Source organism: Streptomyces cylindrosporus (genome assembly GCF_022698165.1).
GTDB lineage: Bacteria > Actinomycetota > Actinomycetes > Streptomycetales > Streptomycetaceae > Streptomyces > Streptomyces cylindrosporus.
Genome location: NZ_JALDAY010000003.1, coordinates 223,106 through 453,791, shown reverse-complemented (window position 1 = coordinate 453,791; position 230,686 = coordinate 223,106). Strand labels below are relative to the sequence as shown.

Below are 230,686 nucleotides of genomic sequence, written 5' to 3'. Positions count from 1 at the left end.
CAGGCCCCAGCCGGTCTCACCGGCCTCCGGGTTGGTGCGGCGCACCGAGATCGGCACGAGGTCGGCCTGGATCTTGCCGTTGGCGTACGCCTTGGCGGCCTTCTCCTGGGAGCGCACGGCGTACTCGTCGGCGCGCAGCTTGGTGATGTGCGGGTAGCGGTCGTGCAGGTTCTCCGCGGTCATGCCCATGAACAGGGCGGACTCGTCGACCAGCTTCTCGCTCACGAAGCGCGGGTTCGGGTCCACGCCCTCACCCATGGGGTGCCGGCCCATGTGCTCGACACCGCCGGCGATGGCGATGTCGTACGCGCCGAAGGCCACGGAACCGGCGACCGTGGTGACGGCGGTCAGGGCGCCGGCGCACATGCGGTCGATGGAGTAGCCGGGGACGGACTGCGGCAGACCGGCCAGGATGCCGGCGGTACGGCCGATGGTCAGGCCCTGGTCGCCGATCTGCGTGGTCGCGGCGATGGCGACCTCGTCGATCTTCTTCGGGTCGAGACCGGGGTTGCGGCGCAGCAGCTCCCGGATCGCCTTCACCACGAGGTCGTCGGCCCGGGTCTCGTGGTAGATACCCTTCGGGCCCGCCTTGCCGAACGGGGTGCGGACGCCGTCGACGAAGACGACGTCCCTGACGGTACGAGGCACGATGGCTCTCCTCCAGATGCGGGATCTGCACTGCTGCGGCCGCGCTGAGCGCGCGCTCAGCCCCATGCTACTTACGGGTAACGTAACTGCACACCCCTGACGGCGGGAGCGGCGAAGGTCACATCCGCGGCGGGGCCGTCGAGCCGCGCGGAGTGAGAACCGGAGTGGGTACGGGATGCGATCCCGGCCCGTCTCCCGTGATCGCCCCGAACAGCGTCCGCGCCGCGTCCGCGCCGAATCCGTGCACGTCATGGCTCATGGCGGACAGCGTCGGATGCGTCAGCCGGCACAGCTGGGAGTCGTCCCAGGCCAGCAGCGAGACGTCCGCCGGCACGCTCAGCCCCATCTCGGCGGCCACCGAGAGACCGGCCACCGCCATGATGTCGTTGTCGTAGACGATCGCCGTCGGCCGGTCCGCGGGGGCCGCGCTGAGCAGCGACCGGGTGGCCCGCGCCCCCGCCTCGCCGGAGTAGTCCGTGGTCACCTGCCAGGCCCCGGCCAGCTCCAGGGTGCGCGCCGCCTCGTCGAACGCGGCGGTCCGCATCGCCGTGTGCCCGAGCGCGGCGGCGCCCCCCACCCGGGCGATCCGCCGGTGCCCGAGCGCCGCGAGATACCGCACGGCTTCCCGTACGGCCGTCGCGTCGTCGGTCCACACGGAGGTGAGCGAGCCGGTCAGCGAGGGGTGCCCGACGGCGACCACCGGCATCCCCAGCCGCTCGACGGCGCCCACGCGGGGGTCGTCGGCCCGGAAGTCGACCAGGATCGACCCGCCGATCTGCCGTCCCCGCCACCACGTCTCCTGCAGCCCGACCTCCTCCTCCACGTTCCGCACGAGCCGCAGCAGCAGCGAGCAGTTCCGCTCGATCAGCACGCTCTCCACGCCCGAGACGAACTCCATGTAGAAGGGCTCCAGGCCCAGCAGCCGGGCCGGCCGGCAGATCGCGAGCCCCACCACGTCCACCCGCGACCCGGCCAGTGTCCGCGCGGTGAGGTTCGGCGCCCAGCCCAGCTCCCGCGCCGCCTCGAAGATCCGGTCCCGGGTCGCCTCCGAGAGACCCGGCTTGTGGTTGAAGGCGAGCGACACGGCACCCTTGGACACACCGGCGCGCGCGGCGACGTCCTTGATGGTGACGCGGGAGGTGGTCATCGGCCGCTCTCCAGGCAGTACAGGGCGGATCGGGCGGTGCCGGGATCGGGAGTCTCCCACCCGCTCACCCCGATGGTCACCCGCTCACCGGGCAACAGGGTCACCAGCCCCCGGTCGGCCCGCGCGTCCGGGCCGAGCCGGTCCGCCTGAAGCAGCAGATCCCGTACGAGGGTGCGGGCCGTCACGGTCACGGCGCCGGGAGCCACGGAGACGTCGAACTCGGGGCGGGGGTAGGGGATTTCGCGATCGGGGGAGGGGAAGTACAGGGCCCTCAGCCCATCGGTGTCCGCCACCAGGAACTCCTTCGGCCCCACCGGCGTCAGCTCCGGCGGTACCTCCACATCGACGACGGCCCGTCGTCCCGCCCGGAAGTCCACCTCGGCCTCGCCGATCACCCCGCCGTCCACCGACATCCGTCGCAGCCGGACCACCCCCGCCCAGGCCTCCGCCGCCTGGTTGACGACCGCCAACACCAGCCCCCGCTCCCGCCCCCGCACTTGAGCCGTCAGCAGCCGGTCCGCGTACAGTCGCCGCAGCTCGTGGTACAGCGGCTTCGCCCGGCCGTCCCCGTCGACCGCCGCCCAACTCGTCACCGGCCAGCAGTCGTTGAGCTGCCACACGACCGTCCCCGCGCACACCGGCCAGTTGGACCGCCAGTGCTCGATCCCGGCGGCGACGGCACGCGCCTGGTTCACCTGCGTCAGATAGTGCCAGCGGTCGAAGTCCCCCTCGGGGAAGGCGAAATGCCGCTCCAGCCCCCGCCGCAGCTTCCCGTTGCCGTCGTCCGCCTTCTGGTGGTGCAGCATGCCGGGGGAGTCCGCGGCGAGCTCCTCACCCGGCAGCGCCCGCCGCAGCGTGGCGTACGCGGGCGGCGCCTGCCACCCGAACTCCGCCACGAACCGCGGCACTTCGAGCCGGTAATCCGCGTAATCCGCCCGGTTCCACACCTCCCAGGAGTGGTGCGTACCGTGCGCCGGATCGTTCGGATGCCGCTCCCACGAGCCGGACCACGGACTGCCCGCCGTGTACACCCGCGTCGGATCCGACTCGGCCACCACCCGCGGCAGTAGGCCCAGGTAGTACCCCTCGCCCCAGGAGTCCCCGGCGAGCCGCTCCTCCCAGCCCCAGTCCCGGAACCCCCACAGGTTCTCGTTGTTGCCGTTCCACAGCACCAGCGAGGGATGCGGCATCAGCCGTACGACGTTCTCCCGCGCCTCCGCCTCCACCTCCCCGCGCAGCGGCTGCTCCTCCGGGTACGCGGCGCAGGCGAAGGGAAAGTCCTGCCAGACCAGCAGCCCCAGTTCGTCGCAGGCGTCGTAGAAGTCCTCGCTCTCGTAGATCCCGCCGCCCCACACCCGCACCAGATCCACGTTCGCGTCGGCCGCCTGCCCGAGCCGCTCCCGGTAGCGCTCACGCGTGACGCGCGAGGGGAACACGTCGTCCGGGATCCAGTTGACCCCGCGCGCGAAGAGCCGCTCGCCGTTGACGACCAGGGTGAACCCGGTGCCGTGCGCATCGGCCGAGGTGTCCAGTCGGGCGGTCCTGAACCCGACCCGCCGCCGCCACACGTCCAGCGCCCCGCCACCGCCCAGCAACGTCAACTCGACATCGTACAAAGGCTGTTCGCCGTACCCGCGCGGCCACCACAAGCGCACGTCCGGCACCTGGATCCGTACGACCCCCGCACTCCCGTCGATGTCGGCGTGCGCCCGCACCCCGCCGACCGTGGCCTCGACGGCCAGCGGCGCCTCGACCCGGCTCCGCTCGACCTCGACGTGCAACTCGACCACACCCAGGCCGTCTTCGACGGTCACCAGCGGCCGCACCCGGGCGATCCGGGCAGTCGACCAGTGCTCCAGCCGCACCGGCCGCCAGATACCGGCCGTCACCAGCGTCGGCCCCCAGTCCCAGCCGAACGAGCAGGCCATCTTTCGGATGTACTGGTACGGCTCGGCATAGGCGGCCGGCCGCTCGCCGACCCGCCCGCGCACGGCCTCCGCCTCGGCGTACGCGGACACGAACCGCACCGAGAGCAGCCCCGACATCCCGGTCACGTCGAAGCGGTAGGACCGGTGCATGTTCCTCGTCCGGCCCAGGAGCCGACCGTCGACCATGACCTCGGCGGCGGTGTCCAGCCCGTCGAAGACCAGGTCGGTCTGCTCGTGCCCGGACCCGGCGCGCAGCTCGGTCTCGTACGTCCACTCGCGCCGCCCCACCCACGCGACCTCGGCTTCGTCGCGTCCGAGGAAAGGGTCCGGGATCACCCCCGCCGCGAGCAGGTCGGTGTGCACACAGCCCGGCACGGCGGCCGGAAGCAGCTTCCCTTCGTGCCGCAGAACCCATCCCTCGGTGAGCGGTGTCGCCTCCAGCATGCACACTCCCTAAACCGTCGAACCAAACCGTCGAACTAAACCGTTTGAGTCCAGTGCTCGGAAAACTTTCGGCAGCCTTGGCGGAATAGGGACTTTACCGGTTAAGAAAACGTTGTCAGAGTACCGAACCAGCCAACCCGCTCGTGCTCGTCCGTCCCATGAACGTGAACCATGAACGGAGTTGATGCACATGTCCCGCCGTACAGTCCTCGCCCTCGCCGCCGGAGCCGCTCTCGTCCTCACGGCCTGCACCGGCACCGGAGGCACGTCGAAGGGCGCGGAGGCCAAGGCCCCTGACGATCCGTCAAAGGTGTCCGGAACCATCAAGGTCCTCACCCAGCGCACCGACCTCGTGCAGGACGGCACGATGAAGAAGTACGCCGCCGAGTTCAACAAGACGTATCCGAAGGTCAAGGTCGAGTTCGAGGCCCTCACGAACTACGAGGCCGAGGTCAAGATCCGGATGAACACGGAGAACTACGGCGACGTCCTGCTGATCCCGGGGGTGGTGAAGAAGAGCGACTACCCTCGCTTCTTCGCGTCCCTCGGCACCCAGGCGGGGCGCAGCGAGAAGTACCGCTTCACCGACTTCACCACGGTCGACGGCAAGGTCTACGGCCAGAGCCCGATCGGCGTGAGCCCCGGCTTCGTCTACAACAAGAAGGTCTGGCGGGAGGCCGGCGTCACCAAGTGGCCCACCACACCGGCCGAGTTCCTCACCGACCTCAAGGCGATCAAGTCCAGGACGGACGCGACGCCGTACTACACCAACTTCGCCGCCCAGTGGCCGCTGACCTCGTGGACCTTCGTCAACGGCTCGCCCAGCTGCGACACCGGGGCCACCACCAAGCTCGCCGAGGGTGACCCCTGGGCGAAGGGCAGCGACCTGCGCGTCGGCGACACCCTGCTGTACGACATCGTCCACGAGGGCCTGGCCGAGAAGGACCCGACGACCACCAACTGGGAGCTCTCCAAGCCCCGGTTGGCGAAGGGGAAGATCGCCACGCAGTGGCTCGGCACCTGGGCGATCGTCCAGTTCCAGGACGCCGCGAGGAAGGCCGGGGTGAGCCCCGACGACATCGGCTTCATGCCCTTCCCGGCCCAGGTGGACGGCAGGTTCTGCGCGGTCGTCGGCCCCGACTACAACCAGGCCGTCAACGTCCACTCGCGGCACAAGGAGGCGGCCCGCGCCTGGATCGACTGGTTCACCGACAAGTCCGGCTACGACAAGGACAACCTGGCGATCTCCCCGCTCAAGAACGCCGCGCTGCCCGACGTACTGAAGCCGTACGAGGACGAGGGCGTGAAGTTCATCGAGCTCGACGACACCAAGGGCGCCCAGGTGAAGGCCATCGACGACCAGTCCGAGGTCGGCATCAACAAGCCCGACTACCGCCAGGACCTGGTCGACCTCGCGCGCGGCGCCCGCAAGGGCAGCCTGGACGACTTCCTCGCCGGCCTCGGCAGGAAGTGGACCGAGGCGCGGAAGACCGTGGGGTCCTGATGACGGACACCACCCACAAGTCGGCCGTACCGAAGGCCACTTCGGAGCGGGTGAAGACCGCCGTCCCCACCCCGGCCCCCGCCCCACGCCGTGCGCGCGTGTGGCGGGGCCTCACCCCCTGGCTCTTCCTCCTGGCCCCGCTCGCCTTCCTGATCACCTTCACCTACGCGCCGATCGCCAACATGCTGGCGTACAGCTTCACCGACTGGGACGGCGTCAGCCCCGAGCTGCACTACACGGGCGTCGGCAACTACACCGAACTCTTCACCCGCCCCGACCTGTTCGAGGTCTTCTGGGTCAGCGGCTACTACCTGGCGGCGTCCGTCGTCCAGATCATCGCGGCCCTCTACTTCGCGACGGTCCTCAGCTTCGACGTCCGCTTCCGGAACTTCTTCAAGGGCCTGCTGTTCTTCCCGTACCTGATCAACGGGGTCGCGATCGGCTTCGTGTTCCTCTACTTCTTCCAGGACGGCGGCACCCTCGACTCGGTCCTCGCCCTCTTCGGCCACCACTCGGACCACGCCTGGCTGGGCACCCCGGTCTCCGCGAACATCTCCCTCGCGGGCGTCTCGGTCTGGCGCTACCTGGGCCTGAACTTCGTCTTGTTCCTGGGCGCGATCCAGTCGATCCCGGGGGAGCTGTACGAGGCGGCCGAGCTGGACGGCGCGAACCGCTGGCACCAGTTCCGGCACATCATCGCGCCGGGCATCAAACCGGTCCTGACCCTGACGGTGATCCTCTCCGTCTCCGGATCCCTCTCGGCCTTCGACATCCCGTACATCATGACCGGCGGGGCGACCGGCACCGAGACCTTCGTGATCCAGACGGTGAAGCTGGCCTTCCAGTTCAACAAGACGGGCCTGGCCTCCGCGGCCGCCGTCGTACTCCTGCTGATCATCCTCCTGGTGACGTGGATCCAGCGCCGGCTGGTCCCCGACGAGAAGGTGGACCTCGTATGACCCGCCGAGCGCTGGCCCGCACCCTGCTCTACCTGTCCCTGGTCACGGCGAGCGTGGTGGTCGTCCTCCCGCTCCTCGTCGTCTTCCTGACCTCGCTCAAGACGGAGCAGGAGACCTCGAACGACACGGGGGCGCTCACTCTCCCGCACGACCCGCTGAACTTCCACAACTACGTCACCGCGTTCCAGGACGGCCGGATGCTCTCGGCCTTCGGCAACACGGCCTTCATCCTGGTGGTCTCGGTCGCCGGCACGGTCCTGATCGGCTCGATGACCGCGTACGCGATAGACCGCTTCACGTTCCGCTTCAAGAAGCTGGTGGTGGCCCTGTTCCTGACAGCGGCGCTGGTCCCCGGAGTGACGACCCAGGTGGCGACCTTCCAGATCGTCACCAGCTTCGGCCTCTTCGACACCCGCTGGGCCCCGATCGCCCTCTACATGGGCACGGACATCGTCTCGATCTACATCTTCCTGCAGTTCGTCCGGTCCATCCCGACCTCACTGGACGAGGCGGCCCGCCTGGACGGCGCCAACGCCTTCACGATCTACCGCAAGATCATCTTCCCGCTGCTCAAGCCCGCCATCGCAACGGTGGTCATCGTGAAGGGCATCGCCGTCTACAACGACTTCTACATCCCGTTCCTCTACATGCCGAACCAGGATCTTGGCGTGATCTCGACGTCCCTGTTCCGCTTCAAGGGCCCGTTCGGCGCCCACTGGGAGACGATCTCGGCAGGAGCGATCCTCGTCATCCTGCCGACACTGATCGTCTTCCTGTGCCTGCAGAGGTACATCTACAACGGTTTCACACGAGGTGCGACCAGGTGAGGCGGGGATCCTCGGCGGTGGCTAGGCGGACAGCGCGGCCACCAGCACCGGCGTCACCTGCTCGACCTGCCAGGGCCGCGCCCCGTACCCCGCCAGCGCAGCCCCCACCGACTCGGCGTCCACGACCTTCGGCGGCTCCCAGCAGACCCGCCGCACGGTGTCCGGGGTGATCAGGTTCTCCTGGGGCATGTTCAGCCGCTCGGCCAGCGCCGAGACCCCGGCCCGGGCCGCGGACAGCCGAGCCGCGGCCGCCGGATCCTTGTCGGCCCAGGCCCGCGGCGGCGGAGGCCCCGTCACCGGCTGCCCCGGCGCGGGCAACTGCGCGTCCGTCAGGGCCTTGGCCCGGTCGACGGCGGCCTGCCACTGCTCCAGCTGCCGCCGCCCCATCCGATGCCCGAACCCGTTCAGCGCCGCGAGGGCGTGCACATTGGCCGGCACGGCGAGCGCCGCCTCGACGATCGCCGCGTCACTGAGCACCTTCCCCGGCGACACGTCCCGCCGCTGCGCGATGCGGTCCCGCGTCTGCCACAGCTCCCGCACCACGGCCAGCTGCCGGCGCCGCCGCACCTTGTGCATCCCGGACGTCCGGCGCCAGGGATCCTTGCGCGGCTCGGCCGGCGGCGCGGCCGCGATCGCGTCGAACTCCTGCCGCGCCCACTCCAGCTTCCCCTGCCGGTCCAGCTCCTTCTCCAGCGCGTCCCGCAGGTCGACCAGCAGTTCCACGTCCAGCGCCGCGTACCGCAGCCACGGCTCCGGCAGCGGCCGGGTCGACCAGTCGACGGCGGAGTGTCCCTTTTCGAGTACGTAGCCCAGGACGCCCTCGACCATCGCGCCGAGGCCGACCCGCGGGAACCCGGCGAGCCGCCCCGCGAGCTCCGTGTCGAACAGCCGCGTCGGCACCATGCCTATCTCGCGCAGACAGGGCAGGTCCTGGGTGGCCGCGTGCAGCACCCACTCGACGCCGGACAGCGCCTCGCCGAGCCCGGACAGATCAGGACAGGCGACGGGATCGATCAGCGCGCTCCCGGCGCCCTCGCGGCGCAGCTGGACGAGGTAGGCGCGCTGGCCGTACCGGTAGCCGGAGGCCCGTTCGGCATCGACGGCGACGGGCCCGGAACCGGCCGCGAACGCGGCGATCACCTCGGCGAGCGACTCGGCGTCCGCGATCACGGGCGGAATGCCCTCACGCGGTTCGAGCAAAGGGACGGGCTCCGCGGCCGCATCCGGATCCGGCGCCCCCGTAACAGAAGTTCCGCCGTCTTCCGGAGGGGCGCCTCCGGTGGTTCGCAGTGAGCTGTCTGCTGCGGTCTCTTGGGCGTCGGTCACCTGTCAAGGGTATCCGTGTATGGACAGCGCCCGCCGACGTAACGTTCCGTCGACGGGCGCCTGAGGGTCGTAAACCAGTCAGGTCGGTGAAACATCCGGTTCACGACAGGTGGGGTACGGACAGGGGGTCGGCGGGCGATCCGATTCACGTCCGTGAATTGTGCGGGATTGAACCACCGGGGCCGGTGAGCTGCCGGTATCGGTGGAACCGCCGGTATCGGTGGATCCGCGGTGTCAGTGGATGATGCCGGTCCGCAGGGCCACCGCGACCATCCCGGCGCGGTCGCCCGTGCCGAGCTTGCGGGCGATACGGGCGAGGTGGCTCTTGACGGTCAGCGCGGACAGGCCCATCGAGACGCCGATCGCCTTGTTCGACTGGCCCTCCGCGACCAGCCGCAGCACCTCGACCTCGCGGCCGGACAGCTCGCGGTAGCCGCCCGGGTGGCTCGGGGCACCCGGGGGGCGGCGGTGCATACGGGCGCCGGCCGCGCCGATGGGGGCCGCACCGGGCCGGGTGGGGAGCCCGACGTTGGTGCGGGTGCCGGTGACGACGTAGCCCTTGACGCCGCCCGCGAGGGCGTTGCGCACGGCGCCGATGTCGTCGGCCGCGGACAGGGCCAGGCCGTTGGGCCAGCCCGCCGCGCGGGTCTCCGACAGGATGGTGAGGCCGGAGCCGTCGGGCAGGTGGACGTCGGCGACGCAGATGTCGCGCGGGTTGCCGATGCGGGGACGGGCCTCGGCGATGGACGACGCCTCGATGACGTCGCGTACACCGAGGGCCCACAGGTGGCGGGTGACGGTGGAGCGGACTCGGGGGTCGGCCACGACCACCATGGCGGTCGGCTTGTTGGGACGGTAGGCGACCAGGCTTGCGGGCTGCTCGAGAAGAACTGACACCAGGCCTCCTGGGGTGCGGGACGGCTTTGAAGGTCACAGTCGTCTTCGGCACCAAACCCGGAGCCCTTTAGTGAAAGATCACGATTTAGTGAGTGGAAATCTGTGCAATTCGGACACGTGGTCGATCGTTCGGTGAACGAATCGGTTCGTTCGAGGGCCGGTTCATGATTGAAAGTGGCCGTATCGACAAAACGATGACAAAAACGGCGGCCGGACGACGGCCGCCGTGACTCACATCGACGTCATGGACGTCAGCGGGACTGGGGATCGCGGCGCTGCGGCAGCGTCACCACGGACGCGTCGCCCGGTGCGGCCGGCGGCAGCCCCGCGACCTGGGCCAGCAGATCGCACCAGGAGGCCAGGTGGGCCGCCGTGTCCGGCACCCCGCCCAGGCCCTCCCGGGGCGTCCAGGAGGCCCGGATCTCGATCTGCGAGGCCGCCGGGCGCTCCGCGAGCCCGCCGAAGTAGTGCGAGCTCGCCCGCGTGACGGTCCCGCTCGGTTCGCCGTACGACAGTCCGCGCGCGCTCAGCGCCCCGGTCAGCCAGGACCAGCACACCTCCGGCAGCAGCGGGTCCGCCGCCATCTCCGGCTCCAGCTCGGCACGCACCAGCGTCACCAGCCGGAAGGCGCCCCGCCAGGCCTCGTGCCCGTCCGGGTCGTGCAGCAGCACCAGCCGGCCGTCGGCCAGGTCCTGGTCACCGTCGACGACGGTGGCCTCCAGCGCGTACGCGAACGGCGCGAGCCGCTGGGGCGCCCGCGTCGACTCGATCTCGATCTGCGGCCTCAGCCGGCTGCCACGCAGCGCCTGCACCGCGGCCAGGAAGGCCGGCGGAGCCGTACCGCTCCCATCCCGGTCCCCCTCCTTGGTGTCGTCCATTCCGTCAGCGCCGTCCGACAGTCGTCCCTGAGCCGCAGCCATGCGGGGAAGATTAAGGGGAACCGGGCCTTCGTGCAGGGCAAGACACCCGGCTGTGCGCGAACCCCCACGCGCGGCGGGGCGAACTCCACCGTCGTGCAAGACTTGCCCCGTGAGCGCCAACGACACCCCGCAGCAGTCCGCGACCTACGACTCCGCCTTTCTCAGGGCCTGCCGACGCGAGCCCGTGCCGCACACGCCGGTGTGGTTCATGCGCCAGGCCGGGCGCTCACTCCCGGAGTACCGCAAGGTCCGCGAGGGCATCCCGATGCTGGAGTCCTGCATGCGGCCCGAACTGGCCGCGGAGATCACCCTCCAGCCGGTCCGCCGGCACGGCGTCGACGCCGCGGTCTACTTCAGCGACATCGTCGTCCCGCTCAAGGCGATCGGCATCGACCTCGACATCAGGCCCGGCGTCGGCCCGGTCGTCGAGAAGCCGATCCGCACCCGCGCCGACCTGGCCCGACTGCGTGACCTGACCCCCGACGACGTCTCGTACGTCACCGAGGCCATCGGCCTGCTCACCCGCGAACTCGGCGCCACCCCGCTCATCGGCTTCGCCGGCGCGCCTTTCACCCTCGCGAGTTACCTCGTCGAGGGCGGTCCGTCGCGCACGTACGAGAACGCCAAGGCGATGATGTACGGCGACCCGGAGCTCTGGGCCGACCTGCTCGACCGGCTCGCCGACATCACGGCCGCCTTCCTCAAGGTGCAGATCGAGGCCGGCGCCTCCGCGATCCAGCTCTTCGACTCCTGGGTCGGCGCCCTCGCCCCCGCCGACTACCGGCGCTCGGTGATGCCCGCCTCCGCGAAGGTCCTGGAGGCCGTCGCCGGTTACGGCGTGCCGCGCATCCACTTCGGTGTCGGATGCGGCGAGCTGCTGAAGCTCATGGGCGAGGCCGGCGCGGACGTCGTCGGCGTCGACTGGCGGGTCCCGCTGGACGAGGCCGCCCGCCGCGTCGGCCCCGGCAAGGCGCTGCAGGGCAACCTCGACCCGACGGTCCTGTTCGCCACCACGGAGGCCGTCGAGGCCAAGACCGACGAGGTGCTGGAAGCCGCCGCGGGCCTGGAGGGCCACGTCTTCAACCTCGGCCACGGCGTCATGCCGTCCACCGACCCGGACGCCCTGACCCGCCTCGTGGAGTACGTCCACACGCGCACCGCCCGCTGACTCACCAGGTGTGCCGGGGCCGTGCCCGCCTGCCGAACAGCAGGCCGCGCGGTTCCGGCGGCGGGGGAGTGCCCGGCTTGAGCGGCCAGGCGAGCAGCATCCCGGCCAGGAAGCCCACCACATGGGCGGCGTACGCCACCGTCCCGGCGTCGGAGACGCCCTCGCCGGACGAGTAGACCGCCTGCAGCACGAACCAGAAGCCCAGCACCAGCCAGGCCGGCAGCCGGAGCGGCAGGAAGATCAGGAACGGGACGAGGACCCAGACCCTGGCCTTCGGATACAGCACCAGATAGGCGCCCAGCACGCCCGCGATGGCGCCCGAGGCGCCGATCAGCGGGTCGGACGAGTCGGCGTTGAGCAGCGCGAAGCCGTATCCCGCCGCATAGCCGCAGACGACGTAGAAGAGCAGGTACCGCACATGCCCCATGCGGTCCTCGACGTTGTTGCCGAAGATCAGCAGGAACAGCATGTTGCCCAGCAGGTGCAGCCAACTGCCGTGCAGGAACATCGCGGTGAAGACCGACAGGGCGGGCGACTTGTCGTAGCCCGGCGGGGCCACCACGCAGCCGAGCGCGCCGCCGGCGCCTCTGCCCACGTCCCCCGTGGGGACCATGCGCGGCATCTGGTGGTGGATCAGCTCCCGCGGCACCGCCGCGTAGTGGTCCAGGAACGCCTGCAGATGGCACAGCTGCGCCAGGTCGCTGCCGCCGGCCACCGAGCCCGCTATGCCGGGCGTGGCCAGGAAGACGTACACGTTCGCGGCGATCAGCGCGTACGTCACCCAGGGGGTGCGGCGCACCGGGTTCACGTCATGGACGGGGATGACCACAAGGGATTAGTGCCCGCGATGAGCGGGGCGAACCTGAGTGAACGCGGGCACGCGCGCGTGCGTATGACTCGGCAACCGCCCGCGGCGCGGGGAAGGCGGGTCGCGGGGACGACGTGAGGAACAGGCGATGAACGACCGAGTTACTCCTCCGCTGCCGGTCCAGGCCCTGCCGAACGGCGAGGCCGAGCTGGCCCTGGTGATCCAACTGCCCTGGGAGGACGTGGCCAGGCTGGGCCAGGAGGCCGGCCGGCTGGCCTCGCAGATGCAGCGGCCGGTGACCCTCGACGAGGCGGTGAGCAACCGTCTCAGGTCCACGCGGCCCGCGGCCGCGCACGCCAAGCCGGCCGGGGAGCAGCCGGTGGCCGTGACGACCACGGCCTCCGTCTCCTCGCTGCCGCCGCGGCCGCCGGCCGAGCAGGCCCGCCAGGCCATCGAGCGCATCAACGGCTCGGCGTAGCCGGCAGGCCCATCAGGAGGCGCGTACCTTCGCGGTGGCCTTGCGGGCGGCCACCAGTACGGGGTCCCAGACCGGGCTGAACGGCGGGGCGTAGCCCAGGTCCAGGGCCGTCATCTGCTCCACCGTCATCCCGGCCGTGAGGGCCACCGCCGCGATGTCGACCCGCTTGCCCGCGCCCTCCCGGCCCACGATCTGCACGCCTAGCAGCCGCCCCGTGCGGCGCTCGGCGAGCATCTTCACCGTCATGGGGGCGGCGTTCGGGTAGTAGCCCGCCCGGCTGGTCGACTCGATGGTGACCGTCACGTACTGCAGCCCGGCCCTGCGCGCGTCCTTCTCGCGCAGGCCGGTGCGGGCGATCTCCAGGTCGCAGACCTTGGAGACGGCGGTGCCGACCACACCGGGGAAGGTCGCGTAGTCGCCCCCGGCGTTCGCGCCGATGACCTGCCCGTGCTTGTTGGCGTGGGTGCCCAGCGCGATGTGCCGCTCCTGGCCCGACACCAGGTCCAGGACCTCCACGCAGTCCCCGCCGGCCCAGATGTTCTCGTACCCGCGCACCCGCATGGCGAGGTCGGTGAGCAGCCCGCCGTGAGCCCCCAGCGGCAGCCCCGCGGCCTTCGCCAGCGCCGTCTCGGGGCGCACGCCGATGCCCAGCACCACCACGTCCGCCGGGTACTCGGCGGCCTCCGTGGCCACCGCCCGCACCCGGCCGTCCTCGCCGGTGAGGATCTTGGTGACCTCGGCGTCGTTGACCATGGCGATGCCCATGCCCTGCATGGCGTCGTGCACCAGGCGGCCCATGTCCGGATCGAGGGTCGACATCGGCTCGCTGCCCCGGTTGACGACGGTCACCTCGTAGCCCCGGTTGATCATCGCCTCGGCCATCTCCACGCCGATGTACCCGGCCCCGACGACCACCGCGCGACGGCCACGCGTGCGTGCGAGCGAGTCCAGCAGCGCCTGCCCGTCGTCGAGCGTCTGCACCCCGTGCACCCCGGGGGCGTCCGCGCCCGGCATGTCCGGGCGGATCGGGCGGGCGCCGGTCGCGATCACGAGTTTGTCGTACGACGTCCAGGACTCCTCCCCGGAATCGACGTCACGCGCGCGTACCCGCCCGTTCGCCACGTCGATCTCGGTGACCTCCGTACGCATCCGCAGGTCGATGTCCCGCGCGCGGTGCTCCTCGGGCGTACGGGCGATCAGCCGGTCCCGCTCCTCGACGTCACCGCCCACCCAGTACGGGATGCCGCACGCGGAGTACGAGGTGAAGTGGCCGCGCTCGAAGGCCACGATCTCCAGCTCGTCCGGGCCCTTCAGGCGGCGTGCCTGCGACGCCGCGGACATCCCCGCGGCGTCGCCGCCGATCACGACCAGTCGTTCCCTCGCAGCGCTCATGCTCATGCGAACACGCTACGGGGGCAGGGCATTTCAGTCCTGCCCGCGGTTCTCCTCGGGGGTGGTGGTTCGTACCCGGGGCCGAACCAGCCGCAGCCACGCCAGCACGAGCACGGCGGCCACCGCGGCGAACGGCAGCACCGCGCCGAAGGCCACCGCCAGCCAGCGCAGCATCGTCACGAACGCGTTCCAGCCGCCGGACAGCGCGTCCAGGAAGCCGGGGTCCTCGTCCTTCGCCGCCGCCTTCTTCACCGGCGCCTCGGACAGGGACAACGTGATGGTGGCCAGGCTGGTGCGGTCCTTCAGGGACGCCTGCTGGGCGAGCAGTGCCTCCAGGTCGGCCTCCCGGCTGCTCAACTCGCCCTCCAGCTCCACGACGTCGCTCAGCTTGGTCGCCCGGTCCATCAGCTCGCGGACCCGGGCCACGCTGGCCCGCTGCGACCTGACGCGGCTGTCCACGTCGACGACCTGGTCGGTGACGTCCTGGGCCTTCGCGGTGCGCTCCAGGAGCTTGCCCGCGCCCTGGAGGCCGGCGAGAACCTCGTCGTACTTCTCGACCGGCACACGCAGCACCACGCGCGTGTGCTCGCGGCCCTCGTCGTCCCGGCTGGTGGTCTCGTTTCCGACGTAACCGCCCGCGTTCTCGGTGGTGGTGCGGGCCTCGTCCAGGGCCTTCGGCACGTCCTTGACCTGCACGGTCAGGGACGCGGTGCGGATGATGTGACTCACCGTGAGGTTCGGCGCGCGGGTCGCCTCCGCGCCGTTCGCCTCCTTCGCGCCGCCGGGGGCGGCCCCCTTGGCGTCGCTCTGGGCGGCGGCGCCGTCCGCGGCCTTGCCGCCGGAGCCGCTGTCGTTCGCGCCGCTGCTGCATCCGGTCAGGGCGAGCGCCGTGGCCAGCAGCAGCCCGGTCAGGGCGTGGACAGGTCGTACGGAACGTCGTGCGCGCATGTGGGCGTACCCCCGAGGGTCTTGACGACTGACGCTTCTTCGACGCCGGGCGCGGCACGGACGTTGGGCAGGGCCGGTCCCGATGCGGTCACGGTCGGGACTCGTGCAGGACACCGGGGCGGGGACGGGCTGTCAGTGGGGTCTGAGAGGCTGGGGACATGCGCGAAGTTCAGAGTCGTACGGGTGCGGGCCAGGTCGTCGTCATCGGGGCCGGCATCGCGGGGCTGGCCGCCGCTCACCGGCTGCTGGCGCGGGGCGCGCGGGTGACCGTGCTGGAGGCGTCGGACCGCGTCGGCGGCAAGCTGCTGCCGGGCGAGATCGCGGGTGCGCGGGTGGACCTCGGCGCCGAGTCGATGCTGGCCCGCAGACCGGAAGCGGTCGCTCTCGCGCGCGAGGTGGGCCTCACCGACCGCCTCCAGCCGCCGGCCACGGCGACGGCCTCGATCTGGACCCGCGGAGCCCTGCGCCCCATGCCCAAGGGCCACGTCATGGGCGTCCCCGGCACCGCCGCCGCCCTCTCCGGCGTCCTCTCGGACGAGGGCCTCGCCCGCATCGAGCGCGACGCCGACCTGCCCCGCACGGAGGTCGGCGACGACGTGGCCGTCGGGGAGTACGTGGCCGAGCGCCTCGGCCGGGAGGTCGTCGACCGCCTGGTGGAACCCCTGCTGGGCGGCGTGTACGCGGGCGACGCGTACCGCATCTCGATGCGCTCGGCGGTCCCGCAGCTGTACCAGGCGGCGAAGACGCACGACTCCCTGACCCAGGCCGTCCGCGAGATCCAGGCGAAGGCGGCCGCGGCCCACCAGACGGGCCCGGTGTTCATGGGCATCGAGGGCGGCGTCGGCACCCTGCCCCTCGCGGTCGCCGAGGCGGTGCGGGCGGCGGGCGGCGAGATCGTCACCGGGGCACCCGTGACGGAGCTGCGCCGCGAGGCCGCGACCGGTTGGCGCGTCGTCACCGCCGACCGCGTGCTGCACGCAGACGCCGTCGTCCTCGCCGTCCCCGCCCCCGTCGCCGCCACCCTCCTGCGCGCCGAGGCCCCCGCCGCCGCCACCGAGCTCGCCGGCGTCGAGTACGCCTCCATGGCCCTGATCACCCTCGCCTACCGCCGCGCCGACACCGCCCTCCCCGAGGGCAGCGGCTTCCTCGTACCGCCGGTCGACGGGCGCACCATCAAGGCCTCGACGTTCGCCTCGCAGAAGTGGGGCTGGATCGCCGACGAGAACCCCGACCTGCTGGTCCTGCGCACCTCGGTCGGCCGGTACGGCGAGACGGAGATCCTCGGCCGCGAGGACGCCGACCTGGTGGACGTCTCCCGCCACGACCTGCGCGAGGCCACCGGCCTCGACGCCACGCCGGTCGCCACCCGCGTCACCCGCTGGACCGACGGCCTGCCCCAGTACCCCGTCGGCCACCACGCGCGCGTGGCCCGCATCCGCGAACACGTCGCCAAGCTCCCGGGCCTCGCGGTGTGCGGCGCGCAGTACGACGGCGTCGGCATCCCCGCCTGCATCGCGAGCGCGTACGCGGCGGTCGACCAGCTCGACGGCGACCTCAGAGCCTTGCGGGAGCTCACCGCCAACCCGGTGCAGAGCCTGCACGGCGGAGCGGGAGAATGAGGGACATGAGTGACGACGCCCCCACCACCGAGGCCGCCCGGATCCCGAACAAGGGCAAGCTGGCCAAGGACCTCAACGAGGTCATCCGCTACACCCTGTGGTCGGTCTTCAAGCTGAAGGACGTGCTGCCCGAGGACCGCGCGGGCTACGCCGACGAGGTCCAGGAGCTCTTCGACCAGCTCGCCGCCAAGGACGTGACGATCCGCGGCACGTACGACGTGTCCGGGCTGCGCGCCGACGCCGACCTCATGATCTGGTGGCACGCGGAGACCAGCGACCAGCTGCAGGAGGCGTACAACCTCTTCCGCCGCACGAAGCTGGGCCGCGCCCTGGAGCCGGTCTGGTCGAACATGGCGCTGCACCGCCCCGCCGAGTTCAACCGGTCGCACATCCCCGCGTTCCTCGCCGACGAGACGCCGCGCAACTACGTGAGCGTGTACCCCTTCGTGCGCTCCTACGACTGGTACCTGCTGCCCGACGAGGACCGCCGCCGCATGCTCGCCGACCACGGCAAGATGGCCCGCGGCTACCCCGACGTCCGCGCCAACACCGTCGCGTCCTTCTCGCTCGGCGACTACGAGTGGATCCTCGCCTTCGAGGCCGACGAGCTGTACCGCATCGTCGACCTCATGCGCCACCTGCGCGCCTCGGAGGCCCGTATGCACGTCCGCGAGGAGGTCCCGTTCTACACGGGCCGCCGCAAGGACCTCGCGGAGCTTGTGGCGGGCCTTGCCTGATCAACGAGCGGGCTGGGGCTCCCGGTGCGGTGCGCAGGCCGCGCGCCGTACCGGCGTCCGCCCTTCCAACAGGTACGCGTCCAGGTAGCCGTTGACGCACCGGTTCGGCCCGCCCGCGATCCCGTGCGTCCCCGCGTCCCGCTCTGTCACCAGCACCGACCCCGACAACCGCCGGTGCAGCTCCAGCGCCCCCTCATAAGGCGCGGCCGCGTCCCGCTCGGCGGCGAGGATCATCGTCGGCGGCAGCTCACCCGGCCCGGTCCGCACATCCACCGGCTCCTGCCGGGGCACCGGCCAGTACGCGCACGGCAGGTTCATCCACACGTTGTCCCACGTCTCGAACGGCGCCACCCGCGCGAGCCGCGTGTTGTCCCGGTCCCAGACGCGGAAGTCCGTCGGCCAGGGAGCGTCGTTGCACTCGACGGCCGTGTACACCGCGTTGGAGTTCTCCGCCTCGGCCGCCGCCCCCGCCACCGGAGCCGCCTGCGCGATCAGCTGCTTCGGATCGCCCTTGAGGTACTCCGACAGCGCCTGCGCCCGGTGCGGCCAGTAGTCGTCGAAGTACCCGGCCGTCAGAAACGCCCCCTGCAGCTGCGCGGGCCCCACCTTGCCCCCGGCCGGTTCCGCCGCCAGCTGCGCGCTCGCTCGCTCGTAGCTGCGCTGCACCGAGTCGGCGGTCCGCCCCAGCCCGTACACGTCGTCGTGCTTGGCGATCCACTCACGGAAGTCCGTCCAGCGCCCCTCGAACGCGGCCGACTGGTCGAGGTTGTTGCGGTACCAGACCCGCTCCGGATCCGGGTTCACCGCCGAGTCGAACACCATCCGCCGCACGTGGGAGGGGAACAGCGTCGCGTACAGCGCCCCGAAGTAGGTGCCGTAGGAGGCCCCCATGAAGGTGAGCCGGTCCTCGCCCAGCGCCGCCCGCAGCACGTCCAGGTCGCGCGCGTTGTTGAGCGAGTTGTAGTGCCGCAGCGCACCGCCCGCCCGCTTCGCGCACCCGCGCGCGTACGCCTTCGCCTGCGCGACGCGCTCCTTCTTGTACGACTCCGACGGGTACGTCGGCGACTGCGAGGGCGCCTTGAAGAAGTGCTTGGGGTCCTGGCAGGACAGCGGCGCCGAGCGGCCGACACCGCGCGGGGAGTAGCCGACCAGGTCGTACGCCGCACCGATGCGCTTCCACTCCGGCAGCAGACCGACCAGCGGGAAGTACAGGCCGTCGCCGCCCGGCCCGCCCGGGTTGAAGACCAGCGCGCCCTGCCGCGGCACCCGGCGCTTGCTGTTGTGCGGGTCGGTGTGTGTGGCCCGGACCCGGCTGACCGTCAGCTTGATCTGCCTGCCGCCCGGATCCGCGTAGTCGAGCGGCACGGACACCGTGCCGCACTGCAGACTCCCCGGCATGTCCTGCGCCTCGGCGCAGTTGCCGAAGTCGATACCGGCGGCCCGGGCCCGTGCGGCGGCCACCGCGGTGCCCTGGACCGCGGCCGTGTCCGGTACGACGGACGCGCCGCCGGCCGGCGCCGCGGCGAGAGTGGTCAGGAGCAAGGATCCGGCGGCCGAGTAGAGCGCGGCTGCTCTCATGGCGTGTCCCTTCGGTGCACGGCGGCGACAAAAGGGATGTTTCGTTCGGCTGTCGGTGAAGGCAAGCACCGCCCCGGCGGTGTCGGCGTCAATGACCCCTGTGCGCCCCCGGCGTGCGGTTCACGCCGACCGGAAAACGCCCCCTACGACTGGTCGCGGTGGGTGAGGGCGGCGCGCAGATCCGGTTCGCCGATCGCCCGTACGCCCCGTACGGCGACGGTCGTGAGGTACGTACGGTCGTCGCCGCCCGCCGTGTGGCGCGCGAGGGTGCCCAGGAGCCGCTGTCCGGCCGGAGACGCCCATCGGGAGTAGGGGTGGACCTCGATACGGGCTATGGCGAGACAGCTCAGCGTCAGGGCCAGCGGCAGCGCGAACCACAGGGCCATCAGGCCGCGCGGCATGGTCGACTGGGCCGGCAGCAGCAGCGCGGCCGCGCCCAGCGCCACCACGGCCAGCGCGGCGACCTGCACCTGGCGGATGCCCGAGGCTATGCCGCCCCGCCCGTCGGGCACGGCCAGACCCGCGCTGACCAGCCGGTCTCCGAGGCTGCCCACGGCGTCGGCGGAGGCCGCGGCGGCCCGGACCGGGGCGATACGGCTCTGCCCCTCCGGCCCGATGGCCCCGATGACGGACCGCTCGATGTCGTCCCGGGCCCGCGGATCGACCACGGTCGCCCAGCCGGTGTGGGCGAGCAGCAGCCGTCGTTGCCGGGCCATGGAGACCATGGTCAGATCGGCCACCCGGCCGGGCCCGCCGGACAGGAAAGCCGCCTCGTAGAGCGTCAGATCGTGACCCTGGGTGTCCGCGTCGACGGCGGCCGCGCGTACGGCGGCCAGACACAGCCGCGTACACGCCGTGCCGGCGACGGCCCAGGCCAGCAGCAGGAGCAGAACCCAGAACATGCCGCGTTTCTATGCCAAAGGCCTGCGGAACCGCCATGCCCTGTTCACAATCCGGACGGAGCGTTGCGGGTACGTGACGTTCCGCTTGTCCGGAAGCGGGCGCTACGGCTGTTGCGGCGGCGGGCTGGTGGTGGCCGGCGGGAGCGTGTAGGTGTCGGTCGCCGAGGGGGTGACCGGGACGGCCGGGGTCGGGTAGGCCGTCGGGCCGGGCGGGGCCGGGGAGTTGGTGAGGGGGGGAGTGCTCGCCGAGGCCATGTTCCGCGCCAGCGCGTCCCAGTCGACGTACCCCGTGGCCTCCAGGACCTTGATGTGGTCCAGGACGGTCGTGTTGGCGTCGTCGGCGAGGGAGCGCACCAGGGAGTTGCGGGTGGTCGCGCGGACCTGGGCGACGACGGAGAAGACCTTGCCGTGCGCGAGGCGCAGGATGTTGGCGAACTGCCGGTCGTAGTCCACGCCCTGCGCCGTGTTCAGGGTGGCGAGCCACTGGCGTTGCTGGGCGTTGGGCTCGTTGGGCAGTTCGAGGCTCAGCTTGGCCGCGACGTCCCGGACGCGCTGGTCGAGGAAGGTGTGTCCCTCGACGAGGTGCCGCCCCGCCGTCCGTACGGCCTCGGTGGTGCCCTTCTGCTCGGCCTCCTGGCCCGCGGGCAGCTCCCACAGGCCGGCCAGCCGGACCTTGGTGATGAAGTCGCGGTCCAGGGCGGACAGCGGTCCGTAGTTCGTCGCCACGGTCTGGGCGTTGAGCACGTCCACGCCGGTGCCCGACCGGTCGGCGTACGACCAGATCGGGAAGATCAGCGCCAAGAGGGTCGCTGCGAGGCCCGTGATGATGATCCCGGTGCCACTGATGATGCCTCGGCCCCTGAGAGGCGGTCGGGGTCGCATGGTGCCTCCTGCTCATGGCACCGCACGCTCGTCTGATGTGAGTGCGGGATTGGCATGTTACCGGGAGGTGTGGGGGCGACTGTCGGGCAGGGACGGACGGGAAGTGTTACCCCGCGCACATTTCCGTGCGGTGGACACCTACCGTCAGCGGTGCAGCAGCACCTTCCGCGCCGCCCGCACCACACGCCCTCCGGTCCGCGGCGACCTCGGCGCCGGCCCGGACCGCTCCAGCCACCACTCGCGTACGGCCTCTCGCGCGGGCCCGTCCGCCAGTCGCCCGGAGACCAGCAGATGCTCGGCGAAGGACAGCGCGTCCCGCCGGTAGCCGCCGGTCATCGGGTGCCCGTGGGCGTACGCGACGAATGCCGCCCGGTAGCCCTCGCCGAGGATCCGCGGCAGCTCGGGCGCGACCTTCCCCACCACGTCGGCCCGCTTCCCGGCGAGCGCCCGCGCCTGCACCCCGAGCCGCACCCGGTCGAACCCCTCGGGCACCGGCGTCCCGGCCACGAGCGCGGACAGCAGGGCGGCCTGCGCGAGGGCGAGCCGCTGACGGGCCGGCCCGGTGGGCGGCTCGCCGGTCCGCGGCGCTTCCGCGGCGGGCCCCCGCGCGACGACGTCCCCCGTACCGCGACCGACCCGCACCCCCCGCCCCTGCTCCACGGCCCCTCGTATCGCCGCCAACTCCCCTTCCAGCACGGCCGGTTCGGGGAAGTTCTCGTCCCGCTCCAGCAGCACCCCGGGCGGTGACACCCTGGACGCGAGGTCGGTCAGGATGTCCAGGACCTCGGGCGGGACCGGGTGGGCGTGGCTGTCGTGCCAGACGCCGTCCCGTGCGAAGCCGCCCGCGACATGGACGTAGGCGATGGCCTCCAGGGGGAGCTCGGCCAGCGCCTTGGCCGGGTCCTCGCCGCGGTTGACGTGGTTGGTGTGCAGGTTGGCCACGTCGATGAGGAGCCGTACGCCGGTCCGCTCGACCAGCTCGTACAGGAACTGCCCCTCGGTCATCTCCTCGCCCGGCCAGGAGATCAGCGCGGCGATGTTCTCGACGGCGAGCGGCACCGGCAGCGCGTCCTGCGCTGTCCGCACGTTCTCGCACAGGACGTCGAGGGCGTCCGGGGTGCGCGGCACGGGCAGCAGGTGCCCGGCCTCCAGGAGCGGGGACGCGGTCAGCGCGCCGCCCGCCCGGACGAACGCGATGTGCTCGGTGACCAGCGGCGCCCCGAGGGCCTGCGCCCGCTCGGCCAGCGCGGCGAGCCGTTCCGCGTCGGGCCGGTCCGCGCCGCCGAGTCCGAGCGAGACGCCGTGCGGGATCACGGTCACCCCGCGGGCCCGCAGGCGCCGGAGCGACTCGGGGAGGTGGCCGGGGCAGACGTTCTCGGCCACGGCCTCGACCCAGTCGATGCCCGGCATGCGCTCCACGGCGTCGGCGATCTCCGGCCGCCACCCGATGCCCGTACCCAGTCGCTCCATGGCCCGCCCCCTCCTCGGCTTCCCCCGCAACCACCCGTCCCGTCCGTCTCCCCGGACGTGACGGGGGTATGGCCCCGGCGGCCGGACCCGAACCCCGCCGCTTGCACCTTCAGAGGAACATTTGAGGTTCGGATCCGGCCCCGAGGCACCCCGGCGGCCCTACCGCAGGACGCCCGCGGTGTCCTCCGGATCCGGCCGGTTCGTGTTGACCGTGCCCGGCGCGCCCGGCGAGGGCCGGGAGGTGGTCTTCACGTCATCGTCGGCCTCCGCGGCCGGCGCCGAGGGCGCGACCTGGCCGGGGACCGGCGCCGCCGGGCCGGTGGGGCTGGCGGTCGTACCCGCGACGGCGTCGTTGGCGATGGCGTCGAAGTCGACCCGGCCGGTCTTCTCCAGGATCGTGATGTGGTCGAGCACGGTCTGGTTGGCGTCCGAGGCCAGCTGCCGTACGAGGGTGTTGCGGGTGGTGTTCCGGACGGTGCCGATGGCCGGGAAGATCTTGCCGTGCGCGGCCCGCAGCAGGTTCACGAACTTGTACTCGTACTCCGCGCCGCTCGCCGCGCTCATCTCCTGCAGCCAGCCCTGCTGCTGCTCGTTCGGCTGGTTGGGCAGCTCGACGCCGAGCTGGGCGGCGACGATCCGGACCCGCTTGTCGAGGTCGGTGTGGCCGACGATGAGATGGTCGCCGGCCTCCTTGATCGCCGCGCTGGGCGCCCGCTGGATCGCCTGCTGGCCGGCCGGCAGCTCCCACAGCCCCGCCAGCCGGACGCGCACGATCAGATCACGGTCGGCCGCGGTCAGCGGACCCCACTGGGTGTTCACGGTCCCCGCGGCCACGTTCGCCTGCCCGGTGCCCGACCGGTCGGCGTACGACCACACGGGGAACGCGAGGGCGCCGATGGTGGCGACGATGGCCGCGATGAGGAAAGTCGTACCGTTGACCCGCCTGTTGCTCAAAGCTGCCTCCTGGAATGGTGCTTGGCCGGCGTCGGCGACAGGAGGTACGAGCTGAGGTCCGGCGTTGTTCAAACAAACGGTAAAGAACTAAAAGGCTGGCAAAGTCGTACGGCCATCACGTCCTCGTCGGCCCGAGCGTGGCGGCGACGTCCCAGGCGTGCACGACGTAGTCGACGAAGCGGAAGCCGCTGGCGACCCGCCCGGCGCACCCGGGCTGTCCCGCGTCGTCCTACGGTACGGGTGAAGGCGACGGGCAGGTGCCGAGCGGCCGGCTGGTGACGGTGCCGGTGCGGGTCGCTGTGTACGCGTAGCACTGGGCCCAGTCGGACGCCGCGACCTGGATCACGACGGTGGTCCCGGTCGCGGTGCGGGCGACGGAGCGGGGGCTTCGGGGGTGCAGTACGTCGGTGATCTCCCGGTCCGTCAGGGTGCCGTCGGCGTCGGCTGCCTGGAGCCGGGTCCTGAGCCGCTCGGCCGCGGCGGTGACATCGGCCCGGGCGTCGTGCTCCCTCTCCCGCCCGCTGTCGTGCACGGTCTGGAAGAACCAGACCAGCAGGCCTGCGGCCACCAGCACGCAGAGCAGTACGGCCGCGCCGAGGCAGCCGGCGGACCGGGCGAGGAACCCGGCCGGCCCGCTGCCACGGCGCGGCGCCTGCCGCGTGGGGGAGGTCACGCGGTCATGTTCCCGTATAGCCGATGGAGGTCAAGGCGGCCTCCACCACGTGCTCGTATCCGGTGGTGCCCGCGTTGTTCGGATGGAAGGCCTCGCGGCTCAGACAGGTCTGGCCGACGCCCGCGATGGCGATGCACACGGCGTGCGGGTCCCCCTCGTGGAAGTCCCCGTCGCCGTTGGGCCCGAGCACGATCTTGTTGATCCATTCGTCGCTGTCGCAGCCGCCGTGGCCGACGAACGCCGAGACCGGATCGGCGTAGGACACGTCGTAGCCCGCGGCGTGCAACTCGTCCACCTTGGACTTCTGCGCGGCGTCCATGTAGTTGGCGAGGGTCGCCAGCGTGGCGGCCTCGTCCCCGTCGATGTACCAGGAGCCCGTGCACTTGACCGTGCGGCTGAGGATCTCCGGATAGCCGGCCAGGAGGATCTTGGCGTTCGGCCTGCTGGGCGACGGCCCGGAGCGTGTCGCCGATGTCCTCCTTGGTCTTGTCGATCAGCGCCTCGTACTTGCTGAGGAAGTCGCTGCCCGCGCAGTCCCCGAGGCCCGCGCAGTCCGTCACGGCGTTGACGAACGCGCCGTAGTTGTTGCCGCCGATGGTGAGCGTCACCAGGGTCGTGTCCTTGGTGAGGACACCCGAGTCCACCTGGGGTATCTCCCGGAACTCGCCATCGCCGGACGCGATGTCACCGCTCTGCCAGTAGCTGGTGTCGACACTCCCGTCGACCTGCCAGGTGTGGGCGCCGGAGCAGGCGACGAAGCCGAGTTCGGCTTGCGGGGCCAGGCGTTGGCGCTGCGGCGTATCGCCAACACGACACTGGTCGCTGTCCTCGAGCGGACGGCCGAGATCGGACTGCGACGCGCCCTGGGCGCGCGGCCCCGCCACATCACCGCCCAGTTCCTCACCGAGTCCACGGCCCTGGGCACCCTCGGCGGCCTGATCGGCACCTCCCTGGGTGTCGCCACGGTGCTGTGCACGGCGGTGATCCGCGACTGGACGGCCGTGCTCCAGCCCGCGGCCGTGCTCCCGGCCCCGCTCCTCGGCACCGTCACCGGCCTGCTCGCGGGCCTGTACCCCGCAATGCGGGCGGCCCGGACCGAGCCCCTCGCGGCCTTGCGCCGCTGAGCGCGGTTCAGCCCCGGCGGTGCAACGCGGGGTGGTCCGCCACCACGGTGCAGGACCCGGGCGCGATCTCCGTGAACCCCGCGTCCCGGACCAACGGCAGCCCGCTCGTGGTCAGTTCGGGCCAGCGCTCCGGATCGGCGTTCCGTACGGCGAGCGGGAAACCGGCGTCGCGCCAGGCCGCGCGCTCCTCGTCCGACAGTTCCCACCAGGCCAGTTGGGCGCCGTGCCCGGCCTGCGCCATCGCCTTGCCGGCCGACATGTCGAGCTCGGGGTTCAGCCACAGCACGGGCACGCCCGGGGCCGCCTCCACCGGGGGCTCCGGGTCGTCGAGGTCGGTCCCGGACACCTGGAGCTTCGCCAGGTCCTTCGGCCAGCCGTCGAGCGGCACGGGCGGGAACACCCGTACCTCGGCCGCCTTCCCGGTCACCGTGATCCCGGCCAGCCCCTCGGCCCGCCGCCACTCGGCCCCCCGGGCCCGCCGCACGACCTTCCGGATCCGGGCGTCCTGCCAGTCCCGCATGACCTGCGCCCATTCCCCGTCCCCCACGGACCGCTCATCGCTGAGCATCACGAGCACGGCGCGGGCGGCGGTCTCGAGAGCGTCCGTACGGGCGGGCGGATCCGCCTTCTCGATACGGACGACGAGCGGCAACACGAACTGGGGCGCTTCGTCGCGGGCGGTCGGCTCGGACCGGAAGGGACTGTCACTGGTCGGCGTAGGGCTCACACCGGCCAACCTTAAAGTGCGGGCCGCTCACCCCGAGCAGGCGGTGCGCTGTGCCTCCTGCCACTCGCAGACCGGGCACAGGGTGATGCCCTTGTACGACTCCGGGTACTCCGTCGGCTCCCGGCACAGCACGCACTCGGCGTACGGCGGGCCGTCCGCCCTGGGCGGCGTGGTGGCGTCGCCGATCGTGCAGTAGCTGTCGTCGCTCATGTCTCCAGCGTACGGCGGTCAGCGGCGGGCCCTTGCGTCGCCGATCAGCTCGGACACCTTCACGAACCGGTACCCCTGCTTCCGCAGCTCCGGCACGATCGTCCGCACGGCCCGCTCGGTCGCCGGGGCCGCGCTGCGGGTGCAGTGCATGACCACGACCGACCCCGGCCGCACCCCGTCCAGCACCTGCCGGGCCACCGCGTCGGCGTCGGTCGCGAACGCGTCCCCGCTCACCACGTCCCACTGCACGGCGGTGACACCGGTCGGGGTCAGGGCCTTGAGCGCCGCACGGTCGTAACAGCCGCCGGGGAAACGGAAGTACGGCATCGCGTCCGGCACCCCCGCCTTGCGGAAGGCGGCGTACGCCCGCTCGACGTCGGCCCGCATCCGGTCCGCGGAGACGGTCGGGAGGCCGTAGCAGTCACTGGTGAAGGCGTAGTGGCTGTAGGAGTGGTTGGCGACCTCGAAGAGAGGGTCGCGCCCGATGGACCGGGCCTGCACCGGGTACTCCTCGGCCCACCGCCCGGTCATGAACACGGTCGCCGGCACCTTCAACGCCCGCAGGTCCGCGATGAGCCGCGGATTGTCGAACCGCTCACCGGCCGCCGCCCGGGCCCCCTGATCCGCGGTCATGTCGGCGTCGAAGGTCAACGCGACCACCTTGCCGAGCGTGCGGGGCCCGTTCTTGAAGACGGGCGTGACACCGGCCGGCCCCGGCGCGAGGGTCGGCGGCGCGGACGGGACGGCGGAGGTCGCGGAGGGGGCTGGACGAGCGGCGTGGGGCGCGGCTGGGGCACCGCAGGCGGTGAGCGCGGCGCCGAGCGCGCAGACGGCGGCTGCTTGTCGTACTCGAATGATCACCGCATGAAGATAAGTGGGTAAATCAGGCGAAATGGGGACCGGCGCGCCTCAGTCCTCTTCCAGCAGCCGTTTGCGGCACTCCTCCACGTCGAAATCCGGCTTCGGGTACTGCGGGTCGAGGGCCTGCAGGTGTTCCAGGAGGAGGTGGCCCACCGCCCAGTTGCGGTACCACTTGCGGTCGGCCGGGATCAGGTGCCAGGGGGCGTGCGGGGTGGAGCAGCGGGTCATGGCGATCTCGTAGGCCTGTTGGTACGACGGCCACAGCGCGCGGTCGTCGATGTCGCCGGGGCTGAACTTCCAGTGCTTGTCGGGGCGGTCGAGGCGGCGCAGGAGGCGGCGGCGCTGCTCCTCGTACGAGATGTGCAGGAAGCACTTGACGACGGTCACCCGGTCGTCGACCAGGCGTTGTTCGAAGCGGTTGATGTCGGTGTAGCGCTGCTCGATCTCCTCCGGCGGGGCGAGTGCGCGTACGCGGCCCACGAGGACGTCCTCGTAGTGGGAGCGGTCGAAGATGCCCAGTTCGCCGGGGTGGGGGAGTTCCCGTTCGACGCGCCAGAGGAAGTGGTGTTCGCGTTCCTCGGGTGTGGGCGCCTTGAAGGCTTTGATGCGGCAGCCGGACGGGTTGAGCAGGCCGATGACGTGCTTGACCGTGCCGCCCTTGCCGCTGGTGTCCATGCCCTGAAGGATCAGCAGGATCCGGCGGCGGTCACCCTTGGTGCTCGACGCCCAGAGGCGTTCCTGCAGGTCGGCGAGGTGCTCGCCCATGTCGGCGACGGCGGCCAGACCCGCCTTCTTGTCCTTCGGGCCGCCGGGCGTCGATCTCGGGTCGTGGGCGGCCAGGTCGACGGCCTTGCCGGCCGGCACCCTCAGCAGTTTCCGGAGACGGGTCCTGCCCTGCTCTGCCACGGGCCACTCCTTCGAACGCGCTGTGCCTCGATCCTGCGCCGCGCGGGCGGCGGTCGCCAGTCCTGCGGATCAGCGGCCGTAACGGCCCGTCAGGGTGCCCGAGGCCAGGGTGTGGCCGGTCAGTGCCCGCTTGACGTCGTCGGCTGAGGCGGTCGAGGGCAGGTCGAGGGTGCGGTCGGCGGCGTAGACCGAGAGGACGTAGTGGTGGGGCTCGCTGCCCTTGGGCGGGCAGGGGCCGCCGTAACCCGTCTTCTTGAAGCCGTTGCGGCCCTCGGTCGCGCCCTGGGGTGGTTGTCCGGCCGGCCAGCGCGTCTGGTGCGGGTCGGCGTTCCAGAGCAGCCAGTGGGTGAAGGTGCCGTGCGGGGCGTCGGGGTCCTGGAGGAGGACGGCGAGGGTGGTCGTGGCGGCGGGGACGCCGGTGACGGTCAGGGGAGGGGAGACGTCCTCGCCGTCGCAGGTGTAGCGGCGCGGGATCGTGCCGCCCTCGGTGAAGGCGGGGCTCGACACGGTGAGCCGCCGGGTGGCGGAGGGCGCCGGGACGGACGTACCGCCACCGCCGTCGTCTCCGCATCCCGCGGCGAGTCCGAGAGCGGCGGCCGCCGCGGCCAGGGTCAGGAGCCTGCGGTCCATGGGGGAACGCTAGCGCTACGGGCGGTGGTCCTGCGGGTGCTCCTGCGCCCTTTCCAGGAAACGCAGCAGCTCCACGGGGAAGGGGAGGACCAGCGTCGAGTTCTTCTCGGCGGCCACCGCGACGACCGTCTGCAGCAGGCGCAGTTGGAGGGCGGCCGGCTGCTCGGACATCTCCTTCGCCGCCTCGGCGAGCTTCTTGGAGGCCTGTAGTTCGGCGTCGGCGTTGATGATGCGGGCGCGGCGCTCACGGTCGGCCTCCGCCTGCCGGGCCATCGAGCGCTTCATCGTGTCCGGCAGCGAGACGTCCTTGATCTCCACCCGGTCGATCTGCACGCCCCAGCCGATGGCCGGGCTGTCGATCATCAGCTCCAGGCCCTGGTTCAGCTTCTCCCGGTTGGAGAGCAGGTCGTCGAGGTCGCTCTTGCCGATGATCGACCGCAGGGACGTCTGCGCCATCTGGGAGACGGCGAACTTGTAGTCCTCGACGTTGATCAGCGCCGCCGCCGCGTCGACCACCTTGAAGTAGACGACGGCGTCCACGCGCACGGTCACGTTGTCCCGGGTGATGCCCTCCTGGGCCGGGACCGGCAGCGTGACGATCTGCATGTTGACCTTGCTCAGCCGGTCCATGAACGGAACGACCATCGTGAACCCGGGTCCCCGCACCTCCCCGGCGAGCCGCCCGAGCCGGAAGACCACCCCGCGCTCGTACTGCTTCACCACCCGCGCCGCCGCGGCGGCGTAGACGACCCCGGCGGATGCGGCCGCCACGGCCGCCGTCAACAGCTCAGGGAGCATCACGACCTCCTCGGGGAGGGGCCCGATATGTCTGCTCCTGCAACGATATGCCCGTCGGCCGGTCCCGGGCCACGACGGAACCCGGGACCGGCCGACAAGGCGTCCGGCTGTCTACGCGGCGGTCAGCCGCACCGGCTCGGTGCCGACCGCGCTGTGCCGCTCGGCCCAGTTCTCCAGGGCGGTGCGGCAGGCGTGGTCGAGGTGGTGCAGGCCGGAGAGGTCCAGCTCCACCGGGCGGTCCTGGGGCAGTGCCTCCAGGCTGTCGAGGATCTTCGGCAGCCGCAGGAAGGTCGCGTTGCCCGCCAGGTACGCCTGGACCGGGCCCGCGCCCTTGTCGATGACCTCCAGCCTGATGTGCGAGGCCTCCCACGCGGTCTTCGCGACCGCGAGGGCCAGTCCGATGAGCACGCCCTCGAACATGCTGACCGCGACGATCGACACGGCCGTGACGACCAGGATCAGCGCCTCGCCGCGGTGCTCGCGCCACAGCGACACGATCCCGCGTACGGGGATCAGCTTGGCGCCGGAGTAGACGAGGACACCCGCGAGGGCCGGGATCGGGATGTAGGCGAGGACGCCCGGCAGCAGGGCCGCGAAGAGCAGCAGCCACACGCCGTGCATGACCCGGGACGCCTTCGTCCGCGCGCCCGCCTGCACGTTCGCCGCGCTGCGCACGATCACGGCGGTCATCGGCAGCGCGCCGAGCACACCGCACAGCGCGTTGCCCGCGCCCTGCGCGACCAGCTCCCTGTCGTACTCGGTGCGCGGGCCGTCGTGCAGCCGGTCCACGGCCGCCGCGCTGAACAGGGACTCGGCGGACGCGATCAGCGTGAACGCGACGATCGTGCCGAGCAGGCCCACGCTCGCGAGATCCGCGAAGGCGCCCAGCGGGGGCGGCTGGACGGAGCTCAGCAGGCCCTTGACCTCGACGGTGGCGACCGGGAGGGAGAACAGCAGCGCGGTGAGGGTCGCCAGGGCCACGGCCGCGAGCGGCCCGGGGACGGTGCGCAGCTGCTTCGGCGTCCGCTTCCACAGCACGAGTACGGCGATGGTGCCCGCGCCGAGCCCGAGTGAGGCCAGCGCGTCCGTCTTCCCGAACGCGTCGAACAGCGCGCCGGGCAGCTGGGCTATCTTGTCCAGCCCCGAGGCCGGGGCCTTCGCGTCGGCCATCGAGTAGAGCTGTCCGGCGATCAGTACGAGGCCGATGCCGGCCAGCATGCCCTCGACCACCGAGACGGAGATGGCCCGGAACCAGCGGCCCAGCTTCAGGACGCCCATGAGGATCTGGAGCACCCCGGTGGCCAGCACGATCACGCCGAGGGCCGGGAGTCCGAACTCCCTGACGGCCTCGAAGACCAGCACGGTCAGACCGGCCGCCGGCCCGGAGACCTGCAGGCTGCTGCCGCGCATCAGCCCGGTGACGATGCCGCCCACGATCCCGGTGACCAGGCCCAGTTCGGCCGGGACACCGGAGGCGACGGCCACGCCCACGCACAGCGGGAGCGCGACCAGGAAGACGACCAGGGAGGCGGCGAAGTCCTGCCGCAGATGAGGGTTCCTCGACATCACGGTCATCATCCCGATCACAGGCCCTCGAACGCGTCGGTCTCGGCGCGGTGGGCGTGCACCCTGCCGGTGTGCACCTCGTAGTACCAGGCGTGCAGGGTGAGTTGACCGTCCGTCAGCTTCTTGTCGATGAAGGGGTACGACCGCAGGCGCAGCACCTGCGCCAGGACGTGGTTCTGCACGCCCTCGGCCACGGTGGGGTCCTCGACGGTGCCGGCCGGGCGCGGCGTGGCGTTCGCCAGCCAGTCGCGCACGGCGGGTACGGCGGTCAGGTCGTCGCCGCGCACCAGGGCGCCGACGGCGCCGCAGTGGGAGTGTCCGCAGACCACGATGTCGCGCACGCCGAGGACCTCCACGGCGTACTCGATGGTGGCCGCCTCGCTGGTGGGGTGCTGCGAGGCGTACGGCGGGACGATGTTGCCCGCGGTGCGCAGCTCGAAGAGCTCGCCCGGGCGGGCGCCGGTGATCAGGGCCGGTACGACCCTGGAGTCGGAGCAGGTGATGAACAGCACCTGCGGGGACTGGCCTTCGGCGAGTTTGGCGAACTCCTCAGGGCGCTGTCCGAACGTACGGGCGTTGTCGATGAGGGGCTGCATGATGTGGTGACTCCTCCTGGCGCGCCGTGGGGGGCGCGTCGGTGTGGGCAGGACAGGGTGGGTGAACTGCTCTGTTCTGCTCGGCTCTCTCAGCAGCGGAAGACCTGAAGTGCCGCCGGAGAGTGCGCTGTCGAGGGTCTCGACAGATGAAGGGCGCTGGGCGCGACCGGTTCGTGGACGGACGCCGGGTCCTGCGCGAGGAGTTGGCGCTCGGGTTCGTCGAAGGTGAAACCGGGGGTCGCGTGCCGGTCGCGGGTGCGCAGGGGCCCGGTCGGGTCCCCGGAGTGGCCGCAGTCGCGGTGTGTGGCCGACTCGTCACGCAGGGCCTTGCCGGATGGTTTGGTTCCGGGCAGGTCCTTGGCCACGGCATGACGGGATGTGTGCGCGGCTGCGAAGGAGGCGGTCGGCGCGAAGAGTTGGAGGGCGAGCAGGACGGCGGCCAGGAGGGAAACGGCGGTCCGGGTCGTCGTACCTCGGAACATGCGCCCCCCTTCATGCCGTCCGCGCTTCTCGTGCCGACCAAGGGATGGTCAATCGCTGGTCAAGAAACACGTTAACCCTGCAAAGTTGTTTGCAGGGTTAACTTAGCGTTTCGGGTTGAAGAGAGCCTGAAATGCGCTGGTGGGTTGGCGCGATCCAGTCGGTGTTCCGGCTGGTGTCCTAGTCGGTGCCGAGGAGCTTCTCGCCGTCCCGTGCGAGCGCGGTGAGCCGGGATATCGCGCGGAAGTACTTCTTGCGGTAGCCGCCGTTCAGCATCTCCTCGCCGAAGAGCTCGTCGAAGGCCGACCCCGAGGCCAGGACCGGGACTTCACGGTCGTAGAGCCGGTCCGCGAGGACGACCAGGCGCAGGGCCGTCGACTGGTCGGGCACCGGCTGCACGTCGGTGAGGCAGACCGCCTTCAGGCCGTCCGTCAGGGCGCCGTAGCGGCTGGGGTGCACCTTGGAGAGGTGGTCGAGGAGGAGCGGGAAGGCGTCGAGCGAGGCGCCCTCGGTGGCGTACGCCGCCCTGGTCACCTGCTCGTCGGTGAACGGCTCCGGCGCCTTGGGCAGGCCGCGGTGGCGGTAGTCCTCGCCGTCGATGCGCAGGGGGCGGAAGTGGGCGGACAGGCCCTGGATCTCGCGCAGGAAGTCGGCGGCCGCGAAACGGCCCTCGCCGAGCTTGCCGGGCAGCGTGTTGGAGGTGGCCGCCAGGGCGACGCCCGCGTCGACCAGCCGGCCGAGCAGCGTCGAGACGAGGACGGTGTCGCCGGGGTCGTCGAGCTCGAACTCGTCGATGCAGAGCAGCCGGTGACCGGAGAGGGTCTGCACCGTCTGCTGGAAGCCGAGGGCGCCGACGAGGTTGGTCAGCTCGACGAAGGTGCCGAAGGCCTTGAGCGCGGGCTCGGCCGGTGTGGCGTGCCACAGGGAGGCGAGCAGGTGGGTCTTGCCGACGCCGTACCCGCCGTCGAGGTAGACACCGCGCGGGCCGGCCGGCGTCTTCGGTGCCTTCGCCTTGCCGAACCCGAAGAAGCCGCGCTTGCCGCCACCGACGGAGTGCGCCCCGCCGAGGCCGCCCGCGAAGCCCTCCAGGACCCGTACGGCCTCGGTCTGGCTGGGCTGGTTCGGGTCCGGGATGTACGTGCTGAAGCGCACCGAGTCGAAGCGCGGCGGCGGCACCATCTCGGCGACCAGCCGGTCCGCGGGGACATGCGGGGCACGGGCGCACAGCGACAGCGGGGCCGCGTCGGCTATCGGACTGAGGCCGGGAGCGGAAGGCGAGGACGACACGGTTACCCATGCTAAGCGTCGTGGAACACTGCACGACATGCGACGCCTGTTCCCTGTGACCGACCAGACAGTGCCGAGCCCCTCCGGGGAGGGGGGCGGTGACGAGGGGCCCGGAGCGGTGCTTCAGGCCGACCGCGAGTGGAGCCTGGGTGAGCTCGCTGCCGCGTACGCCTATCCCGAGCCGACCGCGGGCGGGCGGCCGGTGCCCTGGCTGCGCGGGAACATGGTGTCCACGCTGGACGGGGCCGCGCAGCACGACGGGAAGTCGCAGCCCATCTCCAACGCGACCGACATGCGGATCTTCGGCACCCTGCGGGCTCTGGCGGACGTCGTGATCGTCGGTGCGGAAACGGTACGCCAGGAGGGTTACCGGCCGGCACGCGCGCGTGCGGAGTTCCAGCCCGCGCGGGAGGCGGCCGGACAGGCGCAGGCGCCGGCGATCGCGGTGGTCACGGCGAGCCTGGACCTGGACTTCGCGCTTCCGCTCTTCACCTCGCCGGTCGTCCCCACGCTGATCCTCACCGGCGCCGCGGCGGCCCCCGACCGGCTGGCCGCCGCCGAGAAGTCGGGCGCCCGCGTGGTGATCGCCGGCGACGGGATGGGCGTGGATCCCGTACGTGCCGTGCAGGCCCTCGGCGAGCTCGGGCACACCCGGCTGCTGACCGAGGGCGGGCCCCGGCTGCTGGGCCAGATGGTCGCCGCCGGGGTGCTCGACGAGCTCTGTCTCACCGTGGCGCCGATGCTCACCGCGGGCGACGCGCAGCGCATCGCGGGCGGGCCGTCGGTTCCGGTTCCGCAACGGTTCGCACTGGTGTCCCTGCTGGAGGAGGAGGGCTTCCTCTTCAGCCGCTACCAGCGCACTTGAAATTCGTTCAGCGGTCCCGCCGGTCCCTGAGTCGGCGGAATCTACAGTTCCGCTTAGCTCGCGGCGGGCACACTGAATCTCGCAGTCCCCGTGACGTGACGGGGCAGGATGGTTTCCGCAGAAGGGGCGCCCGGTGTTCACAAGCGTATTGATGATCGAGAAGGCCCTGACGTCCGCAGACGTGGACTTCGTCACCACCCTGCACGGCGACGAGGGGGTGTCCTTCCACGTACTCCTCCAGCCGCGCGGCGACCAGGCCGACCGCCTGCTGCGGGCCATCGACGACGTCGCGCTCGGAGAACTCGACGAGGCGGCCCGGGAGCGGGAGGTTCCCGAGGGTGAGGCGGCGAAGGACTTCGGGGAGCGGGCGCTGGAGGTGTCGTTGCAGGCGCTGCGCGCGGCGGGCCACGAGGCCGAGGGGAGACTGATCGAGGATCATCCGCTGGACGCGCTCAAGGCGCTGGTGGAGGAGATCGGCGCGGACGAGGTGATCGTGCTGACGGATCCCCATTACGTGGAGGAGTTCTTCCACCGGGACTGGGCCTCGCGGGCTCGGCACAAGGTCGGGGTGCCGGTGCTGAAGCTGTTCTCGCACAGCAAGGCGTAGGCAATAGGCTGGGCCGCTGAACGTACGCCGTCGCACCACGCACAGGGAGACATACATGGCACCCGGCCTTCCCCCCGCCATGGACCGACCGCACTTCATCGGCATCGGCGGGGCCGGGATGTCCGGGATCGCCAAGATCCTCGCCCAGCGCGGTGCGAAGGTCGCCGGGAGTGACGCCAAGGAGTCCGAGACCGCGGCGGCACTGCGCGCGCTGGGCGCCACCGTGCACATCGGGCACGCGGCGGAGCACCTCGCCGACGACGCGAGCTGTGTCGTTGTGTCGTCGGCGATCCGCCAGGACAACCCGGAGCTGGCGCGCGCGGCCGAGCTGGGCGTCCCGGTGGTGCACCGGTCGGACGCGCTGGCCGCGCTGATGGACGGCCTGCGGCCGATCGCCGTCGCCGGCACGCACGGCAAGACGACGACGACCTCGATGCTGGCGGTGTCGCTGTCCGAGCTCGGGCTGAACCCGTCGTACGCGATCGGCGGCGACCTGGACGTGCCCGGTTCCAACGCGCTGCACGGCGAGGGCGAGATCTTCGTCGCCGAGGCGGACGAGTCGGACCGCAGCTTCCACAAGTACGCGCCCGAGGTCGCGATCGTCCTCAACGTCGAGCTCGACCACCACGCCAACTACGCGTCCATGGACGCGATCTACGAGTCCTTCGAGACGTTCGCCGGGAAGATCGTGCCCGGCGGCACGCTGGTGATCTCCGCCGACCACGAGGGCGCGCGCGAACTGACCCGGCGCCTGGCCGGCTCGGTGCGGACGGTGTCGTACGGCGAAGCCGCGGACGCCGACGTGCGCGTCCTGTCCGTCGTCCCGCAGGGCCTCAAGAGCGAGGTCACCGTCCTGCTGGACGGCACGGAGCTCACCTTCACGGTCTCCGTGCCCGGCCGCCACTACGCGCACAACGCGGTCGCCGCCCTCGCCGCGGGCGTCGCGCTGGGCGTCCCGGCCGCGGAGCTGGCGCCGGCGCTGGCCGCGTACACCGGGGTGAAGCGGCGCCTCCAGCTGAAGGGCGAGGCGGCCGGCGTCCAGGTCATCGACTCCTACGCCCACCACCCGACCGAGATGACGGCCGACCTGGAGGCGATGCGCGCGGCGGCGGGCGACTCGCGCATCCTCGTCGTCTTCCAGCCGCACCTGTTCTCGCGCACGCAGGAACTCGGCAAGGAGATGGGCCAGGCCCTGGCCCTCGCGGACGCCTCGGTCGTCCTCGACATCTACCCGGCCCGCGAGGACCCGATCCCGGGCGTCACGAGCGAGCTGATCATCGAGGCGGCGCGGGCCGCCGGCGCGGACGTGACGGCGGTCCACGGCAAGGCGGAGGTGCCGGACGTGGTGGCGGGAATGGCGAAGGCCGGTGATCTCGTTCTCACCATGGGCGCGGGCGACGTCACGGACCTCGGCCCGCGCATCCTGGACCGTCTCGCGAAGTAAAGGGGCTGAGCTTCATGTCGTACGACGTCGAGAAGCCGGACGAGCAGTGGCGTGCGGAGCTGACGCCGGCCGAGTACGCGGTGCTGCGGCAGGCCGCGACGGAGCCCGCCTTCACCGGTGAGTACACCGACACCAAGACCAAGGGCGTCTACTCCTGTCGCGCCTGCGGTGCCGAACTCTTCACCTCCACCACGAAGTTCGAGTCCCACTGCGGCTGGCCATCCTTCTACGACCCCAAGGACAGCGACGCGGTGGAGCTGATCGAGGACCGCTCCCACGGCATGGTGCGCACCGAGGTGCGGTGCGCCCGGTGCGGGTCGCACCTCGGGCATGTCTTCGAGGGCGAGGGCTATCCGACGCCGACGGACCAGCGGTACTGCATCAACAGCATCTCGCTGCGGCTGACGGAGGACGAGGGCTGATCGCGGGGCCTCAGTACGCGTGGTGCGTCTGCCAGAAGGACCAGGCTCCGCAGGGGCTTCCGTAGGCGCTGTTCATGTAGTTGAGGCCCCACTTGATCTGGGTGGCCGGGTTGGTCTGCCAGTCGGCGCCGACCGAGGACATCTTCGAGCCGGGGAGCGCCTGGACGAGGCCGTAGGCGCCGGAGGAGGGGTTGACGGCCAGGTAGTTCCAGCCGGACTCGCGTTCCACGATGTTGCTGAAGCACTGGAACTGGCCGGCCGGCACGATCGACGCGGCCATCGCCTTGATCTGCGCGGTGGTGTACGACGGCTGGAGCGAGACCGGTGCGGAACCCGAGGAGCCCTGGGCGGACTTGGCCTCTGCCTCCTGCTTCGCCTTCTCGGCCGCTTCCTTCTTCTGCGTCGCGGTCCTCGCGGCGGCCTTGCGGGCGGCCTCCTCCGCGTCCTTGCGCGCGCTCGCGTCCGCCTGGACGGCCTGTGCGTCGGCCTGCCGCGTCAGCGACGCGGTCTGCACCTGGGCCTGCCGGCCCGCGGGAATGTCCGCGAGGAGCGTGATGTCGGCCGCCGTCGCCTCGGCGTCATGGGGCTGTGCCGTGCTGCTGGAGGCCACGCCGACGACGCTGCCGACGGCGGTCACCGCGGTGGCGGAGGCCGCCGCCAGACCCCGCACGGATATCGGGCTCACGCGCTTTCCTTCCGGTTCGTCCGAAGGGCCGTGCAGTGAGTGGTGCAGGCAACTCGCTTGCGGGCCCCGGCGGTTGGAACACTCTGCCGTGCCGCGGCCGGCGGCGCAATCGTGGAGCGGGTGTGGATGATCACACGTTCAACTTCCGCACTGTGTGAACCGTGTGGAGGGATCTCCCCTCGGGCCGCCGGCGCGGTAGCCGTGGCCCGGTCACAGCAGGTCGATCAGGCCGGCCGTGAACTCGGCCGTCGTCGCCGTGCCGCCGAGGTCCGGGGTGCGCAGCCGGGTCGTGGACAGGAGGGTGCCGATCGCGTCCGTGACGGCGCCGGCCGCCTCGGGGTGGCCGAGGTGGTCCAGCATCATCGCGGCGGACCAGATCGCGCCGAGCGGGTTGGCCATGCCGCGCCCGGCGATGTCGGGGGCCGAGCCGTGCACGGGCTCGAACATGGAGGGGAAGTCCCGTTCGGGGTTGAGGTTGGCGGCGGGGGCGATGCCGATGCTGCCGGCGATCGCCGCCGCGAGGTCGCTGAGGATGTCGCCGAACAGGTTGGAGGCGACGACGACGTCGAAGCGGCCCGGGTCGAGCACGAACTTCGCGGCCAGCGCGTCGATGTGCTCCTGGTCCCACGTCACGCCCGGGTGCAGGGCGCCGCGCTCGGCGACGAGTTCGTCCCAGAAGGGCATCGTGTGCACGATCCCGTTGGACTTCGTCGCCGAGGTCAGCCGTCCTGACCGGCCGGCGGCCAGCTCGAACGCGTGGTCCACGACCCGGGTCACGCCCTTGCGGGTGAACACCGCCTCCTGCACGGCCGTCTCCTCCGGTAGGCCGCGGTACAGCCGCCCGCCGATCTCGCCGTACTCGCCCTCGACGTTCTCCCGTACGACGACGAAGTCCACGTCGCCCGGCCGGGCCTCGCGCAGCGGGCTGGGCACGCCCTCGAAGACGCGGATCGGGCGCAGGTTCACGTACTGCTGGAAGCCGCGCCGGATGGGGATCAGCAGGCCCCACAGCGAGACATGGTCCGGGACCCCGGGGTAGCCGACCGCGCCTAGCAGGATCGCGTCGTGCCCGCGGATCAGGTCGAGGCCGTCGGCCGGCATCATCGCGCCCTCGGCGAGATAGCGCTCGCAGGACCAGTCGAAGGTGTCGTAGGCGAGGGCGATGCCGTGGCGGGCGGCGACGGCGTCGAGCACCCGGCAGGCCGCGGGGACGACCTCGGTGCCGATGCCGTCTCCGGGGATCAGGGCGATGCGGTGTTCCTTCATGGGAGGGATTGCAGCAACGGTGCGTACCGCGCGTCCAAGACCGGCTGCCCATGTGCCTTATAGGCAGTGCCTATGAAGGGGGCGCTGCCGGATCCTCCGTCAGCGCCGTGCGCAGGAACGCCTCGGCCGCCGGGGTCGTCGCGCCGTGCCGGCTCACCAGCGTCACCCGCAGGCTCGTACGCGGCTCCAGGTCCAGGACCCGGACACCCGCCTGCCGGGCCAGCTCCCGCCAGGCGTCGGTGACGACCGCGAGGCCCGCGCCCGCCAGGACCAGCGGGAGGATCGCCACCCGGTGCTCGGTCTCGACCGCGAGGGTCACCGCCACCCCCTCGGCGATCAGGTCGTCCACGTACCGGCGCATGCCGGTGCCCTGCTGCCCGACGATCAGCCGTTGTCCGGACAGGTCCTTCCGGTCCACCACGGTCGTGTCGGGGGCGAAGGGACCGTCCGGGGGAGCCAGCAGCACGAACCGCTGCTCCGGGAGGGGGTGGGTGCGGACCTCCGGCTCCGGGGGCGTGTCCGGGGAGGCCAGCAGCCCCAGTTCCGTCACGCCCGTTCGCACCATGTCGGTCACGTCCCGGGAGGTGAAGGCGGCCCGTACGGTCACCGACACCCCCGGATGGGCCCGGTGGAAGCGGCTGATCATCCCGGTGAGCGGGGCGACGGCCTGGGACGGCATGGCCGCGATCTCCACCCGGCCGGTACGCAGCCCGTCCACCGACTCCACGCTCGCCCGCGCCAGCTCCAGACCCCGGACGGCGGCCCGGGCAGGCTCGATGAGCGCCGTACCGGCCGCGGTGAGGACGACCCGGCGGCCGATGCGGTGGAACAGGTCGCTGCCCAGGTCCCGCTCCAGGGCCCGGATCGCCTGGGAGAGCGAGGGCTGGGAGAGGTAGAGCGCGGTCGCCGCCCGGTTGAAGCCGCCGTGGTCGACCACCGCGAGGAAGTACTCCAGCTGCCGGACGTCCATGGCACCGCCTTCCCTCATCCTCCGATAGGCCGCTCCTATATGCATGGTCGGCCACGGGTCTTGGACGGGCCCGCCCGGGCCCTGCTGGGATCGGACCATGAAGAGTCTGCTGCCCGCCTCGTTCGCCCGGTCCACCGTCGACGCGGACGGCGTCCGCATCAACGTACGAGCGGCCGGGCAGGGGCCGCCGGTCCTGCTGCTGCACGGCTACCCCCAGACCCACGCCATCTGGCACCTGGTGGCACCGCGCCTGGCCGAGACGCACACGGTGGTCCTCACCGACCTGCGCGGCTACGGCGACAGCGACAAGCCGCCGTCGGACGCCGGCCACACCCCGTACGCCAAGCGGGCCATGGCCCACGACCAGCTGCTGGTCATGCGGCAGCTGGGCTTCGAGCGGTTCGCGGTGGTCGGGCACGACCGGGGCGGCCGGGTCGCCCACCGGCTGGCGCTCGACCATCCGCGCGCGGTCTCTGCGCTGGCGGTCCTGGACATCGTGCCGACCCGGCACGCCTACCTGCACGCCGACGCCGACTTCGGGCGCGGCTACTACCACTGGTTCTTCCTGACCGCGGGCAACGGCATCCCCGAGCGCCTGATCGGCGGCGACCCGGAGTTCTGGATCCGGGCCCGCATGGGCGCCCGGCACCACGGCGGCACCCCGTTCGCCCCGGACGCCCAGGCCGAGTACGTGCGCTGCTTCTCCGACCCGGCGGCGATCCACGCCTCCTGCGAGGACTACCGCGCGGCGGGCTCCATCGACCTGGTCCACGACGAGGAGGACGCGGCGGCCGGACACCGGCTCACCCAGCCGCTGCTGGCGCTCTGGGGCGAGCACAGCTTCGTCGGCCGCCACTACGACGTACCGGCCGTCTGGTCCGAGTACGCCGACGACGTCCGGGGCGCGGCCCTGCCCTGTGACCACTACGTCCCCGAGGAGGCACCGGAGGAGACCCTCGGCCACCTCCGGTCCTTCCTCGCGGCTCACAACGGGCCCTGACTCCAAGGGCGTTGGCGCAGGGCGGCATGGACCAGGTCGAGCATCCGGGACTGCTCGGCCAGCGCCTTGGCCCGCCCGGTCGTCTCGTGGCCGCCGCTGTACCAGTCGACGACCACATCCCCGCCGGCCGCGCGCAGCGCCTCCTCGTACAGGCGCACCTGTTTGGGCGCCGTACGGGTGTCGTGCGTGCCCTGGTTGATCCACACCGGCGCGACGACATCGGCCACGTAGGTGATGGGCGACGCCCGCACGAAGCGTTCCAGCCCGTCCTCCGGCTTCGCGCGGAAGAACGACGACCAGGCCGCGCGCAGCGCCGGGTTCATGTCCTCGTACCCGGCCAGCCAGTCCGCCATCGGCACGTGCGCCAGCGCGCCGGCGAACAGTCCGGGCAGCCGTCCCATGGACAGCAGCGACAGGAAACCGCCGTACGAGGCGCCCGTGACGAAGACCTTGTCGGGGTCGGCGACGCCGTCGGCGACCAGCCGGTGGACCGCGGCCTCGATGTCCTCCAGTTCCCGGTCGCCGATCGCCGGCATGAACCCCTCGCGGAAGCGCCGCCCGAAGGTGACCGAGCCGCGGTAGTTCAGCGCGGCGTAGGCCACGCCGTTGTCCAGCCAGGCCTGGGCTGCGGGGTCGTACCGGTCGACCGTCACCAGGTTGGGGCCGCCGTGCAGTTGCAGGACCAGGGGGACGGGCCCCTTGGCGTGGCGCGGCCGGGCCCACCACAGCTGGACGTGCGTGCCGTCCGCCGAGCGGACCGCGGTCGACGTGCACCGCACGCCGTCAAGGTCGAGCTGCGGGAAGAGCTGGGGTACCGGTGCCGAGTCCGGGCCGTCGGCGTGCAGTACGCGCAGCGGTGAGTCGAAGCGCTGGTGCAGGAGGCGCAAGGTGCGTCCGGGGCCGTAGTGCGAGGCCCACTGGTGGCACAGCGTGTCCGCCACGTCCGGCTCGAAGTAGGCGCCCGGCGGATGGTCGAGCAGCCGAAGCGCGCCCGACTCCAGGTCGGCCTCCATGACCCGGTGGATCCCGCCGTCCACGTGCACGGCCAGGATCCGGGTGGCGTCCTCGGACCAGTCCAGCGGAACCAGGTCGCCCCGTACGTGCGGTGCCTCGACGTCGATGCGGGTACCGCGCGTGGGATGCCAGACGCAGGGGCGCGCGAACCCGGTGCGTTCGGTGGCGACCAGGATCCGGTCGTCGCCCGGGACGGGGGAGAACCGCACACCGCGCACGGGCGCCTCGGGACCGTCGGTCAGGCGGTCGAGCACCTGGCCGGTGGCGGTGTCGACGACGGTGACCGCGAATCTGCGGATGCCCGGATTGTGGTCGGTGGTGTCGACGCAGGCGCGGGTGCCGTCGGCCGAGACGAGGCCGTTCCATGCCTCGTGCGGCGACCGGAACAGCGGCTCCGGGTCCGCGGAACCATCGGTGCTGAGCAGCCACAGACTGAAACCGTCCTCCGCCGCACAAGTGATCACGGCCCGGTCCGCCCGCCCCGCGACGTCGATGCCGCGCAGGGTGTAGGGCGGCAGGTCCGGGGTGAGGTCGCGGCTGTCGCCGCCGTCCAGGCCTGTGGTGTGCAGATGGCCGACCTCGGACCCGTTGTCGTCGTGCAGAGCCAGAATGTGTTCGCCGTCGTGGGAGAGCACCGCCTGCGCCAGGTCGCCCGAGGTCAGTCCGCCCAGCGGCCGGACCGTCCCGCTCCCGGCGTCCCACAGTGACAGCCGGGGTCCGTCCTCGCTCTCCACGACGATCAGGGACCGGTCGCCGGGACCGCGCCCGCGCCGGACCGCGAGGGGGCGGTCGGCGGTGAAGAACCGCTGCCAGTTGGTCGTCATGGTGTGGTGACCTCCTTGGGTTCGCCCTGGGGCGCCGGGGGCGGGGCGTCGGGGAAGTGGCAGGCGGCCGACCGGCCGTCACCCTGCTCGGCGAGGACGGGCGCGGTCTCGGCGCACACGTCCCGCGCCTTCCAGCAGCGGGTGCGGAACCGGCAGCCGGACGGCGGGGCCAGCGGGCTGGGCAGGTCGCCGTCAAGGACGATCCGCCGGCGGGCCCGCTGGAGGCGCGGGTCGGGGATGGGCACGGCCGACAGCAGGGCCTGGGTGTAGGGATGGCGGGGCTGGGTGAACAGCGTGTCCACGGGTCCCTGTTCGACGATCCGCCCGAGGTACATCACCGCGACCTGGTCGCTGATCTGCCGGACCACCGACAGGTCGTGGGCGACGAACAGATAGGTGAGGCCCAGCTCCTGCTGGAGGTCCTCCAGCAGGTTGATCACCCCGGCCTGCACGCTGACGTCCAGCGCGCTGACCGGTTCGTCGAGGACCAGCACCTCCGGTTCGACCGCGAGGGCGCGGGCGATGCCGACGCGCTGCCGCTGGCCGCCGGAGAACTGGTGCGGATGACGGTGGGCGTGGGCCGGGTCCAGGCCGACCAGCTCGAGGAGTTCCCGCACCCGCTCGTTCTCCCGGCCCCGGTGCAGACCGTGGATCCGCAGCGGTTCGGCGAGCGCCGCGTGCACGGTGAGCCGCGGGTTGAGGGAGGCGTACGGGTCCTGGAACACGAACTGGATCCGACGGCGTACGGCTGCCAGCTCCCGTCGCCCGGCCGCCGTCACGTCCGTGTCGAACAGCATGATCCGGCCGACGGCCGGGTCGGTCAGTCGGACCAGGCAGCGGCCCAGGGTGCTCTTGCCGCAGCCGGTCTCGCCGACCAGGCCCAGGGTGGTGCCGCGCGGGATGACGAGGTCCACGCCGGAGACGGCCCGCACGGTCTGCGCGCGCCGGCCGCGTCGGCCGGTGGTGTACTCGGCCACCAGCCCCTCGACGGTCAGTGCCGGTGCTGTCATGGCGTCACGCTCGCGATCTCCTGCGCCCGCACGCAGGCCGCGGTGTGGCCCGCGCCGAGCGGGACCGGCCGGGGGCTTTCGGCGCACCGTTCGTCGGCGTGCGGGCAGCGGTTCCGGAAGGGGCAGCCCGGGGGCCGCTCGGTGGGGGAGGGCGGCTGCCCGGCGATCTGGGTGAGCCGCCGGGGGCTGCGGTCGATCCTCGGCAGCGCGGCGAGCAGGCCGCGCGTGTAGGGGTGGGCCGGTTCGTAGAAGAGGGGCTCCACCGGGGCCTCCTCCATCTTCCGCCCGCAGTACAGGACCAGGACGCGGTCGGCGAGGCCGGCCACCACGCCGAGGTCGTGGGTGATCAGCAGGATCGCGGACCTCGTACGGTCCTGGACGCGTGCCAGGACGTCGAGGACCTGGGCCTGCACGGTCACGTCGAGGGCGGTGGTCGGCTCGTCGGCGATGAGGACGTCCGGTTCGTTGGCGATACCGGTGGCGATCATCACGCGCTGGCGCATGCCGCCCGACAGCTCGTGCGGGTACTGGCCGGCCCGGGTGCGGGGGTCGGGAATGCCGACCACGTCGAGCAGTTCGACCGCCCTCTCCCGCAGGGCGGCGCGGGAGACGGACGGGTCGTGCACGCTCACCGCCTCGGCGAGCTGGGCGCCCACCGTCATCATCGGGTTCAGCGCGGCCAGCGCGTCCTGGAAGACCATGGCGATGCGCCGGCCGCGTACGGCACGCAGCTCCCGGTCGGACAGGTTCAGCAGTTCCCGGCCGCCCAACCGCACCGAGCCCTCCGCCACGGCGTTGCGCGGCAGCAGCCCCATCACCGCAAGCGAGGCGGCGCTCTTCCCGGAGCCCGACTCGCCGACGATGCTCAGGGTCTCCCCGGCGTGCAGGTCGAAGGAGAGCCGGTCGAGGGCGGCCACGGGACCGGCGTCGGTGCGATAGGTGACGCTCAGGTCGCGGACCGACAGCAGCGCGCTTTCTTGATTGGCGTCGTGCATCACTGCCTGCCTTGGGGGTCGAGCGCGTCGCGCAGGCCGTCGCCGAGGAAGTTCACGGCGAGCACGGTGACGAGGATCGCCAGGCCGGGGACGTACAGGAGATAGGACTGTGAGGTGCCGATCAGCCCGGCGGCCTGGGTGAGCATGTTGCCCCAGCTCGACTTGGGCGGCTGGACGCCGTAGCCGAGGAAGCTGACGGTGGATTCGAGGATGATCGCCGTGGCCACCGACAGGGACACGTTGACCACGATCAGGCCGGTCAGGTTGGGCAGCAGATGCCGTACGACGATCCGCGGGCCGGAGGCGCCGATGACCCGGGCCGCCTCCACGAACTCCTGGTGGCGCAGCTGGATCACCCGGGCCCGCACGACCCGGGCGATCAGGGTCCAGCCCAGGCTGCTCAACACCACGACGATGGTCAGTGGTGACGGGCCGAGCCCTTGCAGGGACACCGCGAGGACGGCGACCGGCGGCACGATCAGGAACAGGTCGGCCACCCGCATGATCACCTCGTCGGGCCAGCCGCCGAGATACCCGGCCACCGCGCCGGCCGCGGTCCCCACCAGGGTGGCCAGCAGGGCCACGCCCAGGCCGATCGCCAGGGAGAGCTGTCCCGCGTAGAGCATCTCGCTGAGGTAGTCGCGGCCGAGGGAGTCGGTGCCCAGCCAGTGGGTGCCGGACGGTGGCTGGGAGGCCGCCAGGAGGTTCTGCGCGTTGCGCGGGTAGGGCGCGATCCAGGCGGCGCCGAAGCAGCAGACCGCCAGCAGGACCAGCACGACCAGCGAGGCGACCGCGAGCCGGTGGCGCAGGAAGCGGGACAGGACGACACGGGAGGTCCGTGGGTCGCCGGACGGCTCGGACACGGGCGGCGGGGGCGCCGGGAGGACGGTGGGCTGGGTCATCGCAGGGCCACCCGGGGGTCGAGGAGGGCGTAGGACAGGTCGGCCAGCAGGTTGAAGAGGATGACGGCGACGGCCACGACGAACATCCAGGGCAGCAGGACGAACACGTCCCCGGTCTCCAGGGAGGCGAGGAACAGCTTGCCCATGCCGGGGATCGAGTAGATCTGCTCGGTCACCACCAGCCCGCCGACCAGGGCGGCCGCGTCCATGGCGACGACGGTGACGAACGGCGCGAGCGCGTTGCGCAGGGCGTGCCGCAGCAGGATGCGGCGGCGGGGGACGCCCTTGGCGCGTGCGGTGCGGACGTAGTCGCTGGACAGGGCCTCCAGGAGGGTGGCCCGGCCGAACCGGGACCAGGAGGCGACGAGTCCGACGGTGAGCGTGGCCACGGGCAGCACCAGGTGGCGCAGGTAGTCCAGGTCGAGTCCGCTGTGGCCGACGGAGTGCAGGCCCACGAAGTAGAACGGGGGATCCGCAAGGCCGAACTGCTGCTTGGGCCAGACGGCGAGCACCTGGATGAGGACCAGGCCGAACCAGAACGCCGGCATGGCGACACCGAGATAGGACAGGCCCGTCAGGAGGTGGTCGCCCGCGGTGTACTGGCGGGCCGCCGAGTACAGGCCGATCGCCAGCGCCAGGACGACGGCGAGGGCGACGCCCCACAGGATCAGCTGGAGCGTGGTGCCGAGGGCGTCGCCGACCATCGGCAGCACGGCTCCGCCGGTACGGGTGCTGGTTCCCCAGTCGCCCCGCAGGAAGCCCTTGACCCACAGCAGGTACTGCTCGGGCAGGCTCCGGTCGAGCCCGAGGCGGACCGTCTCCCGGTGCAGGGCCGTGGGGTCGACCGACTGGCGCAGTTTCGCCAGCGGGTCGAAGGTCGCCCGCACCGCCCAGAACAGGATGAACGAGGCGACGACGACCACGGGCACGGAGGCCAGCAGGCGGCGCAGGGCGTATCGGGTCATGGCAGGCCCCTGTGGGGTGAGCGGACCGGTGTCACTTCGTCAGGCCCCATTCCTCGAGGTTCCACCAGGGACCTTCCACCGGGTTGATGGAGAGGGGTCCGCCGACGCGCGCGCCGGTGACCAGGATGTTCGGGACGGCGGCCAGCGGGAGGGAGGGGACGGCGTCGGCGATGAGCTTCTCCGCCCTGCGCGAGTCCGCGACCCTGGCGGAGTCGTCCAGTTCGGTGTCCACGCGGTCCAGGACCGGGTCCAGGCCCGGGATGCGGATGCGCATGAAGTTGATGCCGGACTGGCCGTTGGCGGCGCTCGGGATGGCCGTGCTGTCGAAGGTCGCGGACAGGGTCGGGTTGGGGAAGGAGTCGGTGAGGTTCCACAGGCCCACCTGGAAGTCACCTGCCGGGGCGAGCTTGCCGAAGATGTCCGCGGGCGTGGAGTTCTTGATCGTCACCCGGAACCCGGCCTTGGCGAGCTGGGCCTGGAGTATCTGCTCGGTCAGCTCGCGGCTCTGGTTGCCGGCGAGGGAGGTGACGGTGAACGCGGCCTCCTTGCCGTTCTTCGCCCAGTAGCCGCTCCCGTTCTTCGCCCACCCGTCCGCCGTCATCAGCTGCGCAGTCTTGGCCGCGTCGGGCTTGTAGACGGAGAAGTCCGTGGACGCGTAACGGGAGACCAGCGGCGACTGGAAGCTCTGTGCGGGAGCGGTGACGCCGTAGGAGCCGAACAGGCGCTTGACGATGGCCTCGCGGTCGACCGAGTAGGCGAAGGCCTTGCGCACGGCGGCCGAGTCGAAGGGGAACCTGGCGTTGTTGAGCCACAGGGCCTGGAGGTTGCCCGTCTGCGACTGCACCTGCATGCGGGCCGCGCCGCCCAGCGTCTTGATCTGGGCGACCGTGGTGAGCTGCGGGGTGGGGTAGAGGGCGTCGAAGGTTCCGCCGGCGAAGGCCTGGACGGCCGCCGAGGTGTCCGAGGCGAACTGGAAGGTGACCTTGTCCAGGTGCGGTTTGGGGCCCCAGTAGCGGTCGTTGGGGACGAGGGTGACGGAGACCCCCTTCTTCCAGGACGCGATCTTCCAAGGGCCGCCGCTGAAGGTGTAGCCGTCCTTCATGACGGCGTCGCGGTCCTTGCCCTGGAGGAGGTGGGAGGGCAGTACGCCGTAGCCGGCGCCGAAGAGCTGCTTCCAGTTGCCGTACGGGGACTTGAGGGTGACGACTGCGGTGGCGGCGTCGGGGGTGGCGATCGACGTGATGCGGTCGTAGCCGCTCTTGTCGAAGATCGCCTTGCCGTCGCGGACCTGGAGGGCGGTGTACTTCAGGTCCGCGGAGGTGATCGGCTTTCCGTCGGACCAGACGGCCTTCGGGTTGAGCCGGTAGGTGATCTGCTGCTGCTTGCCGACCGTTTTCGTGGTCGGCTCAGACGCCATCAGGTCCGAGGGGACCGGTGTCCAGTTCCCGCCCTTGAGGCGGACGTCGAAGACCTGCGGGATCGTCTCCGTCTGCATCATGTACGTGCCCCAGATCGAGGCGCCGCAGGTGCCGATCCAGTCGGCGCAGTCGGGCTCCTGCTCGGCTCCGATGACAAGGCTGCCACCCTGCCTGACCGGCACGTTCGTGCCGGTGTCCGACTGCGGGGTGGCAGCCCCTGAGGTGCATGCGGTGGCGGTCAGCGTCAGTGCGGTGAGGAGTGCGCCGGCCGCCGGAAGTCTGGCCGGGAACCGGCCCTGAACGGTCGCTGTGAGCGGTTGAGGCATGGCTGGAAACCTTCCGTGGCGAAGCCGTGGGCTCATCGTAGGGAGCCGCACAAGACTTAGCAATGGAGATAGGCTAGTAACTATGCGTTTGCATTGCCTAGGTGTGTGGATAACGTTTCGACGCAGGCGATAGGGTCGCGACGGCGGCCCGGAAGCCGAGGGAAGGGAAGAGCATGAGTGGTGCGCGCGCGGGCGAGGGCAAGGCGGCTGCGGCGAGCGGGACCGGGGGACGGCGGCGGCTGGCGCGGGACACGCTCAGCCGGCGGGTGATCCTGGACGCGGCGGAGAAGGTCGCCTCCCGGGACGGTCTGGAGGGGTTCACCTTCCAGGCCCTGGCCAAGGAGCTGCACGCCCACCCGACCTCGCTGTACCGCCACTTCCGCGACAAGGACGAGCTGATCCTGGAGCTCATCGACGACCTGCGGGCGCGGTCCTACGGCGGACAGCTGAAGGCCACCGACTCCTGGCGCGAGGACCTGCGCACCCAGGCCCGGTACATCCACGAGCACTACCTGCGGTATCCGGTGTTCGCCTGGCAGATGGCAGCGCGGACGACGCGCCGGCCGACCGAGTTCGCGAACGTCGAGTTCGCCCTCGACTGCCTGCACCGGGCCGGCCTCGACGACGAGGAGGCGGTGATGTTCGTCCGGGTCTTCGGGAACGTCATCCGCTCGCTGTCCGCGATGGAGGCCGGGCTCCAGGCGCTCGACCCCGACTCCCGTGACCGGGACACCCTGGCCTGGGAGCTGGAGTACCGCCGCCTTCCGGCGGACACCTACCCGCGGATCGCAGGCCTGACGGCGCCGCTGACGGCGATCGGCGATCCCAGGATCTTCGACAACGCGATCGACATGCTGCTGGACTCGGTGGAGGCGCGCGTCCGGGACAGGTCGACGGAGGCGTGACCGGGGCCCCCACGTCAGGGTGCCCGGTCGGCCAGGAGACCGGCGACGAGTGACGCACGGTCCCGGACGGAGGTGAGGTCCACCCACTCGTGGCGGGCGTGTGCGCCACCGCCGTCCGGGCCCAGGCCGTCCAGGGTCGGCACCCCCAGACTCGCGGTGATGTTGCCGTCCGAGCCGCCGCCGACGCCGGTCTCGGCGACCGGGGCGAGCCCCAGCCGCTCGGCGACCACCCGGGCGGAGCGCAGCAGGCCGACGGACATCCCGCGTTCCAGCGGGCCGCGGTTGACGCTGCCCTGGAAGGCGAGTTCGGCGCCGGGCTCCCGTGGGCGCAGCGCCCGTAGCTCCCGTTCCACCCGTTCCAGTTCCGCCTGCTCCCAGGCCCGCACGTCGACGTCCACGAACGCCTGCTCCGGAACGGTGTTGGTGGTCGTGCCCGCCTTGCCCACCGTGGGCGTGACGGTGGTCCCCCGGTCGAGGTCGGCGAGCTCACTGATCGTCAGCACCTGGTGGGCCAGCTCGATCAGCGCGTTGACACCGTTGTGCGGTTCGAGGCCGGCGTGCGCCGCCCGGCCGTTGACCCCGAGGCGGTACTGCGCCACCCCCTTGCGAGCGGTCTTGAGCGCGCCGCCCTCGCCGGGTTCCAGCACCAGGACCGCGCCGCAGGCCCCGGCCGCCTTCTCGACGAGGGCGCGCGAGGTGGTCGACCCCTGCTCCTCGTCGCCGGTCACGATCATGCTGACGTGGGCGACGTCCCCCGCCTGTGCGAGTGCCTCGAAGGCGAGGACGAGGCCCGCCTTCATGTCGAAGACCCCGGGGCCGGTCGCGCGCGTTCCCGCCACGGCGAACGGGTTCTCCGCCAGGGTGCCGAGCGGCCACACCGTGTCGGCGTGCCCGAGCAGGAGGACGCGGTTGCTCTTCGGTACGGCGGGATCCGCGCCGCGCCAGTACAGGTGCGGCACCCCGCCGGAGACGATCCGTTCGGGGCGGCCCAGCGCGGTGCCCGCCCAGGCTTCGAGCAGGTCGTAGGTGTCGTTCAGCCCTCGGTCCCAGCCCGACGGCGTCTCGATGTCCACCAGTTGCCCCAGTCGCCGGGTGAAGCGTTCTGGGGGTGTGGAACCGGAACTGAAGGACAAGGCGGCTCCCTTCCGATCGATGGACCATCACCATGCAGATAGTCTAGAAGATAGTCAATATGCGTTGCTATCTTTGCCGGGCACGATGACGAGCGACTTACCTGGAGGCGCGACCGTGATTCGACGGCTGGAGTTCGTGAAACCCGGCACCCTGCGCCATGTCGAGGTCCCCGCACCGGAGTTGCGGGAGGACGGCGACGCGATCGTACGGCCGGTGGCGTCGACCACCTGCGATCTCGACCGGGCGGTCATCGCGGGGCTCACACCCTTCGAGGGCCCGTTCGCGCTGGGCCACGAGGCCGTCGCGGAGGTGCTGGAGGTAGGCGACGGCGTCCGCGGGCTGCACCCCGGCCAACTCGTCGTCGTGCCCTGGCACATCTGCTGCGGGACGTGTGCCGCGTGCGCGGACGGCCGTACCGCGAACTGTGAGCGCGTGCCGCGCCACGCCATGTACGGCCTGCCGCTCGGCGGCGACTTCGGCGGCCTGTTCTCGGACGCCGTGCGTGTCCCGTGGGCCGACCACGCCCTGGTCCCGCTGCCGACCGGGGTCAGCGCCCGCGCGGCCGCGTCAGCCAGTGACAACCTCACCGACGCCTACCGGTCCGTGGCCTCCGGGCTGCGCGCGGCCCCCGGCGCCGAGGTGCTGGTGATGGGCGGGACCGGCTCCATCGGGGTGTACGCGGTGGCCTTCGCGAAGGCGCTCGGCGCCGCTGCCGTCGTCTACGTCGACCCCTACGAACCCGCCGCCGTCGAACTCGCCCGTGGCCTCGGCGCCGAGATCCTCGAAGAGCCGCCCCGGGCACGGGACTTCCGGGTGACCGTCGACGCCTCCGGGCGCCCGGCGGGCCTGCGCGCCGCGCTCGCCGCGACCGGCCCGTCCGGACACTGCCACAGCGTCGGCATCTACTTCGCGGACGTGGCCCTGCCCCTGTTCCCGATGTACATGAACGGCGTCACCTTCTCCACCGGACGCCCGGACGTCCTGCCCAGCATCCCGGACGTGCTCGACCTGCTGGCCGCCGGGAAGGTCGACCCGGCACCCGTCTTCTCCGACATCGTCGGCTACGACGACGCACCCGCCGCGCTGGCCGCGGGCCTGCGCAAGCCCCTGGTCGTCCGCGACGGCCACTGAGCCGTGGCCGCCCGGAGCCACTCCGTGCGCGAACGCCCGTCGGCCGTGCTCGGCGCGGCCCGGGGTGACCAGGCCGGCGTCCTCCACGCGGCGAATCGAGCGCGAGACCCTGGAGTCGTCGAGTCCGACCGCCTGCCGCAACCCGGCCCGGGATCCGGCCCTCCCGGTCGAAGACGGGCGTCGCCGTCCGCCTCGCCAACGCGTCCTCGCGATGGCCGCCGCGATCCGGCACGGCGACGCAGCCAACGCGCCGACCCCCCGGTCACTGATCGCGCGTGACCACTGACCGGAGATCGGACTTGCTCGTCGAGGAAGGCCCGACGCCGTTGAGCAGGGTGTCGACGACCACGTCCGCCGCCCGGCCGGGGCTCAGTTCGGGCAGTTGGCGGGAGACGAGGTGCATGAGCTGGGGCAGCAGGGCGCTCACCCAGCCCGCCGGGAGGCCGCGGCGCAGCAGGCCTTCCTCGGTGGCGCGGTCGAGGAAGGCGTCGACCTCGCGGACGGACGCGTCGCGGCGGGCGCGGACGCTCTCGTCGGCCAGCATGCGGGCGAGGTCGACGGGCCAGGTGCGGTTGACGGCGATGATGTTCTCGACGTAGCGGTGCAGGGCCACGGCGACGGGTGCCTCGCGCAGTCGCGCGTCCTCGATGGCGTGCTCGATGGCAGTGAGCCGGGACTCGTAGATGGCGGCGAGGAGTTCCTCGCGGGAGGAGAAACGGCGGTAGACGGTACGCCGGTCCACGCCCGCCTCGGCGGCGATGCTCGCGATGGTGGCGGCGGGGTCGGCGGCCAGCATGCGCGCGCCGGTGGTCAGGACGGCTTCCAGATTGCGCGCGGCGTCGGCTCTCACCGCACCCAGCCTAGTGGCCGGGTGCGCAGGCCCGAGACCGTCACCTGTCAAGATGGTGACGCTGGTAGACTCGGTTTCACGGCCGACGTGCGAGGCTGGAGCCTGCGTGGACACGCGGACATGGACGGAAAGGGAGGTGCCATGAGTGACGCCGAGGAGAAGGCGCTGCTGGCGGGTGGCTGCTTCTGGGGCATGCAGGAGCTGATCCGGGCGCTGCCCGGGGTGGTGCGCACCCGGGTGGGCTACAGCGGCGACGACAGCAAGCCCAACGCCACCTATCGCGACCACGGGAACCACGCGGAGGCGATCGAGATCGTCTTCGACCCCGCGGTCACCGACTACCGGACGATCCTGGAGTACTTCTTCCAGATCCACGACCCGAGCACACGCAACCGCCAGGGCAACGACATCGGCGCCAGCTACCGCTCGGCCATCTTCTACTTCGACGACAAGCAGCGCAGCATCGCCGAGGACACCATCGCCGACGTCGACGCGTCCGGGCTGTGGCCGGGACCGGTCGTGACCGAGGTGGTGCCGGCGGGCCCGTTCTGGGAGGCCGAGCCGGAGCACCAGGACTATCTCCAGCGCTACCCGAACGGCTACACCTGCCACTTCCCGCGCCCCAACTGGCGCCTGCCCAGGCGCACCGAGGCCTGAGAAAACCGGCACGGAAGCGGTCGGCGGCCGGGAAGGGGATCCCTTTCCCGGCCGCTTCGCTGTCCGTCCCGGCTGACGGCCAGAGGTGGTCGGCGTCGACCACCGCCCGGGCGAAGCCGGCGGGTGCCTCCTGCGGCAGGTTGTGACCGACGCCGGCGATCGCCGGCCGGCGTGAAGGGGGCCAGCGCCGGGTCGAGGGTGATGGTGGGAACGCCGATCGGCGGCTGGGCCGCCAGTGGCTTCTCGTAGCGGTCGCAACGGTAGCCCTGGTCGGCGTGGGCGGGGCCGGCCTCGGCGTAACCGATGTCCAGGACACCCGCCTTTGTCGATCATCCGAATCCTCCGTCATGTGTCACCTGTCAAGCCAGTGATGTAAGGCGTAAGTGCTACATTGGAGTGACAGTTAAGCGGAGAAGGGGCGCACATGGTTACCTACGACCGGCTTTTCATCGGGGGTTCCTGGGTCGAGCCGAGCAGTCCCGGGCTGCTCGACATCGCCTCGCCGCACGACCGGTCGGTGATCGGCCGCGCCGCGCAGGCGCAGCCGGCGGACGTGGACCGCGCGGTCGCCGCGGCGCGGGCGTCCTTCGAGGCGGGCGAGTGGCGTCTCACCCCGCCCGCCGAACGGATCGCCGTACTCAGGCAGTTCAACGCCCTGCGCGAGCAGAACGCCGAGCGGATCGCGGAGTTGATCTCGCTGGAGAACGGCTCGGCCGGCTGGTTCACCCGCGCCGGACAGCCCGGACTGACCCGGCAGGCCAACGCCTACCTCAAGGCGGCCGAGGAGTTCGGCTGGGAGGAGACGCTCGCGCCCTCCGACCCCGCGTCCCCGGTCCGCAGCGTGGTGCGCCGCGAGGCGATCGGCGTCGTGGCCGCCGTGATCCCGTGGAACTCGCCCTACTCCGCGGCCACCGCGAAGATCATCCCCGCGCTGCTCGCGGGCAACTCCGTGGTCCTGAAGGTGTCCCCGGAGAACTCGCTGAGCATGGGTTTCCTGGCCGAGCTGCTGGAGTGGCTGGACCTGCCCGAGGGGGTGGTCAGCGTCCTGCCGGCGGACCGCGGGACCAGCGAGTACCTGGTCTCGCACCGGGACGTCGACAAGATCGCCTTCACCGGCTCGACGCGGGCCGGCCGCCGTATCGCCTCGATCGCCGGTGAGCAACTCAAGCGGGGTGAGCCTGGAGTTGGGCGGCAAGTCCGCCGCGATCATCCTGCCCGACGCCGACATCGAGAAGGCCGTCGCGGGGCTGAGGTTCGGCTCGCTGCTCAACAACGGCGAGTCCTGCATCGCCCAGACCAGGATCCTGGCCCCGCGCAGCCGCTACGAGGAGGTCGTGAGCGGGCTCAAGACGCTGGTGGAGTCGCTGAAGGTCGGCGACCCGAGCGACCCCGACACCTTCGTCGGCCCGATGATCCGCCCCGACCAGCAGGAGCGGGTGCGCGACTACATCCGGCTCGGCATCAAGGAGGGCGCCCGCCTGGTCACCGGCGGCCCGCAGGTGCCGGAGGGGCTGGAGAAGGGGAACTACGTCACGCCCACCGTCTTCGCCGACGTCGACAACTCCATGCGGATCGCGCAGGAGGAGATCTTCGGCCCGGTCCTGGTGGTCATCGCCTACGACGACGAGGACGACGCGGTCCGTATCGCCAACGACTCCGAGTACGGCCTCTCCGGCGGTGTCTGGTCCTCCGACGAGGAGCACGCCCTGGCGGTCGCCCGCCGCGTCCGCACCGGAACGGTCACCGTCAACGGTGCCTCCGTCGCCTTCGACGGCCCGTTCGGCGGCTTCAAGGCGAGCGGTATCGGGCGCGAGTACGGCGCGGTCGGACTCGGGACCTACACCGAGTACAAGACGATCACCGTGTGAGCGGTCGTGGTGATGGATGTGCCGGTCAGCGTGCGGCCGCGGCCGGGGCCGTCTTCTTGCGGGCCCGGTATGCCGCGGCCTTGATCTTGTTGCCGCAGGACTCCATGCCGCACCACTGGCGGCGCATGCCCCGGGAGCGGTCGATGTAGACCCGGGTGCACTCGGGGTTGCCGCACTCCTTCAGCAGGGGGACGTCCGGGCCGCTGAGCAGCTCCACCGCCTGCCGGGCGACGGTCGCCAGCGCCTGCTCGGGGGTCGCCTCGGTGTGCCGGCCCGTCAGGGTCAGCTGGGGCGTCACAGGCGTCTTGCGCGCCGCGGCGTTCAGCACGGCGAGCGCCTCCCGGTCGGGCTCCTCGCCGAGCCGTCGGTCGGTGACGAGCCGGTACAACGCCTCGCGCAGGGTCGTCGCCTCGCGTACGTCGTCCTCCTTGCCCGGGGTGATCGTGTCCACCAGCCCGGACTCCAGGTACCAGGCATTCAGCCGCTCCGGCGTCACGAACATCTCGAACCGGGTCGAGCGGCGGGCTCGGAGGGTGGCCGCGAAGTCGAGGGCCGGGTGCCCGCAGACGAATACATGGTCAAGATTCACATCACCATCTTGACAGGTGACTCGATTCGGGTGCAAGAACCGTCGCGCCGGTGCGCCGAACGCGTGGGCAGGAGGTGCCAAGGGCGGGGCAGGGCGGGTGTCCCCGGCGTGGGACGGCTGTCGCGCCCGCCGTCGCTCCGGGGTCCGGTCAGGTGCGGGCCGGCGGGGGTTCGGCCGGGGACTTACGCAGGACGACTCGTCACCTGTCAAGGAGGTTATCCGCGTCGCCCGCCCCCTCACAGCACCTTTCGCTGAACGAGCGTCGACAGCACCAGCGCTCCCGGCAGCAGGGGCAGCCACACCGTCAGGACGCGGTAGCCGACGATGGCCGTCGCCGCGAGTTCCACGGGAGCGCCCAGGGCTGCCAGCGTGAAGACCGTCGCCGCGTCCACGGGCCCGATGCCGCCCGGCGCGGGCACCGCGCCCACCGCCGTGCTCGCCGCCAGGAACGCGAACGTCACCTGCGCCCAGCTCAGCGTGAGGCCGAGAGCCGCGCCGACGCAGTAGATCACCGTCGCCTGGAGTACCGGTGCCGCTGCCGCGCCGCCCCACAGGGCGAGGACTCGGGACGGGCGGGTGTGCAGCAGTCGTACGTCGGTCAGGGCGGCGCGGGCCCCGGCCAGGACGGGACGGCGCAGCGGGGGTACGGCCGTCACCAGCACGAGGGTCGTGGCGAGACCGGCCGACGCGCCTCCCGCGACCAGGATCAGCGTCCGGGTGTCCGGGACGAGCTCGTCGAGGTGCAGGAGCTCCGGGGAGACCAGCAGGAACGTGAGGAGCACCAGGGTCTTCGCGATCGGCCGCACCAGGGAGTACAGGGCGAGCGAGGCGGTGGCCCGGGCGAGCGGGATGCCCCGGCCCCGGAGGAAGCGCAGCGTGACGGCGTGGGCGCCGAGGCTCGCCGGCAGCACGTGGTTGGCCGCGCCCGCGGCGAACTGCGAGGCGATCAGCAGCCCCGTCGGCAGCCGCTCGGGCAGCGCGCCCTGCCGTACGCACGCGGCGGACAGCCAGGTCAGACAGGTGAAGAAGAGCGCGGCCAGCATCCACCCGGGATCGGCCGAGCCGAGCCGCGCGGTGCCGTCGTACACCGTCCGCCAGTCGACTGCCGCCCAGATCCCGAGCAGGAGGACGGGCAGCAGCACCAGAGTGCGGCGGAGCGCGAGACGGGCGGTGGGAGGCAGCCGAAAGGGGAGCCGGAAGGGAAGCTGGGGGCGGCCGGGGGAGACGGCCGGGGCGGCCACGGCGGGAACGGCCGGAGTGGCCATCGCGGGGACGGCCGGTACGGGGAGAGCGGGGATCGCCGGGGTGAGCGGGCCGGGGGCGTCGTCTACGGGGAGGAGGGACACGGCGCACGTCGTCCTTTCACGGCACGTCCGGGCGGTGCTGCGGTGCGGTGCGCGGGCGCGGCGGGTACGGGGCGAGGCTGGAGGGGACGGCGGAACCGTTCCCTCCCGGTGTGACGCGTTGGTGTCCGGAAACCTAAGCGGCGCGGGCGGCTGGACGACGTCACTGCCTATCTGCCCGCCGACCCGATGAATCAATCATCCATATCAGGGTTGACGTACGGCTGAACAAACCAGAACAATCCGAGAGTGACCTCCGTGCACCCGCCCGTCGGCCCGGCTCCGGCCCCGGCCTCCCTCTCCTCCGACCTGGACGAGGCGGTCCACCGCTGTCTGGTCGCCGGTTTCGAAGGCACCACGACCTTCCCCGACACCCTCAAGCGGCTCATCGACCGCGGCCTCGGCGGGGTCATCCTGTTCACCCGGAACGTGCGCGACGCCGAGCAGGTCCGCGAGCTGACCGACGCGCTGCGCGCGATCCGCCCCGACCTGCTCGTCGCCATCGACAACGAGGGCGGCGGCATCGGCCACCTGGTCGCCGCCGGCGCCCCCGAGGTCCCCGGCTCCTACGCCCTCGGCGTCGCCGACGACCCGAACCTGACCGCCCGCTGCGCCGACGCGCTCGCCGGTCACCTCGCGACGCTCGGCATCACCGCCTCGTACGCCCCCGTCGCCGACCTCCAGCACCGCCCGGACAACCCGATCGTCCGCACCCGCTCCTTCGGCGCCGACCCCGGGCTCGCCGCCCGCCATCTGCGCGCCTGGATCGGGGCGACCGAGGCCCGCGGCATCGCCTCCTGCGCCAAGCACTTCCCCGGCCACGGCGGCACCGAGACCGACAGCCACCACGACCTGGCGGTCGACCCGCGGCCGTACGACCGACTGGGCGTCGACCTCGAACCGTTCCGCGCGGCCGTCGCCGCCGGAGTGCCGATGCTGATGAGCGCGCACGTCGTCTACCCGGCGCTCGACGCCAACCGCCCCGCCACCCTCAGCCGCCGCATCCTCGGCGACCTGCTCCGCCTCGACCTCGGCTTCGACGGCGTTCTGGTCAGCGACGCCCTGGAGATGAAGGCGATCGCGAACCGTTACGGCGAGGCGGCCGGCGCGCGCATCGCGCTCGCCGCCGGAGCGGACCAGGTCATCGTCGCCGTACCGGACCTGGAGGTCACGCTCGCCTGCCGCGACGCGGTCCTCGACGCCCTGGTCTCCGGCCGGCTGTCGCAGGAGCGGGTGTGGGAGGCGGCGGGGCGGGTGCGGCGGCTCGCCGAGCGGTACGCGACGCCGACCGCGGGTCCCGTCGCCGCCTGGGACGCCGGGGCCGGACTGGAGGCGGCCCGGCGGGCGGTACGCGGCCGGTCCCTGCCGCGCCCGGTGCGCGGCGCCCAGGTCGTCGACCTCTTCCCGCCCCCGCACCCCGCCCTGAACTGGGGCGGCGAGGACCTGCTGACCGAGCTGCGCTCCGTCGACCCCACCGCGGCCGGTACGGCGGTGAGCGGCGAACCGGCCGACCCCGCCGCCCTCGTCGACGGCGTCCTGCGCATCGCCGCCGACTCGCCGCTGGTCGTGGCCACTTGCGACGCCGGGCTGCACCCCTGGCAGGCCCGTCTGCGCGACGACCTGCTGGCCCGGCGCCCGGACGCGGTACGCGTGGACACCGGGCTGCCGGAGGGCGGCGACCTGTGCTCGTTCGGCCGCGGCCGGGCCAACCTGCGCGCCGTGGCCGAGGTGCTGACCGGCGTCTGATCGTCACATCAAGGCAGTCGTACGGTCGTCTCGATGCCCCGGGCCGCCAAGTACCCGGCGTCGTCCGCCCGTTCGGCGAGGACGACCGCCGGGCGTTCGCCCTGCTTGCGCAGCCGCATCCACTCCTCGAAGTACGCGCCGCCGGGGCCGGAGGCGGAGCGGGTGGCCGGGGTGCAGTCCAACACCAGGGCGGTGGGGCGGGGTTGGGGGGCCGGGGGCTTCGCGCGGAGGTTGGCGACCGTCTCCGCGAGGGTCTCGGCGATCGGCTTGGGGCGGCCCGCGGAGTCGAACAGGCCCAGGGTGTACTCCAGTTCCGGGTAGTCGGCCAGGGAGCGGTCCACGTCGTGGGAGCACCACCAGGTCACGCCCCAAAGGCCCGCGCAGTCGGCCGCGTTGAGGACGGTGGCGCGGGCGAAGCGCGGGGCGTCGGCCGCCGGGATGTGCGGCTCGGGAGCGCCGGTCTCCTGCACCCACACCGGACGGGCCGGGTCGTCGGCGTAGGCCTTCGCGAGCTCCGTGCCGTACTCGGCGAGGTGCAGGACCTCGGGGGAGGCGGGGCCGTAGCGGCCGGCGCAGTTCGCGGAGAACACCCACGGGTGGACGGTCGTGACGTCGCCCTTGCGGGCCGAGGCCTCGGGGGTGAACGGGTGGTCGTCGCCGTACCAGGCGGCGTCGTACGCGGAGTGGGTGGCCAGCTGTCCGGGCCGCAGCCCCTGCCGGGCGGCGGCCAGCAGCGTGTCCAGGTAGTGGTCCACCTCCGCCGCCGTCACCGGGTTGTGCTCGACGAGGTTGTTGAGTTCGTTGCCGAGCTGGAGGCCGAGGAGGTTCGGGCGGTCGGCGAGGGCGTGCGCGAGCGTGCGCAGGAGGTGGGCCTGGGCCTCGACGGTCTCCGGGTCGGTGAAGACGTTGCGGTGGTGCCAGCCGCGGGTCCACTCCGGGTAGAAGTCGAAGCTCGACAGGTGGCCCTGGACGCCGTCCACCATCACGTCGAGACCGGCCTTGGCGGCGAGGTCGACGAGGTGTGCCAGCTGGGCGACGGCGGCGGGGCGGACGAAGGTGCGGTTCGGCTGGAGCAGCGGCCAGAGGTGGAAGACGCGGACGTGGTCCAGGCCGAGGGCGGCTATCTGGGCGAGGTCCTCGCGGGCGTGGTCCGCGTCGAAGTCGTGCCAGGAGTGGAACCAGCCGCGGCGGGGCGTGTAGTTGACGCCGAAGCGGAGCGTGGGAATGGGATCCTCCTCGGGCCGGGGCGGGGTCAGTGCTCGGAACGGGGCTTGTCCTCGCTGAATGTATCAACCACCATGGTCGGTAATGAATAGCGATTTGAACCAAGGTTTCGGTGAGGGTCAGGCCCTGCCGGGGGCCGAGGGCGGGAGCGCGCTGGTTGTCGGGATCGACGCCGGTGGGACTCGGACTCGGGCCGTGCTCGCCGCTGCGGCGGACGGGCGTGTGGTGGGGGAGGGGGCCGGTGGGCCGGGCAACGCGCTCACCGTGCCGCGGGACCGGCTCACCGCGAACCTTGTCGAGGCGGTCGGGCGAGCGGTGCCGGAGGGTGTGCGGGGGAGGGTGGTCGCCGTGGCCGGGGGGTTCGCGGGGGCCAACGGCGCGTCCGAGGACGAGCCGGGGCGGCTCAATGCCCTGACCGCGCTCAGGGCCGCGCTGCGACAACTCGGCATCCCCACCGGCGCGCTCGGGGTCAGCAGCGACATCGAGGCCGCCTTCGCCTCGGCGCCCGGCGCCCCGGCCGACGGGCTCGCCCTGGTCGCCGGTACGGGGGCGGTGGCGATGCGGATCGCCGACCGGCGCGCGACGACCACGGTCGACGGCGACGGCTGGCTCCTCGGCGACGACGGCAGCGGGTTCTGGATCGGCCGCGAGGCGGTACGGGCCGCGCTGCGGATGGCCGACGGGAGGGGAGGACCGACGCTTCTGGCGGAGACGGTGGGGAGAGCACTGGCCCTACCGGAGGAGGTCCTGCCACCCACCAACCCGCAGCACGACGAGTCGCACGCCGGTTCCGGGGCGGGCGAAGCGTCGGCCGACGGCTCCGCCGCGTCGGGGGTGGGGGGTTCGCGGGGCGGGGGGTCTGCCTCCGGGGTGGGTGGTTCGTCGGGTGGGGTGTCTGCGTCCGGGGCGCGGGGGGCGTCGGACCGTGGCTCCGCTGCCTCCGGGGCGGGTGACCCGGCGGATGGCACGTCTGCCGCCTCGGGGGTGGGTGGTTCGTCGGGCGGGTCGTCTGCGTCCGGGGCGGGTGAAGCGTCGGCCGACGGCTCCGCCGCCTCCGGGGCGGGGGGTTCGTCGGGCAGGGGGTCTGCCCTCGGGGCGGGTGAAGCGTCGGACCATGGCCCCGCCGTCTCCGGGGCGGGTGACCCGGCGGATGGCTTGGGTGCTGCCTCGGGGGTGGGTGGTTCTTCGGGCGGCGTGTCTGCGTCTGGGGTGGGGGAATCGGCGGGTGGTGGCGCCATGGTTTCCGGGGCGCGTGGGGCGTCGTGCCGTGGGCCCGTTGCCTCCGGATGGTCTCGGGAGCGGCGGGAGGCGTATCGGCGGTATCTGCTTCCCGTCGTTATGGCGGACGTGCCGATTGGGCTTGCTCGGTTTGCTCCGTTGGTGGCCGAGGCCGCCCAGGGGGAGGACGTCGTCGCCGGGGCGATTCTTGAGCGGGCCGCTGATCATCTCGCGGTGGCCGTACGGGCGTTGGAGCCGCGGTCCGGTGAGCGTGTCGTCGCGACCGGGGGGCTCCTCGGGCCCGACGGGCCTCTGACCGGACCCCTCGCCGCCCGCCTCCAACCCCTCGGACTCACCCTCGACTGGGTGGCCGACGGATGCATCGGCGCGGTGTCCCTGGCCCGCCTTCTCGTCTGACCGTCACTCACCCACGCCCACGAGAGGACCGGCCGCATGCCGACCCCGGAACCCGCGGCCGCTCGCGCCGAAGTCGTTGCCCAGGATCCGCCGCTCTATCGCGACCCCACCGCCCCCCTCGCCACCCGCGTCGCCGACCTCCTCTCCCGTATGACCCTCCGGGAGAAGGTCGGTCAGCTCAACCAGCGCATGTACGGCTGGGACGCCTACCGCCGTACCCCGGACGGCGGTTACGAACTCACCGACGCCCTCCGTGCGGAGACCGACCGCTTCGAAGGCCTCGGCGCCCTCTACGGGCTCATGCGCGCCGACGCCTGGTCCGGCGTCGACCACACCAACGGGCCCGGCGCCCACGACAGCGCCGCCCTCGCCGAGCTGGTCCAGCGGCATGTCGTCGAGCGCAGCCGGCTCGGCATTCCCGCCCTGTTCGTCGAAGAGGTCCCGCACGGCCACATGGCCCTCGACGGCACCGTCCTCCCCGTCAACCTCGCCGTCGGCGCCACCTGGGACCCCGCCCTGTACGAACGTGCCGCCGCCCACGCCGCCGCCGAACTCCGCGCCCGCGGCGGCCACGTCGCCCTCGTCTCCGCCCTCGACATCGCCCGCGACCCCCGCTGGGGCCGTACCGAGGAGTGCTTCGGCGAGGACCCGCACCTCGCGGCCAGGCTGACGGAAGCACTCGTCCGCGGCATGCAGGGCACTCCCGCCGACTACTTCGCCCCCGACAAGGCCCCTGTCGTCCTCAAGCACTTCGCCGGCCAGGGCGCCACCGTCGGCGGCCGCAACTCCGCCGAGTCCGAGCTCGGTTGGAGGGAGCTGCGCGAGATACATCTCCCCGCCGCCCGCGCCGGGACACGCGCCGGCGCCGCCGCCGTCATGGCCGCCTACAACGAGGTCGACGGCCTGCCCTGCGCGGGAAATCGCGCGCTCCTCACCGAACTCCTCAGGGAAGAGTGGGGATTTGAGGGGCTCGTCATGGCCGACGGGCTGGCCGTCGACCGGCTCGCCCGCATCACCGGCGACAAACTCTCCGCCGGTGCCCTCGCCCTCAACTCCGGTGTGGATCTGAGCCTTTGGGACGAGGGCTTCACACACCTGGAGGAGGCCGTCGAGAGAGGGATCGTCCAGGAGGCTGTTCTCGACGCCGCCGTCGGGCGGGTGCTTAACCTCAAGTTCCGGCTGGGGCTCTTCGAACGGCCCTACAGAACAAGCGAGTTGCCTTCCTGCGAGCATGGCCGTGCCCTCAGTGCCGACCTCGCCCGCGCCGCCGTCACCCTCCTCCGCAACCGCGGCCTGGTCCTCCCCGTCCCGCCCACCGTCTCCCGTATCGCCGTCCTCGGTCCTCAAGCCGCCACCACCGCGCACCAGTCAGGCGACTACACGGCCCCGCAGCGCCCCGGCACCGGCAGTACCGTCCTCGAAGGGCTGCGCCGGCTCGCCCCGGCCGGTACCGACATCCGGTACGCCCGCGGCTGCGCCCTCACCGGCGACGACCTCTCCGGCGTCCCGGAGGCCGTCGCCGCGGCCGCCGCCTCCGACCTGGCCGTGCTGGTGCTGGGCGGCAGCAGCGCCCGTACACCGGAGACGGACTTCGCCGCCAACGGGGCCGCGATCGGCGCCGTTTCGCACATGACCTGCGGTGAGGGCGCCGATCTCGCCGGGCTCGGGCTCGGGCGGGCGCAGCACGCGCTGATGGACGCCGTCGTCGCGACCGGCACGCCGACCGCGGTCGTACTCATCCAGGGGCGCCCGCACGTCGTGCCCGACTCGGCGCACGCGCTCCTCACCGCCTGGTACCCGGGACCCTGGGGCGGCGACGCCATCGCCGAGGTGCTGCTCGGGCTCGCCGAGCCGCGCGGCCGGCTGCCGGTCTCGGTTCCGCGGTCCGTCGGCCAACTCCCCGTCCACTACAACCACAAGGACACCGAGTACGGCGGTTACGTCGACGAGAGCGCCGAGCCGCTGTTCGGGTTCGGGGAGGGGCTGACGTACACCGGTTTCGAGTACGGGGCTCCCCGTACCGACGGGCGTCGCGTCACCGTCGACGTCACCAACACCGGCTCCCGGCACGGTCGTTCGGTCGTGCAGGTCTATCTGCGGCGGCTCGTCACGGACGTATGGCCGCGCACCCTCGAACTGTGCGCGTTCGAGGGTGTCGAGCTGGCGCCCGGCGAGACCCGCACCGTCACCCTGCGGCTCGACGTGGAACTCGCCGGGACCCGCGGCGCGGAGATCAGGGTCGCCGGATCCTCGCGGGCCGCGCTCACCGCCGTACCCCTGCCGCTGCCCGTCAGAGCTTGACGGCTCCCGACGAGACGCCCCGGTAGAACCAGCGCTGGGTGATGACGAACAGCACGAGGACCGGGATGATCGAGATGACCGAGCCGGCCATGACCACCCGCTGGTCGTAGCCGAACGACGAGCTCTGGAGCCGGGACAGGCCCAGGGTCAGTGTCATGTGGCTCTCCGAGCGCAGCACGATCAGGGGCCACAGGAAGTCGTCCCAGGCGCTGATGAAGGTGTTGATGACCACCACCATGATCGCGCCCCACGCGGAGGGGAGATAGAGGTGGCGGAAGCGCTGCCACTCGTTCGCGCCGTCCAGCATCGCCGAGTCCTCGATCTCGCGGGGGACCGCGAGGAACGCGCCGCGCATCAGCAGGACGTTGATCGCGCCCACGAAGCCCGGCAGCCAGACGCCCGCCAGGCTGTCGACCAGGCCCAGGTCGCGGATGCTCAGGAACAGCGAGACCATGATCGACTCGAACGGGAACATCATGGACGCGACCAGGACCACCCAGACCGCCTTGCGGCCCTTCCAACCGGGCTTGGACAGCATGTAGCCGGCCGTGGTGGAGAAGACCAGCTGGCTGGTGATGGACAGGATCACCACGATCATGCTGTTGCGGATGTACGTGGCCACCGGGACCTGGTCGAAGACCTGGCGGTAGGCGCGCAGCGTCGGGTCGTGCGGCAGGAGCGTCGCGTTCGCGCCGAAGACGTCCTCGCCGGTGCCCTTCAGCGAGGCCAGCAGCTGCCAGAGCAGCGGGCCCACCGTGATGCCGAGGACGAGGAGCAACAGCAGGTAGCGGACGACGAGTTCGCGCGGGCGGCCGTAGTCCCGCCAGCGCGGCATCAGGCGCCGGGGCTTCTCGACGGCGGTCGTCATGCCTCGTCCTCCTTCGTCAGGCGCTGCGCCAGCAGGGTGAGGCCCAGGGTCAGTGCGAACAGGGCGACGCTGACCGCCGAGCCGTAACCGGCGTTGCCGGTGATCGGGTCCAGGCCGACGTCCCGGATGTAGAACGGCAGGGTACGGTCGGCGCCGCCGGGGCCGCCGGTGGAGCTGCCCAGCATGTAGATCTCGGTGAAGACGCGCAGGGAGCCGATGCCGGTGAGCGTGCCGACGAGCATCATCGCCTGCCGTACGCCCGGCATGGTGATGTGCCAGAAGCGGCGGACCGCGCCCGCGCCGTCCATGGAGGCGGCCTCGTGCAGTTCCTTGGGCACGTTCCCTAGCGCGGCCAGGTAGAAGACCATGTACCAGCCGAGGCCCTTCCACAGGGTCAGGCCCATCGCGCAGAACAGGATCAGCCAGGAGTCGGACAGAAAGGGGATGGCGGATCTGATCAAGTGGGCTTTCCGCAGCCAGGTGTTGACCAGACCGTCGTCCGCGAGCAGCCACTGCCAGCTCAGGCCCACGACCACGCTGGAGGCGAGGACGGGGGTGTAGAAGGCCGAGCGGAAGAAGCCGATGCCGGGGAGGTTCTTCTCGACCAGCACCGCCAGCATCAGCGGCAGCAGGACCATCAGCGGGACGACGACGATCGCGTACAGGACGCTGTTGCGGGTCGCCAGCCAGAAGTCCGAGTCGTCCACCATGCGGGTGTAGTTGTCCAGACCGACGAAGCTCGCCGCGCCGCCGAGCGGCTTGGCGTCGGTGAAGGACAGCAGAACGGTGTTGAAGAAGGGGAACACGCCGAAGACCACCGCGCACACGATCGCGGGGGCGGTCCACAGCCACGGCAGCCACCAACGGCGGTACAGCGCCGCGCCGTTGGCGCCCGGCGCGGGGCCGGGCAGCACGGCCCGGGCGAAGCGGCGGATCCGGGACGGGGCCGGGCCCGGTGCGGCGGCAGTGCGCCCCGCACCGGGCACGGACACGGGCTCGGCGGTCTGGGTCGCCACCATCAACCCGCCTGCTTCAGCAGCTCGTTGGCCTTCTCCTGGGCGTCCTTCACGGCCTGCTCCGCGCTCTTCTTGCCCTGCATCGCCAGCTGCACCTGGGACACGATCGCGTTCTGCACCGCGGGGGAGAGGTTGGTCTGGTTGGTGGAGGCCGTCTTGAGCTGGTCGGCGACGAGCTTGCGGGCCTGGGAGAAGGGATCGCTGCCGGTGACGTCCTGGAAGAACGGGTCGTTCAGCGACTCGGTCGTCGTCGGGAAGATCACCACGTCCGGGTCCTTGCACCAGGCCGTCTGGTTCTCGGCGTCGGTGAGGAACTCCGCGAAGGAGAGCGCGACCGGCGCGTGCTTGCTGGTCGCGGCGACCGAGATGTACTGCGGGGCGCCGGCGGAGGCCTTGCCGAGCGCGTCGTAGGGCTGCTGGCCGACGCCCGTCTTCGCGTAGACGGAGGGGCTGTTCTGCTTCACGAACCGCACGAAGCTCGGGTTCGTCGAGCCGTACGCCACCTTGCCCTGGCTGTAGAGCGTGGACGGGTCGTTGCTGGAGGACAGCGAGTCCTTCGGCATCGCGCCCTCCTTGTACAGCTTCGCCATCCAGGCGACCCACTGCACAGTCCTCGGATCATTCGCGAAGACGGCCGACTTGCCGTCGGAGGAGAGCGTCTTGATGTTCATCTGGTCCCAGTCGGCCGGGATCCGCCAGATCGGGTTGGCCATCGTCGCGTAGTACTTGCCCTTGGCCGCTTTGGCGACCTTCTCGTAGTCCGCGAAGAGACCGAAGATGCTCGTCGGCGACTTCGTGGTGTCGACGCCGGCCTTCGACAGCAGGTCCTTGTTGTACGTGATGAGCACACCGCCGGTGTACCAGGGCAGCACGGTGTGGATCGACGTGCCCTCGGCGTCCTTGAAGGTGCCGGACTTCCAGAACGACGGCACGAAGGGCTTGGCCGCGTCCGGGTCCTTGGTGCCGAGGTCCAGCAGGTAGCCGGCCTTGGTGAGGGCGGTCGCCGTCGGGGCGTTGAGGTTGATGACGTCCGGCAACGTACAGGCCTGGGCGTCGGCGACGGTCCGGGAGGTGAAGGTGTTGTCGCCGGGGTCGTCGATCCACTTGACCTTGGCGCCGGGGTGGGCCTTCTCGAAGTCCTTGATGACGCCGTTGAAGAAGTCGCCGAAGTCTTTCTTCAGGTTCGTCGTCTGGAAGGTGATCTGGCCCTTGACGTCACCCGTCAGCTTCCCGGAGCCGACGTTGCCCTTGTCGACCTTGCAGCCACCGGCGGTGGCGTCCCCGCCGTCGGATCCGCCCGACAGGCCGCAGCCTGCGGCCGTCAGGGTCAGGGCGATGATCCCCGCCACGGATGCGGTCAGTCTTCCAGCGCGCATGTCCACCCTCCTGGGACCAGCCGAAGGGCTGGTTCAATCAACCAACTTCGACTCCGATTGATGAAAAGGTGGACCAGAATTCATCGGAGGTCAATGGGTTGCCGTGTTGCGTTTAGGTTCCGCCCGTGATCAGTGGCGGTGTTCGTGGTCCGGGTGCGAAGGGTCGCCGGGGTGTTCGTGTCCGGCTGCGTACACCACATCGGTGCGGGCCTGGTCGAACCAGTCGAGGAAGGCGCGGTGGGCGGCGGCGCGGCGGAGTTCGTGCGCGATGGCCTCGCGGGCCTGTTCGTACGGCAGGAAATCCGTGGGGGCCGGGCGGGCGAAGGGGTCGATGCCGCGGCGTAGGGCGGCCGGGGTGAGGTAACGGTCCCGGTTGCGCTCGTAGTAGTCCCGAACGGCCGTCTCCGGCACGTCCTGTTCCGCCTCCAGCCGGGCGAGCAGGAGGCGGGCGGCGGAGGAGTGGGCGAGCGTGGCGGCGACGATGCTGCCGAGGTCTGCGACGTCTGTTTCGGCGATGGTGAGGAGGTGGGTGGGGGATACCTCCGGTGGGGGTGGGAGGGCTCGGTCTGCGCAGGCGCGTCTTGCGAGTTCGTCGGCTACGACCACCTGGGTTGCCCAGCGGCGGCGTTGTCTGTCTGCGCGGGATTTGGACGCCGATTGATGTGCCTCGACCGGTTGATTGGCGGGTGCGGGTGTGTGGGGGCTTGTCGCGCAGTTCCCCGCGCCCCTGGGCGGCACTGCTGGCACGTTCCTCAGAAAGGCTTCGACGCGTTCTTTGGGGATGGGGTTGCCCTGCACTACGGCTGCCGGGTCCGTCATGGGGTCACCTCCAGTTCTATGGCCCTTGTGTAGGCGACCTGGCCGTTCCAGGCCGTTTTTGCCATGAGCCAGTACGCGCCCGGGGGTACGGCGTTGGCGTCCACCTCGATGAAGCAGTCCAGGGTGGTGTCCGCGGGGGCCGTGAAGCCCTGGCAGGCGGGGGTCACGCCCGCCCATGTGCCCCAGGAGGAAACCGCCCACAGGGTGCCGTTGATGGGGCCGCGGGTGGTGTTGGTCAGGGTCACCGGGATCCGGGCTCGTTCGCCTCGGTGGACGGTGATCTGGTCGACTCCCAGAGCAGTCACGAGAGTTGGGCCCGGCGGATCGCCTGGGACGTTCAGGGCCACCACATCCTCGAAGGTCTGGCCCTCGTACGACAGCCGTGCCGACAGCCAGTGGCGGCCGGGGGCCGGGTCGGGCGGTGGGGTGACCGTGATTTCGGCGAGGGTGAAGCCGTTCGGGGGGAGGGTGTACGGGAGTTCGGCGGGGGTGGGTGTCCAGCCGGGCGGGGGCTCGATCGTCACCGTGCCCGAGACCGGGGCGTCGGTCAGTTCCGAGGAGACCCGGACCGTCGCGGTGACCGGGCCGCCGGAGGCCGTCAGTGCCGTCGGTGAGACGTACACGGCGACCGGCATGTTGCCGCGTGGGGCGGGGCCCGAGTTGTGCAGCCAGTAGCGGGTGTGGACCGGCTGGGCGGGCTCGTGGGCGGCCACTCCCTGGTCGTACTCGGGTCTCCTGGACTCGGGTGGGGTGGCCAGGATCGTCGCCACCTCGAAGCCGGTCAGGCCGACCTCCAGCGCGCCCCGGGCGTCCGGTGCCAGGGCCTCGCCGGGGGTTTCCAGGACGTCCGCCCGGGCGCCGCGCAGCCACTCCTTCGGGCCGCGCACGCGCGCCCGTACCGGACGGCCGTTCACCTCGTGCATGCGTACGACGACCCCGCGGCCGGGGTCGGCTGCCGCCACGCTTCCGCGGGCGAGCGGGGAGCCGGTCGGCTTGAGGGCGTCGAGGAGGACCTCGCCCGCGGGTTCGAGCGTGAGCAGGGGCAACTCGCGGGGGAGGGACGCGCCTTCGGCGGTGCCTCGGATGCGCGCGGTCAGGGGGTGGTTGAACTCGTGGCCCAGGCGGGGGAGTTGTTGGGCCCGCCAGTCGCCCTCGCCGGCCACCACCGCGTACTCGAAGGTGTGGGACCAGCGCTGGAGCTGGAACGCCGAGCCGTCGGGGGTCGTGCGGCGCGGTGGGTCGACCCAGATGCCGGACGGCCAGCCGGTGCAGGAGCGCATCAGGGACATGTAGAGGTCGCCGGACGCGGTGACCACGCAGCCCGGGGTGCCCCGATTGAGGACGGCGAAGCCTCGGCCGTCCCACGCGTCGCCCGGCGGGAGGGCCTCGCCGCCGCCCGCCGCCGTGGCCCGTACGACCGCGTCGTCCAGGTCCGCGATCAGCGCGTCGACCGCCTTCGCGTCGCCCTCGGCGTCGGCGCCCGCGACCACCAGCAGCGGCAGCCGCTCCAGGTCGCGCAGATCGGCCCCGGGCACCCACTCCTCGCGCAGCCCGGCGCGTGGCGCCACCCACACGGCGGCCACGCCCACCTCGGCCAGTTGGCGTTGGAGTTCGCGCCCCGCGGCCGGGTCCATGCCCAGCGCCTCGGCGACGACGGAGTTGCGGTCCGGGCCGCCGACGGCGATGCGGATGTCGGGGAGGTTGGAGTCGACCTCCAGGTCGCCGTAGCGCGGGCCGCCCGCGATGGTCGAGGTGGCCGTGACGCCGCTGCGGACGAGGGCCGCGGCGAGCGGGGTGCCGAGTTCGCCCGCCTCGTCCCAGGAGGGGTGGACGAGTTCGGCGACCCCGATGGAGCGCTGTCCGATCAACTCGCCTGTGTCGTCCCGCAGTTCGACCCGTGCTGTCGAGCCGAGGCTGAACCACGTGTTGGCCGGGTTGTCGAGCGTCCACGGGAACCGCTCGCTGTCCACGTCCACGAACCCGAACCCGCGCCCGATGACCGCGTCCGCCACCTCGTGCACCGGCAGCCCGCCCCGCACGTCGGAGGGCCAGCGGACCCGGATCAGGCGGTCCGCGCCGTCGTAGCCGTCGATCGTGGTCGTCGCGTCGACGCGGGGGACGCCGGTCCACAGGGTGAGGCGTTGGGTGTAGCGGAAAAGGCCGAGGTCGGCGCGGACCGTGATGCGGGAGCCGGCCGGGGAGTGCTCGACATCGATGTCCGCCCGCACGTCACGGCTGCGGGCGGCCGTGGTGCCGGTCGGGGTGAGATGCCAGGGGCCCTCGCCGAAGCGCGGGTGTCTCGGGTACTCCTCCTGTACGACCAGCTCGTTGCCGATGTCGCCGGGGCGCAGCAGCTCCCGGCCGCCCTCGGCGAGCGCGCGCAGGCTGCTGACGCCGCCGCCGCGCGCCGGGTCGACCGTCACCTCGTAGAACTCGTTGCGGACGGTCAGGCCCTCGCCGGGCGCCCACGCGGGGGCCGGGCCCTCGGTGAGGGGGAGGGCCTTGAGGCCCATGCCGGGCAACTCCGGTACGACGACGTGGAGTCGGCCGTTCTCGCGGACGGCCGGGAGTCCGGCGGGTGCGAGGCCCGGGTCGTCGACGGTCAGGACGTCCCCGCGCTGCCAGGTCGCGGAGTTGAAGACGACCAGGTCGGGGCCGTCGCCCGGGGTGACGTGGTCGGCGAGGGCCTGGGTGGCGTCGGCGTGGACGGTGCGGGCGAGGTCGTGGAGTTCGCGCCAGCCGGTCAGCAGGTCGATGTAGACCTGGTCGGACTCGGAGCCGGTGATGGCGTCGTGGTGGGCGCCGTAGACCAGTTGCCGCCAGGCCTTGTCGAGGGCCGCGTCCGGGTAGGGCTGGCCGGTGACCAGAGAGGCGAGGGTCGCCCAGGCCTCGGCGTCGGCGAGGAGCGTCTCGCCGTACCGCTGGGCCTGCTTGGTGTCGATGTAGGAGACGTCCTTGCCGGTGTAGACCGGGTTCATGTCCCGTGTCTGCGGGGAGGCCTTGCGGCCCTCGGATTCCAACTGGCCGCGCACGGCGGCGAAGAAGTCCCGCGGGACGGCGCTGATGAAGCGCGGCCAGACGTAACGGGCGTTCCAGTCCCGGTGGATGTCCATCACCCAGCGGCACGGGGGCGCGTAGTCGCCGCCGACCGGGAGAAGGACGTTGCGGGTGAGGGCCACCTTCTTCAGGCCCTTGAAGAGCTTGAGGGCGGCGGCCTCGGCCTCGGGGAGGGTGGGCGCGTTGTCGATCGCCCAGCCGGCGCCGTAGTGGTTGACCATGTAGGCCGTCAGCAGGCCGCGCCCGGAGGGGGCGATCCAGCTGAACTCGGCCGGGAACTGCATGCGCCCGGGGTCACGCGGCTCCTCGCCGAAGACCGAGAGGGTCGGGCCCCACTGGTGGAACGGACCGCGCGCCCACGAACTGGAGGTGACCCCCGCGTCCGCCATCAGTCCCGGGAACTGCGGGTCGTGCCCGAACGCGTCCAACTGCCAGGCGGTCTCCGGGGATCCGCCCATGATCCCGCGCTGGAACCCGTCGCCGTACAGCGCGTTGCGTACGGTCGCCTCGGCGCCGGTGAGGTTGGTGTTGGGCTCGTTGTAGGTGCCGCCCATGATCTCGACGCGGCCGGTGCGCATCAGCTCGCGCAGGAAGGCGCGCTCCTCGGGGAAGGCGTCCCAGTACGGCTTGAGGTAGTCGACCTCGGCGAGCACGAAGGTGTAGGCCGGGTCCCGCCGGGCCAGGTCGCAGTGGGCGCGGACCAGGCTCATCCCGGACTGGCCGCGCGAGTCGAAGGTGCGGGCCGGCAGGCCGGTGCTCGCCGGGTCGTCGGCGACGTCCCAGGTCTCGGTGTAGGCGCCCTGGGTGTTCCACCAGACGGGGTCGTAGTGGAAGTGGCTGACCATGAACATGGTCCAGCCGGGCTCGGCGGCCGTGAAGTCTAGGGTGTGCCGGGCGACTTGGGACCCGTCGACCGCGGTGAGCGTGACCTCGCGGACGTCGCCGGGGGCGAGGCCGTCCACGGTCACGGGTATCTCGGCGTGCACCGTGCCGTCGTCGCCGGTGGTGGCGACCGTGTCGCCGGTGACCCCCGGGCCCTCGACGGTCAGCAGGACCGTGCGGCCGGGGAGGTGCTCGATGCCGGCGGCCACCACCTGGAGCGGACGCTCGACGGCCCTGACGAAGAGCTCGGTCGACTCGGCAGAGATGACGCGCATGGGTCTCCTACGAGGATGCTCGGCGGAGGCCCATCCTGGCATCGCCTGGATGGTTCAATCAACCATCTTCACGTTTCCTCGGTGGTTCATCCATGCAAACCCGGCCGAGATCACCTCGCCCGGCGGCCCTTCACGGCGTGCTGCGGGGTGATGTGGTCGGTCAGCGCGAGCGAGGCGCTGGCGCGCTGGTAGGCGACCTGGCCGACCCGGACGTACAGGCAGTCCACGATCATCAGGACGGAGTGGCGGCCGCCGATGCTGCCGGTGCGGAAGCTGGTCTCCGAGGTGGCGGAGATCAGCCGGATGTCGGCGGCCCTGGCCAGCGGGGAGCGCGGGTCCGTGGTGATGGCGATGGTGGTGGCGCCCCGCTCCCTGGCCATCTCGAAGGGTTCGAGGGTCTCGCGGGTGGCGCCGGAGTGCGAGATGCCGATCGCGACGTCGGCCGGGGTGAGCAGCGCCGCGGAGGTGGCCGCGCCGTGCACCTCGGTCCAGCCGCGCACCTGGCAGCCGATCCGGAACAGCCGGGTCTCGGTCTCCTGCGCGACCGCGCCGCTGCCGCCGACGCCGTACACGTCGATCCGGCGGGCCTTGGCCAGCGCCTGCGCCGCACGCTCCAGCGCGTCCAGGTCGATCCGGTCGATGGTCTGCTGGATCGCGCGCAGGTCGGCGCTGCCGACGACCTGCACGACCCGCTCCAGACTGTCGTCCGGCGAGATGTCGGGGCCGATCTCGGCGGAGCCCCAGTCGGAGACCTCGCCGCGGCCGCGCTCCTGGGCCAGCTCGATCAGCAGATGCTGGTAGGAGTCGAGGCCGATGGCCCGGCAGAAGCGGGTCACCGTCGCCTGCGAGGTGCCGGTGCGGCGGCCCAGCTCGGCGGCCGAGCAGTGGGTGACGGCGGCCGGATCCTCCAGGATCAGCTCGCCGACCTTCCGCAGCGAGCCGGCCAGCCGCGGCAGCTCGGTCCGGATCAGTGTGGTGACGTCCGTCGAGGGCATGAAGAGAAGGTACCAGCCACCCTTCCGGGTGCGGTTTGAATACCAGGACCACGAACACGAGCGATGTTCACTCATTGCTCGCCGCGTCGAGCCTGTGATTTATTGATTCACGTAGGGAGTCATATGGGGTGGTTCAATCCACCAGTGGGGAGTGTCGTGTGTCCGTCTCGTCTGTGAGCGCCGAGGGTTTCGCGCGCGAGGGCCTGGCCGTCCTTGAGGACATCACCGAGTCCGCGCGGGACGCGGTGGCGCGGGCCGCCGGGCTGATCGCGGACTGCGTCCGCGCCGACGGCGTGATCCAGGCCTTCGGCACGGGCCACTCCCAGGCCATCGTCCTCGAACTCGCGGGCCGCGCGGGCGGCTTGGTGCCGACCAACCGGCTCAGCATCGCCGACCTCGTCCTCTACGGCGGTGACGACCCGAGCGTCCTCGACGACCCGCTCCTCGAACGCAAGGCGGGGGTGGCCGGGCGCATCTACGACCTCGCCGAGCCGCGCCCCCAGGACCTCTTCGTGATCATCTCCAACTCCGGGGTGAACAGCGTCGTCGTGGAGACGGCGCTGCGGGCGAAGGAGCGCGGGCACCGGGTGCTGGCGATCACCTCGGTCGCCCATACGCGGGCGGTGCCGGCCGGGCACGAGAGCGGGAAGAAGCTCGCGGATCTCGCGGACGTGGTGCTGGACAACCGCGCACCGCGCGGGGACGCGCTGCTCGAACTGCCGGGTGGGGGTGCGGTGTGCGCGCTGTCCACGCTGACCGGGGTGATGCTGGTGCAGATGGTGGTGGCCGAGGCGTCGAGGCTGCTGCTCGACGCCGGGGAGCGCCCGCCGGTCTATGTCTCCGCGAACGTGCCGGGCGGCTTCGAGGGCAACCTGGAACTGGAGAAGCGGTACGCCGGGCGGATTCGGCGGACGGCCAGTTAGCGGGGTCGGTCCTGGGGTCGACGGCCTCGGCCGTCAATGGGGCGCGGGGCCGCTGCTGCGCCTGACCACCAGCTCCACCGGTACCAGCGGCTCGACCGGTGCCGGCTCGTCGTGGCCCTCGACGAGGTTGAGGAGGAGCCGCAGCGAGCGGGCTCCGATCTCGGCGAAGTCCGTCCGTACGGTGGTCAGCGGCGGCAGCAGATGGGCCGCCTCGGGAATGTCGTCGTAGCCGACGACGCTGACCTCCTCCGGCACCGAACGGCCGGCCTCGTGGAAGGCGTGCAGCACGCCGAGCGCCATCTGGTCGTTGGAGGCGAACACCGCCGTGACGTCCGGGCGGCGGGCCAGAGCGCGGCCGAGTTCGTAACCGGAGCCCGCGCTCCAGTCGCCGAGGAGGGGTTCCGGTACCTCGGCGCCGACTCCCGTCAGGGTCTCCCGCCAGCTCGCCAGCCGCTGGTCGGCGGAGGTCCAGCCGGCCGGTCCCGCGATGTGGTGCACGGTGCGGTGACCGAGGCCTAGCAGATGCCCGGTGGCCAGGCGGGCGCCGGTGCGCGAATCGGCGGTGACGACGGACGGGCCGCCCTCGACGTCGTTCTCCAGCACCACCAGCGGAGTGCCGAGGCGGGCGTCCGCCAGCGCCCGCCCCACCCACCGCTGCGGCGCGATCGCGATCACGCCGTCGGCCCCCTCGGCGGACAGCCGGTCCACCGCCCGTACGACCGTGTCCTGCTCGGCGGTGTCCAGGGCGATGGAACTGACCAGGTAACCGGCGTCCTGGGCGGCCGTGTTGATCGCGGTCAGCACGGAGGCGGGCCCGTAGCGGGCGGCGTCGAAGGAGATGACCCCGAGCATCCGGGTCCGCCCGCTGGCCAGCGAACGCGCACTGCGGCTGGGCCGGTACCCAAGGGACCGCATGGCGGCGGTGACCGCCTCGCGGGTCTCGGGCCGTACGGAGGGGTGATCGTTGAGCACCCGGGAAACGGTCTGCTTCGACACCCCGGCCAGCCGGGCCACGTCGTCCATCACGGGCCGGGCTCCCGCGAAGTTCCGACGCCGACGGGCTCTGGGGGCGGGCTCGTCGGCGGGGCTCGGGGTCATGGTGACGGTTCCTAGGGTGGCGGGTCATGCTGGTGGGGCGGGCCACAGCATAGGCCGGAACCGACGGACGAGCTGCGGCCAGGAGGTCCTGGCCGCGGGTCGGCGGTCAGTTGTGGGTGCCGTTCCAGGTCCACCGTGCGAGCTCGATGCCGGACTGGCCCCAGGGGGTGGTGTAGACGGCGTCACCGTTGGCCGAGGTGCGCAGGTCGTACCCCTCGCTGTAGTTGGTGAGCTCGTTGTAGTCGCCGTTCCACAACTGCCCGGCGTTGAGGCCGCTGTCGCAGGTGCTCAGCCACACGGCGTTCGTGGAGGTCTTGGCGTCCGTGGTGAGGCACTTGCCGGTGTACCAGCTCTTCAGCTGGCGGTAGGTGATCCCGCTGGGGTAGTCGGTCCACGAACTGCCCCAGTTCCAGTAGGTGCCCGGCGACTGGTCGCAGGGGCCCGACCAGACGTTGCTGGTCGTGGTGGAGCCGGTGAGGCAGTTGCCCTCGTAGGCGTTCTTGTACACCCAGTCGGTCGCCGCGTACGCGCTGGACATCGAGCCCGCCACGGTGAGCATGAGGGCCGCGAACAGCATGGGCAGGGTCAGTCTGACGGTCTTCCTACGTCTCATGAGGGGGAGGATCGACGGCAGAAGCGTTGATCACATGAACCAAACATGAACATGCCATGTCGCGGCGGTCGTGCCCTCGGCATGTACGCCGTCCTCATCGGACCGCCCAACTCCGCGCCACGACCCACTCGATGCCCAGAACGGCCGCCACCCCCGCGGCCTCGCGCGCGCCCTCCGGCACATACACCGGCGCGTCGGCCGCGAGCGGCAGCACGCACAACCGGAGCGTGCCCGCGGGCAGTCGCCCCGCGCCGATGTCCCACACCCGCCCCGAATAGAACTGATCCGCGACCAGCGCGTCCCCCGCGTACGCCCGAGCCACGTCCCCCGTCCACCGCACCCGCAGAATCGCCCCGTCCGGCAGCCCTTCCGGCACCTCCACCCGGTACTCCGCCGCCACCGTGTCGAAGTACTTGTCGGCCGGCGCACTCGCCCGGCCCAGCACCCCCGTGACCGTCGCGGGCGCCGCACCGGCGGCCCGTGCGAGCGTCACGGACGCGGCGGGGACTTCGCGGAGAGCCTCGCCGCCGTCGGTCACGTACCGGGCGAACACCCCGTCCGCCCCGGCCCGCACCGCACCCGCCAACTCCCGCCCCGGAGCGGGGAATACGGCGAACGACGGCCGCGCGGCACGGCTGTGCACCCGTACCTCCTCGCGGTCGAACACGACCCCGTCCCCGCACAGCACGAGCCGCTCGGCCCCCCAGGCCTCCCCCCGATACAGCGTGCGCGCGCTCCCCGCGTCCAGCACCAGCAGGCCGACCCGCCCGCCGCCCGCCGTCTCCACCTCGACCAGCGCATCCGTACCGGCCCGCAAGCCCCGGACCAGCACCCGCCCATCGGCCTCCGAGACCTCCCCGGACGGCACGGCGACCGACGTCAACGTGCCCGCGTCCAGGGCGAGTTCCGCGGGGATGCCGTCCGTCGCGGCCAGCACCAGCACCGCACGGCCGTCCGCATCGACCGTGCACACGGGCTGCGCGGTCGCCCACTCCAGCCGCAGCCCCGCCACGTCGAGCCGCAGCGGCCAGCAGAAGTACGCGCCGGAAGGGACGGTGACAGGAGAGCTCGGCAGGCTCAACGCCCCGCCCGCACCTGGCAGTTCCACGGTGAAGGACGTCTGTGGATGGTCCGGCAGCGGCTCGTGCGGCTGGTGGTTGTTGACGAACAGGAAGCCCGAGTCGCCGTCGGACCGCACGGCCCAGCGCAGGGTGTCCCGGTCGTGCTGCCCGTCCGGACGGAGCTCGGGGAGCACGGACTCCATGGGGGCGATCAGATGCCCGTACTCCGCCAACAGCAGGTGCTGGAGCCGGAGTTCGTGGTACGAGGGCCGGTACTGGCCGTGCTCGCCGAGCGGCGCCTGGAAGTCGTACGTCAGGACGGGCAGGTCGTTCGGGTAGCCCGTGGCGTGCGACTCCTGGAGGGTCGTCAGCTCACCGAGCGGATTCGTGCCGCCGTGGAACATGTAGAAGCCCTGCCACACCGAGCCGCAACCGATCTTCGTCAGCCCGAGCGCCCCGATGTCGGCGGCCTCCACCCGCGGCCGCCGGTGGTAGGCGACCGCCATGCCGCCGCCCAACTCACAGGTGGCCCACGGGAATCGGTCCGCGAAGGCGTCCGGCTCGCCGCCGCGCACCGTGGTGGGGCGCAGATCCGCGCCGATGCCCTCGTCGTCGCGCTGGTGGGTGAAGAAGAAGTGCTTGCGGCAGGTGTCGGGCCAGCCGCCGTCCGCCTCGGTCCAGAACGTCTCGGTGTAGCCGCCGTAGAGCGGGAGCAGTTCGTCGGGCGGGAGCCGGACACCGCCCCATGCCGTCGACGTCCACAGGGGTGCGCTGAGCCCCGCCTCCTGTGCCATGCGCTTCAGGGTGAGGAGGTGGCCGGGCTGGTCGTAGAGCTCGTTCTCGATCTGGATGGCGACGATCGGGCCGCCGTGGGCGCGGTCGAGGCCGGCGAGCTGTCCGGCGATCGCCGTGAACCAGGTGCGGACGGGGGCTAGGTAGGCGGGGTCGTCTGTGCGGGGCGTGCAGTCGCGGGCGAGGAGCCAGTCGGGCAGGCCGCCGCCCCGTACCTCCGCGTGCGACCAGGGGCCGATGCGGGGGATGAAGTCCAGGCCGTGGCGGGCGCAGAGCTCGGCGAAGCGGCGCAGGTCGAGGTCGCCGTCGAAGCGGATACGGCCCTCGGTCTCCTCGTGGTGGATCCAGATCACATAGCTCGCCACTGCCGTCACCCCGGCCGCCTTCATCTTCAGCAGCTCCTCCTCCCATGCGCCGGCCGGGTGGCGGGAGTAGTGGAACTCGCCCGAGACCGGGAACCAGGGGCGCCCGCCGCGGGTCAGCCAGCGGCTGGTCACCTCGATCGGGTCGGGAACGCCGGGGGCGTCGGCGAAGGGGAGGTGACCGGTGAGCGGTGGTGCGGAGGGGGCGGGGACACGCAGATGGTGCGGTCGGTGCATCGGGCTTCTCCGGACGGCCGAGGGACTCGAATGTTACCGGTAACATAAATCCCCGCGGCGATCTTTGGGAAGGCCCGGGAGCCGGGCGTCGAACGGGGATCGAGAAGGCCGGCGACCCGCAAGTGTTCGATGTTGTGGTGTGGGTCACGCCGGGTCTAGGGTGAGAAAGCTTGGAGCTCCGCCGGTGACGAGTCGAGTGGCGGCGTGCGACCGGGCCGGCTCCAGGTGAGGGAAGTGATCGTGTTGTCCGTCGCCTGGGACGACATCGGCGGACTCGTCGATGCCCATGAGCGTTTCCTCGCCGGTTCGCGGGTCGAGTCGGACGTCCGGGGCTCGGTCCTGGAGTCCTGGAAGCGGTGCCGTACGGCCGGTCTGCGGCCCAATCAGCTGCTGGTCCCCTACGCCCCCGACCTCACGCTCGACGACGGCTTCCTGAGTGCCGCCGATCCGGTGCTGCGGGACCTGGCCGTATCGCTGTCCGAGGTGGGCATGGCGATCGCGCTGTGCGACGCGCGGGGGCGGATGATCCGGCGGCTCGGCGCGGACACGCGGCTCCTCGACCGGCTCGACGCGGTGAGCTTCGCGCCCGGGTTCGACGCGTCCGAGACGGTCGTCGGCACCAACGGGGTGGGCACCGCGCTCGCCGAACGCGGGCCCGTGTACGTCGTCGGGCGCGAGCACTTCGCCGACTGCCTGCAGCCCTTCGCCTGCGCGGGCGCGCCGGTACGGCATCCGCTCAGCGGCCGTATCGAGGCGGTGCTCGACCTGACCTGCCTGCGCGACGACGGCGACCCCGCCATGGTCCGCCTCGTCCGCGAGGCCGCCCACCGCATCGAGGCCCGGCTCCTGGAACAGGCCACGGACCGGGAACGGGCGCTGCTCGCCGCGTACCGGCGGGCCGGACGCGAGCCCGCCGACCGGCACCAGCCCGACGGGCGCGAGAGCGGCGAACTCGGCCGCATCGACCTGGCCGTACTGCGCGAGCGGGCCGAGGAGTTGATCGCCTCCCCGACCCAGACACTCGACGAGGTCGCCCTGACCGGCGGCCGGGTGGCGACCCTGTTGCGGCGTCAGGTCATGGGCGCGGCAGGCGAGTTGGGGGTCGCCGTCGAGGCACGGATCCTCGGCGGGCCGCGGGTGCGGGGACTCGGGGTGGCGCAATCGGCAGCCGACGCCGGGCTGTTGGGCGGGACCAAGCCCGCCGCACCCCTCGCACCGCCCTTCCCGGTGCGCCCTGTCGCCACCTCCGTGCCCGTCGTCGTACGAGCCGTCGTACAGTCGCCGGCACCCGGGCCCCAGCCGCCCGAAACCGTCGGCGACGTCCTCGGCGGCGACGAGAGCCGGCTGCTGCTCGTCGGGGAACCCGGGGTCGGGCGGCTCGCCGTGCTGGCACGGCGGCGGCTGGAGCTGCTGCACGAGGCCGGCGTACGGATCGGGACCACGCTCGATGTGGCGCGTACCGCCGAGGAGTTGACCGAGGTCAGCGTCGGCCGGTTCGCGGACTTCGTGGCCGTGGACCTGCCGGACGCCGTGCTGCGCGGGGAGGAACCCGGACCGCTCGGGGCGGACACCCCGCTGCGCCGGGTCGCGTTGGGCGCCGTACACGAGGAGTCGCATCTGTGGGGAGTCGGCGACACCGTGCAGTACGTGGCGACCACGCCCCAGGCGCGCGCGCTGGAAAGTCGGCGGTCCGTCCTGGAGCCGGTGCTGGCCGAGGCCGCCGGGTGGCGGGCGCAGGACCCGGCACGGCTGGAGCGGACCCTCGACGCCGGGGTCCACTCGCTGATCACCGTGCCGCTGCGGGCCCGTGGCGCCACGCTCGGCGTGGTCAGCTTCTACCGCTCGCAGAAGCCCGCCCCCTTCGAGGACGACGACCTCTCCCTCGCCCAGGAGCTGGTCAGCCGCGCCGCGATCTGCATCGACAACGCCCGCCGCTACACCCGCGAGCACAACACCGCCCTCGCCCTGCAGCGCAGCCTGCTGCCCAAGGGGCGGCCCGAGCAGAACGCCGTCGAGGCCGCCTACCGCTACCTGCCCGCCCAGGCCGGCGTCGGCGGCGACTGGTTCGACGTGATCCCGCTGTCCGGCGCGCGGGTCGCCCTCGTCGTCGGGGACGTCGTCGGACACGGCCTGCACGCCGCCGCCACCATGGGCCGGCTGCGCACCGCCGTGCACAACTTCTGCTCCCTCGACCTGCCCCCGGACGACCTCCTCACCCACCTCGACGACCTGGTCGGACGGCTCGACCGGGGCGAGGGCTGGGAAGTGGACAGCGACCAGGCCGACTCCGGCATAGTCGGCGCGACCTGCCTCTACGCCGTCTACGATCCGGTGTCCCGGCGCTGCACCCTCACCCGCGCCGGGCACCCCCTGCCCGCGGTCGTCCACCCCGACGGCAGCGTCGAGTTCGTCGACCTGCCCTCCGGACCGCCGCTCGGCCTCGGCGGCATGCCCTTCGAGACGGTCGAGCTGGAGCTCGCCGAAGGCAGCCAACTCGTGCTCTACACCGACGGGTTGGTCGAGGACCGGGTGCGCGACATCGACGCCGGCCTCGACCAGCTCCGGACCGTGCTCGCCGTTCCCGGCCGGGCCCCCGAGGACACCTGCGAGGCCGTCCTCGACGCGCTGCTGCCCGCCCGCCCGGCCGACGACGTGGCACTGCTCGTCGCCCGCACCCACGTCCTCGGCCCGGACCAGGTCGCCCAGTGGGACCTGCCCAGCGACCCGGCGGTCGTCTCCCGCGCCCGCACCCTGGTCACCGAACAGCTCGCCGCGTGGCACCTGGACGACCTCGCCTTCACCACCGAACTGGTCGCCAGCGAACTCGTCACCAACGCCATCCGCCACGCCACCGGCCCCGTCCAGCTCCGCCTGCTCCGCGACCGCGCCCTGATCTGCGAGGTCTCCGACGGCTCCGGCACCTCACCCCGGCTGCGCCGCGCCCGCAACGAGGACGAGGGTGGCCGCGGCCTGTTCCTGGTCGCGCAGCTGACGGAGCGGTGGGGGACCCGGTACACGGCCGAGGGCAAGGTGATCTGGACGGAACAGCCGCTGCCGTGAGGTGGGGCGGGCCTCAGTGCTATGTCACATAGCACCGCAGTGGTATGTGACATAGCACTGGCCCGCGACGAGCACTCACCCCGCCGCCGACACCGGCAGCGTCACCGTGAACACCGTCGCCCCCGGCTCGCTGCTCAGCTCGATCGTCCCCCCGTGCGCGTGGACCAGGGAGCCGGCCACGGCCAGCCCCAGCCCGCTGCCGCCCCGGTCCCGGCTGCGGGCCTTGTCGACGCGGTAGAAGCGGTCGAAGACCCGCTCGCGGTCGGCGGGCGGAATGCCCGGGCCGGAGTCCTCGACGCGGACCACCGCCGCGGACCCCTCCTCGGCGACCGTCAGGGACACCGGTGTTCCGGCCGGGGTGTGCACGGCCGCGTTGGTCAGCAGGTTGTCCAGGACCTGGCGGATGCGGTGCGGGTCCAGCCGCAGCTTGAGGGCGGCCGGGCCGGAGGTCACCGTCAGCGGGCGGTCCGGGTGGCTCGCGCGGAAGGCCGCGGCCGCCTCTCCGGCCAGCTCCACCAGGTCCGCGTCCTGCAGCCGCAAAGGTGTCTCCACCTCCGCCGCGTCCAGGCGGGCCAGCAGCAGCAGGTCGTCCAGGAGCACGCCCATCCGCGCGGCCTCGGCCCGCAGCCGGGCCAGGTGCCTGTCGCGTTCCTCGGGGGCGTTGGCGGCGGCGTACTGGAAGAGGTCCGCGTAGCCCCGTACCGACATCAAAGGGGTACGGAGCTCGTGCGAGGCGTCCGCGACGAAGCGCCGCAGCCGCTGCTCGGCCTCCGCGCGGACCGCGAGGGAGCGGTCGATGTGCTCCAGCATCGTGTTGAAGGCGGTGCGCAGCTCCTCGACCTCCGGGCCGCCGCCCCGCTCGTCGGCGCGCAGCGGCAGCCGGGCCGCCGACTCGGTCAGGTCGTGCGAGGCGATGCCGTGCGCGGTGTGCGTCATGTCGCTCAGCGGGTTCAGGCCGCGGCGCAGCATCCGCCGGCCGAACACCACCAGCGCGAGCAGGGCCAGCCCGAACGCGACGACCTGGACCGTGATCAGCTGTCGTACCGTGTCGTCGATGGCGTCCGTCGGGGCGCCGCTGACCAGCACCACGCCGGGCTCCACCTCGCAGGCCCGCAGCCGGTACTCGCCCTCGCCGGCGATGTGCGCGGTACGCAGCATCTCGGTGTCCCTGGCCGCCTGCGCCTTCGCCAGGGAGGTGAGCGGGGCGATGTCCTCGGGCAGGTCGCCGCTCTCCTCGGGCTTGCGCAGCACCGCCGTACCGCCCGACACGTCGTACACCGCGTAGTACCAGCGGTAGTACTTCTTGCCCTGGAGCGTGCCGTTCTCCGCGATGGACTTGGACTGGGCGACCTGGGCGAGCCCCAGCTGGTCGTCGAGCTGCGCCGACAGGTAGTCGCGCATGTACGTCGTCAGGGCCGTGCCGACCACGGCGAACACCACCAGCGCCAGCGCGCCCAGGCCGAGGGCCAGCCGGGTGCCCAGCCGCATACCGCGGTACGCCCGCCGCAGCCGCCCGATCACTCCGCCGCCTGCCGGATGACGTAACCGAAGCCCCGTACCGTCTGGATCAGCGGCTCACCCGTGTCGTCCAGCTTGCGGCGCAGCCGGCTGACGACCAGCTCCACGACGTTCGAGCGGCCCCCGAAGCCGTACTCCCAGACATGGTCGAGGATCTGCGCCTTGGTCATCACGGTCGGCGACTTGCGCATCAGGAAGCGCAGCACCTCGTACTCGGTGGGGGTGAGGGTGAGGAGCTTGTCGCCGCGGCGGACCTCCCGCGTGTCCTCGTCCATCGTCAGGTCCCCGACCCGCAGCACCGAGCGCTGGAAACCCGGTCCCGCGCTGCGCCGCAGCACCGTCCGCAGCCGGGCCATCAGCTCCTCCACCGCGAACGGCTTGACCAGGTAGTCGTCGCCGCCCCGGGTCAGCCCCGCCACCCGGTCGGCCACCCCGTCCCGCGCGGTCAGGAACACCACCGGCACCATCGTCCCCGAGCGCCGCAGCCGGTCCAGCACGCCGAAGCCGTCCACGTCCGGGAGCATCAGGTCGAGCACCACGATGTCCGGGTGGAACTCCCCGGCCAGCCGGAGCGCCTCCTCACCGGAGTTCGCGGTGACTGCGTCCCAGCCCTCGTAGCGGGCGACGGTCGCGACGAGATCGGCGATCGGCGGGTCGTCGTCCACGACCAGGAGGCGTACTTTTTCCACCCGCCCATAGTGCTGCACGCCGCGGCCACGGCCAGGTGGCCGGGCTCACAGCAAGGACATCGATAATGAGTTGTAAGTAGTCCGACAGGTTCTCGACAGCTCCCACCGGCGAAGCTCGGTTACCCAGGACCCGATCAAGGAGCTGCCGTCCCGTGACGACCGTCCAATCACCCCCTGCGCCCCCCACGGCGATACGCCCCAGGGTGGTGGCCCGCACGGGCCTGTACGCCGTGCTGGCCGCGAACGCGGCCGTGGTCGCCTACTTCTTCGCCCAGCCGGGCTTCGCCGCCTCGAACGCCCTGATCGTCATCGGCCGCCTCCTCGGCCTGTACGGCGCCCTCGTCATGGCCTTCCAGCTGGTGCTGGTGGCCCGGCTGCCCTGGCTGGACCGCCGCATCGGCATGGACCGGCTGACCTCCTGGCACCGCTGGACCGGCTTCGCGCTGCTGTGGACCCTGCTCGGGCACGCCGTCTTCATCACCTTCGGCTACGCCGACGGCGCGGGCGTCGGCCCGGTCAGCGAGCTCGTCGACCTCGCCGAGACCACGGAGGGCGTGCTGCGCGCGATCGTGGCGTTCGGCATCATCCTCGTGGTCGGCGCCGTCTCCGCCCGCTACGCCCGCCGCCGCCTCGCCTACGAGACCTGGCACTTCATCCACCTGTACACGTACGTGGCGGTCGTCCTCGCCTTCACGCACCAGGTCGCGGTCGGTACGACGTTCACCTCCTCGTCCGCCGCCAAGGCGTACTGGTACGGCGTGTGGGCCGTCGCCCTCGGCGCGGTCGTCCTGGGCCGCCTGGTCCTGCCGCTGTGGCGCAACACCCGCCACCAGTTCCGCGTCTCCGCCGTCGTGCCCGAGTCCGACAACGTCGTCTCGATCCACATCACCGGCAAGGACCTCGACAAGCTGCCCGCGCGGGCCGGCCAGTTCTTCCTGTGGCGCTTCCTGACCGCCGACCGCTGGTGGCAGGCCAACCCCTTCTCCCTCTCCGCCGCCCCCGACGGCCGCGGCCTCCGGCTCACCGCCAAGGCGGCCGGCGAGGGCAGCGCCGCCCTGCGCCATGTGAAGGTCGGCACGCGCGTCTTCGCCGAGGGCCCCTACGGCGCCTTCACCACCCTGCACCGCACCAAGCCGGAGTCCCTGCTCATCGCGGGCGGCGTCGGCGTCACCCCGATCCGCGCCCTCCTGGAGGACATCGAGGGGCACGCGGTGGTCATCTACCGCGTGGCCGGCGAACGCGACGCCGTCCTCTACGACGAGCTGCGCGAGCTGGCCGTGGCCAAGGGCGCCGAACTGCACCTGGTCACCGGGCCGCCGGTCCCCGACAAGCTGGCCCCGCGCGAACTGATCCGGCTGGTGCCGGACATCGCCGACCGGGACGTCTTCCTGTGCGGACCGCCCCCGATGATGAATGCGGTGCTGCGCACCCTCGCCGACCTGGGCGTGCCCAAGCAGCAGACCCACTTCGAGCGCTTCAGCCTGGCCGGCTGAGAGGAACGGGAAAGACATCGTGAAGCGAGCCATACCCGTCGTCGTCCTCAGCATCGCGGGCCTGGTCCCGGTCTGGCGCTACGAACCGTCCGTCGGCGGTACGACGTCCACGACGACGCCCAGCGCCTCCACGCCGTCCGCCTCCACCTCCTCGGGCACGGTCGTCAAGGGCACGACCATCAACACCGAGAAGGGCCCGGTCCAGGTCCAGGTGACCTTCGACGGCGACAAGATCTCGGCTGTGAAGATGCTCCAGCAGCCGAATCATCCGCAGACGACGGCTGCCGTCCCGGTGCTGGTCTCGGAGACGCTGAAGGCGCAGAGCGCGGACATCGACACCGTCTCCGGTGCGACGATCACCAGCGAGGCCTACAAGAAGTCCCTGCAGGCGGCGATCGACGGAAACGACACGGCATCACCTTCACCGGCCGGCGCGTCGCAGACCGTGTCGGGCTCCACGGTCAACACCGAGAAGGGCCCGGTCCAGGTCCAGTTGACCTTCGACGGCGACAAGATCTCGGCTGTGAAGATGCTCCAGCAGCCGAATCATCCGCAGACGACGGCTGCCGTCCCGGTGCTGGTCTCGGAGACGCTGAAGGCGCAGAGCGCGGACATCGACACCGTCTCCGGTGCCACCATCACCAGCGACGGCTACAAGGAGTCCCTCCAGGCCGCGATCGACGCGAAGGGCTGAGCATGCGCCGAGTCGAACACGTCATGGGTTTCCCGGTCTCGCTGCGCGTCGACGACGAGGACGTCCCCGGGAGCGCCGCGGACGCGGTCTTCGGCTGGCTGCGGGAGGTCGACGAGCGGTTCAGCCCGTTCAGGCCGGACAGCGAGGTCTCCCGCCTGGACCGGGGCGAGCTCTCCGAGTCCGGGGTGAGCGCGGACCTCGCCGAGGTGCTCGGCCTGTGCGAGCACTACCGGGTCGCCACGGGCGGCGCGTTCGACGTACGGCTGCCGGGGCGCGGGCTCGACCCGTGCGCGGTGGTCAAGGGCTGGTCCGTGCAGCGGGCCGCGGAACTGCTGCGGGCGGCCGGCGCGCGCCGGTTCGTGCTGAACGCCGGCGGTGACGTGGTCGCCTCCGGCGGGCCCTGGCGGGTGGGCGTACGGCACCCCGAACACGCCGACCAGCTGTGCACCGTCCTCGCGCTCACCGACGGCGCGGTCGCCACCTCCGCCCGCTACGAGCGCGGCGACCACATCATCGACGGCCGTACCGGGCGCCCTGCGACCGGACTGCTCAGCCTGACGGTCGTGGCCCCCACCCTGACCGAGGCCGACTCGGTCGCCACGGCCGCCTTCGCGATGGGCGCCGAAGGGGTCGAGTGGGCGGCCTCGCTGGACGGTTGCGAGGTGTTCGCGGTGGACGCGGAGCGGCGGGTGCTGCGGACGGAGGGGTTCCCCACGGCGGGCGAGCCCTCGACGGCCGCCTGATCCGTCGCCCTGACTACCCTGACCCGGTGACCATCGAGCTGACGCTGCTGTCGTCCGTCGCGTACCGGGGGCAGGAGATCACCGCGCCCCGGCTGCGGGGGCTGCTCGCGTTGCTGGGCGGGGAGTTGCGGGCCGGCTGCGGGGTGGGGCGACTGGTCGACGGGTTGTGGGTGGACGAGCGGCCCGAGAATCCCGGCAAGGCGTTGCAGATCCTCGTCTCGCGGGCCCGTAAGCAGCTCGGCGCCGACGTCATCGTCAGCACCCCCGCCGGTTACCGGCTCGGCCTGCGCGAGGACCAGGTCGACGCCTCCGCCGTGCTGCTCTTCGCCGCCGCGGCCACCGAGAAGGCGCGGGCCGGCGATCACGCGGGCACCCTCGCCGAGGCGGAGGAGGGGCTCGCGCTGTGGGAGGGCGCCGCGGCCGGTGAGGAAGCCGTACTCGGCGATCCCGTGGGCGAGTTGCGCGCCGAACGCGCCGGCACGCGCCGGACGTTGACCCGCCTCCGCGCGCTCGCCCTCGCCCGCACCGGTCGCCGCGACCAAGCCGTGGGCCCGCTCGCCGACTTGGCCGCGTCCCAGCCCCACGACGACGAACTCCTCCTGGAGTTGATGCGCTGTCAGACACCTGCCGTCGCTCTCACCACGTACGAGACCCACCGCCGTCGCCTGCGCGACGAACTCGGCGCCGATCCCGCCCCCGCGCTTCAGGAGCTGCACCAGGAACTCCTGCGCGGCGAGGCCCCGTTGGTCCGGCGCGGGGTGCCGCACGAGCCCAACCCGCTGCTCGGCCGGGACGCCGACGTGGCGGCCGTGACGCGGCTGCTGCACAGCGCCCGCGTCACCTCGGTCGTCGGCCCCGGCGGCCTCGGCAAGACCCGCCTCGCGAGCGCCGTCGCCCGGGACGCCGAGCAGCGGGTCGTCCACCTGGTGCCGCTCGCCGGGGTCCGCGCCGACGCCGACGTCGCCGCCGAGGTCGCCTCCGCGCTGGACGCCGCCGGCACCGATCCGGTCGCGGGCATCGTCGGCGCCCTCGGCTCCGGATCCGCGCTGCTCGTGCTGGACAACTGCGAGCAGGTGGTGCGCGGCGTCGCCGACCTGGTGCAGGCCCTGGTGTCCAGGACCCGGGACCTGCGGATCCTCACCACCAGCCGGGCCCCGCTCGGTCTGTCCTCCGAGGCCGTCCATCCGCTGCCCGAGCTGGATCCCGCCACCACCGTCGAGCTGTTCGAGCAGCGCGCCCGCGCCGCCCGCCCGGGCCTCGACCTGCCCGCCGACACCGTGGCCGCCCTGTGCCGTCGCCTCGACGGGCTGCCGCTGGCCGTGGAACTCGCCGCGGCCCGGGTGCGGGTGATGTCCGTCGCCGAGATCGCCCGCCGTCTGGAGGACCGGTTCGCGCTGCTGCGGGGCGGCTCCCGGGACGCCCCGCAGCGGCACCGCACCCTGCACGCCGTCGTCGACTGGAGCTGGAACCTCCTCGACGCGCGGGCCCGTTCCGCTCTGGCCACCCTGTCCGTCTTCCCGGCCGGGTTCACCGCGGAGGCCGCGGAGCAACTCGTCGACAATGCCCTGGAGATCCTGGAGGACCTTGTCGACCAGTCCCTGCTGAAGGTCGCCGACACGGCCTACGGCGCCCGCTTCCGCATGCTGGAGACGGTCCGTGAGTTCGCCGCCGTGCACCGGGAGCCGGCCGTCACCGGTCGATTCCTGTGCTGGGCACGGCAGTTCGGGGCCGCGCACCACGACGCCCCCTTCGGCACCGACCCCCTCGCGTCCTGGCAGCTGATCCGCGCCGAGCAGGACAACCTCGTCCACGCGCTGCGGCTCGCGCTCGCCCGGGACGACCTCGACACCGTCGCCGCGGTCACCGCCGTACTCGGCGCCCTGTGGACCACCGAGACCAACTACCCCCGCATGATCGGCCTCACCGAGGACACCGCCCGGCCCCTGTCCCACTACCGGCCCGCCCCCGAGTACGTCGAACCGGCCCGCACCGCCGCCGCCCTGCTGACCGCGAGCCTGTTCCTCGGCGTCGGACCGGGCGCCCTCCGCCCCCTGGTCGCCCTGCGCCGGCTGCCGCCCGCGCAGCCGGACACACTGGTGCGGGCCCTGGCGGCGGTACTGGGCGCCGTGCCGGAGGTGCTCGCGGACCACGACGCGCTGGCCCGCCTGTGCGACAGCGGGCAGCCGCTGCTCGCGGGCATCGCCAACTGCGTGGCCACCTATGTGTGGGAGGGCGAGGACCGGCCCGACCTCGCCCTCGCCGCCGCCCGCCGGATGGCCGACGCGCTCGCGGGCTCGGACATCCCGGTGCTGCGGATCTGGCCGGCCTCCCGCCTCGCCGAGCTGTGCCTGCAGACCGAGCGCGGCGGCGAGGCCCTGCCGCACATGCTGGGCGCGCTGGACGCCCTGGAGAGCCTCGGCGAGTGGAACGACACCATCGGCATGCGCTGGGGTCTCATGCTCGCCCATCTCCAGACCGGTGAACTCGACGCCGCCGAGCACTGGTTGGAGGAGGCCCTGCGCAACCAGCCGGAGGGCACCGCCTCCGACGCCTTCACCCCCGACCTGGGCGCCCGCGCCGAGATGGCCCTCGCGCGCGGAGACGTCGAGACGGGGCTGGGCCTGTGGCGCCGGGCGCTGGAGCGCCTGGAGCACCGCCCCGCGCCCCAGGGCGACCAACTCCTCATGGACGGCTGGGTGCTGGAGCTCCAGTCGGTCGCCCTGACCGCACACGCCCGGCACGGCCGCACGGACCTGGTGGCGCCGCTGGCCGCCGCGCTGCCCGGCCGCCTCACCGCCCTGCTGAACCGGCCGAGCGCCCCGCACCACGCCACCCTCGACCTCCCGGTCTGCGGCGCGCTCCTCCTTGCCCTCGGCGCGGTCGCCCTGGCCGACGGCGACGGCGCTCGCGGGGCCCGGCTGACCGTCCTCGCCGAACGCTTCCGCGCCCTGCGCAACTTCCAGCCGACGATGTCCTCGGCCCGCGCCCGCGAGGCCGCCGAGAACGCCGACAAGGCGGCCTACGAGGACGCGGTGGCCACGTACGCCGCCCTGGACGGGGAGGGGCTGCGGGCCGCGGCCCGCACCGCGGTCACAGCCTGACCGGCAGGCCCAGCAGGTGGAAGCCGTCGCCGGGCCAGTGCCCGAACGCCACGTCGGCCCGGTCCACCGCCAGGACGGGTGCCGCCGGCCGCCGTACCAGAAGCTCCTCGAAGACGACGCCCGTCACCAGGCGGCCGAGCGCCGCGCCGATGCAGTAGTGCGGGCCGTGCCCGAAGGCCAGGTGGCCGTCGCCGCGGCCGAACTCCCTGGTCACGTCGAGGCGTTCGGGAGTGTCGTACGCCGCCGGGTCGTGGTCCGCGGCGAACAGGGCGACCGTCACCGCCTCGCCCTTCTTCAGCCGTGTCCCCGCGAACGCGAAGTCCTCGGTGGCGTAGAGGGTGGCGCCCATGCGGACGAGGGTGACGTGACGGAGGAGCTCGGGGACGGCGCGGCCGAGCAGTTCCGGCTCGGCGCGCAGGCGCTCCAGCTGGTCGGGGTGGTCGAGGAGGGCCAGGACCGCGTGGGCGAGGAAGAGGGCCGGCGGGGTGATGCCGGTGTTGATCAGCAGGAAGAAGACGGTGACGATCTCGTCGTCCGTCATGCCGCCGTCCGCGAGCAGCGCCGACACCAGGTCGTCGGCCGGTTCGCCGCGGCGCCGGGCGACCAGGTCCAACGTGAACTCGACGATCCCGCCCAGCCCTTCGAGGGCGCGGCTGCCGTCGCCGTACGCGAAGTCCCGGATCCAGCCGCAGACCCGGTCCTGGTCGGCCGCGTCCACGCCGACCAGCGCGCAGATGACGGCGGTGCAGAGCGGGTACGCGAACTCGCCCAGGAGATCGGCCTGTTCGCGCCCGGCGAGGGACTCGATCAGGGCCTGCGCCGTCTTCTCCACGAAGGGGCGCAGGGCCGCGACCCGGCGGGCGGTGAAGGCCCGGGTGAGGGGGTTACGGCGGCGGGTGTGCTCGGCGCCGTCGAAGAGCGCCAGGTGTCCGGTGAGGTACCGGGCGTACTCGGGCGGGATGCCGCCGAGGCCCTGGGCCAGCAACTCGGCCTGCGGATCCGGCATTTCGGAGTCGGGGACCGTCGAGCGGTCGCGGACCAGGCGGGGTTCGGTGAGCGCCTCCTTCACGTCCTCGTGGCGGGTGATCAGCCGAACGGGGGTGTCGAGGCCCGGCAGGACGACATGCGCGAGGCCGGGGCGGGAGCGCAGGCCGGTGTAGGCGCCGGTGGGGTTCTCGACGAGCTCGGGGGTGAGGTGCACGGCGTCGTTCATGGCAACTGCCCTTCTGGGAATGGTCTGTTCAGTGGGTGTCGCGGTCGAAGAGGCGCAGCGACCAGACGAAGCCGAGGATCACGATCGCCAGGCTCCAGGCCACCGCGAGCCAGCCGTTGTGGCCGATGCCGGTGCCGGTGAGCAGTCCGCGCACGGTCTCGATGACCGCGGTGAAGGGCTGGTACTCGGCGAACCAGCGGATCCAGGACGGCATCGAGTCGACCGGTACGAAGGTGCTGCTGACGAAGGGCAGCAGGAAGGAGATCGGCAGCGGGGCGTTGCTCGCGCCCTCGGGTGTCTTGCTGATCAGGCCCAGAGCGACCGCGAGCCAGGTCAGTCCGAGGACGAAGAGGAGCAGAAGTCCGCAGGCGGCCAGCCACTCCAGGGGGTTCGCGTTCGGCCGGAAGCCGATGGCGAGGGCCACCGCGGTGACCAGGACCAGGTTGACGACCGTCTGGATGACGCTGCCGACCACATGGCCGACCAGGATCGACGCCCGGGAGATCGCCATCGTGCGGAAGCGGGCCACGATGCCCTCGGTCATGTCCGTGCACACGGCTACCGCCGTCGGGATGGATCCGGCGCCGGCGGTCATCAGGAGGATGCCGGGCACGAGGTAGGCCAGGTACGCGGTGCGGTCGCCGCCCTGGCCGATTCCGGCGCCGAGCGCGGAGCCGAAGACGTACACGAACAGGAGCAGGAGGAAGACGGGGATGAGCGCGACCTGGAGGGTCATGGAGGGGTAGCGGCGGGCGTGCAGGAGGTTGCGGCGCAGCATGGTGCGGGAGTCGCGCAGGTGGAGGTCGGGGACGGCGGTCGTGGTCATCGGGTCCGCACCTTCTCGTGCTCGGGGCGGCCGGTGACCGCGAAGAAGACGTCGTCGAGGTCGGGGGTGTGGACGGTGAGGGAGTCGACGCTCACCGAGGCGTTGTCGAGGGCGTCCAGCAGGGCGCGCAGGGTGTGGACGCTGCCGTCGCCCGGGACCTGGAGGGTGAGCGCCTCGTCGTCCCGCTGTCCGACGCCCAACACCTGTGCGGCGCGGGCGAGTTCGGCCGGGTCGAGGAAGCGGAGCCGGACATGGCCGCCGGGGACGAGGCGCTTGAGCTCGTCCGGGGTGCCCTCGGCGACGATCCGGCCGCCGTTCAGCACCGCGATGCGGTCGGCGAGTTGGTCGGCCTCCTCCAGGTACTGGGTGGTGAGGAAGACCGTGACCCCGTCGGCGACCAGTTCGCGGACGATCTGCCACACGGCGTGCCGGGAGCGCGGGTCGAGACCGGTCGTCGGCTCGTCGAGGAAGATTACCTCGGGGGAGCCGATCAGCGTCATCGCGATGTCGAGGCGCCGCCGCATGCCGCCGGAGTAGGAGGAGGCGGGCTTCCCGGCCGCGTCCACGAGGTCGAAGCGTTCGAGGAGTCCGGCGATGACTCGGCGGCCTTCGGCGCGGTCCAGGTGGTGCAGGTCCGCCATCAGCGCCATGTTCTCCTCGCCGGTGATCAGGTTGTCCACGGCCGAGAACTGGCCGGTGACACCGATCGCGGCCCGCACGGACCGCGGGTCGGCGGCCAGGTCGTGCCCGGTGACGCGGGCGGTGCCGGCGTCGGCGCGGATCAGGGTGGAGAGGATCTGGACGGTGGTGGTCTTGCCGGCGCCGTTCGGGCCGAGGAGAGAGAAGACCGTGCCTCGGGGGACGCGCAGGTCGATGCCGTCGAGGACGAGCTTGTCGCCGTATGCCTTGCGGAGGCCGGTCGCCTCGATGGCCGGTGTCGTGAGGTGGTCCGGGTGCGTCGGGTTCATGCCGCAGAGCGTGCCGGGGGCCGGATTCAGGGTGGCTTCACGGCGGTTTCAGGGGCGGGGGTGCGGTGAAACCGAAGAGGCGGGTGCGGTGAAACCGAAGGGCGGGGATGCGGTGAAACCGAAGAAGGGCGGGCCGCCGGCAGGGGAGTCCGGCGGCCCGCCCGAGGGGGGTGGTGGATGGGGGTCAGCTGACGTCGGAGGCGTCCAGGCGGTAGAGGCCGCTGTAGGCGCTCACGGCCGTGCCGTGCTTCTTGACCCAGGTCGAGATCTCGGAGTTGGTGGACTGGCCGCCGTTGCTGCTGACCACGATGTAGTGCAGCTTGCCCGACTTCACCAGGCTCTTCAGCTTGGCCAGGGTCATCGCGTTGTCGCTTCCGGACCAGCCGCCCATGGAGATGACCGGCTGGCCGGACTCCAGGATGATCGAGGACGCGGTCTGGTCGGTGGCCACCGCGACCAGCCAGGTGGCGCCGTCCTGGTGCTTCTTGAGGTACGTGATCATCGCGGAGCTGACGTCACCGCCCATGCCCCCGCCACCCATCTGGCCGCCCTCGGCCTTCGACGAGGAGGAGGACGAGGAGCCGGTGCTCGACGAGGACGAGGACGAAGAGCCGCTGCTCGACGAGGAGTTGGAGCCGCTGCCGGTCGGCGGCTGCCCCGAGCTGCCGGACCCGCTCGGCGCGTTGCCGCTCGGGGCGTCGCCGGTCGGCGCGCTGCCGCTCTTGCTGCCGCTGGGGCCGCCGCCCATGCCGCCACCGCCGCCCATGCCGCCACCCGTGCTGGGCCCGGCCGTCGGGTTCGTACCGTTGGTGCTCGCGGTCGTCGCCGCCGAGGCCGAGTAGGCCGCCGGCCCGGCGAGCAGCGCCACGATCGCCGCCAGCGCAGCGAAGCCGATCAGCTTCTGCCGCTTCATGAACCGGCCGGCGAGCAGACCGAGGACGGCCGCCGCACCCGCGACGCCGACCACGATCTCCGCGACCGTGTAGAGCGTCCCGGAACCGGAGACCCGCTGGAGCAGGACGACCGCCCAGACCGCGCTGACCGCGATCGCACCCGGCAGCACCCAGCCCCACTTCGCGACCGGCCCCTCCTTGAAGGCGCGGTACAGCATGACCCCGCCCGCACCGGCCAGTGCCGCGATGCCCGGGGCCATGGCGGTGACGTAGTAGGGGTGGAAGGTGCCCTCGGCGAGGGAGAAGGTCAGGTAGTGCAGGACGAACCAGCCGCCCCAGAGCATGAGGGCCGCGCGCTTGGCGTCCGTGCGGGGTGCCCGGCCGCGCAGGACGAGGCCGCCGATCAGGGCGATGGCCGCGAAGGGGATCAGCCAGGAGATCTGGCCGCCCATGATCTCGTTGAACATCCGGTAGAAGCCCGAACTGCCGCCGAAACTGGCGCCGTTGCCCTGCGAGCCCACCGAGGAGCTCGCACCGAAGATCCGGCCGAAGCCGTTGTAGCCGATGACCAGGTCCCACACCGTGTTGTCGGTCGAGCCGCCGATGTAGGGGCGGGAGGAGGCCGGGATCAGGTCGACGACCACCATCCACCAGGCGCTGGAGGCGATCAACGCCACCGTGCCGACGGCCAGGTTGCGGATGCGGCGGCCGAGGGAGGCGTTCGCCGCCCACAGGTAGACCAGGAAGAACGCGGGCAGGACGACGTACGCCTGCATCATCTTGGTGTTGAACGCGAAGCCGATCGCGACGCCGGACCACACCAGCGGCATCAGCCGTCCGGTGCGCACGGCCTTCAGCAGCGCGGCGGCGCCGAGCAGCATCAGGAAGACGAGGATCGGGTCCGGGTTGGTGTCGCGGTTGATGGCGACGGTGATCGGCGTGAGGGTCAGCGTGAGCGCGGCGATCGTGCCCGCCACGACCCCGAAGTCCCGCTTGACCAGCCGGTACAGCAGGGCCACCGAGCCCGTGCCCACGGCCACCATCGGCAGCATCAACTGCCAGGTGCCATAGCCGAACACGCGGGCCGACAGGCCCATCACCCACAGGGCGAACGGGGGTTTGTCGACGGTGATGAAGCTGCCGGAGTCCAGGGCGCCGAAGAAGAACGCCTTCCAGCTCTTGGTGCCGGAGTAGACGGCCGCGTTGTAGAAGGTGTTGCCGGTGATGGAGGAGAGGTTCCAGGCGTACAGGGCGGTGGCCAGGACGAGGATCGCCCACAGGGCCGGGCGGGCCCAGCGGGGGTCCTCGGGGGCGCCGGTGAACAGCCTTCTCATCCGGGTCGCGGGCGGGGGCGTGGCCCGGTGCCTGCCCTCCTGGGCGGGCGGCGCGGGCGGCGGGGCGAGGGTCGTCATGACGCGTGCTCCAGGAGGTGAGAGTCGTTCGCCCCAACGGGCAGGGATGCGTGGGTGGTCCGGGCGGCCGGCACCTGCGGTGTGCTGGTCCGGCGGGGTACGGCGATGCGGGTACGGCCGGTGAGGGTGCCGCGCAGCATCCGGCGCATGCCCTTGAGGTCGTCGAGGGCGGTGCGGACGATGTCGACGCGGCTGTCGGGGTCGTCGGTCCAGTCGACGGGCACCTCGTGGATGCGGAGCCTGTTGCGCTGGGCGAGGACCAGGAGTTCGGTGTCGAAGAACCAGGCGGTGTCCTCGATGTGCGGGGCGAGCGCCCGGAAGACGTCCGTGCGGACGGCCTTGAAGCCGCACTGCGCGTCGGAGAAGCGGGCGCCCAGGCCGGCCTTGAGGAGCAGGTTGTAGGAGCGGGAGATGAACTCCCGCTTCGGACCGCGCACGACGTCCGACTGGCGGTGCAGCCGGGTGCCGACGGCGAGGTCGCTGTGCCCGGACAGCAGCGGCGCGACCAGCGGGAGGAAGCCCTCCAGACCGGTGGAGAGGTCGACGTCCATGTAGGCGACGACGTCCGCGGTGGACTCGGACCACACCTGCTTGAGGGCACGGCCCCGGCCCTTGGCCGCCAGGTGCACGGCGTGCACGTGGGGGAGCCGCAGGGTCAGGTCCGTCGCCTCCGCCCAGGTGCCGTCGGTGCTCGCGTTGTCGGCGACGGTGATCCGGAACGGGAACGGGAAGGACTCTTCGAGGTATGCGTGGAGACGGCCGACGCTGTCGGCGAGGACGTGCGCCTCGTTGTGGACCGGCACCACGACCTCGACCGACCTGCGCCGGACGCCTCCCGCGTTCGTTTCGCTCATGACATGACCATCGGGTCCGTCGCTGTGGGATCCCTGAGCGGCTTCTGAGGGGCCGGTGAGAATCAGCGGACTCACAGGACGGCCACAGGAGACTGAGGACGGATCCCCAGGCCGGGGCCCGGGGGACCCTTCGTCCGGGCGCTTGAATCCAGCCATGCACTGGAAGAAGTGGTGAAACAAAAGAGGTCTAGACTCAGCCACCAACGGTCCAGACCCGAAGGGTATTCGGCGCTTTGATACGGATAGATTCAGTCACCAAGCGGTACCCGGACGGCACGGTGGCGGTCGACAACCTCTCCCTGGAGATACCCGACCGTTCGATCACCGTGTTCGTCGGTCCCTCGGGCTGCGGCAAGACGACGACCCTGCGGATGATCAACCGGATGATCGAGCCGAGCGAGGGCACGATCACCATCGACGGCAAGGACATCACGCAGCAGCCGGTCAACACCCTGCGGCGGTCCATGGGTTACGTCATCCAGAACGCCGGTCTCTTCCAGCACCGCACGATCATCGACAACATCGCCACCGTGCCCCGGCTGCTCGGCTGGGACAAGACCAAGGCCCGCGCCCGGGCCCGGGAGCTGATGGAGCGCGTCGGTCTCGACGGCTCGCTCGCCAAGCGCTACCCGTACCAGCTCTCCGGCGGCCAGCAACAGCGCGTCGGCGTCGCCCGCGCGCTCGCCGCGGACCCGCCGGTGCTGCTGATGGACGAGCCCTTCTCCGCCGTCGACCCGGTCGTACGCAAGGGACTGCAGGACGAACTCCTGCGCATCCAGGACGAGTTGGGCAAGACCATCGTCTTCGTCACGCACGACATCGACGAGGCCGTGAAGATCGGCACGATGGTCGCCGTGATGCGCACCGGCGGCCACCTCGCCCAGTTCGCCCCGCCCGCCGAGCTGCTGTCCGACCCGGCCGACGCCTTCGTGGAGGACTTCCTCGGCGCCGACCGCGGCATCCGGCGGCTGTCCTTCTTCTCCTCGGCCGGCCTCGACCTGCTCACCACCCCGATCGTGGCCGCCGACGCCACCGCCGAGCAGATCGCCGCCCGCACCTCCAAGGACGTGCCCTACCTCCTCGTGACCGATGTGAACGGCAAGCCCCTCGGCTGGAGCGAGCCCGCGCGCCTCACCGCCGGGGCCGTCGACCCGGCCCGGCTCCTGCCCTACGGGCGGCCCTTCGAGCACGGCAAGGAGTCGCTGCGCGCCGCGCTCGACGGCGCCGTGCTCTCGCCGACCGGCTGGGCCGTCGCGGTCGGCGCCGACGGCCGGGTGACCGGCGTGGTCTCGCAGCAGACCATCGGCGAGGCCATCCGCGCCGCGCACGCCGAGGGCCGCAGCGACGAGAAGGTCGCCGGATGAACGGCCTCTTCGACATACCGAGCGACCTGCAGAACACGTACTGGGGCCTGGTCGGCCTGCATCTGCGGCTCGCCCTGATCCCGGTCGTGGGCGGACTCGTGGTGGCCCTGCCGATCGCCCAACTGTGCGTACTGCTGCGCTGGTTGTACCCACCGGTCCTCTGGGTGACGACGATCCTCTACGCCATCCCCTCCCTGGCCTTCTTCGTCGTCCTCATCGACTACACCGGCCAGACCGACCTGACCGTGATGATCCCGCTGGGCGTCTACAGCCTGGTGGTCTTCGTCCCGGCCATCGTCGACGGCGTCCGCTCGGTCCCCCAGGAGACCCTCGACGCCGCCACCGCGATGGGCCTGGGGCCCGTACGCCGTTACTTCCAGGTCCAGTTGCCGATCGCCGCGCCCGCGATCATCGCCGGCCTCCGGGTCGCCACGGTCTCCAGCATCTCCCTGGTCAGCGTCGGCATGCTGATCGGCAACCAGGGCGGCCTCGGCAACCTCCTCAACGACGGCATGATCTACCACCAGCCCCGCCTGGTCTGGCTCTCGGTCATCGGCACCGCGGTCCTGGCCATCCTCGCCGACGCCCTGCTGGTCCTGGTCCGCGTACTGGTGACCCCCTGGATGCCGCGCGGCAACCGCAGGCCCCGCCCCGTCGACGAACCCGAACCGATGCAGATCGCCCTGGAGGACGCCGCCCGATGAACGTCCTCCACTTCATCAACGCCTTCTTCAGCGACAACGCCCACTGGCACGGCTACGACGGCATCCCCACCCGCCTGCGCGAGCACATCCAGTACTCCCTGACCGCCCTCGCCATCGCCGCCGTCATCGGCCTGCCGGCCGGCCTGATCACCGGTCACACCGGCCGCGGCGGCAACAGCGTGGCCTTCGTCGCCACGGCGGGCCGCGCCCTCCCCAGCTTCGGCCTCCTGGTCCTGATGTTCGTCCTCCTGGGCCTCGGCCTGACCCCGGTGATGATCCCGCTGGTGGTCCTGGCCGTCCCGCCGATCCTGGTCACCACCTACGAGGCGGTACGTTCCGTCGACCCGTCCCCGGTGGACGCGGCCCGAGGCATGGGCATGACCGAGTCCCGAGTCCTCTTCCAGGTCGAACTCCCGGTGGCCCTCCCCCTGATCCTCAGCGGCCTCCGCTCGGCGGCGATCCAGATCGTCTCGACGGCGACGATCGCCGCGTACGTCTCCCTGGGCGGCCTGGGAAGATACATCGTCGACGGCCTCTACCAGCGCAACTACGAGAAGGTGGTGGGCGGAGCGACGCTGGTGGCCGTCCTGGCTCTCATAACGCTGGGGTTCTTCTGGCTGGTGGCCCGCTTCACTGTGTCACCGGGAGTGCGTAGAGGCGCCCTTTAGGGGCGCGGGGCTGCATTCGATTTGCGGCTACCGCCGCGCGGGCGCGACAAGCCCCCACCGGCCGTCAGTCGAACACGGACCGATGGGGGCTTTGATCTCATCCTTGGCTGCGTGCCAACGCAAGCTCCAGCACAACCAGCAGAGCGTCCCGCACAGACCCCCGCTCCCGCGCGTCGAACACGATCACCGGCACCCGCTCGGCGACATCAAGCGCCCACCGAACCTCCTCCAACGTGTGCTCGACCTTCCCGTCGAACGCGTTGACGGCCACGGCGAACGGAATCTGCCGATGCTCGAAGTAGTCCACGGCGGCATAACAGTCGTCCAGCCGCCGCGTGTCGACGATGACGAGACCGCCCACCGCGCCCTCGACGATGTCGTCCCACATGAACCCGAACCGCTCCTGCCCGGGCGTGCCGAACAGATACAGCTTCAGCGTCGGGTCGATGGTGATGCACCCGAAGTCCATCGCCACCGTGGTCGTGGTCTTGCGCGGAGTGTGGCTGAGGTCGTCCACACCGGCCGCGACCTCGGTGATCGCGGCCTCCGTGGTCAGCGGCTCGATCTCGGAGATGGAGCCCACGGCGGTGGTCTTGCCCACGCCGAAGCCGCCCGCGATCACCATTTTGACCGGCAGCGGCGGTCGCACGGCGGCCACCGGAGCGGCCGCGAAGGTGGCGGCCGGTTCAGTCGGAGTCACGGAGTACCCCTCGGGAGTCGGGTATGGCACGCAGGGCGTCGATGACCCTGCGCAGGACGGTGGCGTCGTGCGTGACGCCGGAGTCGGGGACGTGCACCGCCAGATGCCCGGCGGCGCGCAGGTCCTCGGCGAGGACCCGTACGACGTTCAGATGCAGCCGCAGCCTGGCCGCGAGCTCCGCGATGGACTGCGGCTGCCGGCAGGCGGCGACGATGTCGTGCTGCTCGAAGGAGAGCCCGTCGAGCACGGCGAGACCCTCGGCGGTGGCCACCACCTGGGTCTCGACGGGCACCGGCCGGCCGGCCGCGGTGGGCGCCACCCGGCCGGCGGTGACCAGGAACGGCCGTACGGCGGAGGCGGGCCCCACCGGTTCCGGGCCGTCCTCGGGTGGGGAGCCGTCCGCCATGACGTGTCGCCCGCCTCGGTCAGAGGGCCGTCGGGGAGCCGACGCTGTTCTTCAGCGCGAGCACGAGCTGGGGGCTGAGCGCGGTGCCGGCCCGGTTGGCGAACAGCGTCATCTCGTAGGCGATGTTGCCCAGCTTGGCCTCCTTGTCGGTGACCACGCCGAGCACGGCGCCGCTGCCGATGGCGGAGACCAGGACATGGCCGCCCTCCAGGTCGATGATGACCTTGTTGAGGCCGCCCAGGCCGTAGTTGCCGGACGCGCCGGCGGCCAGGCTGGTGATGCCGGAGACGATCGCGGCCAGCCGTTCGGAGTCGGCGTGCTCGCGCAGCTCGGACACGGCGATGAGCAGTCCGTCGGAGGACACCGCGATGGCGTCGACGACGCCGGCGGTCTCGGTCGCGAAACGGTTCAGCAGCCAGGTGAAATCGGCTGCCGCGGCCTGCAGTTCGGCCGGCGTGGTGGCTCCCGAGGGGGGAGTGTCACCTGTCGACGTACTCACTGCTCGGCTCCTTCCGGGAGGTGGTTCTGGTCCTGCGGGTCGGGGGTGGGGCGGTCGCCGGGCCGGCCGGCGCCGGGGGCGTCGTCGGCCGCGGCGCGGCTGTCGCGGTTGGCCCGGGCGACGGCCGCCTCGAACTCGTCGAGCGCGTCCCGGACGGCGGCCGCGTCGGCGGGCCGTGCGACCTGCCGGGCCGCCTGCTGGGCGGCGTCGACGGTGGTGCGCAGGGTGGCACCGCGGACCCGGCGGCGCAGCGGGCGTGCGGAGCCGTCGCCGGGGGGCGGCGCGGCTCCGGTCGGGGACGAGCCGGACGGCACTGTCCCACCGGCCCTGACCTCGAAAGACGATACCGGCTCAGCAAGCCCGCCGACTCGTCCGGGGGTTGAATCACCGGACCGGGCGTGGGTCACACCGGCTTCTTCGGTACGGGCCTGGGGGATGAACGGAGCCGTCTCGTGACCGGACGCGGCGGCCGGGGTCGCGTCCGGGTCCGCCCCGGGGGCCGCCGAAGCGGTGACCGCGTCCGCCGCGGCCTCCGCGTCCGTCTCCCGGCGTGGCACGCGGCGCGGCAGCGGGCTCGGCCGGCCGTCGGCCGTGGTGCCGTGCGCCAAGCCGGTGTTCTCCTCGACGGCGGACGAGGGCCGGGGACCGGACACGCCGGCCGGTGCGTCGTCGCCACGTTCGGCCCAGGAGGGCACGGTCGCTCCGCCGGAAACCCGGGCTGCCCCCACCGAACCACCGGAGGCCCGATCAGCCGCCACCGAACCACCGGAGGCCCGGTCAGCGGCCACCGGACCGCCGGAGGCCCGGTCAGCGGCCACCGGACCGCCGGAGGCCTGGTCAGCCGCCGCCGAACCACCGGAGGCCTGGGCGCCCACGGAACCACCGGAGACCCGCGAACCCGTAGAACCACCGGAGACCCGCGGACCCGTAGCACCGCCGACCGCCTGTGCACCCGTAGCACCGCCGAGCGCCTGTGCCCCCGTCGAACCGCCGGCGGCAACCCCCACCGGACTCATCGTCAGCAGCAGTGCCGACGGGACCGTCACCTCCGCCGTCACGCCGCCGCCCGGTGTGCGGGACAGGGTGACCGCGACATCCCAGCGGCGGGCCAGCGTGCCGACCACGAACAGGCCGAGCACCTTCGTCGGTACGACGTCCAGGCGCTCGCGGCGGATGAGGCGCGCGTTCTCCTCGGCCAGCCGCTCCGCGCCCATGCCGAGGCCGTGGTCGGCGATCACGATCGTCGCGCCGGCCGGGGAGTCCTCGCCGGAGGAGTCCTTCACGTACACCTCGACGGGGCTGCCCACCGGCGAGAACGACACGGCGTTCTCCAGGAGTTCGGCCACCATCAGGGTCAGGTCGCCGATGATGTCGGGCTCGACCATGACCTCGGTCCGCGCGTGCAGCTGCACCCGCTGGAACCCCTCGATCTGGCCCAGCGCGGCCCGTACGACGTTGGTGAGCGCCGTGGGCCCGGAGTCCAGGACCGTCTCGCGGATGCCGGCGAGCAGCATCAGGCTGTCGGCGTTGCGGCGCAGACGGACCGCGATGTGGTCGATGGAGTAGAGGCGTTCGAGCAGCGCCGGGTCGGTCTCGCCGCGCTCCACCGCGTCGATGAGCGCGAGCTGACGCGTCGTCAGATTGCTGACGCGGCGACCGACGTTGCCGAACATCTCGGCCACGTTGCGCCGGCTGAGCACCTGCCGTTCCAGCAGCGCGATCGCGGTGGTCTGCACCCGGTTGAACACCTCGGCCAGCGCGCCGATCTCGTCGTTCGCGGTGACCGGCATCTCCCGCAGCTTCGGCGGGCTGTCGTCCTCGGCGTCGTCGTCGGCCACCCGGGCCAGCTCGCGCCCGGCCACGTCGGCGACCTCCTGGGCCGCGCCGGTGAGGGCCATGACGGGCCGGACCACCGAGCGGCGCACGATGATCGAGAAGGCGATCCAGAGCGCGAAGCCGAGCAGACCGATGTTCAGCAGCAGCCCGGCCCGCCAGGCGGCGTCGCTGGAGGAGGCGTCGGCGCGGTCGGCGATCTGGTCGATGAGCGAGGACGTGATCTTCAGTCGGCTCGCCGCCTGCTGCGGATAGGCCGGGTAGTCGCCCAGCGCGTCCCGGAAGGCCGCCTTGATGTCGGCCGGCGTCTCGGCCTGCAGGGTGCTGGGGGCGACCTGGAGCTCGGCGTACGCCTCGGAGATCTCCCGCATGGCGGCCGTGTGCTCGATGCCGGTGAGCTGGTCGGCCTGCTTCTCGCTGGCGAACCGGCCGAAGCGCTGGGCCTGGTTCTCGTAGAGCTCGTACGCGCCGACGGCGGTCGTGAACTCGATCAGCGCGTTGGTGTCACCGGTCGTCGCGGAGAACACGCCGGTCTCGAAGGAGCCGTGCGCGGCGTCGGCGCGCAGCAGCGAGTCGAGGAGGTTGCCGGTGAAGGTGGCGGCGAGTTCCGCGTTGCGGTCCAGGCCCAGGCCGTCGATCAGGGTCCTGGCAGCGTTGTCGTACGCGGGGTCGATGTTGCTCGCGGGCAGATAGCTCTGCTCGACGGTGCCGCGCAGGCTGGTGAGGCCCTCGACCTCCTTGAGCGCCTGCGCCTCGCTGTCCGGCAGCTCGTCGCCGAAGGCGTCGCGCACCCGCGTGATCTGCGTGTCCACGGCCTGCTGCGCCCTGCGGTAGGCGGCGAGCGTGGACTCGGTGCCCTGGCCGCCCGCCTCGTAGCGCACGGAGAGCAGGATCGCCAGCTGGTGCTCGCTCTCCACCTTGTTGACGAGCGTGGCGACCTGTTCGCTGTTGCGCACCAGGTCGGCCGCCGACTTCGCGTCCTGTGACTGACCGACCTGGTCGACGATGAGATAGGCGAGCAGTGCGGCCACAACGGTCAGCGGTACGCCGACCAGGAGGTTGAGTTTGCGCCTGAACGTCCACCGGTCGGCGAACCCGCGGATGCCGCGCCGTGGCGACGGCGGGGCGGGCCGGGCGGTCGCGTCCACCTCTTTCGTGGACACCGGGCCTCCTTCACAGGGGATCTCACACAGGGGATCTCATCGCGCGCGACGACTGTGACGACACGCATGACCGAATCTGATCGATGAAGATATCGTGGAAAACGGTGCTCGATGGCACCGAAGCGACCCCCGCGCACCGCTGTTACCGACGCCAACTGCGGTGAGACTACCGCCTCATGGAACGATCAAGGGCGTCGCCCTACGTCAAGAATCCGTTACAAAGCGCCGCCGGATCGTCCGCGGTCCGTTCACGCTGCATTCACAACTGATCACGCATTGAGGCCAATTGGTGACCAGGCTGCTCTTGACTGAGTGAGAACAGGCTGGATTGGATCAGTTCCAGAGCTTCCTTCTCATCAATCCCCCGAGTCCGGAACGGGAATCGTGAACTCCAACGCCCCACGCAGCAGGTCCATCAAGAGCTACTCCGCGACGGCCGTCGCGCTCGCCGCGACCACGGCCCTGCTGGCGGGATGTGGTTCCTCCAACGACGACAGCAACTCCTCCGACCCGCTGCAGGGCGGCGGGAAGTCCGACGGCAAGACCGTCGTCGTCGGCTCCAACAACTTCGCCGAGAGCATCCTGATCGCCGACATCTACGGCGAGGCACTCAAGGCCAAGGGAGTCAAGGTCACCTACAAGCCGAACATCGGCAGCCGCGAGACCACCTACGGCCTGCTGAAGAACGGCTCCATCACGGTGCTGCCGGAGTACAACGGCGCGCTTCTCGCCTACCTCGACCCGAAGGCCGCGCCGAAGACGGTCGAGGCCACCACGGCGGCGATCGAGGCCAAGCTGGACTCGAAGCTGACGCTCCTCGACCCTGCCTCCGCGCAGGACAAGGACTCGGTGACGGTCAACAAGGCCACCGCCGACAAGTACAAGCTGACCTCCGAGTCCTCCATCGCGGACCTCAAGGACATCGCGAAGGACCTGACCATCGGCGCCTCGCCGGAGTTCCAGACCCGGCAGCAGGGACTGGTGGGCCTGAAGTCGGTGTACGGCCTGGAGTTCAAGGGCTTCAAGGCGCTGGACGCGGGCGGTCCGCTGACCCAGGCGGCGCTGAAGAAGAACACGGTGCAGGCCGCGGACCTCTTCACCACGGACCCGACGATCACCAAGGAGAAGCACGTCGTCCTCCAGGACCCGAAGAACCTCTTCGGCTTCGAGAACGTGCAGCCCCTCGTCTACAAGAGCGGCCTGTCCTCGGACGGCGTCGCCGCGCTGAACGCGGTCTCCGCCAAGCTCGACACCAAGGCCCTGCTCGACCTCGACTCCCAGGTTCAGCTCGACAACAAGGACCCGCTGGACGTCGCGAAGGCCTGGCTGAAGTCGGTCGGCCTGGTCAGCTGACCCGAGGCCCCGGACCCACCGGCGCGGGCGGCCCCTTCCACGAGGGGGCGCCCGCGCCCGGCTGTGCTCAGTAGCCGACGTAGAAGGTCGCGTCCTGCTGCTCGGTGCTGGTGGAGATCGGGTCGATGCGCAGGACGTAGTTCGAGTGGCGGATGTACCGCGTCGGGTAGTTGTACGAGCGGAACGACGACCACGAGGAGTCGGCGAGGCCCGCCGTCCGGTAGAACGTGGCGTCCGCGGCGAACGTCGAGGTGCCGTCGTTCACGTCGAGCTGCAGCGCGTAGTTGTAGTGCCGCAGGTAGCGGGTCGGGTAGTTGACCGACTGGAAGGACACCCCGCCGCTGTCCGCGAGACCGGGCACCAGCTTCCACATCGAGTCGGTGTACGGGTCGAAGGCGTACTCGTCGATCCGGCCCACGTAGTTGCTGTGCCGGACGTAACGCGCCGGGTAGTTGTAGGACTTGAGCCGGTTCCAGGCGGGTGTGCCCCACTTGGCGACCAGGTTGTTGTACTCGGTGGACGTGATCGGCTGGATGCCGCAGTGCTTGGAGTTGAGCGGCTGGGTGTAGATCTTCTGGTCGAGGGCCGTCCAGGTGCCGGCCGCCAGGCTGTTGGTCTGCCAGGCGTAGAAGACGCCGTTGGGCGACCAGGTGTCGCCCCACAGGTACCAGGTGGAGCTCGACGTCAGGGACTTGACCAGCGTCGGCGCCTCGGTGCCGTTGTGCGAGACCGCGGTGCTGAACTCGGTGAAGCTGCCGGGGTCGAGGGAGGCGGACTTCGCGCCGACCAGGGTCGAGTTCTTCTTGAAGTAGAGGTAGTTGACCCCGTTCACGCCCACGGCCAGGTCACCGTCGATGACGTCGTAGCCCGGGTCGAAGAAGACCTGCGGGTCGGAGGCGGTCACGAAGTCGCTGGTGTAGTTCACCATGATGACGTTGTGGCCGCTGGAGTTCACGGCCGAGTAGATCACGCCGTACTGCCCGCGGCCCGCGTCCCAGTACGCCTCGGGCGCCCAGGCGTGGGTGTCCATGCTGTGCACCTTCATCCGCCGGTAGCCGGTGAAGCTGCGCAGGTCGGTGGAGTCCCAGACGTGGATGTACTGGCTGACGTACGTCCAGTCGGTGCCGTTCAGGTCGGTGGCGAGCACCACGAACGTGCCGTCCTGCTTGCGCAGGATGAAGGGGTCGCGCAGACCCAGCGAGCCCTCGGTCGGGGTGGCGACCGGGTCGTTCTGGTTGAGCGGGGTCCACTGGAGCCCGTCGATGCTGACGGCCAGGTGCAGGCCGTAGTTGGCGGCGAGCATGTCCGGCGACTCGGTGAAGTAGCACATGACGTACGCCGAGTTGGTGGCGGCCCTGGCCGCTGCGGCGCCGAGCGCCAGCGCGCCGGTGGCGGCCAGCGGGACGGTCGCGGCCATGCCGAGGAAGGAGCGGCGGGAGGTGCGGGGGAGGGGGTGGTCCGGTGTGGCGTTCATGTGCTCTCCAGGGGCGTGCGGGGGATGCCCGATGACCGAGATTCGATATATCGAACGAAGTTCGGTAAGTCGATCAGAAGGTAGAGATGTGACGAGTGCGCGTCAATCACACGGTCGGGCTTGGCTGGTTCTCTTCGTTCACCTTGCCGTTGCCTTTGGTGGCCCTGTGTGGATCAAGCTCCGCCCGCACCCGCGCCGCCGCCCCCACCGCCACCGCGTCCCCGCCGAGCCCGGCCGGCAGCACCCGCAGCGGGTGTCCGCTCACCGGCGGTTCGGCGGCCAGCGTCCGCCGGATCACCGGCTCTATCAGCGCCCAGGACCGGCTGACACCCCCGCCGATCACGAACGTCGTGACATCCAGCAGCCCCGCCGTGACCAGGATCGCCCGGGCCACCCCCGCGCCCGCCGCCTCGTACACCGCCACCGCGTCCGCGTCACCCCGGCCGGCCGCCTCGGCGACCTCCCGCGCGGACACCGCCCGGCCGGTCCGCTCGCCGTAACGGGCGGCGAGCGCGCGGCCGGAGGCCAGCGTCTCCAGATGCCCGCGCCCGCCACAGGTGCACGGCAGCTCACCGAAGCCGGGCACATGCCCGATCTCGCCCGCGGCACCGTGCGGCCCGTCGTAAAGGGCGCCATTCAGCCACAGCGCCCCACCGACCCCGGTGCCCAGCGTCATCCCGAGCACATCCGGCTCGCCCGCCACCGCACCGGCCATCGCCTCACCGCGCAGGAACGCGTTGACGTCATTGTCCAGGAACGCCGGTACCCCCAGCGCCCGTTCCACCTCCGCCGTCACCCCGAACCCGGCCCAGCCCCGGAACGAGTCGCTCGCCACCAGCACCCGCCCGGCCCGCGCGTCCACCACCCCCGCCGCCCCGACCCCCACCCCGAGCAGCCGCCCGGGCGTACGGTCCAGCAGCAGTCGTACGGCGTCCAGCGCGGCGCCCACCATCGCCGCCCCGCCCTCGGCCGCCGGGGTCGGCACCTCCAGCCGGTCGGCGACCGTCAAGTCACCCGCGCAGAGCACCACTTGGGTGGTCGTACCGCCGATGTCGACGCCCACGACGAGGGCCGTCATACGGTGACCCCGGCACGCCGCCGCCGCTGCACCACCGGATCCGGCACAGGCACGGCCGCGATGAGCCGCCGGGTGTACTCGCTCCGCGGGCGCAGCAGGGTGGACATGGTCGGCCCCTGCTCCTCGACGCACCCGGCCCGCATCACGACGACCCGGTGCGCGAACTGCTGCACCACGGCCAGGTCGTGGGAGACGAACAGACAGCCGAAGCCCAGCTCGCGCTGCAACTCGGCGATCACCTCCAGGACCGTGCGCTGCACACTGACGTCCAGCGCGCTCGTCGGCTCGTCGGCGACGAGCAGCCGTGGTTCGAGCACCAGGGCGCGGGCGAGGCTGACCCGCTGCCGCTGACCGCCGGACAGTTCACGCGGGCCACGCGCCATCAACTCCTTCGGCAGCCGCACCAGTTCGAGCACCTCGGCCACCCTGGCCCGCCGCTCGGCAGCCGACATCCCGCGCCGGTGCATCCGCAGCGGTTCGGCGACACACTCGGCCACGCTCATGCGCGCGTCGAGCGAGGCGACCGGGTCCTGGAGCACCACGCCCACACCCGACAGCAGGGCACGCCGCCGCCGGCCCCGGGAACGCGCCAGGTCGGTGCCGAAGAGCGACACCGTTCCCGAGTCCGGCGGGATCAGGCCCAGGGCGACCCGGGCCGCCGTCGACTTGCCGGATCCGGACTCGCCCACGAGGCCGACGGTCTCGCCGGGGCGCACGTCGAGGCTCACTCCGTCGAGCGCCCGTACAGCGCGCGGGCCCCTCCCGAACCGCACCCGCACGTCCCGGAGTTCCACCACCGGAGCGTCCTGCCTGGGCGCCGGGTCCTCGCCCTGGAACACCAGCCTCGGCACCGCCGCCAGCAGCTTCCGCGTGTACTCGTGCCGGGGCCGCAGCAGCACCTCCTCGACCGGTCCGGTCTCCACGATCTCGCCGTTCAGCATCACGGCCACCCGGTCGGCGAAGTCGGCGACCACGCCCATGTTGTGGGTGACGAGCAGCACGCCCGTGCCCGAGTCGGCGGCCAACCCCCGTAGCAGATCGAGGATTTCGGCCTGGACGGTCACATCCAGCGCGGTCGTCGGCTCGTCCGCGATCAGCAGCCCCGGCGAGTTGGCGATCGCCATGGCGATGACGACACGCTGCCGCTGCCCGCCGGAGAGCTGGAAGGGGAAGGCCCTCGCCCGCTGCTCGGGCTCGGGGATGCCGACGCGGCGCAGAAGCTCGATCGCCTCACGGGCGGCCTCGGCCCGGCCGAGGGGGCGGTGGTTGCGTATGACCTCGGCGATCTGTGCGCCGACCCGGGTGAGCGGGTCGAGCGCGGTGGCCGGCTCCTGGAACACCATCGACGCGGTACGGCCGCGCAGCCGGGCCAGCTCGGCCTCGCCGGCGCCGACGACCTGGGTGCCGTCGACGGTGACCCGGCCGCTCGCGCGGGCGTTGCCGGGGAGCAGACCCATGGCGGCCAGGGCGACGGTGGACTTGCCGGAGCCGGACTCGCCCACCAGGGCGAGGGTCTCACTTGTATGCACGTGCAGTGATATGTCACATACCGCAGGGACCTCGCCGGTGTCCGTAGCGAACCTGACCTGCAGATCCTCGACCTCCAACACCCTCTCCCGCTCCCCACTCACCCGCGCCCCCTCACGTCAAAGGCGTCCCGCAACCCGTCCCCGATCGCGTTGAACGCGCACACCACCAGAATGATCGCCAACCCCGGCGGCACGATCAGCCACCATCGGCCGGAGTACGCCGCCGTCAGACCGGCCGACAGCATCCCGCCCCAGTCGGTCTTCGGCGGCTGCACACCCAGGCCCAGATACGACACGTACGCCACGAGCAGGATCGCGTCGGCGACCTGGAAGGTGGCCGCGACGACGATCGTGGACACCGAGTTGGGCAGGATGTGCCGGGTGATCGCCCGCGTGTGGGTGCCGCCGGTCGCGCGCAGGGTCAGTACGTAGTCCCGGCTCTTCAGTGTCAGCGTCTCGGCCCGCACCAGCCGGGACGGCACCAGCCACGACACCAGCCCGAGCACCAGGATCAACCCGGCCGTGTCCGGGGTCGTGATCGCGGACACCACCAGCAGGATGAACAGCGCGGGGATGGCGATCCCGGCGTCCACGACCCGCATCATCACCGCGTCGACCCAGCCGCCCGCGTATCCCGCGGCCGCACCCCACAAGGTCCCGATGACCGTCGCGAGGATCCCGGCCGCGAGCCCGACGAGCAACGAGACCTTCCCGCCGTACATGAGCCGCCCGAGCTCGTCGTGCCCCACGGCGTCGGTGCCGAGCCAATGGGCGCCGCCGGGGGCGAGGTTGACCTGGCCGAGGTCGGTGTGGGTCTGGTCGGTGGAATGGAGGAGCGGCCCGACGAAGCAGAACAGAAGGAACAGCAGGACCACCGCGAGACCGGCGACCGCGAGCTTGTTGCGGGTGAACTTCCGCAGGGACACCCGGTAGTTGGGGACGGCCTCGACGGGCGCGGTCTGCAGTACGGCAGTCATGCGCGCCCCGCCTTCACTCGTGGATCGACGATCCGCTGGACGACGTCGGCGAGCAGCGTGCCCACGACCGTCGCGACGGAGATGACCAGCACGCAGCCCAGCAGCACCGGATAGTCGGACGACTGCGCGGCGCTCCAGAACAGCAGCCCCATCCCCGGGTAGTTGAAGAGCTGCTCGACGACCAGCGCACCGCCGAACAGCACCGGCACGTAGTAGCCGAGCATCGCGATCACCGGCGTCAGCGAGTTGCGGAAGACGTGCCGGAAGAGGATCGCCCCCTGCCGGGAGCCGCCCGCCCGAGCGGTGCGGACGTAGTCCTCGGACAGGTTCTCCAGGGTCGCGGCCCGCATGTACCGGCTGAACACGGCGACCATGGAGGCCGCCCCCGTGACGACCGGCAGGACCAGCGCCACCGGATCCGCGAACACCTGGGCCGGCGTGTCCCCTTGGGGCGCCTGCGAGGGGAACCAGTTCAGTTCCTGGGTGAAGACCAGCACCAGGATCAGCCCCAGGAAGTACACCGGGGTCGAGTACGCGACGAAGCTCAGGGTCGTGATCACGTAGTCCGCGGGCTTGTTGCGCCGCACCGCCTGCCACATCCCCAGCGGGACGGCCAGCAGCAGCCCGACGACGGCCGACAGGACCGTCAACACCAGGGTCTTCGGCAGCCGTTGCCCGACGAGCTGGGAGACCGCCTCGTTCAGGGTGTACGAGGTCCCGAGGTCACCGTGGAGCAGGGTGCGCAGGTAGTAGACGTACTGGACGGGCAGCGGCCGGTCCAGCCCCTGGTCGTGGTCGAAGGCGGCGATCTGCTGGGCCGTCGCCTGCGGGCCGAGGATCCCGCGTGCGGGACCCCCGGGCAGCGCGTGCAGCAGGCAGAAGACCACGACCGTGACGATGAGGATCACCACGAGCGCCTGGGCCGTCCGCCGGGCGAGGTAGGCGAGAGTCTCCATGCCTCAGCTGGTCCACTTCCACTGCGCGGGGTGGAAGTTGGCGAGCGAGTCCTGGGAGAAGCCGCCCAGGCCGTTCTTCATCACGGAGATCTGGTAGTCGGGCTCCGGCAGCCAGATCACCGGCAGGTCCTTGGCGAGGGCCGCGCTGTACTCCTGGACCGCCTGGTTCGAACTCGACGTCGTGGACGCGGTGATGAGCTTGTCGACGGCCGGGTCGGAGTAGTTGCCGAAGTTCGAGCCGCCCTTGGTCTGGAAGAGGGAGTCACCGGTCGGGAAGGCGTTGAAGTACCAGCTGCCCGCCGTGCCGAAGAAGGACAGCTGCCACTTGCAGATCGACTGGCTCGCCGTGCACTGCGGGGTCTGCGACAGGACCGAGTTGACCGGCGCGGTCTTGATGGAGAACTTGATGCCGGTCTTCGCGAGCGAGGACTGGATCGCGCTCATCATGTTGTCGGTGACCGTCGAGCCGGACTGCGACAGCACGGTCATCTCGAACTTCGTCCCCTTGGCGACCCCTTCACCGCACTTCGCGGAGTCCGTGCACGTCATCACCCCTCCCTGCTCGGCCCAACCATGGCTCGTCAGCAGGGACTTGGCGGCCGAGGTCGAGAACGGGTACGGGTTGTCCTTCTGCGTCGACGAGAGGAAGTCGGAGCTCTGGGCCTGCGGGACCGGGCCGTAGCCGGGCACCGCGGTCCCGTTGAAGACGACCTTCGCGAGAGTCGTCTGGTCGATCGACCGCTGCACCGCCTGCCGCGCGTACAGCTGCTTGAACACCGCGCCCATCGCCGGATTGTTGAAGTTGTACGGCATGTAGGTGATCGCCCAGCCCGACCAGGGCTTCACCTCGTAGCCGCGCGCGGTGAAGCTGTCCTTCTGGTCGAGGTCGGTCGCCTCGATGTAGCCGTAGTCGACCGTGCCCGACCGCAGCGCGTTCTTCTCCGCGTCCGCCGTGGTGAAGGGGAGGAGGTTCACCGTGGGGATGCCCGGCTTCTCGCCGCCGTCGTACTTCTTGTTGGCGGTCAGGACGACCTTGCCGGCCGTGGAGAAGGACTTCACCCGGTACGGGCCGGAGATGGTCTTCCACAGGGGGTTGGTGGCGTAACCCCCGATGTTCTTGGCCGCGTTGTTGAGGTAGGTCCAGGTCGCCTTCGGGGTGCCCTTGTCCCAGACGTGCTGGGGGAGCGGGTTGATGAGGCTCAGCTCGTTGGCCAGCATCCACTGGGGGCTGTAGGCCTTGTCGAAGGTGATCGTGAAGTGGGTGTCGTCGTCGGCCTTGAAGGACGTCCAGTTGTCCGGCGCCTTGCCCGGGTTGTAGCCGGCCCACTGCGCCTTGTTCGCCTTGATGAGGTCGAACCAGAACTCGACGTCCTTCGAGGTGATCGGCTTCCCGTCGCTCCAGTGCCGGTCGCCCAGGGTGATCTTCACGCTCTTGTTGTCGGCGGCGAAGTCCGCGGCCGCGGCGATCGAACCGGCCTTGTTCCAGGCGATCTTGCCGGTCGAGCCGTCGTACGCGATGAGCGGCTCCCACAGCGTGTTCGCGATGGAGATGTTGTTGGTGTTCAGGTGCGCGGCCGTGCCGATCGGCAGGATCCAGTTCGGCGTGAAGTTCGCGGGCAGCGCGTAGTTGATTGAGTCCTTGGACGCGGACGACGTACCGCTCGACCCGGAGCAGCCGGCGAGCACCAGGGTGCCCGCACAGACGACGGCACCGGCGAGAAGTCTCGTGCGGGCAGGGGACATGGCTCACCTCGAAGAAAGGGGGAGTGGAAGCGGGGTGAGGATAGTCAACGACCCGATTGTTCGAAGAAACAGACGCGTCGCTGTAAAAAGCCTGTTTCTGCTGTTCTGAAAAAAGCGCAGAGGTGGTCTACGGGTCGTACGCTCGTCGTCCCGAACGCCGCCGACGGAAGTTACTTCGTTCATGACTGAAAAAAGTCCGCCGCGCCGGAAGAACGGCGCGGGCGTCTCCTCGCTGGCCGAGCGCGTCCTCGAACTCCTCGCCTCCGGGCAGGCCACGACGCGCACGGAGATCGCCGGGCTGCTCGGTGCCGCGCCCTCGACGATCTCGCTCACCGTGAGCCAGCTGCTGGAGCACGGACTGGTCGCCGAGGAGGGCACGGTGTCCTCGGCGGGCGGACGGCCGCGCAAGGTGCTGCGCCTCGGCGGCAGCGACGGCTTCGCGGTCGCGGCCGAACTCGGCGGCCGGCACGCCCACGTCGGTGTCGTGCTCCCCGGCGGCGGACTCACCGACGTCTCCACGGTCCCGTTCCCGACCGCCGACGGCCCCGAGGCGGCGCTGCCCGGACTGGCCGAGACCCTCGCGGAGCTCGCCGACCGGCACGGCCGCCGACTGCTGCGCGGAGTGGGCCTGTGCCTGCCCGGACCCGTCGACGTCGAACCGGGCCTGGTGACGCTGCCCGCCCGCATGCCGGGCTGGAACAGATTCCCCGTCCGCGCCTGGATGGAGGAGCGCTTCTCGGTCCCGGTGGCCATCGAGAACGACGCCAACTGCATGGCCGTCGGCGAGCACAGCGTCCGGCCCCCCGAGCAGCGTCAGTCCATCATGGTGAAGGCGGGTTCCGGCATCGGCGCGGGCGTCATCGCCGACGGCCGCCTCTACCGCGGCGGCACCGGAGCAGCCGGCGAGATCACCCACGTCAGGGTCGAGGCCGGCCACGACACGCCCTGCTCCTGCGGCAACACGGGCTGCCTGGAGACGGTCGCCTCGGGCGCGGCCCTGGTCCGCATCCTGCGCGAGCGCGGCCTGGAGGTGACGTCCACCGAGGACGTCGTACGCCTCGCCACGGACGCCGACCCCGAGGCCACCCGAGCCGTCCGCCAGGCGGGCCGCTACCTCGGCCAGGTCCTGGCGGCCAACGTCAATTTCTTCAACCCCGACGCCGTCTACCTGGGCGGCATCCTCTCCACCCTCGAACCCTTCGTGGCGGCGGTACGCAGCCAGCTGTACGAGGGCTGCCACCCCTTGGTGACCAAGCACCTGGTGATCGAACGCACCAGCCTCGGCGCCGACGCGGGCCTGGTGGGGGCAGGCCAGTTCGCGTTGCAACGAGCGCTCACAGAAGCACTGGAGAAGGTCATGGACCAAGCGAGGACCCGATGACAGACCTGACACCACAGCATCCCGTGATCGCCATCGCAGGCCTCGGCATCGAGTCCTCCACCTTCTCCCCGGCCCGCACCGAAGCCCCCGCCTTCCACCCCCTCCGCGGCGACGAGATCCTGTCCCGCTACCAGTTCCTCGCCCCCGGCACCGAGTTGCACGACTCGGCCCACTGGCGCGGAGCGCTCGTCGGCAAGGCCCTCCCCGGCGGCACGGTCACCGCGGCCGCGTACGCCGAACTCACCGCCGAACTCCTCGACAGACTCGGCCGGTTGGGCCGTATCGACGGACTCTGGTACGACATCCACGGCGCGATGACCGTGGAGGGCCTGGACGACGCGGAGGCCGAACTCCTCGCCCGTATAAGGGAAGTGATCGGACCGGACCCGCTCGTGTCCACCTCCATGGACCTGCACGGCAACGTCTCCCGCGAACTCGTCCACCAGAGCGACCTGATCACCTGCTACCGCATGGCCCCGCACGAGGACGCCATGGACACCAAGGAGCGAGCCGCCCGCAACCTCGTCGACCTCCTCACCACCGGCGCCCCCCGCCCGGTCAAGGCCTGGATCCCGGTGCCGGTGCTGCTCGCCGGGGAGCAGACCTCCACCCGCATCGAACCGGCGAAGAGCGTGTACGCCGCAGTGGACGAGGTGGAGGCCACCGAGGGCGTGACCGACGCGGCGATCTGGGTCGGCTACGCGTGGGCGGACGAACCGCGCAACCGTGCCGCGGTCGTCGTGACGGGACCTTCCCGGGAGGCCGTGACCACGGGCGCCGAACGGCTCGCGAACCGCTTCTGGGCGGCCCGCCGCGACTTCGCCTTCGTCGCCCCGACCGGCACCCTGGACGACTGCCTCGACGCGGCGCTGGCCTCCACCGCCCGCCCCTACTTCGTCAGCGACACCGGCGACAATCCGACCGCGGGCGGCGCGGGAGACGTCACCTGGGGACTCCAACAGGTCCTGGCCCGCCCGGAGTTCAAGGACGAGGACGGCCCCACCGTCATCTACGCCTCCCTGCCCGGCCCCGCGGCCGTCGACGCCGCCGTCGCGGCCGGCGTCGGAGCGACCGTCACCGTCACCGCGGGCGCCGAGGTGGACGACCGGCACGCAGGCCCGCTCACCCTCACCGGCGTCGTCCACGCGATCCGGCACGGCGACCGCGACGCCGAGACCGAGGCCGTCCTGCGGGTCGGCTCCGTGCACGTGATCCTGACCCGGCTGCGCAAGCCGTACCACCACGAACACGACTTCACCGACCTCGACCTGAGTCCCCGTCAGGCCGACGTCGTGATCGTCAAGATCGGCTATCTCGAACCCGAGCTCTTCGCGATGGCCGCCGACTGGAAGATGGCGCTCACCCCGGGCGGCGTCGACCAGGACCTCACCAGGCTCGGCCACCACCGCATCCGCCGCCCCATGTTCCCCTTCGACCCGGACATGCCGGACCCGGACCTGACGGCACGGATCGTCGCGCCGTCGGACCGGCCCCTCACGGGCCCCCGGGAGTGAGCCTGCCGCCCCCGTCGGACTGCACGGCGGAGGCGATCAACTGGTCGAGCAGGGCGATCAGCACGTCCCGGCACGAGCCGCGCTCGCGGGCGTCGCACAGCAGGACCTGGACGTGTTCCGGCAGGGCCAGCGCGTCGCGGATCTCCTCGGGCGGGTAGGGGTGTTCGCCGTAGAAGCCGTTCACGGCGACGACGAAGGGGATGTCCCGGCGTTCGAAGAAGTCGATCGCCGCGAAGCTGGTCTCCGGACGCCGGACATCGATGAGGACGACCGCGCCCAGGGCGCCCAGGGCGAGGTCGTTCCACATGAACCAGAACCGCTGCTGGCCCGGGGTGCCGAAGAGATACAGGACCAGGTCCTCGCCGATGGTGATCCGGCCGAAGTCCAGGGCCACCGTGGTGGCCTTCTTCTCCTCGATGCCCTCCAGGTCGTCGACGCCGAGGCCGGCCGAGGTCAGCCGTTCCTCGGTGCGCAGCGGCGCGATCTCGCTCACCGAGCCGACCATGGTGGTCTTCCCCACGCCGAAACCGCCGGCGATGAGGATCTTGACCGTGTCGGGCGCCGACCGGGTGATGGTGTCAGAGTCGGCCAAGGCCGTCCCTCACTTTCTGCAACAGGTTCATGTCCTGGTTCCGGGACACCGGGTGGGGCGGACGGAGCGTGATCCGGCCCGCTTCCAGCAGATCGCAGAGCATGATCACGACCACGCTCACCGGCAGGTCGAGCAGTGCGGCGAGTTCCGCGACGGCGATCGGCTCGGCACACCGGCGCAGGATGCGCTGGTGCTCCGGCTGAGGTCGGGTGGCCCAGGTCGGCGGCGGGTCCACCGCGGTAACCGTCGTGATGAGCGTGAAGTCGGCGCGGCTCGGCCGGGTCCGTCCGCCGGTCAGTGCGAACGGCCGTACGAGACGGCCTGCCGTGTCGCCTCCGCCCACCTCACGCGCCGGAATCGACGGTGGGGCCGATGCCGGCTCGTGGCGCCGCGCTCAGGTGCTCGCCGATCTTCTTCACCAGCATGTTCATCTGGTACGCCACCACACCCACGTCGGCGCCCTGGCTGGTCAGCACGACCAGATGGGCGCCGGGCCCCGCGGAGGTGAGGATCAGATAGCTGTGGGCCATCTCGATCAGCGCCTGGCGCACCGGACCGCCGCGGAAGTCCATGCTCACCCCCTTGCTGAGGCTCATCAGCCCGGACGCGGTGGCGGCCAGCCGCTCCGCGTCGTCGCGCAGGAACCCGGTGGACTTGCTCACCACCAGGCCGTCCTCGGAGAGCACCACGGCGTGGTTCACCTCGGCGACCCGGTCCACCAGTCCGGTCAGTAGTTGATCCAGCGCGGTATGAGTGGCTGGGATGGGGCGTGTCATGGCGGTGTCCTTCGTCAGCGGTCGGCGGGCGGGGGCGAGGGGACTGTGGTGCCTGTGGCGGGGACGTCCGTGCCGGGGGCGGGATGCCGGGCGCCCGGGTCGTCCGGTGCGGATGCTTCCTCCTGGTCGTACTGCTGTCGGGCCTCCTCGTCACGCGCCCGGAGCGTGCCGCGCTGGAACCCGCCCAGCGAGGAGGCGGCGCGCTCGGCGGTGAAACCGTCGTCGTAACCGTTCTGCCCGCTCCCCGGCGGGCCTTCGAGGAGTTCGGCGGCGAGGCTGGACTGGGGGACCCGGCGCGGCAGCGGGGCGAGTCCCCGCGTACGTCCCGCCGCGTGGCGGCCCGTCCGTCTGGATTCCTCCGCGCGGCCCTGTCCGCCCTCGTCGAGCGATTCCCGCAGCCGGGCCGCGAGCGCCGAGAGCGCGGGCTCGTCGGCCGGCCGCGGCGGGGCGGGCTCCCGCGGTGGCGCCTGGGCGGTGTCGCCGGGCAGGTCCGGGAGATCCCGTACGACGATGTCGTGCGGCAGCAGCACGATCGCCGAGGTTCCGCCGTACGGCGACGGGCGCAGCGTCACCGTGATGCCGTGCCGGGTCGCCAGACGGGCGATGACGAACATGCCCAGACGCAGGTCGTCGGCGAGCGCCACCACGTCGAACTGCGGCTCCACCGCCAACTGGGCGTTGAAGGCCGCGTAGTCCTCCTCCGTCATGCCGAGCCCGCGGTCCTCGATCTCCACGGCCAGCCCCCGGGCGACCATCGCGGCCCGCACCGACACCGGGGCCGGCGAGGGCGAGTAGGCGGTCGCGTTGTCGATCAGCTCGGCCAGCAGATGGATCACGTCGGCCACCGCGGGCGGCGCCAGGTACACGTCCTCGTGGGTGTTGACCTCCACGCGCTTGTACTCGGCGACCTCGCCGACCGCGCTGCGCAGGATGTCGATCAGCGCGACCGGCTCCTGCCAGCTGCGCCGCGGCTGCTCACCGCTGATGATGACCAGGTTCTCCTCGTACCGGCGCAACTGGCTGGCCGTGGAGTCCAGTTCGTACAGGCCCTTGAGGACGTCCGGGTCGGTGTGCTCGCGCTCCAGCGCGTCCAGCTTGGTGAGCTGGAGGTTGACCAGGTTCTGGCTCTGCCGGGCGATGCCCAGGATGACCTTCTGGAAACCCCGCCGGGTGTCGGCGAGTTCGACCGCGGTGTGCACGGCGGTGCGCTGCGCCTTGTTGAACGCCCTTGCCACCTGGCCGAGTTCGTCGCGGCCGTAGTCGAGGGGCGGGGTCGCGAGGTCCGCGTCCACCTTCTCGCCCCGGTCGAGGCGGGCGACCACGTCCGGCAGCCGCTCCTCGGCCAGGCTGAGCGTGGCCTCGCGCAGCCCGCGCAGCCGCCGGGACAGCGAGCGGGTGATCCGCCAGGACATCCCCACGCACAGCAGCAGCGCGATCAGGCCGCCCGCGCTCAGCGAGGCCGCGGTGATCAGCAGGCTGTGCGCCTTGTCGGCGCTGCGGTCGAGCAGGTCCGAGGTCTGGTCCTGGATCATCCGCCCGTACTCGTCGCCGACCTGTGCGAAGGCGGTCGCCCACTGCTTGCGCAGATCGGGCAGCGCGACCTTCCCGCCGCTGCCGGCCGGCCGGGCCGCGAGCACCCGGTCCTCGACGTCCTGGACGCTCTGCCACTCGGGGCTCTGCAGGATCCGCTCGGTCTGTGTCTTGGCGCTGCCCTGCAGCGAGGGCTCGATCTGGTCCTCGACCAGCCAGCGCCGGGTGGCGACCAGCTGGGAGAACGCCGTCCAGTCCTTCGCGCTCAACTGTCCCGCCGGCCACGCCAGGGTGAGCTGGGTGTCCTCCTGCGCGACCAGCTCGGCCGCGTGCTCCAGGGCGACCAGCGGGCCGGCCTGCGAGGTGAGGTCGCCGTCGTCGACCTGGGACAGCTCCTCGAAGGCGTGGATCTGGTCGTCGATGATCGAGCTGTACTGGCCCAGTGCCTGCGCCGCGCTGATGTTGGTCGGGTCGTCCACCTGACCGCGGTAGTACTCCAGGCTGCCGACCGAGCCGAGCACCGAGTACAGCCGGTCCGAGATCCGCGAGGGCGCCTTGTCGATCGCGTCGGACTGCCCGACCAGCTTGGCGACCGCCTTGTCCGTCTCCTTGCGCTGCGCGTCCAGCGCGGCCCTGGAGCCGCGCTGGTCGTGGGCCAGCCAGGCCGCCGACAGACTGCGCTCCCGCTGCAGCGCGAGCGTGGCGTCCGTGCCCATCGCACCGGTCGACCGGCTCAGCTCGGTCTGCGAGCGCAGCCGCAGCCCCTCGGCGAAGATCTGCGTCGTCGTCACACCCCACATGGCGGCGAGGGTGACGCTGGGAACCAGCGCCAGCAGGATCAGTGAGAGACGGATGGAGCCGAGACGGCGCCGGGCACGTGTCCGTGGAGACATCGTCGTCCTAGGAGGCGATCAGCTGAGTGGAGAGGGGGAACGGGGGTGGCCGTGAGCGGGGAGAGAAGGGGTGCACAGGATGCTATCCGTACAAGTGACCGCACGTGCCACGGGTCATCGAATCTTTCGCGACAGTGATGGACGAACTGTCGCCCGCCGCGCGCTCAGCGGGTACCGCCCGCCGCGAACTTCGCGACCGCGGCCACGTTGGTCTTCGTCACGAAGGCCGGCCCGGTGAGCACGGGGGACACCCCGCCGCCGCTGATGTTTCCGTTCGTCCGGTACAGCCACAATCCGTCCACCGCCAGATAGCCCTGAAGGTACGGCTGTTGATCGACCGCGAACTGCACCGCGCCGCTCTGCACCGCCTTGACCAGGTCCTTGTTGAGGTCGAAGGTCGCGACCTTGGCGCTGCTGCCGGACGCCTTCACCGACTTGACGGCGATCAGCGCGAACTGCGCGCCGTTGGTGACCACTTCGTCGATCGTCGGATCCTGCCGCAGCCGGGCCGTGATCGCGGCGGTGGTCGCGTCCGCGTCGGTGCCCTCCACGTACAGGTTCTCGGTCTGCCCGCCGAAGGTCTTCTTCACGCCCGCGCAGCGCGCCTCCAGGGCGACGTTGCCGCGCTCGTGGATCACGCACACGGCGTGCTTGGCCTTGAGTTCGTCCAGTTTGTCGCCGACCGCCTGCCCGGCGACGCTCTCGTCCTGGCCGAAGTACTCCAGCAGCCCCTCGGGCTGCCAGGACTCGATCCCGGAGTTGAGCCCGACCACGGGTATGCCGGCCGCCTTCGCCTGCGCGATCGGCCCCTGCATGGCCTGCGGTTTCGCGAGGGTCACCGCGATCCCGTCGACCTTGTCGCGTACGGCGTCCCGCACGAGCTCCGCCTGACCGGCCCCGTCCGAGTCGCTGGCGTACGTCAGCGCCACGCCGTCCTTGGCGGCGGCCGCCTCGGCGCCCTTGCGCACCAGGTCCCAGAAGGCGTCGCCCTTCGCGCCGTGCGTGACCATCGTGATCCGGTACCGGGCCCCGCTCGCCTTGCCGACGGAGTCCGTGGTGGTGTCCGAGTTCCCGCCGGACGCGGAACAGGCCGCCACGAGCAGCACACCGGCCACGGCCAGGGCCGCGGTGCGAACCGGTCTGCGGGGGGCGGCAGGTGGGGGAGGAGTGTTCATGAGGGTGCGGCACCTCGCTGTGCGGCCGAGCTGGCGGAACGACGCGGTCGAGCCCTCCGGACGCCGTCCGACGCACCGTACGCCGTCCGGGTGACTCTCGCTGGCCGGAGCCAATCGCGTGTGACCGCCGGTAGTCAAGTGAGGTAGCCACTTTAAGTGAGTTACTGCTCCCGCATCGTGATGATTCCGATCAGCAGGACGTGCCGGAAGTCGACAAGAAGACTTACGGCTCCCCGGCTCCCTGGCTTCCCCGCTCCCCGGCTTCACGGTTTGCGCGCCACGGCCCCGTACATCGCGATGTCCTCGTCGCGGACGGCTTCCGTCCCGCTGCCGTCCGGATGCCACTTGTGGACCTGCACGATGCCCGGCTCGACGAGATCGAGGCCCGTGAAGAACTCCTCGGCCTCCGCGAAGGTGCGCAGCCGCATCGGCATGTCGCGGGCCGCGTACTCGCGGGCGACCCGGCCGACCTCCTCGGGCGCGAAGTCCGCCGTGCCGATGGACATCGCCAGGTGGCTGCCCGACGGGAGCGGTTCGAGCAGCCGGCGGACGATGCCGACGGCGTCGTGCTCGTCGAGCAGGAAGTGGACGATCGCGATGACGGTCAGCGCGACCGGCTCGCCGAGGTCGAGGGTGTCGCGGAAGGCGGGGGAGTCCAGGATGGCCGCCGGATCACGCATGTCGGCCTCGGCGTACGCCGTCCTGCCCTCCGGGGTGCTGTTCAGCAGCCCCTCGGAGAGCGTGAGGACGAGCGGGTCGTTGTCGACGTACACGACCCGCGACGCGGGCGCCGCCGCCTGCGCTATCTCGTGGATGTTCGGCGAGGTCGGGATCCCGGAGCCGATGTCGAGGAACTGCCGCATCCCCGCCTCCTCCGCCAGCCACCGCACGGCGCGGTGCATCCAGTCGCGGTTGGCCCGCATGTGCACGGGCAGCGCGGGCCACTCCCGGCACATCGCGTCGCCCGCCTCCCGATCGGCGGGGTAGTGGTCCTTGCCGCCGAGGATGTAGTCGTAGATCCGCGCGGCGTGCGCCGTACCGGTGTCGATGTCTCTCTCCATGCATCTCCCATCCCATCCTCAACTCCCTTCTAATCGGAGAGAGTTGGATGACGTCGATGGCAGGCCGCATGAACCTGCCGGACGCGACCGTCGCGGAGACGCCGAGCAGGCGCCCATCCTCGCGTCTCCAGGCCCGAGGCGAGCTCGCCCCGCTCTCCTCGTCCGTGCCCGCTTCCCGGTCCGTGCCTTCCTGCCCGCAGCGCTCCCCCTCGCGGAGCGGTTCCTCCTCTCCCGCCCCCTCTAGACTGGTGCGGCCCGCAGGACGGCGTGCGCCGAGTGCGCGAGAGGGCATTCCGGACAAGGAGGGCGACAACCGTGGCGGCAGCCGGCAGTGGCTTCGAGGATCCCTCCGCCGACGTGCTCGACCGCGCGGCCGCGGCCTTCGGGCTGCTCGCCTCCCCCGCCCGGCTGCACATCGTCTGGGCGCTGGCCCAGGGCGAGAGCGACGTCACCGGCCTCGCCGAACGGGTCGGCGGCGCGCTGCCCGCCGTCAGCCAGCACCTGACCAAGCTGAAACTGGCCGGCCTGGTCCGCGCCCGCCGCGAGGGCCGCCGGCAGGTGTACTTCGTCGACCCCGACGACCAGGCGGCCGTCGTGGACGTCGTACGGCTCATGGTGGGCCGGCTCTCCGACCATGCCGACGCCATCCCCTCGCCCCGCCTCCGTGGCCTCTGAGCCCGGCTCCGGCACCCACCTTCAGGTGCTGCGCCGGCTCGACACGGGCCTGCGCGGGCTGACCGACGCCGAGGCCGCGGCCCGGCTCGCTGAGGCCGGCGAGAACGTCATCCCCGAACTGCGTACGCCCTCCTGGGCCCGGCGCAGCGTGCGCGGACTGCGCGACCCCTTCACCGCCGTGCTGTTCTGCCTCGGCCTGGTCTCGGCCGCCGTCGCGTCCTGGGGCACCGCCGCGGTGATCCTCGCGCTGGTCGCGGTCAGTTGTGTGCTGCGGGCGAGCGGGGAGCACCGGGCCGACCGTTCCATGGCGGCACTGCGCTCCCTCGTCGCCGGCACGGCCACGGTGCTGCGGCGCGGGGAGAGGGGACAGACGCCCCGCGAGATCCCCGTCGCCGAACTGGTGCCGGGCGACGTGATCAGGCTCGGGCCGGGCGACCTGGTCCCCGCGGACGTACGGCTGCTGCGCGCCCGCGGCCTCACCGTCCACCAGGCCGCGCTGACCGGGGAGACGGCGCCGGTCCCCAAGACCGCCACGGACACCCCCGACCTGCCCGCCCCCCGCGCCGAGGGCCCCTTCACCGAGCCCCACCTCTGCTTCCAGGGCAGCGGCGTCGCGACCGGCAGCGCCACCGCGGTCGTACTGGAAACAGGTGCGCGGACGCGACTGGCGGCGGCGTACGGACATCCGCAGGCGACGGCGGGGCGCTCGCGCCACCGGCTCCGGAGACCGGCCGCGGGCATCGCGTCGCCACGCACCGCCGGTTCCAGCGCCTTCGACGATTCCGTGCACGGGATCTCCTGGGTGCTGATCCGGTTCATGCTGCTGACGCCGCCGCTCGTGCTGATGGCCGGTGCCGCGTTGCGCGGGCGGGGGCTGGAGACCCTGCCGTTCGCCGTCGCGGTGGCCGTCGGGCTGACGCCCGAGATGCTGCCGGTGATCGTCACCAGCTGTCTGGCCCGCGGCGCCGCCCGGCTCGCCCGCGAGCACGACGTGATCGTCAAACGGCTGCCCGCCCTCCACGACCTCGGCGCGGTCGACGTCCTGTGCGTGGACAAGACCGGCACCCTCACCGAGGACCGTCCGGTGGTCGTACGTTCCCTCGACGCCGCCGGCCACGACGACCCGGACGTGCTGCGCTGGGCCGCCGTCGGCGCCTGGTGGACTCTCCAGCTCGCCGAACTGCCCGCCCCGGACGCCCTCGACGAGGCACTGCTGGAGGCGGCGGGAGCGGTCGGGGAGGAGTACGACGGCGTGGGCGCGGCGCCCTTCGACCCGGTACGGCGCCTCGCCACCGCGGTGGTCCGGGGCCCCGGCCTCGGCACGCACACCGTGATCGTCAAGGGTGCCGTGGAGGACGTACTGGAACAGTGCCGGCCGGAGCCGGCGGAACGGGCTCGCCTGCTCGCGCTGGCCGCGCGCGAGGCCGAGACCGGTGTACGGCTCCTCGCCCTCGCCACCGCCGAACGCCCTGCCCGCCCCCGCGACCACGCGCCCGCCGATGAATCCGGCCTCACCTTCCGCGGCCTGATCGCCTTCCACGACGCCCCCGCCCCCACGGCCACCGAGGCCCTGCGCACCCTCGCCGCACTCGGCATCACGGTGAAGATCCTCACGGGCGACCACCCGACGACGGCGGCCCGCGCCTGCCGCGACCTGGGGGTGGAGCCGGGGGAGGTACGGACCGCGGCGGACCTCTTCGCGGGAGCGGAGCAGGACGGACCGGGAGCGGCGACGGGCGGGCACGCGGAGGTCCGTGGGGGGCGGCACGTGCAGGCCTGTGAAGGTGTGCACGCGGAGGTCCGTGGGGGGCGGCACGTGCAGGCCTGTGAAGGTGTGCACGCGGAGGTCCGTGAAGGCTGCGGCGTGGAGCCCCCTGCGGGTGGCCACGCGAGAGGCGGAGGGGGCCGGGGCGCGGAGGCCAACGCGAACAGCCGTGCGGAGGCCGGCCGGGGCCTTGGCGCCGCGCCCCTGGGCGGGACCGTCGTCGTGGCCCGCTGTACGCCCGAGGACAAGGCCCGTGTCGTCGCCCGGTTGCGGGGTGCCGGGCACACCGTCGGGTTTCTCGGGGACGGCGTCAACGACGTGCCCGCGCTGCGGGCCGCCGACGTCGGGATCGCGCCGCGCGGGGCCGTGGACGCCGCCCGGGAGAGTGCCGACGTCGTGCTCGCCGCCAAGGACCTCACCGCGATCGGGCATGCCGTCACCGCCGGCCGTCACAGCAGCGGCAACATCGCCTCGTATCTGCGCGTGACCCTGTCGTCCAACCTCGGCAACGTCCTCGCCATGCTCCTGGCGGGCCTGCTGCTGCCCTTCCTGCCGATGCTCCCGGCCCAGGTCCTCGTGCAGAACCTCTGCTTCGACGCGGCCCAGCTCGCCTTCGCCTACGACCACCCCGGCCCGGCGGCACTGCGCCGCCCCGCGGGACTGCGCCCCCGGGCGTTCCTCAGGTTCATCACCGGGTTCGGTGTGCTCAACGCCGTCGCAGACCTCGCCACCTTCGGCGTCCTCGCGCTCTCCCCGCGCGGCCCGGACGCCGTGGACGACCAGTCTGTCTTCCACTCCGCCTGGTTCACCGAGAACCTGCTCACCCAGGCCCTGGTGATGCTGCTCCTGCGCACCGGCCGCAGCCTCGCCGAGGGCCGTGCGCCGGGCCCGCTCGGCTGGGCGGCCGCCGCCCTCGCCACCGTCGGCCTGCTGCTGCCGCCGACCCCGCTGGGCGCGGCCCTGGGCATGACGACCCTGCCCGCCGCGTACCACCTCCTGCTCACCGTCGTCCTCGGCCTGTACGCCCTCGCCCTGCTCGCGGCCAGGGCGTGGTACGAGCGACGACGGCGGTAACGGGCGTACGGCACAACGGCGTTCGGCCGGCCCGCCGGATCCGCGGCCCGCGCGAAGCGGCGCACGAACCCCAGCGGGCCGGCCCGAAGCACACAACCAACGCGCCCGGCCGAATCAGCCGAACCGGCCTACAGCTGAACGGCCTCCGCCGTCCCCGCGGCGGCCCCGTCGGAACCAGCGGCCTCCGCTGTCTCCGACGCCCCCGCCGTCTCCGCCGACTCCGCCGTCTCCATCCGTGCCGCCTTCTTCCGCTGTCTCCGGCTCACGCGCGGCTCCTGGTCGGGAAGCCAGCCGAAGATCATGCAGCTGCCGACCGCTCCGAGGAGCAGGCCGATGAAGAAGCCGCCGAGGTTGGAGGTGACCCAGGAGCCGAGGGAGGCGCAGATGCCGATGATCGAGTAGAAGAGCCGCTGCCCGGGGCTGAACAGTGTCAGCAGTCCGCACAGCACCATCACTCCCGGCAGCAGATAGCCAGCCAGGCCCTGCATGCCGATGTGCATGATCACCTTGAGCGAGGCCTTCTCGGTGAGCAGGATCTCCGCCCCGCCGAGGGTGAGCAGCAGCCCGCCCCAGAACGGCCGAGCGGCCCGCCAGTCGTGGAAGGCGGGCCGCACGCCTTGCTTCGGGGAGCCCGACATCAGCAACCCGAGTCGCTGAAGCTGAGTTTCAGGCCCGGAAGCTTGAACACCCCAGCTGTGGTTGCGTAGTTGGTCTGCCGCAGGTTGTCGATGTGCACCGTGTCGGCCTGCTGGCTGAAGACGCCCTTCGGACCCTTGACGCCCGCCTTGGTGAGCGTGCTCGCGTCGTTGCCGATCTCGATGTTGTTGAACGAGGCGTCACCGGACAACTCGGTCGAGTCGGTGGTCAGATCGGTCGCCTGCACCTTCGACGAGCCGCTGCCCGCCTTGATGAGCAGGTTGGTGCCGCCGAGGTCCACGCTCTGGCAGAGGCTGTCCAGCGTGGCGCTCTTGATGGCGGAGGTGACGATCAGCACCTGGCCGCCGGTGTCGCCCTGGTTCGGGCTGTTGTCGATCATGCTGTCGAGCCCGCCGAACTGCTCGAATCCGGTGCCGTCGAGCGACTTCGCGGTGACCGTGAAGGGCATTCCGGAGATCGAGAAGGAGACGCCCAGCGCTCCCTCGGCGGTCATGATCGCGAGGCCGGCGGCGACGGCGACGGCGGGCACCGCCATCACCGCGGCACGGCGAAGCCGGACCCGCCCGGCTCTGGCGGGGTCGGCTGAGGAACCGCTTTCCGGGTTCCCTTGGGTCTGGTCGGCGGACGAGGCCATTTCTGCTCCCATGTGCATAGTCAGTGCGGGTTGGGCATCAGCGGCACGTTGTCCTGGCGCGGACAGCGGAACTGCGGCGGTACGGACACCTCACGACTCCCGGCGGACGCAAGGGCTTTCTCCGTACTCAGCAGTAGCCGTGGGGGAAGTTACCCGTGGTTACTTTTATGGGTCAAGGGAGTTGTGAAAAAAGGATGTTGATTGTGTACCGGCTGTGCCGCGAACGCCGAGGCGGGAGCGAGCGGGGCTCTTGAACGATCGTCAACTCCCTTTCGATGCCTTGACGTTGACGGACACTCAGGTCTAGAACTGCCCCTGGCTTTCCCCCGATCCGTGGCGCCGGATCAAGCCACGCGGCACCGTTCGCGTCTCCCGGACCGCTGTAGTCCAACGCGGGCGCATCGCCGTTCGTTCACACACCCTCCACGGCCCGGCACGGGCACTTCCCCCCTGGTCCGCGCCGGGCCGCCTGCCCCGCCCGGCCTGCCGACGGCTCCCCCCACGGGTCTGCGGCCGGTCACCGGCGGGTCGTCGTCGCCGGCCCGTGGCGTACGGAGAAGGCGTCACGGGCCGGCAACGGCGGACGCCCCTCGGCGTCCACGCGCCCTCTGTGGCCCTCTCGTTCCACCGACCCTCAGACCCCCCACTTCGAAAGAGGTACTCACGCATGCGCACTCGCACCCTCCTCACCCTGGTCGGCGCCGTCGCCGCCCTCTCCATCCCCGCCGCCGTCCCCGCCTCGGCTGCCGACACCCCGGTCCTGACCACCGGTTCGGTCGGCGGCACCGCGGTCGCGGTCGGCGACGTCCTGACCGCCCCGCTGGCCAGCGGCACCAGCGCCACCCTGTACTCCAGCGCGACCGGCACCAGTGGCGTGAAGTGCACGTCCTCGACGTTCACCGCGACGGTCACCGACAACCCCGCGGCGCCGGGTACGGCCACCGAGTCGGTCGGCGCGCAGACCTTCGACAGCAGCAGCTGCACCAGCAACGTCGTCGGTGTCCTCGGCGTCAGCAGCATCACGGTCGACAACCTGCCGTACACCACCACCGTGGCCTCCGACGGCACCCTCACGGTCACCCCGGCGAGCGGCTCCACCATCCAGACCACGGTCAAGCTGACCACCCTGCTGGGCAGCATCACCTGCGTCTACCAGGCCGCCAGCCTGACCGGCACGACCAGCAACGACGACGCCAGCATCAACTTCACCAACCAGGCGTTCACCAAGACGTCCGGCTCGTCGCTCTGCTTCAGCGCGGGGTACTTCACCGCCAAGTACGCCCCGGTGACCGACAACGGCGCGACGGTCTACGTCAACTGACCCTCGTAGAAGCGTGGTTCGGCGTCGATCCGATCAGTGTCGACGCAGTCGCAGAGCCAGGGCGGCGCCGCCGGTGAGCACCAGCACGGCGGCGGCGCCGCCCGCCAGTAACGGCGCCGACGGACCCGAGCCGGCGCTCTCGGTGGAGGCGACCGGAGTGCTGTCGGGGTTCGACGGCGCCGCGGTCGCCTCCGCCGACTTCTGCTGTGCGGGCGAGGCCTGGGCGCGGCTCTTCTCGGCCGTCGGGGAGGGGGTGCCGCTCGCGGTCCTCTCCTTGCCCGCCGCGGCCGACGCGGACGGCTCGGCGCCACCCTCCTTGCCACCACCCGGGAACACCACGTCCGAGCAGGAGTAGTACGTGTCCGTCGTGCTGCTGTTCTGCCAGATCGTGTAGAGCACCTGGCGTCCCGTCCGGTCCGACGGAAGCTTCGCGGTGATGCGGTACGCGCCGTTCGTCAGCGCCGGGTCCTTGACCGACGCGAAGGGCTGCGCCGGCAGCTCGGACCAGGTCAGCGGCTTCGTCGGGTCGTAGCCCGGCTTGGTGAGATACAGCTTGAACGTGCCGGTGTGCGGGATCGTCGAGGCGTACTTCATGGTCAGCGTGGCGCCCGGGGTCAGGTTCGTCGCCGGCCAGTCGGCGCGGGCGAGGTCGAGGCCCTGGTAGGCGGGCAGGCCGCCGCTGCACAGCTTCCCGTCCGGAATCGTCTGCCGGTCCCGGCCGTTGACGTCCGCCACCCGCACGTTGTCCCAGAAGGTGAAGGGCTGGCCGTTCGCGGCGACCGCCGCCTTGCAGGCCGCCGTCTTCGCGTTCGCGCCGCCGTCGGGGGAGCAGGCGTACGCCCGGCTGACCGGATCCGTCGGCGCGCCGTGCGCCTGCGCGGTGCCCGCCGCCCACAGCGGCAGCAGGAACGGGGTGACGAGGGCGGCCGCCAGGGCGGTGCGGTGCGCGGTCTTCCGGGACATCCGGAGGCCTCCTCGGCCGACGGGGTTACGGGGTGCTCCCGTGCAGTACGGAGAACGGGCCCCGCGCGTTCACCACGTGACACTCGACGTCCCCGCCGCGCGGGACGCGGGCGCTGTCCCCCACGTCGCATTGAAAGCCCATCGGTTGCCTCGTACGCTAACGCACACGGGTACGGATCAACGCCGCTGACTGGTCTGCCAATTGCGCTCGCGGGTGGAGGGAGGGTTACACGTGTCCTCGGTCACCCACCGTTCCCGGGCTCGGCGGCGGATGAATACCGAGCGTCCTGTTTGCTTCCGGCCGCAGCCGAGCGGCCCCCTCGGCGACGACGCCCAAGTCCCTTCTGCCACAAGGGCCTTGGGCGTTTTCGACGGTCACCCTCGGCACCGCCGGACGGTGAGATATCGTGTACGGGGAGTGAGAAGTCGGCGGCAGCGGTCGTTCTTTCCAGTCCAGGGGGGTTCAATTCCTTCCTACGAGTGTTCGGTTCCGGTCCCAGGAGAGTCCAGTCGATGGCGAGGCAGTTACGGGCCGAGCAGACCCGCGCGACGATCATCACAGCCGCAGCAGACCTGTTCGACCGTCACGGCTACGAATCGACCAGCCTGAGTGACATCGTCGAGCACGCCCAGGTCACCAAGGGTGCGCTCTACTTCCACTTCGCGGCGAAGGAGGATCTGGCGCACGCCATCATGGAACTCCAGTCCCGCGCCTCGCGCGAGGTGGCGAGCGAGCTGGACGCCCGCGGCTACTCCTCCCTCGAAACGCTGATGCGGCTCACCTTCGGCATCTCCCGACTCTCCGTCGAGGGCCCGATCCAGCGGGCCGGACTCCGCCTCGCCACCGGCCCGGTGGAGGTGCGGCCCCCGCTCGCCCACCCCTTCACCGAGTGGCGGGACATTGCCATCCGCAAACTGCACGGCGCCGTCAAGGAGTCCGACGTCCACCCGGACATCGACATAGAGGCCACCGCACACGCCCTCGTCAGCTGGTTCGTCGGCACCCGCGTCGTCGGCCGCACCCTGGAGCCCGTAGCCCGTCAGCCCCGCCGTGTCGCCGAGATGTGGCACGTCATGATCCGCGGCCTGGTCCCGGTAACCCGCCGCGCCCGCTACCTCAACCTGGCCGCCCACCTGGAGCGGGAGATCAGAACGGTCTGAAGCGCGGGGCGCGGGGGCCGGGGGCCGACGGGTGGCCGCGACGGGCGGGGGATCGGGATCGGCCGGTGCGCGCGATGGGCTGGGGTTCAGGAGCGGCTGACGCCTGCGGTGGGTGGGAGGTCGGGATTGGCGGCGCCCGGGGTGCGCGGGAGTTCAGGAGCGGGGGACCTGCGGTAGGCGGGGGAGTGGGATTGGCTGGCGCCCGGGATAGGTGGGGGGATTGGAATTGGCTGGCGCCCGTGGTGGGCGGGGATCGCGATTGGCGGCGCCTGGGATGCGCCAGAGTTCAGGAGTGGCGGAATCGCGCTCCGCGGGGGATCGGGATCGCCTGGCGCCCGTGGTGGGTGGGGATCGGGACTGGCGGCGTTCGCGATGCGCCGGAGTTCAGGAGCGGAGGACCCGCGATGCGCCGGAGATTGGGATCGGACGCCGCCCGTGATAGGCGGGGATCGGGATTGGCCGGTGCCGTGATTGGCGGGGATCGGGAGTGGCCGGTGCCGCGATAGGCCGGGGTTCAGGAGCGGCGGACGCTGTCCGTGATGGGCGGGGGATCGGGATTGGCGGCGTTCGCGATGCGCCGGAGTTCAGGAGCGGCCGGCGCCCGCGGTCCGGTGAAGAGCAGGGGCGGTCGGCACCCCCCGATCCGGCGGAGATCAGGATCGGCGGGCCCCCGCGATACCGTGAGCCCCATGCCCCACACCCCGACCGCGCCCGTGATCCTCGGCAACGAACCGGGTTCCTTTCCGCGCGGTGTCCTCGCCGAGCGGCATCCCGCGATCATCCGGCAGGTGCGGGAGGCCTTCCCGTACGGCCCCGACCGGCACGGCGCGCTCGACGCGTTGCTCGCGAACTGCACCAAGGGCACGATCGAACCGCTCCCCGCCGACGCGCACGACCGGGACCTATGGGCCGAGTGGGGCCTCGCCGAGTACACCGGGCGCTCCTGGTACGACATCCCCTGGCTCTGGTCGGAGTCCTGGTTCTACCGCCGGCTCCTCGACGCCGTCGGCTACTTCACCCCCGGCCCCTGGCAGGGCATCGACCCGTTCCGCCCCTTCAAACTCGCCGAACTGGACGCCCCCGAGACCGACGCGGAACTCGCCGCCCTCGACGACCTCACCGACCTGCCCGCCGCCGACCGGGCCCGCGCCCTGCTGCACGGCTCCCTCTGGGGCAACCGCGCCGACCTCGGCTTCCGTCTCTCCGACGCGAGCGCCGACAGCAAGGAGGCCGCCCCCGGCCTGGTCGCCGACGACAGCGACACCCTCTGGTCCCTGCTCCCGCCCGCCGGCGCCGGCACCCTCCACCTCGTCGCCGACAACGCCGGCCGCGAACTCGTCCCCGACCTGCTCCTCGTCGCCCACCTCCTGGACCACGGGCACGTCGAACGGGCTGTCCTGCACGTCAAGCCGTACCCCTACTACGTCTCCGACGCCACGACGGCCGACGTGGTCGACGCCCTGCGCCGGCTCGTCTCGGCCCCGGGCGCCGCGGCCTCGTACGGCCGCACGCTCTGGTCGGCGGCGACCGACGGCCGCCTCACGATCCGCGCCCACCCCTTCGCCGCCGCACCCCTGCCCTTCGCGCACCTCCCCACGGACCTGCGTGCGGAACTCGCCACGGCCACGCTCACCATCGTGAAGGGCGACCTCAACTACCGCCGCCTGGTGGGCGATCGCCTCTGGCCCCCGACCACACCCTTCGCGGACGTCACCGCCCACTTCCCCGGCCCGGTGGCCGCCCTGCGCACCCTGAAGTCCGACGTGATCACAGGCCTGGACACGGAGACGGAGGCCGCGCTGGTGGCGGCCGAGGGTCAGCGCTGGCGTACGGGCGGCACGCACGCGTTGATCCAGGTGCGGCCGTAGCTGCCCGGGACCCCTCAACCCACTCAATCCACCTGCACCGGCAGCGACTTGATCCCGTTGATGAAGTTCGACACGAGCCGCCCGGCCGGACCCGCCGTCCGCAGCTCCGGGAACGCCCGGAGCACCTCCGCGTACAACACCCGCAACTGCAACCGCGCGAAGTGCGCGCCCAGGCAGACATGCGGTCCGTCCCCGAAGGAGACGTGCGGGTTCGGCGTGCGGGAGAGGTCGAGGCGGTCCGGGTCGGCGAAGACGCGTTCGTCACGGTTGGCCGAGGCGTGGAAGACGACCACCTTGTCCCCGGCCCGGATGCGCCGGCCGGCGAGCTCGGTGTCCTTGGCGGCGGTGCGCCGGAAGCTGAGGACGGGCGGGTGCCAGCGGAGCAACTCGTCGACAGCAGAGGGGAGTTCGGCCCTCCCTGAGTGCAGCAGCTCGTACGCCTCCGGGTGTTCCGCCAGAGCGAGCAGGCCGCCCGGAGCGGCACTGCGCACGGTGTCGTTGCCCGCGACGGTGAGCAGGAAGAAGAACATCTCCAGTTCCGCGTCGGTGAGTTCGGGATCCTGGGCGAGAGTGGTCATCACGTCGTCGGCCGGGTGGCGGCGCTTGTGCGCGGCCAACTGCTGGGCGTAGCCGAACATGTCCCGAAGGGCGGTGGGGGAGCGGGGGTTGACCGGTCTGCCCGCGGCGTCGAGGACGGACGGCCCGGACTCGTCCGGGTCCTGGTAGCCGATGACCCGCCGGGTCCAGTGCAGCAGCAGACCGCGATCGCCGTCCGGGACACCCAGCAGGTCGGCGAGATTGAGCAGGGCGTAGTCGTCGGTGACGGCGGCGACGAGATCGACGGTGCCGTCACCGGCACAGGCCGCTCGCAGGGCCTCGGCGAGCAGCGTCCTGGCCCGCTCCCGGGCGAGCACGGTGAACCGGTCGACGCGCCCGGGCGTGAACGCCCGGCTGACCAGCCGCCTCAACCGGCCGTGCTCCGGCGGATCCTGATTGAGCATCATGCGCCGGATGAACGGCAGGTCGTCGGGGTCGGGATCGCGGATCTGGGTCGCGCCGAGACACGAGGAGTACGTCGCCGAGTCCTTCAGCACCTGCACGACGTCCGCGTGCCGGGTCACCGCCCAGAACCCGGGCCCGGCCGGCCAGCCCAGCACCTCCGGCTCCTCCTGCCAGGCCACCGGATGGTGGTCGCGCAGGACGCGGTACGAGTCGTGCGGCACCCGGGCGGCGTACCGCCGCGGATCGAAGACGTCCGGGACGGGCGGAGCCTCGCGTACGTTCATGCGACCACGGTGACCCGGCGCCCCGGCCCGGACAAGGGAACGCGCGGCGGCGGGCGAGTGTTGGCCACCGTGTCGGATTCGGCACCGCCGGACGAAGGGAACCGCGCGACATGCTGCGCATCGGAGTGGCACCGCACCGCCTGTGGCCCGCCCGCGAGGACGAGGTCGACGGCATCCTGGAAACCGCCCGCACCGCCGAGGCGCTGGGCTTCGACCACGTCTTCGTCAGCGGCCACGCGGTGGCGGGCGACACGGGCGTGACCCCGGACCCGCTGGTGACGCTGGCCGCCGTGGCCGGGGCGACCGAGCGCATCGGGCTGCTGACCAGCGTGCTCGTACTGCCGCTGTACAACCCGCTCCTCGTCGCCCACCAGGCCGCCACCCTCGACCGCCTCTCCGGCGGCCGCTTCACGCTCGGGATCGGCACCGGATGGGACGCGACGGAGTTCGAGGCCGTCGGTGTCCCGTTCGCGGGGCGCGGTCGAAGGCTCGACGAACAGCTCGCCGCGGTACGGGAGTTGTGGCGGGACGAAGGGGCGGTACGGCTCGGGGTGCGGCCGCGCACCGAGGGCGGGCCGCCGCTGTGGATCGGCGGGCAGAGCGACGCGGCCCTGCGCCGGGCACTGCGGTACGGCGACGCCTGGCACGGCTCCGGCCTCGACGCCGCCGGGCTCACGGCCGTACGGGAGAGGCTCGGGGTGCTCGGGGAGGCGGCGGGCCGCGATCCGGGGACGCTGAGGCTGACGGCGGGCGCCTTCCTCGTACCGCCGGGCTTCGAAGCCGCCGTACAGGGGCCGGGGCGGCCGCTGGGCGGGCCGGGGGCGAGCGCCGAGAGCGTACGGGACGAGCTGGGTGCGCTGGCCGACGCGGGGCTCTCGGTGTGCTCGCTGTGGCTTCCGCTGGCCGCGGAGGCGGTCGCCGACGGGCTCGCGTGGACGGCGGAGGAGATCCTTTCGTATTTCTCCAAAGACTGAGGTCCCGGCCGGTCAGCCTGTGGTGATCATGACAAAATGCTGGTAGTCATGCCCGCATGGCGTTACGTCGATTGCGGCCGGGAATCGGAAAACCGGCGGTCGTCCTGGCCGCCCTGACACTGCTCCTCGCCGCGTGCGGCGAGGACGGCGGGGGCTCCTCGAACTCCGCGGGCAACGGGAGGACGAAGCTCAAGGTGGCCGCGCTGCCGCTGACGGACTCCGCGGCCCTGTACATCGCGCGGGACCGCGGGCTGTTCGAGAAGGAGGGCCTGGACGTCACGATTCAGCCCGTCCAGCAGAGCATCCAGGCGCTGCCCGCGCTGTCCAAGGGGCAGGTCGACGTGATCGCGAGCGCGAACTACGTGACCTTCCTGCAGGCCGACGAGAAGGGCACGCTCGACCTGCGCATCCTCGCCGAGGGGGTGCGGACCGCACCGCACATGATGGACGTACTGGTCCCCGAGGACTCGAAGGTCAAGACGGTCGCCGATCTCGCGGGCAAGAAGGTCGCCGTCAACATCCTCAACAACATCCAGTCCCTCACCCTCAACGCGATCCTCGACAAGCAGGGCGTCGGCCGGCCCGTCTACCGGCAGATCGCCTTCCCGCAGATGGGGCCCGCGCTGGAGCGGGGACAGGTCGACGCGGTGCACGCGGTGGAGCCGTTCGACAGCGCGATCCAGGGGGAGTTGAAGGCGAAGGTGCTGATGGACGGCGGGTCGGCGCCGGTCCAGTCGCTGCCCATCAGCGGGTACGTCACCACGAAGAAGTTCGCCACGGACCATCCGGAGGCGGCGGCGGCGTTCCGGCGCGCCATCGAGGCGGCGTCGAAGATCGCGGCCACGGAGCCCTCGGCCGTACGGGACGAACTCCCCAAGTACACCAAGGTGACGGCGGAGCAGGCGCAGACGATCGGTCTGCCCGCCTATCCGACGTCGACGGACGCGGCACAGTTGCGGCGGCTGACCCGACTCATGGAGGACCAGGGACTGTTGAAGTCGTCGATCGATCCGGCGACCCTGCTGGTCAAGTGAGGCGGCGGGGTTGGCCCGGGAGCGGCGGCGGACCTCGCGGGGACGGCCGGTGCGGCGCGAGGGCGTGAACCGGCCCGGGCGGCCGACGCGGCTTCGACGACGTCAGGAGTACGGGCTCGGCCTGCTCGGCGTCGTACTGGCCTTCGGGGTCTGCGAGATCGTCGGGCGGGCCGGGCTCGTCCGGCGCAGCTACCTGCCGCCCGCCTCCGAAGTCCTCGCCCGCGCCGCGGAGTTGGCGGGCGACCGGTCCTTCCTGGACGGGGTCGGGGCCACCCTGTGGGCCTGGGCGCTGGGGCTGGGGCTCGCCGTCGTCATCGCCGTGCCCGTCGGTCTGCTCCTCGGCAGCCTGCCGGTCGTCGACTCCGCCGTCCGTGTGATCGTCGAGTTCCTGCGGCCGCTGCCCTCCGTCGCGCTGATCCCCCTTGTCTCGCTGCTCCTCGGCACCGGCACCGAGACCGAGGTCGCGCTGATCACGTACGCCTCCGTCTGGCCCGTCCTCTTCAACACGATCTACGGCCTCGGCGAGACGGACCCGCTGGCCAAGGACACGCTGCGAGCCTTCGGCTTCGGCCGGCCGTCCGTCCTCCTCCGCGTCGAACTCCCCGCCACGGCGCCCTTCATCGCGGCCGGCATCCGCATCTCGGCCGCGATCGCCCTCATCCTCGCGGTCGCCACGGAACTCCTCTCCGGCTTCGGCGAGGGCCTCGGCATCTTCATGGCCCAGGCGAGCCTGGCCACCGACGGCACCCGCGACGTCCTCGCGGGAGTGGTGTGGGCGGGCGCGCTGGGGTTGGTCATCAACGGCGTACTGGTGTGGTGCGAACGACGGTTGTTCCCCTGGACACCGGAGCGACGGGGGAGCGGGGCGTGAGCGAGGGGCAGAAGGACAGCAGGGCACCGGATGACGCCCGCACCCCGACACCCGCAAGGTCGGCCCTCTCGTCCCACCGCCCCGACCGATCCGCCCCGTCGGCAACCTCCGCCCGCGACGCGCACCCCTCCCACCTCCTCCTCCGCCTTCTGGTCCTCCTACTCGCCCTAGCCGCCTGGCAGTTGGCGGCCGACGCCCACGGCAGCGTCTACTTCCCGCCCCCGAGCCGTATCGCCCACCGCGCCTACGAGCTGTGGTTCTCCGGCCCCGTCCGGCACCTGTTCCTCACCTCGGCCGCCTTCGAGGACGTGCTGCCGAGCCTCGGGCGCATGGCGGCCGGGTTCGGGATCGCCGCCCTCGGCGGGATCGCGGCCGGCGTCGTCGTCGGGCGGTCACGGTGGGCGTACGCCGTGTGCAACCCGGTGCTCCAGTTCGCCCGGGCCGTACCGCCCCCGGCACTCGTGCCCGTCCTCGTCGTCGTCCTCGACTTCGGTACGCCCATGCAGATCACGTCGATCGCCTTCAGCGCCGTATGGCCGGTGCTCATCAACACCGCGGAAGGCGTACGCAACACCGACCCCCTCCGCATCGACGTCGCCGCCGTCCTCCGCCTCGGCCCCCTGGAACGGCTCCGCTTCCTGCTGCTCCCCTCCGCCCTGCCCCGCATCTTCGCCGGCCTCCGCCTGAGCCTGTCGCTCTCCCTCATCCTCATGGTGTTCTCGGAACTCCTGCCCGGCACCGCCGACGGCATCGGCTTCACCCTCACCGACGCCCAGTCCCGCTCCGACCTGCTCACCGTCTGGGCGGCCCTGCTCCTGCTCGGCGTCCTCGGCCACCTGCTCAACACCGCCCTCCTGGCGGTCGAAAGACGCCTCATCGGACGGGGAAGGACGACACCGTGACCCTCCGCCTCGACGCCCTAGGCCAGCGCTACGGCGACCACCTCGTCCTGCACGGCATCGACCTCACCGTCCCCGACGGCCAACTCCTGTGCGTCGTCGGCCCGTCCGGCTGCGGCAAGTCCACCCTCCTGCGCACCGTCGCCGGACTGCAGCCCGCGAGCGAGGGCACGGTCACCGTCGACGGCACCCCGGTCACCGGCGTGCCCGACCAACTCGCCGTCGTCTTCCAGGACTACGGCCGCTCCCTCTTCCCCTGGCTCACCGTCCGCGACAACGTCGCCCTGCCGCTGCGCCGCCGCGGACTCGCGAGGGCCGAGCGCCGCGCCGAGGCCGAACGCATCCTGGAGCGCGTCGGCCTCGACGGCGCCGGCTGCCGCCACCCCTGGCAGCTGTCCGGCGGCATGCAGCAGCGCGTCGCCATCGCCCGCGCCCTGGTCTGCCGCCCCTCGCTGCTGCTGATGGACGAACCCTTCGGCTCCCTGGACGCCCAGACCCGCGAGGACCTGGAGGACCTCCTCCTGGAGGTCCACCGCACCGACGGCGCGACCATCGTCTTCGTCACCCACGACATCGACGAGAGCGTGTACGTCGGCGACCGCGTCGTCGTCCTCTCGCCGGGCCCGGGCTCCCGTGTCGTCCTCGACCTCCCGGTCCAACTCCCGGGAAAGCGCGACCAGATAGGCACCCGGGGCCTGCCGGAGTTCGTCGAGCTCAGGGCGGAGGTGGGGCGGGCGGTGCGAGGGGCTCAGGGATACCCGACGGGTTGATCAATTCACCCATATGTCCTGCCACACCATCCGGTGGTCCGAGGTCACCACGGTCCTGCCGTCGCCCACGAGGCGGTACAGCGGGTCGTCGGACGTCGGCCAGAAGACGCCGTTCGCCCCGGGGACCAGGCCCTTGGACGGGATGATGTGGTCGACGCGGAGGTTGCCCGGCGCGGTGTCGCTGAAGTCGCCCGTGTCGTAGGCGGGGTCGCCCTTCTGGCCGATGTTCGCGCCGCCCTGCACCCGCGCCGCCTCCACGCCGCCCGCGCTGGCCGGCGGGGTGGCCGGCAGGCGCACCGCGGGGTGTTCGAGGAGCTGCCGGATGGCGTGGTCGTAGCTGTCGCCGTCCAGCGGGTCCGCGTTCTGGTCGCCCGCGATGACGAACCGCTCGCCGGGGTGGAGTCCGCCCCGCATGCCCTTGTCGTCATACAGGTAGGCGCTGCGGTGCCGGCCGCCGATGTAGTCGGCCCAGAGGCGGATCTCGTCGTGGTTGCGCCGGCCGTTGCGGTCCTCGGTGCCGTCGAAGGTGGGCGGCGTCGGGTGCGACACCAGGAAGTGCACCGTCTCGCGGCCGATGCGCACCGGCACGTCCCAGTGGCTCTTGGAGGACAGACGGAAGACCGCGAGTGCCGCGTCGGTGTAGTAGCCGGGCGGGATCACGTTCCCCGGCATGTCCTTCCACAGGAAGTTCTGGAACGTGCGCACCGCCCGTGCGGCGAGCGGGAACTTGGAGAGCACCACCAGGCCGTACTGCCCGGGGAAGAAGCCGTAGCCGAAGCAGTCCTGCGCGTACGCGTCCGAACCGGGCGTCGTCACCACGCCGTTCTTGCCGTCGAAGTCCACGCCCGAGGGCACTCCGGTGTTCACCGGTGCCGTGAAGTGGTGCGGGAAGTGGATCGGACGGGCACCGCTCTGTCCGACGGCGAGGTAGTTCTTCAGGAACAGGCGGACCGCGGCGCCCTGGTCGTCGTAGTCGAACTCGTTGATCAGCAGCACGTCGGGGTCGACCCGCTGGATGGTCTCCGCGACGTTCTTCGCCTGCTGGTTGTCCGGCGTGGACAGGTCCGTGACGAGGGCGCCCTGGGTCGAACGGTTCAGCGAGGCGTTGAAGGTGGCGAACCGGACGCTGCGGCCGTGCCGTTCGGCCGCCGCCGCGGGCAGGGCCGCGGTGCCGGCCAGCGCCGCCCCGGCGAGCGAGGCGAGTGCGGTACGGCGGGAGAGGCTTCTGGTGTGGTGGTTCATCGGGGCTCCGGTTCCTGCGAGACGGACGAGATGTCCGAGGACTTGGGGACACGTGAACTCCCGTAGTCTGCGCGCGTAGAGATGAACGCCACAAGGGCCCGTCAGAACTCCCGGATTCACCCTCGATTCACGCGATGGTGTGATCATGTCCCGCCCCGCGGATGCCCTTCCGGGGCCCTGGGTAGAGCCCGGGCCATGACGCAGCAGCCCTTCGAACTCCCGCACTTCTACATGCCGTACCCCGCGCGGCTGAACCCGCATGTCGACGAGGCCCGCGCCCACTCGACCGCGTGGGCGCGCGAGATGGGCATGCTGGAGGGATCCGGGATCTGGGAGCAGTCCGACCTCGACGCGCACGACTACGGACTGCTCTGCGCCTACACCCATCCCGACTGCGACGGCCCCGCGCTCTCGCTGATCACCGACTGGTACGTGTGGGTCTTCTTCTTCGACGACCACTTCCTGGAGACCTTCAAGCGCAGCCAGGACCGCGCGGGCGGCAAGGCCTACCTGGACCGGCTGCCCCTGTTCATGCCGATGGACCTGTCGACCCCGATGCCCGAGCCCGAGAACCCCGTCGAGGCCGGACTCGCCGACCTGTGGACGCGCACGGTGCCGTCGATGTCCGCCGACTGGCGCCGCCGTTTCGCCGTGGCGACCGAGCACCTGCTCAACGAGTCCCTGTGGGAGCTGTCCAACATCAACGAGGGCCGGATCGCCAACCCCGTCGAGTACATCGAGATGCGCCGCAAGGTCGGCGGAGCGCCCTGGTCGGCGGGGCTCGTGGAGTACGCGACCGCCGAAGTCCCCGCGTCCGTCGCGGGGTCGAGGCCGCTCAGGGTGCTGATGGAGACCTTCTCGGACGCCGTCCACCTGCGCAACGACCTGTTCTCCTACCAGCGCGAGGTCGAGGACGAGGGCGAGAACAGCAACGGCGTGCTCGTCCTGGAGACCTTCTTCGACTGCACCACCCAGGAGGCCGCCGACACCGTCAACGACATCCTGACCTCACGCCTGCACCAGTTCGAGCACACCGCGCTCACCGAAGTGCCCGCACTCGCCCTGGAGAAAGGTCTCACCCCGCCCGAGGCCGCCGCCGTCGCCAACTACACGCGGGGCCTTCAGGACTGGCAGTCCGGCGGCCACGAATGGCACATGCGCTCCAGCAGGTACATGAACGCACGCGCGCGTACCGCGCGTCCCTGGCACGGCCTGACCGGCCCCGGCACCTCCGCCGCCGACGTCGGCGCGCTGCTCGCGGCGGCCGGCGCCGAGCGCCTGCGCGCGTACACGCACGTGCCCTTCCAGAAGGTCGGCCCGTCCGTGCTGCCCGACTTCCACATGCCCTTCGAGGTGGAGCTGAGCCCCCATCTGGAGGCCGCGCGGCCCCGGCTCACCGCCTGGATGCACGCCATGGGCATGCTCCAGGAGGGCGTCTGGGACGAGGACAAGCTCGCCGCGTGCGACCTCGCGCTCTGCTCGGCGGGCCTCGACCCGGACGCCACCCCCGAGGCCCTCGACCTCAGCGCCCAGTGGCTCGCCTGGGGCACCTACGGCGACGACTACTACCCGCTCGTCTTCGGCAACCGCCGCGACCTGGCCGCCGCCCGCCTGACCACACAGCGCCTGGCCGACTGCATGCCCGTCGACGGCGAGGCGACCGTCGCACCGGCCAACGGCATGGAGCGCGGCCTGATCGACCTCTGGGCACGGACCACGGCGGCGATGACCCCGGACGAACGGCGCACGCTCAAGGACTCGGTGAACGTGATGACCGAGAGCTGGGTGTGGGAGCTGTCCAACCAGCTGCAGAACCGCATCCCCGACCCCGTCGACTATCTGGAGATGCGCCGCGCCACCTTCGGCTCCGACCTCACCCTCAGCCTGTGCCGCATGGGCCACGGCCCCGCCGTACCGCCCGAGGTCTACCGCAGCGGCCCGGTCCGCTCCCTGGAGAACGCCGCGATCGACTACGCGTGCCTGGTCAACGACGTCTTCTCGTACCAGAAGGAGATCGAGTACGAGGGCGAGATCCACAACGCGATCCTGGTCGTGCAGAACTTCTTCGGCGTGGACTACCCGACCGCCCTCTCCGTCGTGCACGACCTCATGACCCAGCGCATGCAGCAGTTCCAGCACGTCGCGGAGAACGAACTGCCCGTCGTCCACGACGACTTCGACCTCTCGGACGAGGCACGCGAGATCATGCGGAACTATGTGAAGGACCTCCAGAACTGGATGGCGGGCATCCTCAACTGGCACCGGACGGTCGACCGATACAAGTCGGACTACCTGTCCCGCCGCACCCACGCCTTCGTCCCCGATCAGCCGCCCGCGGTACCCGTTCCATGATGTCCGGAATCTTTCACCCTTTCGGGCGGAACAGGGCATTCCCGGAACTTCGGCGATGCGCCACGAGTCCTGTGAGGTGAGGGAACAAGACCACAGAACACACGGGGGTGTTCGATCTTGACCGACATCATCGAGAGGATCACCGAGGGCGGTACGGGGGACGCGGCACCGGCTCCGGACGAACTGGCGCCGTACGTGGCGCGGTTGCCCGTCCCGCCGGTACTGCGGCCCGGCTCCGGGGACGTCCTGCGCGAGACGGAGATCGCCCTGCGCCCGACCTGGATCCGGCTGCACCCGCAGCTCCCGCCGACCCTGATGTGGGGTTACGACGGCCAGGTGCCGGGCCCGACCATCGAGGTGCGCCGGGGGCAGCGCGTCCGGATCGCCTGGACCAACCGGATCCCCAAGGGCGGCGAGTACCCGGTCACTTCGGTGGAGGTGCCGCTCGGCGCGCCGGGCTCCGCACCGCCGAACACCGAGCCCGGCCGCGGCGGCGCCGAGCCGAACAAGGACGTCGCCGCCCTGCCCGCCTGGTCGGTGACCCACCTGCACGGCGCCCAGACGGGCGGCGGCAACGACGGCTGGGCGGACAACGCGGTCGGATACGGTGACGCCCAGCTCTCGGAGTACCCGAACGAGCACCAGGCGGTGCAGTGGTGGTACCACGACCACGCCATGAACATCACGCGGTGGAACGTGCACACGGGCCTGTACGGCACCTACCTCGTCCGTGACGACGAGGAGGACGCCCTCGGGCTCCCCGGCGGGGAGCGGGAGATCCCGCTGCTGCTCGCCGACCGCAACCTGGACACCGACGAGGACGGCCGCCTCAACGGCCGGCTGCTGCACAAGACGGTGATCGTCCAGCAGCAGAACCCGGAGACCGGCAAGCCGGTCACCCTCCCGTTCACCGGCCCGTACACCACGGTCAACGGCCGCATCTGGCCGTACGCCGAAGTGGACGCGGCCTGGTACCGCTTCCGGCTGGTCAACGCGTCCAACGCGCGCATCTACAACCTCGTCCTGGTCGACGAGGAGGACAACCCGGTGCCGGGCGTCGTCCACCAGATCGGCAGCGACGGCGGGCTGCTGCCCCGCCCGGTCCCGGTCGACTTCGACGCCGCGCTGCCGACACTCACTGCCGCCCCGGCCGAGCGCTTCGACCTCCTCGTCGACTTCCGGGGCCTCGCGGGCAGGAAGCTCCGCCTGGTCAACAAGGGCCGCAACCAGCCCGCGGGCGTGCCCGACCCGGCGGGTGACGTACGCTACCCGGCCGTCCTGGAGTTCCGCGTCGGCGACTGCGCGGGGACGGACACCTTCGAGCTGCCCGAGGTGCTCTCCGGCTCCTTCCGCCGGCTCACGCACGACATCCCGCACGGCCACCGCCTGATCGTGCTCACCCCGCCCGCCACCAAGGGGGCCGGCGGCCACCCGGAGATCTGGGAGATGACCGAGGTCACCGACCCCGGTGACATCCAGGTCCCCGCGGACGGCGTCATCCAGCTCAAGGGAGCCGACGGCACGACGAAGACGTACCGGCGCACCTCCAGGACGTTCAACGACGGCCTGGGCTTCACCATCGCCGAGGGCTCCTACGAGCAGTGGAGCTTCCTCAACCTCGCGCCGATCGTCCACCCGATGCACATCCACCTGGCCGACTTCCAGCTGCTGGGCCGGGACGCCTACGACGTCTCGGGCTTCGACCCGGCGGTCGGCGGCACTCACACGCCGATCGCCTTCGACGCGGGCACCCAGCTCCCGCTGGCGCCCAACGAACTCGGGTACAAGGACGTGTTCCGGGTGCCCGGCGGTCAGATCCTGCGCGTCATGGGCAGGTTCGACGGCGCGTACGGCCGGTTCATGTACCACTGCCACCTCCTCGAACACGAGGACATGGGCATGATGCGGCCCTTCGTCGTGATGCCCGAGGAGGCGCTGAGGTTCGACCACGGCGGGGCGCACGGCAGCCACGGGGAGGGTCACACCGGCTGAGTCTCCGCACGCGCCGCGTGCTCCACGGCGGCTCGCGCAAGCGCCCGGACCATCGGGTGCGGGCGTGAGCCGTCGCCCGCCAGCTCCGGCTGGAAGAGGGAGGCCAGGAAGAAGGGATGGCCGGGGAGTTCGGCCATGCGGACGTTGCCGTCCTCGTCGAGGCCGGAGAAGCGCATCCCGTGCGCGCGCAGCGTGTCGAGATGACGGGAGGGGCCGTACTTGCAGAAGTAGCGCTCCACCGTGCGCTCCGAACCGATCACGGACTGGGCCAGCGAGTCCGCTTCGAGCGCGACCACGCCCTCGTGGCCGACGAGTGAGCAGGCCAGCGGCTCGATCAGCAGGTCCTCGGCGTCCGGGTCGCTCTCCGCGTGCGCCACCCGGGTCAGCCCGCACACGTTGCGGGCGAACTCCAGCATGGCGTGCTGGAACCCGCCGCAGGTGCCGAGGAACGGGATGCCGTCCTCACGTGCGGTGCGGACGGCCGACAGCACGCCCGCCTGGCTGCGGTACGGGCTGCCGGGCACCACCCACACGGCGTCGAACCCGTGCACCGCGCCCACCTCCTCCGCGTCCTCGGACGGGATCCAGTAGGAGTCGAGGACCAGCCGCTCGCGTTCGGCGAGGGCGTCGAGCAGAAGCGGGATGCGCGTGTGCGCCACGACGTTGGGGGAGCGGTCCCCGACCAGGGCGATCTTCGCGATACGGGCTGCGTTGTTCGGCATGTCCTCATCCTGGGCACCGCCCCCGCATCGCGTCCAACGATGATTTCTGCACTCTCGATAAGCCCGCCTGATGGCACCCTGGTGGGCATGGACCCGCACCTCCTGCGCACCTACGTCACCGTCGCCCGCCTCGCCTCCTTCTCCGAGGCCGCCCGCGAGCTCGGCTACACCCAGTCGGCGGTGTCCCAGCACATCGCGGCCCTCGAACAGGACCTGGGCGCGCCCCTCCTCACCCGCCGCCCGGTCGCCCCGACCGCGGCCGGTGATCGACTGCTCGAACACGCGGGCCCGCTGCTGCTGCGCCTCGACGCGGCCCGCGCGGACGTCGTACGGATGGCATCCGCCCCCGAACACGGCCTGACGCTCGCCGCCGCCCCCACCGCGCTCACCCCCGAGGCCGTCGCCGCCCTCCCCGCGGCCGGCGTCACCTTGCGCGTCCTGCCCCGCGACGACATCCCGGCCACCGTCGCCACCGGCACCGCGGACCTCGGCCTGGTCGACGGCCTGGCCGCGCCCAGCGACCCGCTGCGCCTGCCCGACGTGGCGCCGCTGACCACGCACGGCGTGGGGGAGGAGCCGGTGTGCGTGCTCCTGCCCGCCTCGCACCCGCTGGCCCGGCGCCCGGGACTGCGCCTCGGCGACCTCGCCGACGCCCGCTGGCTCGACGCCCCGGACGCGGGACTCCCGCTGCCCCAGCTGCGCGCTGCGAACGGCGGCCACGGCTTCCGCCCCGCCCTGCGATACGAGGGCACCGACGTCCGCACCCTCACAGCCCTGGCCGCCGCGGGCCGCGGCCTCGCCCTGCTGCCGCGGTCCGCGGCCACCGGAGTGCCGGGCACGGTCGCCGTCCCGCTCACGCACCCACGGGTCGTACACCGCACGGAACTGGTGTGCACCGGCTCACTCCGCGGAGCGCCCGCGGCGCTGGCAAAGGCGCTGGGCGCACGCGCCTGACCTCGCGCGCCGCCGCGGGAGACGCACGGCTTCCGTACTTGACCGCCGGTCAGTCTCACTCGTTCGTGGCTCGTCGTGCGCCGGCGCCCCGGGTAGCGATCCAGCCGGAGGCGATCCATGGAACAGACAGCGTTGCGTCCCAAGCCGATGCCGGGCCAGGACCCCGGCCGCACCCGGCCCAGCGTCCCGGCCCGGCGCCCGCATGCCGCGCGCCGACGGGCCCGACGGCTGCGGGCCGCGCTCTTCGGCCTGTTCGTCGGAACGGTCCTGGTGCTGTCCGGGATCGGCATCGGCACGGTCGGCGCCACGGTCATCGGCATGAGCAAACTCGCCGACCTGCAGCGCGAGGCCCGGGCCCACCCCGGTCCTTCGGCGCCGCCGCCCACCGCGACACCGTCCCCGTTCCCGTCCACGTCCCCGGCGCCCCCCATGGCGACCCTCGGCCTGGAGGCCGTGGACGCCGACAAGGCCGGCGCCCTGATCGTCGGCGTGCACGTCCCGGGCCCGGGCTACACGGCCGGCCTGGTCCGCGGCGACGTACTCCTCGCCTACGACCGGACCCGGATCGACTCGGCCGCGGACCTCGCCCGAGCCGTCGCCGACACCCGCCCCGGCACCGAGATCACCCTGACGGTCCGTCACCGAAGCGGCGGCTACCAGCAGTTGACGGTCGTACCCGGCTTCGTCACCTGAGCAAACACGTCCACCCGTGAAAACCACTGGTCCGGTCCGGCCGTACCGGCCACGATGAGCCCATGCTGAGCACCCTTCTCGCCTTCCTCGGCGCCTGTACGCTGATCGCCGCCTCGCCCGGGCCCAGCACCGTGCTGATCATCAAGCAGTCGCTGCACAGCAGGCGCTCCGGTTTCCTCACCGTGCTCGGCAACGAGACCGGCGTGTTCGTCTGGGGCGTCGTCGCCGCCCTCGGCCTGACCGCGCTGCTCGCGGCCTCCGAAGTGGCGTACGACGTGATGCGGGTCGTCGGCGCGGTCGTCCTCGTCGGCTTCGGCGTCCAGGCGCTGCGCCGGGCCCGGCGCAGCAAGGACGCCACGGACGGCTGGGAGGCCGGCGGGAAGAGCGGCTGGGCCGCCTACCGCGGCGGTCTGCTGCTCAACCTCGCCAACCCCAAGGCGGCCGTCTTCGCGATGTCCTTCCTGCCGCAGTTCGTACCCGAGGGCGCCCCGCATCTGCCGGCCATGGTCGGACTCGCCGCGCTCTGGGCGGTCTACGAGGTCGGCTACTACGGCCTGTACGTGTGGTTCGTCGGCCGGATGCGGGCCGTGCTGTCCCGCGCCGGGGTGCGCCGGCGCCTGGAACAGGTCTCCGGAGGCGTACTGCTCCTGCTCGGGGTGCGCCTGGCCCTCGAGGGCTGAGGCCTGGAGAGCCGACGCTCGTGACCGCCGGAGCACCGCCAAGACGCGCAGACCGGTCGCGCCGCCCCCGCTGTACGGGCAGGATGCTGCCCGTAGTCCCTTGTGGTCCTTTCACCCGCTCAGGGAGGCCCGGATGACCGGCAGCACGCTCGCGCCCTTCACCGCCGACGACTACCGGGCCCGTATGGACCGCGCGGCGCGTGCCGCCGCCGACGCGGGGCTCGCCGGGCTCCTCGTGGCACCCGGCCCGGACCTGGTGTGGCTGACCGGCTACGCGCCCACCGCGGCCACCGAACGGCTCACCCTGCTGGTCCTGGCCCAGGGACGCGCCCCCGTCCTCGTCGTGCCCACCCTGGAGGCCCCCGACGCGGCCGAGGCGGCCGGCGCGCCCGCCCTGAACCTGCGCGACTGGACCGACGGCAAGGACCCCTACGCCGCGACCGCCGCCCTCCTCGACGTCAGCGGCCGCTTCGGCATCAGCGACAACGCCTGGGCGATGCACCTCCTGGGCCTGCAGCGGGCGCTGCCCGGCACCTCGTACGCCTCCCTCACCGAGGCCCTGCCGATGCTGCGCGCGGTCAAGGACGCGGCGGAACTCGATCTCATGGCGGCCGCGGGAGCGGCCGCTGACGCAACGTTCGAGGAGATCCGGAAGGTTCCCTTCGCGGGCCGCAAGGAGTCCGCGGTCGGCGCGGACCTCGCCGACCTGCTGCGGAAGTTCGGGCACTCCCAGGTCGACTTCACCATCGTCGCCTCGGGACCGAACGGCGCCAACCCGCACCACGAGGTCGGCGACCGCGTCATCGAACGCGGCGACATGGTCGTCCTCGACTTCGGCGGCCTCAAGGACGGCTACGGCTCCGACACCTCCCGCACCGTCCACGTCGGCGAACCCACCGACGAGGAGCGCCGCGTGCACGACCTGGTGCGCGAGGCCCAGGAGGCCGGTTTCCGGGCGGTGCGGCCCGGCGTCGCCTGCCAGGAAGTCGACCGGGCCGCCCGCGCGGTCATCGACGACGCCGGGTACGGCGAGTACTTCATCCACCGCACCGGGCACGGCATCGGCGTCACCACGCACGAACCGCCGTACATGATCGAGGGCGAACAGCAGCCCCTCGTGCCCGGCATGTGCTTCTCGGTCGAACCCGGCGTCTATCTGCCCGGGCGGTTCGGTGTGCGCATCGAGGACATCGTCACCGTCACCGCGGACGGCGGGCGCCGGCTCAACAACACCGACCGCGAGATGGTCATAGTGGACTGAAGCAGCCACCAGGAGCCCCAACACCCCCGAGTGACGACGGCGCGACCATGACCCAGGCACCGACACCCACCGCGGACACCGTCCGCCGGCTGGTCAGTTCCCTGCTCAAGGACGGTGCGGGAGGCGCCGCCGGGCCCGAGGTGCGGCCCGTCGCCGAGGGCGGCGAGCACTCCACCTGGTGGGTCGGCGCCCGCCATGTGCTGCGCCTCGCCCCCGACCGGGAGGCCGCGGTCCGGCAGCGCCGCGAACTGCGCCTGCGGGACCTGGTGCGCCCGCACCTCCCGGTCGCCGTGCCGACCGGCGTGGCGCACGGCGAGTGGGCGCCCGGGCTGACGTACACGCTCGACACCAGGGTGCCGGGCGGCTCGGCGGAGGAGCACGACGTGTCCGCGGTCGGCGAGGCCGACCTCGCCGGGCTGCTCACGGGGCTGCGGGAGGTGCCCGCGCGGCAGGCCGAGACGCTCGGCGTGCCGCGTGTCGCCCCGCGCTCCCTGGAGGCGCTGCGGCGGGCCGCCGAACGCGCCGCCGGGCGCCTGGCCGCGGCCGACGAGTTCGACGCGGCCCGCCTGCAGCAGCTCACCCTGCCGGCCGCCGTCCAGCTCGCGGCCCAGCCCGGCACGGCCGTCCTGGTCCACCACGACCTCACGGGCGAGCACCTCGTCGTCAGCGCCGACGGGCGGGTGCGCGGCGTCCTCGACTGGACCCACGCGGTCGTCGGCGACCCCGCCGAGGACATCGCGGGCCTCGCGACCGCCGTCGGCTCCCCGGCGGCCGTCCGCGCCGCCACCCTCGCCGGCTACGGCGCCCGCCCCTGCCTCCGCGGCCTGTGGCTGGCCCGCTGCGACACGCTGATCCGCCTGGCGGCCCGCCTGGAGGACGGAAACACCGACCCGCTGCCTCTCCTGAGGCTGCGACTCCGCCGCGCCTGGGAGGCGATCCTGCTGGAGAGGGTGACGGAACTGCGGGACGAGGAGGCGGACGAGGAGCTGTAGGGGGCGCGCCCGCCCCGCCGCCCCGACGCCCTCACCCCTGCAACAGCACCACCGCCGACTCCCCCGGCACATGCAGCACCCCGTCCGCCCCCGGGGCCTCCACCGGCTCCCACGCGGCCAGTACGCGCGCGTGGCGTGGGCCCAGGGGGATCGCTGCCGGGGACTTCGCGAGGTTGACGGCCACTCGGACGTCTCCGCGGCGGAAGGCCAGCCAGCGTTCCTGTTCGTCGTAGGCCACCTTGGTGTCGGCGAGGTCGGGATCCGTGAGGTCGGCCTGTTCGTGGCGCAGTGCGACGAGGCGGCGGTACCAGGCGAGCACGCGCGCGTGGGGCTCGTTCTCCGGCTCGGTCCAGTCGAGGCAGGAACGGTCACGGGTCGCCGGGTCCTGCGGGTCGGGCACGTCCTCCTCCGCCCACCCGTGCGCCGCGAACTCCCGCCGCCTGCCCCGCCGTACGGCCTCGGCCAGCTCCGGATCGGTGTGGTCGGTGAAGAACTGCCAGGGCGTGCCCGCCGCCCACTCCTCGCCCATGAAGAGCATCGGCGTGAAGGGCGCCGTGAGGGTCAGCGCGGCCGCACAGGCCAGCAGGCCGGGGGAGAGGGTCGCCGAAAGCCGGTCCCCCTGGGCGCGGTTGCCGATCTGGTCGTGGGTCTGGCTGTAGCCGAGCAGCCGGTGCGCGGCCACGCGCGTGCTGTCCAGGGGGCGCCCGTGGTGGCGGCCCCGGAAGCTGGAGTACGTACCGTCGTGGAAGTACCCGCGGGTGAGCGTCTTGGCGACCGCGGCCATCGGAGCGCGCCCGAAGTCGGCGTAGTAGCCCTGGGACTCGCCGGTCAGCGCGGTGTGCAGGGCGTGGTGGAAGTCGTCGTTCCACTGCGCGTGCAGCCCGAGCCCGCCCCCCTCGCGGGGCGTGATGAGCCGCGGGTCGTTCAGGTCGGACTCGGCGATCAGGAACAGCGGCCGGCCCGTCTCGGCCGCGAGGGCGTCCACGGCCGTCGACAGCTCCTCCAGGAAGTGGCACGCGCGCGTGTCCGCGAGCGCGTGCACCGCGTCCAGCCGCAGCCCGTCGACCCGGTAGTCCCGCAGCCAGGCGAGCGCACTGCCCAGCAGATAGGCCCGCACCTCGTCCGACCCCGGCGCGTCCAGGTTCACCGCGGAACCCCACGGCGTGTGGTGCGTGTCCGTGAAGTACGGCCCGAACACGGGCAGGTAGTTCCCCGACGGCCCCAGATGGTTGTGCACGACGTCCAGGACCACGCCGAGCCCGAGTTCGTGCGCCCGGTCGACGAACCGTTTCAGCCCCTCGGGTCCGCCGTACGGCTCGTGCACGGCCCACAGGGAGACACCCTCGTACCCCCAGCCGTGCCGCCCGGGGAACGGGCACAGCGGCATCAACTCGACGTGCGTGACGCCCAGTTCCACGAGATGCCCGAGCCGCTCGGCGGCCGCGTCCAGGGTGCCCTCGCGCGTGTACGTGCCCACGTGCAGCTCGTACAGCACCGCGCCCGGCAGCGCCCGCCCGGCCCACTCGGCGCGCCACGCGTACCGTCCGTGGTCGACGACCGCGCTCAGCCCGTCCGGGCCGTCCGGCTGGCGGCGCGAGCGGGGATCGGGCAGCACGGGCCCGTCGTCGACCGCGAAGCCGTACCGCGAGCCGTCCCGCGCCTCGGCCTCCGTCCGCCACCAACCCTCCCGCTCCGGATCGCGTTCCAACGCGCGCGTGGTGCCGTCGCACTGCAACGTCACCCGGCCGGCCTGCGGTGCCCACACCTCGAACTGCACGGACGGTCCCCTTCGTCTGCTCACCGTGATGTAGCCCGTCCATCGTCCTCGAAACGCGATCAATCCGCCTGTGAATCACCCCGTTTGCGGCCGGTGTCGTCAGGTACGCGCGCGTGGCGGGCGTTTTCTCGTTTTCTGGACACCCGGGGTTCACTGACCGACAATCACCAACGTGACGTCGTCCTTCGAGTCCAACACGTACCCCGCGCGGCTGTCCGACGTGGAGCGCGACAAGGCGCTGAAGGTGCTCCGTGACGGCGTCGCCATGGGAAGGCTCTCGCACGACACGTTCATCCGCCGGATGGAACTGGCCCTCGCCGCCCGCCGCTCCGACGAACTCGTCGCGCTCACCGCGGACCTGCCCCAGGAGAGCCGCTTCGCGCGCGCCGTCTTCGGCACCGTCGAGGCGGTCTCCGGCTTCACCGTGCGGCTGCGCCGGGCCTGGCAGGCCGAGCGCCTGCCCAAGCTGCTGCTGCCGCATCCGGCGGGCGGCCACTCCCTGCGCATCGGACGCGATCCGGCCAACGGCCTGCGCCTCACGCACGAGACCGTGTCCCGGGTGCACGCCGAACTGAGCCGCCAGGGCGGCATGTGGGTGCTGCGCGACCTGGGCTCGACCAACGGCACGACGGTGAACGGACGGCGGGTCATCGGCGCCGCCGTGGTGCGCGAGGGCGACCAGGTCGGCTTCGGGCGGATGTCCTTCCGGCTCGCCGCCGACTGAACGGCGACTGAGTCACACCTTAGCTTTGGCCTGAACATGACAGGCTGTTGACCTGGTGCGATGGCTCAAATCCCTTTCTCAACCGCGGTGTTGACGTACCACCCAAGTCGTGACTGACTGTGCGTACGCCATGTACGTCAGGTGAACCGACGGCACCGCATTGTGGAGGTGTGCCCTGCCGCCCCTCCTGCGCTACCCGACCGTCGACGAACTCGGCGCGCGGGCGGCAGCACTCGTCGCACGGCGTCCCGGGGACGCCCGTCTGCGCCGCGTGGGGACCTCCCGCGGCGGAACTCCCCTGTGGCTGCTTTCCGTCGGTCACGGCAGCCGTCAGGCCCTCGTCGTCGCCGGCCCGCACGCCAACGAACCCGTCGGCGGCGCCACCGTGCTGCGCCTGGCCGAACGCGCCCTGGCCGACCCGCGGTTCACCGAGGGCGCCGACGCCACCTGGAACCTGCTGCTCTCCCTCGACCCCGACGGGCTGCGCCGCAACGAGGGCTGGCTGCACGGCCCGTACACCCTCGGCCGGTACTTCCGGAACTTCTTCCGCCCCGGCTTCCTGGAACAGCCCGAGTGGCTGCCCGACGGCGCCGACCGCGCCGTACTCCCGGAGACCCGCACCCTGCTGGAGCTCCAGGAGGAGCTGCGGCCCTTCCTGCAGTGCTCCCTGCACGGCGTCGACGTCGGCGGCGGCTTCGTCGAGCTCACCCACGACCTGCCCGGCCTCGCCCAGCGCGTCGCCCACACCGCGGCCCGCCTCGGCATACCCCGCGAACTCGGCCCGTACGACACCCTCTACTGGCCCAGCCTCGGGCCCGCCGTCTACCGCATCCCGCCGCCCCGCCTCGGCGACCTGGCCGCGGCCATCACCGAGGCCGCCGTCGAGTCGACCTGGTACCACCCGCACCGGTACGGCACGGTGACCGCGGTCGTGGAGGCGCCGATGTGGGGCGTGGCCGCCGTGGCGGACGGCTCACCGCCCGCCGACGCGGCCGCCGTGCTGCGCACCGTCAGCCACACGCTGCGCCGCGACGCGCGCCTCCTGGAGGTGCTGCTGGCGCGGATCCGCCCGCATGTCGCGGGCGTTCCGGACGCGGAACGCCTGCTCGCCCCGGTGGACGACTATTTACTGGTCTGCCCAGGGCTCGCCGACGCATGGGACCCCGACGTCGCCGACGGGGCGCGCCCGCTGCCGCCGATGAGCACCGCCCACCTCGCCGCCCTGCGCATCGCCGGACGGCGCCTCGCCCTGCGCACGGCCGGACTGCTGCACCAGCTCGTCACGGCCGCCGGACGCGACCCGGCCGGCGTGCTGCCGGACCTCGACCGGCTCGTCGAGCTGTGGTGCGCCGACTACCGCGACGGCTGCGGGGCGCGCTGGATCCCGGTCGCGCGCCAGGTGGAGTACCAGTCACGGGTGGTGCTGGCCGCGTTCGAACTCGCCGCCCGGCACGCGCCCGCGTGCTCTCGTTCGGGTGAGTCGGGGTGGGGTTCGCAGGCCGCCGTGCCGATGCATCTGGAATGACGATCAGCACCACGGCGAAAGCGGTACGGGGCGGCCTGCTCGCCGCCGCCGTCCTCCTGGCAGGCGCCGCACCGGCGCAGGCGACGGCCCGGGACCACTTCCCCGGCAACTGGCTCTACCTCACCGTCACCAAGGGCGACGCCCGCTCCAGCGACACCCGCGGCACCCTGCTGCTGTGCGACCCGCCCCAGGGCCACGCGCACGCGGCCGAGGCGTGTGCCGAGCTGGCGGCGGTGGACGGCGACATCGACGCACTCCCGCCGAGGAGCGGCTTCTGCCCGATGATCTACGCCCCGGTGACCGTCCACGCGCGCGGGGAGTGGAGCGGCCGGAAGGTCGACTACGGCCAGACGTACCCCAACGCCTGCGTGCTGGCCGCACGTACCGGATCGGTGTTCGCGCTCGACGGCTGACCCACACGAGAGGACGGCGGCGGCTCAGGCCGCCCGGTCGCGCGCGTGCCGTGCCGCCAGGACGACGGTACGGGACTGATGTTCGACCTGGTGCTCCAGTGGCACCCAGCGGGCCCGGAAGCGCTCCGCGAAGGCGTTGCTCCAGGCCGCCACGAGCCGCTCCAGGCGCGGCGCCGCGCGGTCGTCGGTCTCCTGCAGGACCCGCAGCAGCATCGCCGCCGCCCGCAGCGGCAGCCGCCGCCCGAACGCGTCCACGCTGCCGACGTACGCCATCGTGTTGTCGGCCGGCGGCGTGTGCATCCAGTCCGCCGCGAGCCCCGGAACCAGGTCCAGCGCCCACTGCGCGGCCCGCAGCAGCGGCCCCTCGACGCCCTCGAGGCGCGGCTGGGCGTCGCGCAGCACCCGCTCGACCTCGAGCCCGTCCCGCAGCAGCCGGCGCGCCAGCCGCCGGATCGCCGCGGCGGGCGCGGGGTGCGGGGCCGGGTCGTCGACCAGGTCGCTCGCCCACATCGGCACCTCCACCACCGCGGTCAGGCCGCCGTAGAGGTGGGTGCGGTACCAGGTGCTCTGCCGGGCGTCGTCCGGCATGCTCGGATAGGCGGCGCCCGCGCCGGGCGAGGGCATCACATGGACGCCGGGCCCGGACGCCGACCAGCCCGCCGCGTCCGAGGCGCCCGTCTCCACCGGGATGTGCAGCTCCGCCGCGGACTTGGCGAACGGCTCGGCCAAACCCGGTATGTCCTTGGTCAACTGCACCCAGCTGCCGCCCAGATCGGTCCCGTGCAGGGTCACCTGGAGATAGGGGCGCAGCTCGTCGATGACCCTGGTCAGCGCCAGTGTCTCGGGCGGCAGCCGGTCGGGCGGCAGCACCGACGGCGACCACTCGGGCTGTTCCTCGGCGGCGGGCCGGAAGAAGCCCAGGTGGTAGTCGAGCAGTGAGCGCGGCGCCGGAGTGACGTGCAGGCTGGCCCCGTCGGGGTCCGCGCACAGCAGGAAGTGCCAGGAGGTGTCGCCGCGCAACTCCCTTTCGTGCAGCACCCGTTCGGCCAGCGCGAGGAGAGTGGAACCGCCCGTGGGCTCGTTGGCGTGGGCGCCGGCCACGACCAGGACGGCGCGCCCGGCACGGCCCACGGACAGCAGGTGCAGGGGCCTGCCGGCCCGGGAGACGCCCACTTGCCGCAGGGTGCACAGGGCGGGCCTTTGGGCGGCCAACGCCCTTGCCGATGCGACGAGTTGGCTCACGGTGGGGTAGCGCAGCTGCGGCAGGAGACTCACCCCCGTCACGTCCGCCCGGCGGCTTCGCAATCCGCAGTACCCCACGGTCTCCGGTGGCTGTCAAGGTCACCCTGGGGGAGCCTCCAGGGGGCGCCCAGATGCATTTACCGCCAGCCGGAACGGCCATTGCGGCCAGCGGGGGGCGCGGGCTCCGCGGGGGCGGGGGCGCGGGCCCGGCTCACTGCTGGTGCAGCCCGCGTCCGGCGAGCGTCAGGAAGGCCTCGCCGACGGCCTCCGAGAGCGTGGGGTGCGGGTGGACGTGCCGGGCCACGTCCGAGGCGTGGGCGTCCCAGCCGACGATCAGCTGGCTCTCGGCGATCATCTCGGACACGTGCGGGCCCACCAGATGCACGCCGAGCACCTGCCCGCCACCCGCCTCCGCGACGACCTTCACCATCCCGCCCTGCCCGTGCACCATCCCCTTCGCCACGGCGGTCAACGGCATGGTGTCGACGTCCACCTCGTGCCCACGCGCGCGTGCCTCCGCCTCGCTCAGCCCCACGGACGCGGTCTGCGGCGACGAGTACGTGACGCGCGGCACGGCCGCGTAGTCCACCGGCACGGACGGCACGCCCGCCAGGGTCTCCGCGACCAGCAGTCCTTCCGCGAACGACGCGTGCGCGAGGCCGAGCGACGGCGGCGGCAGCAGGTCACCGACGACATGGATTCCGGGCACCGCCGTCTCCAGCCGCGACCAGTCCGCCGGTACGACGAAGCCGCGCGCGTCCGTCGCCAGGCCCGCGGCGGCCAGGCCGAGGCCGTCGGTGACCGGGGCCCGCCCGACCGCCACCAGGAGCCGCTCCGCCTCGACCGTGCGGGTCTCGCCGCGAGCGGTGCGCACGCGCGCGCGTACGCCGTCGTCGAACAGCTCGGTGTCCAGCAGCCGGGCGCCCGCCTGCACGTCGACCCCGCGCTTCTTGAGCCCGCGCGTCAGGTGCCGGCTCACATCGGCGTCCTCCAGCGGCACGATCCGCTCGGCCGCCTCCACAAGCGTGACCTCCGCGCCCATGGACCGGTGGAACGAGGCGTACTCCACGCCGATCGCACCTCCGCCGAGCACCAGCACGGACGCCGGGAGCGCGTCCGCGAAAAGTGCGTCGTCGCTCGTCACCACGCGCCGGCCGTCCGGTTCGAGCCCGGGGAGCGTGCGCGGCCGTGAGCCGGTGGCGAGGACGATCCCACGGCGCGCGGTGAGGTTGTGCGCGCGGGGCGTGCGCTCATCCCGCGCGCCCTCGACATGCACCGTGCGCTGTCCCGTCAGCCGGGCGCTGCCCCGCACCACCCGCACGCCGGCGTGGGCGAGATGGGCCTCCACGCCCCGGTGGTTGCGGGCCACGATGTCGTCGCGGGTGGCGACCAGGGCGGGCCAGTCGACGGCGTCCAGGCTCGCCTTCACGCCCCAGCGCTCGCGTGCCTCGGCGATGCCGTCGACGAGTTCGGCGGCGTGCAGCATCGCCTTGCTCGGGATACAGCCGCGGTGCAGACAGGTCCCGCCGATCTTGTCGCGTTCGACGAGCACGACGTCGAGTCCGAGCGCGGCGGCGCGCAGGGCGGTGCTGTAGCCGCCGGTGCCGCCCCCGACGACGATGACGTCCGCGCTGCTCAAGTCCTTTGTGTCGGCCATGTCTCCACCCTCCGCCCACCCTTGCCATGAGTCCAAGGCAATGTTCTTGTGGAACCGATGCAGGATGTTCATGGGTCGGGGTGTCGAGGAGCGGGGGCGGCGGCGATGAGTCTGCGGCAGATGGAGTACTTCCTGGCGGTCGTCGACGAGGCGTCCTTCACACGCGCGGCGGAGGCCCTGCACGTCACCCAGCCCGCCCTCTCGCACCAGATCAAGGCCCTGGAGCGCTCGGTGGGCGGCGCACTCCTGGAGCGCATGCCGCGCGGTGTGCGCCTGACACCGATGGGCCGCGCCTTCCGCCCGCACGCCGAACGCGCGGTCCGCAGCGCCGCCCAGGCCCGCCGCGCGGCCCGCGCCGCCGCCGGTGCCGAGGGCGGCGAACTGCATGTGGCCGCCGTGCACTCCGTCGCGGTCGGTGTCCTCCCCGACGTCTTCGCCCGCTGGCGCGCGGCCCACCCCCAGGTGCTGCTGCACCTGCACGAGTACGCGACGACCCAGGCCCTGGAGGAGGAGGTCGAGCGCGGCACGGCGGACCTCGCCGTCGGCCCCGCCCCCGCCGAATGGCCCGGCACCGTCGTCCCCGTCGGCGAGGAGGAGGCGGTCCTGGTGGTGCCCTTCGACGACCGTTTCGCGGGCCGTACGACGGTGACCCTGCCCGAGCTCGCGGACCGCGCCTGGATCCGCTGCGCCATGGAACCCGTCGTCCACGGCGAGCGCTTCCTCGACCGGGCCTGCGGACGCGCCGGCTTCCGGCCCCGCACCGCCGTGTGGACCGAGCACACCTCGACGGCCGTACGCATGGCCGCCGCCGGAGTCGGCGTGTGCGTCGCGCCTTCGCACATCGTGCGCGGAGCGGTCGGCGAGGACTGCGCCGTCCTGTCCCACGAGCCGTCCTGGACGCGCGAGATGACCGTCTTCGCGCGCGTGCCGCCGACCGGCGCCGCGGAGGCCTTCGTGGAGCTCCTGCGGGAGGTGTGGCCGAAGCCGGGCACGCCCGCGACAGCCGTCGGTGACAGCCGTGCGTGACGGAAGCCCTGGCCTCCCTCAGCCTGCGTCGACCCGCTCCAGCAGCGCCACCGGCAGCCGCTCGAAAAGCTCCTCCACGCGTGCGTGCCCCGTGAACTCCCGCTCCGGGGAGAGCACGTCGGCCCACCGCCCCGGCGGCAGAGGCAACCGCGTGTCCCGCCAGCCGCCCGCCTCCGCCAGCCGCAGCGACAGCCGCGTCACCGCCGTGACGACCTCACCGGAACGCGCGAACGCCACGCAGTGCGCCGCGGCAGGGCCCTCGGCGGCCAGGGGCGCGTACGTCGCCGCGTCCCCGAAGACGCCGGGCCGCCGCGCGCGCAGCCGCAGCGCCGCCGCCGTCAGGGCGCCCTTGTCACCGGGGTCCTCGGGCGGGAACGGCACCGGGCGCCGGTTGTCCGGGTCGACCAGGGCCAGGTACTCGGCCTCCGTGCCCTGGTAGACGTCCGGCACGCCCGGCATCGTCAGATGGACCAGGGCCGTACCGAGCACATTGGCCCGGATGTGCGGCTCCAGCGCCCTGCGCAGGGCGACGACCTGCTCGCCCTGCGCCCCGCACGGCCCCGCCGCCACGAACGCGGCGACGGCCTCCTCGTAGGCGGGCTCCTGCTCGGTCCAGCTGGTGAACAGCCCCGCCTCGCGGACGTGCTTCAGCAAGGCGCCCTGGACGCGTTCCGCGTCCGCCGCGCCGAGCCCGAACACCGTCTGCCAGGCCGCCCACGCGAGCTGTGGGTCCGGCACGCCGTCGCCGTCACGCGTCACGTCGGCCAGGAGGTCCGCCCAGCGGCCCGGGCACTCGGTGAGCACGGCCAGGGCCGCCCGTACGTCGGCACTGCGCTTGGTGTCGTGCGTCGACACGACGGTCCCGCTCGCCGGCCAGTCGCGCTGCACGCGCGCGCAGTAGGCGTGGAAGTCCTCCGGGGAGACGGCCGGGCTTCCCGGGTCGCCGCCCACCTCGGTCGCCGACAGCATCGGCACATAGCGGTAGAACGCCGTGTCCTCGACGGACTTGGCGCGCAGCGCGGACGAGGTCTGCGCGAACCTCGTCCGGAACTCCCGGTGCTCGGGCCCGTCGCCGGCCCGCCCCAGCACCAGGTTCCGCACCACGTCGACCGCACCGGCCTCCTCCGGGACGACGAACGCGAGCCGGGCCTCGGCCGCGGCCTCCTCGGTCACCACGGCCGAGGCGTCACCGGAGGCGTAGGGCCGGTAGACCTCCATACGGACGAGCAGCTCCTGAAGCGCCGTGCGCAGCGCCCAGGGGGCGCGGTCGCGCAGCGCGGGGTCGGGCGCCGTCGTGCACAGCCTGCTCGCCACCCGGGTCAGCCGGTCCACCTCGGCCGCCAGCTCGTGCGTGAGCACCTTGTACGCCGCCCGCCGTACCGTCGCCGCCCAGTCGCCGCCCCGGTCCGTCTGCGGGGCCGCGAACCGCCGGTACCGGCCGAGGAGTTCCCCGAACCCCGCCGGGTCGGTGAAGAGCCCGTCCACGTGCCGCAGGGCGTCGTAACCGGTGGTCCCCGCGACCGGCCAGGACGCGGGCAGGGGCTCGCCGTCCGCCAGGATCTTCTCCACGACCGTCCAGCGGCCGCCGGTCGCCTCGTGCAGCCGCCGCAGATAGCCGTCGGGGTCGGCGAGCCCGTCGGGATGGTCGACGCGCAGTCCGTCGACCACGCCCTCGTGCAGCAGCCGAAGGATCTTCGCGTGGGTGGCCTCGAACACCTCGGGGTCCTCGACCCGCACCCCGATGAGCTCCGAAATGCTGAAGAAGCGCCGGTAGTTGAGCTCGGTGCGGGCCAGCCGCCACCACACCGGGCGGTACCACTGCGCGTCCAGGAGCTGCGGCAGCGGCAGTTCCTCGGTGCCCTCGCGCAGCGGGAAGGCGTGGTCGAAGTAGCGCAGTGTGCCGTCGTCGACCCGAAGGTCCCCGAGGACCGAGCCGAGCGGCCCGCCGAGCACCGGCAGCAGCACCTGGCCGCCCTGCGCCTCCCAGTCGATGTCGAACCAGCGCGCGTACGGCGATTTCGGGCCCTCCCGCAGCACCTCCCACAGGGCGTGGTTGTGGCGCGGGGACATCGCCATGTGGTTCGGCACGATGTCGACCACGAGGCCGAGACCGTGCTCGCGTGCGGTGCCCGCCAGCGCGCGCAGCCCCTCCTCGCCGCCCAGCTCCTCGCGTACGCGCGCGTGGTCCACGACGTCGTAGCCGTGCGTCGAACCCGGCACGGACTCCAGTACGGGGGACAGGTGCAGGTGCGAGACGCCGAGCGAGGCCAGGTACGGCACGGCGGCCGCGGCGGCGGCGAACGGGAACTCGGGCTGCAGCTGCAGCCGGTACGTGGCCGTGGGCACCACGGGCTCGAATCGCTCAGGTGTCATGCAGACCTACGTACCCGTCCTGCCGTCCTTCGTGTCATCGTCCCCCGCACGGGTGCACGCGCAAGTGCACCCGCGCGGGGAGCAGGCAGGCCCGCCTAGACGGGGCGCTGCAGCACCGTCAGGCTGCGGTCCACCAGGGTCAGCCGGTCGCCCGCCGCCACCTTCGGGCCCGTGTCCGGGGGGACCCCCTCCGCGCGGGAGGTGTCGACGACCACCTGCCACTGGCGGCCGTGGTTGACCGGGACCACGAATTCCAGGGTCTTCGGGGACGCGTTGAACATCAGCAGGAACGAGTCGTCGGTGATCCGCTCGCCACGGGAGCCCGGCTCGGAGATCGCGTTGCCGTTGAGGAAGACGGTCAGCGCGGAGGCCGGCGCCGAGTCCCAGTCCCGCTGGGTCATCTCGCGGCCCTCCGGGGTGAACCACGCGATGTCCGACAGCTCGTCGTGCGTGCCCTCCACGGGCCGTCCGTGGAAGAAGCGCCGGCGGCGGAAGACCGGGTGGTCCTTGCGCAGCCACACCATCGCGCGCGTGAAGGCCGGCAGCCCGCCCTCGTCCTCCTCCTCGGTGGCCGGCCACTTCACCCAGGCGAGCTCGTTGTCCTGGCAGTACGCGTTGTTGTTGCCGCGCTGGGTGCGCGCGAACTCGTCGCCGTGGCTGATCATCGGCACGCCCTGGGAGAGCATCAGCGTGGCGACGAAGTTGCGCATCTGGCGGGCCCGCAGCTCCAGCACGGCCGGGTCGTCGGTCTCGCCCTCCGCCCCGCAGTTCCAGGACCGGTTGTGGCTCTCGCCGTCCCGGTTGTCCTCGCCGTTGGCCTGGTTGTGCTTGTCGTTGTAGGAGACCAGGTCGTGCAGGGTGAAGCCGTCGTGACAGGTCACGAAGTTGATCGAGGCGAGCGGGCGGCGGCCGTCGTCCTGGTAGAGGTCCGAGGAGCCGGTCAGCCGGGACGCGAACTCCGCGAGCGCGCGCTGCTCGCCGCGCCACATGTCCCGCACGGTGTCCCGGTACTTGCCGTTCCACTCGGTCCACAGCGGCGGGAAGTTGCCCACCTGGTAGCCGCCCTCGCCGACGTCCCAGGGCTCGGCGATCAGCTTCACCTGGGAGACCACCGGGTCCTGCTGCACCAGGTCGAAGAACGACGACAGCCGGTCCACCTCGTGGAACTGGCGGGCCAGGGTCGCCGCGAGGTCGAAGCGGAAGCCGTCCACGTGCATCTCGGTGACCCAGTAGCGCAGCGAGTCCATGATCAGCTGCAGGACGTGCGGGGAGCGCATCAGCAGGGAGTTGCCGGTGCCCGTGGTGTCCATGTAGTAGCGCGGGTCCTCGGTGAGGCGGTAGTACTGCGCGTTGTCGATGCCCTTGAACGACAGCGTCGGGCCCAGGTGGTTGCCCTCGGCCGTGTGGTTGTAGACGACGTCCAGGATGACCTCGATGCCGGCCTCGTGCAGCGCCCGCACCGCCGACTTGAACTCCAGCACCTGCTGGCCGCGGTCGCCCCAGGAGGCGTACGCGTTGTGCGGGGCGAAGAAGCCGATCGTGTTGTAGCCCCAGTAGTTGTTCAGGCCCATGTCGACCAGCCGGTGGTCGTTGACGAACTGGTGGACCGGCATCAGCTCCAGCGTCGTCACGCCCAGCTCGACCAGGTGCTCGATGATCGTGGGATGCGCGAGCGCCGCATAGGTGCCACGCAGCTCCTCCGGCAGCCCCGGGTGCTGCATCGTGAGGCCCTTCACATGGGCCTCGTAGATCACCGTCTCGTGGTAGCCGCGCCGCGGCCGCCGGTCGTCGCCCCAGTCGAAGTACGGGTTGACCACGACCGACGTCATGGTGTGCGGCGCCGAGTCCAGGTCGTTGCGCTTGTCGGGCGCGTCGAAGTGGTAGCCGTACACCTCCTCGCCCCAGCGGATCGAACCGCTGATCGCACGCGCGTACGGGTCGAGCAGCAGCTTCGCCGAGTTGCAGCGCTGACCGCGACCGGGGTCGTACGGGCCGTGCACCCGGAAGCCGTAGCGCTGTCCCGGCATGATTCCGGGCACGTACGCGTGCCGTACGAACGCGTCGCTCTCGCGCAGTTCCACCGCCGTCTCCGAGCCGTCGTCGTGCAGCAGACACAGCTCTACTCGGTCCGCGGCCTCCGTGAAGACCGCGAAATTGGTGCCGGCGCCGTCGTACGTGGCACCGAGCGGATACGCCTCGCCAGGCCAGACCTGCATGGACACGACTCTTTCAGCTGGAGCACGCCCTCGGGGGCGCCTTCGCCCCGAGTCTCCCCGAAAGTGATGGAACCACCTATGACTTACGTCCCTCTTACCGAGCGACCAGTGCATACGCGGTATGCCGAAACCAGTGGGGCAAACACGTACTCCCGTGACCAGAGGGGGAGTAGGGGGAAGATGTGCGCAAGATAGTGCACCGCCATCTGGGCAAGGTGGTGGCCGGTGCGGCCATCGCGGTGGCCGGGACCGCCGTGATGGTCGGGATCACCCTGCCGGGGACGGCGGGGGCCGACGAAACGGGCGGCGGCAAGGCGGGTACGCAGGCCGCGCGGCAGGACGGGGCCGTACCGGCGGGCGTCGTCGAGCAGGCGCCCGCGGAGGGCGACAAAGGCAAGGGCGGTGACCCGCTCACCGACGACGAGATGAACCGGGCCGCGCAGCTCGCAGCCAACCGGCAGCTGCTCAACTCCGCCGAGAACGTGGACGGCAAGCGCGGCCCGCAGCGCCTGTCCGTCGATCTCGCCGACCCGGAGAACGACGAGACGGACGACCCGAACCCGCCGCGGCGGGCCGACGTGACGTTCTACGACTACAAGAACGACACCTTCGTCACCAAGACCGTCAACCTCGACACCGGCAAGGTCGAGGACACCGGCGTCCAGCACGGCGTGCAGCCGCCGCTCAGCCGGGCCGAGAACGCCGAGGCCGCCGCGCTGCTCATCGCGGACCCGCTCGGCGCCGGCCTGAAGGCCGACTACAAGGACGCCACCGGCAAGGAACTCACCTCGCCGGACCAGCTGCTGTTCAACGGCGCGGTGTACCGGGCCACTCCCGGCTCCCAGCCGGCCGTCCTCGACAAGTGCGGCGAGCACCGCTGCGTGCGGCTGTTCCCGAAGGTGAAGAACGGCCCCTGGATCGACGCCCGGTCGATCGTGATCGACCTGAGCGCCCGCAAGGTCGCACAGCTCAAGCGCGGCTGAGCCGTTCGCCCGTTCACTTTTCCAACCTGCTCCTCCGGTAAGGGAGTCACCTTTTCATGCCCACCACCAGAACGAGTCGTGCACGCACGCGTGCGGCCGTCGGCCTCTCGGTGGCCGCGCTGGCCGCCGGCGCGACCACCGGGGCCGGACCGGCCGCCGCCCAGCCGAAGACCGCCACCGCCGCCGCGGCCGAGTGCAGCGCCAACTACAAGATCGAGCAGAAGCTCTCCAGCGGCACGACCTGGCGGATGTGCTGGCGCTACGACAGCAAGGCCGGACTCGTCCTCGACGACGTCTCCTACCAGCCCAAGGGCGAGGCCGCGCCGATCAAGGTCCTCAACAGCGCCCGGCTGGCCCAGATCGACGTCCCCTACGACGACGGCAGCGTCGAGTACGACGACCTGACGGGGTTCGGATTCGCCCAGGGCCTGGTCAACCTGGCGCCGGGCGAGTGTCCCGGCGGCACCATCAAGTCCGTCAAGGTGCCGGACTCCTGGGACCCGGACCATCCGAACGTCAACGGCCTGTGCACCACCACGCGCTCGCGCGGGCACGCGTACCGCATGCAGGGCGACACGGCGAACAAGGTCTACCAGGCGCAGGGCAAGGATCTGCTCGTCTACACGGTCAACCAGGTCGGCTGGTACGAGTACATGACCGAGTGGCGCTTCCAGGACGACGGCACGATCAACATGAACGTCGGCGCCACCGGCAGCCTCTCCTGGGACGACTACGACGCCGGGGACGGCCGCGGCTGGCCCATCGGCAAGAACGCCAGCGCCTACGCCACCAGCCACAGCCACAACGTCTTCTGGCGCCTGGACTTCGGCCTGGACGGCTCCTCCAAGGGGAAGGTCGAGCAGTACGACTCGGCCGTCACCGCGCCCGCCCAGGGCCAGCAGGCGCCGACCAACAAGACCACCCGCACCAAGGTCACCAAGGAACTCGCGGGCGACGCCAAGACGTACCGCTGGTGGCGGATGGTCAGCGCGACCGGCAAGAACAAGGACGGGCACGCGCGCTCGTACGAGATAGTCCCCGGCGCGACCACGAGGTACCCGGGCCGCAGCTTCACCAAGCACGACGTGTACTTCACCGAGTACAACAAGTGCGAGCAGTTCGCCAGCAACAACCCGGGCAACTGCCCCGCCGGGGCGGGCAAGTCCGTCGACAAGTGGGTGAACGGGCAGACCCTCACCCACCCGATCGTCTGGATGAACGTGGGCTTCCACCACATCGCCCGGGACGAGGACCAGCAGCCCATGCCAGTCCACTGGCAGGGCTTCTCCATCGCCCCCAGGGACGTCACGGCTATGAATCCGCTCACTCCGGACGAGCTCTCCTGGCAGAACGGCCACTGGCGACCGCGTAGTTGAGAAACGACCCTGTCCATCCGGCTGCACCGCCGACCGCTCCCGGAGTACCCTTCCTTGATCGTTGGCACGGGGAGAGCTCGGGGGAGCGGAAGGCGGTGCTCGGGTGGGGTCGGGAGGGCTGGAGTTGCCCCCTGGTGACGAGGGTCACGAGGGGAACTCCGCAGACGTCCCGCCCGGCACGGTGTCCCTGGCCAGGCCCATGGAGACGAGTTCCATCGGGCCGGAGCTGGACTGGGACGCCGACGCCTGGCGCGAAGTGCGTACGCGCGCACAGCGAGCGGGACGGGCCTACATCTGGCTGAACCTCGTGGAACAGCGGATGCGCGCGGTCGTGGCCGCTGTTCTGCGCCCCATCTACGAACCCGTCCACGGGGACGAGTGGGTGATAGCGGCCGCCGGACCGGCCGGCCAGGAGTGGGTGCAGCGGGCGGTCGCGGTACGCGAAGTCAGCCGCCGCAAGGGCTACTTGCTCGACCCGGCCGACGACAACGTCCTCAGCTTCCTCACCCTGCCTCAGCTGCGCGAGCTGATGGTGCAGCACTGGCCGTGCTTCGAGCCGTACGTCGACGACCGCCGCGACGTCGAACTCGCCCTGGACGAGCTGGAGGTGACCCGCAACGTCGTCTCCCGCAACCGGGCACTGTCCGAGGCAGTCCTGGGCCAGGCCGAGCGGGCCGCGGCCAAGCTCCTGGAGGTGCTCGGGGCGGGCGGGGACGTGCCCTCCGCGCGCCGGCTGCCCGTGGACGCGGTGGAGGACCTGGTCGGCGACCGGTACGCGGACGTGGTCGCCGTACACCCCGACCGGGTGCGGCTGCTGCGCCAGTTCCCCGCCGAGGACATCTTCGCCGGCGCCCGCCGTCTGGACGCCGTCGGCATCGGCCTCAACCTCCTTGTGCAGAACTTCTCCGGCCGCCGCCTGGTGCGCCTGGCCGAGGCCGGCTGCCGGGTGCGGCTGCTGTTCCTCAACCCGGCCTCCAGCGCGGTCAAGCGGCGCGAGCGCGAACTGGGCATGAAACGCGGCGAGTTGAGCCGCGCGGTCGAGATGAACATCCTGCACATGCGCCGGGTGCGGGCCCGGCTGCGCGACCCGGGCGCCTTCCAGATCCAGGTCTACGACGAGACACCGCGCTTCACCGCCTACCTCGTGGACGGCGACGGCGCGGACGGCATCGCCGTCGTGCAGTCCTATCTGCGCAGGTCCCGCGGCATGGAGGCACCGGTCCTCGTGCTGCGCAACGGAAGCCGGGTGGTCAAGTCGGACGACATGGACAAGGGAGTCGACAGCGGGCTCTTCCCGACATACCGCGAGGAGTTCGAGACGTCCTGGGCGGATTCGCGTCCCGTGTCCTGAACTGTCCGGGGCCGTAAGCGGAATGCGGTCCTCTGATTGTCAGTGGCACATGGGAAGGTGGAGACCACTGGGGGAAAGCACCACCAAGAAGGGGGGCCGCCCATGGGCTGGCACCGGGAGCTGCTGATCGGCTTCGACCTGGAGACGACCGGTACCGATCCGCGCGAGGCGCGCATCGTCACGGGGGCCGTGATCGAGTTCAGGGCCGGACAGCCGATGGGGCGCCGGGAATGGCTGGCGGATCCGGGCGTGGAGATCCCGGCGGACGCGGTGGCGGTGCACGGGATCAGCAACGAACGCGCGGCCGCGGAGGGCCGCCCGGCGGACCAGGTGGCCGACGCCATCGCGGACGTCCTCGTGTCGTACTGGAAGACGGGCGTGCCGGTCGTCGCCTACAACGCGGCCTTCGACCTGAGCCTGCTCGCCGCCGAACTGCGCCGGTACGGCCTGCCGTCGCTGCGCGACCGGCTGGGCGGCCTCGACCCCGCCCCGGTCGTCGACCCGTACACCATCGACCGCTGGGTGGACCGCTACCGCCGTGGCAAGCGGAACCTCGAAGCGGTCTGCACGGAGTACGGCGTCCCACTGGAGTCCGCCCACGACGCGACGGCCGACGCCCTCGCCGCGGCCGGCCTGGCCTGCGCGATAGCCGAGCGCCACCCCAAGATCGCGGCCCTCGGCCCGGCCGAGCTGCACCACAAGCAGATCGAGTGGTACGCGGAATGGGCGGCGGACTTCCAGAACTTCCTGCGCCGCAAGGGCGACGCGACGGCGGTGGTGGACGGCACCTGGCCCTTGCGGGAGCTGACGGACGAGCCGGTCTGAGCACGGCGTCCGGCCGGCGGTCGCACAGGGGCAACGGCACTCGCGACGCGTTCGAGCTCGGGGTCGAAGCCGAAGGGGAGCACGGTGCCGGGCACCGCACGGGCCAGGCGCTCGGCCGCCTCGGACACGGGGTGGCCCCGCAGCGCGCGGATGGCCTCGGTGGCGTCCTCGGGGGCGTGGTCGATCAGCTCGTGGTCGACGGAGGAGGAGTCGAGCAGGGAGATCAGACACTCGTAGGTGTCGTGCTCGGGCATCGGATGTCCTCTCCGGGTGCCTGGACGTCGCTGTGGGGTCCATGTGCTCGAACGGCGGTCTCGTGCGGGGCGGCGGTGCGATGGGCGCGCTCCACGGACTGGCCCCAGTAGGTGCCGGCCACCGTCAGCGCCGCGCCCAGCGCGGTGAGCGCGGTGAGGTGCTCGCCGCCGAACGCGACGCCCACGGCGAGGGCCCATACCGGCTCCGTGCCCAGCAGCAGGCTCGCCCGGCTGGCGGAGGTGCGCTGCACCGCCCACGTCTGCGCCAGGAAGGCGAACACGCTGCAGAACAGGGCGAGATAGAGCAGCTGCGTCCAGGTCGCCGTACCGGCGCGGGCGAGCGTCGGCAGGCCGCCCACGGCAACCGGCAGGAAGAGGGCCGTGCCGACGAGCGTCTGCACGGTCGTCAGGTGCAGCGGACGGATCGCGCGTCCTGCGGTGAGGCGTCCCACGAGCGCGACATGGACCGCCCGCACCACCGCGGCACCGAGCATCAGGAGGTCGCCGAGGCGCGGGGCGTGGAATCCGTTGCCGGACATCAGCAGGCCGACGCCCAGGACGCACAGGGCGGCCGCGGTGAAGAAGAGCGGCGGCGGTCCGCCGTGCGAGCGGTCGAGGAGCGGGGTGAGCACGATGGTGAGGCTGATGATCAGCCCCGCGTTGGCGGCACTGGTGTGGGCGACGCCGTAGGTCTCCACGACCAGGACCGCGGCCTGCGTCACCCCCAGGGGAAGCCCGGCCCGCAGCTCGTCCCGGGTCCAGCGTCGCGCCCCGCGGCGGCCGGCGATCAGGCCGAGGCAGGCGAGCGCGGACAGGGCGTAGCGGGCGAACAGCACCAGCAGGACGGGGAGCGCGGAAGTCGCCGTCTGGGCGGACAGATAGCTCGAACCCCAGACGACGGCGACGAGGAGGAGTACCGCATCGGTACGGCGAACGTCGGTCACCCGCCCACGGTGCACCGGAGCCGTCCTTGAAGCCCAGTACCACTTTCTTAAGCAATCATGTAGCGGCCCTACATCGACTCCTACACTCGGGGCATGGACGAACGGCAGCTGCGGATCCTGCGGGAGCTCGGTGAGCTGGGCAGCGTCACGGCGGTCGCCGAGGCGCTCCTGGTCACCCCCTCGGCGATCTCCCAGCAGCTGAGGCTGCTGCAGCGGTCGATCCCGGTGCCGCTCACCGAGCGCCGGGGGCGGCGGCTGGTGCTCACGGACGCCGGGCAGGCGCTGGCGGGCGCGGCGATCGAGGTGGAGACGGCACTGGCACGGGCCCGGCACACCGTAGGGGAGTTCCTGGACCGACCGGAAGGGGAGGTCTCGGTGGCGGCCTTCCACAGCGCGGCCGCCACGTTCTTCCCCCTCCTCCTGCGCGCGCTCGGCGGCCCGGGCGCCCCGGTCCCGAGGCTCGCCGACGAGGACGTGGCCCAGGAGGACTTCCCCCGCCTCACCCGCGAGTACGACCTGGTCCTCGCCCACCGCCTCGACCACACCCCGCCCTGGCCGGACACGGTGACCGCGACCACGCTCCTGCGCGAACCCCTGGACGTGGCGATGCCCGCCGATCACCCCCTGGCCGCCAGACGCCGGGTGACCCCACGCGACGTCGCCGACCAGCCCTGGATCACCGTGCACGACGGCTTCCCGGTCCTGGCGACGATCGAGGCGATCGCGGCGGCGGCCGGACGGCGCCTCCATCTCGCCCACCGCATCAACGAGTTCGCGGTGGTCGCCGAGGCGGTGGCGGCGGGCGGCGGCCTCGCCCTGATGCCCCGCTGGACAGTACGCCCGCACCCGGACCTGGTCCTGCGGCCCCTGAGCGGAGTGCGCGCCAGACGCCACATCGACGCCCTGTACCGCCCGGAGCGGACCGCCAGGTCAGCGGTCCGCACGGTCCTCGCGGAACTCCGCCGGGCGGCACAGTCGGTTCAGAACGGCGAGACCGGCAGTACGTAGACCCTCAGGTAGTAGGTGGGCCCTCAGGCAGTACGTAGGCCCTCAGAAGGAGTTCCAGCGCACGGTCTCGTCCCCGGCCCGCAGGGACGCCACCCGCCGCTCGAACTCGGCCAGCGCCCTGGGGTTCGACGGCGCGTGCTGCGCCACCCACGCGCAGCTGGCCGTCTCCCGGGCGCCCCGCAGCACGGAACACCCCTCCCACTCCCGGACGTCCCAGCCGTACGCCTCGACGAATCCGTCATAGGCCGCCGCGGGCAGCCCGTACCGGTCCCGGGACAGAGCCATCACCACCAGGTCGTGCTCGCGCAGGTCCGCCGAGAAGGTCTCCAGGTCGACCAGGACGGGTCCGTCCGGACCGACGTGCACATTGCGGGGCAGCGCGTCGCCGTGGATGGGGCCCGGCGGAAGGTGCGGTGTCAGGGCGGCCGCGGCCGCCGCGAAGCCGTCCCGCCGCTCCCGCAGATACTCCGCGTCCGCGGCGTCGATCGCGTCACCGGCCAGGCGCAGCCATCGCTCCACGCCGCCCAGCAGCTCACGCGGCGGCAGGCCGAAAGACGGCGTCGGGAGGGCGTGGACGACCCGCAGCAGTTCGGCCAAATCCCGTGGCTCAGCGGGGCGTACGGGATCGGGCATCCGGTGCCACACGGTCACCGGATGTCCCTCGACCAGCAGCGGCTTCGGCTCCGCCGCCCGCACCGCGGGCACGCCCTCCTCGGCCAGCCAGAGCGCGATGTCCAGTTCGCGGCGCGCCCGGTCCAGGAGTTCGGCGTCGCGGCCCACCTTGACGACCAGGCCACCCGCGGCGAACACCGCGTTCTCGCCCAGGGCGAGGAGCCGCGCGTCCCGGGCCGGACCGGGCAGCACCCCCGCCGCGGCCAGTACGTCCCGCGCCCGTGCCTCGTCCATCGCCTGCCTCCCAGATCCGCGTCCGCCCACCGGCGGACGGCGTCGAGATTCCGCCATCCCGCGCCAAGTCTCGCATTCGCACAGGTCGGACCGTGTGCGCGGTGCCTTGACGGGGCGGATCACCTTCACGACCATGACGGAGGCCGACCGGACCCCACGTCACGAACCACCCCGTCACGAGCGTGCGAAGGAGCCGATCACGTGACCCTGGCGAGCGCGACGAGGCGGCCGGCGCGGAGCGCGCCGCGCGCCGCCGGGGAGGGGCCGCTCGCCGACCGCGGGGCCTGGTTCCTGGTGCTGCCCGCGCTGATCCCCATCCTCGTGCTCAGCGTCGGCCCCCTCCTGTACGGGATCCTGCTGGCCTTCACCGACTCCCAGTCGGGCCGCACCCAGGCCACCCGGTGGATCGGCGGGCTCAACTTCCAGGACCTGCTGCACGACACGCTGTTCTGGGAGTCGTTCCGGATCGGCCTGGTCTGGGCGGTCGGCGTGACCGTGCCGCAGTTCCTCCTCGCGCTCGGCCTCGCCCTGCTGCTCGACGAGGACCTGAAGCTGCGCTGGCTGGCCCGCGCCCTGGCGATCGTCCCGTGGGCGATGCCCGAGGTCGTCGTCGGCATCATGTGGCGGCTCGTCTACAACCCGGACGCCGGCGTCCTCAACGAGACCCTGCGCGACCTCGGCCTCGGCGACGGCCGGGACTGGCTCAGCGGACTGGGCAGCGCGCTGCCCGCGGTGATCGTCGTCGGCGTCTGGGCCGGCCTGCCGCAGACCACGGTCGCCCTGCTCGCCGGACTCCAGAACACCCCGCGCGAACTGCACGAGGCCGCCGCCGTCGACGGAGCCGGTGCCTGGCGCCGCTTCCGCACGGTCACCTGGCCGGCGCTCAGACCGGTCGCCCTGGCCATCACCGCGCTCAACCTCATCTGGAACTTCAACTCCTTCGCTCTCGTCTACGTGCTCACGGGCGGGGGGCCCGGCGGACGCACCCGCCTGCCGATGCTGTTCGCCTACGAAGAGGCCTTCCGCTACGGGCAGTTCGGGTACGCGGCGGCCATGGGCTGCGTGATGGTCGCCGTGATCTCCGTGCTGCTCGCGCTCTTCCTGGCGGGCCGCCTGCGGGGAGGCGACGACACATGAGGACCAGGACCGGCACCCGTATCGGCCAGTACGCGGCCCTGCTCGCGTATCTCGTCTTCCTCGCCTTCCCGCTCCTGTGGCTGCTGTCCACCGCGTTCAAGTCCCCGCGCGAGCTGGGCAGTCTGCATCCCACCTGGATCCCCCGGCACCCGACCCTCGACAACTTCCGGCAGGCCTTCGACGAACAGCCCCTGCTGCACGCGGCGCTCAACTCCCTGCTGGCCGCGGCCGGCGCCGCCGTCATCGCCGTACTGATCGCGACCCCGCTCGCCTACGTCATCGCCCGCCGACGCACCCCGCTCACGCGGGCCGCCACCGGCTGGGTGGTGGTCAGCCAGGCCTTCCCGCTGGTCCTGGTGATCATCCCGCTGTTCCTGGTGCTGAAGAACCTCCGGCTGATCGACTCGCTGTTCGGGCTGACGCTGGTCTACGTGGTGTGGGCGCTGCCCTTCGCGCTGTGGATGCTCGTCGGATACGTCAGAGCGGTGCCGGCCGAGGTCGAGGAGGCGGCGGCGGTCGACGGGGCCGGGCGGCTGCGCACGCTGGTGTCGGTGGTGGCACCGCTGCTCGCGCCGGGGATCACGGCGACGGGACTGTTTGCGTTCGTCACCGCGTGGAACGAGTTCTTCTTCGCGCTGGTCCTGCTCAAGACCGCCGAGAAACAGACCCTCCCGGTCGTGCTCACCCACTTCATCGGCGCGGAGGGCGTCGCGGACCTGGGCCCGCTGGCCGCGGCCGCCTTCCTCGCGACCCTGCCCTCCCTCGTCGTCTTCGCGGTCATCCAGCGGCGGATCACCGGCGGCATGCTCACCGGGGCGGTGAAGAACTGATGCGCGCCAGAACGCTCTTCCTGCTCACCCTGGCCCTTGCCCTGCTGGCAGGCTGCACGAGCGGCGAGAGCGGCACCGCGAACGGCCGGATCGTCCTCCGCTTCCAGTCCCTGGCCTGGCAGGAGGAGTCGGTGGCGGCCAACAAGGAACTGGTGAAGGAGTGGAACGCCGGTCATCCCGGCGTCAAGGTCGAGTACGTGCAGGGCAGTTGGGACAGCGTCCACGATCAGCTGCTCACCTCCTTCGAGGGTGGCGAGGCACCCGACATCATCCATGACGCCTCCGACGACCTCGCGGACTTCGCGTACGGCGGCTATCTCGCCGACCTGACCGACCTGCTGCCCGCGCGGCTCAAGTCCGGTATCCCGCAGCGGAGCTGGGAGACGACCACCTTCGGCGACGGCATCTACGGCGTGCCCTTCCTCCAGGAGCCGCGGGTGATCGTCGCCAACGCGAAGTGGCTGAAGAAGGCGGGCGTACGCATCCCGACGCTCGAACACCCCTGGAGCTGGCCGGAGTTCAGAGCCGTCACGCGTCAGCTCAGCGGCAACGGCAGGTACGGCGTCGCCTGGCCGCTCAAGGAGCCCGTCTCCGCGACCCTCAACCTCTCCCTGTCGACCGGCGGCACGCTGTTCCACCGGGGCGCCGACGGCAAGGTGACGGTCCGCTTCGAGGCGGCCGACCAGGTCGTGCCGCGCACCGTCCACGACCAGGCGAACATCGATCACAGCGCCTCGCCCACCACCCTGGGCAGCGGCGGCTCGGACACGCTGCCCGGTTTCTTCGGCGGGAAGTACGCGATGGTGCCGCTCGGCTTCTCCTACCGCCAGCAGATCGTCCAGCAGGCACCCAAGGGCTTCCAGTGGCAGGTGCTGCCCGCGCCCGCCGGCGCCGACGGCCTCACCCAGGGCGTCAGCCCGCAGACCCTGTCCATCGACGAGGACAGCCCGCACAAGAAGGAGGCCGCCGAGTTCGTCGACTTCCTGCTGCGGCCGAAGAACATGGTGCGGCTGGCCCTGGGGGACTGGATGCTGCCGACCGGCACCGAGGCCCTCAAGGACCCCGCCCTGCACACGGCAAAGGACGGCTGGGCGACCGGCACCGCCCTCGCGACCCACCTCAGCTCGGCACCGGCACAGTCCGTGCGCGGCTACCCCGAGTGGAAGGACAAGGTGGCGACCCCGGCCTTTCAGGAGTACTACAGCGGCGCGATCGGCCTCGCCGAACTGCGCGGACGCCTGGAGAAGGACGGCAACCTGGTGCTGGCCCGCTACCAGCGCTGAGCCGGGCGCCGGAAAATCCGTTGCCCGGCGCGATCCCGCCCGCCTAGCGTGCCGTCCGTGGCAGCTTGCAACGCGATCACCGACACCGGTCTTGGCCGGGGCACCGCGCACTCCAACCGGATGCGCCGCGGCCCCGGAGCCCTGACCGGCACGGAGGCCGACGCCCGCTGATCAACCGGCGGTCCGCCGCACGCCGCGTCCTCTTCTTCGACGACGCTTCCCTTCCTGTCTTCCGGTCAGGGCCCGCGCTGCCCTCTCCCTCTCCACGGAAGACAAGGACGCAGGCCATGGCCCGCCCCACGCACACCACCCGCGCGCTCTCGCAGAACTTCCTCGCCGACCGCGCCACCGCCGCCCACCTCGCCCGAATCGCCGTCCCGAACGGCAGCCAAGTCCCCCTCCTGCTCGAAGTGGGCGCAGGAAAAGGCGCGTTGACCGAACAACTCGCCCCGCGCTGCCGGGAGCTGCGCGCGTACGAGATCGACCCACGGCTCGTCCCCGGACTGCGCACCCGGTTCGCCGACACCTCCCAAGTGCACGTCGTCGACGGGGACTTCCTCGCGGTGCGCCCACCGCACACGCCCTTCGCCGTCGCCGGGAACGTGCCGTTCTCCCGTACCGCCGCCATCGTCGACTGGTGCCTGCGCGCACCCGCCCTCACCGACGCCACCCTGCTCACCCAGCTCGAATACGCGCGCAAACGCACCGGGGACTACGGAAGTTGGACCCTGGTCACGGTCCGCAGCTGGCCCCGGTACGAGTGGCGGCTGGCCGGCCGGGTGGCCCGGACCCGGTTCACACCGGTACCCCGCGTGGACGCCGGGATCGTCCGGATCGAGCGGCGCCGCACCCCACTGCTCGCACCCGGCGCGTACGAGGGCTGGCGGCACCTCGTGGAACTCGGCTTCTCCGGCGTCGGCGGCAGCCTGCACGCCTCACTCCGCCAGGCCCACCCGAGGCGCCGGGTGGACGCCGCGTTCCGGGCGGCGGGCCTGGAGCCGCGGGTGCTCGTGGGCGAGGTGCCGCCGGGGCGCTGGCTGCGGCTGTACGAGGCGCTGAGTTCGTGACCGGCGGGGCGCCCCCATCGCCGTACCCGCCAATTGATTGGACGAGACGTATCGTCTCGCCTAGCCTCCATCACATGACCCGTCGCGCCCACATCGCCATGTTCTCCATCGCCGCCCACGGCCATGTGAACCCCAGCCTGGAGGTGATCCGTGAACTCGTCGCCCGTGGTCACCGGGTGACCTACGCCATCCCGCCGCTGTTCGCGGAGAAGGTCGCCGAGACCGGTGCCGAGCCGAAACCCTGGAACTCCACGCTGCCGGAGCCGGGCGCCGACCCCGGGGCCTGGGGGACCGAACTCCTCGACCACGTCGAGCTGTTCCTGGCCGACGCGATCCAGGCGTTGCCGCAGCTGGCCGAGGCGTACGAAGGCGACGTACCGGATCTCGTGCTGCACGACATCACGGCCTACCCCGCCCGCGTCCTCGCCCACCGCTGGGGCGTGCCCGCGATCTCGCTCTCGCCGAACCTCGTGGCCTGGGAGGGCTACGAGGAGGAGGTCGCCGAGCCGATGTGGGCGGAGCCGAAGAACACCGCGCGCGGGCAGGCGTACTACGCCCGGTTCCAGGCCTGGTTGGAGGAGAACGGGATCACCCTGCACCCCGACGCCTTCGTCGGCCGCCCCGACCGCTCGCTCGTGCTGATCCCCAGGGTGCTGCAGCCCCATGCCGACCGGGTCGACGAGTCGACGTACACCTTCGTCGGCGCCTGCCAGGGCGATCGGTCGGTGCAGGGCGAGTGTCGGCGGCCGGACGGCGTCGAGAAGGTGGTGCTGGTGTCGCTGGGCTCGGCCTTCACCGACCGGCCCGGCTTCTACCGGGAGTGCGTGCGTGCCTTCGGCGGGCTCCCGGGCTGGCACCTCGTCCTGCAGATCGGTGGGCAGGTGGATCCGGCCCGGCTCGGGGACGTGCCGTCGAATGTCGAAGTGCGTTCCTGGGTACCGCAGTTGGCGATCCTGCGGCAGGCCGATCTGTTCGTCACGCATGCCGGGGCGGGCGGCAGCCAGGAGGGGCTGGCGACCGGCACGCCGATGATCGCCGTACCGCAGGCCGTGGACCAGTTCGGCAACGCGGACATGCTGGAGTCGCTCGGAGTGGCGCGCCGGCTCGCCACCGAGGAGGCCACCGCCGAGGCCCTGCGCTCGACGGCTCTCGCGCTCGTCGACGATCCCGAAGTGGTCCGACGGCTCAAGGAGATTCAGGCGGGGATGGCACAGGAGGGCGGGACGCGAAGGGCAGTTGAGCTCATCGAGGCCGAACTGCCCCGTCGCCGGGCATGAGAGAGGGCCCGTTGGTTCCCCGGTGACCAACGGGCCCTCAGCACAAGGGGGTTGTCAGACCCTCAGGCGCTCGTCCTCGTACGGCTGCTCGTGCGTGATGAGCTCCGGCGACTCGTCATGCGTGAGGTCGGGCAGCCGGTTCAGCCACTTCGGCAGGTACCAGTTGCGCTCGCCGAGCAGCGCCATGACCGCCGGGAGCAGCACGCCCCGGATGATCGTCGCGTCGATGAGCACGGCGGCCGCAAGGCCCACGCCCATCTGCTTCATGGACTGCATGGACAGCGTCCCGAAGATCGCGAACACCGCGACCATGATGACCGCCGCGCTGGTGACGACACCGGCCGTGGTGACCACGCCGTGCTGGATCGCGTCCCGCGTGGAACGGCCGCGCAGCCGCGCCTCGCGGATCCGCGAGACCACGAACACGTGGTAGTCCATCGACAGGCCGAACAGGATCACGAACAGGAACAGCGGCAGCCAGGTGATGATCGCGCCGACGCCCTCCGCGCCCACCAGGGACGCTCCCCAGCCGTGCTGGAAGACGGCGACGAGGATGCCGTAAGCAGCGCCCACCGACAGCAGGTTGAGCAGGATCGACGTGATCGCCACCGTCAGCGAACGGAACGAGAGGAGCATCAGCGCGAAGGCGAAGACCACGACGAACGCGAAGACCGGGACGACCGCGCCGCCGAGCTGGTCGTTGAAGTCGTGCGAGCCGGCGACCTGCCCGGTGATCGGCGCCTGAACGCCGTCCACCTTGCCGAGAGTCGCGGGCCGCACCTCGTCGCGCAGCTTCTCCAGGCTGGCGCCCGCCTTGTCCAGGTCGGAGCCGCCGACCAGCGGGACGTACACGTACGCGATGTTCTGCGCGTCGTGCAGCTTGATCTCGACCGGGCCGCGCGAGGCACCCGAACTGATCGCCCTGGCCTTGAAGTCGGCGAGCGCGGACTTCACCTCGGGGGCGTTGATGTCCTTCGCCTTGACGACCACCTCGGCCGGCTCGGAGCCGCCGGGGAAGGCGTCGTTGACGCGGTTGTACGTCTGCACGATCGGCAGCGAGTCGCCGAACTCCTGGTCCAGCGTGAGGTTCTGCGTCTTCATGCCGAGCGCGGGCGCCGCGACGGCGAGCAGCGCACCGGCCGCGACGAGGACGGAGACGAGGGGCCTCGCGAGCACCCCGCGCAGCACGGCGGTCCAGAAGCGGCTCTCCCCGCCCGTGCGGGCGGCCCGGCGCTCCATCGCCTTGCGCAGGAAGGGGATCCGGCCCTTCTCGACCCGCTCGCCCAACAGCGAGAGCAGCGCGGGCAGGACCGTCACCGAGCCGACCATGGCGACCGCCACGACCATCAGGGAGGCCAGGCCCATCGCCTCGAACTCGGCGAGACCGGTGAACAGCATGCCCGCCATCGCCACGCACACCGTGACACCGGAGACGATGATCGCGCGGCCACTGGTCGCGGCCGCGACCCGCAGAGCCGTCTGTGCGTCCCGGCCCGCGGCGCGCTCCTCGCGCTCACGGCGCAGGTAGAACAGGCAGTAGTCGACACCGACGGCCAGACCGACCAGCAGCATCACGGAGTTGGCGGTGTCGCTCATCGGCATGATGTGGCTGACGACACCCATCAGGCCCATCGTCGCCATGATCGCGGTGATCGCCAGAGCCACCGGCAGCAGCGCCGCGACCAGCGCGCCGAAGGCGATCAGCAGAATGCCGAGGGCCACCGGCACCGCGGACAGCTCCGCCTTCTGGAAGTCGTCGCCGAACGCGTCGTCGAACGTCTTCATCATGCTGGCGCCGCCGATCTCCTCGACCCGCAGCGTCTCGTGGTCCTTCTGCACACCGGCGACGGCCTTCAGCACGGGCTCCACGCGGTCGCCCGCGGTGTCCGAGTCGCCGCGCATGTCGAACTGCACCAGCGCGCTGCGCCCGTCCTTCGAGATCGTCGGGGAGGCCGCGTCGTACGGCGACTTCACGTCCGTGACCTTGCCGGTGGCGTCGACGGCCTTCACGACCGAGGCCACCGCGGCCTTGAACTCGGCGTCCGTGGCCTTGAGCCGACCGTCCTTCGCCTGGACCAGGACCGTCTCGCTGGCGGGCTCCTCGATCCCGGCGTCCTCGATGATCTTGGCGGCGGTGTGCGTCTCGCCCTTCAGCTGGTCGCTTTCCTTGACGTCGACCCGGCCCGCGGCCGAGCCGGCGCCCATGGCCAGGACGACGAACAGTACCCAGATGCCGACGGCAGCCCATCGGTGCCGGGCGCTCCAGCCGCCGGCCCGCGCGGCTATGCCCCGCACCCGCGAATCTCCGTTCCCCATGACGGGCTTGCCCCCTCGTGAGCGGTGGCAGCCCCCTGCCGCCACCTTTCGCTTCGAAGGTATGGGCGCGATAAGGCCGTCTCGTCGTGCTCCCCGGTGAAGTGGCACGGGCCGAACTCATCCCCTCGGACCCGGGCGTCTCACCGCTGGGGAGGACCAAGGCCCCTTACATCTATTTGCGTCCGTCCGGGCTACTCGGAAGTAATGATCAGGGTGTCCGGTCCTTCCGTATCGCTCCGGCTTTGGTGTTACGAAACCTTGTTGAACAAGTCACAGCTGCGTGCAGGTGTTGATCCGGGCGGGCCCATCGGCCAGAGTTTCGCGCAGCCCGCCCACGCGGACCCGGCCGTCGTGCCCACCCCCACGGGGCACGACGGCCGTCTTAGGGTGTGCGCCATGACGACGACGTATGCGGCGCTGCTGCGCGGGATCAACGTGGGCGGCAAGAAGAAGCTCCCGATGGCCGACCTGCGGCAGCTGATGGAGGGCCTCGGACACGAGGGCGTGCGCAGCTATCTGCAGAGCGGCCAGGCCGTGTTCGCCAGCGATCACGGTGACGAGGAGTCGTTGGCCGCCGAGCTCGCTCAGGCGATCCAGAAGCACTTCGGGTTCTCGGTCGACGTCATCGTGCGCGACCACGCCTACCTCGCGGCGGTCGTCGAGGCGTGCCCCTTCCCGGCGGCCGAGCTGGAGGCCAAGCAGCTGCACGTCATCTACTTCTCCGCGCCGGTCGACGCGGCCCGTTTCGCCGAGATCGACCAAGGGGCCTACCTGCCCGAGGAGTTCCGGCTCGGCGACCGCGCCCTGTACCTGTACGCGCCGGACGGCCTCGGCCGCTCCCAGCTCGCCGTCCACCTCGCCAAACCCCGTATCAACAAAGGGCTGATCGCCACGAGCCGCAACTGGAACACCGTCGTGAAGCTGGTGGAGCTCACGGCGGCGTGACCCGCCGGGGGTGTGCGAGGCTCGTCCCATGCGCTACATCATCATCGGAGCGGGAGCCGTCGGCGGTGCCGTCGGCGGGCGTCTCGCGGGAGCCGGGCACGAGGTCGTTCTGGTCGCGCGGGGAGCGCAGCTCGCGGCGCTGCGGGAGGGCGGGCTGCGGCTGAAGGTGCCGGACGGGGATCACGAGTACCGGCTGCCGGCCGTCGAAGGGCCCGGCGAGCTGGGGGAGTTGAGAGGGGACGACGTGCTCGTCCTCGCCGTCAAGACACAGGACACCGTCGCCGCCCTGCAGACCTGGGGCCCGGCGCCCGTGGCCGGCGGCGGCAGCGCGGCCGAACGGCTGCCCCTGTTCTGCGCACAGAACGGCGTCGAGGGCCAGCGCCTGGCCCTGCGCGTCTTCCGGCACGTGTACGGCGTCTGCGTCTGGCTGCCCGCCACCTACCTCGAACCCGGCCACGTCTCCGCCGGCGGCGCCCCGCTCACCGGCATGCTCCACCTCGGCCGCTATCCGCACGGCACCGACGAGACCGCCCGCAGGGTCGCCGCCGACCTGGAGAAGACCGGGTTCCTCGAGGCGCCGGTCGTGCCGGACGTGACCCGCTGGCAGTACGCCAAGCTGCTCACCAACCTCAGCAACACCCTCCAGGCGCTGTGCGGCGAGGACGGCGGCCAGGACAGCCGGGCCTCGCTGCGCGCACGCGTGCGGGCCGAGGGGGAGGCCGTGCTGGCCGCCGCCGGGATCCCGTACGCGAGCGTCGCCGAGCAGCAGGCCCAGCGCGGCCACAAGGTCGACTTGGTGCCCCTCGCCGGCGCCCCGCGCGCCGGCGGCTCCACCTGGCAGTCCCTGAGCCGGGGCACCGGCAGCGTCGAGTCCGACCACCTCAACGGCGAGATCGTCCTCCTCGGCCGCCTGCACGGCGTACCGACCCCGATCAACGAGCTCCTCCAGCGGCTCGCGGGCACCTTCGCGCGCGAGCGCCGCGAGGCCGGATCGATGCCGATCGAGGAGCTGGTGCGGCTGGCCGACGAGGCTGTCGCGTTTGTTCCAGAGTCCTGAGCGCGTCCTTCCTAGCGTGGGGCGCATGACGTACGACGACCCGAAGCACCTGCACGCGTACATGACCGAATGCGCCGCCGAGGCGGCCCGGGTGGCACGCGGTGTCCCCGCGGACCGGCTCGGCGAGCCCACCCACTGCCCCGACTGGGACGTCCGTGCCCTGGTCAACCACTGGGTCCTCTACACCTCCCACGGCCTGGAGCACCGCGCCCTGCGCAAACAGCTCCCCGAGGAGCTGACCGCCCGCGACTTCACCGCCGACCCCGGCTGGCCCGACGCCTACGCCGCCCAGCTCGACCGCGCCGTCGCGGCCTGGGCCGACCCGGCGGTGTGGGAGGGCGAGGTCGACCTCGGCATGGCGAAGATGCCGGCCGTCCAGATCGCCTCCATGGTCATCAAGGAGATGGCCGTCCACGGCTGGGACGTCGCCACCGCCACCGGCCAGGAGTTCCGCGTCTCGGACGACGCGGCCCGCTTCGTCCTCGCCGTGGTCGAGGAACACGGCGACCTCTACCGCCAGTACGACGGCTTCGCCGACGCGGTACCGGTGGAGCAGGACGCGCCCGTCTTCGACCGCGCCCTCGCCGCCAGCGGACGGGACCCGAAATTGGGCCAGTGAAACAACTGTCGATTGGGCCGGGATACTGTCCCATCCGGTGACTAGCGTCGAGGGCATGACGGACACCGCACCCACCCGGGTCGACTTCTGGTTCGACCCCGCCTGCCCCTTCGCCTGGATCACCTCCCGATGGATGCTGGAGGTCGAGCGCGAACGCCCGCTCGACCTCCGCTTCCACGCGATGAGCCTGTACCTGCACAACACGGGCAACGAACTCCCCGACTGGTACCGAGAGTTGGTCGACAAGTCGATCGGCCCGGTACGGGTCGCGGTGGCCGCCGCCGAGCGGCACGGGGAGAAGGTGCTGCGCGAGCTGTACACCGCTTTCGGCACGCGGATCCACGAGCGCCGGGCCGAGGACTTCGACGCCGTGATCGCCGAGTCCCTGGAGGAGCTAGGACTGCCCGCCGACCTCGCCGGCGCCGCGCACGACCCGGGCCACGACGAGGCCGTACGCCGCAGCCACCAGGCCGGGGCCGAGCCCGACTCCGGCGGCTATGTGGGTACGCCCACCATCCATGTCGACGGAACGGTGTGGTTCGGGCCCGTGTTCCGGGCGATCCCCCGAGGTGCCCGCGCGGCCGAACTCTTCGACAGCTTCCGGGTGCTGGCGAAGGACCCCGACTTCTTCGAGCTCAAGCGCACCCGCACCGGATCACTCCGCTTCGACTGATCCGATGAATCTGGTAAAGCGGTAGGTGAAGGGTGGCCATTTCTGTCCCGTTCATTGACTGAGGCACCCAAGTGCTCCTACCTTTCCCGGCGTTGGGTACAGGCTGATCCCACGGGAGGGGTACATGCCCACGCACCGAAGAGGCGCCCTCGTCACCCTCGTCACCGCTGTGCTGGCCCTCGGCGTCCCGGGCCTCGCGGCCCCCGCCCAGGCAGCGAGCTCCGACCTCTACGTCTCACCCGCCGGCGACGACCACGCCGACGGCAGCGCACGACATCCCGTCCGCACCCTGCAACGCGCCCGCGACCTGGTCCGCGCCCGCGCCGCCGACCTGACGTCCGACCTCACCGTCCACCTCGCCTCCGGCACCTACCGCCAGTCGGGCCCGCTCACGCTGGACGCCCGCGACTCCGGCACGAACGGCCACCGGGTGATCTGGCAGGGCACCGGCACCACCACCGTCAGCGGCGGCCGCCAGGTCGTCGGCTGGCACCAGGTGCCGGGCCGCAAGGGACTGTGGTCCGCGCCGGCGCCCCAAGGGCTCACCGACACACGGCAGTTGTACGTCGACGGAGTGCGCGCCCAGCGAGCGCGCGGGGCCGTGCCGGTGGCCCTGACCCAGACGGCCACCGGTTACACCGCCTCCTCGGACACCATCGCCCACTGGAAGCACCCCTCCGACGCCGAGTTCGTCTACACCAGCGGCGAGGCCCTGTGGAACATCGAGCGCAACGGGCTCGGCCAGTGGACCGAGCCGCGCTGTCGCATCGCCTCCGCCGAGGGCACCACGATCACCATGGTCCAGCCCTGCTGGGACAACTCCAACAAGCGGGTCGAGTTCCCCGACATCCCCGGCCGCACGGTCAGCATGGTCGGCCCGGGACATCTCACGAACAGCGGGAGGGCGACGTACATCGAGAACGCTTACGAACTCCTCGACCAGCCCGGTGAGTGGTACCTCGACAGCCACGCGCACAAGGTCTACTACCTGCCCCGCAAGGGCGAGGACCTCGCCCGCGCCGATGTCGAGGCCGCGGCGGCCGAGAAGCTCGTCGAAGGGCGGGGCACGGCGGACGCGCCCGTGCACGACATCGCCTTCCGCGGCATCCGGTTCAGCTACGCGACCTGGCTGACGCCCTCCCGGCCCGAGGGCTTCTCCGAGATCCAGGCCGGCTACACCATCACCGGCGACAAGGGCTGGGCCACCCAGGGCCTGTGCCAGTACGTCGAGGGCGGCACCTGCCCCTTCGCGTCCTGGACGAAGATGCCTGGCAACCTGTCCTTCGCGTACGGGCAGCGCATCGAATTCACCGACGACGTCTTCGCCCATCTCGGCGCCTCCGGACTGGAGTTGGGCGCCGGAAGCAAGGACTCGTCCGTGCGCGGCAGCATCTTCACCGACATCTCCGGCAACGGTCTGGAGATTGGAGGAGTGGACGGACAGACGCCGGCCTCCGGCGTCCAGGTGACGAACAACCACCTCTACGGCCTGCCCCGCGAGTACCACGGCGGTGTCGCCGTCCTCAACGGCTACACCCAGCACAACACCATCGCCCACAACCAGATCGACCACGTCGGCTACTCCGCGATCTCCATGGGCTGGGGCGGCTGGCCCGACAAGATCGGCGACGCGGCCACCCCGAACCCGAGCCACGACAACGCCGTACGCGACAACCTGATCTTCGACTACATGCAGATGCTCGACGACGGCGGCGGCATCTACACCCAGGGGTTGACCGGCACATCCCTGGCCGACGGCGAGAAAGTCACCGGAAACGTCATCCACGACCAGTGGGGCCTCGGCAAGAACGTCTACACCGACAACGGCTGCACCTACGAGACGGTCGACGGAAACGTCCTCTACAACGCTTCCTACGCCAACGTCGCCTCCCGCCACACCGACTACCGCGACGACCTCGGCAACAACGACCCGACGCTCGTCAAGGACAACTGGTGGGAGGAGGGCACGGCCGACGGCGACAACAAGGGGCTGGTGACCACCGGCAACAAGATCATGACCGCGCTGTCCGACGTACCGCCAGAGGTCGTCGCCAATGCGGGACTTGAGCCTGCCTACAAGGGGCTCCTGGATCGCGGTCTCGGAGCGGCGGCCGCCCCCGAGGCGCCCTCCCGCGTCGGCACCAGCACGGCCGGCGCGGACGCCCTGTACGTCACCTTCAACCCCACCTTCGCGGACGGCGGTTCACCGGTGACCTCGTACACGGCACGGGCGTACGACGCGACGGGCCGACAGGTCGGCCAACAGGGCGTGCCGGCGGCCGAGTTCGAGCGGATAGCACTGGTCAGGATCGGCGGACTGCCCACGACCGGCGGGCCGTTCACCGTGACGGTCACCGCGAGCAACGCGCACGGCAGCAGCGCCGAGTCCCTGGCCTCCCTCCCGCTGACGCCCGCCGCGGCGAGCGTCCTGCCGGGCGCGCCCACAAGTCCCAAGCTGCGTACGGCGGTCACGGCGGCCACCCTCGCCTGGACCCCGCCCACCGCGACCGGCGACGCGAAGGTCGTCGGCTACCGGGTGACCGTCTCCGACGGCCGCGACCCGATCGACGTCACCGGCCGGGACGCCCTGGTCACCCAGCCCTCCGCCAAGGGCATGTTCCGGGTGCTCGGCGGCCTGAAGCCGGGCACGTCCTACACGGTGACGGTCGCCGCGGTGACGGCGGCAGGCACCGGACCGGCGGCGACGGTCACGGCGAAGACCCCGGCCGCCTGAGCCGGACGTCGATCAGTAGGCTCAGGAGCCATGACTGAGGAGGACTGGTCCAGGACCCGCCTCTGGGTGGAGAAGACCCTGCACCCCGGCGACCGCATCCGCGACGTCACCGCCCTGCGCGGCGGCTGGACCTCGCGGATGCGGCGGCTGGACATCGAGGGCGCCTCGGGACAGCCGTACACCCTGGTGCTGCGCTCCTTCGTCCGGCCCTTCTATCTGAGGGCCGCGGCCGGGCTGCTCGGCCGTGAGGCGGACATCCTGCGGCTGCTCGCGGACACGGACGTGCCGGCCGCCCGGCTGCACGCCGTGGACGCGACCGGGGAGCACTGCGACCATCCCTCGCTGGTGATGTCGCTGCTGCCGGGCGCCGTGCGGGTGGACGAGAGGAACGTCGAGCGCAGAAGTGTGCTGCTGGCCCGGCAGTTGGCCGCGATTCACGGGCTGCGGGTGGCGGAGGCGGACCGGCCGCGCACGTACCAGGCATGGACCGATGCCGAGCGGGTGCGGGTACCGGAGGGCACCGCGCGGCCGGAGCTGTGGCGGCGGGCCGTGGACGTGATCCGGCAGCCTCCGCCGCCGTACCGGCCTTGTTTCCTGCACCGTGACTTCCATCCGGGAAACGTTCTCTTCACGGGTGAGGGAGCGGATCTGGCCGTCACGGGCGTGGTCGACTGGGTGGAGACCTCCTGGGGACCGGCCGACCTGGACGTCTCCCACTGCTCGACCGCGCTCACCCTGCTGTACGGCGTGCCCGCGGGCCTGCGCTTCGCCGACCACTACCGCGCGGCCGGCGGCACCCTCGACGAGGACCCGAAGGCCCACCTGTACTGGCGCATGCTCGACGCCCTGGCCTACGCGCCGGACGCGGAGAAGGTCGCCGTGCCGTGGCGGGAGTTGGGGCGGACCGATCTGACGCCGGAGCTGCTCACCCGGCGCCTGGAGGACTACCTGACGGCCCTGCTCGACTGACTAGGCGCTGACCGCGGCCAGTTCGGGCGTGCGGGCCGCGTCGTACCGCTCCAGCAGCACCCGCGCCACCTCCGGCGCCGGGCCGAGTACGTCGGCGAGCACGTCCGCCTCCGCCGCGCCCCGCGCGATGCGGTCCGGGAGGAAGCCGGGGGCCAGGACGTACGGGGCCACCGCGACCTTCGCGCAGCCCAGGGCGCGCAGTTTGCGTACCGCGTCCTCGGTGCGGGGGAGGGATGCGGAGGCGAACGCAGGTCGCACGGCGCACCAACCGGTGTGCCGCCACTCCCGCGCGATTTCTGCGATCACTGCGATCGCCTCCGGGTCGGTGGACCCCGCCGAGGCCAGCACGACCCCGGTCGAGGACTTGTCGGCGGGCGTCAACCCGGCCTCGTACAGACGGCGTTCGAGCGCGGACAGCAGGAGCGGCGACGGGCCGAGCACCTCCGCCTGGCGGATGCGCAGCTGGGGCGGGGCGTCGCGCAGGACCGCCGGGATGTCCGCCTTCGCGTGGAACGCGCGGGTCAACAGGAGGGGCAGGGCCACGACTTCACGTACGCCCTCCGCCGCCAGGGACTCCAACACCCCTTGCACGGACGGGATGTTGAAGTCCAGGAAGCCGGTCTCCACCCGTACGTCCGGGCGCAGCGAGCGCACCCGGCGGACGAGGGCGTGCACCGTCGCGGCGTGCCGCGGGTCGCGGCTGCCGTGGGCGATGACCAGGAGTACCGGCTTCGAATGGCGCATGGGCTCAGCTCTTCACCAGCAGGCCGCGGCTGCGCAGCACCCAGCGCTCCAGCGGGCTGAAGATGAGGAGGTCGATGGCGATGCCGACGAACAGGATCAGGAGGATGGCGAGGAAGACCGTCGCCATGCTGCTGTTGGTGCGGCCCACCTCCAGCAGTTGGCCCAGGCCCATGCCCATGTCGGGGGACTGGGCGATGATCTCGGCGGCCATCAGCGAGCGCCAGGAGAACGCCCAGCCCTGCTTGAGGCCGGCCACGTAACCGGGTAGCGCCGCCGGCATCACGATGTGCCAGGTGCCGCGCAGTCCCGTCGCGCCGAGCGTGCGGCCCGCGCGCAGGAACAGCGGGGGCACCTGGTCGACGCCCGACACCAGACCGTTGGCGATCGAGGGGACCGCGCCGAGCAGGATGACGGTGAACATCACCGAGTTGTTCAGACCCAGCCAGATCACCGCCGGGGCGACCCACGCGACCGAGGGCAGCGACTGCAGACCGGAGAGGATCGGGCCGAACGCCGCGCGCACGAACTTCACCCGCGCCACCAGCAGGCCCAGCGGCGTACCGATGGCCAGCGCGAGCAGGAAGCCCAGCAGACCCCGGGAGACGCTGCCCCAGATGTAGTCGAGCAGGGTTCCCTTGAGCCACTGGTCCTCGACCTCGCCCCACACGTCCCCGGGGGAGGGCAGCTTCGACGGGTCGTCGACGACCGGGTAGAGCAGGCTCCAGGCCACCAGCACGACGGCGATGGCGATGATGGGCGGCAGGATCTTGTTCTTGAAGGTCTGGCTGAAGGGCGTACGGCCGGTGGCCGTGGTCTCCAGCGCGTCGAGGCCGGCCTCGACGGATCCGGCGTCCTGGGCCGGCGTGGTCTCAGTGCTGGCCATGACGGCGGATCTCCCCACGCAGTACATCGGTGATCTCGAGGGACAGTTCGGCGACGGGCGCGTCCTCGATGCGCCGCGGCTGCGGGATCCCCACCGTCCACTCGCGTGCGATCCGGCCCGGGCGGGACGACAGCAGGATGACGCGCTGGGCGAGCCGCACCGCCTCGCGCACGTTGTGCGTGACGAAGAGGACGGAGACGCCGGTCTCGGCCCAGATCCGGGTCAGCTCGTCGTGCAGCACGTCCCGCGTGATGGCGTCGAGGGCCGCGAACGGCTCGTCCATCAGTAGCAGGTTGCTCTCCTGGGCGAGCGCCCGCGCCAGCGCCACACGCTGGCGCATACCGCCCGACAGTTCGTGGACGCGCTTGCCGTACGCGCCCTTCAGGCGGACGAGTTCGAGCAGATGCTCGGCCTTGTCGCGCCGTTCGTTCTTCACGACTCCCCTCAGCTTGAGGGCGAGTTCGATGTTCTTGCCCGCGGTCAGCCACGGGAAGAGAGCGTGCTCCTGGAACATCAGGGCCGGGCGGCCGTCCGTCGCGATCGATCCGACGGTCGGCTTGTCCAGGCCCGCCACCAGGTTCAGCAGCGTGGACTTGCCGCACCCCGAGGCCCCCAGGAGGGTGACGAACTCGCCGGGCGCGACATCGAGGCTGATGTCGTCCAGGACGAGCTGCTGCCCGCCCGGTCCTGCGAAGGACTTCGAGACGTGCTCAAGGCGAGCGGCGTACTCCACCGACTCCTCGGCCTTGGCGAGCGTCGTGGTCGTGGCCATGGTCGTCACCTCCTGGGAACTCATCGGGACTTGTCAGCTGCTGCCGAGACCGGCGTCGTCGACCGTGCTCTCGCCCTCGGCCTTGAGGACCTTGTTGAGGAGCGTGAGGTCGTAGATGCCCTTCAGGTCGGGCTTCTCCAGCAGACCGGCCTTGACCGCGTGCTCCGCCTCGGTGTTGAGGGTGGAGGCCAGCGGGTCGTCGGTGAACTGGATCGACTTCCAGGCCGGGTCGAGGACGTTCGCCGGGAGCGCCTTGCCCGAGTCCGCCTCGAGCTGCTTGTTCGCCACCGCCTTCGCCTTGTCGGGGTTGGCGTTGATCCACTTGTTGGCCTCGACGGAGGCCTTCAGCACGGCCTCGACCGCCTTCGGGTGCTCCTTGAGGAAGGCCGCCCGCACGATGATGTTCGTGATCACGAACTTCTTGTCCGGCCACAGCGTCGCCTCGTCGAGCAGCACCTTGCCGCCCTCGGCGACCAGCTTGGACGCGGTCGGCTCCGGCACCCAGGCGCCGTCGATGGCACCGGACTTGTAGGCGTCCGGGGTGATCTTGTTGTCGGTGCGGACCACCGACACATCGCCCTTGCCGGTGTTCGCGTCGACCTTCCAGCCCTGGTCGGCGATCCAGTTGAGGAACGCAACGTCCTGCGTGTTGCCGAGCTGCGGGGTCGCGATCTTCTTGCCCTTGACGTCCTTGAGGGACTTGATCTTCTTGGGGTTGACCACGAGCTTCACGCCGCCCGAGGCCGAGCCGCTGATGATCTTCAGGCCCTTGCCGTTGGACTTGACGTAACCGTTGATCGCAGGGGAGGGGCCGATCCAGCCGATGTCGATGGAGCCCGAGTTGAGGGCCTCGATCTCCGAGGGACCGGCGTTGAAGATCTGGTAGTCCGCCTTGGTGGCGCCCAGCTGCTTCTGGAACAGGCCCTGCTGACGGGCGACGAGCGCCGTGCCGTGGGTCAGGTTGCCGAAGTAGCCGATCTTGACGGAGTCGAGTCCGTCGATCTTCGACGACCCGGCGGCGACCTTCTCCTTGGCGTTGTCCGTCGTGGACTTGGACCCGTAACCGCAGGCGGCGAGGGTGAGCAGAGGGAGCGCGGCTATGACCGCGAAGATACGGCGACGAGCGGATGTAGCAGGCACGGGAGGTGTTCCTCTCGGAGGCCCGGCGGTCACGGTCTCTCAGGTCGTGGCCGGGAGGTCGGCAGGTCTGCGTCTACGGCGGTGGGGGGTGAGGGCGCGCAAGCGGTGCGCGTACGTCAGCGCACACATCGCGCCACTCCGCCCTGCCCGCTGCCGAGGTCGCCGCTGCCGACGCGGCCGCCCTCCTTGGCGAACGTGGAGTAGTAGTCGAGGGAGTTCACGTCAGAAGTCCCACCCGTCGTCCTCGGCCTCGTCCTTGACGGGCTCGGGGGACGCGAACGACTCGCCGACCATGCCCGCGGTGAGCGTGGTGCCGTCGCTGGGGTCGATCAGGATGAACGAGCCCGTGCGACGCGAGTCGGCGTAGGAGTCCACCGGCAGCGGCTCCGCGGTGCGGATCTTCACGCGGCCGATGTCGTTGGCGACGAGCTGTCCCGGGTGCGGGTGCAGGGACAGGTCGTCGAGCGTGAGCCGGGACGGGATGTCCTTGACGATCGCCTTGACCGTGCGGGTGCCGTGCTTGAGCAGCACCCGGTGGCCGACGGTCAGCGCGGCGTCGGCGACATGGCAGACCGTCGCCTCGATGTCCTGCGTGGTCGGCGGGGCGTCCTTGCTGGGCACGATCAGGTCGCCGCGCGAGATGTCGATGTCGTCCTCCAGGAGGATCGTCACCGACTGGGTGGTCCAGGCGGCCTCGACCGGCTCGCCGAGCAGGTCGATGCCGGAGATCTTCGTCGCCCGGCCGGACGGCAGAACGGTGACCGCCTCGCCGACGTGGAAGGAACCCGCGGCGATCTGACCGGCGTAACCCCGGTAGTCGGGGTGCTCGGCGGTCTGCGGGCGGATCACGTACTGCACGGGCAGGCGCGCGTGGCAGTGGCTCAGGTCGTGGGTGACCGGGACCGTCTCCAGGTGCTCCAGGAAGGTCGGACCGCCGTACCAGTCCATGTTCGCGGACGGGTCCACGACGTTGTCGCCGGCCAGAGCCGAGATCGGGATCGCGGTGATCTCCGGGACGCCCAGCTCCAGCGCGTACGCCGTGAACTCCTCGGCGATCGCGGCGAAGACGGACTCCTGGTAGTCGACGAGGTCCATCTTGTTGACGGCGAGGACCACGTGCGGGACGCGCAGGAGAGCGGCGATGGCGGCGTGGCGGCGGGTCTGCTCGACGACGCCGTTGCGGGCGTCGACCAGGATCACCGTCAGCTCGGCCGTGGAGGCACCCGTCACCATGTTGCGGGTGTACTGCACATGGCCGGGGGTGTCGGCGAGGATGAACCGGCGCTTGGCGGTGGCGAAGTAGCGGTAGGCCACGTCGATGGTGATGCCCTGCTCGCGTTCGGCGCGCAGGCCGTCCGTCAGCAGCGCCAGGTCGGGTGCCTCCTGGCCGCGGTTGCGGGAGGCGTGCTCGACGGCCTCCAGCTGGTCGGCGAGGACCGACTTGGAGTCGTGGAGCAGGCGGCCGACGAGGGTGGACTTGCCGTCGTCGACGGAACCGGCGGTGGCGAACCGCAGCAGGGTCGTCTCGGTGAGTTCCGTGGTCGTGCTCATGCTTAGAAGTACCCCTCGCGCTTACGGTCTTCCATCGCGGCCTCGGAGAGCTTGTCGTCGGCGCGGGTCGCACCGCGCTCGGTCAGCCGGGACGCGGCGATCTCGGCGATCACCTGCTCCAGGGTCACCGCGTCCGAATCGACGGCGCCCGTGCAGGACATGTCGCCGACCGTGCGGTAGCGGATGAGCCGCCTCTCGACGGTCTCCCCGTCCTTCGGGCCGCCCCACTCACCGGCGGTCAGCCACATGTTGCTGCGCAGGAACACGTCCCGCTCGTGCGCGAAGTAGATCTCGGGCAGCTCGATGCCCTCGCGGGCGATGTACTGCCACACGTCCAGCTCGGTCCAGTTGGAGAGCGGGAAGACGCGGACGTGCTCGCCGGGTGCGTGCCGTCCGTTGTAGAGGTTCCACAGCTCGGGCCGCTGCCGGCGCGGGTCCCACTGCGAGAACTCGTCCCGCAGCGAGAACACCCGTTCCTTGGCGCGGGCCTTCTCCTCGTCGCGCCGCCCGCCGCCGAAGACGGCGTCGAAGCGCTCGCTCTGGATCTTCTCGGTCAGCGGCAGCGTCTGGAGCGGGTTACGGGTCCCGTCCGGACGCTCCTTGAGCACACCCCGGTCGATGTAGTCCTGCACCGACGCGACGTGCAGCCGCAGCCCGTGCTTCTCGACCGTGCGGTCGCGGTACTCGATGACCTCGGGGAAGTTGTGCCCGGTGTCCACGTGCAGCAGCGAGAAGGGGACCGCCGCGGGGGCGAAGGCCTTCAGCGCCAGGTGCAGCATGACGATGGAGTCCTTGCCGCCGGAGAAAAGGATCACCGGCCGCTCGAACTCGCCCGCCACCTCACGGAAGATGTGGACGGCCTCGGACTCCAGCGCGTCCAGATGGGAGAGGGCGTACGGCGAGGCCGTCCCCTCCGCCACGGTGGCAACGGTCGTCATGCCAGTCCCCTTTCGGTGAGCAGCGCGTGGACCGCGGCCGCGGACTCCTGGACGGTCTGGTGCTGCGACTCGATGCGCAGGTCGGGCGACTCGGGCTCCTCGTAGGGGTCGTCCACCCCGGTGAGCCCGGTCAGCTCGCCCGCCGCCTGCTTGGCGTACAGACCCTTCACGTCGCGTACGGAGCACACGTCGACCGGCGTGGCCACGTGCACCTCGATGTAGGGCGCCCCGCTCTCCTGGTGGCGCTTGCGCACCGCCTCGCGGCTGTCGGCGTAGGGCGCGATCACCGGGACGAGCGCCTTGACGCCGTTGCGGGCGAGCAGCTCGGCGAGGAAGCCGATGCGCTGCACGTTGGTGTGCCGGTCCTCGCGGCTGAAGCCGAGGCCCGCCGAGATGAACTCGCGGATCTCGTCGCCGTCGAGCACCTCGACGAGGTGGCCCTCCTCGCGCAGCCGGCCGGCCAGCTCGTACGCGATGGTGGTCTTGCCGGCACTCGGCAGACCCGTGAGCCAGACGGTGGCTCCGGTCGTCACGTGTGTCTCCTGAATCGTCGTCATCCGTGCAGCCCGCACTCGGTCTTCGCGCGGCCCGCCCAGCGGCCGGCGCGCGCGTCCTCGCCCGCCAGCACCCGGCGGGTGCAGGGGGCGCAGCCGACGGACGCGTAGCCGTCCATCAGCAGGGGGTTCGTCAGTACGCCGTGTTCGGCGACGTACGCGTCCACGTCGTCCTGGGTCCAGCGGGCGATCGGCGAGATCTTGACCTTCTGCCGCTTCTCATCCCAGCCGACGACCGGGGTGTTCGCCCGGGTCGGGGACTCGTCGCGGCGCAGACCGGTCGCCCAGGCCAGGTAGCCCGCGAGGCCCCGCTCCAGCGGCTCGACCTTGCGCAGCCTGCAGCACAGGTCGGGGTCGCGGTCGTGCAGCTTGGGGCCGTACTCCGCGTCCTGCTCGGCGACCGTCTGGCGCGGGGTGAGCGTGATGACGTTGACGTCCATCACGGCCTCGACCGCGTCGCGGGTGCCGATGGTCTCCTCGAAGTGGTAGCCGGTGTCGAGGAACACCACGTCCACGCCGGGCATGGCCCGGGAGGCGAGGTGGGCGACCACCGCGTCCTCCATGGACGAGGTCACGCAGAAGCGCTTGCCGAAGGTGTCGGCCGCCCACTGGAGGATCTCCAGGGCGGAGGCGTCCTCCAGGTCGCGTCCCGCCTGCTCGGCGAGCGCCTTGAGATCCTCGGTCGTACGTTCTTCCTTCACCGCGGTCATGTCTTGTCTCCCCCTGCTTCGGAGTGCTGAAGGCCCCGGGCGAGCAGCCCGAGGAACTTCAACTGGAAGGCCCGGTTGCACGCCGCGCATTCCCACGCGCCGTGACCTTCCTCGGACGGGCGGAGGTCCTCGTCGCCGCAGTAGGGGCAGTAGAAGGGGGCGGCCCGCTCGCTCACGAGAGGGCCTCCTCGGAGGCGCGGGAGGCCCAGGCGGCGAACCGCTCGCCCTCCTCGCGCTCGGCCTGGAACCGCTTCAGGACCCGCTCGACGTAGTCGGGCAGCTCCTCGGAGGTCACCTTCAGGCCACGGACCTTGCGGCCGAACCCGGCCTCCAGGCCCAGCGCGCCGCCCAGGTGCACCTGGTAGCCCTCGACCTGCTCGCCCTGGTCGTTGAGGACCAGCTGGCCCTTGAGACCGATGTCCGCGACCTGGATACGGGCGCAGGCGTTCGGGCAGCCATTGAGGTTGATGGTGATCGGCTCGTCGAAGTCCGGGATGCGGCGCTCCAGTTCGTCGATCAGCTGGGAGCCGCGCGCCTTGGTCTCGACGATGGCGAGCTTGCAGTACTCGATGCCGGTGCAGGCCATGGTGCCGCGCCGGAACGGGGAGGGCTTGGCCGTCAGGTCCAGCGCCTCCAGGGCCTCGACCAGCGGCTCGACCTGCGCCTCCTCGACATCGAGGACGATCATCTTCTGCTCGACCGTGGTACGCACCCGGCCCGAGCCGTGCGCCTCCGCGACCTCGGCGATCTTCGTGAGGGTGGCGCCGTCGACACGGCCGACGCGGGGCGCGAAACCGACGTAGAAGCGGCCGTCCTTCTGGCGGTGCACACCGACGTGGTCGCGCCAGCGGTCGGTGGGCTCGGCGGGCGCGGGGCCGTCGACCAGCGTGCGCTTGAGGTACTCGTCCTGGAGGATCTGGCGGAACTTCTCCGGGCCCCAGTCCGCGACCAGGAACTTCAGGCGGGCGCGGGTGCGCAGGCGCCGGTAGCCGTAGTCGCGGAAGATGCCGACCACGCCCGCCCAGACGTCCGGGACCTCCTCCAGCGGCACCCAGGCGCCCAGCCGGACGCCGATCTTCGGGTTGGTGGACAGGCCGCCGCCGACCCACAGGTCGAAGCCGGGGCCGTGCTCGGGGTGCTCGACGCCGACGAAGGCGACGTCGTTGATCTCGTGGACCACGTCGAGCAGCGGGGAGCCGGAGATCGCCGTCTTGAACTTGCGCGGCAGGTTGGAGAACTCCTTGCTGCCGATGTACCGCTCGTGGATCTCGTCGATCGCCCAGGTGCCGTCGATGATCTCGTCCTCGGCGATGCCGGCGACCGGCGAGCCGATGACGACACGCGGGCAGTCGCCGCAGGCCTCGGTGGTGGACAGGCCGACCGCCTCCAGGCGCTCCCAGATCTCCGGGACGTCCTCGATGCGGATCCAGTGCAGCTGGATGTTCTGCCGGTCGGTGATGTCCGCGCTGCCGCGCGCGAACTCCTGGGAGATCTCGCCGATCACCCGCAGCTGCCGGGTGGTGAGGCGTCCGCCGTCGATCCGCACCCGCAGCATGAAGTACTTGTCGTCCAGCTCCTCCGGCTCCAGGATCGCGGTCTTGCCGCCGTCGATCCCGGGCTTGCGCTGGGTGTAGAGGCCCCACCAGCGCATACGGCCGCGCAGGTCGTTGGGGTCGATCGAGTCGAAGCCCCGCTTCGAGTAGATCGTCTCAATGCGTGTCCGCACATTGAGACCGTCGTCGTCCTTCTTGAACTGCTCGTTGCCGTTGAGCGGGGTGTAGTGCCCCATCGCCCACTGGCCCTCACCGCGGTGACGGCTCACCTTGCGGCGGGGAGTCGCGGCGGCAGGGTTCTGCGGGGTGGCGGCCATGGTGGTTACGTCCTTCGGGACAGGCGGAAATTCGGCTCTGACCTGCGCGTTCGGGCGCATGGGCATACGTGCGCGTCGTTGCGCGGGATGAGAGGAATGTCGGAAGATGTCGGGCTTTGCTGTGGCTCTCAGCTCGCCGGACAGATGGCGCTGGACATGCGGCCGAGGTCGACGTGCCGCCGACTCACCAAGGCAATTCCAGTTCCAGACATGACGGAAGCGTGTCACGGCAATCTGGACACAGTCCAGCTTCGTCCGCCATGCGGACACCCTTGTCTCGAAGGGCGAGACAAGGGTGTCGTCGATCACATGCCGTGCGCGCGGTCTTGTCCGCGCAGGTCAGACCGGCTATGCGCCGGGCCAGGGACCGGGCGCGGCCACCTCCGCCTGCTCCTCGACCTTGGTGTCGAAGAGCTTGAAGCCGCGGCGCAGGTAGTTGTCCATCGCGTGCTCCCCGTCCAGGCTGCAGGTGTGCAGCCAGACCCGCTTGGTCGTGGCCAGCCCCGGCCAGCGCCCGGCGAGGTCCCAGGCGCGGGCGGCACCGTACGACAGCAGGTGTCCGCCGATCCGGCGGCCCCGGAAGGCCGGGATCAGCCCGAAGTAGACGATCTCCACGACCCCGTCGTCCTGCGGCTCCAGCTCCACGTATCCGGCGGGCGTGCCCCGGTCGTACGCCACCCACGTCTCCACACCCGGCCGCGCCAGATGCTCCTGCCACCGCCCGTACGACCAGCCCAGCCGGTCGATCCAGCGGATGTCGCCGCCGACGGACGCGTACAGGAAACGGCTGAACTCGGGGGAGGGCACCTCGGAGCGGACGATCCGCACGTCCCCGTCGGGCGCGGCGGCCGGAAGGACGTCGGTCGGGGCGGTCTGCTCCAGGGACCAGGTGGTCACGGGGATGTTCGTCATGCCCGCCAGGGAATCATCCGCGCCGGAGATCTGTCGATCGGGGTCCGGGCCCGGAGCTAGCCCTGGTCGTCGAGAGCCCGGTCGACCGAGCTCAGCGGCAGCGCGTAGAGCATCCGGCCGGACTGGGACCAGACCTCGCCGGTCTCCTCCCAGTAGGACAGGGAGCCCCCGCGGCCGCTCCAGCACTGGTTCGACTCGTCGGAGCCGCACTCGGTGGCCTGCGCCTCGCGCGAGCTCTGCCGCCAGAGGGTGCCGCGGCCGTCCCGGGTCTCGGACGCGCGGTCCAGATACCAGTTCCCGCCGTACGACAGGACACCGCTGACGCCGGTGGTCTTCGTCTCGTACGCCTGCGTCGCGACCGCCCGCCCGGCCGCGTCGGTGGCCAGCAGGCCGGCGCGGGCCGGGTCGCTGCTGAAGGCGTAGCGCCACAGCCGGGTGTGCCGGTCGCTGTCCGCGGCCACCCGCTCGCTCGCCACCAGGCTGTCGGGCGCGGTGCTGCGGTCCAGCGAGATCGCCGCCGGACGCGGAGTCTTTCCGGCGAGCTGGTACGAGCCCACGGCCGGCAGCACGTACCGGGCGCCGTACGCCGACCAGCCGCCGCGCACCTTGCCGACCCGGCCGCTGTCCACGGTGGCCCGCTGGATGCGGTGCAGGTCGTAGACGTAGAGGCCGTCGGCCGTGGTGACCAGCAGCTTGCCCTGGTACCAGACCAGGCCGGAGACGGCGGAGGGGAGACCGCGGTAGTCGCGGCCGCCGTCGACCGGGACGGTGAGCAGTGCCCAGGTGTAGGTGAGGTGGGCGGGAACGTCGGCGTTCACGAACGCGATCCGGGCGACGCCGGTGCGGCCCGCCTTGCCGGTGTCGTGGGTCCAGCCGGCGAGGATCACCCGCTGCTCGCCCCAGTGGCCGTCGTCGTCGGCGTCCCCGGAGGTGGTGACCGCGCCGGCCCGCCAGCCGCGGGTGTCGGCGGCGTCCCAGCAGTACGCGCGCGTGGCGACCGGGACCACGGGCAGCGCCGAGCGGTCCGCGCCCGTGCAGTCGGCCGGGACCCGCAGCGAGCGGTCGGCGTCGTCGAGCACGGCCCGCACACCGACCGGCTTGCCCATGGAGGCGGACAGCCGGTCGAGCGTGGCCTGCGGGACCAGCCGCTCCTGCAGCCGGAACCCGGCGGCGGACCCGGCGAGCTCCTTCACGCCCGCGTCGGCCTTGCTCACCGTGGCCTGCGAGGCGCTGATCATGGTGGCGGCCGCGGTGAGCGCGAGGGCCGTCCCGGCGAGGAAAGCGCGCAGCGCTTTGCCCCGCTTCTGCCGACGGTGCCTGCCACGCTGCTTCATAGGTCCTCCCGAGGCGAGCCAACTGCGTTCATTGGTCCGTGTGTTGACCAAAGGAGCAGGTGGGGTGGCCCGAAGAGGGATGCTACGGCAGTCCGGCGGGTACGGGGACGAAGACCTTGCAATTATGCGGAAGATGACGTGTCTTTGCCCGGTGATGTCACTCGGAGAGACGGGGTGGACACACTCCGGGCGTGCGGCAGCAGGTCGTGCGGGTCGGCCGGCAGAAGCACCTCGACCTCCGCGTGCTCGGCGAAACGGTAGGGCCGGTGTTCCAGCAACCCCCCGAGATAGCGCCGTATTCGGGACATCTCGGCGCGCACGGTGACCGTACGGCCCGGGTCCCCGAACACGTCCTCGGCCAGCCCCGCCGCACTGCGTCCGTCCCGGTGCAGGGCCAGCAGGTACAGCAACTCGGCGTGCCGCGGACTCAGTTCGTGGCTCCAGGAGCCCGCGTATCCGGTCGCCGTCACCGACCAGCGCCGCGGCCGGCTCAGGTCGAGCACGACCCGGGTGTCGACCCGCGGCGCCGGTTGGTCCGAGGCGCGGATCAGCCAGCCCTCGCCCAGCGGCTCCACCGAGCACGGCCCGAGCGGCGCCAGCCACCGGCGGCCCGCCGACAGGGACTTGGGCAGGGACATCCGGTTCGTGTACGGCATTCCGGTCACCGCGGCCGTCCAGCCGTCCCGGTCCACCGCCAGCGCCCGGCCGCCCAGCCTCGACAGCACCGGGGCGGCCACCGCGCGCAGCCGCTCCAGCGAGGCCAGATGCAGCTCGCGCAGCCGGGCCTCGGCGAGCTTGGCCACCGAGTCGACCCAGGCGAGCGTCGCCGGATGCATCGTCTCCAGCGGCCCGCTGACGTCCACCACGCCGAGCAGCCGGCCGTCCCGGGGGTCCGTGATGGGGGCGCCGGTGCAGGTCCAGGTGGTCTGCGAGCGGACGAAGTGCTCGGAGGCGAAGACCTGCACGGGTCGGCGCACCACCGCCGGTGTACCGACGCCGTTGGTCCCGACGACGTCCTCGCTCCAGTCCGCGCCGAGTTCGAAGCCCAGCCCGTCGGCCCGGCGCAGCACCGCCGGACTGCCCTCCCGCCACAGCACCCGGCCGTCCTCGTCGGCGACCACCATGATGTGGTGGGCGACGTCCGCGACCGACAGCAGCCCCTCGCGCAGCACCGGCATGACGTGCCGCAGCTCGGTGCTCTCCCGGCGCCGGCGCACCTCGTCGGGGGCCAGCAGCCCGGAGCGGCGGTCGTGCTCGGGATCGATGCCGCTGCGCAGCATCCGGTCCCAGGACTGCTCGATCACCGGGCGCGGCGCGATCGGGGCGCGCTGCCCGGAGAGGGCGGCCGACCGGACCTCGCTCAGTACTCGCGCCGCGCGTGCCGTGTCGACCACGGCGAACTGGGCGACGTCCGTCGGCGAGAGCGCCACTGGTCCTCCCGGGAGAAAGGCTCGTGACAACCGTTTCCCGTCGTGTTTCGGACACGGGAGCCGGAGTCTGTCCTGACTGTCCGTCTCATAGTGCCTTCCGTCGCTGACGCACGGGCATGGTCCGGCCACAGACAGCAGCAAGTTGCAACCCCTTGCAACCCTGGTGAACGCTCCCGGCTTGTTTGAATATTGAGCGACGCCGTCCCGAGCGGCGTTCGCGGCCTCGAACGGGCCAGTGGGCGGGGGTGGTGCCGTGTCGGCGCAGCACCACCCCCGCTCTTTCGTGTCCGCAGGTCAGACCGGCCGGGCGCGCTCCACGACCGAGGCCAGGTCGAGGGTGTGCGGCAGGGTGCCGAAGGCCGCACCCCCGTCGCCGCCCAGCCGCGCCGCGCAGAAGGCGTCGGCGACCTCGGGTGGCGCGAACCTGACCAGGAGCGAACCCTGGAGCACCAGCGCCAGCCGCTCCGTAAGACGCCGGGCGCGGGCCTCGATGCCCTCCAGATCGGCCAGTTCGGTCAGCAGGCCCTTGATCGCGCCGTCCAGCCGGTGGTCGGCGCCGCGCGCCCTGCCGACCTCCCGCAGATAGGCGTCGAGGGCCCCCGGCTCGCGCTGGAGCACCCGCAGGACGTCGAGGGCCTGGACGTTCCCGGCGCCCTCCCAGACCGAGTTGAGCGGCGACTCGCGCACCAGCCGGGGCAGCCCCGACTCCTCGACGTACCCGTTGCCGCCCAGGCACTCCGCGGCCTCGACCGTGACCGGCGTACAGCGCTTGGTCACCCAGTACTTGGCGGCCGGTACGGCGATCCGCAGCAGCGCCCGCTCCTGCTCGCCGCCGTCGTCGTAGGCGGCCGCGAGCCGCAGCGCGAGGGTGGTCGCCGCCTCCGACTCCAGCGCGAGGTCGGCCAGCACGTTGCGCATCAGCGGCTTGTCGACGAGCTTCGCGCCGAACGCCTCCCGGTGCGTGCAGTGGTGCACGGCCTGGGCGACCGCCTGCCGCATCAGACCCGCCGAGCCCAGCACGCAGTCCAGCCGGGTCGCCGCCACCATGTCGATGATGGTGCGCACCCCGCGGCCCTCCTCGCCGACCCGCCGGGCCCAGGTGCCGGCGAACTCGACCTCCGCGGAGGCGTTCGAACGGTTGCCGAGCTTGTCCTTGAGTCGCTGGAGGAGGAAGGGGTTGCGCGAGCCGTCCGCCAGGACGCGCGGGACGAGGAAGCAGGTGAGTCCCGCCTCGGCCTGCGCGAGCACCAGGAAACCGTCCGACATGGGGGCCGAGCAAAACCACTTGTGGCCGGTCAGCGTGTACGTGCCGGCCTCGGCGAGCGGGGTCGCGGCCGTGGTGTTGGCGCGGACGTCGCTGCCGCCCTGCTTCTCCGTCATGCCCATCCCGAACAGGGCGCTCGGCTTGAGATGTGCGGGCCGCAGTTCACGGTCGTAGATCATGGAGGTCAGCCGCGGCTCCCACTCCTCGGCGAGGGCGGGGTCGGTGCGCAGCGCGGGGACGGCGGCGTGGGTCATCGACAGCGGGCAGAGGTTGCCGGCCTCCACCTGGGTCCAGACCAGGAACGCGGCCGCTCTGCGGACATGGCCGCCGGGGCGGTTCCAGGCGGCGGTGAGGCCCGCGGCGACGCCCTTGCCGAGCAGGCGGTGCCAGGCGGGGTGGAAGTCGACCTCGTCGACGCGGTGGCCGTAGCGGTCGTGGGTGCGAAGCCGGGGCGGGTGCTCGTTGGCCTGGACCCCCCACTCCTGCACCTGGGCGGACCCGGAGGCCCGGCCCAGGGCGGCGAGCTCGCCGTGCGCCTCGTCGAGGACGGGTGGGGGGAGATGGCGGTCGACGGCGGAGGTGAGGACCCGGTCGGCGGTGTAGACGTCGTAGCCGACCAGGGGCGGGGCCTGGTTCGACACGGTGTGGGTGCTGCCTGCCATGTCGCGAACGTACAGCACAGCCAGCCCGTCTGGGGGTGCCCCCTTTGGGGGAGTTTGAGGACGAGGCCCGTTCAGGGCCGATCGGGGGTCCAGGGGGCGGAGCCCCCTGGAGACGGGGCGTCAGGCCGAGCGAGCCATCGCCGGCTCGGACTCCGTCACGTCCGCCGGCCACCCCTCCCGGTACACCGTGTCCAGATACCGCTCCCCGAGATCCGGAGCGATCGCCACCGACACCAGCCCCGCTCGCCCGTGGTCCGCGAGCCACTGACCCGCACCGCTGACCACGGTCCCCGTGGACCCCCCGAACAGGAACCCCCGTGCCGCCAGCCGTCGGCAGGCCAGCACCGCGTCCGTCTCGTCCACGCGGATCAGCTCGTCCACGTAGGACTCGTCCAGCAGGGCCGGCGGGACGCTGGTGCCGAGGCCCGGGATCAGCCGCCGGCCCGGCGCCTGGCCGAAGCTCACCGAGCCGACGCTGTCGACGGCCACGATCCGCACCCGGCGCCGCCACTGCCAGAACCAGCGGGCGCAGCCCATCAGGGTCCCGGTCGTGCCCGCGCCGACGAACAGCACGTCCAGGTCCGGGAAGCGGCGGGCGATCGCGGGCGCGGTCGTGCGGTAGTGGGCCTTCCAGTTCCCCTGGTTGGTGTACTGGTTGAGCCAGACGTATCTGTCGTCGGACGCGCACAGCGCGGCCACGTACGCCATCCGCGCCCCCAGAAAGCCGCCGCGCACGTCCGGCTCCTGGATGACGTGCACCTGGCTGCCCAGGGCCTCCATCAGCCGTATCGTCGGCTGGTTGCAGCGCGCGTCGGTCACGCACAGAAACCGGTATCCCCGGCTCGCCGCGAGCACGCTCAGCGCCACGCCGAGATTGCCGGACGAGGACTCGACCAGTACGGAGCCCGGCCGCAGCAGGCCGTCGCGCTCGGCGGCGTCCACCATCTCGGTGGCCGCCTTGAGCTTGATCGAGCCGGCGAAGTTGAAGCCCTCGCACTTCAGGTACAGCGGCAGCCCCAGCGCGGCCCGCAGGTCGACGTAGAGCTCGTTCTCGTTGAATTGAACGGGATCGGAAATGACGGGCATGCTGCCCCCCTCCTCATGCGTCACGAAGCCCGGCCGGTCAGCCGTACCGGCGCAGCTCGTGGAAGAACCCGTCGACGACATGCAACCCTCCCCTGCGGGCCACTTCGTCGTGGACGAACCTGCCGACCGCGAGGTCGAGCACCCCCAGTCCGAACGGTGAGAACACCACCGTCCGGTCGGCCGGGACGGTGGACCGCCCGGTCAGTACGTCGTCGAGCGTGCCGTCGAGGAACTCCCGCCCGCCGGTGAGCTGTTCGGCCAGGTGCGGCGAGGTCTGCGCCTTGAGGCAGTGCTCGACGTCGTCCACGTAGTTCGCGGACGCCAGCAGGATCTCCGGGGCCAGGTCGCGCAGCGAGACGTGCAGGACGAGCGGATGGTGCGCGAACCAAGACGGGTCGTGGATGTACGGCTCGGACGCGACCGTGGCGAACACGATCAAGTCGCTTGCCTGGACCAGGGATTCGGGGCTGTCGTGCACGGTGATCTTGCCCCCGGCGCCCGTCCGCTCCAGATAGGAGCTGAAGCCGGCGGCGCTCGGCGCCGACAGGTCGTGCACCCCCGTCTCCTCGAACTCCCAGCCGGTGGCCGTGAGATGCGTGTGGATGTAACGGGCGATCAGACCCGTGCCGATGAACCCGACCCGGGCCGGTCGTGTCCGCGTGCGGCTCAGCCGGTCGGCCGCGAGGGCCGCCGAGGACGCCGTGCGCGTCGCGCTGATCACCGAACTCTCCAGACAGGCGTACGGGTAACCGGTTTCCGGGTCGTTGAGGATCAGCACCGCGGAGGCGCGCGGCAGGCCCGACCTGGTGTTCTCCGGGAAACTGGAGATCCACTTCAGGCCGTCCACCCGCAGCGGCCCGCCCAGCGAGGCGGGCAGCGCGATGATCCGGGAGCTCGGCCGGTCCGGGAAACGCAGGAAGTACGAGGGCGGGTTCACCGACTCGCCCTGCCCGTGCAGCCGGTACACGGCCTCCACGAGCTCGCCGATCTCCGGCTCCCGGCCCCGCAGGGCCTCGACGACCTGCTCACCGGAGACGACCGAGAAGGACGGTGCGGGTGCTGCGGTCATGCGGTCCTCACCTCGACGGTCGGTGCGCAGTCGGTCAGTCGTACGGGATCCCCCAGCGCGGCCAGCACCTCGCGCGGCCCCTCGAAGGGCTCGCGGCTGTGCGCCGTACGGACGTTGTCGACGAGCAGCAGATCGCCGGCCCGCCACGGCTCGCGCAGGGTGTGCGCCTCGTACACCTCGTTGATCGCGGCGACGATGCCCTCGTCCAGCGGATCGCCGTTGCCGAAACGGGTGTTGAAGGGCAGCCCGTCGGGGCCGTACACGTCGACCAGGTACTCGCGCACCTCGGGGTCCATCGTCCACTCGTTCAGGAAGGCGATCTGGTTGAACCAGCAGCGCCGCCCGGTCACCGGGTGGCGGACCACCGCGCTGCGGTGCTGCCGGGTTTTCAGCGAGCCGTCGTCCTGCCAGGCGTATTCGATCGCGTGGGCACGGCAGTAGCGCTCGACCGCCGTCCGGTCCTCGGTGCCGAAGGCCTCGCCGACCGAGGCGCCGATCTCGTCGTTGTACGTCCGGGTCAGCAGCCAGCCCTCCCGCTCGAACCGCTCCACCAGCGCGGCGGGCAGCGCCTCCAGCACGGTCGGCCCGTCGGCGACGGCGGTCGCGCCGCCCGCCTCCGGCGCCACCAGGCACGCGAAGAGCAGCAGCCCCGGGAAGTCCAGGGAGTAGCTCAGCTCGTGGTGCATGCACATCTGCTGGTTGGGCGGCCACTTGGAGGAGGAGTACACGCCGTCCGCGTAGGAGCGGCGGGGAGCGAAGGGCTCCCGGTCGGCCATCAGGCCTTCGGTCAGCTGCCGGAACACGGCCTCCGTGGCGGCCGGTCCGGTCAGGGTCAGCCCGCGGACCAGCAGGCTGCCGTGCTCGGCGACCGCGGCCCGCAGCGCGGCGCGGTGCTCGGCGGCCCAGCTCACCGGGTCGTCGGCCGACTTCGCGTGCAGGAGAGGTGGCCGGCCCGGGGCCGGTTCCACGTCCGGTAGAAGGGTCGGGGAGTGCGACATCGTGCGGGTTCCTTTCAGCTGTGCTGGTCGAGCAGCCCCGCCAGTTCGGCGAGGACCGGATGGCGGGTGACGTCCTTGAGCGTGATCGCCCGGTCCAGGGCGATCGCGAGCTTCACCGCGGACAGCGAGGTGCCGCCGCGGTCGAAGAAGTGGTCCAGCCGGCCGATGCGGTCCGCCGGAACGCCGAGCACCTCGGCCCAGGCGGCGGCCATGCGCCGTTCGGCGGGCGTGTCCGGCGCACCGGACGCGTGGGAGTCGAGCTCCTGCGCGAGCGCGGTGAGCGCCTTGCGGTCGGTCTTGCCGTTGGCGGTCAGCGGCAGCGCCTGGCGCCAGTGCACGACGGCCGGAACCATGTAGGCGGGCAGCGAGGCGGCCAGCCGCTCCCGCACCGCCTCGGCGGCCACCGGCTCGGGCCCGGTGCAGAACGCCACCAGCTGCGCCCCGCGGACGACGACGACCGCGCCGTCGCGCACCCCGTCCACCCGCAGCAGCGCGTTCTCGATCTCGCCGATCTCCACCCGGAAACCGCGTACCTTGACCTGGCTGTCGCGCCGGCCGAGGAACTCCAGCTTCCCGTCCGGCAGCCAGCGCCCGTGGTCGCCGCTGCGGTACAGCCGCTCGCCGGGCCGGTACGGGTCGTCGGTGAAGGCCGCCTTGGTCCGCTCGGGGTCGTTGACGTAACCACGGCCGACACAGACGCCGGAGAAGACGATCTCGCCGGTGGCGCCCAGCGGTACGGGCACCAGGTCCTCGTCGACGACGTACACCCGGACGTTCGCGATCGGCCGCCCCAGCGGCACCCGGTCGCCGTCCGGCGCGCGGTCCATGACCTCGTGGTTGGTGTCGTCCGAAGTCTCCGTCAGGCCATAGGCGTTGACGAGCCGGATGCCGGGCTGGGCGGTGAACCAGCGCTGCACCAGCTCCTTCTTGACCGCCTCGCCGGTCACCGACACACAGCGCAGGTCGGGCAGTTCGCGCGGTCGCTGCCCCAACTCGGCGAGCACGGCCTCCAGATACGACGGGACGACCTGAAGCACGTTCACCCGGCCCCGCACGATCGTGTCCACGAACCGCGGTACGTCCAGGATCGTCTCCTGCCCCACGATCAGCGTCCGCCCGCCCACGACCAGCGCCGACACCAGCTGCCACAGCGAGATGTCGAAGCACTGGGGCGCCGTCTGCGCGACCGTCCGCCCGGCGCCGACGCCCAGGTCGGAGATCTTCGCGAGGACGTGGTTGAGGAAACCGGCGTGCTCGCACATCGCGCCCTTGGGCTCACCGGTGGAGCCGGAGGTGAAGTAGATGTACGCGAGCTGGTCGGGCCAGACCGGCAGCCGCAGGTCGTGGTCGGCGTGGCCCTCGGCGTACGCGGTGTCCGCGAACACCTTGCGGACCGCGCCGCCCACGTGCTGGTCGCTGCCGCGCTCGGTGAGCACCAGCCGGCACTCGGCGCGCTCCAGGGTGCGGGCGATCCGGTCGGCCGGGAAGTGCGGCTCGACGGGCAGATAGACACCGCCCGCCTTGAGGACGCCGAGCACCGCCGCCAGCCAGTCGAGGTCGCGTTCCATCACCACGGCGACCACGCCCTCGCGGCGCAGTCCCCGGGCGAGCAGCGCCCGACCGATGCGGTTCGCGCGGGAGTTGAGCTCCGCGTACGTCCACTGCCCCGCCTCGGACACGGCGGCCACCGCGTCCGGGTGCAGCAGCACCCGCTCCTCGAACAGCTCGTGCACCCGACGGTCCGGCAGCTCCCGCTCGGGGCCCGCCAGGTCGTCCAGCTGGAGCCGGAGTTCCTCCTCGGAGAGCAGGGTCGCGCGGTCCGGGTCGGTGAGCGCGGTGAGGTGGTAGCCGGCGATGCGGGCCGCGGCGTCGGCGTCCAGCAGGTCGGTGCGGTAGTGCAGCCGCAGCGTGCCGTGGTCGGTGAAGGCGACGTGCAGCCCGGTGTCCTCCAGGCGGGCGGCCGCCGCGGGGCCGCCGGTCAGCGCGGCCAGCACCTTGGTGTGCGCGGCGGCGAGGGCGGACGGCTCCTTCGACACGCCCTCGGGCAGCGGCAGTTCGCAGTCGGCGACGCCCGGTGTCGGAGTGAGCGTCCACCGCGGGATCGTTTCCATCATTTCCCCCTGTTGTGCTTCTCTTGCTGTCAGCCGTGCCGCGGTGCGACCGCCGGGTTGCCTCCCCAGTGCGACCCGGGCGGCATCTCCTCGCCCTTCATCAGGAAGGAGTCGGGCGCGAGCACGGCGCCGTCGCCCATCGAGACGCCGTAGTGCACCAGTGATCCGGTGCCGAGCGTGCAGCCGGCGCCGATGCGGATGTGGTCGGACTTGAAGGTGCCGTCCTCCTGCGAGTGGGCCTGCACCTTGGTGTGCGCGGCGAGCGTGCAGTCGTCGCCGATCGCGGCCAGCGTGCGGTCGGTGATGTAGCAGCCGTCGTCGAAGACCCGGCGCCCCATCCGCACACCGAGCAGCCGCCACACGAAGCTCTTGAACGGCGTCCCGTTGAACACCACGAGGTGGTTGTCGGGCACCTTCCACAGGCGCTCCACCCACCAGAAGTGCGGGTCGTAGATCGACACGAGCCGCGGCCGGAGCGGCCGGAAGCGGGTGATCAGCCGCTCCACCAGCACGTAGTAGCCGGTGGAGAACACCAGGCCCACGACCAGGGACGCGCCGATCAGCAGACCGCCGACGGTGCCGTGGGCGCCGTACAGGTCGAAGGCGGCGAAGCCGAGCACGCTCAGCGCGAACCAGTGCAGCCAGCGCACGAACAGGAACAGGCCCATCGAGCGCAGGTTGTAACGGTTCTTCCGGGCCAGCCGGTCGCGCAGTTCGTCGCCCTCGCGCAGGTGGTCGAAGCGGCTGTCGCGCTCCACCGAGCGCGGGATCTCGAAGGCGGGCGAGCCCAGCAGGCCCACGCCCTCACGCACCTCCCCGTCCAGCGGGACCATCACCTTGGTCGCCAGCAGGACGTTCTCGCCGGTGCGCCCGCCGCTGGGGTAGGCGATGTTGTTGCCCAGGAAGCTGTGCGCGCCGATCGTCGCCCGGGAGACCCGGAAGGACGTGCCGGAGAAGTCGGCGTTCACGATCGAAAGACCGTCGGCGACCATCGTGCCGCTGCCCACGCTCACCAGGAGCGGAGTCTCGTGCTGCACCTCGGTGCCGAAGTTGGAGCCGGTCTGCTCGACGTGCGAGAGGTCGTAGCCGATCGACCGGAGGTAGTGGACGATGTACGAGCTGTCCCCGCACAGCCACTTGAAGAACTTGACGTTGCTGATCCGGGCGACCGCGCGCTGCACCGAGTAGTGCAGCCCGTAGAGCGGGTAGACCCGGTCCGGGCGCAGCAGCGGGCTCAGCAGGCGCGGCAGCAGGGACACGGCGGCGAGGCCGAGGACCACGAAGCCCGCGTAGGCGGCCAGCGAGAAGCCGAGGGCCTCGCCGTAGAAGGCGGCCGAGCCCAGGTCCTGTGCGGTCGGGTCGAGGAGGTTGTCGAGGGCGGGGACCACCGTCAGCAGCAGGTAGGTTCCGCCGACCGCGACGGGCACGTACACGACCAGCATCTGCAGCAGCCCCCCGAGGCCGTACACGGCCCGGCGCAGCGTGGAGACGCGGGCCGGCGGGATGCGGACGTAGTCGACGTCCGTGCGCACGGCGGGGGAGCCGTGGACGCGCTCGCCGGCGGGGACCGACGCGCCGCCGTACAGCGCGGAGGAGTGGCCCAGTTGCGAGCCGTCGCCCATCGTCGTGCCGATGTCGAGGACGGTCTTCTCACCGACGTACACGTCCCGGCCGAGCGTCACGCGGCCGGTGCGGATGCGGCCCGCGTGCGCCTGGTAGCACAGGAAGTAGGAGTCCTTGCGGATCACCGAGCCGGCGCCGACGGTCAGCAGGTCGGTGCAGACCGGCACCGAGTGCGACAGGATCGTGACGCCCTTGCCGATCCTCGCGCCGAGGGCCCGCAGGTACAGCACGTACAGCGGGCTGCCGGCGAACAGCAGCAGCGGGTTGGCGTGCAGCAGCGCCTTGACGGTCCAGAAGCGGAAGTAGGCGAGGCTCCAGACGGGGAACTCGGTCTCCTTCCAGCGGCCGACCAGCAGCCACTTGGCGGCGACCGGGAGCACGCAGGCGCCCGCGAACACCGCCGCGCCGAAGACCAGCGACCGCACATAGACGTCGACGACCCCGTCCACCGCGGAGATCCACTCGTAGCCCCGGCCCATGACGATCCCGGCGAGCGCGCAGTAGGCCGCGAAGACCAGGAACTGCAGCGCGCCGCAGAGCAGATGGCGCGGGGTGCTGCCGGGCTCGGGCGCCGGGGCCGGCGGCTCGGCGGGTGCCGGTGCCGGGGCCGGTGCGGTGTCCAGGGCGGCCGCGAGGGACCGGATCGTCGGGTTGCCGTAGACGTCCTTCATCGAGACCGAGGGCAGGTCCGGGCGTTTCCTGACCCGGGCGCAGAAGTGGGCCATCACCAGGGAGTTGGCGCCGAGATCGTCGAAGAAATGACTGTCGACCGGTATGTTCTCCACCTTGACCACACCGGCCAGAACCTCGGCCAGGACATTTTCCGTGCCGGTGTCGATTTTTCCCACCACGTGCGCTCCTTACGGGTTTTACAGGCTTTACGACTTATGTGGCTTGTCCGGTTGCGGTGATCGCCCGGTTGTTGCACCGCGCGGACATTCCGCGGCCCGGCGCGCGAATTTCGCCCCGGCCGCCACAGGAATTTCCAGCGGCCCCCGGCTCACCATTCGTCGCCAGCAGACGGCGAAGAGCAGCGAGCCGGCGACGAGCACGCCGTAGAGGAGGTCGGGCCAGATGCCGAGGGCGCCCGTGGCGAGGACCAGGACGTGGGCGCAGTAGAGGGTCAGGGGCATGCTGCCCGCCGCCGCGAGCGGGGCGAGGGCCCGCCGGGCGGGCGTGAGGCGGGTCAGCAGCAGGACGGCGCCGAGCAGCGCGGCGGCCGAGCCGAGGGTCTGGAGCATGTCGAACGGCGAGGTCGAGTGCGGTGCCCGGGACAGCAGCGACCACCAGGTCGAGCCGTCCGGGGTGTCCCACAGCACCTCGCCTCGCGCCTCCCGCCACGGTGTGTCCGAGAACTCCGCCCGCCACAGATGCCACAGCCCGCCGAACTCCCGCAGCAGCAGGGTGGCGACGAGCCAGGCCCCGGCCGCGACCGCGAGACCGCCCGTGAGCAGCCGCCGCGCGACCCGCTTCGAGGTGAGATCCAGGCGGCCCACGGCGAGTCCGGCGCACAGGTACGCCATCCAGGCGAGCACGGGGTAGTCGCCGTGCACGAGCAGGTCGGACAGCACGCCGAGGGGGTGGGTGAACAGGTCGGTGAGGGTCGGGTCGCCGTCGAAGGGCGGCTCGGGCAGCGCGCCGTGCAGCAGGTGCAGGGCGACGGGGCCCGCGACGGCGAAGAGCAGGGCCAGCCCGGTCAGGGTGGCCGGGCGCAGCCGCAGCAGGGGGAGGGCGAGCAGGAAGAGCAGGGCGTAGAACGCCAGGATCACGTCCACGTCCAGGTCGGCCGCGTTCGAGGCGTAGCCGAGCAGCAGCCCCGTGAGCCCGATGAGCAGGGCCCGGGCCGTCACGGCCGCGTAGGCGCCGCGGTCGGTCACCGGCCGGCGCCCGCCCGTGGTGAACGCCAGCCCCAGCCCGGCCGTCACCGCGAACACGGCCGCCGACCGGCCGCCCGCGAGGACCCAGGCCGGCGTGGGCGAGCCGTCGGCCGCGAAGGCGCCGTACACATGGACGGAGAACATTCCGAGCAGCGCGAGTCCGCGGACCGCGTCCACTCCCGCGATGCGTGGCGCAGGTGAACCCGCGCCGCCTCGGTGGGCCTGTGACGGCGTATGCGTCAACGGGTGCGGAGCAGGCATAAGAATTCCCCCGAGTGGAATACGGTCGAATCCCGCTCGCTGTTCACGCGGGTATTCGAAATGGTGCGGAAATGAGCGAGAGTTGTGGGAGTGGTCCCCTGAAGTCCCCCGTGTCATCTGCGCCTGAGCCGTTCTCGGCGGACGCAGGAATGCAGTCCGAATTCTTTCGGAAAGTTCATGAACGGTTCAAGGGCGTTTCAGGCATTGGCGATTTCCGGATCTCCCGGAATGCGTGATCAGGGCCCCGACGTGTGCCGTTTACAAAGGCGGCGAAATGGGTTGTAGAACAATCCGGCCAACGCGGACATGACAGAAAAATGGGACGTGCCGTCCGGGCGGGGGATGAGTGCACTCAGGCGCGGCGGATACCTTTAGGTCGTGCAGCAGGCAAGTGAATCCCCGCAGCGGTCCGCAGGCCGCCTCCATCGAGCGCGTGCCCTCTACCGGAACGTCTCGAAGCGCAGGACCGCCTGGCTGCTGCTCAAGGACACCGTCAACTCCTGCATGGAGTACCGCATCCTGGGCCTCGCCGCCGAGGCCGCGTTCTTCACGCTGCTGTCCGTGCCGCCGCTGCTGCTCAGCCTGATCGGCCTGCTCGGCTACGTCGACGACTGGACCGGCACCGACACCATCAGCAGCCTCCAGAGCAACATCCTGGACGCCTCCCGCACCGTGCTGTCCGACAAGGGCGTCACCGAGATCGCCCAGCCGATCCTGCACGACGTGGTCAAGGGCGGCCGCCCCGACGTCATCTCGATCGGCTTCGTGTTCGCCCTGTGGTCGGGCTCCCGTGCCGTGAACGTCTTCATCGACACCATCACCGTGATGTACGGCCTCGACGGCGTGCGCGGGATCGTCAAGACCCGGGTGATGTCGTTCCTGCTGTTCGTGGTGGCCCTGCTGATCGGCTCGATCGCGCTGCCGCTGATGGTCGCGGGGCCGGACGCCGTGGTACGGATCGTGCCCTGGTCGGAGACGCTGGTGCAGGTCCTGTACTGGCCCGTGGTGATCATCCTGTCCGTCGTCTTCCTGACGACGCTCTACCACGTGTCCGTGCCGGTGCGCTCGCCCTGGATCGAGGACGTGCCCGGCGCCCTGGTCGCGCTGGCCATGTGGGTGCTCGGCAGCTTCCTGCTGCGCATCTACATCACCAACACCATCGAGGGCGCCACCATCTACGGCTCGCTCGCCGCCGCCGTCGCCGTGCTCCTGTGGATCGGCGTGTCCGCGTTCGCCGTGCTCGTCGGGGCCGCGGTCAACGCGGCGATCGACCGGGTGTGGCCGGCCGCCGCCACGGCCGCGGCCCGCGCCGCCAACGAGCGGGTGCGCGAGGCGCAGCTGGCCGAGCACGTGGCCCGCACGGCCGCGGGCCAGGACACCGACCCGGGCGACCCCGACATGCCCTCGGAGTTCCCCGAGCGCTGGTCGCGCTTCCTACCGCCGGAGGACGTCACCTCACGCCTGCGCACCCATGTGAAGAGCACACACCCGCCGCACAAGCCGGAGAGCTCCTAGAGCTCCTGAGAGCTCCTGAAGCGCCTGACAGCTTCTGCGAGCGCCTGGGAGTTTCTGCGAGCGCCTGGGAGCTTCCGCGAGCTCCTGCGAGTTCTTGCGAGCGGATCCCCTCAGACCTTCCAGGTCCCCGCGGCCGCCGCCTCCCGCGCGAACTCCGTGAAGTCGCGCGGCTCGCGTCCCAGCACTTGCCGCACACCGTCCGAGAGATACGCGTTCCGCCCGTCGAGCAGCGACTCGAACAGCTCGACCAGGAACTCGACCTCCTCGGGCGGCACCCCGAACCCGATCAGGTTCTCCCCGTACGCACGCGCCGGCACGGCCGTGTACGTCAGTTCCCGCCCCGTCGCCTTCGCGATCTCCGCGACCGCCTCGGCCCAGGTCAGCAGCCGCGGCCCCGAGACGGCGACCGCCTGCCCCACGTACCGGTCGCCCGCGGTCAGCACCCCCGCCACCACGTCCCCGATGTCCCGCACGTCGATGAACGGCTCGCGCGCCTCACCGCCCGGGAACACCAGCTCCCCGCTCAGCCGGAACCCCTCCACCAGCGGCCCCTCGCTGAAGTTCTGCGCGAACCAGGCGGCCCGTACGACCGTCCACTCCGCCCCCGACTCGCGCAGCGCCTCCTCGGCCGGCCGCGCCCGCTCCTCGCCCCGCGACGACAGCAGCACCAGCCGTCGTACGCCCAAGGAGACCGCCTCGTGCGCGAGCAGCCCGATCGCCCGGGCCGCGTCCGGCGTGCCGATGTCCGAGTGGTAGGCGAGATACGCCGCGTCCGCTCCCCGCAGCACCGGCGCCCATGTCGACCGCTCCGCCCAGTCGAACCCCTGTGCCCGCGAGGCCGGCCGCACCGTCAGCCCGGCGGCCTGCGCCGCCTGGGCCACCCGCCGCCCCGTACGACCGGTCGCCCCGGTCACCACAACCGTCGTGTTCCGCGTGTTCCCTGTCATGCGTGTCAGTCAACTGCCGTGCTCCCCAAGGGACCATCGCTGAACGGCTCATTCCCATGCGCCCGCGTCTACGCTGGTCGCATGGACGCCCTTGCAGGCCTTCTGGAGGGTCCACGCGCGCGTGGCGCCTTCATGATCCGTGCGTGCTTCGACCCGCCCTGGGCGGTACGCGTCGAGGACCGGGCCCCGCTGACCGTCATGCTCATGGTGCGCGGCGAGTCCTGGATCACGCCGGAGAGCGGAGAGCCGGTGCCGCTGCGCGCCGGCGACCTCGCGATCGCGCGCGGCCCGGACCCGTACACCTGCGGTGACGACCCCGGTACGGCCCCGCAGGTGCTGATCCTGCCGGGCGCGGAGTGCGTCTACCCCGACGGGCGGTCCCTCAAGGGCTCCATGGACCTGGGGGTGCGCACCTGGGGCGACAGCCCGAGCGGTGCCACGGTGATGCTGATCGGCACGTACCTGATGCAGGGCGAGATCAGCGGGCGGCTGCTGGATGCCCTGCCGCCGCTGCTGACGCTCACCGCCGACGTGTGGGCCTGCCCGCTCACGCCGCTGCTGATGGAGGAGGTCGTACGGGACGAGCCCGGTCAGGAGGTCGTCCTGGACCGGCTTCTCGACCTGCTGGTCATCGCCGCGCTGCGGGCCTGGTTCTCGCGGCCGGAAGCCGAGCCGCCCACCTGGTACCGGGCGATGGCGGATCCGGTGGTGGGGCGGGTGCTGCGGCTGGTCCAGGACGATCCGGCGCACCCGTGGACGGTGGCCTCGCTCGCGGCGAAGGCGGGGGTGTCCCGCGCGGCGCTGGCCCGGCGGTTCACGGAGCTGGTGGGGGAGCCGGTGATGACGTATCTGACGGGGTGGCGGCTCGCCCTGGCCGCGGATCGCCTGCGCGGCTCCGACGACACGTTGGAGGCGATCGCGCGCAGGGTGGGGTACGGCAGTGCGTTCGCCTTGTCGAGCGCGTTCAAGAGGGTGTACGGGGTGAGTCCGCAGGAGCATCGGGTGAGGACGGGTTAGATGTACACGGAACGGCCGGCCCGGTTGAGCGGTGCGGTCGTCTGGCGGAACGCCCCGGCCGAGGCCGGCGGCGGGCGGGTGCTGCCCGACGGGTGCATGGACCTGCTGTGGCACGACGGGCGGTTGCTCGTCGCCGGGCCCGACACTCGTGCGTACGTCGCCCAGGGCTCGGGCGGTGTGTGGGTCGGCGTGCGGTTCCGTCCCGGTACCGCGCCCGCACTCCTCGGCGTGCCCGCCTGCGAGTTGCGGGACCGCCGGGTTGAACTCGCCGACCTGTGGCCCGCCTCGGACGTCCGGCGGCTCACCGCGCGCGTGAACGCGGCCGGTGATCCCGAACGCAGCCTGGAGGAGCTGGCGTTGAGCCGCGCGGCCGACACCGCACCACCGGATCCTCTGCTACGACACCTCGTGCCGGCCCTCGACTCGGGGCGGCCCGTCGCCGCCGTCGCCGACGAACTCGGGCTCGGCGCCCGGCAGTTGCACCGCCGCTGTCTGGCCGCCTTCGGCTACGGGCCCAAGACGCTGGCCCGGGTGCTGCGGTTGCAGCGGGCCCTCGCGCTGGCTCGGGGCGGGGTGTCGTACGCCGAGACCGCGGTGCTTGCCGGGTTCGCCGATCAGGCCCATCTGGCGCGGGACGTCAAGGAGTTGGCGGGGCTGCCGCTCGGGCGGCTACTGGGGTAGCTGCGCGAACAGGTCGACGCCGTTGCCGTCCGGGTCGTGGACGACCGCGTACCGCATGCCCCAGAAGGCGTCCCACGGCTTGAGCTCGCCGTGGTGGCCGGCGCCGACCAGATCCTCGTACACGGCGTCGACCTCGGTCGGTGACGCGCACTTGAAGGCGAGCGCGATCCTGCCGCCTGCCGTCGGCGGCTGCCAGCCGGCGTGGAAGGAGCGGACGGTTGCCTCGGTGTCGAGGGCGAGGGTGAGTCCGCCGGGCAGTTCGGCCTCGACGTGCGGCTGGTCCTCGGCGCCCTCGGGGAAGACGAGGCCGAGGCGGCGGTAGAAGGCGAGCGAGGCGGCCAGGTCGGAGGCGACCAGGCCGATCACGGCGAATCGTGGAGTCATGCCGCCACCGTAGGCAGGGGAGTGGTGGGTGGTCTTGAAGGAATCGGACAGGGCGGGGGCCGCCGGGGGGGGGGAGGGTCGATCAGGGGGAAGGGTCGAGTTCGCCCGGGCCGGCGCCCTCGGCGATCTCGGCGGCCAGCACGGTGAGCCGCCGGCCCTGGGAGCGGGCGTGGGCGCGTAGCCGCCTGAAGGCCTCGTCCACGGAGATCTGCAGCCGCTCGGCCAGGATGCCCTTGGCCTGCTCGATCACCACGCGGCTCTCCAGCGCCTGCCGGAGCTGTCCCACCACCACCTGCTGGCCCTTCAGTCGCCTCTCGAGCAGCAGCGAGGAGGCCGCGACGGTGGCGAGCGACCGGGCGACGCTCAGGTCCAGGGCGGACGGCAGGGGCGGCCGGGTGGAGAACAGGTCGAGCGCGCCCAGCGCGTGGTCGGACACCCGAAGGGGTACGGCCGCCACGGAGATCACGCCCAGTGCACGGGCCCGCGGGCCGAAGCGGGGCCAGCGCAGCGAGTCGGGGCCGGTCGCACGGAGCGCGACGGGACCGAGCGGCTCCTCGCGGCCGACGCTGTCCGGGCCGGGGCCCTCGCCCAACTCGGCCTGGTGTGACTCGAGTTGGCGGGAGAGTTCGTCGGAGGCGATGGTGTAGGCGACTCGGCCGTCGTCGTCCAGGAGCGTGACACCGGCGCACTGCGGGGGCAGCAGCGCCAGTGTGTGGGTGGTGAGGTCCTGCAGCAGTTGCGGCGCGTCGAAGTCGACGGCGTGCCGGGCGAGATCGCTCACTGCCTCGGCGATGCCGGCCTCGCGTTCGGTGGTTGGCATGACAGGACAGCCGTTCAGCCGGTCCCGCGTCCGCGGCGATGGGCGTGGTCTGGGCACACACCCGGAGGGGAGGGTGGGGTTGGCGGGCTCATGGGGCCGGGTGGCGGCCTCACGACGCACGGGCTCACGCTAGCGCGCAGGGTGCCGACGGGCAGGGACTTCCGCCGAGGCCGGCTGGGGACCAAGGGGCCCGGAAGGTGGGCCGGTTGGGGCGCGGGAGCCCGGAAGGTGGGCCGGCTGGGGACCAAGGGGCCGGAAGGTGGGCCGGTCGGGACGCGGGAGCCCGGAAGGTTGGCCGGTTGGGGCACGGGAGACCGGAAGGTGGGCCGGTCGGGGCACGGGAGACCGGAAGGTGGGCCGGTCGGGACGCGGGAGCCCGGAAGGTTGGCCGGTTGGGACACGGGAGCCGTAAGGTCGGCCGGTCGGGACACGGGGACGGCGCTGGGCGGGAGGCATGGAGGCGGCCGCCGCCTTGTGTCGGCGCGGACGGCGGCCGCCTGCGCGCGGCACTCGCGTCTTCCCAGGGCGCGAGGGCCCCGCGCGGGATCGTCCTCACGGCACCGGGGGCGTGCGGGAGTTCGCCCCTGACGAGGGGCCGGAGGACGGGGGAGCGGGGTCCGCGAATCGTTCGCGGGATGTGCGGACTCCGGCTTCCCCAGCGGTTCGGTGGTCACTCCGCGCCCGGGACCGGGGGCCGGAAGAAGTGCTCGCCGACGCGAGCCCGCCGGTTCCATGTACTTCACGAAGAGGAACCGGAACGTCTGCTCGAATCCTAGAGGGTGGCGGGCGCGTTCGACACCTCGCGATTCGGTACGTGCCGGCCGGGACCGGCGTCACCCCGGCGGTCCGAGAACCCGTCCACCGTACGCCCGTGAGTCTGCGCTCAGTCGAACGTCACAGGTCCGCGGGGGGTTCGCACCGTGAACGTGAGCCCCGTCAGGCCCTCGGACAGGGCGAGTTCGGTGCCCACGGCCGCAAGCAGCGGACGGATCTCGTCCGGTTCGGGGGCGCTCGCGGACAGCTCCAGCAGCGGAGTCTCCGGCAGCCCAGAGGCGCTCGGGTGGACGGCCGAGCCCCAGTCGATCAGGAACGGCACCAGACCGGAAGGGTGCTGGGTGTCCCCGTCGGTCAGCCGCCACTCCAGCAGCGTGCCGTCGGGCCGGCGACGGCTCATCGGGCGTACGTCGCCCGGGTCGTAGCCCCGCGCCCGGGCGTCGGCGACCGCCCGGTCGAGGTCCGGCGGGCTGATCGCCCAGGTCACCGTCCGTGCGGCGGCCAGCTCGTCGACCGCGAACGGTCGCGGGCCCGCGGGCTCCGACTGTTCCGGGTCCGGGCCGATGATCTCCAGGTAGCTGGAACCACCCAGCGACACAAGGAAGTTGCGGGTACCGCGCCCGACATGCGCACCGCCGGGCGCGGGCGTCACGCCGGTGCGCCGGGTGAAGTCGGCGACCGTCGCCGCCAGATCCGGGGTCGCGAGGACCAGGTGGTCCAGATGTGCGGGAATGGCGTTCATCCCCGCCGAGGCTACGCGCCGCCGCCACTGGGATGGAACACCTGTACGGAAGGTGGGGCCGGCCGTGTCAGTCGTCGTGGGTGAGGTTGCCGTCCTCGTCCATGGTCGGGTGCATCTTCATCGGCCCGTACTCGTCGACGTCCGAAGGCCGCGGCGGCTCCGGACCGTCCGGCCCCATCCGCAGCATCCGCTCCACCCGGCAGATCCGGAACAGCCGGTCGTCGACGCGGAACTCGTCGGCCCGGTCGAGCGCCCGGAACTCCTCGGCGGCCTTCGCGTACCGAGCCTTGGTGGCGTCGTCGAGCCGGTACAGCAGCGCCCATATCTCGGCCAGGCCGTCGTGGAGCAGTCGCCGGGCGTCGTGCGGGGTGTTCATCAGGGTGCCACGCGGTCGCCAGCCACCGCCCTCGCCGCGCTCGACGACACCGAACCCCGTGGGCAGCAGCACGAGCCCGGGGTGCGTGTCGACCGCGCGCTCGGAGTCGGCGCGCACGTCCGCCGGGAACCGGGCACCCGTGTACGCGAAGTCCTGAAGGCCCAGCTTCAGCGCGCCCGCCGCCGGACCGTCCGCGCGCCCCGGATCGAGGACGAACCCGGGGTCCTGGGACTTGGTGTCCCGTGTCCCGCGCCCCCACGTCCGCTCGACCGGCTCCGGGTCCGTGGGCCGGGGCGGCTCCAGCCCGTCCGCGCCGCCCCGCGCGAACTCGTCCCCGCGCACCACGCGGTAGCGCACCCCGCACGCCGTGACCTCGTTCACCGGCTCACGCGTCAGCACGTCGACGGCGGCGAGCAGTTCACGCCGTACGGCCCGGTCGTCCGTGTCGTCCTTCGCGGTGAAGAACAGATGCGACTGCAGCCCGTCCCGTGCCGTCTGCGGCATCCCGTCGGTCACCGGCTTCAGCAGCCGCCACTGCGGCCCGGCCGCCGGATCCTGTACGGCGACCCCGAACACGGGCCCCCGCAGCGCGAATTCGGGATACCGCAGCGCCCCCTCCACGGCGTCGGCCTCCCGCACCCAGGCGGCGGGGTCGTCCCGGTGGACCAACTCCTCGTGGAGCGCGTCGATCTGTTGCCGCCAGTCATCGTCCATGCACGCATTGTCGCGGCCGGGGGTGTGGAGAGGGGGCGGAAACAGCCCAACAAACGGTCCTGTTGGGTGGTGCGCGGCACCGGCCGAGCGCCCCTCCCGGCATAGGCTCGGGCCATGGCTCACCGACTTCTTGTCTACACCCGTACCACCGGCTACCGCCACGACTCCATCCCCGCCGCGGTCGACGCCGTGCGCACCCTCGGGGACTTCGCCGTGGACCACAGCGAGGACCCGGGAGACCTCGAAGGACCCCTCGACGCGTACGCCGCCGTCGTCTTCCTCTCCACCAGCGGGGAGGTGCTCACCCCGGCGGGACGGGAGCGGCTCGCCGGATACATGGCGGCGGGCGGCGGTTTCGTAGGGGTGCACGCCGCCGCCTGCACCGAGTACGAGTGGCCGTACTACGGGGAGCTGCTGGGCGCCCGCTTCGCCCGGCACCCCGAGTACCAGCCGGGCAAGGCCGTCATCGAGGACCACACCCACCCCGCCACCCGACACCTGCCCGCCGTCTGGGAGTTCACCGACGAGTGGTACGACTTCCGCACCAACTCCCGTGGCTCGGCGCGCGTGCTGGCCACGGCCGACGAGACGTCGTACGAGGGCGGCGGCATGGGTGCCGACCACCCCCTGGTCTGGTGTCGCGAACAGGGCGAGGGCAGGGTCTTCTACACCGCCCTCGGCCACGCGGTGGAGGCCTACGAGGACCCGGACTTCCGGGGCCACCTGCTCGGCGGGATCAACTGGGCGGCCCGGACCGGCAGTTAGCCGAGCTCTACGAAGAGGCGGACGTCCGGGGCGTACTCGTCGACCATTCCCCTGAAACGGGCGAGGTCCACCCGGCAGTTGGTGAGGTCCGCCTCCGCCACGGCCGGCGCGGGTGCGGACGCCGACTCGAACCACACGATCGAGAGCACGGTCTTCCCCAACCTGCCCCGGTCGAGGCCCATGGCGGAGATCGCCGACCAGGGCAGGAACCGTCGCCTGCGCAGGAACAGCGGAAAACCCAGGGTGATGCCGTTCGGCCCGATCAGCAGGGCGGGGTGGTGGAAGGAGAGCTGCACGGCCATCACCAGGAAGATCGGCCCGGCGACGAGCCATAAGAGGACCCTGACCCAGCTTTCGGCCGGGGGTATGGCGCCCGGGACGAGACTCGCCAGCAGGACCAGCGCCATGGTCGCCATGCCGCGTGTCGCGGGCCCGTTCCAGCCGTAGCGGATCGTGTACTCCCCACCCGCACCGTCCACCCTAGACACGCGGGCGGGCCGTGCTCGCGCGTTCCACCAGGCGGGTGGAGAGTTCCGTGCGGGTGCCCTCCGGGCGGTCGCCGTCCATCATGCGGACCAGGAGGTGGAGGGCTGTCGCCGCCATCTCCGAGAGGGGCTGGCGGACCGTGGTGAGGGCCGGTGTGATCCAGCGGGACTCCGGGAGGTCGTCGAAGCCGACGACGCTGATGTCGTCCGGGATCCTCAACCCCCGCTCGGCCAGCGCCTCGTAGACGCCCAGCGTCATCCGGTCCGAGCACACGAACACCGCCGTCGGCGGCTCGCGCAGGTCGAGCAGGTCCAGCATCCGGCGGCGGGCCACGGACTCGTCGAAACCGGCGTGCCGGACGTATTCGCCACGGTGGCGGACGCCCGCCGACGCGAGTGCCGAGCGGTAGCCGGCCACCCGCGCACTGCTGCACATCTTGCGCTGATGACCCGCGATCACCGCGATCCGCTCATGACCCAGCGAGAGCAGATGCTCGGTGGCCGTCACCCCGCCCTGCCAGTTCGCCGCGCCGACCGACACCACCCCCGGCGGCGGCTCCAGCACCGGGTCGATCAGGACGTACGGGATGCGGTGCTGGTCCAGCCAGCCGTGCTGCGAAGGCGTCAGCTCGGCCAGGTTGAACAGCACCCCCGACGAGCCCCGCGCGATCAGCTTGTCCAGCCAGCCCCGCTCCGGCCGCGCACCCCGCGTCCGGTTCAGCCCGGCCGAGACCACGACCTCCAGACCCGCGTCGTGCGCCGCCGCCTCCACCCCGTGCAGCACCGCCCCCGACCAGGAGCTGTCGAGCGAATGCACCACCAAGTCCACCAGACCGGGCACCTTCGCCGCGTCGAACCGGGGTCTGCGGACATAGCCGAGCCGGTCCAGCGCCTCGGTCACCCGGCGGCGCGTCTCCGGCGCCACGTCCTCGCGGCCGTTGACCACCTTCGACGCGGTCGGCACCGACACCCCGGCCTCACGGGCCACTACGGCCAGCGTCGGACCGGCGGCCACGCTGGCACTCCCGGTACGAACCATCAAAACCACCTCTCCGGCCCGCCCGAGGGCCGTCGAAAGTTTCGACCAGCACAGAAACAGTTTCGACCAACACAGAAACAGTAAGCGCTTCCTACCCTAGGTTCACCGCAGGGCGCCGGGAAGAGGTCGGACTTCGCAGGCTCGATCGGCCCGGGACTTTCGAAACTTCGAACACGGTGGCTGTCGTTGGTGAGCCGACCCTCGTGATCGTCAGCGGCAGGTCAGCCGGAACCCCGTGAAGTCGGCGATGAGTTCGGCACCGACGAGGTCCACGGCGTGGATGCCCGCCATCGCCCCGGTGAAGCGCAGCCTGGAGCCGTGGTCGTCGGACAGCCGCGCGAAGTCGAGGGGCGGGCCGACCGGCGTACGCACCCCGTCCCGTACGTACCAGAAACGCGCCTCGGCGCCGTCGATCGTCGCGCCCAGGGTGAGCGGGGCGTCGGTCCCGATCTCGACCAGCGCCGCCTGCCGGATGCCGTCCTCGTCGCGCTCCGTCAGGCTGAGCACGGTGCGCCCGGCCCGGGGATCCTGCCACTGCTGGCCGTGCTGCCCTTCCCCCTCCGGCTCCGCCCACGTCACGTCGAGGCTCAGATACACCTCGGTGTCGTACCAGAGGACCAGCCCGGCGGCCTGGGTGAACGTGCGGGGTGCGGCCTCCATGGTGACCTCCGCCTCCGCACGGTGCTCGGTGATCCGCCGGGCCAGGAGACTGTGCGCCCACCGCGACTCGGGCCCGTGCCGGCCGCGCAGCCGGATCCAGCCGGGACGGCTGGTGGTGTCGGCCCAGGACGGGTCGGGGGCCGCACGGAGGGTGCACCACGGCCGGCCCGACGGCTCGACGGGGACGGCTGATGGCGCAACTGCGCTGTGCGCCGGTGGAGTCGGTACGTCGACCTCGACCGCGGGATGATGCCCGCCGTGCGCCAGCCGGGGCCACCCGTCCGTGTCCCAGGCGACCGGCTGGATCGCGGTCTCCCGGCCGAGGGTGCAGCGCGGTCCGGCCGGGGTGTGCAGCGGGCGGGCCGCGAGGTGGCTCAACACCCAGTGCCCGGAGGGGGTTTGGACCAGCTCGCCGTGTCCGGCCTTCTGCAGCGGCAGTGACGGATCGTCCCGTGAGGTCAGCAGCGGGCGGTCGTCGAGCTCGTACGGGCCGGTGAGCGCGCGGCTGCGGGCGACCCGTACACCGTGCTCGAAACCGGTTCCACCCTCCGCCAGCACCAGGTAGTACCAGCCGTCCCTGCGTAGCAACTTCGGCCCCTCGACGAGCTGTTCGTGCTGGAGGAGGAGGTGGGTGCCACCGACGGGCGCGAGGGTCCCGGGGTCCAGTTCGGTCAGGACGATCCCCGCGAAACGGCTGCCGCCTGGGCGGTGGTCGTTCTGGAGGTTGAGCAGCCAGAGCCGGCCGTCGTCGTGGAAGAGGGAGGGGTCGAAGCCGTGGCTCGGGATGCGGCGCGGGGTTGTCCACCGGCCGCTCACGTCGGTGGCCGTACTGCCGTACACGTCCGTGTCGAAGTACGGCGTCCCGACCGACCGCACGATCGCGTACACCACCCAGAACCGCTCGCCGTCCCAGCTCAGCGAGGGTGCCCAGATGCCGCCCGAGTCGGGGACCCCGGCCAGCGAGCCGCCGGGGGCCGCGCCCTCGACATGGCCCGCGTACTCCCAGTGCGCGAGGTCGCGGGAGCGGTGGATCGGGATCGTCGGGAACCACTCGAAGGAACTGGTCGCCACGTAGTAGCAGTCGCCCACCCGGACCATCGAGGGGTCGGGGGCGAAGCCACGGATGACGGGGTTGTGCAGCAGCGTCACTTGAGGGCCCCGAGCGTGACGCCGGTGCGCCAGTAGCGGCGCATGGCGACCATCATGATCGCCATCGGGACGATGGAGAGCAGTGCGCCGGTCAGGACGAGGCTGGTCAGGTCGACACCGGATTCCAGGCGTTTTCCGGACCAGTTGTACAACCCCAGGTTGAGGGTCCAGTTCTCCTCGCCGCGCAGCACGGTGAGCGGGAGGAAGAACGCGTTCCAGGTGTTGACGAAGGCGAGGAGGAAGACCGTCGCGCCGCCCGTCGTCATCATCCGCAGCACGATGCTGAAGAAGATGCGCAGTTCGCCGGCGCCGTCGATCCGGGCGGCCTCGAGAAGCTCGTACGGGATCGTCGCCTCGGTGTAGACCTTCGCGAGGTAGACGCTGAACGGGTTGATCAGGCAGGGGATCAGCATCGCCCAGGGCGTGTCGACCAGGCCGATCTCCGAGAACAGCAGATAGAGGGGGAGCGTGAGCAGGGCGATCGGGATCAGGAACGAGCCCACCACGCACGCGAACACCAGGTTGCGGCCCGGGAATTGGAAGCGGGCGAGGCCGTAACCGGTTGCGAGGGCGAGCAGCGTGCCGCCGAGGGACCCGACTCCGGCGTACAGGAAGGAGTTCGCGGTCCAGCGCAGGAAGATGCCGTCCTCGTAGGTGAACAACTGGTGCAGGTTGTCCCAGAGGTGCCAGCCGGAGAACCACAGGCCGTTCGACTGGTACAGCCCCGTGCGGTCCTTGGTCGAGGCGACGATCAGCCACCAGACGGGAAACAGGCTGTAAACGCTTGCCAAGGTCAGGCCGACCAGCAGGAAGCGCTGGCCGCCGCGGGTGCGGCCGGCCGGGTCGGGGCGGGTCAGACGCCGTACCGTGTGCGGCTTGGCGCGTTCTTCGGTGAGCGTCATCAGTCGGCCTCCCTCGAGGTCAGCCGGTAGAAGAGGAAGGAGGCGACGCCGAGGATCAGCGCGAGCAGCACCGAAAGGGCCGCGGCGTAGTGGTAGTTGCCGGCGTTGAACGCCTGGTTGTAGATGATCATGATCGGGGTGAAGCTGTCGCTGACCGTCTGCGGGGTGATGTTCCTGAACAGCGCGGGCTCGTTGAAGATCTGCAGCATCTGGATGATCGACAGCATGCCGGTGAGGACCAACGCGCCGCGCACGTAAGGGATCTTGATGCTGAGCGCGATCCGCCGCTCGGACGCGCCGTCGAGCCGCGCCGCCTCGAACAGCTCGCGCGGGACGCCCTGGAGCGCCGAGTAGATGATCACCATGTTGTAGCCGACCCCGTGCCAGGTGAGCAGGTTGCCGATGGACGGCCACACCATGGACGGCGCGAAGAAGTTCCAGTCCAGGCCGAAGACCTTGCCGAGCGGGGTCAGCGGGCCGACGTCCGGGCTGTACAGGTTGATCCAGACGAGCGCGGCGACCACGCCGGGGATCATGTACGGCACCAGGAGGAGGATGCGGAAACGGCCCGCGACCTTCGAGGTGAGCGCGTCCAGGAACAGGGCCAGTGCGAGGCTGATGAGCAGCATCACCGGGATCTGCACGCACGCGAACAGCACCACCCGGAGCACCGAGCCCATGAACGCCGAGTCGGTCAGGCCCTGTTGGTAGTTTTCCAGCCCGGAGAACCTCTCCGTGGAGCCGCCGAGCCCGAGGCCGGACTGCTGCTCACGGTAGAGGGACTGGTAGACCGCGTACCCGATCGGAAGCAGGTACAGGAAGACGAAGCCGAGCTGGAAGGGCACCGTGAAGGCGGCGCCCTTCCAGCGCAGTGAGCGCGTCATCGTTTCTCGTCCCCGGCCTCTAGCCCTCGACGCTGATGCCGCGGGACTTCAGGTCCTTGACCGTCCACTCCTGCATGTGCGCCAGCAGGTCGGTCACCTTCTCCTGCTTGTTGACGACCTTGGCCCAACCGGCCTGCATCTCCGTGAACATGGCCGTCCAGTCCGGACCGAAGGTCCAGTCGGTGGTGACCGTGCTCAGGCTGTCGGTGACGATCTTCTGGGCCGGCTGGTAGTTCTTGCCGAGCAGCTTGTCGGAGATCGCGTCCGCGACGTACGAGTCGCTGTCCTTGAGGGCCGGCATCACGCCGTTGCCGGTGGTCGGGCTCGCCATCGTCTTGACCGCGCCGGTGTCCGTGGACATCCACAGGGCGGCCTCGGCGGCCTGCTGGATGTTCTTGCACTGCTTGGTCACCAGGGTCACGCTGCCGGTCAGGTTGGTGCCTGCCGGGGTCTTCGCCGCCTCGCCCTGGAACGTCGGCCAGGGCGACAGCGCCCACTTGCCGAAGGACTTGGTGAAGTTCTGCACCATGCCGGCCATCTGCCAGGTGGAGATCTGCCGGGTCGCGGTGCCGCCGTTGTCGTAGTTGCGCTGCACGGCGGCGTAGTCCGCGAACGACAGCTTGGAGTTGAGGTCGTTGTCGATGATCTCCTGGATCACCTTGGCGGCCTTGAGGGTGCCCGCGTCCTGGAAGTCCACCTTCCAGGAGTTGCCGTCGATCGTGTACCAGTGGGCGCCGGCCTGCATGGCGAGCACCTCCAGGGTGCTGGGGTCCTCACCGGCGTAGTTGGTGATCTTGACGCCGTGCTTCTTGAGCACCTTGCCGGCGGCTATGAACTCGTCCCAGGTGGTGGGGGGCTTGATGCCGTACTTGGTGAAGATGTCGGTGCGGTAGATCGTGAAGTTGGGGGCCGAACTGGTGGGCACGCCGTAGCTCTTGCCCTGCACCTGCGCGCTCGCCCACGAACCCGGGTTGAACTTGTCCTTGCTTCCGTCGACGTACTGGCTGATGTCGGCGAGCGCGCCCTGCGAGACCCAACTCGTCACGTACTCGGCGGTGTTCTGCACGAGGCACGGCGCGTTGCCCGCCTTGACCGCGTTGGTCAGCTGCTTCTGCATCGTCAACTGGTCGGTGACCTTGGTGTACTTCAGCTTGACGTCCTTGTGCGAGGCGTTGAACGCCTTCACGACCGCCTCCTGGCCGTTGGCCCAGCCCCAGAAGGGGAGGGTGACCGGGCCGGAGGACTTGGCGCCGTCACCCGAGTCCGAACCGCCGCAGGCGGTGAGCAGACCCGTCAGCGCGAGACCGGCGACGGCGGCTTGGGCGAACCTTCTCCGGGGGCTGGTGAAGTTCATCTGACCCTGTTCCTTCGGGGATCGGGCGTTCTCAGAACGAAAGGACGGCGGCTCGGAGGCGACGGCCGGAAACGGCGGCCGGACGACCGGTCGGCTCGCGGTCGCGGAGACCCGGCCAAGCGGAAGGTGTAGTAAGCGGTTGCCGTGAACGTAGGCGGTTCTGCTCGGCTTGGGCAAGGGGTATGCCGGAAATAATTACGTCACGCGTGGAAATGCGCTGGTGAGGAGGGGAAAACGGTTACGAAACGAATGCACACATCTCTCGACGCGGAGGGCTAGGGGCGCGAGGGGGGCGGCGGTCAGCCCCTCGGCGGGGGCTGAACCGAGTTGCGTACGACCACATGGGTGCCGAGGATCAGATGGTCGCCGTCGGCGCCCTTGCGGCGGCCCGCGCCGCCCTCGCGCCGGTCGGCCACCGCACGCAGCGCCACCCGGCCCATCTCCTCGTACGGCACGTGCACGGTGGTGAGTTGGGGCGTGAGCTGGGACGCGAGCGGGATGTCGTCGTAGCCGACGATGGAGACGTCGTCGGGCACGCGCAGTCCCGCGGCCCGCAGCGCCTGCATCGCGCCGGCCGCCACGACGTCCGTCCCGGCGAGGACGGCCGTGAAGTCCGGAGTGTCGTGCAGGGCGGTCTCGACGGCCGCGTAGCCGTGCTCGTCGTCGTACGGGCCGTACCGGACCAGGCCCGGATCGAAGGGCACGCCGTACGACTCGAACGCCCGCCGGGCGCCCTTCAACCTGCCCTGCGCCGTGGTGAGTTCGGCCGGGCCGGGCAGGATCAGCACCCTGCGGTGGCCGGCCGACAGGAGGTGGCTGGCCATGGCGTAGGCGCCGCCCTCGTTGTCGTAGTCGACGGTCGTGGCGGGGACGTCGCCCTCCAGCGGCGGGCGGCCGACCAGGACGAGGTGGGAGCCCGCGGCGTCGAGGGAGCGGGCGAAGCGGGCCATGCGGAGCTGGTACTCGTCGTAGTCGTAGGCGCCGCCGAGCAGGACGACGGCTGCCACGCCCTGCTGGCGCATGAGGTTGACCAGGGCCAGCTCACGCTCCGGGTCGTCGCCGGTCGTGCCGACCAGTGACAGCCAGCCGCGGAGGGTCGCCGCACCCTCCACGCCCTTCGCCACATGGGCGAACGCCGCGCCGGTGATGTTGTTGATGAGGATCGCGACCGTGGGCGTACCGCCGCCGGCCAGGGAACGGGCGTGGGCGTTGGTGACGTAGTCCAGGTCCCGGACCACCTTCATCACCCGGCGGCGCAGGTCCTCCGACACCGGGTAGTTCCCGGACAGGACGCGCGAGACGCTGGCCACGGAGACGCCCGCGCGCTCCGCGACGTCGCGGATGGTGGCGCGGGCGGGGTCGCCGGACGTCTTGCGCTGACTCACCGGGGGCTCCTTCATCGGGCGGGGTTGGAGAGTGGGGGAACCGTATCCCAGATTGTTTCCCGCAGGCCTGGGCTGTGGATAACGCTGCCGTGCCTGCCGTCCATGCCGTCATGCCACACGGGTCATGTCCGCCTGCCGTACCTCGTGCCGCAGTGGGAGAGCCGACGCCAGCCGTTCCAGCTCGTCGGCGACTATGCGGCCCAGGCGTTCCAGTTCGGTGCCCAGGGAGCCCGCGATGTGGGGGGTGAGGAAGACGTTGGGGAGGCGGTAGAGGGGGGAGTCGGCGGGGAGGGGCTCGGGTTCCGTCACGTCCAGGACCGCGTGCAGGCGGCCCGAGACCAGCTCGTCGGTGAGTGCCTCCGGGTCGATCAGGGCGCCGCGTGACGTGTTGATCAGCACGGCTCCGTCCCGGATGAGGGCCAGGCGGGGCGCGTCGAGCATGCGGTAGGTCTCGGGGATGTCGGGGGCGTGCAGGGTCACGATGTCGCTGTGCCCGAGCAGGTCGTCCAGGGGGACCAGCTCGGCGCCCATGGCCGCCGCCTCGGTGGGACTCACGTACGGATCGTGCAGGAGGACCGTGAAGTCGAAGGGGCGCAGCAGGTCCAGGAGGCGGCGGCCCACCCGGGAGGCTCCGATCACGCCGACGCGACGGCCCACGTTGCCCGTGGCCGAGGTCTCGGCGGGGGAGGGGTAGGTGTGGGTGACGCGGAAGCGTTCCCGGTGGGTGAAGGCGTCCTTGCCGGTCAGCAGGATCATCGCGAGCGTGTACTCGGCGACCGGCAGCGCGTTGCCCGTCACCGCGCTGGAGACGGTGACGCCGTGCTCCCACAGGGCCTCGCCGACCAGCGCCCGGACCGAGCCGGCGGCGTGCAGGACGGTGCGGAGGCGCGGGGCGGCGGAGAGGACCCCGGCGTCCAGGCGGGGGCAGCCCCAGCCGGTGATCAGTACCTCGGCGGCGGCCAGGGCCTGCGCGGCCTCCGGAGCGGTGAAGTCCCGTACCACCAGCGCCGGGTCGAGGTCGGACGCCTGCTTCAGCCGCGCCATGAGGGGCGGAGGGAAGAGGAGGGGCAGGTGCACGGGGTCCATCGCGAACACGGCACGCGGGGGGTGACGGGGGGCGGCCGGGTGGGGATGGGAGTGCGGGTGGGGGTGCGGGTGCGGATGGGGTTGGTCGTGGGGGTTGGGCATGGCTCTCCTGTGGCGCTGGTGACAGGGAGTAGAAACAGTTTCTGAAAGCGCCTTCTACCGTAGATCTGCGTTGAAGCGGCGGTCAATCGGTAGGTGGAGGGCGGAGTCGGGTGGAGCTGCGAGTCCTTCGGGCTCTCCTGGACCCCTTCTGCAGCCCTGCTGGTGACTCTCCGGGCGAAATCGCTTACCGGGGCTCCTGGTGAGGGTCGGCCCGGGGAGTGGCGGCTTTGACAACCGGTTGCCGCACTGACCAGCGCGGTAGCCACTTCAACCCCCTTCGCTCGGCCGAACCACTGTTTTCGAAAGTTCGCCGGGCCCCTTGACGTGCAATGCCCTCGGACGGAAGCTCCCTGCACCGCCGGTAGCAACCGGTTCCCGAAACATTCGCACGCCGCATCCACCCCAGCGAAGAGAGTGGGTAGTTCATGCGCACCCAGGCCGGTGCTCCGTTGAGCCGCCGCCGGTTTCTCGCCCTCTCGGCAGCCGGTGCCGCGACCGGCGCGGCGTCACTGAGCGGCTGCGCCATGCAGGTGTCGAACGGGGTGAGCGGTCCCGGCGAGACCGTCACGGTCATGGCCACGGCCGAAGATCTCTCGCCGGAGCTGATCAAGCAGGCCCAGAAGGACATCGGCGTCAAGATCAGGACCGTGCTGTTCAGCACCAGCAAGCTGATCGCGATGATGACCAACGGCAACCCGCCCGACCTGGTGCGCGGCATCGGTGCCGTGGACGCCCCGTACTACGCGGCCCGGGGGGTGATGGAGGACCTGGACCCGTACTTCGCGAAGAGCTCGGTTCTGCGGGTGGACGACCTGGATCCGGTCAACGACCTGTGGCGTTACGACGGCCGCAGCCAGGGCAAGGGCCCCCGGTACGGCATGGCGAAGGACTTCTCGCAGGACTCCATGTTCTGGTACAACACCGCGCTGTTCGACCAGGCGGGCGTCGACTATCCGCCCGAGCTGGAGCCGGTCACGTACGAGGAATGGCTGGACACGGCCAAGCGGCTCACCCGGCGCAGGAAGGGGCAGACCACCGTCTTCGGCGGCAGCTACAACGGTGTGTCCACGATCGACATGCTGGCCGGCCTGACCGTTTCGGCCGGCGGCAGCCTCTTCACCGACGACTTCTCCAGGGTCGACTTCACCAGTCCGGAGGCCCGCAAGGCGCTCGGCTGGTACATCGAGTACTGCCGGACCAAGGTCGGCCCCAGCATCGTCCAGCCCGACCCCAACGCCTGGGACGGCCCCACCTTCCAGGCCAACCGGCTGGCCATGTCCAACTCGGGCTACTGGCTGGGCGGTCTGATCAACGCCGACAAGAAACTGGCGCCGCTGGCCCGGCTGGCCCCCGCTCCGGTCTTCCAGGGCGGCAAGCGGATCAGTCCGTGCCAGGCCGGCACCGGCTTCTGGATTCCCAGCAAGTCCCACAACAAGGACGCCGCCTGGCGGGTCTTCGAGTGGTTCTTCGGCGAGGCACCGGCCAAGGCGCGGGCCTCCGGGGGCTGGGGCATCCCGACACTGAAGTCGTTACGGCCGCTGATGCCCGCTCAGGAGAGCTATCAGAAACGGGTGTTGAAGGTGCAGGAGGCCGAGCTGAAGCACTACTCGGTGATCGCCTTCACGCCCTACGCCACCGCCGACTCGCTCCTGGGCCTCTTCAACCAGATCGCACCCGCCGCCATGAACGGCGAGATGTCCGTCGACATCCTCGCACGGCGCCTGAACTCGGCCATGAACGATCAGCTCAAGCGCGGTAAGGAGCAGGTGGGATGACGGTCGATCAGATCTCCTCCGTCGCGGGCCGGCGAGGCTCCACCCAGGCCGCGGGCAGGTCCGGGACCCGGCCGCCGACGTCGATCGCCACGCGCAGGCACCGGGCGTTCTACCTGTTCGCCTCGCCCTGGATCGCCGGGTTCGTGCTGCTGACCATCGCGCCGATGGCGTACGCGCTGTGGCTGAGCTTCACCACCTTCGACGGGATCTCGCCCAGGTGGCACTACGTCGGGTTCGGCAACTACCGGGAGCTGTTCGCCGACTCGCAGACCTGGCACTCCCTGGGCCGTACGGGCCTGTTCGCGATCACCTCGGTGCCGCTGTCCATCGTCGCGGGGCTCGGGCTCGCCGTGCTCGTCAACCGGCCGATCAAGGCGCGCGGGCTGTTCCGCACCCTGCTCTATCTGCCGGCCGTGGTGCCGCCGGTGGGCGCGGGCATCGCGTTCAAGCAGGTCTTCGACCAGAACTCCGGTGCCGCCAACGGGGTGTTGAACCTGTTCGGCATCGACGCGCTGGGCTGGCTCGCCGATCCGTACGCCCGCTACGTGCTCATCATGACGGTGCTCTGGACGGCGGGGAACATCATGATCATCTCGCTGGCCGGGCTCCAGGACGTTCCCCGGGAGCTGCTGGAGGCGGCCCGCATCGACGGCGCGAGCGCGTGGCGGAGTTTCCGGAGCGTCACCGTGCCGCTGCTGTCGCCGGTGCTGCTCTTCCAGACCGTGACCGGTGTCATCGCGTCGGTGCAGACCATCATGCCGCTGCTGCTGGCGCCCGATCCGACCCCGGCCGGAATCACCGCGCTTCCGCAGTCCAACCACCTCTACATGATGCACGTGTTCGCGGAGTACTTCGCGTTCGGCCGCTACGGCTACGCCTCCGCGCTGCTGTGGGTGCTCTTCGTCCTGATCCTCGTCGTGACCGGGCTGATCTTCCGGGCCACGTCCGGCGTGGTGTTCTACAACGTCGATCCGGAGGCGAAGAAGTGACCACCACCAGTCCGACCGTCGCCAGCCCGACCGTCACCGACCCACCTCCCACCAGCCCGATCGCCGGGTCCGCGCCCCGAGTGCGGGTGAACCGCCTCGTCCTCTACACGGTCCTCGTCGTGATCACGGGACTCTTCCTGGGCCCCTTCGGCTGGCTGGTCCTCTCCGGCCTGAAGACCCCCGCCGAACTCGCGGCCTCCCCCGTGCACTGGCTGCCCGCCCACGTCCAGTGGCACAACTTCGCCGACGCCTTCAACCTCGTCGACTTCCTCGGCTACGCCCGCAACTCCCTGGTCATCGCCCTGATCTACGCCACCCTCGTCACCCTGAGCTCGGCCTGGGTCGGCTTCGGCTTCGCCCGCCTCGAAGCCCCCGGCAGGAAGGCCCTGTTCGGCATTCTGCTCGGCTCGATGATGCTCCCGCAGATGATCACGCTGCTGCCGACCTACCTGATCTTCGCCAAGCTCGGCATGGCCGACACGTACTGGCCGTGGGTGCTGTGGGGGCTGTCCTCCGCCCCTTATCTGGTCTTCCTCTTCCGGCAGTTCTTCGCCGCGCTGCCGCGCGAGCTGGAGGAGGCGGCGATCGTCGACGGCTGCGGCTACACGGGGATCTTCTGGCGGATCTTCCTGCCGCAGTCCTGGCCCGTCCTCTCCGCGAGCTTCGTCATCGCCTTCACCTGGACCTGGGGCGACTACATCGCCCCGCAGCTGCTGCTGTCCACCGACCGCACCACCCTCGCGGTCGCGGTGACGTCGACGTACGTCACCTCGGCCGGCACGCCGGTCACCAACCTGCAGGCCGCCGCCTCGGTCATGTACGTCGTCCCGATCCTCCTCGTCTTCCTCGTCGCCCAGCGCGGCTTCGTCGCCGGCATGTCGACGTCCGGCCTCAAGTAGCCCTCCCTACCGACCTGTTGCACCGCGACTGAGCCGAAGGGGCGCGTCGGTGTCGAGAGCGTGAGCGCGCGGAGGCCCGAAGGGCTGAGCACGGTCGCGCTCTCGACACCGGCTGGAGCGCCGCGTAGGCGAAGGAGCCATTCAAAAAGGAGTCATCCATGAACACGCCCTTGTCGCGCCGAACCGCCCTGCAGGCCGCCGGCGCCACCGTGCTCGCCGCCGGCCTCTCTGGCGGCCTGACCGCCACCGCCGCCCACGCGGACGACACCAACTCCGCGCCGAAGCTGGTCACTTATCCCCGGCCGTCCACCATGCCGACCAACACCAGCTTCAAGGTACGGGTGCGCACCGCTCCGGACGGGGACTGGCAGACCCTGGACATCTACCGGCCGCAGCTGGAGGAGATCAACCCGACCACCGGCTCCGGCAAGGTCTACAACTCCTCGATGGTGTACTTCGACTTCCAGGGCTCTGTCGAGATCGAGGTGACCTACCTCAAGGGCGGCACCACCAAGGCCCGGGTGAGACCGGACTCGTACGGCATCAAGCCCGAACTCGGCGGCGACACCCTGGTGTTCACCCTCGACGAGCCCAAGGACCTCGTCGTCCAGATCAACGACGAGATCTTCGACTGCCTGCACATCATCACCAACCATGTCGAGCGCCACGCGTGCAGCGCCGACGACCCGGACGTCATCTATTTCGGCCCCGGCGTGCACACCGTCACGGGCAACGTCCTCACCGTCCCGAGCGGCAAGACGGTCTACCTCGCGGGCGGGGCCGTGCTGCAGGCGCAGGTCTTCTTCAAGAACGTGGAGAAGGCGGCGCTCAAGGGACGGGGCATGCTGAACGCCGGTCCCGGCGGGATCCTCTGCGAGGGCAGCAGGAACATCCGCGTCGAGGACGTCATCATCATGAACCCGAACGGCTACGCGGGCACGTTCGGCATGAGCGAGAACATCCACGTCAAGAAGGCCCGTGCCTTCAGCTCGAAGGGCAATGGAGACGGTTTCGACGTCTTCTCCTCCACCGGGATCGTCTTCGACGGCTGTTTCATGCGCAACTCCGACGACTGCTTCGCGATCTACTGCCACCGCTGGGACTACTACGGCGACACCCGCGACATCACCATCCAGAACTGCACCCTGTGGGCCGACGTCGCCCACCCGATCAACGTCGGCACACACGGAAACACCGACGCCCCCGAGACGCTGGAGAACCTGGTCATCAGGAACATCGACGTCCTCGACCACCGCGAGCCCCAGATGAACTACCAGGGCTGCATCGCCCTCAACCCAGGGGACGGCAACCTCATCAAGAACGTCCACATCGAGGACGTACGGATCGAGGACTTCCGCTGGGGCCAGGTCATCTACATGAAGGTCACGTACAACACCAAGTACAACACCTCGGTCGGCCGCGGTATCGAAGACGTTTACGTCAAGAACCTCAGCTACACGGGCACCCACGCCAACCCGTCACTGTTCCTCGGCTACGACGCGGACCACGCGATCAAGAACGTCACCTTCGAGAACCTGGTGATCAACGGCGTCGTGATCGCGGACTCGATGAAGAAGCCCAGCTGGTACTACACCACCGACGCCATCCAGTGGTTCTACAACGAGCACGTGACGAACCTGAAGTTCATCACGACCGCCGAGGCCGAGGCGGCCGCCGCGTCATGACCACTCCCGCTCCCAGCCGCCGCGGCTTCCTCGGCGGTACGGCGGGCCTGCTGCTGGCGGCGGGCGCGAGCGGACTGCTCGCCCCCGGCGCCGCACAGGCCGCCGAGACCCAGAACGACACCGGTAGCAGGGCCTTCACCCACCCCGGCATCCTCCACACCGACGCCGACCTCGCCCGTATGAAGGCGGCGGTCGCGGCGAAGCAATCACCTGTCTACGACGGCTACTTGGCGTTCGCCGCCCACGCCCGCTCGCAGTCGACGTACACGATCCAGAACACCGGACAGATCACCTCCTGGGGCCGCGGCCCCGCCAACTTCCGGAACCAGGCCGTCGCGGATTCGGCCGCCGCCTACCAGAACGCCCTCATGTGGGCCGTCACCGGCAACCGCGCCAACGCCGACAAGGCCCGCGACATCCTGAACGCCTGGTCGGCCTCGCTGACCATGGTCACCGGCGCCGACGGCCCGCTCGGCGCCGGGCTCCAGGCCTTCAAGTTCGTCAACGCGGCCGAGCTGCTCCGGCACACCGGGTACGACGGCTGGGCGGAGGCCGACATCGCCCGCTGCGGGCGTTCCTTCCTGGACGTCTGGTATCCGGCCGTGTCCGGCTACATGCTCTACGCCAACGGCAACTGGGACCTGACGGCCCTTCAGACCATCCTCGCCATCGGCGTGTTCTGCGAGGAGCCGGTCCTCTTCGAGGATGCTCTGCGCTTCGCCGC

196 protein-coding genes and 3 pseudogenes (2 of these 199 cut by a window edge) are annotated in these 230,686 nt (G+C 71.6%); 78 read left to right on the top strand and 121 right to left on the bottom strand.

Features of this window, described 5'->3' with window-relative positions; genetic code table 11:
- The 3 genes from MQP27_RS11435 to MQP27_RS11425 all read right to left on the bottom strand — a co-directional run.
- Positions 1-648, bottom strand: partial view of a thiolase family protein gene (locus tag MQP27_RS11435; protein ID WP_242764566.1) — the 5' portion only. It extends 573 nt beyond the left edge of the window; the window shows 648 of its 1,221 coding nt (coding positions 1-648); it begins with the start codon at positions 646-648; the stop codon falls past the left edge of the window.
- Between the two features lie 118 nt (positions 649-766).
- A complete protein-coding gene (locus MQP27_RS11430; RefSeq protein WP_242764564.1) occupies positions 767-1,795 on the bottom strand; it encodes a LacI family DNA-binding transcriptional regulator in 1,029 nt (342 codons plus the stop codon).
- Positions 1,792-4,167: a glycoside hydrolase family 2 protein gene (locus tag MQP27_RS11425; RefSeq protein ID WP_242764562.1), complete on the bottom strand. Its 2,376-nt coding sequence runs from the start codon at positions 4,165-4,167 to the stop codon at positions 1,792-1,794. The genes MQP27_RS11430 and MQP27_RS11425 overlap by 4 nt, the downstream gene beginning before the upstream one ends.
- A gap of 190 nt (positions 4,168-4,357) precedes the next feature.
- Here MQP27_RS11425 and MQP27_RS11420 point away from each other — a divergent pair, with 190 nt between their 5' ends.
- From MQP27_RS11420 to MQP27_RS11410, 3 genes are read left to right on the top strand one after another with little or no spacing between them, the layout of a single operon-like run.
- Positions 4,358-5,671, top strand: a complete 1,314-nt coding sequence (locus tag MQP27_RS11420; protein WP_242764560.1) for an ABC transporter substrate-binding protein — start codon at positions 4,358-4,360, stop codon at positions 5,669-5,671.
- A complete protein-coding gene (locus tag MQP27_RS11415; RefSeq protein WP_242764558.1) occupies positions 5,671-6,630 on the top strand; it encodes a carbohydrate ABC transporter permease in 960 nt (319 codons plus the stop codon). Before MQP27_RS11420 ends, MQP27_RS11415 begins: the two co-directional genes overlap by 1 nt.
- Entirely contained in the window at positions 6,627-7,457 is an 831-nt protein-coding gene (locus MQP27_RS11410; protein ID WP_242764556.1) for a carbohydrate ABC transporter permease, read from the top strand. Before MQP27_RS11415 ends, MQP27_RS11410 begins: the two co-directional genes overlap by 4 nt.
- 21 nt (positions 7,458-7,478) lie before the next feature.
- On the opposite strand, the gene MQP27_RS11405 is transcribed toward MQP27_RS11410, so the two are convergent.
- The 3 genes from MQP27_RS11405 to MQP27_RS11395 all read right to left on the bottom strand — a co-directional run bounded on the left by MQP27_RS11405 (position 7,479) and on the right by MQP27_RS11395 (position 10,600).
- Positions 7,479-8,783, bottom strand: coding sequence for a ribonuclease D (locus MQP27_RS11405; protein ID WP_242764554.1), 1,305 nt, complete (start codon positions 8,781-8,783; stop codon positions 7,479-7,481).
- A 234-nt stretch (positions 8,784-9,017) separates the two neighbouring features.
- On the bottom strand, positions 9,018-9,680 hold the full coding sequence (locus MQP27_RS11400; RefSeq protein WP_242764552.1) for a helix-turn-helix transcriptional regulator: 663 nt from the start codon (positions 9,678-9,680) through the stop codon (positions 9,018-9,020).
- A gap of 251 nt (positions 9,681-9,931) precedes the next feature.
- Positions 9,932-10,600: a DUF3000 domain-containing protein gene (locus MQP27_RS11395; protein ID WP_242764550.1), complete on the bottom strand. Its 669-nt coding sequence runs from the start codon at positions 10,598-10,600 to the stop codon at positions 9,932-9,934.
- Between the two features lie 109 nt (positions 10,601-10,709).
- Between MQP27_RS11395 and hemE the strand changes: the two genes are divergently transcribed.
- A complete protein-coding gene (gene hemE, locus MQP27_RS11390) occupies positions 10,710-11,768 on the top strand; it encodes a uroporphyrinogen decarboxylase (RefSeq protein WP_242764547.1) in 1,059 nt (352 codons plus the stop codon).
- A gap of 1 nt (position 11,769) precedes the next feature.
- On the opposite strand, the gene MQP27_RS11385 is transcribed toward hemE, so the two are convergent.
- A complete protein-coding gene (locus tag MQP27_RS11385; protein WP_242764545.1) occupies positions 11,770-12,597 on the bottom strand; it encodes a rhomboid family intramembrane serine protease in 828 nt (275 codons plus the stop codon).
- Positions 12,598-12,724: 127 nt separating this feature from the next.
- On the opposite strand from MQP27_RS11385, the gene MQP27_RS11380 reads away from it, so the two are divergent.
- Positions 12,725-13,054 carry a hypothetical protein gene (locus tag MQP27_RS11380; RefSeq protein WP_242764543.1) on the top strand — a complete coding sequence of 110 codons (330 nt, stop codon included), beginning with the start codon at positions 12,725-12,727 and terminating at the stop codon, positions 13,052-13,054.
- 12 nt (positions 13,055-13,066) lie between these two features.
- Here the strand turns inward: MQP27_RS11380 and MQP27_RS11375 are convergent, their stop codons facing one another.
- Positions 13,067-14,452: an FAD-dependent oxidoreductase gene (locus MQP27_RS11375; RefSeq protein WP_242764541.1), complete on the bottom strand. Its 1,386-nt coding sequence runs from the start codon at positions 14,450-14,452 to the stop codon at positions 13,067-13,069.
- A 27-nt stretch (positions 14,453-14,479) separates the two neighbouring features.
- Positions 14,480-15,394 carry a DUF4349 domain-containing protein gene (locus MQP27_RS11370; RefSeq protein WP_242764539.1) on the bottom strand — a complete coding sequence of 305 codons (915 nt, stop codon included), beginning with the start codon at positions 15,392-15,394 and terminating at the stop codon, positions 14,480-14,482.
- Between the two features lie 158 nt (positions 15,395-15,552).
- On the opposite strand from MQP27_RS11370, the gene hemG reads away from it, so the two are divergent.
- Both hemG and hemQ read left to right on the top strand, forming a co-directional pair.
- A complete protein-coding gene (hemG, locus tag MQP27_RS11365) occupies positions 15,553-17,013 on the top strand; it encodes a protoporphyrinogen oxidase (RefSeq protein WP_242764537.1) in 1,461 nt (486 codons plus the stop codon).
- A 5-nt stretch (positions 17,014-17,018) separates the two neighbouring features.
- Positions 17,019-17,750 carry a hydrogen peroxide-dependent heme synthase gene (hemQ, locus tag MQP27_RS11360; protein WP_242764535.1) on the top strand — a complete coding sequence of 244 codons (732 nt, stop codon included), beginning with the start codon at positions 17,019-17,021 and terminating at the stop codon, positions 17,748-17,750.
- On the opposite strand, the gene MQP27_RS11355 is transcribed toward hemQ, so the two are convergent.
- From MQP27_RS11355 to MQP27_RS11325, 7 genes are all read right to left on the bottom strand, one after another.
- Complete coding sequence (locus MQP27_RS11355; RefSeq protein ID WP_242764533.1) at positions 17,751-19,328, bottom strand: alpha/beta hydrolase; 1,578 nt, start codon at positions 19,326-19,328, stop codon at positions 17,751-17,753.
- Between the two features lie 143 nt (positions 19,329-19,471).
- Positions 19,472-20,230, bottom strand: coding sequence for a TIGR04222 domain-containing membrane protein (locus tag MQP27_RS11350; protein ID WP_242764531.1), 759 nt, complete (start codon positions 20,228-20,230; stop codon positions 19,472-19,474).
- A 102-nt stretch (positions 20,231-20,332) separates the two neighbouring features.
- The gene (locus MQP27_RS11345; protein ID WP_242764529.1) at positions 20,333-21,112 is read right to left on the bottom strand and encodes a DUF4142 domain-containing protein; all 780 of its coding nucleotides are present in this window, start codon (positions 21,110-21,112) and stop codon (positions 20,333-20,335) included.
- A gap of 144 nt (positions 21,113-21,256) precedes the next feature.
- On the bottom strand, positions 21,257-22,582 hold the full coding sequence (locus MQP27_RS11340) for an MbnB/TglH/ChrH family RiPP precursor modification enzyme (RefSeq protein WP_242764527.1): 1,326 nt from the start codon (positions 22,580-22,582) through the stop codon (positions 21,257-21,259).
- 159 nt (positions 22,583-22,741) lie between these two features.
- Entirely contained in the window at positions 22,742-23,536 is a 795-nt protein-coding gene (locus MQP27_RS11335) for a DUF4142 domain-containing protein (protein WP_242764525.1), read from the bottom strand.
- A 229-nt stretch (positions 23,537-23,765) separates the two neighbouring features.
- Complete coding sequence (locus MQP27_RS11330) at positions 23,766-24,209, bottom strand: hypothetical protein (protein WP_242764523.1); 444 nt, start codon at positions 24,207-24,209, stop codon at positions 23,766-23,768.
- 4 nt (positions 24,210-24,213) lie between these two features.
- Entirely contained in the window at positions 24,214-24,528 is a 315-nt protein-coding gene (locus MQP27_RS11325; protein ID WP_242764521.1) for an SGNH/GDSL hydrolase family protein, read from the bottom strand.
- Positions 24,529-25,009: 481 nt separating this feature from the next.
- On the opposite strand from MQP27_RS11325, the pseudogene MQP27_RS11320 reads away from it, so the two are divergent.
- Positions 25,010-25,333 (top strand): annotated as a pseudogene (locus MQP27_RS11320) (ABC transporter permease); the annotation flags it as partial.
- A 7-nt stretch (positions 25,334-25,340) separates the two neighbouring features.
- On the opposite strand, the gene MQP27_RS11315 reads toward MQP27_RS11320, so the two are convergent.
- From MQP27_RS11315 to zapE, 10 genes are all read right to left on the bottom strand, one after another.
- Positions 25,341-26,060, bottom strand: coding sequence for an aminoacyl-tRNA hydrolase (locus tag MQP27_RS11315; RefSeq protein WP_242764519.1), 720 nt, complete (start codon positions 26,058-26,060; stop codon positions 25,341-25,343).
- Between the two features lie 27 nt (positions 26,061-26,087).
- Complete coding sequence (locus tag MQP27_RS11310) at positions 26,088-26,270, bottom strand: hypothetical protein (protein WP_242764517.1); 183 nt, start codon at positions 26,268-26,270, stop codon at positions 26,088-26,090.
- Positions 26,271-26,288: 18 nt separating this feature from the next.
- Entirely contained in the window at positions 26,289-27,131 is an 843-nt protein-coding gene (locus MQP27_RS11305; RefSeq protein ID WP_242764515.1) for a polysaccharide deacetylase family protein, read from the bottom strand.
- 48 nt (positions 27,132-27,179) lie between these two features.
- Positions 27,180-28,037 (bottom strand): PPK2 family polyphosphate kinase, encoded by an 858-nt coding sequence (locus MQP27_RS11300; RefSeq protein ID WP_242764513.1) that lies wholly within the window; start codon positions 28,035-28,037, stop codon positions 27,180-27,182.
- Positions 28,038-28,106: 69 nt separating this feature from the next.
- Positions 28,107-28,667 carry a YbhB/YbcL family Raf kinase inhibitor-like protein gene (locus tag MQP27_RS11295; RefSeq protein ID WP_242764511.1) on the bottom strand — a complete coding sequence of 187 codons (561 nt, stop codon included), beginning with the start codon at positions 28,665-28,667 and terminating at the stop codon, positions 28,107-28,109.
- Positions 28,668-28,682: 15 nt separating this feature from the next.
- Positions 28,683-29,465: a slipin family protein gene (locus MQP27_RS11290; RefSeq protein ID WP_242764509.1), complete on the bottom strand. Its 783-nt coding sequence runs from the start codon at positions 29,463-29,465 to the stop codon at positions 28,683-28,685.
- 111 nt (positions 29,466-29,576) lie between these two features.
- Complete coding sequence (locus tag MQP27_RS11285; RefSeq protein WP_372511159.1) at positions 29,577-31,031, bottom strand: SulP family inorganic anion transporter; 1,455 nt, start codon at positions 31,029-31,031, stop codon at positions 29,577-29,579.
- Positions 31,032-31,048: 17 nt separating this feature from the next.
- The gene (locus MQP27_RS11280; protein WP_242764505.1) at positions 31,049-31,627 is read right to left on the bottom strand and encodes a carbonic anhydrase; all 579 of its coding nucleotides are present in this window, start codon (positions 31,625-31,627) and stop codon (positions 31,049-31,051) included.
- Positions 31,628-31,716: 89 nt separating this feature from the next.
- Entirely contained in the window at positions 31,717-32,109 is a 393-nt protein-coding gene (locus MQP27_RS11275; protein WP_242764503.1) for a hypothetical protein, read from the bottom strand.
- A 178-nt stretch (positions 32,110-32,287) separates the two neighbouring features.
- Positions 32,288-33,394, bottom strand: a complete 1,107-nt coding sequence (zapE, locus tag MQP27_RS11270; RefSeq protein ID WP_242764501.1) for a cell division protein ZapE — start codon at positions 33,392-33,394, stop codon at positions 32,288-32,290.
- 37 nt (positions 33,395-33,431) lie between these two features.
- On the opposite strand from zapE, the gene MQP27_RS11265 reads away from it, so the two are divergent.
- From MQP27_RS11265 to msrB, 4 genes are all read left to right on the top strand, one after another.
- Complete coding sequence (locus tag MQP27_RS11265; RefSeq protein ID WP_242764498.1) at positions 33,432-34,259, top strand: pyrimidine reductase family protein; 828 nt, start codon at positions 33,432-33,434, stop codon at positions 34,257-34,259.
- Positions 34,260-34,392: 133 nt separating this feature from the next.
- Entirely contained in the window at positions 34,393-34,866 is a 474-nt protein-coding gene (locus MQP27_RS11260) for a putative universal stress family protein (protein WP_242764496.1), read from the top strand.
- Positions 34,867-34,921: 55 nt separating this feature from the next.
- Positions 34,922-36,310 carry a UDP-N-acetylmuramate--L-alanine ligase gene (gene murC / locus MQP27_RS11255; RefSeq protein ID WP_242764494.1) on the top strand — a complete coding sequence of 463 codons (1,389 nt, stop codon included), beginning with the start codon at positions 34,922-34,924 and terminating at the stop codon, positions 36,308-36,310.
- Between the two features lie 14 nt (positions 36,311-36,324).
- Entirely contained in the window at positions 36,325-36,732 is a 408-nt protein-coding gene (gene msrB / locus MQP27_RS11250; RefSeq protein WP_242764492.1) for a peptide-methionine (R)-S-oxide reductase MsrB, read from the top strand.
- Positions 36,733-36,742: 10 nt separating this feature from the next.
- On the opposite strand, the gene MQP27_RS11245 is transcribed toward msrB, so the two are convergent.
- The 3 genes from MQP27_RS11245 to MQP27_RS11235 all read right to left on the bottom strand — a co-directional run bounded on the left by MQP27_RS11245 (position 36,743) and on the right by MQP27_RS11235 (position 39,653).
- The gene (locus MQP27_RS11245; protein ID WP_242764490.1) at positions 36,743-37,417 is read right to left on the bottom strand and encodes an aggregation-promoting factor C-terminal-like domain-containing protein; all 675 of its coding nucleotides are present in this window, start codon (positions 37,415-37,417) and stop codon (positions 36,743-36,745) included.
- Between the two features lie 210 nt (positions 37,418-37,627).
- A complete protein-coding gene (locus tag MQP27_RS11240; RefSeq protein WP_242764488.1) occupies positions 37,628-38,683 on the bottom strand; it encodes a tartrate dehydrogenase in 1,056 nt (351 codons plus the stop codon).
- 70 nt (positions 38,684-38,753) lie between these two features.
- Positions 38,754-39,653, bottom strand: a complete 900-nt coding sequence (locus MQP27_RS11235; RefSeq protein ID WP_242764486.1) for a LysR family transcriptional regulator — start codon at positions 39,651-39,653, stop codon at positions 38,754-38,756.
- A gap of 97 nt (positions 39,654-39,750) precedes the next feature.
- Between MQP27_RS11235 and MQP27_RS11230 the strand changes: the two genes are divergently transcribed.
- Positions 39,751-40,653, top strand: a complete 903-nt coding sequence (locus MQP27_RS11230; RefSeq protein ID WP_242764484.1) for an alpha/beta fold hydrolase — start codon at positions 39,751-39,753, stop codon at positions 40,651-40,653.
- Here MQP27_RS11230 and MQP27_RS11225 read toward each other — a convergent pair.
- The 6 genes from MQP27_RS11225 to MQP27_RS11200 are packed head-to-tail and all read right to left on the bottom strand — an operon-like array spanning position 40,638 to position 48,107.
- Positions 40,638-42,491, bottom strand: a complete 1,854-nt coding sequence (locus MQP27_RS11225; protein ID WP_242764482.1) for a prolyl oligopeptidase family serine peptidase — start codon at positions 42,489-42,491, stop codon at positions 40,638-40,640. The two genes, MQP27_RS11230 and MQP27_RS11225, sit on opposite strands and share 16 nt — an antisense overlap.
- Complete coding sequence (locus tag MQP27_RS11220; protein ID WP_242764480.1) at positions 42,488-43,501, bottom strand: ABC transporter ATP-binding protein; 1,014 nt, start codon at positions 43,499-43,501, stop codon at positions 42,488-42,490. Before MQP27_RS11220 ends, MQP27_RS11225 begins: the two co-directional genes overlap by 4 nt.
- Positions 43,498-44,496: an ABC transporter ATP-binding protein gene (locus MQP27_RS11215; protein WP_242764478.1), complete on the bottom strand. Its 999-nt coding sequence runs from the start codon at positions 44,494-44,496 to the stop codon at positions 43,498-43,500. The genes MQP27_RS11220 and MQP27_RS11215 overlap by 4 nt, the downstream gene beginning before the upstream one ends.
- Positions 44,496-45,398: an ABC transporter permease gene (locus MQP27_RS11210; protein ID WP_242764476.1), complete on the bottom strand. Its 903-nt coding sequence runs from the start codon at positions 45,396-45,398 to the stop codon at positions 44,496-44,498. Before MQP27_RS11210 ends, MQP27_RS11215 begins: the two co-directional genes overlap by 1 nt.
- Positions 45,395-46,363: an ABC transporter permease gene (locus tag MQP27_RS11205; RefSeq protein ID WP_242764474.1), complete on the bottom strand. Its 969-nt coding sequence runs from the start codon at positions 46,361-46,363 to the stop codon at positions 45,395-45,397. The genes MQP27_RS11210 and MQP27_RS11205 overlap by 4 nt, the downstream gene beginning before the upstream one ends.
- 31 nt (positions 46,364-46,394) lie before the next feature.
- A complete protein-coding gene (locus tag MQP27_RS11200; RefSeq protein ID WP_242764472.1) occupies positions 46,395-48,107 on the bottom strand; it encodes an ABC transporter substrate-binding protein in 1,713 nt (570 codons plus the stop codon).
- 173 nt (positions 48,108-48,280) lie between these two features.
- Between MQP27_RS11200 and MQP27_RS11195 the strand changes: the two genes are divergently transcribed.
- A complete protein-coding gene (locus tag MQP27_RS11195) occupies positions 48,281-49,012 on the top strand; it encodes a TetR/AcrR family transcriptional regulator (protein ID WP_242764470.1) in 732 nt (243 codons plus the stop codon).
- Positions 49,013-49,026: 14 nt separating this feature from the next.
- On the opposite strand, the gene MQP27_RS11190 is transcribed toward MQP27_RS11195, so the two are convergent.
- Positions 49,027-50,145: a M20/M25/M40 family metallo-hydrolase gene (locus MQP27_RS11190; RefSeq protein ID WP_242764468.1), complete on the bottom strand. Its 1,119-nt coding sequence runs from the start codon at positions 50,143-50,145 to the stop codon at positions 49,027-49,029.
- A gap of 115 nt (positions 50,146-50,260) precedes the next feature.
- Here MQP27_RS11190 and MQP27_RS11185 point away from each other — a divergent pair, with 115 nt between their 5' ends.
- On the top strand, positions 50,261-51,277 hold the full coding sequence (locus tag MQP27_RS11185) for a zinc-dependent alcohol dehydrogenase (RefSeq protein ID WP_242764466.1): 1,017 nt from the start codon (positions 50,261-50,263) through the stop codon (positions 51,275-51,277).
- Between the two features lie 262 nt (positions 51,278-51,539).
- Here MQP27_RS11185 and MQP27_RS11180 read toward each other — a convergent pair whose 3' ends face one another.
- Positions 51,540-52,073: a TetR/AcrR family transcriptional regulator gene (locus tag MQP27_RS11180; protein ID WP_242765076.1), complete on the bottom strand. Its 534-nt coding sequence runs from the start codon at positions 52,071-52,073 to the stop codon at positions 51,540-51,542.
- A gap of 195 nt (positions 52,074-52,268) precedes the next feature.
- Between MQP27_RS11180 and msrA the strand changes: the two genes are divergently transcribed.
- A complete protein-coding gene (gene msrA, locus MQP27_RS11175) occupies positions 52,269-52,784 on the top strand; it encodes a peptide-methionine (S)-S-oxide reductase MsrA (protein ID WP_242764464.1) in 516 nt (171 codons plus the stop codon).
- An 82-nt stretch (positions 52,785-52,866) separates the two neighbouring features.
- On the opposite strand, the pseudogene MQP27_RS11170 reads toward msrA, so the two are convergent.
- Positions 52,867-53,047: pseudogene (locus MQP27_RS11170) on the bottom strand (alpha/beta hydrolase); the annotation flags it as partial.
- A 161-nt stretch (positions 53,048-53,208) separates the two neighbouring features.
- Here MQP27_RS11170 and MQP27_RS11165 point away from each other — a divergent pair.
- Positions 53,209-54,652: pseudogene (locus MQP27_RS11165) on the top strand (aldehyde dehydrogenase).
- A 25-nt stretch (positions 54,653-54,677) separates the two neighbouring features.
- Here the strand turns inward: MQP27_RS11165 and MQP27_RS11160 are convergent.
- Complete coding sequence (locus MQP27_RS11160) at positions 54,678-55,241, bottom strand: CGNR zinc finger domain-containing protein (RefSeq protein WP_242764462.1); 564 nt, start codon at positions 55,239-55,241, stop codon at positions 54,678-54,680.
- Between the two features lie 236 nt (positions 55,242-55,477).
- Positions 55,478-56,587 (bottom strand): lysylphosphatidylglycerol synthase transmembrane domain-containing protein, encoded by a 1,110-nt coding sequence (locus MQP27_RS11155; protein WP_242764460.1) that lies wholly within the window; start codon positions 56,585-56,587, stop codon positions 55,478-55,480.
- A gap of 255 nt (positions 56,588-56,842) precedes the next feature.
- Between MQP27_RS11155 and MQP27_RS11150 the strand changes: the two genes are divergently transcribed.
- On the top strand, positions 56,843-58,330 hold the full coding sequence (locus MQP27_RS11150; protein ID WP_242765074.1) for a glycoside hydrolase family 3 N-terminal domain-containing protein: 1,488 nt from the start codon (positions 56,843-56,845) through the stop codon (positions 58,328-58,330).
- A gap of 8 nt (positions 58,331-58,338) precedes the next feature.
- Here the strand turns inward: MQP27_RS11150 and MQP27_RS11145 are convergent, their stop codons facing one another.
- Entirely contained in the window at positions 58,339-59,586 is a 1,248-nt protein-coding gene (locus tag MQP27_RS11145; protein ID WP_372511172.1) for a glycoside hydrolase 5 family protein, read from the bottom strand.
- A gap of 28 nt (positions 59,587-59,614) precedes the next feature.
- Here MQP27_RS11145 and MQP27_RS11140 point away from each other — a divergent pair, with 28 nt between their 5' ends.
- A complete protein-coding gene (locus MQP27_RS11140; RefSeq protein WP_308289922.1) occupies positions 59,615-61,189 on the top strand; it encodes a BadF/BadG/BcrA/BcrD ATPase family protein in 1,575 nt (524 codons plus the stop codon).
- Between the two features lie 36 nt (positions 61,190-61,225).
- Positions 61,226-63,490, top strand: coding sequence for a glycoside hydrolase family 3 N-terminal domain-containing protein (locus tag MQP27_RS11135; RefSeq protein ID WP_242764455.1), 2,265 nt, complete (start codon positions 61,226-61,228; stop codon positions 63,488-63,490).
- On the opposite strand, the gene MQP27_RS11130 is transcribed toward MQP27_RS11135, so the two are convergent.
- From MQP27_RS11130 to MQP27_RS11105, 6 genes are all read right to left on the bottom strand, one after another.
- Positions 63,480-64,358 carry a carbohydrate ABC transporter permease gene (locus MQP27_RS11130; RefSeq protein ID WP_242764453.1) on the bottom strand — a complete coding sequence of 293 codons (879 nt, stop codon included), beginning with the start codon at positions 64,356-64,358 and terminating at the stop codon, positions 63,480-63,482. The genes MQP27_RS11135 and MQP27_RS11130 overlap by 11 nt on opposite strands.
- On the bottom strand, positions 64,355-65,377 hold the full coding sequence (locus MQP27_RS11125) for a carbohydrate ABC transporter permease (RefSeq protein ID WP_242764451.1): 1,023 nt from the start codon (positions 65,375-65,377) through the stop codon (positions 64,355-64,357). The genes MQP27_RS11130 and MQP27_RS11125 overlap by 4 nt, the downstream gene beginning before the upstream one ends.
- A complete protein-coding gene (locus tag MQP27_RS11120) occupies positions 65,377-66,750 on the bottom strand; it encodes an extracellular solute-binding protein (protein ID WP_242764449.1) in 1,374 nt (457 codons plus the stop codon). Before MQP27_RS11120 ends, MQP27_RS11125 begins: the two co-directional genes overlap by 1 nt.
- Positions 66,751-66,879: 129 nt before the next feature.
- Positions 66,880-67,569, bottom strand: coding sequence for a peptidyl-prolyl cis-trans isomerase (locus MQP27_RS11115; protein ID WP_242764447.1), 690 nt, complete (start codon positions 67,567-67,569; stop codon positions 66,880-66,882).
- Positions 67,566-71,783, bottom strand: coding sequence for a glycoside hydrolase family 38 N-terminal domain-containing protein (locus tag MQP27_RS11110; RefSeq protein ID WP_242764445.1), 4,218 nt, complete (start codon positions 71,781-71,783; stop codon positions 67,566-67,568). Before MQP27_RS11110 ends, MQP27_RS11115 begins: the two co-directional genes overlap by 4 nt.
- A gap of 110 nt (positions 71,784-71,893) precedes the next feature.
- Positions 71,894-72,778 (bottom strand): MurR/RpiR family transcriptional regulator, encoded by an 885-nt coding sequence (locus MQP27_RS11105; RefSeq protein ID WP_242764442.1) that lies wholly within the window; start codon positions 72,776-72,778, stop codon positions 71,894-71,896.
- A gap of 158 nt (positions 72,779-72,936) precedes the next feature.
- Here MQP27_RS11105 and MQP27_RS11100 point away from each other — a divergent pair, with 158 nt between their 5' ends.
- Positions 72,937-73,701: a sugar isomerase domain-containing protein gene (locus tag MQP27_RS11100; protein WP_242764440.1), complete on the top strand. Its 765-nt coding sequence runs from the start codon at positions 72,937-72,939 to the stop codon at positions 73,699-73,701.
- Between the two features lie 33 nt (positions 73,702-73,734).
- Here the strand turns inward: MQP27_RS11100 and MQP27_RS11095 are convergent, their stop codons facing one another.
- The 3 genes from MQP27_RS11095 to MQP27_RS11085 all read right to left on the bottom strand — a co-directional run bounded on the left by MQP27_RS11095 (position 73,735) and on the right by MQP27_RS11085 (position 77,864).
- On the bottom strand, positions 73,735-74,799 hold the full coding sequence (locus MQP27_RS11095) for a LacI family DNA-binding transcriptional regulator (protein ID WP_242764438.1): 1,065 nt from the start codon (positions 74,797-74,799) through the stop codon (positions 73,735-73,737).
- A gap of 106 nt (positions 74,800-74,905) precedes the next feature.
- Positions 74,906-75,412: an RICIN domain-containing protein gene (locus MQP27_RS11090; RefSeq protein ID WP_242764436.1), complete on the bottom strand. Its 507-nt coding sequence runs from the start codon at positions 75,410-75,412 to the stop codon at positions 74,906-74,908.
- A 94-nt stretch (positions 75,413-75,506) separates the two neighbouring features.
- The gene (locus MQP27_RS11085) at positions 75,507-77,864 is read right to left on the bottom strand and encodes a beta-galactosidase (protein ID WP_242764433.1); all 2,358 of its coding nucleotides are present in this window, start codon (positions 77,862-77,864) and stop codon (positions 75,507-75,509) included.
- A 234-nt stretch (positions 77,865-78,098) separates the two neighbouring features.
- Between MQP27_RS11085 and MQP27_RS11080 the strand changes: the two genes are divergently transcribed.
- Entirely contained in the window at positions 78,099-80,924 is a 2,826-nt protein-coding gene (locus MQP27_RS11080; RefSeq protein WP_372511158.1) for a SpoIIE family protein phosphatase, read from the top strand.
- 75 nt (positions 80,925-80,999) lie between these two features.
- Here MQP27_RS11080 and MQP27_RS11075 read toward each other — a convergent pair whose 3' ends face one another.
- Both MQP27_RS11075 and MQP27_RS11070 read right to left on the bottom strand, forming a co-directional pair.
- Entirely contained in the window at positions 81,000-82,445 is a 1,446-nt protein-coding gene (locus tag MQP27_RS11075; RefSeq protein WP_242764431.1) for a sensor histidine kinase, read from the bottom strand.
- On the bottom strand, positions 82,442-83,131 hold the full coding sequence (locus tag MQP27_RS11070; RefSeq protein WP_242764429.1) for a response regulator transcription factor: 690 nt from the start codon (positions 83,129-83,131) through the stop codon (positions 82,442-82,444). Before MQP27_RS11070 ends, MQP27_RS11075 begins: the two co-directional genes overlap by 4 nt.
- A gap of 152 nt (positions 83,132-83,283) precedes the next feature.
- Between MQP27_RS11070 and MQP27_RS11065 the strand changes: the two genes are divergently transcribed.
- The 4 genes from MQP27_RS11065 to MQP27_RS11050 are packed head-to-tail and all read left to right on the top strand — an operon-like array spanning position 83,284 to position 89,162.
- A complete protein-coding gene (locus MQP27_RS11065) occupies positions 83,284-84,624 on the top strand; it encodes a ferredoxin reductase family protein (protein WP_242764427.1) in 1,341 nt (446 codons plus the stop codon).
- 19 nt (positions 84,625-84,643) lie between these two features.
- Complete coding sequence (locus MQP27_RS11060) at positions 84,644-85,318, top strand: FMN-binding protein (protein ID WP_242764425.1); 675 nt, start codon at positions 84,644-84,646, stop codon at positions 85,316-85,318.
- A 2-nt stretch (positions 85,319-85,320) separates the two neighbouring features.
- Positions 85,321-86,061, top strand: coding sequence for an FAD:protein FMN transferase (locus MQP27_RS11055; protein ID WP_242764422.1), 741 nt, complete (start codon positions 85,321-85,323; stop codon positions 86,059-86,061).
- 26 nt (positions 86,062-86,087) lie between these two features.
- Entirely contained in the window at positions 86,088-89,162 is a 3,075-nt protein-coding gene (locus tag MQP27_RS11050) for an ATP-binding protein (RefSeq protein WP_242764420.1), read from the top strand.
- Here the strand turns inward: MQP27_RS11050 and MQP27_RS11045 are convergent.
- The 5 genes from MQP27_RS11045 to MQP27_RS11025 form a co-directional block, all read right to left on the bottom strand.
- A complete protein-coding gene (locus MQP27_RS11045) occupies positions 89,152-90,375 on the bottom strand; it encodes a cytochrome P450 (protein ID WP_242764418.1) in 1,224 nt (407 codons plus the stop codon). The two genes, MQP27_RS11050 and MQP27_RS11045, sit on opposite strands and share 11 nt — an antisense overlap.
- Before the next feature lie 28 nt (positions 90,376-90,403).
- Positions 90,404-91,201, bottom strand: a complete 798-nt coding sequence (locus MQP27_RS11040; RefSeq protein ID WP_242764416.1) for an ABC transporter permease — start codon at positions 91,199-91,201, stop codon at positions 90,404-90,406.
- Complete coding sequence (locus MQP27_RS11035) at positions 91,198-92,169, bottom strand: ATP-binding cassette domain-containing protein (protein ID WP_242764414.1); 972 nt, start codon at positions 92,167-92,169, stop codon at positions 91,198-91,200. Before MQP27_RS11035 ends, MQP27_RS11040 begins: the two co-directional genes overlap by 4 nt.
- A gap of 184 nt (positions 92,170-92,353) precedes the next feature.
- A complete protein-coding gene (locus MQP27_RS11030) occupies positions 92,354-94,474 on the bottom strand; it encodes an ArnT family glycosyltransferase (RefSeq protein ID WP_242764412.1) in 2,121 nt (706 codons plus the stop codon).
- The gene (locus MQP27_RS11025; RefSeq protein WP_308289921.1) at positions 94,471-95,328 is read right to left on the bottom strand and encodes a glycosyltransferase; all 858 of its coding nucleotides are present in this window, start codon (positions 95,326-95,328) and stop codon (positions 94,471-94,473) included. Before MQP27_RS11025 ends, MQP27_RS11030 begins: the two co-directional genes overlap by 4 nt.
- Positions 95,329-95,561: 233 nt before the next feature.
- On the opposite strand from MQP27_RS11025, the gene MQP27_RS11020 reads away from it, so the two are divergent.
- Genes MQP27_RS11020 through MQP27_RS11010 form a run of 3 tightly spaced genes read left to right on the top strand, consistent with a single transcriptional unit; the run spans position 95,562 to position 98,064 of the window.
- A complete protein-coding gene (locus tag MQP27_RS11020) occupies positions 95,562-96,692 on the top strand; it encodes an ABC transporter ATP-binding protein (protein WP_242764410.1) in 1,131 nt (376 codons plus the stop codon).
- On the top strand, positions 96,689-97,396 hold the full coding sequence (locus MQP27_RS11015) for an ABC transporter permease (RefSeq protein WP_242764408.1): 708 nt from the start codon (positions 96,689-96,691) through the stop codon (positions 97,394-97,396). The genes MQP27_RS11020 and MQP27_RS11015 overlap by 4 nt, the downstream gene beginning before the upstream one ends.
- Positions 97,393-98,064: an ABC transporter permease gene (locus tag MQP27_RS11010; RefSeq protein ID WP_242764406.1), complete on the top strand. Its 672-nt coding sequence runs from the start codon at positions 97,393-97,395 to the stop codon at positions 98,062-98,064. Before MQP27_RS11015 ends, MQP27_RS11010 begins: the two co-directional genes overlap by 4 nt.
- A gap of 97 nt (positions 98,065-98,161) precedes the next feature.
- Here the strand turns inward: MQP27_RS11010 and MQP27_RS11005 are convergent, their stop codons facing one another.
- From MQP27_RS11005 to MQP27_RS10990, 4 genes are read right to left on the bottom strand one after another with little or no spacing between them, the layout of a single operon-like run.
- The gene (locus MQP27_RS11005; protein ID WP_242764404.1) at positions 98,162-98,764 is read right to left on the bottom strand and encodes a GTP-binding protein; all 603 of its coding nucleotides are present in this window, start codon (positions 98,762-98,764) and stop codon (positions 98,162-98,164) included.
- On the bottom strand, positions 98,751-99,170 hold the full coding sequence (locus tag MQP27_RS11000; RefSeq protein WP_242764402.1) for a DUF742 domain-containing protein: 420 nt from the start codon (positions 99,168-99,170) through the stop codon (positions 98,751-98,753). Before MQP27_RS11000 ends, MQP27_RS11005 begins: the two co-directional genes overlap by 14 nt.
- A gap of 19 nt (positions 99,171-99,189) precedes the next feature.
- Positions 99,190-99,669 carry a roadblock/LC7 domain-containing protein gene (locus tag MQP27_RS10995; protein WP_242764400.1) on the bottom strand — a complete coding sequence of 160 codons (480 nt, stop codon included), beginning with the start codon at positions 99,667-99,669 and terminating at the stop codon, positions 99,190-99,192.
- The gene (locus tag MQP27_RS10990) at positions 99,666-102,665 is read right to left on the bottom strand and encodes an ATP-binding protein (protein ID WP_242764398.1); all 3,000 of its coding nucleotides are present in this window, start codon (positions 102,663-102,665) and stop codon (positions 99,666-99,668) included. The genes MQP27_RS10995 and MQP27_RS10990 overlap by 4 nt, the downstream gene beginning before the upstream one ends.
- A 384-nt stretch (positions 102,666-103,049) precedes the next feature.
- Between MQP27_RS10990 and MQP27_RS10985 the strand changes: the two genes are divergently transcribed.
- Positions 103,050-104,018, top strand: coding sequence for an ABC transporter substrate-binding protein (locus tag MQP27_RS10985; protein ID WP_242764396.1), 969 nt, complete (start codon positions 103,050-103,052; stop codon positions 104,016-104,018).
- Positions 104,019-104,085: 67 nt separating this feature from the next.
- Here the strand turns inward: MQP27_RS10985 and MQP27_RS10980 are convergent, their stop codons facing one another.
- The 6 genes from MQP27_RS10980 to MQP27_RS10955 form a co-directional block, all read right to left on the bottom strand.
- Complete coding sequence (locus MQP27_RS10980) at positions 104,086-105,492, bottom strand: glycoside hydrolase family 43 protein (protein WP_242764394.1); 1,407 nt, start codon at positions 105,490-105,492, stop codon at positions 104,086-104,088.
- Positions 105,493-105,598: 106 nt separating this feature from the next.
- The gene (locus tag MQP27_RS10975) at positions 105,599-106,570 is read right to left on the bottom strand and encodes an ROK family protein (RefSeq protein ID WP_242764392.1); all 972 of its coding nucleotides are present in this window, start codon (positions 106,568-106,570) and stop codon (positions 105,599-105,601) included.
- Positions 106,567-108,180, bottom strand: a complete 1,614-nt coding sequence (locus MQP27_RS10970) for a dipeptide ABC transporter ATP-binding protein (RefSeq protein ID WP_443735751.1) — start codon at positions 108,178-108,180, stop codon at positions 106,567-106,569. The genes MQP27_RS10975 and MQP27_RS10970 overlap by 4 nt, the downstream gene beginning before the upstream one ends.
- Positions 108,181-108,197: 17 nt before the next feature.
- Entirely contained in the window at positions 108,198-109,076 is an 879-nt protein-coding gene (locus MQP27_RS10965) for an ABC transporter permease (RefSeq protein ID WP_242764389.1), read from the bottom strand.
- Positions 109,073-110,032, bottom strand: coding sequence for an ABC transporter permease (locus tag MQP27_RS10960; RefSeq protein WP_242764387.1), 960 nt, complete (start codon positions 110,030-110,032; stop codon positions 109,073-109,075). Before MQP27_RS10960 ends, MQP27_RS10965 begins: the two co-directional genes overlap by 4 nt.
- A 3-nt stretch (positions 110,033-110,035) precedes the next feature.
- Positions 110,036-111,775 (bottom strand): peptide ABC transporter substrate-binding protein, encoded by a 1,740-nt coding sequence (locus MQP27_RS10955; protein WP_242764385.1) that lies wholly within the window; start codon positions 111,773-111,775, stop codon positions 110,036-110,038.
- A 181-nt stretch (positions 111,776-111,956) separates the two neighbouring features.
- Here MQP27_RS10955 and MQP27_RS10950 point away from each other — a divergent pair, with 181 nt between their 5' ends.
- Entirely contained in the window at positions 111,957-113,156 is a 1,200-nt protein-coding gene (locus tag MQP27_RS10950; RefSeq protein ID WP_242764383.1) for an ROK family transcriptional regulator, read from the top strand.
- On the top strand, positions 113,153-114,670 hold the full coding sequence (locus MQP27_RS10945) for a M81 family metallopeptidase (RefSeq protein WP_242764381.1): 1,518 nt from the start codon (positions 113,153-113,155) through the stop codon (positions 114,668-114,670). Before MQP27_RS10950 ends, MQP27_RS10945 begins: the two co-directional genes overlap by 4 nt.
- Here MQP27_RS10945 and MQP27_RS10940 read toward each other — a convergent pair.
- From MQP27_RS10940 to MQP27_RS10915, 6 genes are all read right to left on the bottom strand, one after another.
- On the bottom strand, positions 114,651-115,262 hold the full coding sequence (locus MQP27_RS10940; protein WP_242764379.1) for a GTP-binding protein: 612 nt from the start codon (positions 115,260-115,262) through the stop codon (positions 114,651-114,653). The two genes, MQP27_RS10945 and MQP27_RS10940, sit on opposite strands and share 20 nt — an antisense overlap.
- A complete protein-coding gene (locus MQP27_RS10935; RefSeq protein ID WP_242764377.1) occupies positions 115,249-115,605 on the bottom strand; it encodes a DUF742 domain-containing protein in 357 nt (118 codons plus the stop codon). Before MQP27_RS10935 ends, MQP27_RS10940 begins: the two co-directional genes overlap by 14 nt.
- 1 nt (position 115,606) lies before the next feature.
- Positions 115,607-116,038, bottom strand: a complete 432-nt coding sequence (locus MQP27_RS10930; RefSeq protein WP_133041600.1) for a roadblock/LC7 domain-containing protein — start codon at positions 116,036-116,038, stop codon at positions 115,607-115,609.
- Positions 116,039-116,052: 14 nt separating this feature from the next.
- The gene (locus MQP27_RS10925; RefSeq protein ID WP_242764375.1) at positions 116,053-118,461 is read right to left on the bottom strand and encodes a sensor histidine kinase; all 2,409 of its coding nucleotides are present in this window, start codon (positions 118,459-118,461) and stop codon (positions 116,053-116,055) included.
- Between the two features lie 164 nt (positions 118,462-118,625).
- On the bottom strand, positions 118,626-119,636 hold the full coding sequence (locus tag MQP27_RS10920; protein WP_242764373.1) for a substrate-binding domain-containing protein: 1,011 nt from the start codon (positions 119,634-119,636) through the stop codon (positions 118,626-118,628).
- 263 nt (positions 119,637-119,899) lie between these two features.
- Entirely contained in the window at positions 119,900-120,697 is a 798-nt protein-coding gene (locus tag MQP27_RS10915) for an SAM-dependent methyltransferase (RefSeq protein WP_242764371.1), read from the bottom strand.
- Between the two features lie 315 nt (positions 120,698-121,012).
- On the opposite strand from MQP27_RS10915, the gene MQP27_RS10910 reads away from it, so the two are divergent.
- Positions 121,013-121,372: an ArsR/SmtB family transcription factor gene (locus tag MQP27_RS10910; protein WP_242764369.1), complete on the top strand. Its 360-nt coding sequence runs from the start codon at positions 121,013-121,015 to the stop codon at positions 121,370-121,372.
- Positions 121,332-124,211, top strand: coding sequence for an HAD-IC family P-type ATPase (locus MQP27_RS10905; protein WP_242764367.1), 2,880 nt, complete (start codon positions 121,332-121,334; stop codon positions 124,209-124,211). Before MQP27_RS10910 ends, MQP27_RS10905 begins: the two co-directional genes overlap by 41 nt.
- A gap of 128 nt (positions 124,212-124,339) precedes the next feature.
- Here the strand turns inward: MQP27_RS10905 and MQP27_RS10900 are convergent, their stop codons facing one another.
- Together MQP27_RS10900 and MQP27_RS10895 are read right to left on the bottom strand one after the other, a co-directional pair.
- Positions 124,340-124,849 (bottom strand): DUF6114 domain-containing protein, encoded by a 510-nt coding sequence (locus tag MQP27_RS10900; protein WP_242764365.1) that lies wholly within the window; start codon positions 124,847-124,849, stop codon positions 124,340-124,342.
- Positions 124,849-125,502 carry a DUF6230 family protein gene (locus tag MQP27_RS10895; RefSeq protein ID WP_372511157.1) on the bottom strand — a complete coding sequence of 218 codons (654 nt, stop codon included), beginning with the start codon at positions 125,500-125,502 and terminating at the stop codon, positions 124,849-124,851. Before MQP27_RS10895 ends, MQP27_RS10900 begins: the two co-directional genes overlap by 1 nt.
- Before the next feature lie 667 nt (positions 125,503-126,169).
- On the opposite strand from MQP27_RS10895, the gene MQP27_RS10890 reads away from it, so the two are divergent.
- A complete protein-coding gene (locus MQP27_RS10890) occupies positions 126,170-126,823 on the top strand; it encodes a Tat pathway signal sequence domain protein (protein WP_242764361.1) in 654 nt (217 codons plus the stop codon).
- A gap of 33 nt (positions 126,824-126,856) precedes the next feature.
- On the opposite strand, the gene MQP27_RS10885 is transcribed toward MQP27_RS10890, so the two are convergent.
- Positions 126,857-127,786, bottom strand: a complete 930-nt coding sequence (locus MQP27_RS10885) for a lytic polysaccharide monooxygenase auxiliary activity family 9 protein (protein ID WP_242764359.1) — start codon at positions 127,784-127,786, stop codon at positions 126,857-126,859.
- A gap of 513 nt (positions 127,787-128,299) precedes the next feature.
- On the opposite strand from MQP27_RS10885, the gene MQP27_RS10880 reads away from it, so the two are divergent.
- Both MQP27_RS10880 and MQP27_RS10875 read left to right on the top strand, forming a co-directional pair.
- Positions 128,300-128,947 (top strand): ScbR family autoregulator-binding transcription factor, encoded by a 648-nt coding sequence (locus MQP27_RS10880; protein WP_242764357.1) that lies wholly within the window; start codon positions 128,300-128,302, stop codon positions 128,945-128,947.
- A gap of 689 nt (positions 128,948-129,636) precedes the next feature.
- Positions 129,637-130,815: a damage-control phosphatase ARMT1 family protein gene (locus MQP27_RS10875; RefSeq protein ID WP_242764355.1), complete on the top strand. Its 1,179-nt coding sequence runs from the start codon at positions 129,637-129,639 to the stop codon at positions 130,813-130,815.
- A gap of 23 nt (positions 130,816-130,838) precedes the next feature.
- Here MQP27_RS10875 and MQP27_RS10870 read toward each other — a convergent pair whose 3' ends face one another.
- The gene (locus MQP27_RS10870; RefSeq protein WP_242764353.1) at positions 130,839-132,101 is read right to left on the bottom strand and encodes a cytochrome P450; all 1,263 of its coding nucleotides are present in this window, start codon (positions 132,099-132,101) and stop codon (positions 130,839-130,841) included.
- A 110-nt stretch (positions 132,102-132,211) separates the two neighbouring features.
- On the opposite strand from MQP27_RS10870, the gene MQP27_RS10865 reads away from it, so the two are divergent.
- The 5 genes from MQP27_RS10865 (at position 132,212) to MQP27_RS10845 (ending at position 136,649) form a co-directional block, all read left to right on the top strand.
- A complete protein-coding gene (locus MQP27_RS10865; RefSeq protein ID WP_242764351.1) occupies positions 132,212-133,075 on the top strand; it encodes a TIGR03619 family F420-dependent LLM class oxidoreductase in 864 nt (287 codons plus the stop codon).
- 56 nt (positions 133,076-133,131) lie between these two features.
- Complete coding sequence (locus MQP27_RS10860; RefSeq protein WP_242764349.1) at positions 133,132-134,109, top strand: ABC transporter substrate-binding protein; 978 nt, start codon at positions 133,132-133,134, stop codon at positions 134,107-134,109.
- A gap of 64 nt (positions 134,110-134,173) precedes the next feature.
- Positions 134,174-134,980 carry an ABC transporter permease gene (locus tag MQP27_RS10855; protein ID WP_242764347.1) on the top strand — a complete coding sequence of 269 codons (807 nt, stop codon included), beginning with the start codon at positions 134,174-134,176 and terminating at the stop codon, positions 134,978-134,980.
- On the top strand, positions 134,977-135,882 hold the full coding sequence (locus tag MQP27_RS10850) for an ABC transporter permease (RefSeq protein ID WP_242764345.1): 906 nt from the start codon (positions 134,977-134,979) through the stop codon (positions 135,880-135,882). The genes MQP27_RS10855 and MQP27_RS10850 overlap by 4 nt, the downstream gene beginning before the upstream one ends.
- The gene (locus MQP27_RS10845) at positions 135,879-136,649 is read left to right on the top strand and encodes an ABC transporter ATP-binding protein (protein ID WP_242764343.1); all 771 of its coding nucleotides are present in this window, start codon (positions 135,879-135,881) and stop codon (positions 136,647-136,649) included. The genes MQP27_RS10850 and MQP27_RS10845 overlap by 4 nt, the downstream gene beginning before the upstream one ends.
- On the opposite strand, the gene MQP27_RS10840 is transcribed toward MQP27_RS10845, so the two are convergent.
- Complete coding sequence (locus MQP27_RS10840; RefSeq protein WP_242764341.1) at positions 136,650-137,891, bottom strand: endonuclease/exonuclease/phosphatase family protein; 1,242 nt, start codon at positions 137,889-137,891, stop codon at positions 136,650-136,652.
- A gap of 195 nt (positions 137,892-138,086) precedes the next feature.
- Here MQP27_RS10840 and cyc2 point away from each other — a divergent pair, with 195 nt between their 5' ends.
- Together cyc2 and phsA are read left to right on the top strand one after the other, a co-directional pair.
- Positions 138,087-140,243, top strand: a complete 2,157-nt coding sequence (gene cyc2 / locus MQP27_RS10835) for a germacradienol/geosmin synthase Cyc2 (protein WP_242764339.1) — start codon at positions 138,087-138,089, stop codon at positions 140,241-140,243.
- 117 nt (positions 140,244-140,360) lie between these two features.
- A complete protein-coding gene (phsA, locus tag MQP27_RS10830) occupies positions 140,361-142,235 on the top strand; it encodes an O-aminophenol oxidase PhsA (protein ID WP_278195923.1) in 1,875 nt (624 codons plus the stop codon).
- On the opposite strand, the gene MQP27_RS10825 is transcribed toward phsA, so the two are convergent.
- Complete coding sequence (locus MQP27_RS10825) at positions 142,223-142,957, bottom strand: CTP synthase C-terminal region-related (seleno)protein (RefSeq protein ID WP_242764337.1); 735 nt, start codon at positions 142,955-142,957, stop codon at positions 142,223-142,225. The two genes, phsA and MQP27_RS10825, sit on opposite strands and share 13 nt — an antisense overlap.
- 87 nt (positions 142,958-143,044) lie before the next feature.
- On the opposite strand from MQP27_RS10825, the gene MQP27_RS10820 reads away from it, so the two are divergent.
- The 5 genes from MQP27_RS10820 (at position 143,045) to MQP27_RS10800 (ending at position 147,537) form a co-directional block, all read left to right on the top strand.
- Positions 143,045-143,911, top strand: coding sequence for a LysR family transcriptional regulator (locus tag MQP27_RS10820; RefSeq protein WP_242764334.1), 867 nt, complete (start codon positions 143,045-143,047; stop codon positions 143,909-143,911).
- A 117-nt stretch (positions 143,912-144,028) separates the two neighbouring features.
- Positions 144,029-144,604 carry a PDZ domain-containing protein gene (locus MQP27_RS10815; RefSeq protein ID WP_242764332.1) on the top strand — a complete coding sequence of 192 codons (576 nt, stop codon included), beginning with the start codon at positions 144,029-144,031 and terminating at the stop codon, positions 144,602-144,604.
- A 62-nt stretch (positions 144,605-144,666) separates the two neighbouring features.
- On the top strand, positions 144,667-145,284 hold the full coding sequence (locus MQP27_RS10810; RefSeq protein WP_242764330.1) for a LysE family translocator: 618 nt from the start codon (positions 144,667-144,669) through the stop codon (positions 145,282-145,284).
- Between the two features lie 133 nt (positions 145,285-145,417).
- Positions 145,418-146,545: an aminopeptidase P family protein gene (locus MQP27_RS10805; RefSeq protein WP_242764328.1), complete on the top strand. Its 1,128-nt coding sequence runs from the start codon at positions 145,418-145,420 to the stop codon at positions 146,543-146,545.
- 47 nt (positions 146,546-146,592) lie between these two features.
- Positions 146,593-147,537, top strand: coding sequence for an aminoglycoside phosphotransferase family protein (locus tag MQP27_RS10800; protein ID WP_242764326.1), 945 nt, complete (start codon positions 146,593-146,595; stop codon positions 147,535-147,537).
- Between the two features lie 31 nt (positions 147,538-147,568).
- On the opposite strand, the gene treZ is transcribed toward MQP27_RS10800, so the two are convergent.
- Positions 147,569-149,314 carry a malto-oligosyltrehalose trehalohydrolase gene (treZ, locus tag MQP27_RS10795; RefSeq protein ID WP_242764324.1) on the bottom strand — a complete coding sequence of 582 codons (1,746 nt, stop codon included), beginning with the start codon at positions 149,312-149,314 and terminating at the stop codon, positions 147,569-147,571.
- Positions 149,315-149,486: 172 nt separating this feature from the next.
- On the opposite strand from treZ, the gene MQP27_RS10790 reads away from it, so the two are divergent.
- The 3 genes from MQP27_RS10790 to MQP27_RS10780 all read left to right on the top strand — a co-directional run bounded on the left by MQP27_RS10790 (position 149,487) and on the right by MQP27_RS10780 (position 151,976).
- Entirely contained in the window at positions 149,487-150,038 is a 552-nt protein-coding gene (locus MQP27_RS10790; RefSeq protein ID WP_242764322.1) for an FHA domain-containing protein, read from the top strand.
- Between the two features lie 160 nt (positions 150,039-150,198).
- Entirely contained in the window at positions 150,199-151,563 is a 1,365-nt protein-coding gene (locus MQP27_RS10785; RefSeq protein ID WP_242764320.1) for a M14 family zinc carboxypeptidase, read from the top strand.
- Positions 151,560-151,976 (top strand): SSI family serine proteinase inhibitor, encoded by a 417-nt coding sequence (locus tag MQP27_RS10780; RefSeq protein WP_242764318.1) that lies wholly within the window; start codon positions 151,560-151,562, stop codon positions 151,974-151,976. Before MQP27_RS10785 ends, MQP27_RS10780 begins: the two co-directional genes overlap by 4 nt.
- A gap of 24 nt (positions 151,977-152,000) precedes the next feature.
- Here MQP27_RS10780 and MQP27_RS10775 read toward each other — a convergent pair whose 3' ends face one another.
- A complete protein-coding gene (locus MQP27_RS10775; protein ID WP_242764316.1) occupies positions 152,001-153,251 on the bottom strand; it encodes a M14 family zinc carboxypeptidase in 1,251 nt (416 codons plus the stop codon).
- A 178-nt stretch (positions 153,252-153,429) separates the two neighbouring features.
- A complete protein-coding gene (gene lpdA / locus MQP27_RS10770; protein WP_242764314.1) occupies positions 153,430-154,875 on the bottom strand; it encodes a dihydrolipoyl dehydrogenase in 1,446 nt (481 codons plus the stop codon).
- Between the two features lie 105 nt (positions 154,876-154,980).
- On the opposite strand from lpdA, the gene MQP27_RS10765 reads away from it, so the two are divergent.
- Positions 154,981-155,901 (top strand): LysR family transcriptional regulator, encoded by a 921-nt coding sequence (locus MQP27_RS10765; protein WP_242764312.1) that lies wholly within the window; start codon positions 154,981-154,983, stop codon positions 155,899-155,901.
- 18 nt (positions 155,902-155,919) lie between these two features.
- Here the strand turns inward: MQP27_RS10765 and treY are convergent, their stop codons facing one another.
- Together treY and glgX are read right to left on the bottom strand one after the other, a co-directional pair.
- Complete coding sequence (gene treY / locus MQP27_RS10760) at positions 155,920-158,274, bottom strand: malto-oligosyltrehalose synthase (RefSeq protein WP_242764310.1); 2,355 nt, start codon at positions 158,272-158,274, stop codon at positions 155,920-155,922.
- Positions 158,275-158,369: 95 nt separating this feature from the next.
- A complete protein-coding gene (gene glgX / locus MQP27_RS10755; protein WP_242764308.1) occupies positions 158,370-160,490 on the bottom strand; it encodes a glycogen debranching protein GlgX in 2,121 nt (706 codons plus the stop codon).
- Between the two features lie 182 nt (positions 160,491-160,672).
- On the opposite strand from glgX, the gene MQP27_RS10750 reads away from it, so the two are divergent.
- From MQP27_RS10750 to MQP27_RS10735, 4 genes are all read left to right on the top strand, one after another.
- A complete protein-coding gene (locus tag MQP27_RS10750) occupies positions 160,673-161,473 on the top strand; it encodes a Tat pathway signal sequence domain protein (RefSeq protein WP_242764305.1) in 801 nt (266 codons plus the stop codon).
- 56 nt (positions 161,474-161,529) lie between these two features.
- Positions 161,530-162,849: a copper amine oxidase gene (locus MQP27_RS10745; RefSeq protein WP_242764303.1), complete on the top strand. Its 1,320-nt coding sequence runs from the start codon at positions 161,530-161,532 to the stop codon at positions 162,847-162,849.
- A 103-nt stretch (positions 162,850-162,952) separates the two neighbouring features.
- A complete protein-coding gene (locus tag MQP27_RS10740) occupies positions 162,953-164,200 on the top strand; it encodes a DUF5919 domain-containing protein (protein ID WP_242764301.1) in 1,248 nt (415 codons plus the stop codon).
- A gap of 102 nt (positions 164,201-164,302) precedes the next feature.
- Complete coding sequence (locus MQP27_RS10735) at positions 164,303-165,025, top strand: 3'-5' exonuclease (RefSeq protein WP_242764300.1); 723 nt, start codon at positions 164,303-164,305, stop codon at positions 165,023-165,025.
- A 223-nt stretch (positions 165,026-165,248) separates the two neighbouring features.
- Here the strand turns inward: MQP27_RS10735 and MQP27_RS10730 are convergent, their stop codons facing one another.
- Positions 165,249-166,223 (bottom strand): DMT family transporter, encoded by a 975-nt coding sequence (locus MQP27_RS10730; RefSeq protein WP_242764298.1) that lies wholly within the window; start codon positions 166,221-166,223, stop codon positions 165,249-165,251.
- Positions 166,224-166,316: 93 nt separating this feature from the next.
- Here MQP27_RS10730 and MQP27_RS10725 point away from each other — a divergent pair, with 93 nt between their 5' ends.
- Complete coding sequence (locus MQP27_RS10725) at positions 166,317-167,231, top strand: LysR family transcriptional regulator (protein ID WP_242764296.1); 915 nt, start codon at positions 166,317-166,319, stop codon at positions 167,229-167,231.
- A 42-nt stretch (positions 167,232-167,273) separates the two neighbouring features.
- Here MQP27_RS10725 and MQP27_RS10720 read toward each other — a convergent pair whose 3' ends face one another.
- The gene (locus MQP27_RS10720) at positions 167,274-168,137 is read right to left on the bottom strand and encodes a phosphotransferase enzyme family protein (RefSeq protein WP_242764294.1); all 864 of its coding nucleotides are present in this window, start codon (positions 168,135-168,137) and stop codon (positions 167,274-167,276) included.
- Positions 168,138-168,338: 201 nt separating this feature from the next.
- Between MQP27_RS10720 and MQP27_RS10715 the strand changes: the two genes are divergently transcribed.
- The 5 genes from MQP27_RS10715 to mgt all read left to right on the top strand — a co-directional run bounded on the left by MQP27_RS10715 (position 168,339) and on the right by mgt (position 173,731).
- Entirely contained in the window at positions 168,339-169,274 is a 936-nt protein-coding gene (locus MQP27_RS10715; RefSeq protein WP_242764292.1) for a carbohydrate ABC transporter permease, read from the top strand.
- Positions 169,271-170,104, top strand: coding sequence for a carbohydrate ABC transporter permease (locus tag MQP27_RS10710; RefSeq protein WP_242764290.1), 834 nt, complete (start codon positions 169,271-169,273; stop codon positions 170,102-170,104). Before MQP27_RS10715 ends, MQP27_RS10710 begins: the two co-directional genes overlap by 4 nt.
- A complete protein-coding gene (locus MQP27_RS10705) occupies positions 170,104-171,387 on the top strand; it encodes an ABC transporter substrate-binding protein (protein ID WP_242764288.1) in 1,284 nt (427 codons plus the stop codon). The genes MQP27_RS10710 and MQP27_RS10705 overlap by 1 nt, the downstream gene beginning before the upstream one ends.
- A gap of 287 nt (positions 171,388-171,674) precedes the next feature.
- Positions 171,675-172,454, top strand: coding sequence for an ErmE/ErmH/ErmO/ErmR family 23S rRNA (adenine(2058)-N(6))-methyltransferase (erm, locus tag MQP27_RS10700; RefSeq protein ID WP_242764286.1), 780 nt, complete (start codon positions 171,675-171,677; stop codon positions 172,452-172,454).
- Positions 172,455-172,528: 74 nt separating this feature from the next.
- Positions 172,529-173,731, top strand: a complete 1,203-nt coding sequence (gene mgt, locus MQP27_RS10695) for a macrolide-inactivating glycosyltransferase (protein WP_242764284.1) — start codon at positions 172,529-172,531, stop codon at positions 173,729-173,731.
- 54 nt (positions 173,732-173,785) lie between these two features.
- On the opposite strand, the gene MQP27_RS10690 is transcribed toward mgt, so the two are convergent.
- Positions 173,786-176,047, bottom strand: a complete 2,262-nt coding sequence (locus MQP27_RS10690) for an MMPL family transporter (RefSeq protein WP_242764282.1) — start codon at positions 176,045-176,047, stop codon at positions 173,786-173,788.
- A gap of 396 nt (positions 176,048-176,443) precedes the next feature.
- Between MQP27_RS10690 and MQP27_RS10685 the strand changes: the two genes are divergently transcribed.
- From MQP27_RS10685 to MQP27_RS10660, 6 genes are all read left to right on the top strand, one after another.
- Positions 176,444-176,992: a DUF1697 domain-containing protein gene (locus MQP27_RS10685; RefSeq protein WP_242764280.1), complete on the top strand. Its 549-nt coding sequence runs from the start codon at positions 176,444-176,446 to the stop codon at positions 176,990-176,992.
- Between the two features lie 28 nt (positions 176,993-177,020).
- Entirely contained in the window at positions 177,021-178,049 is a 1,029-nt protein-coding gene (locus tag MQP27_RS10680; RefSeq protein ID WP_242764278.1) for a ketopantoate reductase family protein, read from the top strand.
- 25 nt (positions 178,050-178,074) lie between these two features.
- Positions 178,075-178,668, top strand: a complete 594-nt coding sequence (locus tag MQP27_RS10675; RefSeq protein ID WP_242764276.1) for a TIGR03086 family metal-binding protein — start codon at positions 178,075-178,077, stop codon at positions 178,666-178,668.
- A gap of 55 nt (positions 178,669-178,723) precedes the next feature.
- Positions 178,724-179,341 (top strand): mycothiol-dependent nitroreductase Rv2466c family protein, encoded by a 618-nt coding sequence (locus MQP27_RS10670; protein ID WP_242764274.1) that lies wholly within the window; start codon positions 178,724-178,726, stop codon positions 179,339-179,341.
- A 124-nt stretch (positions 179,342-179,465) separates the two neighbouring features.
- A complete protein-coding gene (locus tag MQP27_RS10665) occupies positions 179,466-182,075 on the top strand; it encodes a fibronectin type III domain-containing protein (RefSeq protein ID WP_242764272.1) in 2,610 nt (869 codons plus the stop codon).
- A 30-nt stretch (positions 182,076-182,105) separates the two neighbouring features.
- Complete coding sequence (locus MQP27_RS10660; protein ID WP_242764270.1) at positions 182,106-183,044, top strand: phosphotransferase family protein; 939 nt, start codon at positions 182,106-182,108, stop codon at positions 183,042-183,044.
- On the opposite strand, the gene MQP27_RS10655 is transcribed toward MQP27_RS10660, so the two are convergent.
- From MQP27_RS10655 to MQP27_RS10555, 21 genes are all read right to left on the bottom strand, one after another.
- Positions 183,045-183,788: a sirohydrochlorin chelatase gene (locus tag MQP27_RS10655; RefSeq protein ID WP_242764268.1), complete on the bottom strand. Its 744-nt coding sequence runs from the start codon at positions 183,786-183,788 to the stop codon at positions 183,045-183,047.
- 4 nt (positions 183,789-183,792) lie between these two features.
- Positions 183,793-184,671 (bottom strand): ABC transporter permease, encoded by an 879-nt coding sequence (locus tag MQP27_RS10650; protein WP_242764266.1) that lies wholly within the window; start codon positions 184,669-184,671, stop codon positions 183,793-183,795.
- Positions 184,658-185,443 (bottom strand): ABC transporter ATP-binding protein, encoded by a 786-nt coding sequence (locus tag MQP27_RS10645; protein WP_242764264.1) that lies wholly within the window; start codon positions 185,441-185,443, stop codon positions 184,658-184,660. Before MQP27_RS10645 ends, MQP27_RS10650 begins: the two co-directional genes overlap by 14 nt.
- 33 nt (positions 185,444-185,476) lie before the next feature.
- On the bottom strand, positions 185,477-186,583 hold the full coding sequence (locus MQP27_RS10640; protein WP_242764262.1) for an aliphatic sulfonate ABC transporter substrate-binding protein: 1,107 nt from the start codon (positions 186,581-186,583) through the stop codon (positions 185,477-185,479).
- A gap of 222 nt (positions 186,584-186,805) precedes the next feature.
- The gene (locus MQP27_RS10630; protein WP_242764257.1) at positions 186,806-188,134 is read right to left on the bottom strand and encodes a sulfate adenylyltransferase subunit 1; all 1,329 of its coding nucleotides are present in this window, start codon (positions 188,132-188,134) and stop codon (positions 186,806-186,808) included.
- A 2-nt stretch (positions 188,135-188,136) separates the two neighbouring features.
- Positions 188,137-189,072, bottom strand: a complete 936-nt coding sequence (gene cysD / locus MQP27_RS10625; RefSeq protein ID WP_242764255.1) for a sulfate adenylyltransferase subunit CysD — start codon at positions 189,070-189,072, stop codon at positions 188,137-188,139.
- Positions 189,069-189,605: an adenylyl-sulfate kinase gene (cysC, locus tag MQP27_RS10620; RefSeq protein ID WP_242764253.1), complete on the bottom strand. Its 537-nt coding sequence runs from the start codon at positions 189,603-189,605 to the stop codon at positions 189,069-189,071. Before cysC ends, cysD begins: the two co-directional genes overlap by 4 nt.
- Before the next feature lie 20 nt (positions 189,606-189,625).
- On the bottom strand, positions 189,626-190,336 hold the full coding sequence (locus MQP27_RS10615) for a phosphoadenylyl-sulfate reductase (protein ID WP_242764251.1): 711 nt from the start codon (positions 190,334-190,336) through the stop codon (positions 189,626-189,628).
- Complete coding sequence (locus MQP27_RS10610) at positions 190,333-190,512, bottom strand: hypothetical protein (protein WP_242764249.1); 180 nt, start codon at positions 190,510-190,512, stop codon at positions 190,333-190,335. The genes MQP27_RS10615 and MQP27_RS10610 overlap by 4 nt, the downstream gene beginning before the upstream one ends.
- Positions 190,509-192,206: a nitrite/sulfite reductase gene (locus tag MQP27_RS10605; protein ID WP_242764247.1), complete on the bottom strand. Its 1,698-nt coding sequence runs from the start codon at positions 192,204-192,206 to the stop codon at positions 190,509-190,511. The genes MQP27_RS10610 and MQP27_RS10605 overlap by 4 nt, the downstream gene beginning before the upstream one ends.
- A 128-nt stretch (positions 192,207-192,334) precedes the next feature.
- The gene (locus MQP27_RS51615) at positions 192,335-192,418 is read right to left on the bottom strand and encodes a putative leader peptide (protein ID WP_309486338.1); all 84 of its coding nucleotides are present in this window, start codon (positions 192,416-192,418) and stop codon (positions 192,335-192,337) included.
- Positions 192,419-192,554: 136 nt separating this feature from the next.
- A complete protein-coding gene (locus tag MQP27_RS10600; RefSeq protein WP_242764245.1) occupies positions 192,555-193,118 on the bottom strand; it encodes a GNAT family N-acetyltransferase in 564 nt (187 codons plus the stop codon).
- 56 nt (positions 193,119-193,174) lie between these two features.
- Positions 193,175-194,452 carry a hypothetical protein gene (locus MQP27_RS10595; RefSeq protein ID WP_242764243.1) on the bottom strand — a complete coding sequence of 426 codons (1,278 nt, stop codon included), beginning with the start codon at positions 194,450-194,452 and terminating at the stop codon, positions 193,175-193,177.
- A 122-nt stretch (positions 194,453-194,574) separates the two neighbouring features.
- A complete protein-coding gene (locus tag MQP27_RS10590) occupies positions 194,575-195,882 on the bottom strand; it encodes a helix-turn-helix domain-containing protein (RefSeq protein WP_242764241.1) in 1,308 nt (435 codons plus the stop codon).
- 294 nt (positions 195,883-196,176) lie between these two features.
- On the bottom strand, positions 196,177-197,808 hold the full coding sequence (locus MQP27_RS10585; RefSeq protein ID WP_242764239.1) for an acyl-CoA dehydrogenase family protein: 1,632 nt from the start codon (positions 197,806-197,808) through the stop codon (positions 196,177-196,179).
- 120 nt (positions 197,809-197,928) lie between these two features.
- Positions 197,929-198,894, bottom strand: coding sequence for a 2,3-diaminopropionate biosynthesis protein SbnA (gene sbnA / locus MQP27_RS10580; protein ID WP_242764237.1), 966 nt, complete (start codon positions 198,892-198,894; stop codon positions 197,929-197,931).
- Positions 198,895-198,931: 37 nt separating this feature from the next.
- Positions 198,932-199,963 carry a 2,3-diaminopropionate biosynthesis protein SbnB gene (gene sbnB, locus MQP27_RS10575; RefSeq protein WP_242764235.1) on the bottom strand — a complete coding sequence of 344 codons (1,032 nt, stop codon included), beginning with the start codon at positions 199,961-199,963 and terminating at the stop codon, positions 198,932-198,934.
- On the bottom strand, positions 199,960-200,961 hold the full coding sequence (locus tag MQP27_RS10570; RefSeq protein ID WP_242764233.1) for a TauD/TfdA family dioxygenase: 1,002 nt from the start codon (positions 200,959-200,961) through the stop codon (positions 199,960-199,962). The genes sbnB and MQP27_RS10570 overlap by 4 nt, the downstream gene beginning before the upstream one ends.
- Positions 200,962-200,975: 14 nt before the next feature.
- Positions 200,976-203,072: a non-ribosomal peptide synthetase gene (locus tag MQP27_RS10565; protein WP_242765068.1), complete on the bottom strand. Its 2,097-nt coding sequence runs from the start codon at positions 203,070-203,072 to the stop codon at positions 200,976-200,978.
- 29 nt (positions 203,073-203,101) lie between these two features.
- Positions 203,102-205,543, bottom strand: coding sequence for a Pls/PosA family non-ribosomal peptide synthetase (locus MQP27_RS10560; RefSeq protein WP_242764231.1), 2,442 nt, complete (start codon positions 205,541-205,543; stop codon positions 203,102-203,104).
- A 30-nt stretch (positions 205,544-205,573) separates the two neighbouring features.
- Entirely contained in the window at positions 205,574-206,749 is a 1,176-nt protein-coding gene (locus tag MQP27_RS10555) for a heparan-alpha-glucosaminide N-acetyltransferase domain-containing protein (protein WP_242764229.1), read from the bottom strand.
- Positions 206,750-207,211: 462 nt separating this feature from the next.
- Between MQP27_RS10555 and MQP27_RS10550 the strand changes: the two genes are divergently transcribed.
- Positions 207,212-208,348 (top strand): YihY/virulence factor BrkB family protein, encoded by a 1,137-nt coding sequence (locus MQP27_RS10550; protein WP_242764227.1) that lies wholly within the window; start codon positions 207,212-207,214, stop codon positions 208,346-208,348.
- 110 nt (positions 208,349-208,458) lie between these two features.
- On the opposite strand, the gene MQP27_RS10545 is transcribed toward MQP27_RS10550, so the two are convergent.
- Complete coding sequence (locus tag MQP27_RS10545; protein WP_242764225.1) at positions 208,459-209,295, bottom strand: NmrA family NAD(P)-binding protein; 837 nt, start codon at positions 209,293-209,295, stop codon at positions 208,459-208,461.
- An 81-nt stretch (positions 209,296-209,376) separates the two neighbouring features.
- Between MQP27_RS10545 and MQP27_RS10540 the strand changes: the two genes are divergently transcribed.
- Positions 209,377-210,312, top strand: a complete 936-nt coding sequence (locus MQP27_RS10540) for an AraC family transcriptional regulator (RefSeq protein ID WP_242764223.1) — start codon at positions 209,377-209,379, stop codon at positions 210,310-210,312.
- Positions 210,313-210,993 carry a helix-turn-helix transcriptional regulator gene (locus MQP27_RS10535; RefSeq protein ID WP_242764221.1) on the top strand — a complete coding sequence of 227 codons (681 nt, stop codon included), beginning with the start codon at positions 210,313-210,315 and terminating at the stop codon, positions 210,991-210,993. It abuts the gene before it with no gap.
- Here MQP27_RS10535 and MQP27_RS10530 read toward each other — a convergent pair.
- The 4 genes from MQP27_RS10530 to MQP27_RS10515 all read right to left on the bottom strand — a co-directional run bounded on the left by MQP27_RS10530 (position 210,982) and on the right by MQP27_RS10515 (position 214,803).
- Positions 210,982-211,377: a VOC family protein gene (locus MQP27_RS10530; RefSeq protein WP_242764219.1), complete on the bottom strand. Its 396-nt coding sequence runs from the start codon at positions 211,375-211,377 to the stop codon at positions 210,982-210,984. The two genes, MQP27_RS10535 and MQP27_RS10530, sit on opposite strands and share 12 nt — an antisense overlap.
- A gap of 82 nt (positions 211,378-211,459) precedes the next feature.
- On the bottom strand, positions 211,460-212,197 hold the full coding sequence (locus tag MQP27_RS10525) for a GAF and ANTAR domain-containing protein (protein WP_242764217.1): 738 nt from the start codon (positions 212,195-212,197) through the stop codon (positions 211,460-211,462).
- A gap of 883 nt (positions 212,198-213,080) precedes the next feature.
- Positions 213,081-213,713 (bottom strand): VOC family protein, encoded by a 633-nt coding sequence (locus tag MQP27_RS10520; protein ID WP_242764215.1) that lies wholly within the window; start codon positions 213,711-213,713, stop codon positions 213,081-213,083.
- A gap of 67 nt (positions 213,714-213,780) precedes the next feature.
- Positions 213,781-214,803 carry a DUF5954 family protein gene (locus MQP27_RS10515; protein ID WP_242764213.1) on the bottom strand — a complete coding sequence of 341 codons (1,023 nt, stop codon included), beginning with the start codon at positions 214,801-214,803 and terminating at the stop codon, positions 213,781-213,783.
- Between the two features lie 114 nt (positions 214,804-214,917).
- Here MQP27_RS10515 and MQP27_RS10510 point away from each other — a divergent pair, with 114 nt between their 5' ends.
- A complete protein-coding gene (locus MQP27_RS10510; protein WP_242764210.1) occupies positions 214,918-215,568 on the top strand; it encodes a ThuA domain-containing protein in 651 nt (216 codons plus the stop codon).
- On the opposite strand, the gene MQP27_RS10505 is transcribed toward MQP27_RS10510, so the two are convergent.
- From MQP27_RS10505 to MQP27_RS10470, 8 genes are all read right to left on the bottom strand, one after another.
- On the bottom strand, positions 215,565-216,056 hold the full coding sequence (locus MQP27_RS10505; RefSeq protein WP_242764208.1) for a hypothetical protein: 492 nt from the start codon (positions 216,054-216,056) through the stop codon (positions 215,565-215,567). The genes MQP27_RS10510 and MQP27_RS10505 overlap by 4 nt on opposite strands.
- On the bottom strand, positions 216,049-217,092 hold the full coding sequence (locus tag MQP27_RS10500; RefSeq protein WP_242764206.1) for a LacI family DNA-binding transcriptional regulator: 1,044 nt from the start codon (positions 217,090-217,092) through the stop codon (positions 216,049-216,051). The genes MQP27_RS10505 and MQP27_RS10500 overlap by 8 nt, the downstream gene beginning before the upstream one ends.
- 210 nt (positions 217,093-217,302) lie before the next feature.
- Entirely contained in the window at positions 217,303-218,901 is a 1,599-nt protein-coding gene (locus tag MQP27_RS10495) for a glycoside hydrolase family 43 protein (protein ID WP_242764204.1), read from the bottom strand.
- Entirely contained in the window at positions 218,898-219,803 is a 906-nt protein-coding gene (locus MQP27_RS10490) for a carbohydrate ABC transporter permease (RefSeq protein ID WP_242764202.1), read from the bottom strand. Before MQP27_RS10490 ends, MQP27_RS10495 begins: the two co-directional genes overlap by 4 nt.
- Positions 219,803-220,687, bottom strand: coding sequence for a carbohydrate ABC transporter permease (locus MQP27_RS10485; RefSeq protein ID WP_242764200.1), 885 nt, complete (start codon positions 220,685-220,687; stop codon positions 219,803-219,805). Before MQP27_RS10485 ends, MQP27_RS10490 begins: the two co-directional genes overlap by 1 nt.
- Before the next feature lie 19 nt (positions 220,688-220,706).
- Complete coding sequence (locus MQP27_RS10480) at positions 220,707-222,041, bottom strand: ABC transporter substrate-binding protein (RefSeq protein WP_242764198.1); 1,335 nt, start codon at positions 222,039-222,041, stop codon at positions 220,707-220,709.
- A 299-nt stretch (positions 222,042-222,340) separates the two neighbouring features.
- Positions 222,341-223,426: a LacI family DNA-binding transcriptional regulator gene (locus MQP27_RS10475; protein ID WP_242764196.1), complete on the bottom strand. Its 1,086-nt coding sequence runs from the start codon at positions 223,424-223,426 to the stop codon at positions 222,341-222,343.
- 108 nt (positions 223,427-223,534) lie between these two features.
- The gene (locus MQP27_RS10470; protein ID WP_242764194.1) at positions 223,535-224,512 is read right to left on the bottom strand and encodes a hydroxyacid dehydrogenase; all 978 of its coding nucleotides are present in this window, start codon (positions 224,510-224,512) and stop codon (positions 223,535-223,537) included.
- A gap of 527 nt (positions 224,513-225,039) precedes the next feature.
- Here MQP27_RS10470 and MQP27_RS10465 point away from each other — a divergent pair.
- The 5 genes from MQP27_RS10465 to MQP27_RS10445 form a co-directional block, all read left to right on the top strand.
- Entirely contained in the window at positions 225,040-226,389 is a 1,350-nt protein-coding gene (locus MQP27_RS10465; RefSeq protein WP_242764192.1) for an extracellular solute-binding protein, read from the top strand.
- A complete protein-coding gene (locus tag MQP27_RS10460) occupies positions 226,386-227,378 on the top strand; it encodes a carbohydrate ABC transporter permease (protein ID WP_242764190.1) in 993 nt (330 codons plus the stop codon). The genes MQP27_RS10465 and MQP27_RS10460 overlap by 4 nt, the downstream gene beginning before the upstream one ends.
- A 59-nt stretch (positions 227,379-227,437) precedes the next feature.
- The gene (locus MQP27_RS10455) at positions 227,438-228,277 is read left to right on the top strand and encodes a carbohydrate ABC transporter permease (protein WP_242765066.1); all 840 of its coding nucleotides are present in this window, start codon (positions 227,438-227,440) and stop codon (positions 228,275-228,277) included.
- Positions 228,278-228,435: 158 nt separating this feature from the next.
- Positions 228,436-229,962, top strand: a complete 1,527-nt coding sequence (locus MQP27_RS10450) for a glycosyl hydrolase family 28 protein (RefSeq protein WP_242764188.1) — start codon at positions 228,436-228,438, stop codon at positions 229,960-229,962.
- Positions 229,959-230,686 carry the beginning of a putative Ig domain-containing protein gene (locus tag MQP27_RS10445; protein ID WP_242764186.1) on the top strand. Its footprint extends 2,611 nt past the window's final position, so only the first 728 of its 3,339 coding nucleotides appear in the window; it begins with the start codon at positions 229,959-229,961; its stop codon lies off the right edge, out of view. Before MQP27_RS10450 ends, MQP27_RS10445 begins: the two co-directional genes overlap by 4 nt.

Bases quoted from the DNA above. Each gene is read 5' to 3' on its own strand.
- MQP27_RS11430 (WP_242764564.1), bottom strand. From the start codon at position 1,795: ATGACCACCTCCCGCGTCACCATCAAGGACGTCGCCGCGCGCGCCGGT.
- MQP27_RS11425 (WP_242764562.1), bottom strand. From the start codon at position 4,167: ATGCTGGAGGCGACACCGCTCACCGAGGGATGGGTTCTGCGGCACGAA.
- MQP27_RS11420 (WP_242764560.1), top strand. From the start codon at position 4,358: ATGTCCCGCCGTACAGTCCTCGCCCTCGCCGCCGGAGCCGCTCTCGTC.
- MQP27_RS11415 (WP_242764558.1), top strand. From the start codon at position 5,671: ATGACGGACACCACCCACAAGTCGGCCGTACCGAAGGCCACTTCGGAG.
- MQP27_RS11410 (WP_242764556.1), top strand. From the start codon at position 6,627: ATGACCCGCCGAGCGCTGGCCCGCACCCTGCTCTACCTGTCCCTGGTC.
- MQP27_RS11395 (WP_242764550.1), bottom strand. From the start codon at position 10,600: ATGGCTGCGGCTCAGGGACGACTGTCGGACGGCGCTGACGGAATGGAC.
- MQP27_RS11380 (WP_242764543.1), top strand. From the start codon at position 12,725: ATGAACGACCGAGTTACTCCTCCGCTGCCGGTCCAGGCCCTGCCGAAC.
- MQP27_RS11375 (WP_242764541.1), bottom strand. From the start codon at position 14,452: ATGAGCATGAGCGCTGCGAGGGAACGACTGGTCGTGATCGGCGGCGAC.
- MQP27_RS11370 (WP_242764539.1), bottom strand. From the start codon at position 15,394: ATGCGCGCACGACGTTCCGTACGACCTGTCCACGCCCTGACCGGGCTG.
- hemG (WP_242764537.1), top strand. From the start codon at position 15,553: ATGCGCGAAGTTCAGAGTCGTACGGGTGCGGGCCAGGTCGTCGTCATC.
- hemQ (WP_242764535.1), top strand. From the start codon at position 17,019: ATGAGTGACGACGCCCCCACCACCGAGGCCGCCCGGATCCCGAACAAG.
- MQP27_RS11355 (WP_242764533.1), bottom strand. From the start codon at position 19,328: ATGAGAGCAGCCGCGCTCTACTCGGCCGCCGGATCCTTGCTCCTGACC.
- MQP27_RS11350 (WP_242764531.1), bottom strand. From the start codon at position 20,230: ATGTTCTGGGTTCTGCTCCTGCTGCTGGCCTGGGCCGTCGCCGGCACG.
- MQP27_RS11345 (WP_242764529.1), bottom strand. From the start codon at position 21,112: ATGCGACCCCGACCGCCTCTCAGGGGCCGAGGCATCATCAGTGGCACC.
- MQP27_RS11340 (WP_242764527.1), bottom strand. From the start codon at position 22,582: ATGGAGCGACTGGGTACGGGCATCGGGTGGCGGCCGGAGATCGCCGAC.
- MQP27_RS11325 (WP_242764521.1), bottom strand. From the start codon at position 24,528: ATGGACGCCGCGCAGAAGTCCAAGGTGGACGAGTTGCACGCCGCGGGC.
- MQP27_RS11310 (WP_242764517.1), bottom strand. From the start codon at position 26,270: ATGAGCGACGACAGCTACTGCACGATCGGCGACGCCACCACGCCGCCC.
- MQP27_RS11295 (WP_242764511.1), bottom strand. From the start codon at position 28,667: ATGGACCGCAGGCTCCTGACCCTGGCCGCGGCGGCCGCCGCTCTCGGA.
- MQP27_RS11290 (WP_242764509.1), bottom strand. From the start codon at position 29,465: ATGCTCCCTGAGCTGTTGACGGCGGCCGTGGCGGCCGCATCCGCCGGG.
- MQP27_RS11285 (WP_372511159.1), bottom strand. From the start codon at position 31,031: ATGTCGAGGAACCCTCATCTGCGGCAGGACTTCGCCGCCTCCCTGGTC.
- MQP27_RS11280 (WP_242764505.1), bottom strand. From the start codon at position 31,627: ATGCAGCCCCTCATCGACAACGCCCGTACGTTCGGACAGCGCCCTGAG.
- MQP27_RS11275 (WP_242764503.1), bottom strand. From the start codon at position 32,109: ATGTTCCGAGGTACGACGACCCGGACCGCCGTTTCCCTCCTGGCCGCC.
- MQP27_RS11265 (WP_242764498.1), top strand. From the start codon at position 33,432: ATGCGACGCCTGTTCCCTGTGACCGACCAGACAGTGCCGAGCCCCTCC.
- murC (WP_242764494.1), top strand. From the start codon at position 34,922: ATGGCACCCGGCCTTCCCCCCGCCATGGACCGACCGCACTTCATCGGC.
- msrB (WP_242764492.1), top strand. From the start codon at position 36,325: ATGTCGTACGACGTCGAGAAGCCGGACGAGCAGTGGCGTGCGGAGCTG.
- MQP27_RS11240 (WP_242764488.1), bottom strand. From the start codon at position 38,683: ATGAAGGAACACCGCATCGCCCTGATCCCCGGAGACGGCATCGGCACC.
- MQP27_RS11235 (WP_242764486.1), bottom strand. From the start codon at position 39,653: ATGGACGTCCGGCAGCTGGAGTACTTCCTCGCGGTGGTCGACCACGGC.
- MQP27_RS11230 (WP_242764484.1), top strand. From the start codon at position 39,751: ATGAAGAGTCTGCTGCCCGCCTCGTTCGCCCGGTCCACCGTCGACGCG.
- MQP27_RS11225 (WP_242764482.1), bottom strand. From the start codon at position 42,491: ATGACGACCAACTGGCAGCGGTTCTTCACCGCCGACCGCCCCCTCGCG.
- MQP27_RS11220 (WP_242764480.1), bottom strand. From the start codon at position 43,501: ATGACAGCACCGGCACTGACCGTCGAGGGGCTGGTGGCCGAGTACACC.
- MQP27_RS11215 (WP_242764478.1), bottom strand. From the start codon at position 44,496: ATGCACGACGCCAATCAAGAAAGCGCGCTGCTGTCGGTCCGCGACCTG.
- MQP27_RS11210 (WP_242764476.1), bottom strand. From the start codon at position 45,398: ATGACCCAGCCCACCGTCCTCCCGGCGCCCCCGCCGCCCGTGTCCGAG.
- MQP27_RS11205 (WP_242764474.1), bottom strand. From the start codon at position 46,363: ATGACCCGATACGCCCTGCGCCGCCTGCTGGCCTCCGTGCCCGTGGTC.
- MQP27_RS11200 (WP_242764472.1), bottom strand. From the start codon at position 48,107: ATGCCTCAACCGCTCACAGCGACCGTTCAGGGCCGGTTCCCGGCCAGA.
- MQP27_RS11195 (WP_242764470.1), top strand. From the start codon at position 48,281: ATGAGTGGTGCGCGCGCGGGCGAGGGCAAGGCGGCTGCGGCGAGCGGG.
- MQP27_RS11180 (WP_242765076.1), bottom strand. From the start codon at position 52,073: ATGCTGGCCGCCGACCCCGCCGCCACCATCGCGAGCATCGCCGCCGAG.
- msrA (WP_242764464.1), top strand. From the start codon at position 52,269: ATGAGTGACGCCGAGGAGAAGGCGCTGCTGGCGGGTGGCTGCTTCTGG.
- MQP27_RS11140 (WP_308289922.1), top strand. From the start codon at position 59,615: ATGTATCAACCACCATGGTCGGTAATGAATAGCGATTTGAACCAAGGT.
- MQP27_RS11135 (WP_242764455.1), top strand. From the start codon at position 61,226: ATGCCGACCCCGGAACCCGCGGCCGCTCGCGCCGAAGTCGTTGCCCAG.
- MQP27_RS11130 (WP_242764453.1), bottom strand. From the start codon at position 64,358: ATGACGACCGCCGTCGAGAAGCCCCGGCGCCTGATGCCGCGCTGGCGG.
- MQP27_RS11125 (WP_242764451.1), bottom strand. From the start codon at position 65,377: ATGGTGGCGACCCAGACCGCCGAGCCCGTGTCCGTGCCCGGTGCGGGG.
- MQP27_RS11120 (WP_242764449.1), bottom strand. From the start codon at position 66,750: ATGCGCGCTGGAAGACTGACCGCATCCGTGGCGGGGATCATCGCCCTG.
- MQP27_RS11115 (WP_242764447.1), bottom strand. From the start codon at position 67,569: ATGACGGACCCGGCAGCCGTAGTGCAGGGCAACCCCATCCCCAAAGAA.
- MQP27_RS11110 (WP_242764445.1), bottom strand. From the start codon at position 71,783: ATGCGCGTCATCTCTGCCGAGTCGACCGAGCTCTTCGTCAGGGCCGTC.
- MQP27_RS11105 (WP_242764442.1), bottom strand. From the start codon at position 72,778: ATGCCCTCGACGGACGTCACCACACTGATCCGGACCGAGCTGCCGCGG.
- MQP27_RS11095 (WP_242764438.1), bottom strand. From the start codon at position 74,799: ATGACCCCGAGCCCCGCCGACGAGCCCGCCCCCAGAGCCCGTCGGCGT.
- MQP27_RS11090 (WP_242764436.1), bottom strand. From the start codon at position 75,412: ATGAGACGTAGGAAGACCGTCAGACTGACCCTGCCCATGCTGTTCGCG.
- MQP27_RS11085 (WP_242764433.1), bottom strand. From the start codon at position 77,864: ATGCACCGACCGCACCATCTGCGTGTCCCCGCCCCCTCCGCACCACCG.
- MQP27_RS11055 (WP_242764422.1), top strand. From the start codon at position 85,321: ATGCGCCGAGTCGAACACGTCATGGGTTTCCCGGTCTCGCTGCGCGTC.
- MQP27_RS11045 (WP_242764418.1), bottom strand. From the start codon at position 90,375: ATGAACGACGCCGTGCACCTCACCCCCGAGCTCGTCGAGAACCCCACC.
- MQP27_RS11040 (WP_242764416.1), bottom strand. From the start codon at position 91,201: ATGACCACGACCGCCGTCCCCGACCTCCACCTGCGCGACTCCCGCACC.
- MQP27_RS11035 (WP_242764414.1), bottom strand. From the start codon at position 92,169: ATGAACCCGACGCACCCGGACCACCTCACGACACCGGCCATCGAGGCG.
- MQP27_RS11030 (WP_242764412.1), bottom strand. From the start codon at position 94,474: ATGACGACCCTCGCCCCGCCGCCCGCGCCGCCCGCCCAGGAGGGCAGG.
- MQP27_RS11025 (WP_308289921.1), bottom strand. From the start codon at position 95,328: ATGAGCGAAACGAACGCGGGAGGCGTCCGGCGCAGGTCGGTCGAGGTC.
- MQP27_RS11015 (WP_242764408.1), top strand. From the start codon at position 96,689: ATGAACGGCCTCTTCGACATACCGAGCGACCTGCAGAACACGTACTGG.
- MQP27_RS11010 (WP_242764406.1), top strand. From the start codon at position 97,393: ATGAACGTCCTCCACTTCATCAACGCCTTCTTCAGCGACAACGCCCAC.
- MQP27_RS11000 (WP_242764402.1), bottom strand. From the start codon at position 99,170: ATGGCGGACGGCTCCCCACCCGAGGACGGCCCGGAACCGGTGGGGCCC.
- MQP27_RS10980 (WP_242764394.1), bottom strand. From the start codon at position 105,492: ATGAACGCCACACCGGACCACCCCCTCCCCCGCACCTCCCGCCGCTCC.
- MQP27_RS10975 (WP_242764392.1), bottom strand. From the start codon at position 106,570: ATGACGGCCCTCGTCGTGGGCGTCGACATCGGCGGTACGACCACCCAA.
- MQP27_RS10965 (WP_242764389.1), bottom strand. From the start codon at position 109,076: ATGACTGCCGTACTGCAGACCGCGCCCGTCGAGGCCGTCCCCAACTAC.
- MQP27_RS10960 (WP_242764387.1), bottom strand. From the start codon at position 110,032: ATGGAGACTCTCGCCTACCTCGCCCGGCGGACGGCCCAGGCGCTCGTG.
- MQP27_RS10955 (WP_242764385.1), bottom strand. From the start codon at position 111,775: ATGTCCCCTGCCCGCACGAGACTTCTCGCCGGTGCCGTCGTCTGTGCG.
- MQP27_RS10950 (WP_242764383.1), top strand. From the start codon at position 111,957: ATGACTGAAAAAAGTCCGCCGCGCCGGAAGAACGGCGCGGGCGTCTCC.
- MQP27_RS10945 (WP_242764381.1), top strand. From the start codon at position 113,153: ATGACAGACCTGACACCACAGCATCCCGTGATCGCCATCGCAGGCCTC.
- MQP27_RS10930 (WP_133041600.1), bottom strand. From the start codon at position 116,038: ATGACACGCCCCATCCCAGCCACTCATACCGCGCTGGATCAACTACTG.
- MQP27_RS10925 (WP_242764375.1), bottom strand. From the start codon at position 118,461: ATGTCTCCACGGACACGTGCCCGGCGCCGTCTCGGCTCCATCCGTCTC.
- MQP27_RS10920 (WP_242764373.1), bottom strand. From the start codon at position 119,636: ATGAACACTCCTCCCCCACCTGCCGCCCCCCGCAGACCGGTTCGCACC.
- MQP27_RS10915 (WP_242764371.1), bottom strand. From the start codon at position 120,697: ATGGAGAGAGACATCGACACCGGTACGGCGCACGCCGCGCGGATCTAC.
- MQP27_RS10905 (WP_242764367.1), top strand. From the start codon at position 121,332: ATGCCGACGCCATCCCCTCGCCCCGCCTCCGTGGCCTCTGAGCCCGGC.
- MQP27_RS10900 (WP_242764365.1), bottom strand. From the start codon at position 124,849: ATGTCGGGCTCCCCGAAGCAAGGCGTGCGGCCCGCCTTCCACGACTGG.
- MQP27_RS10895 (WP_372511157.1), bottom strand. From the start codon at position 125,502: ATGGCCTCGTCCGCCGACCAGACCCAAGGGAACCCGGAAAGCGGTTCC.
- MQP27_RS10890 (WP_242764361.1), top strand. From the start codon at position 126,170: ATGCGCACTCGCACCCTCCTCACCCTGGTCGGCGCCGTCGCCGCCCTC.
- MQP27_RS10885 (WP_242764359.1), bottom strand. From the start codon at position 127,786: ATGTCCCGGAAGACCGCGCACCGCACCGCCCTGGCGGCCGCCCTCGTC.
- MQP27_RS10880 (WP_242764357.1), top strand. From the start codon at position 128,300: ATGGCGAGGCAGTTACGGGCCGAGCAGACCCGCGCGACGATCATCACA.
- MQP27_RS10875 (WP_242764355.1), top strand. From the start codon at position 129,637: ATGCCCCACACCCCGACCGCGCCCGTGATCCTCGGCAACGAACCGGGT.
- MQP27_RS10870 (WP_242764353.1), bottom strand. From the start codon at position 132,101: ATGAACGTACGCGAGGCTCCGCCCGTCCCGGACGTCTTCGATCCGCGG.
- MQP27_RS10865 (WP_242764351.1), top strand. From the start codon at position 132,212: ATGCTGCGCATCGGAGTGGCACCGCACCGCCTGTGGCCCGCCCGCGAG.
- MQP27_RS10860 (WP_242764349.1), top strand. From the start codon at position 133,132: ATGGCGTTACGTCGATTGCGGCCGGGAATCGGAAAACCGGCGGTCGTC.
- MQP27_RS10840 (WP_242764341.1), bottom strand. From the start codon at position 137,891: ATGAACCACCACACCAGAAGCCTCTCCCGCCGTACCGCACTCGCCTCG.
- cyc2 (WP_242764339.1), top strand. From the start codon at position 138,087: ATGACGCAGCAGCCCTTCGAACTCCCGCACTTCTACATGCCGTACCCC.
- MQP27_RS10825 (WP_242764337.1), bottom strand. From the start codon at position 142,957: ATGCCGAACAACGCAGCCCGTATCGCGAAGATCGCCCTGGTCGGGGAC.
- MQP27_RS10820 (WP_242764334.1), top strand. From the start codon at position 143,045: ATGGACCCGCACCTCCTGCGCACCTACGTCACCGTCGCCCGCCTCGCC.
- MQP27_RS10815 (WP_242764332.1), top strand. From the start codon at position 144,029: ATGGAACAGACAGCGTTGCGTCCCAAGCCGATGCCGGGCCAGGACCCC.
- MQP27_RS10810 (WP_242764330.1), top strand. From the start codon at position 144,667: ATGCTGAGCACCCTTCTCGCCTTCCTCGGCGCCTGTACGCTGATCGCC.
- MQP27_RS10805 (WP_242764328.1), top strand. From the start codon at position 145,418: ATGACCGGCAGCACGCTCGCGCCCTTCACCGCCGACGACTACCGGGCC.
- MQP27_RS10800 (WP_242764326.1), top strand. From the start codon at position 146,593: ATGACCCAGGCACCGACACCCACCGCGGACACCGTCCGCCGGCTGGTC.
- MQP27_RS10780 (WP_242764318.1), top strand. From the start codon at position 151,560: ATGACGATCAGCACCACGGCGAAAGCGGTACGGGGCGGCCTGCTCGCC.
- lpdA (WP_242764314.1), bottom strand. From the start codon at position 154,875: ATGGCCGACACAAAGGACTTGAGCAGCGCGGACGTCATCGTCGTCGGG.
- MQP27_RS10765 (WP_242764312.1), top strand. From the start codon at position 154,981: ATGAGTCTGCGGCAGATGGAGTACTTCCTGGCGGTCGTCGACGAGGCG.
- treY (WP_242764310.1), bottom strand. From the start codon at position 158,274: ATGACACCTGAGCGATTCGAGCCCGTGGTGCCCACGGCCACGTACCGG.
- glgX (WP_242764308.1), bottom strand. From the start codon at position 160,490: ATGCAGGTCTGGCCTGGCGAGGCGTATCCGCTCGGTGCCACGTACGAC.
- MQP27_RS10745 (WP_242764303.1), top strand. From the start codon at position 161,530: ATGCCCACCACCAGAACGAGTCGTGCACGCACGCGTGCGGCCGTCGGC.
- MQP27_RS10735 (WP_242764300.1), top strand. From the start codon at position 164,303: ATGGGCTGGCACCGGGAGCTGCTGATCGGCTTCGACCTGGAGACGACC.
- MQP27_RS10725 (WP_242764296.1), top strand. From the start codon at position 166,317: ATGGACGAACGGCAGCTGCGGATCCTGCGGGAGCTCGGTGAGCTGGGC.
- MQP27_RS10720 (WP_242764294.1), bottom strand. From the start codon at position 168,137: ATGGACGAGGCACGGGCGCGGGACGTACTGGCCGCGGCGGGGGTGCTG.
- MQP27_RS10710 (WP_242764290.1), top strand. From the start codon at position 169,271: ATGAGGACCAGGACCGGCACCCGTATCGGCCAGTACGCGGCCCTGCTC.
- MQP27_RS10705 (WP_242764288.1), top strand. From the start codon at position 170,104: ATGCGCGCCAGAACGCTCTTCCTGCTCACCCTGGCCCTTGCCCTGCTG.
- erm (WP_242764286.1), top strand. From the start codon at position 171,675: ATGGCCCGCCCCACGCACACCACCCGCGCGCTCTCGCAGAACTTCCTC.
- mgt (WP_242764284.1), top strand. From the start codon at position 172,529: ATGACCCGTCGCGCCCACATCGCCATGTTCTCCATCGCCGCCCACGGC.
- MQP27_RS10690 (WP_242764282.1), bottom strand. From the start codon at position 176,047: ATGGGGAACGGAGATTCGCGGGTGCGGGGCATAGCCGCGCGGGCCGGC.
- MQP27_RS10685 (WP_242764280.1), top strand. From the start codon at position 176,444: ATGACGACGACGTATGCGGCGCTGCTGCGCGGGATCAACGTGGGCGGC.
- MQP27_RS10680 (WP_242764278.1), top strand. From the start codon at position 177,021: ATGCGCTACATCATCATCGGAGCGGGAGCCGTCGGCGGTGCCGTCGGC.
- MQP27_RS10675 (WP_242764276.1), top strand. From the start codon at position 178,075: ATGACGTACGACGACCCGAAGCACCTGCACGCGTACATGACCGAATGC.
- MQP27_RS10670 (WP_242764274.1), top strand. From the start codon at position 178,724: ATGACGGACACCGCACCCACCCGGGTCGACTTCTGGTTCGACCCCGCC.
- MQP27_RS10665 (WP_242764272.1), top strand. From the start codon at position 179,466: ATGCCCACGCACCGAAGAGGCGCCCTCGTCACCCTCGTCACCGCTGTG.
- MQP27_RS10660 (WP_242764270.1), top strand. From the start codon at position 182,106: ATGACTGAGGAGGACTGGTCCAGGACCCGCCTCTGGGTGGAGAAGACC.
- MQP27_RS10655 (WP_242764268.1), bottom strand. From the start codon at position 183,788: ATGCGCCATTCGAAGCCGGTACTCCTGGTCATCGCCCACGGCAGCCGC.
- MQP27_RS10650 (WP_242764266.1), bottom strand. From the start codon at position 184,671: ATGGCCAGCACTGAGACCACGCCGGCCCAGGACGCCGGATCCGTCGAG.
- MQP27_RS10645 (WP_242764264.1), bottom strand. From the start codon at position 185,443: ATGGCCACGACCACGACGCTCGCCAAGGCCGAGGAGTCGGTGGAGTAC.
- MQP27_RS10630 (WP_242764257.1), bottom strand. From the start codon at position 188,134: ATGAGCACGACCACGGAACTCACCGAGACGACCCTGCTGCGGTTCGCC.
- cysD (WP_242764255.1), bottom strand. From the start codon at position 189,072: ATGACGACCGTTGCCACCGTGGCGGAGGGGACGGCCTCGCCGTACGCC.
- MQP27_RS10615 (WP_242764251.1), bottom strand. From the start codon at position 190,336: ATGACCGCGGTGAAGGAAGAACGTACGACCGAGGATCTCAAGGCGCTC.
- MQP27_RS10605 (WP_242764247.1), bottom strand. From the start codon at position 192,206: ATGGCCGCCACCCCGCAGAACCCTGCCGCCGCGACTCCCCGCCGCAAG.
- MQP27_RS51615 (WP_309486338.1), bottom strand. From the start codon at position 192,418: ATGTCTGGAACTGGAATTGCCTTGGTGAGTCGGCGGCACGTCGACCTC.
- MQP27_RS10600 (WP_242764245.1), bottom strand. From the start codon at position 193,118: ATGACGAACATCCCCGTGACCACCTGGTCCCTGGAGCAGACCGCCCCG.
- MQP27_RS10595 (WP_242764243.1), bottom strand. From the start codon at position 194,452: ATGAAGCAGCGTGGCAGGCACCGTCGGCAGAAGCGGGGCAAAGCGCTG.
- MQP27_RS10585 (WP_242764239.1), bottom strand. From the start codon at position 197,808: ATGGCAGGCAGCACCCACACCGTGTCGAACCAGGCCCCGCCCCTGGTC.
- sbnA (WP_242764237.1), bottom strand. From the start codon at position 198,894: ATGCCCGTCATTTCCGATCCCGTTCAATTCAACGAGAACGAGCTCTAC.
- sbnB (WP_242764235.1), bottom strand. From the start codon at position 199,963: ATGACCGCAGCACCCGCACCGTCCTTCTCGGTCGTCTCCGGTGAGCAG.
- MQP27_RS10570 (WP_242764233.1), bottom strand. From the start codon at position 200,961: ATGTCGCACTCCCCGACCCTTCTACCGGACGTGGAACCGGCCCCGGGC.
- MQP27_RS10565 (WP_242765068.1), bottom strand. From the start codon at position 203,072: ATGGAAACGATCCCGCGGTGGACGCTCACTCCGACACCGGGCGTCGCC.
- MQP27_RS10545 (WP_242764225.1), bottom strand. From the start codon at position 209,295: ATGACAGGGAACACGCGGAACACGACGGTTGTGGTGACCGGGGCGACC.
- MQP27_RS10540 (WP_242764223.1), top strand. From the start codon at position 209,377: ATGGACGCCCTTGCAGGCCTTCTGGAGGGTCCACGCGCGCGTGGCGCC.
- MQP27_RS10535 (WP_242764221.1), top strand. From the start codon at position 210,313: ATGTACACGGAACGGCCGGCCCGGTTGAGCGGTGCGGTCGTCTGGCGG.
- MQP27_RS10530 (WP_242764219.1), bottom strand. From the start codon at position 211,377: ATGACTCCACGATTCGCCGTGATCGGCCTGGTCGCCTCCGACCTGGCC.
- MQP27_RS10525 (WP_242764217.1), bottom strand. From the start codon at position 212,197: ATGCCAACCACCGAACGCGAGGCCGGCATCGCCGAGGCAGTGAGCGAT.
- MQP27_RS10520 (WP_242764215.1), bottom strand. From the start codon at position 213,713: ATGAACGCCATTCCCGCACATCTGGACCACCTGGTCCTCGCGACCCCG.
- MQP27_RS10515 (WP_242764213.1), bottom strand. From the start codon at position 214,803: ATGGACGATGACTGGCGGCAACAGATCGACGCGCTCCACGAGGAGTTG.
- MQP27_RS10510 (WP_242764210.1), top strand. From the start codon at position 214,918: ATGGCTCACCGACTTCTTGTCTACACCCGTACCACCGGCTACCGCCAC.
- MQP27_RS10500 (WP_242764206.1), bottom strand. From the start codon at position 217,092: ATGGTTCGTACCGGGAGTGCCAGCGTGGCCGCCGGTCCGACGCTGGCC.
- MQP27_RS10490 (WP_242764202.1), bottom strand. From the start codon at position 219,803: ATGACGCTCACCGAAGAACGCGCCAAGCCGCACACGGTACGGCGTCTG.
- MQP27_RS10485 (WP_242764200.1), bottom strand. From the start codon at position 220,687: ATGACGCGCTCACTGCGCTGGAAGGGCGCCGCCTTCACGGTGCCCTTC.
- MQP27_RS10480 (WP_242764198.1), bottom strand. From the start codon at position 222,041: ATGAACTTCACCAGCCCCCGGAGAAGGTTCGCCCAAGCCGCCGTCGCC.
- MQP27_RS10470 (WP_242764194.1), bottom strand. From the start codon at position 224,512: ATGGACCCCGTGCACCTGCCCCTCCTCTTCCCTCCGCCCCTCATGGCG.
- MQP27_RS10465 (WP_242764192.1), top strand. From the start codon at position 225,040: ATGCGCACCCAGGCCGGTGCTCCGTTGAGCCGCCGCCGGTTTCTCGCC.
- MQP27_RS10460 (WP_242764190.1), top strand. From the start codon at position 226,386: ATGACGGTCGATCAGATCTCCTCCGTCGCGGGCCGGCGAGGCTCCACC.
- MQP27_RS10450 (WP_242764188.1), top strand. From the start codon at position 228,436: ATGAACACGCCCTTGTCGCGCCGAACCGCCCTGCAGGCCGCCGGCGCC.